At 72.7% G+C, this 225,060-nt stretch carries 218 protein-coding genes, 2 pseudogenes and 1 riboswitch (2 of these 221 running past the window's edge); of the genes and pseudogenes, 94 read left to right on the forward strand and 126 right to left on the reverse strand.

From position 1 onward, the window contains the following. Positions 1-507, reverse strand: the 5' portion of a protein-coding gene (locus Sru02f_RS35045; RefSeq protein ID WP_109035674.1) for a hypothetical protein. The gene continues 384 nt to the left of window position 1, outside the view; only the first 507 of its 891 coding nucleotides appear in the window; the start codon lies at positions 505-507; its stop codon lies beyond the left edge, outside the window. 18 nt (positions 508-525) lie between these two features. Continuing rightward, positions 526-1,245 (reverse strand): hypothetical protein, encoded by a 720-nt coding sequence (locus Sru02f_RS35050; protein WP_109035672.1) that lies wholly within the window; start codon positions 1,243-1,245, stop codon positions 526-528. Between the two features lie 1,159 nt (positions 1,246-2,404). Here Sru02f_RS35050 and Sru02f_RS35055 point away from each other — a divergent pair. After that, the gene (locus Sru02f_RS35055; protein WP_109035669.1) at positions 2,405-4,765 is read left to right on the forward strand and encodes a tetratricopeptide repeat protein; all 2,361 of its coding nucleotides are present in this window, start codon (positions 2,405-2,407) and stop codon (positions 4,763-4,765) included. A gap of 397 nt (positions 4,766-5,162) precedes the next feature. Here the strand turns inward: Sru02f_RS35055 and Sru02f_RS35060 are convergent, their stop codons facing one another. Continuing rightward, positions 5,163-5,747, reverse strand: a complete 585-nt coding sequence (locus Sru02f_RS35060; RefSeq protein ID WP_109035665.1) for a hypothetical protein — start codon at positions 5,745-5,747, stop codon at positions 5,163-5,165. Further along, on the reverse strand, positions 5,734-6,366 hold the full coding sequence (locus tag Sru02f_RS35065) for a hypothetical protein (protein ID WP_109035663.1): 633 nt from the start codon (positions 6,364-6,366) through the stop codon (positions 5,734-5,736). The genes Sru02f_RS35060 and Sru02f_RS35065 overlap by 14 nt, the downstream gene beginning before the upstream one ends. A gap of 141 nt (positions 6,367-6,507) precedes the next feature. Between Sru02f_RS35065 and Sru02f_RS35070 the strand changes: the two genes are divergently transcribed. The 3 genes from Sru02f_RS35070 to Sru02f_RS35080 are packed head-to-tail and all read left to right on the forward strand — an operon-like array spanning position 6,508 to position 8,586. Next, positions 6,508-7,179: a hypothetical protein gene (locus tag Sru02f_RS35070; protein WP_174855218.1), complete on the forward strand. Its 672-nt coding sequence runs from the start codon at positions 6,508-6,510 to the stop codon at positions 7,177-7,179. Next, entirely contained in the window at positions 7,170-8,258 is a 1,089-nt protein-coding gene (locus Sru02f_RS35075) for a hypothetical protein (RefSeq protein ID WP_109035661.1), read from the forward strand. The genes Sru02f_RS35070 and Sru02f_RS35075 overlap by 10 nt, the downstream gene beginning before the upstream one ends. Before the next feature lie 22 nt (positions 8,259-8,280). Beyond that, positions 8,281-8,586, forward strand: coding sequence for a hypothetical protein (locus Sru02f_RS35080; protein ID WP_109035659.1), 306 nt, complete (start codon positions 8,281-8,283; stop codon positions 8,584-8,586). 4 nt (positions 8,587-8,590) lie between these two features. On the opposite strand, the gene Sru02f_RS35085 is transcribed toward Sru02f_RS35080, so the two are convergent. Further along, the gene (locus Sru02f_RS35085; protein ID WP_109035657.1) at positions 8,591-9,187 is read right to left on the reverse strand and encodes a hypothetical protein; all 597 of its coding nucleotides are present in this window, start codon (positions 9,185-9,187) and stop codon (positions 8,591-8,593) included. 104 nt (positions 9,188-9,291) lie between these two features. On the opposite strand from Sru02f_RS35085, the gene Sru02f_RS35090 reads away from it, so the two are divergent. The 8 genes from Sru02f_RS35090 to Sru02f_RS35125 all read left to right on the forward strand — a co-directional run bounded on the left by Sru02f_RS35090 (position 9,292) and on the right by Sru02f_RS35125 (position 15,312). Beyond that, on the forward strand, positions 9,292-10,641 hold the full coding sequence (locus Sru02f_RS35090) for a putative T7SS-secreted protein (RefSeq protein ID WP_109035655.1): 1,350 nt from the start codon (positions 9,292-9,294) through the stop codon (positions 10,639-10,641). Further along, positions 10,638-11,363 (forward strand): hypothetical protein, encoded by a 726-nt coding sequence (locus tag Sru02f_RS35095; protein ID WP_109035653.1) that lies wholly within the window; start codon positions 10,638-10,640, stop codon positions 11,361-11,363. The genes Sru02f_RS35090 and Sru02f_RS35095 overlap by 4 nt, the downstream gene beginning before the upstream one ends. A gap of 317 nt (positions 11,364-11,680) precedes the next feature. Further along, positions 11,681-11,992 (forward strand): hypothetical protein, encoded by a 312-nt coding sequence (locus tag Sru02f_RS35100; protein WP_239106779.1) that lies wholly within the window; start codon positions 11,681-11,683, stop codon positions 11,990-11,992. Beyond that, positions 11,989-13,203: a putative T7SS-secreted protein gene (locus Sru02f_RS35105; RefSeq protein ID WP_109035648.1), complete on the forward strand. Its 1,215-nt coding sequence runs from the start codon at positions 11,989-11,991 to the stop codon at positions 13,201-13,203. The genes Sru02f_RS35100 and Sru02f_RS35105 overlap by 4 nt, the downstream gene beginning before the upstream one ends. A 33-nt stretch (positions 13,204-13,236) precedes the next feature. Continuing rightward, the gene (locus tag Sru02f_RS35110; protein ID WP_109035646.1) at positions 13,237-13,815 is read left to right on the forward strand and encodes a hypothetical protein; all 579 of its coding nucleotides are present in this window, start codon (positions 13,237-13,239) and stop codon (positions 13,813-13,815) included. A 32-nt stretch (positions 13,816-13,847) separates the two neighbouring features. Further along, positions 13,848-14,480 carry a hypothetical protein gene (locus Sru02f_RS35115; protein ID WP_244941937.1) on the forward strand — a complete coding sequence of 211 codons (633 nt, stop codon included), beginning with the start codon at positions 13,848-13,850 and terminating at the stop codon, positions 14,478-14,480. Continuing rightward, positions 14,477-15,058, forward strand: a complete 582-nt coding sequence (locus Sru02f_RS35120; protein ID WP_109035642.1) for a hypothetical protein — start codon at positions 14,477-14,479, stop codon at positions 15,056-15,058. The genes Sru02f_RS35115 and Sru02f_RS35120 overlap by 4 nt, the downstream gene beginning before the upstream one ends. Continuing rightward, a complete protein-coding gene (locus Sru02f_RS35125) occupies positions 15,055-15,312 on the forward strand; it encodes a hypothetical protein (RefSeq protein WP_109035639.1) in 258 nt (85 codons plus the stop codon). Before Sru02f_RS35120 ends, Sru02f_RS35125 begins: the two co-directional genes overlap by 4 nt. 33 nt (positions 15,313-15,345) lie before the next feature. Here the strand turns inward: Sru02f_RS35125 and Sru02f_RS35130 are convergent, their stop codons facing one another. Beyond that, complete coding sequence (locus tag Sru02f_RS35130; protein WP_016326975.1) at positions 15,346-15,648, reverse strand: WXG100 family type VII secretion target; 303 nt, start codon at positions 15,646-15,648, stop codon at positions 15,346-15,348. Positions 15,649-15,933: 285 nt separating this feature from the next. Here Sru02f_RS35130 and Sru02f_RS35135 point away from each other — a divergent pair, with 285 nt between their 5' ends. Beyond that, the gene (locus Sru02f_RS35135; RefSeq protein ID WP_109035637.1) at positions 15,934-20,511 is read left to right on the forward strand and encodes an FtsK/SpoIIIE domain-containing protein; all 4,578 of its coding nucleotides are present in this window, start codon (positions 15,934-15,936) and stop codon (positions 20,509-20,511) included. A 54-nt stretch (positions 20,512-20,565) separates the two neighbouring features. Here the strand turns inward: Sru02f_RS35135 and Sru02f_RS35140 are convergent, their stop codons facing one another. Then, complete coding sequence (locus Sru02f_RS35140; RefSeq protein WP_373103668.1) at positions 20,566-22,299, reverse strand: serine/threonine-protein kinase; 1,734 nt, start codon at positions 22,297-22,299, stop codon at positions 20,566-20,568. 75 nt (positions 22,300-22,374) lie between these two features. After that, on the reverse strand, positions 22,375-23,223 hold the full coding sequence (locus Sru02f_RS35145) for a menaquinone biosynthetic enzyme MqnA/MqnD family protein (protein ID WP_109035635.1): 849 nt from the start codon (positions 23,221-23,223) through the stop codon (positions 22,375-22,377). Positions 23,224-23,515: 292 nt separating this feature from the next. Here Sru02f_RS35145 and Sru02f_RS35150 point away from each other — a divergent pair, with 292 nt between their 5' ends. Beyond that, positions 23,516-23,719 (forward strand): cold-shock protein, encoded by a 204-nt coding sequence (locus Sru02f_RS35150; RefSeq protein WP_003974443.1) that lies wholly within the window; start codon positions 23,516-23,518, stop codon positions 23,717-23,719. 154 nt (positions 23,720-23,873) lie between these two features. Next, positions 23,874-24,434: a class I SAM-dependent methyltransferase gene (locus Sru02f_RS35155; RefSeq protein WP_331478600.1), complete on the forward strand. Its 561-nt coding sequence runs from the start codon at positions 23,874-23,876 to the stop codon at positions 24,432-24,434. 14 nt (positions 24,435-24,448) lie between these two features. On the opposite strand, the gene Sru02f_RS35160 is transcribed toward Sru02f_RS35155, so the two are convergent. Next, the gene (locus Sru02f_RS35160; protein ID WP_109035631.1) at positions 24,449-26,377 is read right to left on the reverse strand and encodes an AMP-dependent synthetase/ligase; all 1,929 of its coding nucleotides are present in this window, start codon (positions 26,375-26,377) and stop codon (positions 24,449-24,451) included. A 223-nt stretch (positions 26,378-26,600) separates the two neighbouring features. Beyond that, entirely contained in the window at positions 26,601-27,887 is a 1,287-nt protein-coding gene (locus Sru02f_RS35165) for an acetyl-CoA C-acetyltransferase (protein ID WP_109035629.1), read from the reverse strand. Between the two features lie 162 nt (positions 27,888-28,049). Between Sru02f_RS35165 and Sru02f_RS35170 the strand changes: the two genes are divergently transcribed. Next, a complete protein-coding gene (locus Sru02f_RS35170) occupies positions 28,050-29,342 on the forward strand; it encodes a 3-oxoacyl-ACP reductase (protein ID WP_109035627.1) in 1,293 nt (430 codons plus the stop codon). Continuing rightward, the gene (locus tag Sru02f_RS35175; protein WP_109035625.1) at positions 29,342-30,220 is read left to right on the forward strand and encodes a MaoC/PaaZ C-terminal domain-containing protein; all 879 of its coding nucleotides are present in this window, start codon (positions 29,342-29,344) and stop codon (positions 30,218-30,220) included. Before Sru02f_RS35170 ends, Sru02f_RS35175 begins: the two co-directional genes overlap by 1 nt. Here Sru02f_RS35175 and Sru02f_RS35180 read toward each other — a convergent pair. The 11 genes from Sru02f_RS35180 to Sru02f_RS35230 form a co-directional block, all read right to left on the reverse strand. Then, entirely contained in the window at positions 30,205-30,927 is a 723-nt protein-coding gene (locus Sru02f_RS35180; RefSeq protein WP_109035623.1) for a TetR/AcrR family transcriptional regulator, read from the reverse strand. The genes Sru02f_RS35175 and Sru02f_RS35180 overlap by 16 nt on opposite strands. Positions 30,928-30,987: 60 nt before the next feature. Next, entirely contained in the window at positions 30,988-32,310 is a 1,323-nt protein-coding gene (locus Sru02f_RS35185) for a dicarboxylate/amino acid:cation symporter (RefSeq protein ID WP_109035621.1), read from the reverse strand. Between the two features lie 72 nt (positions 32,311-32,382). Continuing rightward, positions 32,383-32,484 (reverse strand): putative leader peptide, encoded by a 102-nt coding sequence (locus Sru02f_RS35190; protein WP_309546884.1) that lies wholly within the window; start codon positions 32,482-32,484, stop codon positions 32,383-32,385. A 140-nt stretch (positions 32,485-32,624) separates the two neighbouring features. After that, positions 32,625-32,924 carry a DUF4229 domain-containing protein gene (locus Sru02f_RS35195; RefSeq protein WP_109035619.1) on the reverse strand — a complete coding sequence of 100 codons (300 nt, stop codon included), beginning with the start codon at positions 32,922-32,924 and terminating at the stop codon, positions 32,625-32,627. 101 nt (positions 32,925-33,025) lie between these two features. Continuing rightward, entirely contained in the window at positions 33,026-33,550 is a 525-nt protein-coding gene (locus Sru02f_RS35200; RefSeq protein ID WP_109035617.1) for a GNAT family N-acetyltransferase, read from the reverse strand. Positions 33,551-33,566: 16 nt separating this feature from the next. Then, positions 33,567-34,205, reverse strand: coding sequence for a UdgX family uracil-DNA binding protein (locus Sru02f_RS35205; protein ID WP_109035614.1), 639 nt, complete (start codon positions 34,203-34,205; stop codon positions 33,567-33,569). A gap of 224 nt (positions 34,206-34,429) precedes the next feature. Then, positions 34,430-35,593: an aminofutalosine synthase MqnE gene (gene mqnE / locus Sru02f_RS35210; protein WP_003974455.1), complete on the reverse strand. Its 1,164-nt coding sequence runs from the start codon at positions 35,591-35,593 to the stop codon at positions 34,430-34,432. A gap of 44 nt (positions 35,594-35,637) precedes the next feature. Beyond that, positions 35,638-36,096 carry an Lrp/AsnC family transcriptional regulator gene (locus Sru02f_RS35215; RefSeq protein ID WP_003974456.1) on the reverse strand — a complete coding sequence of 153 codons (459 nt, stop codon included), beginning with the start codon at positions 36,094-36,096 and terminating at the stop codon, positions 35,638-35,640. A 67-nt stretch (positions 36,097-36,163) separates the two neighbouring features. Next, entirely contained in the window at positions 36,164-36,814 is a 651-nt protein-coding gene (locus Sru02f_RS35220) for a UbiX family flavin prenyltransferase (RefSeq protein WP_109035612.1), read from the reverse strand. Between the two features lie 55 nt (positions 36,815-36,869). Next, positions 36,870-37,775 (reverse strand): menaquinone biosynthesis prenyltransferase MqnP, encoded by a 906-nt coding sequence (gene mqnP / locus Sru02f_RS35225; protein ID WP_109035610.1) that lies wholly within the window; start codon positions 37,773-37,775, stop codon positions 36,870-36,872. Further along, complete coding sequence (locus Sru02f_RS35230) at positions 37,772-39,229, reverse strand: menaquinone biosynthesis decarboxylase (RefSeq protein WP_109035607.1); 1,458 nt, start codon at positions 39,227-39,229, stop codon at positions 37,772-37,774. The genes mqnP and Sru02f_RS35230 overlap by 4 nt, the downstream gene beginning before the upstream one ends. 87 nt (positions 39,230-39,316) lie before the next feature. Here Sru02f_RS35230 and Sru02f_RS35235 point away from each other — a divergent pair, with 87 nt between their 5' ends. Next, positions 39,317-39,640 carry a PLD nuclease N-terminal domain-containing protein gene (locus Sru02f_RS35235; RefSeq protein ID WP_109035605.1) on the forward strand — a complete coding sequence of 108 codons (324 nt, stop codon included), beginning with the start codon at positions 39,317-39,319 and terminating at the stop codon, positions 39,638-39,640. A gap of 16 nt (positions 39,641-39,656) precedes the next feature. On the opposite strand, the gene Sru02f_RS35240 is transcribed toward Sru02f_RS35235, so the two are convergent. From Sru02f_RS35240 to Sru02f_RS35260, 5 genes and pseudogenes are all read right to left on the reverse strand, one after another. Then, the gene (locus Sru02f_RS35240) at positions 39,657-40,004 is read right to left on the reverse strand and encodes an RICIN domain-containing protein (RefSeq protein ID WP_164274457.1); all 348 of its coding nucleotides are present in this window, start codon (positions 40,002-40,004) and stop codon (positions 39,657-39,659) included. A 769-nt stretch (positions 40,005-40,773) separates the two neighbouring features. After that, positions 40,774-41,433 (reverse strand): annotated as a pseudogene (locus tag Sru02f_RS35245) (serine/threonine-protein kinase); the annotation flags it as partial. Between the two features lie 232 nt (positions 41,434-41,665). Beyond that, on the reverse strand, positions 41,666-42,196 hold the full coding sequence (locus Sru02f_RS35250) for a LamG domain-containing protein (RefSeq protein ID WP_373103670.1): 531 nt from the start codon (positions 42,194-42,196) through the stop codon (positions 41,666-41,668). Then, positions 42,193-43,455 carry a serine/threonine-protein kinase gene (locus Sru02f_RS35255; protein WP_373103673.1) on the reverse strand — a complete coding sequence of 421 codons (1,263 nt, stop codon included), beginning with the start codon at positions 43,453-43,455 and terminating at the stop codon, positions 42,193-42,195. Before Sru02f_RS35255 ends, Sru02f_RS35250 begins: the two co-directional genes overlap by 4 nt. Positions 43,456-43,514: 59 nt before the next feature. Then, a complete protein-coding gene (locus tag Sru02f_RS35260; protein WP_109035599.1) occupies positions 43,515-43,922 on the reverse strand; it encodes a VOC family protein in 408 nt (135 codons plus the stop codon). A gap of 94 nt (positions 43,923-44,016) precedes the next feature. Between Sru02f_RS35260 and Sru02f_RS35265 the strand changes: the two genes are divergently transcribed. Then, positions 44,017-45,030: a helix-turn-helix transcriptional regulator gene (locus Sru02f_RS35265; protein ID WP_109035597.1), complete on the forward strand. Its 1,014-nt coding sequence runs from the start codon at positions 44,017-44,019 to the stop codon at positions 45,028-45,030. A 14-nt stretch (positions 45,031-45,044) separates the two neighbouring features. Here Sru02f_RS35265 and Sru02f_RS35270 read toward each other — a convergent pair whose 3' ends face one another. Beyond that, complete coding sequence (locus Sru02f_RS35270; RefSeq protein ID WP_109035595.1) at positions 45,045-45,407, reverse strand: DoxX family protein; 363 nt, start codon at positions 45,405-45,407, stop codon at positions 45,045-45,047. After that, entirely contained in the window at positions 45,404-45,982 is a 579-nt protein-coding gene (locus tag Sru02f_RS35275; RefSeq protein WP_167469798.1) for a cupin domain-containing protein, read from the reverse strand. The genes Sru02f_RS35270 and Sru02f_RS35275 overlap by 4 nt, the downstream gene beginning before the upstream one ends. Positions 45,983-46,062: 80 nt before the next feature. Between Sru02f_RS35275 and Sru02f_RS35280 the strand changes: the two genes are divergently transcribed. Further along, positions 46,063-46,944 carry a LysR family transcriptional regulator gene (locus tag Sru02f_RS35280; RefSeq protein WP_244941936.1) on the forward strand — a complete coding sequence of 294 codons (882 nt, stop codon included), beginning with the start codon at positions 46,063-46,065 and terminating at the stop codon, positions 46,942-46,944. Here Sru02f_RS35280 and Sru02f_RS35285 read toward each other — a convergent pair. After that, positions 46,941-48,803 (reverse strand): serine/threonine-protein kinase, encoded by a 1,863-nt coding sequence (locus Sru02f_RS35285; protein WP_109035591.1) that lies wholly within the window; start codon positions 48,801-48,803, stop codon positions 46,941-46,943. The genes Sru02f_RS35280 and Sru02f_RS35285 overlap by 4 nt on opposite strands. Positions 48,804-48,979: 176 nt before the next feature. Between Sru02f_RS35285 and Sru02f_RS35290 the strand changes: the two genes are divergently transcribed. Further along, positions 48,980-49,579, forward strand: coding sequence for a TetR/AcrR family transcriptional regulator (locus tag Sru02f_RS35290; protein WP_164279497.1), 600 nt, complete (start codon positions 48,980-48,982; stop codon positions 49,577-49,579). A gap of 196 nt (positions 49,580-49,775) precedes the next feature. Further along, on the forward strand, positions 49,776-50,681 hold the full coding sequence (locus Sru02f_RS35295) for an alpha/beta fold hydrolase (RefSeq protein WP_109035587.1): 906 nt from the start codon (positions 49,776-49,778) through the stop codon (positions 50,679-50,681). Positions 50,682-50,794: 113 nt separating this feature from the next. Here Sru02f_RS35295 and Sru02f_RS35300 read toward each other — a convergent pair whose 3' ends face one another. Then, positions 50,795-51,403, reverse strand: coding sequence for an O-methyltransferase (locus tag Sru02f_RS35300; protein ID WP_167469797.1), 609 nt, complete (start codon positions 51,401-51,403; stop codon positions 50,795-50,797). A 42-nt stretch (positions 51,404-51,445) separates the two neighbouring features. Here Sru02f_RS35300 and Sru02f_RS35305 point away from each other — a divergent pair, with 42 nt between their 5' ends. Continuing rightward, entirely contained in the window at positions 51,446-52,162 is a 717-nt protein-coding gene (locus tag Sru02f_RS35305) for a MerR family transcriptional regulator (RefSeq protein ID WP_109035585.1), read from the forward strand. A gap of 174 nt (positions 52,163-52,336) precedes the next feature. Beyond that, positions 52,337-53,758, forward strand: coding sequence for a condensation domain-containing protein (locus Sru02f_RS35310; protein ID WP_109035583.1), 1,422 nt, complete (start codon positions 52,337-52,339; stop codon positions 53,756-53,758). A 94-nt stretch (positions 53,759-53,852) separates the two neighbouring features. On the opposite strand, the gene ccsB is transcribed toward Sru02f_RS35310, so the two are convergent. From ccsB to hemL, 7 genes are all read right to left on the reverse strand, one after another. After that, positions 53,853-54,995 (reverse strand): c-type cytochrome biogenesis protein CcsB, encoded by a 1,143-nt coding sequence (gene ccsB, locus Sru02f_RS35315; protein WP_109035581.1) that lies wholly within the window; start codon positions 54,993-54,995, stop codon positions 53,853-53,855. Beyond that, on the reverse strand, positions 54,992-56,746 hold the full coding sequence (resB, locus tag Sru02f_RS35320; RefSeq protein ID WP_109035579.1) for a cytochrome c biogenesis protein ResB: 1,755 nt from the start codon (positions 56,744-56,746) through the stop codon (positions 54,992-54,994). Before resB ends, ccsB begins: the two co-directional genes overlap by 4 nt. A gap of 3 nt (positions 56,747-56,749) precedes the next feature. Beyond that, positions 56,750-57,520, reverse strand: coding sequence for a cytochrome c biogenesis CcdA family protein (locus Sru02f_RS35325; protein WP_109035577.1), 771 nt, complete (start codon positions 57,518-57,520; stop codon positions 56,750-56,752). A 1-nt stretch (position 57,521) separates the two neighbouring features. Further along, a complete protein-coding gene (locus Sru02f_RS35330) occupies positions 57,522-58,226 on the reverse strand; it encodes a TlpA family protein disulfide reductase (protein WP_109035575.1) in 705 nt (234 codons plus the stop codon). Positions 58,227-58,292: 66 nt separating this feature from the next. After that, a complete protein-coding gene (locus Sru02f_RS35335; protein WP_109035836.1) occupies positions 58,293-59,594 on the reverse strand; it encodes a polysaccharide deacetylase family protein in 1,302 nt (433 codons plus the stop codon). 176 nt (positions 59,595-59,770) lie between these two features. Beyond that, positions 59,771-60,469, reverse strand: coding sequence for a histidine phosphatase family protein (locus Sru02f_RS35340; RefSeq protein WP_109035573.1), 699 nt, complete (start codon positions 60,467-60,469; stop codon positions 59,771-59,773). Further along, complete coding sequence (gene hemL / locus Sru02f_RS35345; RefSeq protein WP_109035571.1) at positions 60,466-61,782, reverse strand: glutamate-1-semialdehyde 2,1-aminomutase; 1,317 nt, start codon at positions 61,780-61,782, stop codon at positions 60,466-60,468. The genes Sru02f_RS35340 and hemL overlap by 4 nt, the downstream gene beginning before the upstream one ends. Positions 61,783-62,267: 485 nt before the next feature. On the opposite strand from hemL, the gene Sru02f_RS35350 reads away from it, so the two are divergent. Next, on the forward strand, positions 62,268-62,705 hold the full coding sequence (locus Sru02f_RS35350) for a hypothetical protein (protein ID WP_003974483.1): 438 nt from the start codon (positions 62,268-62,270) through the stop codon (positions 62,703-62,705). A gap of 50 nt (positions 62,706-62,755) precedes the next feature. After that, positions 62,756-63,244, forward strand: a complete 489-nt coding sequence (locus tag Sru02f_RS35355) for a hypothetical protein (protein WP_109035567.1) — start codon at positions 62,756-62,758, stop codon at positions 63,242-63,244. Between the two features lie 80 nt (positions 63,245-63,324). On the opposite strand, the gene Sru02f_RS35360 is transcribed toward Sru02f_RS35355, so the two are convergent. Next, positions 63,325-64,572: an MFS transporter gene (locus Sru02f_RS35360; RefSeq protein WP_109035565.1), complete on the reverse strand. Its 1,248-nt coding sequence runs from the start codon at positions 64,570-64,572 to the stop codon at positions 63,325-63,327. Between the two features lie 125 nt (positions 64,573-64,697). On the opposite strand from Sru02f_RS35360, the gene Sru02f_RS35365 reads away from it, so the two are divergent. Then, a complete protein-coding gene (locus tag Sru02f_RS35365) occupies positions 64,698-65,255 on the forward strand; it encodes a TetR/AcrR family transcriptional regulator (protein WP_109035563.1) in 558 nt (185 codons plus the stop codon). A gap of 16 nt (positions 65,256-65,271) precedes the next feature. Here Sru02f_RS35365 and Sru02f_RS35370 read toward each other — a convergent pair whose 3' ends face one another. Next, the gene (locus Sru02f_RS35370) at positions 65,272-65,685 is read right to left on the reverse strand and encodes a hypothetical protein (protein ID WP_109035561.1); all 414 of its coding nucleotides are present in this window, start codon (positions 65,683-65,685) and stop codon (positions 65,272-65,274) included. Between the two features lie 78 nt (positions 65,686-65,763). Here Sru02f_RS35370 and Sru02f_RS35375 point away from each other — a divergent pair. Both Sru02f_RS35375 and Sru02f_RS35380 read left to right on the forward strand, forming a co-directional pair. Further along, a pseudogene (locus Sru02f_RS35375) lies at positions 65,764-66,167 on the forward strand (DUF6153 family protein). Between the two features lie 122 nt (positions 66,168-66,289). After that, positions 66,290-66,952 carry a DUF305 domain-containing protein gene (locus tag Sru02f_RS35380; protein WP_167469796.1) on the forward strand — a complete coding sequence of 221 codons (663 nt, stop codon included), beginning with the start codon at positions 66,290-66,292 and terminating at the stop codon, positions 66,950-66,952. Between the two features lie 89 nt (positions 66,953-67,041). Here Sru02f_RS35380 and Sru02f_RS35385 read toward each other — a convergent pair whose 3' ends face one another. The 6 genes from Sru02f_RS35385 to Sru02f_RS35410 all read right to left on the reverse strand — a co-directional run bounded on the left by Sru02f_RS35385 (position 67,042) and on the right by Sru02f_RS35410 (position 72,405). Beyond that, complete coding sequence (locus Sru02f_RS35385) at positions 67,042-67,728, reverse strand: response regulator (RefSeq protein WP_373103675.1); 687 nt, start codon at positions 67,726-67,728, stop codon at positions 67,042-67,044. A 2-nt stretch (positions 67,729-67,730) separates the two neighbouring features. After that, entirely contained in the window at positions 67,731-68,885 is a 1,155-nt protein-coding gene (locus tag Sru02f_RS35390; protein WP_109035832.1) for a sensor histidine kinase, read from the reverse strand. Positions 68,886-68,915: 30 nt separating this feature from the next. Next, a complete protein-coding gene (locus tag Sru02f_RS35395) occupies positions 68,916-69,707 on the reverse strand; it encodes a hypothetical protein (protein WP_109035555.1) in 792 nt (263 codons plus the stop codon). Between the two features lie 169 nt (positions 69,708-69,876). Beyond that, positions 69,877-70,164, reverse strand: coding sequence for a hypothetical protein (locus Sru02f_RS35400; protein WP_244941935.1), 288 nt, complete (start codon positions 70,162-70,164; stop codon positions 69,877-69,879). A gap of 29 nt (positions 70,165-70,193) precedes the next feature. Then, positions 70,194-71,780: an oxidoreductase gene (locus Sru02f_RS35405; protein ID WP_109035553.1), complete on the reverse strand. Its 1,587-nt coding sequence runs from the start codon at positions 71,778-71,780 to the stop codon at positions 70,194-70,196. A 61-nt stretch (positions 71,781-71,841) separates the two neighbouring features. After that, positions 71,842-72,405, reverse strand: a complete 564-nt coding sequence (locus Sru02f_RS35410) for a hypothetical protein (RefSeq protein ID WP_109035551.1) — start codon at positions 72,403-72,405, stop codon at positions 71,842-71,844. Between the two features lie 240 nt (positions 72,406-72,645). Between Sru02f_RS35410 and Sru02f_RS35415 the strand changes: the two genes are divergently transcribed. From Sru02f_RS35415 to Sru02f_RS35425, 3 genes are all read left to right on the forward strand, one after another. After that, positions 72,646-73,233 carry a TetR/AcrR family transcriptional regulator gene (locus Sru02f_RS35415; RefSeq protein ID WP_109035549.1) on the forward strand — a complete coding sequence of 196 codons (588 nt, stop codon included), beginning with the start codon at positions 72,646-72,648 and terminating at the stop codon, positions 73,231-73,233. Between the two features lie 109 nt (positions 73,234-73,342). Further along, positions 73,343-73,750, forward strand: coding sequence for a YciI family protein (locus tag Sru02f_RS35420; protein ID WP_109035547.1), 408 nt, complete (start codon positions 73,343-73,345; stop codon positions 73,748-73,750). Between the two features lie 8 nt (positions 73,751-73,758). Next, on the forward strand, positions 73,759-74,910 hold the full coding sequence (locus Sru02f_RS35425; protein ID WP_109035545.1) for an RNA polymerase sigma factor: 1,152 nt from the start codon (positions 73,759-73,761) through the stop codon (positions 74,908-74,910). Here the strand turns inward: Sru02f_RS35425 and Sru02f_RS35430 are convergent. Both Sru02f_RS35430 and Sru02f_RS35435 read right to left on the reverse strand, forming a co-directional pair. Further along, positions 74,882-76,507: an MFS transporter gene (locus Sru02f_RS35430; protein WP_109035543.1), complete on the reverse strand. Its 1,626-nt coding sequence runs from the start codon at positions 76,505-76,507 to the stop codon at positions 74,882-74,884. The genes Sru02f_RS35425 and Sru02f_RS35430 overlap by 29 nt on opposite strands. Positions 76,508-76,619: 112 nt before the next feature. Then, positions 76,620-77,270 (reverse strand): TetR/AcrR family transcriptional regulator, encoded by a 651-nt coding sequence (locus tag Sru02f_RS35435; RefSeq protein WP_109035541.1) that lies wholly within the window; start codon positions 77,268-77,270, stop codon positions 76,620-76,622. 69 nt (positions 77,271-77,339) lie between these two features. Between Sru02f_RS35435 and Sru02f_RS35440 the strand changes: the two genes are divergently transcribed. Together Sru02f_RS35440 and Sru02f_RS35445 are read left to right on the forward strand one after the other, a co-directional pair. Next, positions 77,340-78,239: a Vgb family protein gene (locus Sru02f_RS35440; RefSeq protein ID WP_109035539.1), complete on the forward strand. Its 900-nt coding sequence runs from the start codon at positions 77,340-77,342 to the stop codon at positions 78,237-78,239. 104 nt (positions 78,240-78,343) lie between these two features. Further along, positions 78,344-79,033 (forward strand): DUF5701 family protein, encoded by a 690-nt coding sequence (locus Sru02f_RS35445; RefSeq protein ID WP_109035537.1) that lies wholly within the window; start codon positions 78,344-78,346, stop codon positions 79,031-79,033. Positions 79,034-79,095: 62 nt separating this feature from the next. Here Sru02f_RS35445 and Sru02f_RS35450 read toward each other — a convergent pair whose 3' ends face one another. Together Sru02f_RS35450 and Sru02f_RS35455 are read right to left on the reverse strand one after the other, a co-directional pair. Beyond that, the gene (locus tag Sru02f_RS35450; RefSeq protein ID WP_109035534.1) at positions 79,096-80,184 is read right to left on the reverse strand and encodes a PP2C family protein-serine/threonine phosphatase; all 1,089 of its coding nucleotides are present in this window, start codon (positions 80,182-80,184) and stop codon (positions 79,096-79,098) included. Between the two features lie 185 nt (positions 80,185-80,369). Next, complete coding sequence (locus Sru02f_RS35455) at positions 80,370-81,587, reverse strand: MFS transporter (RefSeq protein ID WP_109035531.1); 1,218 nt, start codon at positions 81,585-81,587, stop codon at positions 80,370-80,372. Between the two features lie 77 nt (positions 81,588-81,664). Here Sru02f_RS35455 and Sru02f_RS35460 point away from each other — a divergent pair, with 77 nt between their 5' ends. The 3 genes from Sru02f_RS35460 to Sru02f_RS35470 all read left to right on the forward strand — a co-directional run bounded on the left by Sru02f_RS35460 (position 81,665) and on the right by Sru02f_RS35470 (position 84,135). Next, positions 81,665-82,651, forward strand: a complete 987-nt coding sequence (locus tag Sru02f_RS35460) for an ArsR/SmtB family transcription factor (protein WP_109035529.1) — start codon at positions 81,665-81,667, stop codon at positions 82,649-82,651. Between the two features lie 10 nt (positions 82,652-82,661). Further along, positions 82,662-83,189, forward strand: a complete 528-nt coding sequence (locus Sru02f_RS35465; protein ID WP_109035527.1) for a glutathione peroxidase — start codon at positions 82,662-82,664, stop codon at positions 83,187-83,189. A gap of 73 nt (positions 83,190-83,262) precedes the next feature. Further along, the gene (locus Sru02f_RS35470) at positions 83,263-84,135 is read left to right on the forward strand and encodes a MerR family transcriptional regulator (protein WP_109035525.1); all 873 of its coding nucleotides are present in this window, start codon (positions 83,263-83,265) and stop codon (positions 84,133-84,135) included. A 125-nt stretch (positions 84,136-84,260) separates the two neighbouring features. Here the strand turns inward: Sru02f_RS35470 and Sru02f_RS35475 are convergent, their stop codons facing one another. The 3 genes from Sru02f_RS35475 to Sru02f_RS35485 all read right to left on the reverse strand — a co-directional run bounded on the left by Sru02f_RS35475 (position 84,261) and on the right by Sru02f_RS35485 (position 86,562). Continuing rightward, the gene (locus tag Sru02f_RS35475; RefSeq protein ID WP_003974539.1) at positions 84,261-84,452 is read right to left on the reverse strand and encodes a DUF397 domain-containing protein; all 192 of its coding nucleotides are present in this window, start codon (positions 84,450-84,452) and stop codon (positions 84,261-84,263) included. 174 nt (positions 84,453-84,626) lie between these two features. Continuing rightward, positions 84,627-85,484, reverse strand: a complete 858-nt coding sequence (locus Sru02f_RS35480) for a helix-turn-helix domain-containing protein (protein WP_164271025.1) — start codon at positions 85,482-85,484, stop codon at positions 84,627-84,629. 319 nt (positions 85,485-85,803) lie between these two features. Then, on the reverse strand, positions 85,804-86,562 hold the full coding sequence (locus tag Sru02f_RS35485; RefSeq protein WP_003974541.1) for a GOLPH3/VPS74 family protein: 759 nt from the start codon (positions 86,560-86,562) through the stop codon (positions 85,804-85,806). Between the two features lie 189 nt (positions 86,563-86,751). Here Sru02f_RS35485 and Sru02f_RS35490 point away from each other — a divergent pair, with 189 nt between their 5' ends. The 3 genes from Sru02f_RS35490 (at position 86,752) to Sru02f_RS35500 (ending at position 93,224) form a co-directional block, all read left to right on the forward strand. Continuing rightward, positions 86,752-89,319: a serine hydrolase gene (locus Sru02f_RS35490; RefSeq protein ID WP_244941934.1), complete on the forward strand. Its 2,568-nt coding sequence runs from the start codon at positions 86,752-86,754 to the stop codon at positions 89,317-89,319. A 208-nt stretch (positions 89,320-89,527) separates the two neighbouring features. Beyond that, positions 89,528-91,405: an MFS transporter gene (locus tag Sru02f_RS35495; protein ID WP_109035521.1), complete on the forward strand. Its 1,878-nt coding sequence runs from the start codon at positions 89,528-89,530 to the stop codon at positions 91,403-91,405. Between the two features lie 235 nt (positions 91,406-91,640). Then, positions 91,641-93,224 (forward strand): sodium:solute symporter family protein, encoded by a 1,584-nt coding sequence (locus Sru02f_RS35500; RefSeq protein ID WP_109035519.1) that lies wholly within the window; start codon positions 91,641-91,643, stop codon positions 93,222-93,224. A gap of 61 nt (positions 93,225-93,285) precedes the next feature. Here the strand turns inward: Sru02f_RS35500 and Sru02f_RS35505 are convergent, their stop codons facing one another. The 3 genes from Sru02f_RS35505 to Sru02f_RS35515 form a co-directional block, all read right to left on the reverse strand. Further along, positions 93,286-93,696, reverse strand: a complete 411-nt coding sequence (locus Sru02f_RS35505) for a VOC family protein (RefSeq protein WP_003974546.1) — start codon at positions 93,694-93,696, stop codon at positions 93,286-93,288. Positions 93,697-93,759: 63 nt separating this feature from the next. Continuing rightward, entirely contained in the window at positions 93,760-94,881 is a 1,122-nt protein-coding gene (locus tag Sru02f_RS35510; RefSeq protein ID WP_109035517.1) for an ADP-ribosylglycohydrolase family protein, read from the reverse strand. 105 nt (positions 94,882-94,986) lie between these two features. Continuing rightward, positions 94,987-95,883, reverse strand: a complete 897-nt coding sequence (locus tag Sru02f_RS35515) for a LysR family transcriptional regulator (RefSeq protein ID WP_109035515.1) — start codon at positions 95,881-95,883, stop codon at positions 94,987-94,989. 84 nt (positions 95,884-95,967) lie between these two features. Between Sru02f_RS35515 and Sru02f_RS35520 the strand changes: the two genes are divergently transcribed. Beyond that, positions 95,968-96,318: a DoxX family protein gene (locus Sru02f_RS35520; protein ID WP_174855217.1), complete on the forward strand. Its 351-nt coding sequence runs from the start codon at positions 95,968-95,970 to the stop codon at positions 96,316-96,318. A 30-nt stretch (positions 96,319-96,348) separates the two neighbouring features. Here the strand turns inward: Sru02f_RS35520 and Sru02f_RS35525 are convergent, their stop codons facing one another. Then, positions 96,349-96,471 carry a hypothetical protein gene (locus Sru02f_RS35525; RefSeq protein WP_275413798.1) on the reverse strand — a complete coding sequence of 41 codons (123 nt, stop codon included), beginning with the start codon at positions 96,469-96,471 and terminating at the stop codon, positions 96,349-96,351. Positions 96,472-96,522: 51 nt separating this feature from the next. Here Sru02f_RS35525 and Sru02f_RS35530 point away from each other — a divergent pair, with 51 nt between their 5' ends. Then, on the forward strand, positions 96,523-97,032 hold the full coding sequence (locus tag Sru02f_RS35530) for a DUF2165 domain-containing protein (RefSeq protein WP_003974551.1): 510 nt from the start codon (positions 96,523-96,525) through the stop codon (positions 97,030-97,032). A gap of 19 nt (positions 97,033-97,051) precedes the next feature. Here the strand turns inward: Sru02f_RS35530 and Sru02f_RS35535 are convergent, their stop codons facing one another. Both Sru02f_RS35535 and Sru02f_RS35540 read right to left on the reverse strand, forming a co-directional pair. Next, positions 97,052-97,615 carry a hypothetical protein gene (locus Sru02f_RS35535; RefSeq protein ID WP_174855216.1) on the reverse strand — a complete coding sequence of 188 codons (564 nt, stop codon included), beginning with the start codon at positions 97,613-97,615 and terminating at the stop codon, positions 97,052-97,054. 74 nt (positions 97,616-97,689) lie between these two features. Further along, positions 97,690-100,293: a bifunctional FO biosynthesis protein CofGH gene (locus tag Sru02f_RS35540; protein WP_109035509.1), complete on the reverse strand. Its 2,604-nt coding sequence runs from the start codon at positions 100,291-100,293 to the stop codon at positions 97,690-97,692. Between the two features lie 188 nt (positions 100,294-100,481). Here Sru02f_RS35540 and Sru02f_RS35545 point away from each other — a divergent pair, with 188 nt between their 5' ends. From Sru02f_RS35545 to Sru02f_RS35560, 4 genes are all read left to right on the forward strand, one after another. Beyond that, entirely contained in the window at positions 100,482-102,005 is a 1,524-nt protein-coding gene (locus Sru02f_RS35545) for a CehA/McbA family metallohydrolase (RefSeq protein ID WP_109035507.1), read from the forward strand. 69 nt (positions 102,006-102,074) lie between these two features. Further along, complete coding sequence (locus tag Sru02f_RS35550) at positions 102,075-102,485, forward strand: nitroreductase family deazaflavin-dependent oxidoreductase (RefSeq protein ID WP_109035505.1); 411 nt, start codon at positions 102,075-102,077, stop codon at positions 102,483-102,485. Between the two features lie 102 nt (positions 102,486-102,587). After that, positions 102,588-105,569 (forward strand): AfsR/SARP family transcriptional regulator, encoded by a 2,982-nt coding sequence (locus Sru02f_RS35555; protein WP_109035502.1) that lies wholly within the window; start codon positions 102,588-102,590, stop codon positions 105,567-105,569. A gap of 204 nt (positions 105,570-105,773) precedes the next feature. Next, the gene (locus tag Sru02f_RS35560) at positions 105,774-105,998 is read left to right on the forward strand and encodes a hypothetical protein (protein WP_109035500.1); all 225 of its coding nucleotides are present in this window, start codon (positions 105,774-105,776) and stop codon (positions 105,996-105,998) included. Positions 105,999-106,069: 71 nt separating this feature from the next. Here Sru02f_RS35560 and Sru02f_RS35565 read toward each other — a convergent pair whose 3' ends face one another. The 3 genes from Sru02f_RS35565 to Sru02f_RS35575 all read right to left on the reverse strand — a co-directional run bounded on the left by Sru02f_RS35565 (position 106,070) and on the right by Sru02f_RS35575 (position 110,027). Further along, entirely contained in the window at positions 106,070-106,600 is a 531-nt protein-coding gene (locus Sru02f_RS35565) for a hypothetical protein (RefSeq protein WP_109035826.1), read from the reverse strand. Between the two features lie 56 nt (positions 106,601-106,656). Continuing rightward, a complete protein-coding gene (locus Sru02f_RS35570; protein ID WP_373103678.1) occupies positions 106,657-109,050 on the reverse strand; it encodes an outer membrane protein assembly factor BamB family protein in 2,394 nt (797 codons plus the stop codon). Between the two features lie 218 nt (positions 109,051-109,268). After that, a complete protein-coding gene (locus tag Sru02f_RS35575; protein ID WP_109035496.1) occupies positions 109,269-110,027 on the reverse strand; it encodes a VOC family protein in 759 nt (252 codons plus the stop codon). A 134-nt stretch (positions 110,028-110,161) separates the two neighbouring features. On the opposite strand from Sru02f_RS35575, the gene Sru02f_RS35580 reads away from it, so the two are divergent. The 3 genes from Sru02f_RS35580 (at position 110,162) to Sru02f_RS35590 (ending at position 112,232) form a co-directional block, all read left to right on the forward strand. After that, positions 110,162-110,797, forward strand: coding sequence for a TetR family transcriptional regulator (locus Sru02f_RS35580; RefSeq protein ID WP_109035494.1), 636 nt, complete (start codon positions 110,162-110,164; stop codon positions 110,795-110,797). A gap of 314 nt (positions 110,798-111,111) precedes the next feature. Beyond that, a complete protein-coding gene (locus Sru02f_RS35585) occupies positions 111,112-111,537 on the forward strand; it encodes a pyridoxamine 5'-phosphate oxidase family protein (RefSeq protein ID WP_109035492.1) in 426 nt (141 codons plus the stop codon). Positions 111,538-111,560: 23 nt separating this feature from the next. Continuing rightward, entirely contained in the window at positions 111,561-112,232 is a 672-nt protein-coding gene (locus Sru02f_RS35590; RefSeq protein ID WP_109035490.1) for a pyridoxine/pyridoxamine 5'-phosphate oxidase, read from the forward strand. 7 nt (positions 112,233-112,239) lie between these two features. Here Sru02f_RS35590 and Sru02f_RS35595 read toward each other — a convergent pair whose 3' ends face one another. Then, positions 112,240-112,857, reverse strand: a complete 618-nt coding sequence (locus tag Sru02f_RS35595) for a GNAT family N-acetyltransferase (RefSeq protein WP_109035488.1) — start codon at positions 112,855-112,857, stop codon at positions 112,240-112,242. Positions 112,858-112,956: 99 nt separating this feature from the next. On the opposite strand from Sru02f_RS35595, the gene Sru02f_RS35600 reads away from it, so the two are divergent. Then, on the forward strand, positions 112,957-114,162 hold the full coding sequence (locus tag Sru02f_RS35600; protein ID WP_109035486.1) for a flavin-containing monooxygenase: 1,206 nt from the start codon (positions 112,957-112,959) through the stop codon (positions 114,160-114,162). 890 nt (positions 114,163-115,052) lie between these two features. On the opposite strand, the gene Sru02f_RS35605 is transcribed toward Sru02f_RS35600, so the two are convergent. Next, positions 115,053-116,375: an MFS transporter gene (locus tag Sru02f_RS35605; protein WP_109035484.1), complete on the reverse strand. Its 1,323-nt coding sequence runs from the start codon at positions 116,373-116,375 to the stop codon at positions 115,053-115,055. An 84-nt stretch (positions 116,376-116,459) separates the two neighbouring features. On the opposite strand from Sru02f_RS35605, the gene Sru02f_RS35610 reads away from it, so the two are divergent. Next, on the forward strand, positions 116,460-117,476 hold the full coding sequence (locus Sru02f_RS35610) for a GlxA family transcriptional regulator (RefSeq protein ID WP_109035482.1): 1,017 nt from the start codon (positions 116,460-116,462) through the stop codon (positions 117,474-117,476). Positions 117,477-117,788: 312 nt separating this feature from the next. Here the strand turns inward: Sru02f_RS35610 and Sru02f_RS35615 are convergent, their stop codons facing one another. The 3 genes from Sru02f_RS35615 to Sru02f_RS35625 all read right to left on the reverse strand — a co-directional run bounded on the left by Sru02f_RS35615 (position 117,789) and on the right by Sru02f_RS35625 (position 119,817). After that, positions 117,789-118,265, reverse strand: a complete 477-nt coding sequence (locus Sru02f_RS35615) for an ATP-binding protein (protein WP_167469810.1) — start codon at positions 118,263-118,265, stop codon at positions 117,789-117,791. 553 nt (positions 118,266-118,818) lie between these two features. After that, a complete protein-coding gene (gene calD, locus Sru02f_RS35620) occupies positions 118,819-119,331 on the reverse strand; it encodes a calcium binding protein CalD (protein ID WP_109035476.1) in 513 nt (170 codons plus the stop codon). 105 nt (positions 119,332-119,436) lie between these two features. After that, a complete protein-coding gene (locus Sru02f_RS35625) occupies positions 119,437-119,817 on the reverse strand; it encodes an STAS domain-containing protein (RefSeq protein WP_003974572.1) in 381 nt (126 codons plus the stop codon). 329 nt (positions 119,818-120,146) lie between these two features. Here Sru02f_RS35625 and Sru02f_RS35630 point away from each other — a divergent pair, with 329 nt between their 5' ends. Together Sru02f_RS35630 and Sru02f_RS35635 are read left to right on the forward strand one after the other, a co-directional pair. After that, entirely contained in the window at positions 120,147-120,740 is a 594-nt protein-coding gene (locus Sru02f_RS35630; RefSeq protein ID WP_109035474.1) for a sigma-70 family RNA polymerase sigma factor, read from the forward strand. Further along, positions 120,737-121,993, forward strand: a complete 1,257-nt coding sequence (locus Sru02f_RS35635) for a zf-HC2 domain-containing protein (RefSeq protein WP_109035472.1) — start codon at positions 120,737-120,739, stop codon at positions 121,991-121,993. The genes Sru02f_RS35630 and Sru02f_RS35635 overlap by 4 nt, the downstream gene beginning before the upstream one ends. On the opposite strand, the gene Sru02f_RS35640 is transcribed toward Sru02f_RS35635, so the two are convergent. Further along, entirely contained in the window at positions 121,950-122,723 is a 774-nt protein-coding gene (locus Sru02f_RS35640) for a GbsR/MarR family transcriptional regulator (protein WP_109035470.1), read from the reverse strand. The two genes, Sru02f_RS35635 and Sru02f_RS35640, sit on opposite strands and share 44 nt — an antisense overlap. Positions 122,724-122,955: 232 nt before the next feature. Between Sru02f_RS35640 and Sru02f_RS35645 the strand changes: the two genes are divergently transcribed. The 3 genes from Sru02f_RS35645 to Sru02f_RS35655 are packed head-to-tail and all read left to right on the forward strand — an operon-like array spanning position 122,956 to position 125,381. Then, a complete protein-coding gene (locus Sru02f_RS35645; RefSeq protein ID WP_109035468.1) occupies positions 122,956-123,621 on the forward strand; it encodes a DUF4097 family beta strand repeat-containing protein in 666 nt (221 codons plus the stop codon). Between the two features lie 12 nt (positions 123,622-123,633). Next, positions 123,634-124,599, forward strand: a complete 966-nt coding sequence (locus tag Sru02f_RS35650; RefSeq protein ID WP_109035465.1) for an ATP-binding cassette domain-containing protein — start codon at positions 123,634-123,636, stop codon at positions 124,597-124,599. Next, the gene (locus Sru02f_RS35655; RefSeq protein WP_109035463.1) at positions 124,596-125,381 is read left to right on the forward strand and encodes an ABC transporter permease; all 786 of its coding nucleotides are present in this window, start codon (positions 124,596-124,598) and stop codon (positions 125,379-125,381) included. Before Sru02f_RS35650 ends, Sru02f_RS35655 begins: the two co-directional genes overlap by 4 nt. A 41-nt stretch (positions 125,382-125,422) precedes the next feature. On the opposite strand, the gene purU is transcribed toward Sru02f_RS35655, so the two are convergent. Both purU and Sru02f_RS35665 read right to left on the reverse strand, forming a co-directional pair. Further along, positions 125,423-126,316 (reverse strand): formyltetrahydrofolate deformylase, encoded by an 894-nt coding sequence (purU, locus tag Sru02f_RS35660; protein WP_109035461.1) that lies wholly within the window; start codon positions 126,314-126,316, stop codon positions 125,423-125,425. A gap of 47 nt (positions 126,317-126,363) precedes the next feature. Next, positions 126,364-126,864: an SCO4402 family protein gene (locus Sru02f_RS35665; RefSeq protein ID WP_109035459.1), complete on the reverse strand. Its 501-nt coding sequence runs from the start codon at positions 126,862-126,864 to the stop codon at positions 126,364-126,366. Between the two features lie 116 nt (positions 126,865-126,980). Between Sru02f_RS35665 and Sru02f_RS35670 the strand changes: the two genes are divergently transcribed. Then, positions 126,981-128,297 (forward strand): ABC transporter substrate-binding protein, encoded by a 1,317-nt coding sequence (locus Sru02f_RS35670; RefSeq protein ID WP_109035457.1) that lies wholly within the window; start codon positions 126,981-126,983, stop codon positions 128,295-128,297. A 70-nt stretch (positions 128,298-128,367) separates the two neighbouring features. Here Sru02f_RS35670 and Sru02f_RS35675 read toward each other — a convergent pair whose 3' ends face one another. Next, positions 128,368-130,029, reverse strand: a complete 1,662-nt coding sequence (locus Sru02f_RS35675) for a hypothetical protein (RefSeq protein ID WP_244941933.1) — start codon at positions 130,027-130,029, stop codon at positions 128,368-128,370. A 202-nt stretch (positions 130,030-130,231) separates the two neighbouring features. Then, positions 130,232-131,617: a transcriptional regulator gene (locus tag Sru02f_RS35680; protein ID WP_109035455.1), complete on the reverse strand. Its 1,386-nt coding sequence runs from the start codon at positions 131,615-131,617 to the stop codon at positions 130,232-130,234. A gap of 304 nt (positions 131,618-131,921) precedes the next feature. On the opposite strand from Sru02f_RS35680, the gene Sru02f_RS35685 reads away from it, so the two are divergent. From Sru02f_RS35685 to Sru02f_RS35695, 3 genes are all read left to right on the forward strand, one after another. Further along, entirely contained in the window at positions 131,922-132,575 is a 654-nt protein-coding gene (locus Sru02f_RS35685) for a bifunctional DNA primase/polymerase (RefSeq protein ID WP_109035452.1), read from the forward strand. A 156-nt stretch (positions 132,576-132,731) separates the two neighbouring features. Further along, positions 132,732-133,508 (forward strand): ABC transporter ATP-binding protein, encoded by a 777-nt coding sequence (locus Sru02f_RS35690; protein WP_109035450.1) that lies wholly within the window; start codon positions 132,732-132,734, stop codon positions 133,506-133,508. Next, positions 133,505-135,157, forward strand: a complete 1,653-nt coding sequence (locus tag Sru02f_RS35695) for a transporter (RefSeq protein ID WP_109035447.1) — start codon at positions 133,505-133,507, stop codon at positions 135,155-135,157. Before Sru02f_RS35690 ends, Sru02f_RS35695 begins: the two co-directional genes overlap by 4 nt. 7 nt (positions 135,158-135,164) lie before the next feature. Here the strand turns inward: Sru02f_RS35695 and Sru02f_RS35700 are convergent, their stop codons facing one another. Both Sru02f_RS35700 and Sru02f_RS35705 read right to left on the reverse strand, forming a co-directional pair. Then, positions 135,165-136,079 (reverse strand): alpha/beta fold hydrolase, encoded by a 915-nt coding sequence (locus Sru02f_RS35700; protein ID WP_167469794.1) that lies wholly within the window; start codon positions 136,077-136,079, stop codon positions 135,165-135,167. Positions 136,080-136,599: 520 nt separating this feature from the next. Beyond that, positions 136,600-137,292 carry a metal-dependent transcriptional regulator gene (locus tag Sru02f_RS35705; RefSeq protein WP_052839193.1) on the reverse strand — a complete coding sequence of 231 codons (693 nt, stop codon included), beginning with the start codon at positions 137,290-137,292 and terminating at the stop codon, positions 136,600-136,602. 223 nt (positions 137,293-137,515) lie between these two features. Between Sru02f_RS35705 and Sru02f_RS35710 the strand changes: the two genes are divergently transcribed. Then, complete coding sequence (locus tag Sru02f_RS35710) at positions 137,516-138,271, forward strand: SIS domain-containing protein (RefSeq protein ID WP_003974589.1); 756 nt, start codon at positions 137,516-137,518, stop codon at positions 138,269-138,271. A gap of 204 nt (positions 138,272-138,475) precedes the next feature. Here Sru02f_RS35710 and Sru02f_RS35715 read toward each other — a convergent pair whose 3' ends face one another. The 3 genes from Sru02f_RS35715 to Sru02f_RS35725 form a co-directional block, all read right to left on the reverse strand. Next, positions 138,476-139,879: a PAS domain-containing protein gene (locus Sru02f_RS35715; RefSeq protein WP_109035822.1), complete on the reverse strand. Its 1,404-nt coding sequence runs from the start codon at positions 139,877-139,879 to the stop codon at positions 138,476-138,478. Between the two features lie 165 nt (positions 139,880-140,044). Further along, positions 140,045-140,920: a GNAT family N-acetyltransferase gene (locus tag Sru02f_RS35720; protein WP_109035443.1), complete on the reverse strand. Its 876-nt coding sequence runs from the start codon at positions 140,918-140,920 to the stop codon at positions 140,045-140,047. A gap of 332 nt (positions 140,921-141,252) precedes the next feature. Then, positions 141,253-142,353, reverse strand: coding sequence for a citrate synthase 2 (locus Sru02f_RS35725; RefSeq protein WP_109035441.1), 1,101 nt, complete (start codon positions 142,351-142,353; stop codon positions 141,253-141,255). Between the two features lie 280 nt (positions 142,354-142,633). Between Sru02f_RS35725 and pdxH the strand changes: the two genes are divergently transcribed. Beyond that, complete coding sequence (pdxH, locus tag Sru02f_RS35730) at positions 142,634-143,338, forward strand: pyridoxamine 5'-phosphate oxidase (RefSeq protein WP_109035439.1); 705 nt, start codon at positions 142,634-142,636, stop codon at positions 143,336-143,338. Between the two features lie 18 nt (positions 143,339-143,356). Here the strand turns inward: pdxH and Sru02f_RS35735 are convergent, their stop codons facing one another. From Sru02f_RS35735 to Sru02f_RS35795, 13 genes are all read right to left on the reverse strand, one after another. Continuing rightward, a complete protein-coding gene (locus tag Sru02f_RS35735; RefSeq protein WP_174855214.1) occupies positions 143,357-143,944 on the reverse strand; it encodes a hypothetical protein in 588 nt (195 codons plus the stop codon). Positions 143,945-143,995: 51 nt separating this feature from the next. Continuing rightward, the gene (locus tag Sru02f_RS35740; RefSeq protein ID WP_174855213.1) at positions 143,996-144,625 is read right to left on the reverse strand and encodes a TetR/AcrR family transcriptional regulator; all 630 of its coding nucleotides are present in this window, start codon (positions 144,623-144,625) and stop codon (positions 143,996-143,998) included. After that, positions 144,613-145,356: an enoyl-CoA hydratase family protein gene (locus Sru02f_RS35745; protein WP_109035435.1), complete on the reverse strand. Its 744-nt coding sequence runs from the start codon at positions 145,354-145,356 to the stop codon at positions 144,613-144,615. The genes Sru02f_RS35740 and Sru02f_RS35745 overlap by 13 nt, the downstream gene beginning before the upstream one ends. Then, the gene (locus Sru02f_RS35750; RefSeq protein ID WP_109035433.1) at positions 145,353-146,921 is read right to left on the reverse strand and encodes a 4-coumarate--CoA ligase family protein; all 1,569 of its coding nucleotides are present in this window, start codon (positions 146,919-146,921) and stop codon (positions 145,353-145,355) included. Before Sru02f_RS35750 ends, Sru02f_RS35745 begins: the two co-directional genes overlap by 4 nt. A gap of 28 nt (positions 146,922-146,949) precedes the next feature. Then, the gene (locus Sru02f_RS35755) at positions 146,950-148,098 is read right to left on the reverse strand and encodes an acyl-CoA dehydrogenase family protein (protein WP_109035431.1); all 1,149 of its coding nucleotides are present in this window, start codon (positions 148,096-148,098) and stop codon (positions 146,950-146,952) included. An 80-nt stretch (positions 148,099-148,178) separates the two neighbouring features. Next, positions 148,179-150,023: an acetyl/propionyl/methylcrotonyl-CoA carboxylase subunit alpha gene (locus tag Sru02f_RS35760; RefSeq protein ID WP_109035429.1), complete on the reverse strand. Its 1,845-nt coding sequence runs from the start codon at positions 150,021-150,023 to the stop codon at positions 148,179-148,181. A gap of 13 nt (positions 150,024-150,036) precedes the next feature. Continuing rightward, a complete protein-coding gene (locus Sru02f_RS35765) occupies positions 150,037-151,635 on the reverse strand; it encodes an acyl-CoA carboxylase subunit beta (RefSeq protein WP_109035427.1) in 1,599 nt (532 codons plus the stop codon). Next, a complete protein-coding gene (locus tag Sru02f_RS35770; protein WP_109035424.1) occupies positions 151,632-153,308 on the reverse strand; it encodes an acyclic terpene utilization AtuA family protein in 1,677 nt (558 codons plus the stop codon). Before Sru02f_RS35770 ends, Sru02f_RS35765 begins: the two co-directional genes overlap by 4 nt. Beyond that, on the reverse strand, positions 153,305-154,117 hold the full coding sequence (locus tag Sru02f_RS35775) for a TIGR03084 family metal-binding protein (RefSeq protein ID WP_167469793.1): 813 nt from the start codon (positions 154,115-154,117) through the stop codon (positions 153,305-153,307). Before Sru02f_RS35775 ends, Sru02f_RS35770 begins: the two co-directional genes overlap by 4 nt. Positions 154,118-154,265: 148 nt before the next feature. Further along, positions 154,266-156,008, reverse strand: a complete 1,743-nt coding sequence (locus Sru02f_RS35780; protein WP_109035420.1) for a serine/threonine-protein kinase — start codon at positions 156,006-156,008, stop codon at positions 154,266-154,268. A 103-nt stretch (positions 156,009-156,111) separates the two neighbouring features. Continuing rightward, positions 156,112-156,606: a hypothetical protein gene (locus tag Sru02f_RS35785; RefSeq protein ID WP_109035418.1), complete on the reverse strand. Its 495-nt coding sequence runs from the start codon at positions 156,604-156,606 to the stop codon at positions 156,112-156,114. Then, positions 156,603-157,097 (reverse strand): MarR family winged helix-turn-helix transcriptional regulator, encoded by a 495-nt coding sequence (locus tag Sru02f_RS35790; protein ID WP_109035416.1) that lies wholly within the window; start codon positions 157,095-157,097, stop codon positions 156,603-156,605. The genes Sru02f_RS35785 and Sru02f_RS35790 overlap by 4 nt, the downstream gene beginning before the upstream one ends. 193 nt (positions 157,098-157,290) lie before the next feature. Next, positions 157,291-158,265 (reverse strand): EamA family transporter, encoded by a 975-nt coding sequence (locus Sru02f_RS35795; protein WP_164270487.1) that lies wholly within the window; start codon positions 158,263-158,265, stop codon positions 157,291-157,293. Between the two features lie 218 nt (positions 158,266-158,483). On the opposite strand from Sru02f_RS35795, the gene Sru02f_RS35800 reads away from it, so the two are divergent. After that, on the forward strand, positions 158,484-158,936 hold the full coding sequence (locus Sru02f_RS35800) for an NUDIX hydrolase (RefSeq protein WP_167469792.1): 453 nt from the start codon (positions 158,484-158,486) through the stop codon (positions 158,934-158,936). 134 nt (positions 158,937-159,070) lie between these two features. Beyond that, the gene (locus Sru02f_RS35805) at positions 159,071-159,685 is read left to right on the forward strand and encodes an SUKH-4 family immunity protein (RefSeq protein ID WP_109035412.1); all 615 of its coding nucleotides are present in this window, start codon (positions 159,071-159,073) and stop codon (positions 159,683-159,685) included. Between the two features lie 43 nt (positions 159,686-159,728). Here the strand turns inward: Sru02f_RS35805 and Sru02f_RS35810 are convergent, their stop codons facing one another. The 3 genes from Sru02f_RS35810 to Sru02f_RS35820 form a co-directional block, all read right to left on the reverse strand. Continuing rightward, the gene (locus Sru02f_RS35810) at positions 159,729-160,304 is read right to left on the reverse strand and encodes a DinB family protein (RefSeq protein ID WP_109035410.1); all 576 of its coding nucleotides are present in this window, start codon (positions 160,302-160,304) and stop codon (positions 159,729-159,731) included. A gap of 95 nt (positions 160,305-160,399) precedes the next feature. Then, positions 160,400-161,920, reverse strand: coding sequence for an FG-GAP repeat protein (locus Sru02f_RS35815; RefSeq protein WP_167469791.1), 1,521 nt, complete (start codon positions 161,918-161,920; stop codon positions 160,400-160,402). A 102-nt stretch (positions 161,921-162,022) separates the two neighbouring features. Next, positions 162,023-162,838, reverse strand: a complete 816-nt coding sequence (locus Sru02f_RS35820; RefSeq protein ID WP_109035406.1) for a class I SAM-dependent methyltransferase — start codon at positions 162,836-162,838, stop codon at positions 162,023-162,025. Positions 162,839-162,902: 64 nt separating this feature from the next. Between Sru02f_RS35820 and Sru02f_RS35825 the strand changes: the two genes are divergently transcribed. Together Sru02f_RS35825 and Sru02f_RS35830 are read left to right on the forward strand one after the other, a co-directional pair. Next, a complete protein-coding gene (locus Sru02f_RS35825; protein ID WP_109035404.1) occupies positions 162,903-163,613 on the forward strand; it encodes a GntR family transcriptional regulator in 711 nt (236 codons plus the stop codon). A gap of 97 nt (positions 163,614-163,710) precedes the next feature. Beyond that, positions 163,711-164,001, forward strand: coding sequence for a hypothetical protein (locus Sru02f_RS35830; RefSeq protein WP_159107568.1), 291 nt, complete (start codon positions 163,711-163,713; stop codon positions 163,999-164,001). A gap of 41 nt (positions 164,002-164,042) precedes the next feature. On the opposite strand, the gene Sru02f_RS35835 is transcribed toward Sru02f_RS35830, so the two are convergent. Next, positions 164,043-164,456, reverse strand: coding sequence for a hypothetical protein (locus Sru02f_RS35835; RefSeq protein WP_109035400.1), 414 nt, complete (start codon positions 164,454-164,456; stop codon positions 164,043-164,045). A 526-nt stretch (positions 164,457-164,982) separates the two neighbouring features. Here Sru02f_RS35835 and Sru02f_RS35840 point away from each other — a divergent pair. The 3 genes from Sru02f_RS35840 (at position 164,983) to Sru02f_RS35850 (ending at position 166,780) form a co-directional block, all read left to right on the forward strand. Continuing rightward, positions 164,983-165,234: a hypothetical protein gene (locus Sru02f_RS35840; RefSeq protein WP_109035398.1), complete on the forward strand. Its 252-nt coding sequence runs from the start codon at positions 164,983-164,985 to the stop codon at positions 165,232-165,234. Then, positions 165,231-165,515 (forward strand): hypothetical protein, encoded by a 285-nt coding sequence (locus Sru02f_RS35845; protein ID WP_109035396.1) that lies wholly within the window; start codon positions 165,231-165,233, stop codon positions 165,513-165,515. The genes Sru02f_RS35840 and Sru02f_RS35845 overlap by 4 nt, the downstream gene beginning before the upstream one ends. Positions 165,516-165,619: 104 nt before the next feature. Further along, on the forward strand, positions 165,620-166,780 hold the full coding sequence (locus Sru02f_RS35850) for an alpha/beta hydrolase family protein (protein ID WP_109035394.1): 1,161 nt from the start codon (positions 165,620-165,622) through the stop codon (positions 166,778-166,780). Between the two features lie 18 nt (positions 166,781-166,798). On the opposite strand, the gene Sru02f_RS35855 is transcribed toward Sru02f_RS35850, so the two are convergent. Beyond that, entirely contained in the window at positions 166,799-169,654 is a 2,856-nt protein-coding gene (locus Sru02f_RS35855) for an FAD-binding and (Fe-S)-binding domain-containing protein (protein ID WP_109035392.1), read from the reverse strand. Positions 169,655-169,764: 110 nt separating this feature from the next. On the opposite strand from Sru02f_RS35855, the gene serC reads away from it, so the two are divergent. Then, complete coding sequence (gene serC / locus Sru02f_RS35860) at positions 169,765-170,883, forward strand: phosphoserine transaminase (RefSeq protein ID WP_109035390.1); 1,119 nt, start codon at positions 169,765-169,767, stop codon at positions 170,881-170,883. Between the two features lie 139 nt (positions 170,884-171,022). On the opposite strand, the gene Sru02f_RS35865 is transcribed toward serC, so the two are convergent. The 6 genes from Sru02f_RS35865 to Sru02f_RS35890 form a co-directional block, all read right to left on the reverse strand. After that, on the reverse strand, positions 171,023-171,400 hold the full coding sequence (locus tag Sru02f_RS35865) for a nuclear transport factor 2 family protein (protein ID WP_109035388.1): 378 nt from the start codon (positions 171,398-171,400) through the stop codon (positions 171,023-171,025). A gap of 58 nt (positions 171,401-171,458) precedes the next feature. Continuing rightward, positions 171,459-172,139, reverse strand: a complete 681-nt coding sequence (locus Sru02f_RS35870; RefSeq protein WP_109035386.1) for a response regulator transcription factor — start codon at positions 172,137-172,139, stop codon at positions 171,459-171,461. Continuing rightward, positions 172,136-173,335 (reverse strand): sensor histidine kinase, encoded by a 1,200-nt coding sequence (locus tag Sru02f_RS35875; protein WP_109035384.1) that lies wholly within the window; start codon positions 173,333-173,335, stop codon positions 172,136-172,138. The genes Sru02f_RS35870 and Sru02f_RS35875 overlap by 4 nt, the downstream gene beginning before the upstream one ends. 2 nt (positions 173,336-173,337) lie before the next feature. Next, complete coding sequence (locus tag Sru02f_RS35880; RefSeq protein WP_109035382.1) at positions 173,338-173,877, reverse strand: hypothetical protein; 540 nt, start codon at positions 173,875-173,877, stop codon at positions 173,338-173,340. Between the two features lie 126 nt (positions 173,878-174,003). Continuing rightward, a complete protein-coding gene (locus Sru02f_RS35885; protein ID WP_109035380.1) occupies positions 174,004-174,846 on the reverse strand; it encodes an ABC transporter permease in 843 nt (280 codons plus the stop codon). Then, entirely contained in the window at positions 174,843-175,865 is a 1,023-nt protein-coding gene (locus Sru02f_RS35890) for an ATP-binding cassette domain-containing protein (protein WP_109035378.1), read from the reverse strand. The genes Sru02f_RS35885 and Sru02f_RS35890 overlap by 4 nt, the downstream gene beginning before the upstream one ends. 96 nt (positions 175,866-175,961) lie before the next feature. Between Sru02f_RS35890 and Sru02f_RS35895 the strand changes: the two genes are divergently transcribed. After that, positions 175,962-176,768: a TetR/AcrR family transcriptional regulator gene (locus tag Sru02f_RS35895; protein ID WP_109035375.1), complete on the forward strand. Its 807-nt coding sequence runs from the start codon at positions 175,962-175,964 to the stop codon at positions 176,766-176,768. On the opposite strand, the gene Sru02f_RS35900 is transcribed toward Sru02f_RS35895, so the two are convergent. Continuing rightward, positions 176,742-177,731, reverse strand: coding sequence for a WD40 repeat domain-containing protein (locus Sru02f_RS35900; protein ID WP_167469790.1), 990 nt, complete (start codon positions 177,729-177,731; stop codon positions 176,742-176,744). The two genes, Sru02f_RS35895 and Sru02f_RS35900, sit on opposite strands and share 27 nt — an antisense overlap. A gap of 112 nt (positions 177,732-177,843) precedes the next feature. Between Sru02f_RS35900 and Sru02f_RS35905 the strand changes: the two genes are divergently transcribed. After that, positions 177,844-178,533, forward strand: coding sequence for a GDSL-type esterase/lipase family protein (locus Sru02f_RS35905; protein WP_109035371.1), 690 nt, complete (start codon positions 177,844-177,846; stop codon positions 178,531-178,533). On the opposite strand, the gene Sru02f_RS35910 is transcribed toward Sru02f_RS35905, so the two are convergent. Continuing rightward, positions 178,506-179,279: an aminoglycoside adenylyltransferase family protein gene (locus Sru02f_RS35910; protein WP_109035369.1), complete on the reverse strand. Its 774-nt coding sequence runs from the start codon at positions 179,277-179,279 to the stop codon at positions 178,506-178,508. The genes Sru02f_RS35905 and Sru02f_RS35910 overlap by 28 nt on opposite strands. A 90-nt stretch (positions 179,280-179,369) precedes the next feature. On the opposite strand from Sru02f_RS35910, the gene Sru02f_RS35915 reads away from it, so the two are divergent. After that, entirely contained in the window at positions 179,370-179,963 is a 594-nt protein-coding gene (locus Sru02f_RS35915; RefSeq protein WP_167469789.1) for a Uma2 family endonuclease, read from the forward strand. A gap of 48 nt (positions 179,964-180,011) precedes the next feature. Beyond that, positions 180,012-181,004, forward strand: coding sequence for an aldo/keto reductase (locus Sru02f_RS35920; protein WP_109035365.1), 993 nt, complete (start codon positions 180,012-180,014; stop codon positions 181,002-181,004). A 162-nt stretch (positions 181,005-181,166) separates the two neighbouring features. Here the strand turns inward: Sru02f_RS35920 and thpR are convergent, their stop codons facing one another. The 3 genes from thpR to Sru02f_RS35935 are packed head-to-tail and all read right to left on the reverse strand — an operon-like array spanning position 181,167 to position 183,633. Next, positions 181,167-181,739 carry an RNA 2',3'-cyclic phosphodiesterase gene (gene thpR / locus Sru02f_RS35925; protein WP_373103679.1) on the reverse strand — a complete coding sequence of 191 codons (573 nt, stop codon included), beginning with the start codon at positions 181,737-181,739 and terminating at the stop codon, positions 181,167-181,169. Between the two features lie 49 nt (positions 181,740-181,788). Beyond that, positions 181,789-183,168: an MFS transporter gene (locus Sru02f_RS35930; RefSeq protein WP_109035361.1), complete on the reverse strand. Its 1,380-nt coding sequence runs from the start codon at positions 183,166-183,168 to the stop codon at positions 181,789-181,791. Positions 183,169-183,195: 27 nt separating this feature from the next. Continuing rightward, positions 183,196-183,633 carry a MarR family winged helix-turn-helix transcriptional regulator gene (locus Sru02f_RS35935; RefSeq protein ID WP_003974639.1) on the reverse strand — a complete coding sequence of 146 codons (438 nt, stop codon included), beginning with the start codon at positions 183,631-183,633 and terminating at the stop codon, positions 183,196-183,198. A gap of 150 nt (positions 183,634-183,783) precedes the next feature. On the opposite strand from Sru02f_RS35935, the gene Sru02f_RS35940 reads away from it, so the two are divergent. After that, positions 183,784-183,972: a hypothetical protein gene (locus tag Sru02f_RS35940; RefSeq protein ID WP_003974640.1), complete on the forward strand. Its 189-nt coding sequence runs from the start codon at positions 183,784-183,786 to the stop codon at positions 183,970-183,972. Positions 183,973-184,002: 30 nt separating this feature from the next. On the opposite strand, the gene Sru02f_RS35945 is transcribed toward Sru02f_RS35940, so the two are convergent. Next, a complete protein-coding gene (locus Sru02f_RS35945) occupies positions 184,003-185,460 on the reverse strand; it encodes an NCS2 family permease (RefSeq protein WP_109035359.1) in 1,458 nt (485 codons plus the stop codon). A gap of 203 nt (positions 185,461-185,663) precedes the next feature. Between Sru02f_RS35945 and Sru02f_RS35950 the strand changes: the two genes are divergently transcribed. Continuing rightward, the gene (locus Sru02f_RS35950; protein WP_109035357.1) at positions 185,664-185,924 is read left to right on the forward strand and encodes a DUF2530 domain-containing protein; all 261 of its coding nucleotides are present in this window, start codon (positions 185,664-185,666) and stop codon (positions 185,922-185,924) included. 99 nt (positions 185,925-186,023) lie between these two features. Then, complete coding sequence (locus Sru02f_RS35955) at positions 186,024-188,432, forward strand: HAD-IC family P-type ATPase (protein WP_109035355.1); 2,409 nt, start codon at positions 186,024-186,026, stop codon at positions 188,430-188,432. A gap of 87 nt (positions 188,433-188,519) precedes the next feature. Here the strand turns inward: Sru02f_RS35955 and Sru02f_RS35960 are convergent, their stop codons facing one another. Then, positions 188,520-191,648 (reverse strand): sacsin N-terminal ATP-binding-like domain-containing protein, encoded by a 3,129-nt coding sequence (locus Sru02f_RS35960; protein ID WP_109035353.1) that lies wholly within the window; start codon positions 191,646-191,648, stop codon positions 188,520-188,522. A 190-nt stretch (positions 191,649-191,838) separates the two neighbouring features. Then, positions 191,839-192,765, reverse strand: coding sequence for a DUF3027 domain-containing protein (locus Sru02f_RS35965; RefSeq protein WP_109035351.1), 927 nt, complete (start codon positions 192,763-192,765; stop codon positions 191,839-191,841). Between the two features lie 333 nt (positions 192,766-193,098). Here Sru02f_RS35965 and Sru02f_RS35970 point away from each other — a divergent pair, with 333 nt between their 5' ends. Genes Sru02f_RS35970 through Sru02f_RS35985 form a run of 4 tightly spaced genes read left to right on the forward strand, consistent with a single transcriptional unit; the run spans position 193,099 to position 196,619 of the window. Beyond that, the gene (locus Sru02f_RS35970) at positions 193,099-194,490 is read left to right on the forward strand and encodes an MFS transporter (RefSeq protein ID WP_109035349.1); all 1,392 of its coding nucleotides are present in this window, start codon (positions 193,099-193,101) and stop codon (positions 194,488-194,490) included. Positions 194,491-194,548: 58 nt separating this feature from the next. Further along, entirely contained in the window at positions 194,549-195,058 is a 510-nt protein-coding gene (locus Sru02f_RS35975; protein ID WP_203698010.1) for a DUF2771 domain-containing protein, read from the forward strand. Positions 195,059-195,085: 27 nt separating this feature from the next. After that, a complete protein-coding gene (locus Sru02f_RS35980) occupies positions 195,086-195,781 on the forward strand; it encodes a futalosine hydrolase (RefSeq protein ID WP_373103680.1) in 696 nt (231 codons plus the stop codon). Continuing rightward, positions 195,771-196,619, forward strand: a complete 849-nt coding sequence (locus tag Sru02f_RS35985; protein WP_109035343.1) for a 1,4-dihydroxy-6-naphthoate synthase — start codon at positions 195,771-195,773, stop codon at positions 196,617-196,619. Before Sru02f_RS35980 ends, Sru02f_RS35985 begins: the two co-directional genes overlap by 11 nt. Positions 196,620-196,638: 19 nt before the next feature. Here the strand turns inward: Sru02f_RS35985 and Sru02f_RS35990 are convergent, their stop codons facing one another. Beyond that, entirely contained in the window at positions 196,639-197,022 is a 384-nt protein-coding gene (locus tag Sru02f_RS35990) for a cold-shock protein (protein ID WP_003974650.1), read from the reverse strand. Positions 197,023-197,197: 175 nt separating this feature from the next. On the opposite strand from Sru02f_RS35990, the gene Sru02f_RS35995 reads away from it, so the two are divergent. Beyond that, positions 197,198-197,476 (forward strand): hypothetical protein, encoded by a 279-nt coding sequence (locus Sru02f_RS35995; RefSeq protein WP_109035341.1) that lies wholly within the window; start codon positions 197,198-197,200, stop codon positions 197,474-197,476. On the opposite strand, the gene Sru02f_RS36000 is transcribed toward Sru02f_RS35995, so the two are convergent. Next, the gene (locus Sru02f_RS36000; RefSeq protein WP_109035339.1) at positions 197,425-198,087 is read right to left on the reverse strand and encodes an HAD family hydrolase; all 663 of its coding nucleotides are present in this window, start codon (positions 198,085-198,087) and stop codon (positions 197,425-197,427) included. The genes Sru02f_RS35995 and Sru02f_RS36000 overlap by 52 nt on opposite strands. Positions 198,088-198,286: 199 nt before the next feature. Beyond that, the gene (locus Sru02f_RS36005) at positions 198,287-199,387 is read right to left on the reverse strand and encodes a ribonuclease H family protein (protein ID WP_109035337.1); all 1,101 of its coding nucleotides are present in this window, start codon (positions 199,385-199,387) and stop codon (positions 198,287-198,289) included. Positions 199,388-199,436: 49 nt separating this feature from the next. Between Sru02f_RS36005 and Sru02f_RS36010 the strand changes: the two genes are divergently transcribed. The 3 genes from Sru02f_RS36010 (at position 199,437) to Sru02f_RS36020 (ending at position 204,329) form a co-directional block, all read left to right on the forward strand. Continuing rightward, the gene (locus Sru02f_RS36010) at positions 199,437-202,040 is read left to right on the forward strand and encodes a helicase-associated domain-containing protein (RefSeq protein WP_109035335.1); all 2,604 of its coding nucleotides are present in this window, start codon (positions 199,437-199,439) and stop codon (positions 202,038-202,040) included. A 390-nt stretch (positions 202,041-202,430) separates the two neighbouring features. Next, positions 202,431-202,613, forward strand: a complete 183-nt coding sequence (locus Sru02f_RS36015; RefSeq protein WP_109035331.1) for a hypothetical protein — start codon at positions 202,431-202,433, stop codon at positions 202,611-202,613. 78 nt (positions 202,614-202,691) lie between these two features. Beyond that, positions 202,692-204,329, forward strand: coding sequence for a DNA repair helicase XPB (locus Sru02f_RS36020; protein ID WP_109035329.1), 1,638 nt, complete (start codon positions 202,692-202,694; stop codon positions 204,327-204,329). A gap of 3 nt (positions 204,330-204,332) precedes the next feature. On the opposite strand, the gene Sru02f_RS36025 is transcribed toward Sru02f_RS36020, so the two are convergent. Next, positions 204,333-204,518, reverse strand: a complete 186-nt coding sequence (locus Sru02f_RS36025) for a hypothetical protein (RefSeq protein WP_003974657.1) — start codon at positions 204,516-204,518, stop codon at positions 204,333-204,335. A gap of 304 nt (positions 204,519-204,822) precedes the next feature. Between Sru02f_RS36025 and Sru02f_RS36030 the strand changes: the two genes are divergently transcribed. Further along, positions 204,823-206,868 carry a HelD family protein gene (locus tag Sru02f_RS36030; protein ID WP_109035327.1) on the forward strand — a complete coding sequence of 682 codons (2,046 nt, stop codon included), beginning with the start codon at positions 204,823-204,825 and terminating at the stop codon, positions 206,866-206,868. Between the two features lie 145 nt (positions 206,869-207,013). On the opposite strand, the gene Sru02f_RS36035 is transcribed toward Sru02f_RS36030, so the two are convergent. From Sru02f_RS36035 to Sru02f_RS36045, 3 genes are all read right to left on the reverse strand, one after another. Then, positions 207,014-207,703 (reverse strand): copper homeostasis protein CutC, encoded by a 690-nt coding sequence (locus Sru02f_RS36035; protein WP_109035325.1) that lies wholly within the window; start codon positions 207,701-207,703, stop codon positions 207,014-207,016. 83 nt (positions 207,704-207,786) lie between these two features. Beyond that, positions 207,787-208,470 carry a maleylpyruvate isomerase family mycothiol-dependent enzyme gene (locus Sru02f_RS36040; protein ID WP_109035816.1) on the reverse strand — a complete coding sequence of 228 codons (684 nt, stop codon included), beginning with the start codon at positions 208,468-208,470 and terminating at the stop codon, positions 207,787-207,789. A 10-nt stretch (positions 208,471-208,480) separates the two neighbouring features. Further along, on the reverse strand, positions 208,481-209,131 hold the full coding sequence (locus tag Sru02f_RS36045) for a TetR/AcrR family transcriptional regulator (RefSeq protein WP_109035814.1): 651 nt from the start codon (positions 209,129-209,131) through the stop codon (positions 208,481-208,483). Positions 209,132-209,230: 99 nt separating this feature from the next. Here Sru02f_RS36045 and Sru02f_RS36050 point away from each other — a divergent pair, with 99 nt between their 5' ends. Together Sru02f_RS36050 and Sru02f_RS36055 are read left to right on the forward strand one after the other, a co-directional pair. Beyond that, on the forward strand, positions 209,231-209,905 hold the full coding sequence (locus Sru02f_RS36050; RefSeq protein ID WP_109035323.1) for an HD domain-containing protein: 675 nt from the start codon (positions 209,231-209,233) through the stop codon (positions 209,903-209,905). Between the two features lie 10 nt (positions 209,906-209,915). After that, a complete protein-coding gene (locus tag Sru02f_RS36055; RefSeq protein WP_109035320.1) occupies positions 209,916-211,031 on the forward strand; it encodes a GNAT family N-acetyltransferase in 1,116 nt (371 codons plus the stop codon). Here Sru02f_RS36055 and Sru02f_RS36060 read toward each other — a convergent pair. Together Sru02f_RS36060 and Sru02f_RS36065 are read right to left on the reverse strand one after the other, a co-directional pair. Further along, on the reverse strand, positions 211,013-211,309 hold the full coding sequence (locus Sru02f_RS36060) for a DUF4031 domain-containing protein (RefSeq protein WP_109035318.1): 297 nt from the start codon (positions 211,307-211,309) through the stop codon (positions 211,013-211,015). The genes Sru02f_RS36055 and Sru02f_RS36060 overlap by 19 nt on opposite strands. A 10-nt stretch (positions 211,310-211,319) precedes the next feature. After that, complete coding sequence (locus Sru02f_RS36065) at positions 211,320-211,700, reverse strand: hypothetical protein (protein ID WP_109035316.1); 381 nt, start codon at positions 211,698-211,700, stop codon at positions 211,320-211,322. A 55-nt stretch (positions 211,701-211,755) separates the two neighbouring features. Here Sru02f_RS36065 and Sru02f_RS36070 point away from each other — a divergent pair, with 55 nt between their 5' ends. The 4 genes from Sru02f_RS36070 to Sru02f_RS36085 all read left to right on the forward strand — a co-directional run bounded on the left by Sru02f_RS36070 (position 211,756) and on the right by Sru02f_RS36085 (position 215,004). Further along, positions 211,756-212,727, forward strand: coding sequence for a MurR/RpiR family transcriptional regulator (locus Sru02f_RS36070; protein ID WP_373103682.1), 972 nt, complete (start codon positions 211,756-211,758; stop codon positions 212,725-212,727). Positions 212,728-212,835: 108 nt separating this feature from the next. After that, positions 212,836-213,771, forward strand: coding sequence for an N-acetylmuramic acid 6-phosphate etherase (gene murQ / locus Sru02f_RS36075; protein WP_109035312.1), 936 nt, complete (start codon positions 212,836-212,838; stop codon positions 213,769-213,771). A gap of 68 nt (positions 213,772-213,839) precedes the next feature. Further along, positions 213,840-214,409, forward strand: a complete 570-nt coding sequence (locus Sru02f_RS36080) for a hypothetical protein (RefSeq protein ID WP_011029569.1) — start codon at positions 213,840-213,842, stop codon at positions 214,407-214,409. A gap of 1 nt (position 214,410) precedes the next feature. Next, positions 214,411-215,004 carry a TetR/AcrR family transcriptional regulator gene (locus tag Sru02f_RS36085; RefSeq protein ID WP_109035310.1) on the forward strand — a complete coding sequence of 198 codons (594 nt, stop codon included), beginning with the start codon at positions 214,411-214,413 and terminating at the stop codon, positions 215,002-215,004. Positions 215,005-215,015: 11 nt separating this feature from the next. On the opposite strand, the gene Sru02f_RS36090 is transcribed toward Sru02f_RS36085, so the two are convergent. After that, positions 215,016-215,765: an SDR family NAD(P)-dependent oxidoreductase gene (locus Sru02f_RS36090; RefSeq protein WP_109035308.1), complete on the reverse strand. Its 750-nt coding sequence runs from the start codon at positions 215,763-215,765 to the stop codon at positions 215,016-215,018. Positions 215,766-215,859: 94 nt separating this feature from the next. On the opposite strand from Sru02f_RS36090, the gene Sru02f_RS36095 reads away from it, so the two are divergent. After that, entirely contained in the window at positions 215,860-216,468 is a 609-nt protein-coding gene (locus Sru02f_RS36095; RefSeq protein ID WP_109035306.1) for a TetR/AcrR family transcriptional regulator, read from the forward strand. Between the two features lie 4 nt (positions 216,469-216,472). Here Sru02f_RS36095 and Sru02f_RS36100 read toward each other — a convergent pair whose 3' ends face one another. From Sru02f_RS36100 to thrC, 8 genes are all read right to left on the reverse strand, one after another. Next, positions 216,473-217,009, reverse strand: a complete 537-nt coding sequence (locus Sru02f_RS36100; RefSeq protein ID WP_109035304.1) for a hypothetical protein — start codon at positions 217,007-217,009, stop codon at positions 216,473-216,475. Between the two features lie 144 nt (positions 217,010-217,153). After that, a complete protein-coding gene (locus tag Sru02f_RS36105; RefSeq protein ID WP_109035302.1) occupies positions 217,154-217,501 on the reverse strand; it encodes a hypothetical protein in 348 nt (115 codons plus the stop codon). Beyond that, entirely contained in the window at positions 217,498-219,042 is a 1,545-nt protein-coding gene (locus Sru02f_RS36110; RefSeq protein WP_109035300.1) for a carboxylesterase/lipase family protein, read from the reverse strand. Before Sru02f_RS36110 ends, Sru02f_RS36105 begins: the two co-directional genes overlap by 4 nt. Before the next feature lie 49 nt (positions 219,043-219,091). Further along, positions 219,092-220,222: an NADH:flavin oxidoreductase gene (locus Sru02f_RS36115; RefSeq protein WP_109035298.1), complete on the reverse strand. Its 1,131-nt coding sequence runs from the start codon at positions 220,220-220,222 to the stop codon at positions 219,092-219,094. 266 nt (positions 220,223-220,488) lie between these two features. Then, entirely contained in the window at positions 220,489-222,114 is a 1,626-nt protein-coding gene (gene groL / locus Sru02f_RS36120) for a chaperonin GroEL (protein WP_030399380.1), read from the reverse strand. 326 nt (positions 222,115-222,440) lie between these two features. Continuing rightward, positions 222,441-222,644 (reverse strand): cold-shock protein, encoded by a 204-nt coding sequence (locus tag Sru02f_RS36125; RefSeq protein ID WP_004929928.1) that lies wholly within the window; start codon positions 222,642-222,644, stop codon positions 222,441-222,443. 418 nt (positions 222,645-223,062) lie between these two features. Continuing rightward, positions 223,063-223,338, reverse strand: coding sequence for a MoaD/ThiS family protein (locus Sru02f_RS36130; protein WP_003974680.1), 276 nt, complete (start codon positions 223,336-223,338; stop codon positions 223,063-223,065). After that, positions 223,335-224,627 carry a threonine synthase gene (thrC, locus tag Sru02f_RS36135; protein WP_174855212.1) on the reverse strand — a complete coding sequence of 431 codons (1,293 nt, stop codon included), beginning with the start codon at positions 224,625-224,627 and terminating at the stop codon, positions 223,335-223,337. Before thrC ends, Sru02f_RS36130 begins: the two co-directional genes overlap by 4 nt. A 17-nt stretch (positions 224,628-224,644) precedes the next feature. Further along, a riboswitch (SAM riboswitch) is annotated at positions 224,645-224,792 on the reverse strand. A gap of 152 nt (positions 224,793-224,944) precedes the next feature. Between thrC and Sru02f_RS36140 the strand changes: the two genes are divergently transcribed. Beyond that, on the forward strand, positions 224,945-225,060 hold the beginning of the coding sequence (locus Sru02f_RS36140) for a glucosyl-3-phosphoglycerate synthase (RefSeq protein ID WP_109035294.1). It continues 829 nt past the right edge of the window; 116 of the gene's 945 nt are visible here — the first part of the coding sequence; its start codon is at positions 224,945-224,947; its stop codon lies off the right edge, out of view.

Genomic DNA, 225,060 nt, shown 5'->3' on the forward strand with positions numbered 1-225,060 from the left:
CGCGGCGGCACGGTCCCGGACCCGGGCGATGGCCTCCGGCTCGGTGCGGGAGAGGAGGAGCACGAGGGAGGCGTGCGGGAACAGCTCGGTCGCCGGGGAGTCCCCGCTGATCCGGCCGCAGTCGGCGATGACGTCGGCGGGGGCGTTCGGGGAGTCGGCGAGGGAGGCGAAGGCCCGGCCGAGGGTGGGCCACAGGCCCGCGAGCCCGGCGGCCTGCTCGGAGATGCCGAGGCCGACGAGGACTTCGAGGCCGCCGCTGAGCGGCTGTACGTGGTCCCAGAGCTGGTCGGGCACGAGGCCCCGGCGGGCGGTCGCGGCGATCGACAGCATGCCGGTGTTCGGGTTCAGCGGACCGCCGTGCGCGGCGGCCGACCGGTACACCAGGTCGCCGCCCGCCGGGTCGGTCTCGGCGAGCAGGACACGGCGCGGCCAGACCGCCGCGAGGGCGACGGCCGCGGTGGTGACGCCGGGGGAACCCTTGTCGGCGGCGAGGGCGATGAGGGCCATGGCTTCTTCGGTCGCCTTCTAGTTGCCGGGAATCAGGACGACGGCGACCTCGCCCGCGGACGCGGCCTGCGCCAGCGCCGCGGCGTCGGCGGCGTCGACGGTCAGCGTGACGGGCAGGTTGGTGCTGGTGATGCTGTCGCCCGAGGCGGCGGAGGCGTCCTCGACCACCGCGCGCTCGACCAGCAGCGAGCTGTCGGCACCGGCCGACCCGGAGGAGCCTTCCTGGTCCCCGCCGCCGGTGGACTTGCTGCCGACGCGGTAGACGGCGACGTTGTCGCCCGCTTCCAGACCCTTCGGGTACTGCCCCTCCTTGAGGGCGACGCCGACCGTGGCCTTGCCCTGCTCCATGCCGGACTTCTTGGCGAACATCTGGCCCACCACGACGGTGCCGCCGTAGATCGTGGACTTGGCCTGGAGCTTCATCAGGCCCGCACGCTGTTCCCAGGGCACGAAGTCGGCGCCGGAGTCGTCGTTCACCATGACGACCTTGATGTTGTCGTCGGTGATGGACTCGCCTGGCTTGATGTCCGCCGTCACCTGGATCGCCTCGACCCGGTCACCGACCCGCAGCACCAGCATCGTCGCGCCGAGCGCGCCCAGCAGGATCAGCAGCACCGCCAGCGCGGCCAGCGCCGGTTTGCGCTCGCGAGGAGGGCTGGGAAGCCGGTCACCGACCGACGGCTGAGCCGGAGCCGCGGAACGTCCCGCGCCCGCCCCCGTACGCTCCTGGATCTTCACGCAACCGCTCCCCGTACAACCAAGAAAATTGCCTGCCACGTACTTACTCGGGCGTCGGCGGCCCAAGTACACAGAATCGTCTGCGGTTTCGGACACTTCACCCGTGACCGCCCGACCGATGGCGTCCCGGGACATCCCCGTACGCACCCGCCCGACCTGGGCAAATAGCCAGCAGTAAGGCGAGTGTCAAGCCACCGCACCGTATCAGCCGCACATAAGCCCCTCAAGGCATGCCCTCCCCGGTCCGCACGCCCTGTCCACCGTTACTCATCTGCAACTTCGCGCTCACGAAACCCCCTTGAGCACGGCCCGCCGAGCGGCTCCTCCCACTGTGCTCGCGCTAATCAAAGAGAGCCAGGGCCGGACGCTTTCCGCATGCGGTTCGTCACGGTGCACCCATGACCCCTGCACGATTCACTCACGAGGGGCGCGACACCGATGGACATACTTCCGGTGAGCGGGCCGGTTCCAGGGTCCGAGAAAGGACGAGTTGCGCCAGATCCTGAACAACGCCGTGGCCCTCGATGCGGCGTCGGCAGCGGGCGTACGGGTACCGGAACTCTCCCCGCAGCCGCACCAATTGGCCGAGGACGATTGAAGGCGTCTCCTGCGCTCCCTGACGCGCGTACTCGGCCCACACCTGGCCTGCCCCTACGTGGAAGCCCTCCTCGCGAAGCACGGCTCCCGGGCCAGGCTGAAGAAGCTCGGCCGCACCCGGCGCAAGGCCTGCCCACACTGAACGGCTCGTGCAAGCCCCGCCGCCGAGATCGTCGACGCCCTCACGGAACAGACTCTCGCCGTTCCCGGCACCGGAGGCATCCGCGCTGATCGTGCCCGGGCCTGCTACGGCCAACAGGGCATAAAAGGCCGTCCGCAGCCGAGTACGTGCAGGTGGCACCCATCCTGGGCCCATGCCTCCACGAAAGCTGCTCGTTGCCGCCCCGGACGACCTCGCTCCGCAGGCTCCGGAAGCTAGGGTCCGGTAGGCGTCGGGAGCAGTGGAGACGAGTACGGCGCCCGCCGGTGCGGGGGAGCAGACTGACGCGCTATTGGCCGACGCCGCCCACGCGTCTATCGTGCCCCCGACGGGCCCATCGAGGCTCGGCCGGCGCGGCACACCGGGGCGCCGGGAAGCCGCCGTCCACCGGGGGGATGAGGCATGAGACGGGGGCGTGGAGCGGCAGGTGCCGGAGCCGGTGCTCTGCTGGGCGGGGTACTCGCACCGCTGACCGAGCACCTCGGTTCGTCGCTCACCGACGGGGCGGCCGGGCAGCCCTGGGTCGCCTGGTCGTTGTTCGTCCTGCTGTGCGTCCTGGGCGGAGTGCTCGGCACATTCTTTCCTTCGAGCGGCGGCACCACCGCGGACGCCCCGCCTCCGCTCGCCCCCGGGCCCATCGAACCGGTCACCGCCCCGACGACCACCTCGCTGCGCCCGCCTCGTATCGAACGGCGCCTGCGCGGCCGGGAGGCGGAACTGGAGCGGCTCACCGCCTTGCTGCGCGACCCGGCGGAGAAGTTTGCGGTCGTCTGCGGGGTGGGCGGCGTCGGCAAGACCACGCTGGCAGCCGCCGTGGCCGCGCGGGCCGAAGCCGAGGGCTGGTCGGTCTTCTGGACCCGGTGGCGCGACCCCGGCACGACCGCCGATGACATGGTCAGAGTCGCGCTGGCCTGCGGGATGCCCGAGGAGAGTGTCCGGGCCGCCCGGTCCGGGCACGACAGCCTCCCGGATGCCGTGTGGCGGTACCTGGCAGGGCGTCGAAAGTGGCTCGTGGTCCTCGACAACGCCGACGAGACCGAACGCCTGGGCGACGCGTCCGAGCCGGTCGCCCACTACCGAGGTTGGGTCCGACCGGACGGCCGCGGACTGCTGCTGGTGACCAGCCGCGACACCAGCGCGCAGACCTGGGGGCCCGCTGCCGACATCCTGCGGCTCGACCCCCTCGACACCGCCTCCGGTGGCCGGGTCCTGCTGGACTCCGCACCCGGCGCGGGCAGTCACGAGGAGGCGATGGCGCTCGCCGGCCGGCTCGGCGGCCTGCCCCTCGCGCTCCAGGCCGCCAGTCGCTACGTGGGGGCCGCGACCAGCCGTCACCGAGACTTCGCCGCCTACCGGGAGGCGCTGGACCGGGAGGCGGAGCTGCTCGTCGGCACGGACCCGTCGGAGGCGCGCGATCCGGCCGTGGCCCGCACGTTCTTGCGCCACACCTGGGAACTGTCCCTTGACCAGCTCGACAGCGAGGGCCTGCCACTGGCCCGCCCTCTGCTGCGGCAGCTGGCCCTCTACGGGCCCGCCGCCGTACCGCCCGTACTCATCACTCCCCGGCTGATGACCACGGCGTTGGGCCGTTCAGTGAGCGCCGGGGAGGTCGACCGCGCCCTCACCGCGCTGGAGCGCTACGGGCTGCTCGGCACCGAATCCGAGGTGCCGGGCTCCGTCCTGCTCCATCCTCTGGTGCGCGAGATGAGCGCCCTGGCCCTGCGGTCGGACTCCGGCGCGGACTTCGACCGCTGTGTCCGCGCCCGGGCGGATGCCCTCTCCACGGCGGTGACCGGATTACCTGAGGGGCTGCCCGGCTGGCCCACGGCTCGGCTGCTGGCCCAGCACGCGCCGCTGCTGCTGTCCGTGCCACGAACCGTCCCACTCACAGAGGCGGCAGCGGTCGTCGACCGGCTCGGGGACGTGCTCGGCGACTCGGGCGACTACGCTCTGCAACGCGTGGTCCGTCAGGCCGTGCTCGCCCGGCGCGAGCAGGAGCTGGGGCCGGACCACCCCGACACGCTCCTGTCGCGCAACCACGTCACCAACAGCGTGCTGAGTCTCGGGCACCATACCCAGGCACTCGCCGCCCACCGAACGGTGCTGGCCGCCCGCGAGCGTGTGCTCGGCCCCCGCCACCCCGACACCCTGGTGAGCAGGAACAACGTGGGTTTCGTCTGCGAGCTGCTTGGTGACTACGAGGAGGCCCAGGCGCTGCACGAGCACACCCTGGCCGACCGGCTCACGGTTCTGGGACCCGACCACCGGCACACCCTGGTCAGCAGACAGAATCTCGCCAACTCCATCGACGGCCGGGGCGACCACCTGCTGGCCGTCAGCCTGCACCGGGAGGTCCTCGCCGACCGGCTCCGACTCCTGGGCCCGGACCACCGGGACACCCTCGCCAGCCGGAGCCATGTCGCCGAGTCGCTAAGCCGGTGCGGCGAACACGCCCGCGCGCTGGAACTGCACGGACAAGTACTGGCCGACCGTACGCGCGTCATGGGCCCCGACCACCCCTACACGCTGCTCAGCGGTCATCAACTCGCCAGGGCGCTTAGCGACGCGGGTGACCACGCCGGTGCGGCGGACCGCTACGAACAGGTGCTCGCCCAGCGGCGGCGGGTGCTGGGCCCCGAACACCCCGACACTCGGGCCACCGAGCAGGGGCTCGCTCTCTGTCAGACGGAGCGCGCGGCCCGAGACCGGTCGGCCGCGTCCCGGGGGAGTGGCCGGCGGGGCCGTGTCAGAACCCGACGATAAGCACACGGTGAGCGCCCGGGGCACGGCTCGGTAGCGCGTTCGCCTTTCCGGCGTGATGGACAGGCCTTGGCCTTGGCAAGTCGGTCGGCCTCGATCCAGTCCGCGTAGTGGTGCCGGCCGCGCTCGCCGCTGACGTTCCGCAGCTGCGCGTCGGTGACCTCCTCACCTGACGTCAGTCCGAACACGAGCACCACCCATCGCCTGCCGGGACGCCGGCTTGCTCATGGGCCTCGCGCAACGGCGTGCAGGCCGGGCGGCGGCTGTCGCCGACACGGTCCGGCGCAGGCAGCGGTACATCTGGCCTGCCCGGATGCCCTGATGTACGCGGTCGTCTTCGTCTTCACGAGCGTTCTCGCCGGAGCCGTCGTGGGCCTGGTTTGCCTCCTTACCCTCGCGACTACCGGGCGGCCGCGCGGCTCTTCCCCCTGCCCTTCTTGCGCAGCTTCCGCAGGCGTTCCCGCTCCAGCACACGGCGCACTTCGGGGACGGCTCGACGCCGCCGGTAGGTGAGCCACCCCAGGACGGCCACGCAACCGACGTATACGAGGAGCGCGGGCCCCGTCCCCGGGACGTACGAACAACCAAGCTCGTACAAGCGGCAGTTCTTGCCTCGCAACCCGCTGAGCAGGAAGAGGGGCGGCGCGACGGCAGCGACGTAGCACACCCCGCGGACCATGCCGCGCAGCACCCCGGACGCCTTGCCCGAGTCGCCCGGCACCGTACTGCCGAACCTCTCCGACAGAGCGCCACCGCACCCCAGGAGAGTGACCATCCCCAGCACTCCCCCGACGCTCCAGGCACCCCCGGGCAGCCCGTACAGCACGGGCGCGCTCTCGCGAGCGGCCCACCTCGACCCTCCGAACACGCCGACGAGCACCGCCGCTCCGACCGCGACGAACAGCACGAGTCCGACGCCGTCCCGCACCCGGAACAGACGGTTGCGATCCGTCGCCGCGTCCCTCAGTCGCTCACGCTCCGTCATACGCCCGATCCCACCTGCTCTGCCGCACGCCACCCCACGTGCCCATCACTACGGCCGCCCCGAAGAGCGTCGCCAGGAGCACGCCGTTGGAGTCGGTACGTCCGTCGTCGGGACTCGCGACGCCTTCGGGGTCGTATCGCACCCGCAGCTCGTCGCCCTTCGACGTCGAGTCCCGGCACCCGTCGCTCTCCGAGAGCGAGGGCGAGATGTCCCGTCCGTCCACGGTGCGCAGTTCGCAGTGGTTGGTGCTGCTGTAGTCCGCGCTGACGACCACGGCGTCGGCGGACACACCCCGGTCCGCCAAGGCGGTCGCGCCCCCGGACGCCGTGCCGAAGATCCCCAGGGCCACCCCGGCGATCAACGGCACGATCAACTGCCACGCCACTTTCCGCTTCCTGCGCGGCACGCGGCGCAGCAGGAGCACCGGGACCAGGAGCGACGCCAGCGGGAGGATCAGAATGGCGAACAGGCCGCCCACCCCACGCACCACGGTCGGAAGCGGCACGACGGGCCCCAGCCAGGCCAGTCCGAGCGAACCCCCGGCACACAGCAGGCTGAACGCCAGCCACCGCACCAGGTCGGACCTGGCCGCCCTGTCCCGGGATATGACATCAGCCACGTGACTCCTCGTCCCTCGCCAGCCCCTCGCGTGTCCGGAGCACCGTAGCGATTCCCGAGGCAGTTCACTCTGGCGAAACCGGGAAGCACGCAGATACCGTCAGTAGCCTTGACCTCACTTCTGTCTCACGGGGAGTCCACTGTGAAGCGCCGCTCTTTGCCCGTTGCTGCCGCGCTCGCCGCCTCAGCCGCCTTGCTGCTGACGGCCTGCGGGGGCGGGGACGACACGTCCAGCGACAACGACAAGATCGCGGGAGCGGACCAGGGGTCTGCGACCCCGAGCGAGACAGCCGAGTCTTCGGCCGCACCGGCGGAGGACAAGCCGGACGGCGTGGACCTGTCCCTTCCGAAGGACATGAACCTCGTCTTCGACTGGGACAAGCCGAAGGACAAGAACGAAGCGGCCGCGATGGACGACGCGGCAAACTACGTTCGCGCCATCTACCGAGGCGTCGACAAGCGCACGACCAGGGACGCCTCCTTGGCCGCGTACGCCACTGGAGACGGGCTGAAGTACGCGCACACACAGATCGAGGCCCGGCTCGAAGGCGACTGGACGTCGACCGGCACCCGCCGCCACTACCAGGCCACCACTCGGTCCGCCCCCAACGGCAACTCGGTGGAAGTCGCGTTCTGCGTGGACTCGAGCAAGTTCTACTCCAAAGAGGTCAAGACCGGGAAAGTCCTGAAGGGCACACCCAGCATCACGGACTTCGATTACTTCAAAATCATCATGTCCAAGTACCCGACAGGGGACGGGATGTGGCAGGCATCCAAGGTGTTCGTCGAAACAAAGGCGGCGAAATGTCAGTGACGACGTCACGGCGCACGGCCCTCATCACCGGCCTGGCTGCCCTGACGCTGGCCGTGGGCACCTCCCTCGCGGATCCTGCGCACGCGGGAGAACAGCCGAGCAACGGCCAGGGCGCCGACACCGAACAGTCCGGCGGCGGCGACAAAACGGGCATCTACGCCGCCGCACGCATCACGTACTCAGGATCCGTCGCCCCCAACGGTGGCACCGGAAACGTGACGTCCGCCGACGTCAACTGGACTCCCCCGCCCTGCTGGTACGCCCCCTACCTCGGCGCCAAGGACTTCAAGAAGGAGATGTCCGCCGAGATAGAGGAGGCCGCGAGCGCACCCGGCATGACCGGGACACCCGCCGCAGCGATCGGCCAGACGAAGGCGCACTACGAGGACGAGTACGGCTGGACGGACACCCCCGGGTACAAGGACTACAACGTCGCCAAGGACGGCGAGGGCATGTTCTGGGCCGGCGTCGAGAATCCCAACGAGCCCGACTTCCTCAAGCGGAACTCCTGCACCGACCTCCCGTTCTGGGTCGACGACGGCGAGGCCCCGCCGCCCCAGTACGAGGAGGCCATCACCCCGGAGATACTCGCCGCCCTCGCGTACCAGCACATGGAGCTGCCCGGCACCGAGGTCACCCTCGCCCCCGCCCAGACCACGAAGGTGAACCTGCCGACCTGGGCCTGGCTCGACAAGGCCGACTTCCACGAGGTCCAGGCCACGGCCGCCATCAACGCCCCCGGCTTCGCCCTCACGGCAACGACCACCGCCAAGCCCGTCTCCCTCAGGTTGGAGCCGGGCACTCCGGACGCCGTGACCTACCCGGCCTCCGGCGAGTGCACGATCAACGACGACGGCTCCATCGGCGAGCCCTACGCCAGGGGCGACGCCGACCGGACCCCACCCTGCGGCATCAAGTACCTCCGCTCCTCCGGAGACGGCACCTTCGACCTCCAGGCCACCATCACCTGGGAGATCGCCTGGACCGGCACCGGCGGCGCGGGCGGCGACCTCCCCGACGGCACCTTCGAGAACGGACAGGCCGTCACGGTGCAGGAAATCCAATCGGTCAACCGATGACAACCCCACGGAGCAGGCACACATGTCGTTCCTGAAGTTCTTCTCCGACGAGGTCAAGGAGATGGCGAGAACGCTGGAGAACAGCGGCGGCCGCATGAAGGAGGCGTCGCAGGAAATGAAGCGGGCCGACTCCAGCCAGGTCGGGCACTCGGAACTCCAGTCCGCCTGCGACGACTTCGCCGATTCCTGGGACTACGGATTCGGGCAGTTGTCCAAACTGACGAAGGGCGTCTCCAAGTTCGCCGACAAGGCGTCCGAGGAGTTCCTCAAGATGGATCAGACGCTGTACGACGAGCTGAAGAAGTCCGCGACGAAGCCCAAGAAGTGACTGCTCACGCCTCGACGCGCGGCGGCCACTCCACGCCCGCCGCGGACAGGCGGTTGAGATGTGCGCGCCTCCGCCGTCGCGTCACTCCGAGACCAACGAGGTAGAAGGCGAAGAAGGCGAGCCAGATCACCACCGCGACGAGGACGTTCCTCACCGTGTACCCGGGAAAGATGAGGAAGATCGCCATGACGACCGGCAGAATGAGGATGTTGCTCAGGACGCGCGGGTTGTACCGGCCGCTGGCGTCGACGACCATCTGCGAGTAGAGCAGTGCCACCCGGGGCCGCGCCTCCGGGACCGGAGTGAGGCCGAGTCCCGGGCGCATGCCGGGCAGCGGGGTCCGGCCGGAAGCCTGCTGGTGAGCGGCCTGGAGAGCGGTGGCCCGCGCCCGGGCGTCAGGCATGCGGACGAACAGGAAAAAGGGATTGTTCAGAGCGGCGTTTCCGGGGGCGTGCCCGACGTAGCGATATCCGAAGCTCTCGGCGACGTACGCGAATGCCGCGAATTTCTTCAGGCCGGGGAAATGCGGTCTGACCGTGAACTCGCTCGCCTCCTCCGCGACAGCCTTCATCAGCTCGTTCAGGAGATGCCGTTCATCCATGACCGTCTCCTCCTCGGCTCGTACGGGGACGGCCCCATCGTGACATACGGCTGCCGCTGGTAACTTACCGGCTCAGCCGGCACAAAAGCACGGGGAGAAGTCCGATGAGTTCCGAAAAATACCCGAATCTGGGGTTCGATCCAGCACCCGGCGATCTTGAGGCCGTCCGGGATCTGGTGAAGGCGGTGGGCCGTGTCACCAGTGGCAGCGACACGGCCCAGACGGAGCTGAGCAAGATGGGAACGGCGGACGGAATTTGGGCGGGCAAGGCCGCCACGTCGTTCCAGGACACCTACTCACCTGTTCCTCCATACCTGAAGAAGGCGCTGGGGTCGCTGGACACCGCGCACCGGGCCCTCAGCAGCTGGGAAACGCAGCTGGACGGATTCCAGTCCAGGGCACGGAAGCTGGAGGAAGAAGCGGCGGAAGCCACTCGGAAGGTCAACTCCGCACAGACCGCGGTGAATTCACTGCCCTCGTCCACCGAGGGGCTGTCGGACGCGGACGAGAAGAAGCACGAGAAGGACTCCAAGGAGAAGAAGAAGTCCCTGGAGACCGCCGCCGGCGAACTGACCGCGATCCGCAGCCGGGCGCACTCGCTCCAGAGCGAGCACGGACAGGCAGCGGCAGACGTCACGCGTCTGGTCAAAGGAGCCGCGGACGACGCGCCTCCCGAGCCTGGCTGGTTCGAGGAAGCGCTGGACGCGGTGGGAGACCTGCTCTCGGACGCCTGGGACACCATCACGGACCCGAACTTCTGGAAGCTGATCGGCGACGTACTGGCCGACATCGCGATGGTCGTCGGCGTTCTCGCGATCTTCTTCTCCGGCCTCGGTGTGGCCGCGTTCATCATCGCGGGGCTGGCGCTCGCCTTCCACCTGGCCGCCAAGGCCGGCGGAGCCGACGTCACCTGGGAGACCATCGCGTGGGACGCCGTCGGTGTGTTCGCCGGCGGCCTCAGCCTGGCCGGCGCCCGGCTCGCCCAGTCCGGCCGCGCCCTCGTCAACGCCGGCCGGGAACTGAGGCTGTCCTCCGGCTTCATGAAGGCACTCGGCAACGTCCGGTTCGGCAACCTCCTCAACGGCCTGCGCGGGCTTCCCAGCGGCGTCGCCAACTCCGCACGGGGACTGGGCATGGCCGGCAAGGGCTGGTCGTTCGTCGCCGCCGGTACCGCCGTCGACAAGGCGGCGACGTGGGCCGGTGCCGCGCTGGCGATCGGCTCCAACATGCACAACGGCACGTGGGACCAGGGGAGGTGGACGGACGGCGAATTCAAGATAGGGGACATCCCGGTCGTGGGCCCGTTCATGGACTACTTCGGTGCCACCGACGACGGCGAGGTCATGGCACCCGGGCCGGCGTCCCCCACCTTCGACACGCAGACCGCCCTCAGCTCGTCGGGCGGCACCTTCACCAAGCACCTCGACCCCTCGCAGATGGGTACGGCCGCATGAGCGCGGTGTCCCACGGCCCGACCGGTGACATCGAGCGCGGCGCGACCGCTCCGTTCCACTACGCCTTCCACCACGACGTCCCGGACGAGTTCGTCCGGCTTCCGGAGCCCACGGAGTCCGACGGCTGGCGCGAGGCCATGGCGGAACTGCTGCCGGGGGCGGACGCGGAGGCACGGGACGCCGCCAGTGAGGGCCTGCGCCGCCAGCTGCCGCTGTTGAGCGCCCGGGAGAACGTGCTCCTCACCGCCATGTGCGTCGGCACGGAGGAAGTGGACGGCGGGGAGCGCCTGTCCATGGGCCTGCTCTCGGTCACCGTCCGCCCGAGCGAGCACGGCCCCGCCCGTCGTCTCTTCACCGCCGAGGGCATCTACCGGGCGACCGCCAGGAAGTTCTTCTCCAACGTCGCCGAGGACCGCCTGGAAGAGATCAGCTTCCCGCTGGGAGAGGGCCTGCAAGGGCCGCAGGACATGGTGCTGGCCACGAAGCTTCCGTGCGGCCCGGGTGTCATGTCGACGTCCCTGCGCACGCTGCGGCTGCCCGCGATCGATGCCGGGATCGCCGTACCGCCCCTTCCGATGGCAGCCCTGCAGCTGATCGTCCCGGCGCCGCACGGGTACTGCGTGTACGTCACCATCTCCACTCCGTCGGTCTTCCTGCTGGACTCCTACAGCGCACGCCTGGCCCACATCGCCCGCACGCTCGGATTCGGCGACCCGACCTGAAACGCCGCCGCGCCGACCCGCACTTCGCCACGGTCTTGTGTGTCCACGGCCACACAGGCGCATCCTCCGCGAATTGCCCTGCTTTCCGGCGCAATTGACCCTGGCGAACCACGACCCACGCCTATACCGTCAGTAGCCTTGATCGCACTTCTGTCCCACGGGGAGTCCACTGTGAAGCGCCACCCCTTACCCGTTGCCATCGCACTCGATGCGGCAGCACCGCCACTCACGGCCGGTGGCGACGAGGATCACGGATCCAGACCAGTGGCATGCACTGGCCTGCGCAGGACTCCACGGCGATCAGGGGGACAAGCGTCATGAGCGACAGAACACGAGCAGATCTCGAAATCATACGAGACTGCTCCGACTCACTGTTCCGAATACACCGCGAGTTCAAAGAGCACGGGAACCCCGCCGAAGAATACAGCGACGAGCTGGGCAGCAAGGACCTGCGTGACGTTTTCGGAGAGTTTTCAGACACCTGGAAGAAGACTCGAAAGAAACTCATGAAGGACATCGAGAATCTGGCGAAGTTCACCAAGACCGCGGCGGACACGTACGACGACGTCGATCACAAGCTTGCCGAGGCCCTCCGGGATGCACGCAAGAAGTCGAAGGGGAAGAAGTGAGTTCGCGGCCACGCGATTGGGAACCTCTCCACGACGGCGACCCCATACCCGGAGACCCCTACGAGGTCGCCGGACTCGGCAAGAAGCTCCGCAAGATGGCGGACGAGATCGACAAACAGTCTCGAAACATCAGAGCACTGTCGTCCGTCGACGGATGGGACAGCGACGCCGGGCGCGCCTTTCACGAGATAGCGGACGGCGCATCGGGTCGCCTCAAGCGAGCGTTCGATCGCTATGACGAAGCGGCCAAGGCGTTGGGCACGAAGGTGGTCGACGGCGAGGAATCGAAAGAGTACGCCAGCGAGTTGCATCGGGCCCAAAAGGTCGCGGACAAGGCCCTTCAGAAGTACCGAGAGGCGGAGACGGATCACAAAACCGCCATCGGCGACCTCAAGCAGTACGAAGGGACTGTTCCGTCACGCGACGACGTGACGGACCGCACTCGTCTCGAGAAGAAACGTGACGCCGCCATGGGTGTCATCCGCGAGTGCCACAGCGAAATCGGACGAGCCAAGATCATACGTGACGACGCAGCGAAGGCGGCTGCCAAGCACATCAAGAACATCGTGCATCACGACGGCGTGCGCGACCCCGGCGGCATCATGAATTTCCTCGCCGACTGGGCCGACAGACTGTCCAACGTCTCAGCGATCCTGTCCGTACTGGCAGTTATATGCGCCTTTGTGCCTCCACTCCAGATCCTGGCGCCGATCTTCGCGGGCCTGTCGGTTGTCACGAGCGCCCTGGCCTTGGCAGGGCACGTCTACGACATGACGGTGCGCGGCGGCAAGTTCAGCGCGTCACGACTGTTCTTCGACGCCTTGGGCGTGATGCCGGGGCTGGGAGCACTGAAGGGGTTCAGCGCCCTCAAGGGGCTCAAGGGACTGTCCAAGCTGCGCGGCATACGGTTCAGTGGCGGCGCCGCGCTGGAGGGTGTCGGCTTCAAGTTCTTCAACGGTATCGCCGTCAACACGGTGAACAAGATCCTCGCGAAGGCCGGGAAACCCGTCATCGCGGGGGAAAAGCTCACCGCCGCCATCAAAACAGGCGGTTTCGCCAGTGCCATGGTGAAGATCTTCACCGGTCATGACGGCAAAGCGACCGGCGACCCGGGAGACCCCGGAGTCCCGCCGAAGGTCACGCCCAGCCCTTCACCCCAGCCGGCTCCCACACCTTCGCCCGCACCCTTCCACACTGCCCTGGCCCGATAGCCCCCGAGCCCCCACACAAGGAGAACGACTTCGATGCCGGCAGAAGATCACGAGCTCGGACCGGACGAGTACAAGGCCCGCGGCAACATCGTCAGGAAGATGGTGCCCGGCGAAGTACTGGCCCGCGTGCCGGAAGCGCGGGAACTGGCAATCTCCGAGGGAAGACGCCTGCACTACGACTTTCTTGATGACGCAGCCGTCCTCAAGCTTTTGCGCCTTCGCCACTTGGACGACGTGAAGCTGCACAGCGCGGGAATGAAGCTGGGTATTCCTTCCGCGCTGATCATCGCAGCCTCGTTCGTCTACTGGGGCGGCTACGTCCAGTACTGGGAATCAACGAAGTCCCAGACCATGTACTACGCGGCGTGCGGTGCGGTCCTTGCCGCCATCCTCCTGCTCTACGTCGTCTCACTCACCCGGCACTGGGGAAACCGACCGCGGCAGAAGATGCGTGCCCGAGCGGCCGCCTACCGGAAGATCGCGCACGTCGCCGCGGAGCATGGCGCGGAGCTGCCCGGCTTCTACCCGCACTACGGCGCCTACCCCTTCGCCGCCACCTTCCACGCCGACGCGGCGGAACTGGAACTGCCTGACGGAGCGACCTCGCGATGACTACGGCCACCTCGGAGAACGGACTTGCCTCGGTGTCCGAGGGCGAGGCGGTCCACGTTCGCTGGATCATGCCCGAGGGCTTCTTCGAGTTGCCCATGGATGTGGAATCCATCGACGAACTCGCTGACGAGCTGATCTCTCTGGCCCGGCGGGTGATGCCGGACGCGCCCGAGAACATGCAGTACCAGTGGGCTGCTCTCTGCGCGGGCAACTACGACGCCTTCGTCGAGGGCGGGATCCAGTACGCCGGATTCGTCATCACAGAGGTCGACGGCACACGCTGCACGGCCACGGTCCATGTCTCCATGACGGAGCTCGCGGAAGAGGCCCGACTGCGCCCGACCCTTGCCACGGCCGGGGCGCTGCGTGACCTCGGTCAGGGCGAGGTCACGGAGATCGACCTTCCTTGCGGTCCCGCGGTGTCGTTGATCGGGGCCCGGCAGTCCGTCGTCGACGCGGCGCTCGCCCCCTCCGGGCATGACGAACCGTTCTGGACGTCGTTCATCCAAGCTCACGTCCCCCTGCCCAACGGCACTGTCGTCGTGCTCGAAATGGTGACTCCGACGCAGGAAGGGTGGGACGTCTTCTCCGCCATGTTCGCCGGTATCCTCAAGTCCCTCTGCTTCTTCGACGACAAGGGCACGCCCGTGGGGCTCGGCACGTGACGACGACCCGACGAAGCCGGCCACCGGACGACTATCGGCTCCTCGTCCCTCGTGACTGGTTCCGCATCGACCTGATGGTCGACCGATGGCGACCCCAGTTGAAGAAGTTCGTCGACCAACAGGCAACGCGCAGGCAGATGTCCACCGATGCCGGTCGCGAACTCTGGGCCTCCTTGCGCAACGCCGTGGAGACCGGTGTGTCCCAGGGAGCTCTGGAGCTCTACCTGCGAACGGATGTCGTCGCCGGTACGGGTGCCCCGGCGACTCTGATGGTCTCCCTGCTGCCCATGCGAGACGCGCTGCAGGCCTCGCCGGAAGAATTCGCCCAGGCCTTGCGGGGCCGGGAAGAGGGCGGAGCGACCGTCTCGGTCTCCAGCTTGCCGGCCGGACCCTGCGTACGCGTCTCCACGACGACGGCACTTGACTACTACGTCGAGATGCCGGGCGGGGCGGGCTACATCCTGCTCTCGTTCACCGTCCCGCTGAGTGGTGTGCAAAGCCCCTTGGGTGAGCTGTGCGAGGCCATGGCCGGCTCCTTGCGTTGGATCCACGACGCCGCACCACAGGAACAGCAGTGATCTGGAAGCCGGGCCCGGGTGAGATGCTCCTCGCCCGGGTCCCCGTCACCTTCGCCACGGGCGCTGCCATGCGGGTGAGGGAGCTGGACGGCTATCACCTGGAGGACCTGTCCGTCGAAGACCTGTGGCTGTGGAAGAGCCTGTTCAGACCGACGCCCCCGTCGGCCGGGGCGTCGGCGGGACAGCCGGGCGGCAGGCCTGTCGCTGACGGGCGAGGTTCACTCGGCGTCCGCCCGCCCGGCGCACGACGGTGACGTCGCGCGCGCCGGGCGGGCGTCCTGGGAGCGCTACTTGCTCCGCGCCTGCTTCGCCAGTTCGTCGTCGATCTGCTCGAACTTGTCGGCCGCCATGGTGAGGTAGTCGCCCATGCCGTCGAGGCCGTCGAGGGTGTCCTTGGCGCCGCGGGTGAACTCGTCGAAGTTGTCGTCGAAGGCCTTGGAGGAGGACTTCGTGACGTAGCCCGACTCGACCAGGTTCGCGATGTACTTGCGGAGGCCGTCGAGCTTCTCCTGGAGCTTTTCCTTCTCCTTCACGACATGCTTGGCGGCATCCCGCATGTCCTGATATGTGATGTCAAGGTCTTTGGGCATGAAGCCGCTTCCTCTCACAACGCCGCAGGGCCAGCCCCCGTGGCTCCTCGTTTGCGGATCGAACCGGCGCACCGGTCACGCCGGTCGTATGACACGACCGATGTGATCGTCCGCTCTGAGGCAGCAGCTTACGGGGGAGGCCAGTGGTGTCACATCCCTGCGTTGCCAACGGGAACGTCCGGTCACCGCCCTGTTGCCGGACCGCGACACCCAGCGGATATCGTCGCCTGGACTGTGAGCCGTGGTGTGGAAGCGGCCGCAGGGGCTCGCCTGGGGAGGACAAGCGTGCGACTGACTCTGACCGTCGTGGATCCGTACGGCGGGCGCTCCGCCGACGTCGTGCTCGACGCGGACCCCGAGTCCACCGTCGGGGACATCGCCGAGGAGCTGGCCAAGCAGGTCGGGGTCGCGGGCGCGCAGGTCATCCCCATCGGGCATCAGGGCCAGGCGGGCGCCGGCGGTGCGCCGCTCGTCTACGTCGACGGGTACGCCGTCGATCCGTCCGCCACGGTCGTCGGGTCGCCACTGCGCGAGGGAGCGGTCGTCAGTCTGCAGGACCCGTCCGGGTGCCTGCCCGGTGAGCCCACCGGGCTCGTGGAGTTGCGGGTCGTGGGCGGGCCGGGTGCCGGGTTCGTGCACCGGCTCGGGGTGGGGAAGTACGACATCGGCAGCGGGCCGGCCGCGTACGTCCGGATCGAGGACCCCGAGGTCGACGCCCGCGCTCTGACCCTCTCCGTCGCCACCGACGGCACCTGCAAGGTCGCCGTGCACTCGGACAAGGAGGGCGTCACCCTCGACGGGGAGCCCGTCGGGGAACGGGACGGCGACGACTGGCCGCTCGGGGCGCAGATAGCGGTCGGGAACTCGCTCGTCGAGCTGGCCCGGTACGCGCCGCCCAACGCCGCGCTCAAGTGGTCCGAGGACGGGGTGGGACTGGACTACAACCGGCCGCCCCGGCTGCGGCCGGCCGAGCGGCAGACCAACTTCCGGCTGCCCTCGTCGCCCCGCGACTACGAGGCCCGGCCGCTGCCCTGGCTGATGGCGTTGACGCCGCTCGTCGGTGCCGTGGTCGCCGTGATGGTGTTCGGGCGCTGGTACTACCTGATCATGGCGGGTCTGAGCCCGATCCTCCTGTTCGCCAACTACTTCAACGACAAGAAGCACGGACGCAAGTCCCACGCCAAGCAGGTCAAGGAGTACGAGGAGCAGAAGGCGCGGATCGAGAAGGACGCGCAGGCCGCGCTGGTCGCCGAGCGGGACGACCGGCGGCAGGCCATTCCCGATCCGGCGGTCGTGCTGTCCGTGGGGACCGGGCCCCGGACCCGGCTGTGGGAGCGGCGGCGCACCGACCGTGATCACCTGCTGCTGCGGGTGGGGACCGGGCAACTGCCCTCCGAGGTCGTGCTCGACGACCCCGAGCAGGACGACCACCGGCGCCAGGTCACCTGGAAGATCGAGGACGCGCCCGTCGCGCTGTCGCTGCGCACCCTCGGGGTCGTCGGCATCGCGGGGCCCGGGGACTCGGCCCGGTCGCTGGGGCGGTGGGCGGTCGCGCAGACCGCCGCGCTGCACAGCCCGATGGACGTGCAGTTCTACGTGCTGAGCGAGAACTCCGCCCAGAGCGAATGGGACTGGGTGCGGTGGCTGCCGCACTCCCGGCCCTCCGGGGGGCAGGACGTCAACGTCCTGATCGGTACCGACGCCGAGACCGTCGGCGCCCGCATCGGCGAGCTGACGCAGATCCTCGACGCCCGCAAGAAGGCCGCGGAGCAGAAGGGCGGCGGAGCGCAGGGCTCCAGTTTCACCGATCCGGACATCGTGGTGGTGTGGGACGGCTCGCGGCGGCTGCGGTCGCTGCCCGGAGTCGTACGGCTGCTGCGTGAAGGGCCGGCGGTGTCGATGTTCGCCGTGTGCATCGACGCCGAGGAGCGGTTCCTGCCGGGTGAGTGCCAGGCGTTCGTCGTCGCCGAGCCGAGGGCCGAGGAGAGCGGGCGGCAGCGGCGGGACGAGGAGGCGCAGCCCGCGCGGCAGGCCGCGGGGGGCTTCCCGTCCTTCCAGGCGTGGCACACCAACGCCCCGGCCGAGCCCGAGCAGCGGGCCCGTGCCGAGAAGCTCAGGCTGCGGGTCGAGGAGGCGGGGGTCGAGCGGATCACCGGCGTACGGCCCGACTTCGTCACGCCCGCCTGGTGTCTGCGGCTGGCGCGGTCGCTGTCCGCGCTGCGGGACATCAGCGGCGAGAGCGAGGACTCGGCGCTGCCCGGGGCGAGCCGGCTGCTCGACGTGCTCCAGCTGGAGCCGCCGACGGCCGACGCGATCGGCGCCCGGTGGCGGATGGGCGGGCAGTCGACGATGGCCGTCATAGGCGAGTCGTACGACGGCCCCTTCGGCATCGACATGCGCAAGGACGGGCCGCACGGCCTCATCGCCGGTACGACCGGTTCCGGCAAGTCCGAGCTGCTCCAGACCATCGTGGCGGCCCTCGCCGTCGCGAACACGCCCGAGAACATGACCTTCGTCCTCGTCGACTACAAGGGCGGCTCCGCGTTCAAGGACTGCGTCAAGCTGCCGCACACCGTCGGCATGGTGACCGACCTCGACGCGCACCTGGTCGAGCGGGCGCTGGAGTCGCTGGGGGCCGAGCTGAAGCGGCGCGAGCACATCCTGGCCGCCGCCGACGCCAAGGACATCGAGGACTACCAGGATCTCGTCAGGCGCGATCCCTCGCACGCTCCGGTGCCCCGGCTGCTCATCGTCATCGACGAGTTCGCCTCCATGGTGCGGGACCTGCCCGACTTCGTGACCGGCCTCGTCAACATCGCCCAGCGAGGACGCTCCCTCGGCATCCACCTGCTGCTCGCCACCCAGCGTCCCAGCGGTGTCGTCTCCCCCGAGATCCGCGCCAACACCAACCTCCGGATCGCCCTGCGCGTGACCGACGGCGGCGAGTCCAGCGACGTCATCGACTCGCCCGAGGCCGGGCACATCTCCAAGAACACCCCGGGCCGCGCCTACGTACGCCTCGGCCACTCCTCCCTCGTGCCCTTCCAGTCGGGGCGTGTCGGTGGCCGTCGCCCCGGTGCCGCCGATCCCGCCGCGCTCGCGCCCTGGGTGGGGCCGCTGGGCTGGGAGGAGCTGGGCCGGGCGGCGCTGACCAAGCCGAAGACCGAGTCCCGCGAGGACGACGAGATCACCGACCTCAAGGTGCTGGTGGACGCGGTGCGCGACGCCAACCGGTCGATGGGCATCCCGGCCCAGCACAGCCCGTGGCTGCCCGCGCTGGACGAGAAGCTGCTGCTGGAGGAGATCGAGGTCCCGGCCCTCGCCGGCGCCGCCCCGGGCAAGCTGCCGCCGGCCCCGTACGGCATCGAGGACCTGCCCTCGGACCAGGCCCGCCGCCCGGTCGTCGTCGACTTCGCGAGCTTCGGGCACCTGATGATCGGCGGTGCTCCGCGCAGCGGCCGTTCCCAGGTGCTGCGCACCATCGCGGGTTCGCTGGCCCGCACCCACTCCACCGCCGACGTCCACCTCTACGGCATCGACTGCGGCAACGGCGCCCTCAACGCGCTGACCCGGCTGCCGCACTGCGGCGCGGTCGTGGGCCGCAACCAGACCGAACGGGTGGTACGGCTCGTCAACCGGCTCAAGGGCGAGCTGTCGCGCCGTCAGGACCTGCTGGCCGACTCGGGGTTCGCGGACATCGGTGAGCAGCGGGCGTCGGTGGAGGAGGGTGAGCGGCTGCCGCACATCGTCGTCCTGCTGGACCGCTGGGAGGGCTGGGTGCCCACCCTCGGCGAGGTCGACCACGGCTCGCTGACCGACGAGTTGCAGACGATGATGCGCGAGGGCGCCAGCGTCGGCATCCACCTGGTCCTGACCGGCGACCGCACGCTGCTCGTGGGGCGCATCGCGACCCTCACCGAGGACAAGTACGGTCTGCGCCTGGCCGACCGCAGCGACTTCGCCTCGCTCGGCATCCCGTCCCGCAAGGTGCCCGAGGAGATCCCTCCGGGCCGCGCCTTCCGCAACGAGGCCGGTACGGAGACGCAGTTCGCGCTGCTCTCCGAGGACACCACCGGCCAGGGCCAGGCCGCGGCGATCACCGCGATCGGCGAGGCCGCCACGGCGCGCGACGCCGACGTCCCGCGCGCCCGGCGCCCGTTCCGCGTCGACAGCCTGCCCAGCCGGATCTCCTTCCCGGAGGCCTGGGAGATGCGCGACCCGGAGGCGTCCCGCTCCAGGCTGTGGGCGCTGATCGGCATCGGCGGCGACGAGATCGTCGGCTTCGGCCCCGACCTCGCCGACGGCGTGCCGTCCTTCGTCATCGCGGGACCGGCCAAGTCGGGCCGCTCCACGGTGCTGATGAACGTCGCCCAGTCGCTCCTCGCCCAGGGCACCCGGCTGGTCGTGGCGGCGCCCCGGCAGTCTCCGGTGCGCCAACTGGACGGCGCCGAGGGCGTGCTGAAGGTCTTCACCGGGGACGACATCGACGAGGACGAGTTCGAGGAGCTGATCGACGGGGCGAGCCCGGAGGAGCCCATCGCCGTGCTCGTCGACGACGGCGAGATCCTCGAGGACTGCGACGCCGAGAGCCAGATGAAGAAGATCGTCTCCCGGGGCGCCGAACGCGGCCTCGCCCTCGTCATCGCCGGTGACGAGGAGGACGTGTGCAGCGGCTTCTCCGGCTGGCAGGTCGACGCCAAGAAGGCCCGCCGCGGCATCCTGCTCTCCCCGCAGGAGTCCTCCAGCGGCGACCTCATCGGGCTGCGCGTCTCGCGCCAGATGGTCGGCGGCCAGGTCACTCCGGGCAAGGGCATGCTGCACCTCGGCGACGGCGAACTGCGCACGGTCGTGGTGCCGGGCTGAGCCGGTGGAAGGGGGCGGGGCCCCGGCCCCGCTCCGCACCTCCTTGCCGCCCCGCTACCCGACCTTCGACAGCCGTGCCTTCGGCCGCCCCGACTCCTCGCTCTTCGACGCGTAGTCGAGGTCGTCTCCGACCGGGGTGAAGGTGACCGTGGTGGGTGCGGGGTTGCAGCCGTCGTGGTTGCCCTCGGCGCCGACCGACCCGGCGACGAGCTGCTTCTCCGTCACCTTCTTGAGGGTGATCACGTCGACGCAGACGCCGCCCAGCGCGTCGGTCTGGCGGAGCCTGCCCAGTTCCTGGCCGGCCTTCGCCTGCTTGATGGTGATCCGGAAGGTGCCCAGCGGCAGCTTGCCGTCCAGGGCGGCGGCCTGGCCCTCCCAGGTGCCGACGTAGCGCGCGGGCAGCCCGCCGGGGGTGGCGGCCGGGGGATCGTGGGAGGCCTCGTTGCCGCCCGCGTTGTTCGCGTCGTTGCCCGAGCCCGGCAGCAGGTCCAGGACGAACACCGACCCCACCGTCACCGCCGCCAGCGCGCCCGCCACCGCGAGTGCCACGGTGCAGCTGATCCGCCGGCCGCGTCCCTGGGCGCCCTGCGTCGAGGTCGCCGCGACGGAGAGGGCGAGCCTGCCCGGAGGGTGCGTCGGGCCCGCCCCGGCGCCCGCGTCGTCGTTCGGTGGCCCGGAATCCCTCGGGCCGGGAACGGACGGGTGGCCGGGAGAAGGCGCAGGGGCAGGTGGCGAGGGTGGGTACGAGGGCGACGTGGGCGTCGGCATCACCGGGGGCGGGCCGAAGACACCGGACGCCGGGGTCGCCACCCCGGCGTCGCCGCCCGCCGTGACCGACGGCCGGCTGAACCCCACCGGCCCCGAGGCCCCGGTCTCCGCCTCCCGCTCCCCCGCCTCCAGGTTCAGCAGCCGTACGGCGCTGCGGCTGACCCGCTCCACCAGCGCCCCCGGCAGCCAGCCGCCGGTCACCAGGCGGGCCGCGCCCTCGGGGGCCAGGCGCCGGGCCACCTCGGCGGGGGCCGGACGGGCGGACGGGTCCTTCGCCAGGCAGGAGGCGACCAGCTCGCGCAGCTCCCCGTCGTCCAGGCCGTCGAGGCTCGGCTCCTCGTGGACGACCTTGTAGAGGAGCGCGGCCGAGGAGTCGCCCGGGAAGGGCGGCTGCCCCGTCGTCGCGTACGCCAGCACGGCCCCCAGCGAGAAGACGTCCGCCGCGCCGGTCACGCCCTTGCCGAGGATCTGCTCGGGGGACATGTAGCCGGGGGAGCCGATGGACACGCCCGTCGAGGTCAGGGACGCGGTGCCCTCGGTGGCGCGGGCGATGCCGAAGTCGATCAGGAGGGGGCCGTCGAGGGTGAGCAGGACGTTGGACGGCTTCACGTCACGGTGGACCAGGCCCAGTTCGTGCACGGCCGCCAGCGCCTCGCCGAGGCCCGCGCCGAGCGCCCGTACCGAGTGGGCGGGCAGCGGCCCGCCGTCCGCGACGGCCGCCGTCAGGGACGGGCTGGCCGCGTACGCCGTAGCGACCCACGGCACGCGCGCCTCGGGGTCGGCGTCCAGTACGGGTGCGGTCCAGGCGCCGCCGACCCGGCGCGCGGCGGCCACCTCGCGCCGGAACCGGGCCCGGAACTCCTCGTCCAGCGCGAAGTGCGGGTGCACGATCTTCACCGCGACCGTGCGGCCGCCGGCGCTGCGGCCCAGGTAGACCCGGCCCATGCCGCCGGAGCCCAGCCGGCCGAGCAGCCGGTAGGGCCCCACGGCGGTGGGTTCGTCGTCCTCGAGCGGCCGCATGGCGTCCACCCCTCCCCCGTACGCCGACACCTGTCAGCAGGGTAGTGGGCCGCCCGCGGCGACGCCCCGGCCGTGTCAGGGCTTGAGCAGCTCCACCTTCACGTCCGCCGGGAAGCCCGTGGTGGGGCCGACACGGCGGGCGAACTCCGTGACCGCCTCCAGCTGCGGGGCGCCGAAGCGGAAGTCGAGGGTGGTGAAGTACTTCGCCAGGGTGTCCTCGTCGAAGGCCTCCCAGCGGGCGGCCTGCTCCGCGACCTTCTCCACCTCCTCCAGGGAGAGGTTGCGGGAGGCGAGGAAGGCCTCGTGCACCTTGCGGGTGATGTCCGGCTCGCGCTCCGCGTAGTCGCGCCGGGCCGCCCAGACCGCGAAGACGAACGGCAGGCCCGTCCACTCCTTCCACAGGGCGCCCAGGTCGTGCACGTCGAGGCCGTAGCGCGGGCCGTCGATCATGTTGGCGCGCAGGGCCGCGTCCCCGATGAGGACGGCCGCGTCGGCCTCCTGCATCATCAGGCTCAGGTCCGGCGGGCAGGTGTAGTAGTCCGGCTGGACGCCGAACCGTTCCGCCAGCAGGAGCCGGGCGAGCCGTACGGAGGTGCGCGAGGTCGACCCGAGGGCGACCCGGGCGCCGTCCAGGCGGTCCAGCGGGACCTGGGAGACGATCACGCACGACATCACCGGGCCGTCGCAGCCGACGGCGATGTCGGGGAAGGCGACGAGGTCGTCGGCGTTCTTGAGGAATTCGACCAGGGTGACGGGACCGATGTCGAGATCACCGCGCACCAGCTGCTCGCTGAGCTTCTCCGGGGTGTCCTTCGTCAGCTCGAAGTCGAGGAGCGTGCCTGTTCTCGCGAGCCCCCAGTACAGGGGCAGGCAGTTCAGGAACTGGATGTGGCCGACACGCGGCCGGGTGCGAGAATTGTCCACATCGCGAGGCTAGCCCTCCGCCCGCATCCGCCCGTCGGCGACCCCCGGCGTCAGCCGAACGGCGCAGGCGTTCAAACGTCCGGGTGAAGTGATCTTGACCTCTGTTGCGCTCGGGGGCCTGCGTGCTAGGCTCACAGCAAGTTGCAGTTTGGTTTCCCTTGCAGTACAGAGCCTGCGGAGCATGTGACCGCGGGCTCTCGTCGTTCTCAGACGTATGCAGTTGTGCGGCATTCAAAGTCTTCACACTTGCTGGTTCTGGAGCAGGGCAACCCTTTGGGCCCAAGGAGGGCTTATGGCTACCGGAACCGTGAAGTGGTTCAACGCCGAAAAGGGCTTTGGTTTCATCGCCCAGGAAGGCGGCGGCCCGGACGTCTTCGTCCACTACTCCGCGATCAACGCTCAGGGATTCCGTTCCCTCGAGGAGAACCAGCAGGTGTCCTTCGACGTCACGCAGGGCCCCAAGGGTCCGCAGGCGGAGAATGTCACTCCTGTCTGATTGACAGCAGTACCCAAGGAGCCCCGCGCCGGTTTCGGCGACGGGGCTCCTGCCCTTTATGAATCCTTCGTGAACTCCTCACCGGGACCCGACTGTCACCACCCGGACCTTCTACGACGCCATCGCCGAGGACTACCACGCCCGCTTCCGCACCGTGCTCGACGACGCCCCGCTGGACCGGGCGCTGATGGGCGCCTTCGCCGAGCTGGTCGGACCCGAGGGGCAGGTGGCCGACCTCGGCTGCGGGCCCGGCCTGGTCACCGCGCACCTCGCCTCGCTGGGCCTGCGGGTCTTCGGCCTCGACCTGTCCTCCTCGATGCTGGCGATCGCGCGCCGGGAGAACCCGGGGCTGCGGTTCGAGCAGGGGTCCATGCTGGACCTCGACCTGCCGGACGGCGCCCTCGCGGGGGCGGTCTCCTGGTACTCGTCGATCCACACGCCGTGGGAGCGGCTGCCGGACCTCTTCGGCGAGGTGCGGCGCGTGCTGGCCCCGGGCGGGCACCTGCTGCTCGGCTTCCAGGTCGGTGACGAGCCCAACCACCACGACCGCCCGTGGGGCCACCCGGTCGCCCTGGACTTCGAACGGCGGCGGCCGGAGCCGATGGCGGAGCTGCTGGAGCAGGCCGGGTTCACCGTGCTGTCCCGGACGGTGCGGATCACCGAGGAGACCACCCTCGCCCAGGTCCCGCAGGCGTTCCTCATCGCCCGCCGCTGACCCCACGGGCCGTCCTACCCCTCGTACAGCCCCTCCACCGCCCCCGCGAAGTCCCGCATGATCACCTCGCGGCGGAGCTTCATGGAGGGGGTCAGGTGGCCCTCCCACTCGGTGAAGTCCCTGGGCAGGACGGCGAAGCGGCGGATGGACTCCGGGCGGGAGACCAGTTTGTTGGCCTCGTCGACGGCGCGCTGGAGCACCGCGTGGACCTCCTCGTCGTCCACCAGCAGCTCCGGCGGCACCGGGTGCTTGCCGTTCATGCGGCGCCAGTGGGTGACGCCGTCCGGGTCGAGGGTGAACAGGGCGGAGACGTAGGGCCGGCGGTCGCCCAGCACGATGCACTGGGAGATCAGGGGGTGGGAGCGCAGCCAGTTCTCCAGCGGGGCCGGGGCGACGCTCTTGCCGCCCGCGGTGATCAGCAGCTCCTTCTTGCGGCCGGTGATCGTCAGATAGCCCTCGTCGTCCAGGCTGCCGATGTCGCCGGTGGCGAACCAGCCGTCGGGTGCGGCCTGGACGACACCCCCGGCCTGCGGGTCCCAGTAGCCGTGCAGGACCTGCTCCCCCGCGACGAGGATCTCGCCGTCGGCGGCGATGCGGATGCGGGTGCCGGGCAGCGGCCAGCCGACCGTGCCGAGGCGCGGCTTGAGCGGGGGCGTGACGGTGGCCGCGGCGGTGGTCTCGGTGAGGCCGTAGCCCTCGAAGATCTCGATGCCGGCGCCGGCGTAGAAGGCGGCCAGGCGGCGGCCGAGCGGGGAGCCGCCGCAGATGGCGTACTTGACCCGGCCGCCCATGGCATTGCGGATCTTCCGGAAGACGAGCGGGTCGTAGAAGGAGCGGGCGGTCTTCAGGCCGCGGCCGGGGCCGCCGCCGGTGCCGGTCTGGCGGGCCTCCTTGGCCTCGCCGTAGCGCACCGCCACCGAGACGGCCCGGTCGAAGGCGGCGGCCCGGCCGCCGGACTCGGCCTTGGCGCGGGCGCTGTTGAAGACCTTCTCCAGCATGTACGGGATGGTCAGCAGGCAGGTCGGGCGGAAGGCCGCGAGGTCCGGGAGCAGGTCCTCGGGTTTCAGGCTGGGCGCGTGGCCGAGGCGGACCCGGGCGCGGACGCAGGCGACGGCGACCATGCGGCCGAAGACGTGGGACATCGGCAGGAAGAGCAGGATCGAGGGCTCCTCGCCGGTCTCCGCCTTGAAGACGGGGTAGAGCAGCTCGATGGCGTTGTCGACCTCGGCGAAGAAGTTGCCGTGGGTGAGCACGCAGCCCTTGGGGCGGCCGGTGGTGCCGGAGGTGTAGATGAGGGTGGCCAGCGTGCCCGGGCCGAGCATGCCGCGGCGCACCTCCACCTCGGCGTCCGGCACCCGCGCGCCCAGCTCGGCGAGCCGCTCCACGTGGCCCTTCTCCATGACCCACAGGTGCCCCAGGTCGGGGATGCGGTCCAGTTCGGGGCCGAGCGCCGCGGCCTGTGCTGTGGTCTCGGTGACGAGCGTGACGGCGCCGGAGTCCTGGAGGATCCAGCGGGTCTGGAAGAGCGAGGAGGTGGGGTAGATCGGGACGGTGACCAGTCCCGCCGCCCACGCGGCGAAGTCCAGCAGCGTCCACTCGTACGTCGTCCGGGCCATGATCGCGATGCGGTCGCCCGGCATCAGCCCCTCGGCGATCATGCCCTTGGCCACGGCCAGCACCTGCCCGGCGAACTCGGCGGCCGTCACGTCGGACCAGTCGCCCTCCGGCGACCTGCGGCTGAGGACGACCTGGCCCGGGACCGCCGCCGCGTTGTCGAAGGGCAGGTCGGCGAGGGACCCGCGGCGCACCGGCGGCGCGAAGGGCGGTACGTACGCCTCCCGTACGGCCCCGTCCAGCATCCGCGTCTCGGGCGCCACCAGGGTGGGGCCGGGCGAGTCGGCGTAGGCGGCGGATGCGGCGAAGGACGGAAGCGGGGTGGACACGGGCGGCTCCTGGGACGTGCAGCAAAGACACTGCTCCTGCTGTCGCTGCTCTGCTGCATGACGTACGTGCCTCGCGCGCCGAGGCGTTCATCGCCGGTTCCGCGGACATGGGTTACCGGCGGTCAGTTCCGGGATCGTACGGCGCCCAGGTGGGGACTTGGTGCGCGTTCCACGATCTTCCCGCGCCGGACGTGTGCAGTGTTGGGGGTTACCTGAGGGTAAGTCACGTTCGTTCCAGTATCGCCGTCACACCCTGGCCGCCCGCCGCGCAGACGGAGATCAGGCCGCGCCCCGGCCCTTCCCGCTCGGCGAGCAGGGTGGCCAGGGTCGCCACGATGCGGGCGCCGGTCGCGGCGAAGGGGTGGCCGGTGGCGAGGGAGGAGCCTGCCACGTTCAGGCGGGCCCGGTCCACCGGGGCCAGGCCGCGCTTCTCCCAGGCGGCCAGGGTGGCCAGCACCTGGGAGGCGAACGCCTCGTGGATCTCGACGAGGTCGAAGTCCCCGATCCCGAGCCCGGCCCGCTCCAGCATCCGCGGGACCGCGTACGCGGGCGCCATCAGCAGGCCGTCCTCGCCACCGGCCACGTCCCCGCCGACGAAGTCCACGGCGGCCGTCTCGTACGCCGTGAGGTACGCGAGGGGTTCGACACCCCGGGCCTCGGCCCACTCCTCGCTAGCCAGGAGCACCGTCGCGGCGCCGTCCGTCAGGGGCGTGGAGTTTCCCGCCGTCATGGTGGGGCCGGGGGCGTCGAGGCCGAACACGGGCTTCAGCGCGGCCAGTTTCTCCGCCGTCGAGCCCGGGCGCAGGTTCTGGTCGCGGGCCAGGCCGCGGAAGGGGATCACCAGGTCCTGGAAGAGGCCGCGTTCGTACGCCGCCGCCAGCCGCCGGTGGCTCGCGGCGGCCAACGCGTCCTGTTCCTCACGGGAGATGCCCGAGGCCCGTGCGGTCACCGCGGCGTGCTCGCCCATCGACAGGCCGGTGCGCGGCTCGGCGTTGCGCGGGATGTCGGGGACCAGGTGTCCCGGGCGGACCTTGGCCAGGGCCTTGAGCCTGCCGCCGGTGGACTTGGCCCGGCGAGCCTCAAGGAGGATGCGGCGCAGGCGGTCGTTGACGCCGAGCGGGGCGTCGCTCGCGGTGTCGGCGCCGCCCGCGATCGCCGACTCGGTCTGGCCGAGGGCGATCTTGTTGGCGGCGGCGATCACGGCCTGGAGTCCGGTCCCGCAGGCCTGCTGGATGTCGTAGGCGGGGGTGCGCGGGTCGAGGGCCGAACCGAGGACCGTCTCGCGGGCCAGGTTGAAGTCCCGGCTGTGCTTGAGGACCGCGCCGGCCACGAACTCGCCGACGGCGCCCGGCTCCCGGAGCCCGTACCGCTCGACCAGGCCGTCCAGGGCGGCGGTGAGCATCTCCTGGTTGGAGGCGGTGGCGTACGGCCCGTCGGAGCGGGCGAAGGGGACGCGCGTGCCGCCGATGACCGCGACGCGGCGTGGGGGCTGCGGTGCCAGAGGGCTCATCTCGACCTGCTCCTCACCCGTGACATAGGCTTACCTCCGGTAACCTTACTCCAGAGTAAGCAGTAGTGGGCGGCACGTGCCCGACCGCCCGTCTCTGGACACTCCCCCACGCTCGAACACGCTCGCGTGGGGGGACCCCCATCCGCCGCCTGGGAGACAGACATGGCCGACCGCTATCTCAGCTTCACCGGCACCGCACCCGGACGTTTCCTCACCCGCCAGCTCGGGCTGCCGCAACCCGCGGCCCTGCGGCGGGACGCGCTCGACGGCGGTCTGCTGCACCTCACGGCCGGAAAGACCGACCTCGACCTCGCGCCCGTACTGGCCCGCACCGGCCTGCCCCGGGACAAGGACGGCCGCCCCGCCGCCGTCGTCCTCGACGCCACCGGCGTACGGGACGTCGACGCGCTGGCCGAGGTGCACGCCGCGCTGCACCCCGTCGTACGGTCCGTCGCCGCGAGCGGCCGGGTGGTGGTGCTCGGGGCCCCGCTCGACCCGGCCGACCACCACCAGGCCGCCGCCCAGCAGGCGTTGGAGGGGTTCACGCGCTCGCTCGGCAAGGAGATCGGGCGGGGCAGGACGGTCAACCTCGTACGGCTCACCGGCGCGGCGCCCGCCGAGTCCACCCTCCGCTTCCTCCTCTCCCCCGCCTCCGCCTACGTCAGCGGCCAGCTGATCGAGGTCGGGGCGGCGGGCGGGGGCGCCGACCCCGACGACTGGGCGCTGCCGCTGGCCGGACGCACCGCCCTGGTCACCGGCGCCGCGCGGGGCATCGGCGCGGCGGTCGCCGAGACGCTGGCCGACCAGGGCGCCCAGGTCGTCGTCCTCGACGTGCCGCAGGCCGAGGACGCCGCCCGCCGGGCCGCCGAACGCCTCGGCGGCACCGCTCTCGCGCTGGACATCACGGCCGCCGACGCGGGCGAGCGCATCGCCGCCGCGCTGCCCGGCGGGCTCGACGTCCTCGTCCACAACGCGGGCGTCACCCGCGACCGGCGTCTGGTCAACATGCCGGCCGACCGCTGGAGTTCCGTGCTCGACGTGAACCTGGCGAGCGTCCTGCGCACCACGGACGCGCTGCTCGCCGCGGGCGCCGTCAACCGGGGCGGCCGGATCGTGGCGACGGCCTCCATCGCGGGCCTCGCGGGCAACGCGGGGCAGACCAACTACGGCGCCAGCAAGGCGGGGATCGTCGGGCTGGTCCGCTCGCTGGCGCCCCGCGCCCTCGCCGATCACGGGGTGACGGTGAACGCGGTGGCGCCGGGGTTCATCGAGACGAGGATGACGGCGGCGGTCCCGCTCCTCATCCGCGAGGCCGGCCGCCGCATGAACTCCCTCGCGCAGGGCGGACTGCCCGTCGACGTCGCCGAGACGACCGCCTGGCTCGCGCACCCGGCCTCCGGCGCGGTCAACGGCCAGGTCGTACGGGTCTGCGGCCAGAGCCTGCTGGGGGCCTGATGACCACCGCGGCCCCGCCCCCCAGCACCCTGACCGGCGTCCCCGCCCTGGCCCCGCTCCTCGCGCGCGGCGCGCTGCTGTCGCCCCTCAAGCGCCCCCGTCCGGACGCGGACTTCCCCCGCACCCGACTGGTCCTGCCCGGCCTGCGCGTCGACCTCGCGCGGCTCGCGGCGTACGAGCGGGTGTGCGGGTTCGCGACCGGCGCGGACGCGCTTCCCGTGACCTATCCGCACGTGCTGGGCTTCCCGATGGCCATGCGCCTGATGAGCGGCCGGGGCTTCCCGCTGCCGCTGCTCGGCCTCGTCCACACGTCCATCGGCATCACCCGCCGGGCCGCCATGCCCGCGACCGCCGAGTACGAACTCGCCGTGTACGTCGAAGGGCTGGCCGCGCACCGGCGCGGCACCGAGGCGACGGTGGTCACGGAGGTCCGCGCCGGGGCGGACCTGGTCTGGGAGTCCCGCAGCACCTACCTGGCCCGGCACCGCACCACCGCCCGGCCCTCCACCGCCGGTGAGACCCCCGCGGCACAGCGGGAACCCCTCCCGGTGCGCGCCGAGTGGCAACTCGCCGGTGACGTCGGACGCCGCTACGGTGCCGCCTCCGGCGACCGCAACCCGATCCACCTGCACCCGCTCACCGCCCGCCTGTTCGGCTTCCCGCGGGCCATCGCGCACGGCATGTGGACGGTGGCCCGGTGTCTCGCCGAGCACGGGACGCCGGACGCGGCCGTGGTACGGGCGGAGTTCCGGGCGCCCGTGCTGCTGCCGGGGACGGTGGCGTACGGGGCCGGGAACGGCCGGTTCGAGCTGCGCGGCGGTGACGGAGGACGGCGGCTGCACCTGTCCGGCGAGGTCGGACCCTACCCGGCGGCCTGAGCCACCGGCGCGGGCTGCTCCTGCGGCGCGGGCTCCGCCTCCGGCGCGGGCTCCCCCGTTCCGGGCTCCTCCGGTGGGGACCACGGCCGCCCCGCCATCAGGTCGCCCAGGCCGGCCCAGGCGAAGTTCATCAGGGTCGCCGCCGCCTGCTTCGCGGTGACGCCCTCGGTGGCGCCCGCCCAGTCGGCGAGCGACTCCGCGGCCCCGACCAGCGCCTCGGCCAGCCCGGCGACCTCGCCCTCGGCCAGGTGCGGATCCCGGTGCGCGTCGCGCGCGGCGGCGGCGATCAGCTGCGTCACGAAGGCGACGATCTCCTCGCGCATCGCCGCCACCTCGGCGGCGAACCGCTCGCCGTGCGTACGGGCGTGCAGGTGCAGCACCCGCCAGGCGTCCGGGTGCCGCGCGGTGTGCGTGAAGAACGCGCGCAGCCCCGACCAGAGTTGCCCGTCGGCGGACAGCCCCGGACGCACGCCGGCCCGCACCGCCTCGGTGAGGGCGCGGGCCTCGCGGTCGATGCAGGCGCTGAAGAGGTCGTCCTTGGAGTTCAGGTACAGGTACACCAGCGGCTTGGAGACGCCCGCCAGTTCGGCGATCTCGTCCATCGACGCCGCCATGTACCCGCGCCTTCCGAAGACGCTCACGGCGGCGTCCAGCATCTGCTGCTCACGGACCGCACGCGGCATCCGCTTGGTCTTCCCTGCACCCATGCGAATCAGCGTACGGTCCGTGCGGCGGTGTTCCGGACGTCAGCGCCCCGGACGGGACGGTCAGGCGGCGACCGGAACCGGCTCCGACGCCTGCTTCTCCCGCTCCGGCTCGTCGATCGGCGAGGCGTGGGCCTCGTCGTACGCCTTGCGGTCGAGCAGCCCCTCGCGGGCCGAGACGATCACCGGTACGAGCGCCTGGCCCGCGACGTTGGTCGCCGTGCGCATCATGTCCAGGATCGGGTCGATGGCGAGCAGGAGGCCGACGCCCTCCATGGGCAGGCCCAGGGTGGAGAGGGTCAGGGTCAGCATGACCGTGGCGCCGGTGAGGCCGGCCGTGGCGGCGGAGCCGACCACCGAGACGAACGCGATCAGCAGGTAGTCGCCGACCCCGAGCTGGATGTCGAAGATCTGCGCGACGAAGATCGCGGCGATCGCCGGGTAGATCGCGGCGCAGCCGTCCATCTTGGTCGTCGCGCCGAACGGCACGGCGAAGGACGCGTACTCCTTCGGGACGCCGAGGCGCTCGGTGACCTTCTGGGTCAGCGGCATGGTGCCGACCGAGGAGCGGGAGACGAAGGCCAGCTGGATGGCGGGCCAGGCGCCCTTGAAGAACTGGAGCGGGCTGGCCTTGGCGACGGTGGCGAGCAGCGTCGGGTAGACCACGAACATCACGATGGCGCAGCCGACGTAGATGTCGGCGGTGAAAGTGGCGTACTTGCCGATGAGGTCCCAGCCGTAGGTGGCGATGGCCTTGCCGATGAGGCCGACGGTGCCGAGCGGGGCGAGGCGGATGACCCACCACAGGGCCTTCTGGAGGAGTTCGAGGATCGACTCGCTCAGGTTCAGGATCGGCTGGGCCTTCTCACCGAGCTGGAGGGCGGCGATGCCGGCGACGGCGGCCATGAAGACGATCTGCAGCACGTTCAGCTCGGTGAACGGCGTGATGACGTCGGTCGGCACGATGCCGGTCAGGAAGTCGATCCAGGAACCGGTGTGTTCGGGCTTGGCGCCGTCGGCCGCGGTGAGGCCGGTGCCGGCGCCGGGGTTGGTGACCAGGCCGATGACGAGGCCGATGGCCACCGCGATCAGCGACGTGATCATGAACCAGAGGAGGGTGCGGGACGCCAGGCGGGCCGCGTTGTTGACCTTCCGCAGGTTGGTGATCGAGACCAGGATCGCGAAGAAGACCAGCGGGGCGACGGCCAGCTTCAGCAGGCCGATGAAGGTGTCACCGACCTTCTCCAGGGTGGTGACCAGCCACGATATGTCCTGGCTGCGGGCCAGCCAGCCCAGCAGCACGCCGAGGACGAGACCGGCGAGTATCTGGGCCCAGAAGGGCACCTTGAGGTACTTCGTGAAAGAAGAGGGTGAAGACACGGACATGCTCCGTAGGGGGACGGGACGCGGAATGGGACGCGCTGAGCTGACGTGGGGACGACTGGTGAGGGGGGAACGTCAGGGGCGACAGTTCGCGGACGCGCACCGGCAGAGGTCCACGTGCAGGCGCGCCACGAGCGCGAGGCGCTGTGGTGTGGTGGGCGCGGCTGCTTGCTTCATGCACACGACTTTAACACCCGTGCTTTGAGACACTCAAAGCCATACTTTGAGAGGCAGGAGTGCCCTACTGCCCGCAAAACGCAAAGCGCCCCGGTTTCCGGTGAATTCGGAAGCCGGGGCGTGCGGGTGCGTGACGGACGTTACGAGGTCTGGCCCTGCGCCCGCGCCGTGTCGTCGGCGCTGTCCTCCTGGCCGCGGTTGGCCTCCAGGTTGGCCTTCATCCGGTCCACCCGGCCCACGACCTGGACCGAGGCCCGGTCCCGCTCCTTGCGCAGCGCGACGTAGCTGATGGGGGCGGAGACCAGCAGGGAGAGCAGGAGGATCCACATGCCGTTGGAGTCGCCGAGGCCGCGCGGGAACACCCCGGCGTAGACGAGCCCCCAGACGACCACGAGGCAGCCTACGAAGATCCCGAGGCGCATCAGCGTGTAGCGGAGCATCTCAATCCACTCTTCCGTTTCTGGCACAAAGAGGCACTGTCCAGTGAAACATGCCGGGCCGCCGATCTTGCACGGGGGTCGGCCGGGCGGCGGCCGGGGGTTCAGGCCAGGGGCAGCAGCAGGAAGACGTCGTCCCGGTCGTCGCCGGGGGCGACCCGGATCGCGCCGGGGACCCGGCCGACCTCCTTGTAGCCGCAGGACTCGTAGAACCGCTCCAGGCCGAGCCCGCCGCGGCAGGTGAGGCGTATCGCCTCGATGCCGTCGCAGGTGCGGGCGGCGTCCGCGGCGGCCGCCATCAGGTCCCGGCCGTAGCCCCGGCCCTGGTGACGCGGGTGGACCATGACCGTGTAGAGCCAGAGCCAGTGCCGCATCAGCCGGTGCGTGTTGAGGGCGAGGAACGCGGTGGCGGCCACCCGGCCCTCCTCGTCGTGTCCGACCAGGAGGCGGGTACGCCCTTCGGCCATGCCCGTCAGGTGCTTGAGCAGCTCGGGGCGGACGTCCTCGCGCGTCACCGGCGGCACGAAGCCCACGGAGCCGCCGGCGTTGGAGACGTCGGTCCACAGGTCGAGGACGCCGTCGCGGAGGTCGGGGGTGACGGCCGGATCGAAAGTGAAAGTAAGGGACACCCGGCCATGGTAGCTATTACGCGAGTGCTCGTGCGGCGACTTTCAGGTCCGAGAGCAGTCCCCGGTAGGCCGCCTCCCGGTCGTCGGCCCGCAGCACCGCCGACGGGTGCACGGTCGGCACCAGCCGTTCCGGACGCCCGTGGATCTCCTCCTCCAGCACCGTGCCGCGCACCTGGGTGACCCGGAAGGAGGAGCCGAGCAGCGCCTTGCCCGCGGTGGCGCCCAGCACCACGATCAGCTCGGGCTCCACGCGCGCCAGCTCGGCGGCCAGCCAGGGACCGCAGGCGGCCGTCTCGCGCAGGGTGGGCGCCTTGTGGATACGGCGCTTGCGGGGCTCGGCCCGGGTGAACTTGAAGTGCTTGACGGCGTTGGTGACGTACGCGTCCGCCGGATCGAGGCCGGCGTCCGCCAGCGCCCGGTCCAGGAGGTTCCCGGCGGGGCCGACGAACGGCTTGCCCTGCCGGTCCTCCTGGTCGCCGGGCTGTTCGCCGACGAGCATGACGCGGGCGGACGCCTTGCCGGCGCCGAAGACGGTCCGGGTGGCGTCGCGGTGCAGCGGGCAGCCGCGGCATTCGGCTGCCGCCCGGCGCAGGGCGGTGAGGCCGCCGCGATCAGGAACGAAGGGTTGTGCTGTGTAGTCGTCCTCGGTGGCCATGCGGGTGCGGGTACCCGCCGTGGGTCGTTCGGATCCATGCCGGGTGCGGGTGGTTCGTGGCTGATCGCGCCCACGCGGCGGAGCCGCACATCGATACAGCCCCGCGCCCCTGGGTCGGGACAGTCCCGGTGCCTTGCAAGCAGGCGCGAGGACATGCCCTCAGGGGCGCGGGGAACTGCGCGAACGGCCCCCACCGGCCGGCAGCCGGAAAACTACCGCGAGAATCACACTCGCATCGGCTGCGGCGACTCCCGACGTGCCGGGTCGGGACCCTCGTACTCCCGGAGGATCTCGTACCGCGTGTTCCGCTCGACCGGCCGGAACCCGGCGTCGCGGATGAGGTCCAGCAGGTCCTCCCGCGTCAGCTTGTTCGGCGTGCCGAAGTCGTCCGCGTCATGCGTGATCTTGTACTCGACGACCGAGCCGTCCATGTCGTCCGCCCCGTGCTGGAGGGCGAGCTGGGCGGTCTGGACGCCGTGCATGACCCAGAAGACCTTGACGTGCGGGACGTTGTCGAAGAGCAGCCGCGAGACCGCGAAGGTCTTCAGGGCCTCCGCGCCGGTCGCCATCTGCGTACGCGCCTGGAGGCGGTTTCGGACCTTGCCGTCCTTCATGTCCACGAAGTCGTGCTGGTACCGCAGCGGGATGAAGACCTGGAAGCCGCCCGTCTCGTCCTGCAGCTCACGCAGGCGCAGCACGTGGTCCACGCGGTGGCGGGGTTCCTCGATGTGGCCGTAGAGCATGGTGCACGGGGTCTTCAGGCCCTTCTCGTGGGCCAGGCGGTGGATGCGGGACCAGTCCTCCCAGTGGGTGCGGTGGTCGACGATGTGCTGCCGCACCTCCCAGTCGAAGATCTCCGCGCCGCCGCCGGTGAGGGACTCCAGACCGGCGTCGATCAGCTCGTCCAGGATGTCGGAGGCGGACATCCCGGAGATGGTCTCGAAGTGGTGGATCTCGGTGGCGGTGAACGCCTTGAGCGAGACCTCCGGCAGCGCGGCCTTCAGCTCCCTGAGCGAGCGCGGGTAGTAGCGCCACGGCAGGTTGGGGTGCAGGCCGTTGACGATGTGCAGCTCGGTGAGGTTCTCGCCCTCCATCGCCTTGGCGAGCTTCACCGCCTCCTCGATGCGCATCGTGTACGCGTCCTTCTCCCCCGGCTTGCGCTGGAAGGAGCAGTACGCGCAGGAGGCGGTGCACACGTTGGTCATGTTGAGGTGGCGGTTGACGTTGAAGTGGACGACGTCGCCGTTCTTCCGCGTCCGCACCTCGTGCGCGAGGCCGCCGAGCCAGGCGAGATCGTCCGACTCGTACAGCGCGATGCCGTCCTCGCGGGTCAGCCGCTCACCGGAGCGGACCTTCTGCTCCAGCTCGCGCTTGAGCCCGGCGTCCATGCGATACCTCTTTCTGAGACAGACGGGTCAACGGTACGCCCCGGTCACTGGACCTCTTCGGGCAGCTCGCCCACCCGGTTCTCCCACTTGGTGGAGAGAACGATGGTGGTACGGGTCCGGGACACGCCCTTGGTGCCCGACAGCCGCCGGATGATGCTCTCCAGGCCGTCCACGTCGGCGGCGCGCACCTTGAGCATGTAGGAGTCGTCGCCGGCGATGAACCAGCAGTCCTCGATCTCCCGCAGCTCCTTGAGGCGCTGTGCCACGTCCTCGTGGTCGGCGGCGTCGGAGAGCGAGACGCCGATCAGGGCGGTGACGCCGAGGCCTAGCGAGGCGGAGTCGACGGTGGCCCGGTAGCCGGTGATGACGCCGGCCGCCTCCAGCCGGTTGATGCGGTCGGTGACGCTGGGTCCGGAGAGTCCGACCAGGCGCCCCAGCTCCGCGTAGGAGGCCCGGCCGTTCTCCCTCAGGGCCTGGATGAGCTGCCTGTCCACCGCGTCCATGCGATCGAAGCCTTCCACTGAAGAGTTCTGAAGATGTGGGTAACAAACGTGTGGGGGGAGTTGGTGCTCAGTCGGTGGGGCGGGCCCCGCCGAGGTCGCCGCGCCAGCGGCGGTAGAGGCCGTGCCCGACGCCCGCCGCGTCGAGGACGCGTCCGGCGACGAAATCCACCAGGTCCTGGATGTGCGTCGCCCCCGCGTAGAAGGCCGGGGAGGCGGGCACCACGCTCGCGCCGGCGTCGTCCAGGGTCACCAGGTGCCGCAGTGTCCGGCCGTCCAGCGGGGTCTCCCGCACGGCCACGACCAGCCTGCGGCGCTCCTTGAGGGTCACGCTCGCGGCGCGCTGGAGCAGGTCCTTGGACAGCCCGAGCGCGACACCGGCCACGCAGGCCGTGGACGCGGGCACGATCAGCATGCCCTTCGTCGGGTACGACCCCGAGGACGGCCCCGCCGCGAGGTCGCCCGCGCTCCAGTGCCGTACGCCGGAGACGTCCGGGTCGAACGTGTCCGGCTTTCCGTCGGCTCCGCGGGCCAGCCATTCGCGCAGGTCGTGCCGCCAGTGGGCGTCGCGGAAGGAGATGCCGGTCTCGTCGAGCAGGGTGAGCCGCGAGGCCCGGCTGACCACCAGGTCGACGCTCTCGCCGGCGGCGAGCAGCGCACGCAGCACGGCGGCGGCGTACGGGGTGCCGGAGGCCCCGGACACCCCCACGATCCAAGGCACGCGCTGCGTCTGTCCTGGCTTCATGATGCCGAGCCTAGTCGCAGGCTCATGCTTTTCAGACCGTGAGGCCCCTTACGAGCAGATCCAGCAGCGCGCACACGAAGAGGGCGATCCCGATGAAGCCGTTGACGCTGAAGAACGCCCTGTTGAGGCGGGACAGGTCGGTGGGGCGGACGATGGTGTGCTCGTAGAGGAACGCGCCCGCGACGATCAGCAGGCCGAGCCAGAAGAAGACACCGGCGTCGGTGGCGACGGCGTACCAGGCGAACAGGGCCGTGGTGACCGTGTGGCAGGCGCGGGCGCCCCAGATCGCGGCCGGGACGCCGAAGCGGGCCGGGACCGACTTCACGCCGACCTGCCGGTCGGTCTCGACGTCCTGGCAGGCGTAGATCAGGTCGAAGCCGCCGATCCAGATGCCGACCGCGAGACCGAGGATCACCGCCTCCCAGGACCACTCGCCGGTGATCGCCAGCCAGCCGCCGACGGGGCCCATGGCCTGGGCGAGACCGAGGATGGCCTGCGGGAAGTTCGTGAACCGCTTGCCGTACGGGTACACCACCATCGGGATCACCGCGACGGGGGCCAGGGCCAGGCAGAGCGGGTTGAGCAGGGCCGCCGCGCCCAGGAAGACGACGAGGGCGATCAGCGCGCCGGTCCAGGCGTGCCTGACCGACATGGCGCCGGTGACCAGCTCGCGGTGGGCGGTGCGCGGGTTGCGGGCGTCGATCTCGCGGTCGATGATCCGGTTGACCGCCATCGCGAAGGTGCGCAGGCCCACCATGGCGACGGTGACCAGGAGCAGCCGGCCCCAGTGGATGTTCTCGTCCCACAGGTACATCGCGGTCAGCGCGGCGATGTAGGCGAAGGGCAGCGCGAACACCGAGTGCTCGATCATCACCAGGCGCAGGAACGCCTTGGTGCGCCCAGGCTGCCGGGGCAGGGCGGCGGAAGCCGACGTCACAGTCCGTACTCCTTCCAGCGGCGGTCGACCTTCGCCGCCGTCTCCGGGTCGGACAGCACCATGTCCGGCCAGCCCCCGTCGCGGGTGTACCCCTCCTCGGGCAGCTTCTTCGTCGCGTCGATGCCCGCCTTGCCGCCCCAGAACTGCTGGTAGGAGGCATGGTCGAGGTGGTCGACCGGGCCTTCCACGACGGTGAGGTCACGGCCGTAGTCGGTGTTGCCCAGGGCCCGCCAGGCGACCTCGTGCAGGTCGTGGACGTCGCAGTCGGAGTCGACGACCACGATCAGCTTGGTCAGGGACATCATGTGGGCGCCCCAGATGGCGTGCATCACCTTCTGGGCGTGCTTGGGGTACTTCTTGTCGATCGAGACGATCGCGCAGTTGTGGAAGCCGCCGGCCTCGGGGAGGTGGTAGTCCACGATGTCCGGGACGATGATCTTCAGCAGGGGCAGGAAGAAGCGCTCCGTGGCCCGGCCGAGGGGGCCGTCCTCGGTCGGAGGGCGGCCGACCACGATCGACTGGAGCAGCGGGCGCTTGCGCATCGTCACGCAGTCGATCTTCAGGGCGGGGAAGGGCTCCTGCGGGGTGTAGAAGCCGGTGTGGTCGCCGAAGGGGCCCTCGGGGAGCATCTCGCCGGGCTCCAGCCAGCCCTCGATCACGACCTCCGCCTGCGCGGGGACCTGGAGCGGGACGGTCTTGCAGTCGACCATCTCGACCCGCTTGCCCTGGAGGAACCCGGCGAAGAGGTACTCGTCGATGTCGCCGGGGAGCGGGGCCGTGGAGGCGTAGGTCACGGCGGGCGGGCAGCCGAAGGCGATGGCGACCGGCAGCCGCTCGCCGCGCCGGGCGGCGACCTGGTAGTGGTTGCGGCTGTCCTTGTGGATCTGCCAGTGCATGCCGATGGTGCGCTTGTCGTGGCGCTGGAGGCGGTAGAGGCCCAGGTTCCGGATGCCGGTCTCCGGGTCCTTGGTGTGGGTGAGCCCGAGGTTGAAGAAGGAGCCGCCGTCGTCCGGCCAGGTGAAGAGGGCCGGGAGGCGCTCCAGGTCCACGTCGTCGCCGGTGAGGACTACCTCCTGGACGGGCGCACTGCCCGGCTTCACCTTCTTCGGCGGTACGTGCGTCATCGTGCCGAGCTTCCCGAAGGCCTCGCGCACGCCGACGAAGCCCTGGGGCAGCTCGGGGCGGAGCAGCCCGCCGATCTTGTCCGAGATTTCGGAGTACGACTTGAGGCCGAGGGCCTTGAGCAGGCGGCGGTCGGTGCCGAAGACGTTCATCGCGAGGGGCATGTCGGAGCCCTTCACGTTCTCGAAGAGCAACGCGGGGCCGCCCGCCTTGTTCACCCGGTCGACGATCTCCCCGACCTCCAGGTACGGATCCACCTCGGCCTTGATGCGCTTGAGGTCGCCCTCGCGCTCCAGCGTCCTGAGCAGGGAGCGAAGATCGTCGTAAGCCATGCCGTCCAGTATCCCCGAGCGGCTACCCTGGCCCTGTACCTGGGGGCCGTGACGCGTCCCCACCCCTCGCTTGAGCTGGAGAGGCCCATGCTCCGGGTGCTGATGTTCCTCGTACCACTGGCCCTGAGCGTCTACGCGTTCATCGACTGCATCAGCACGAAGGACGCGGACATCCGCCACATGCCCAAGCCGCTGTGGGCGATCCTCGTGCTGCTCTTCCCGCTGGTCGGCTCGATCTCCTGGATCATCGCCGGGAAGAAGCGGCAGCCCGCCGGCTCCTCGCCCTGGCAGGGCGGCGGTCGGCGGCAGTGGGTGGCACCCGACGACAACCCCGACTTCCTGAAGTCCCTGGACAAGGACGACGAGAGGGACAAGGACGGGGACCAGGACCGGGACCGGGGCAAGGACTAGGACCGGCGGCCGGGAGCTACGTCCTGGTCCAGCGCTGGGAGTCGGAGCCCGTGCACGTCGTGGTCGTCAGGCCGATCATGGACGCGCGGCGGTTGAGGTCGAGGCAGCCACCGGTGTTGAGGTTCCTGAGCGAACCGTTCGCCCCCTCCTGCCACTCTCCTCCGAACGAGCCGCAGGTGCCCTTGACGAGCCAGGCGTTCGCGCTCCTGGAGTGGATGCACTGGGCCGTGCCCACGTTGAGGATCCTGAAGGCCCCGCCCGAGGTGCTCTGGAAGCGGAAGACGGCGACGTCGCCCGAGCAGGCGCCGTCGTCGATGGGGGTGCCGACGTACATGCACTTCCCGCTCGATCCGTTCTTCAGCATGAAGCTGTCCGACGCGGACCCGCCGCCCCCCGAGCCGTCCCCGGGGTCCCCGCTGTCCCCGTCCGTCCCTGACCCGCTTCCGGAGCCGGCGGACGTACCCGAGTCGGACGATCCCCCCGCACCGGAGGAGCCCCCCGAGCCGGAGGCGCCGGAATCCGAGCCGCCGCCGGACGCGCCCTGCGCGGCGGCGGCCGCGTCCCCGCTCCCGCCTCCGCCGGGTGCGCCGCCGTCGCCGTCCTGGCTCTTGTTCGGGTCCTTGTCCTTTTCCTTGTCCTTGTTCTTCTCCCTGTCCTGACCGTCCTTCTTCCCGCCGTCCGGGCGCAGCGGAGGCGGAGGCGCTCGGGCCGGTGGCGGAGGCGGCGGGGTCCGGGGCCGCCGTTCCGGTGGCCGCGGGCGGCGCGGCCGCGTTCCCGTCCCGGTCCGCGTCGTTCATCGCGTACGGCAGCAGCGTGAAGCCGAGCGTCGCCCCGGTCACGGCGACCGGGATCACGAGGGCCAGCACCCTCGTACGGCGTCGCCGTTCGCGCTTCTCCGGCCGTCCGCCCGTGACCACGGGGGCGGAGGCGGACGGCGGGGGCGGTACCGCGGCGTCCGGCTCGGGCGGCGGGGGCACGGGCTCCCGGGCGGCGAAGGCCGCCCGTTCGGCCAGCCGCTCGGTGATGTCCCGCGGCCACGGCGCGGCCGCCGACGGCCCGTGCGCCGCGGCGCGTTCGACGAGTTCGGCGGCGGTGGGCCGGCCCTCGTGGTCCTTGTCCAGGCAGGACGCGACGACGTCGGCGAGTTCGGGGTCCAGGTCCCGCAGCGGCTGGAGGTCGGGCTCCTCGTGCACGATGCGGTAGAGCACGGCGTGCCCGGACTCGTCGCCGAAGGGCGGGCGGCCGGAGGCCGCGTACGCGATCACCGAGCCCAGCGCGAAGACGTCGACGACGCCGCTGGACGCCCGCTTCCCGGAGGCCTGCTCGGGCGACATGTAGGCGGGCGTGCCCACCACCATGCCGGTCCTGGTCAACTGGCTCTGGTCGGCGGCCCGGGCGACGCCGAAGTCGATGAGGGTGAGTCCGTCGAGGGTCAGCATCACGTTGGACGGCTTCAGGTCCCGGTGGACCATGTCCAGCGCGTGCACCGCGGCGAGTCCGGTGGCGGCCTCCCGCAGGACGAGCCACAGCGCCTCGGCGGGCAGGGGCCCGTGCAGGTCGACGGCCTCCCGCAGGGTGAGGCCGGGGACGTAGGCGGTGGCGAACCACGGCGGCCGGGCCTCCCGGTCCCCGACCAGCAGCGGCGCGGTCGCCTCCTCGGGCAGCCGGGCGAGATTGTCCAGCTCGTGCCCGAAACGGCGCAGGAAGTCCTTGTCCTCCCCGGCGACCGACGGCAGCACCTGTTTGACGGCCGCGTACCGGCCCTCGTGGACGCCGAGGTAGACGCGGCCCATGCCGCCGGCCCCGAGCCGGCCCAGCAGCGGGATCGGTCCGATCCGGCGCGGGTCGTCGTCCTCCAACGGCTCGGCACCACTGCCCGTGAGGCCGGATCCGGCTTCCCCGCTCAACTCTCTCCCCGTTCGCCGGCGCCGCGTGCTCCGTGCGGGTGCCGCGGCCACTCCAGGAAGCTACATCTTTACCACGGGCGCCCCAACCGCTGTCCTGCGGAACGCTGGTGAGTTCCCGTCAGCCGAGTTGCGCGAGCTTCGCGACCCGCGCCGGAGCGAGCGCCCGGTCGAAGGCCCGTACGTCGCGGATGGCGCCGGGGAAGAAGTCCCGGGGCTGCCCGTCGAAGGAGGCCCGGCCGATCATGAAGGCGCCGGTGGCGGGCGCGGGGCCGGTGTCCTCGACGACCGCCTCCTGGACGCCGTTGACGTACAGGTGCAGCTTGCGGGCCGGGCCGTCGCAGACGCCGGTCAGGTGGGTCCAGACGTGCGCGGCGGGCGCAATCCGGCCGACGGCGCGCAGACCGGGACGGGAGAAGGCCCAGCCCTGGTCCTCGCTGGAGTACTGGAGGTAGAAGCCGCTGGCGTCGGCGCTGTCCTGGCTGACGGCGGTGGCGAAGACGCCCGGCACGGCGGAGAGGCGGACCCAGGCGGCGACGGTGAAGCTGCTGCCCTCGCCGGTCTTCAGCACCGGACCGGCGGTCACGATCTGGCTGCCGGTCCCGTCGAAGGCGGCGCCTTCCCCGGCGCCCTGCCAGGCGACGCCGGTCACGGTGCCGTCGTGTCCGCCCGCGGTGTCCCGCGCGACCTGGCCGGAGGCCTCGTCGAGGGGCCAGAGTCCGACCAGGCCCGGGGGCGGGGACGGCGCGGACGAGGGGGACGGCGACGGCGCGGGCGCGGAACCGGCCGCCGGGTCCGGGTCCGGGTCCGCCGGGCGGTTGAGCCAGAACCCGGTCCCCACGCCGAGGGCGGCGAGCGCGCCCGCGCCGGAGAGCAGGAAGGCGCGTCGGCTCCGGCGGCCGCCGTCCCCGGTCGACGTCGGGCGTACGACCGCCGGTGCGGGCGCCGGCGGGTACACCTGCGCAGGTGCGGTGTCGACGCGGGTGTGCTGATGCGCCGGGGCGCCGCGACCGGCGGGACGATCCGGGTGGGCACGGCGTCCGCGCGGGTCGGACGCGCGGCCGGCGTCCACTGCTGGGCGTGCGGCAGGGCCGTCGCGCTCTCGCCGCCCAGCGGGCCGATGCGGGCGAGGATCTCGCGCGGGGCGGGGCGGTGGGCCGGGTCCTTGGCGAGGCAGTCGGCGATCAGGGAGCGCAGGGCCGGGTCGGCGACGGCGGCGACGTCCGGGGCGTTGTGCACGACGCGGTAGAGCAGCGCGGGTGTCGGACCGGCGCCGAACGGGTTGGTGCCGGTCGCCGCGAAGGCCAGCACCGCGCCGAGGCAGAACACGTCGCTGGCCCAGGTGACCTCGTCCCCGTTGACCTGCTCCGGGGACATGAAGCCCGGGGAGCCCGCCATGTGCCCGCTGCCGGTGAGGGAGTCGGCGTCGACGCTGCGCACGATGCCGAAGTCGATGACGCGCGGCCCGTCCTCGGCGAGCAGCACGTTGGAGGGCTTGAGGTCGCGGTGGACGAGGTGTGCGGCGTGGATCGACACCAGCGCCTCGGCGAGCCCCGCGGCCAGCGTGAGCACGGCCTGCGGGTCGAACGGCCCCCGCTCGGCCACCGCCTGTTCCAGCGAAGGACCGGCGATGTAGCTGGTGACCAGCCAGGGCAGCGGCGCGTCCGGGTCCGCGTCGACGACGGGGGCGGTGAAGGCGCCGCTGACCATCCTGGCCGCCTGGACCTCGCGCCGGAAGCGGTCGCGGAACTCGGGCCTGCGCAGCAGTTCGGCGTGCACCACCTTGACGGCGACGAGCCGCCCGCCCGGGGACCGGCCGAGGAAGACCCGGCCCATGCCGCCCGCACCCAGCCGGCCCAGCAGCCGGTACTCCCCGACGGAGCGCGGGTCGTCCGGCTCCAGCGCTGACACAGATCCCTCCCGGCGTGCGGTTCCTCGCCCCTGTGGGCGGGTCCAGCATAGGGGGGCCGTCAGCGGGCGGCGTCGGCGAACTTCTCGACGGCGGCCGGGGTGACCGGGGTGAAGAAGTTGACCAGGTTGCCGTCGGGGTCGCGGAGGAGGAGCGCGCGGTTGCCCCAGGGCATGGTGGTGGGTTCCCTGACGAACTCGTCCACGAAGCCGGTCAGGTTCCGGTGCACGGCGTCCACGTCCTCGACGAGGAACTCGACGATCACGCTGCGGTTGTCGGCCGGGCGGGCGGAGCCGGGGGCGAAGAGCGGCACGGTGCGGGTGCTGCCGATGGCGAGCGTCCCGGACGGGGTGCGCAGTTCCGCGAAGTCCTCGGTGGCCCAGGTCGCGCGCAGGCCGGTGGCCCGCTCGTAGAAGCCGACGAGACGGGCGACGTCGTCCGTGATGACGCGGAGCGAGACGAGGTTCATGGGGTGCCTCCTGGGGGGCGATCAGTGCCTACGGGTCCCACGCTAGGAGCGATACCGGTCATAATCCGGCCGGTATCGGCGGCAGACTTGGGGCATGTCGCGTCCCGTCTCCCGTGTGCTGACCCTGCTCGAACTGCTCCAGGCGGGCGGTGTGCGGTCCGTGGCCGAACTGGCCGAGCGGCTCGGCGTCGCCGAGCGCACGGTGCGCCGGTACGTCGACCACCTCGTCGACCTCGACGTCCCGGTGGAGTCGGTGCGCGGCCGCTACGGCGGCTACCGGCTGGCCCCCGGACACCGCATGCCCCCGCTGATGCTGACCGACGACGAGGCGCTGGCCGTACTCCTCGGCCTGGTCGCAGGCCGGCGGACGGGGATCACGGCGGCGGCGGGCACGGCGGGCGAGACGGCGGCCGCGAAGGTCCGGCGGGTGCTGCCGGAGCGGCTGCGCCACCGCCTGGACGCGGTGCTCGACTCGCTCACGTTCACGAGCGCCCCGGCCGGGGCGGCCGAGTCCACCGCGGCCGCGGCTCCGGAGGCCGCCGTCCTGCTCCCGGTCGCCGACGCCGTGCGCCATCACCGGCCGCTGGCGATCCGCTACACCGGCGGGAGCGGTGAACGCACCGTGTACCCGTACGGGCTCGTCGCGCACGCCGGCCGGTGGTACGTGACGGGCAGGGACCTCTCGGCCGGGGCGGACCGGACGTTCCGCCTCGACCGCATCCACGGCGCACGGGTCCTGCCCGGCACCTTCGCACCGCCGCCCGGGCCCGGCCCGGCGGAGCGGGTGCTGACGGCCCTCGCCACGGCGCCCTACCGGCACGAGGTGACGGTGCGGGTCCGGGGGACGGCCGAGGAGATCCGCGCCCGGCTGCCGGGCAGCGTGGCCGTCGTCGCCGCGGCGGACGGAGAGGGCGACGGCGAGGGAGAGGGCGAGGGCTGGTGCCGGGTCGAGATCCGGGCCGAGCGGCTGGACTGGCTGCCGGGCCTCCTCGCGTCGCTGGACCGCCCGTTCGTCGTCGAGCGGCCGGACGAGCTGCGCGGCCTCGTCGCGGACCTCGCGAACCGGCTCATGGACGCGGCCCGGGGCACACCGCCGCCGCGCGACTGACGGCGGCCGCCGGGTCACGGCCGGGCCGCGGCGAGCCAGACCGTGACGGCGGCGGTGACCAGGAGGGTGAGGTTGAGGGCGACCTGCCGGTCCCCGAGACGCAGGTGGACCCCGGTGGCGCCGATCTGGAGGACCACGAACCCGGCCGCCGCGGCCGGGGCCAGCCAGGGCGCGACGCCGGTCAGCGGCGGGAGGACCAGCCCGGCCGCACCGAGCACCTCGACCACGCCGATGGCGCGGACGGCGGGCATCGGCGTGCCGTCCACCCAGGCCATCATCGGCCGGAGCGCGTCCCGGCTGCGCACCGCCTTCACCGCGCCGCCGTAGAGGTAGAAGGCGGCGAGGAGACCGGCGACGATCCAGTACGCGACGTTCACGACCCGGTCCCCCGGGGCCGGGCGGAGCCGGTGGCGGGCTCGGTCGCGTAGCGGCTCATCGTCCCGAGGCTCTCCTCCGGAGTCGGGGTGCGGCCGCCGGCGTACAGCTCCTCCAGGTCGCGGAAGTACTGGACGTACAGGTCCGGGGTGAAGGTGCTGAGCATGCGGGCCGGTTCGCCGGTGGTGTTGGCGAAGGTGTGCGGCGCACCGGGCGGGACCATCACGAGCGTGCCCGCCGTCGCGTCGATGTCCTCGTCCCCCACCGTGAACCGCACCGTGCCGGAGATGACGTAGAAGCCCTCGTCGTGCCGGGCGTGACGGTGCTGGGGCGGCCCGGGGGTGTGCGGGGCGAGTACGGACTCGGCCATGCCGAGGCGGTGGCCGGTGTGGCTGCCGTCCTCCAGGACGCGCATGCGGGTGGTGCCGAGGAGGATCGTCTCGCCGTCTCCGGGGCCGACCACCGACACGGCGGGGTCCGCGCCCGCCTCGCCGTTCTCGCCGTTCGCTCTGTTCTCGCCGTTCGCTCTGTTCTCGCCGTTCTCGCCGTTCTCGCTGCTTCTCGGTTCGTCGCTCATGCCCCGATTCCACCGCCGGGGCACCGGGAGCGTCCAAGACCCTTTCCGCACCCTCGATACCGCGCGGGTATCGTCGCAGGATGGACCGGGTGAACCGGATGGACCGGCTCGAGTTGCGGACGCTGCGCTACTTCGTGGCGGTCGCGGAGGAACTCCACTTCGGCCGGGCGGCCGTCCGGCTGCACATGAGCCAGCCGCCGCTGAGCCGGGCGATCAGGGCACTGGAGACGGACCTCGGCGCCACGCTGTTCCACCGCACCTCCGCGGGCGTCACCCTCACCGGGGCCGGTGCGGTACTGCTCGACGAGGCGCGCGCCCTGCTCGACCGCGCCGAACGCGTACCCGCTCGCGTGGCGGCCGCGGCCGGTGCCGCGACCCTCACCGTCGGCATCCTCGGCGACAGCACCGACCCGGACGTGGTCCGGCTGGCGGACGCCTACCGTCGGCGCCACCCGCACGTCGAGGTCACCGTCCGCGAGACCGATCTGACCGACCCCACCTGCGGGCTGCACGCCGGCCTGGTCGACGTGGCCCTCACCCGCGGCCCCTTCGACCCGACCGGCCTGGCCACGCGGGCGTTGCGCGCCGACCCGGTGGGTGCCCTGCTGCGCACCGACGACCCGCTGGCCGGCCGGGCGAGCCTGACACCGGCCGAGCTGGCCGACCGCCGCTGGTTCCGCTTCCCCGAGGGCACGGACCCCCAGTGGCAGGTGTACTGGCACGGCGGGGAGCCGCGGCCCGGGCCGGTGGTGCGCACGGTACGGGAGTGCCAGCAGGTCGTGCTGTGGAACGGCACGGTCGGCATGACCCTCGCCGACCACGTGCCCGCCGACGGCCTCACCGTGGTCCCGCTGACCGGCCTGCCGCCGAGCCCCGTGGTGGTGGCCTGGCCCCGGACCGACCCGAACCCGCTGATCCGCTCGTTCGTCCGGCTCGCGGTCGCGGTGTACGACGTCTCCTAGCTCCGCGTCCAGCGTTGGGCCGCGGACTGGTCGCAGGCCTCGTTGCGCACGCCGGTCCCGCTCATCGCGCTGACGGTGACGCAGCCGCCGGTCGCGGCGTTCCTGAGGGTGCCGCCGGACCCCACCCGCCACTCCTGTCCGGTGGTACGGCCGCAGGGGAAGGAGAAGACCGGGTGCCCGATAGCCGCGGTGTAGATGCACCGGCCCGAGAGCCCGTTGATGATCCACACGGTGCCGTCCGGCCTGCTCCGGAAGGTCCAGGTGGCCGCGTCCCCTGTGCAGTCGCCGTCGTACGGGGCGTCGGAGTGGGCGGTGGTCATGCACCGACCGTTCTCGGCGTTCTTGAGCAGGAAGACACCTGATCCGGACGCGTCGCCGTCGCCGTCTCCGGAACCAGAGCCGGAGTCGGAGTCGGAACCAGAGTCAGAGCCGGAACCGGATCCGGAACCGGAACCATCGCCACTGCCCGCACCGACGCCAGTGCCAGCGCCCCTGTCACCGGAGGAACCAGAACCGGAACCAGAACCCGACCCGGCCCCACCGGCATCCGCATCCCCTTGCGAACCGCCCGCGGCACCGCCCCCGCCGTCCGCCTCGCCCCGTCGGTCGCCCTGCTCCCCGGGCGATCGGGAGGGTACCGCGGACTGGTCCGGCGTCGCCGTCCGCGACGCCTTCCCGGGCCCGGCCGGGGACGCCGCGGACGGGCTCGACACCGGCGCGGACGACGACGGCGACGCGTCCGCACGGTCACCGGGGGCGAAGGTGTACGGCAGGAGTTGCACGGCGAGGGTCGCCCCGGCGGCCACCACGACCGGCACGACGGCGAAGAGAACCCGGTGCCCGCGCCGCCGGTCGGACCGACCCGGATCCCGCCGCCCGACGACGGCGGACCCGGGATCGGGATCGGGTTCGGGTTCGGGTTCGGGGAGGTCCGCCTGCTCCGGCGGCTTCGTGACGAAGGCCGCCCGTTCGGTCAGCCGCTCGGTGAGCGCCTCCGGCCACAGCGGCGGCTCGTACGGTCCGTGCCGTTCGGCGGTCTCGAGCAGTTCGGCGGCGGTGGGCCGCCCCTCGTGGTCCTTGTCCAGGCAGGACGCGACCAGGTCGGCCAACTCCGCGTCCAGCTCCCGCAGCGGCCCGAGGTCGGGCTCCTCGTGCACGATGCGGTACAGCACCGCGTGCCCCGACTCGTCACCGAAGGGCGGCCGCCCCGAGGCCGCGTACGCCAGCACCGAACCCAGCGCGAAGACGTCCACGGCTCCACTGGACGCCCGTCTCCCGGAGGCCTGCTCCGGCGACATGTAGGCGGGCGTGCCCACCACCATGCCGGTCCTCGTCAGCCGGCTCTGCTCCGCGGCCCGGGCGACCCCGAAGTCGATGAGGGTCAGACCGTCCAGCGTCAGCATCACGTTGGACGGCTTCAGATCACGGTGCACCATGTCCAGCGCGTGCACCGCCGCCAGCCCCTTGGCGGCCTCCCGCAGCAGCAGCCACAGCGCACCGGCGGGCAGCGGGCCGCCGTGGACCTCCAGCGCCTCGGTCAGGGTCAGGCCGGGCACGTAGGCGGTGGCGAACCAGGGCGGCCGGGCCTCCCGGTCCCCCGCGAGCAGCGGGGCGGTCGCCTCCCCGGGTAAGCGGGCGAGGTTGTCCAGCTCGTGCCCGAAGCGGCGCAGGAAGTCCTCGTCCTCGGCGACGACCGAGGGCAGGAGCTGCTTGACGGCCGCGTACCGGCCCTCGTGGACGCCGAGGTACACGCGGCCCATGCCGCCGGAGCCGAGGCGTCCGATCAGCGGGATGGGCCCGATCCACCGCGGGTCCCCGTCCCTCAGCGGCTCCGCACCGCTGCCGTCCAGCTCCAACACGTCGACCCTGTCCCCCCGTTGCCCCGACGACCGGGGACCCGCGGCCCACCCGCTCCCCTCCGAGATCCGGGCGGACACGCGCGTCCCGCAGGGGACAGTCTGAGTCAGGCGGACCTAGGATTGGAAGAAGCTTCTAGAAAATAATTCTAGAAAAGGGAATGAGAGCGTGCCTGCCCATGAGCCCCAAACAACACCGCGGTGAGGTCACCTCCGACCTCCTCCTGGACGCTGCCCTGCGTGTGTACGCGGAAGCGGGGGAACAGGGGCTGACGGTCAGTGCCGTGACCAGGGCGAGCGGCGTCAGCCTGGGCAGCCTCTACCACCACTTCGGCAGCATCGACGGGCTCGTCAACGCGTTGCTGACGCGCTGGCTCGGCCGGCTGCTGGGCGAACTGGCCGACGCGGTGGGGAACTCCCACGACGCGCGCACCGGCGTCCGGGCACTGGTGTGCACCTACCTCGGCTTCGTTCAGAAGCATCCAGACGTGAGCCGACTCCTGCACTCCTCGCGAGCCGACCAGGTGGGCATGGAGCAGGCCAGGGAACTCCGCGACGTCCAGGAGGCCCGGATGCCTCCGCTCACCTCCTGGGTGCTGCGGCACGTCGAGCGCGGCGAGATCGCCCCGCTCTCCCCCGCCCTGCTGGAGTCCCTCCTGCTGGGCCCCGTCGTCGGCGTCAGCCGCCGCTGGCTGACCGTCGGGGACGTCGACCTGGACGAGGCCGCGCGCATCCTGCCGGAGCGGATCTGGCGGTCCATCGGCGCGGACGGGGCGTAGGGGTCGCGCGGGGCGGTGCCCGGGGCCGTGAGGGCTGTCCCCCGAGGGAGCTACGGGCAGGTGTCCACCGCGGGGTGACGATCCGGGGCCGGTGGATCCATAGAGTCTTCCTCAGTCGCCGAGCACCACGGGCCGACTGAGGAGACTCCCCCCAACACCGCGTCCCTACCCCACCCTTGCCCGCTGGAGGCCCCCCATGTTCCGCACCTTCGCCAAGGCGATTGCCGCGATCGCCGTCGTCTGCGCCGTGGCCGGCGCGGGACTCGTCCTGAACGAGGAGTACGGCAAGGACGACTCCGACGCGAAGGACACCAGCGCTTCGGCGGGAGCCTCCTTCACCGGCACGAAGAAGATCGACGTCGACGGCCACACGGTCAACGTCTCCTGCTCCGGCCACTCGGACGCGGACCGCCCGCTGGTGATGCTGATGGCGGGCGGCGGGGAGGGCCTGGACAACATGGCCGCCCTGCAGAAGTCCCTGGGCAGGACGGACCGGGTCTGCTCCTACGACCGCCTCGGCGAGGGCAAGAGCGACAAGCCCGCTCCCGGCACCCTCCAGACCGTCAACGACACCAGCGTCCTGCTCACCAAGCTCCTCGACCACCTCGCGGGCGACCGCCCCGTCGTCCTGGCCGGCCACTCCCTGGGCGGCTACATCGCCGCCCGCTACACCCCCGACCACCCCGACCGCGTCAAGGGCCTGGTCCTCCTGGACGCCACCGTCCCCCACCTCACCCGCGACATGAAGCGCACCATCCCCGCCGACGCCACCGGCGGTGCGACCCAGGTCCGGGACGGCGCGATCGCGGCCAACGAGGGCCAGAACCCGGAGCAGTTCGTCATCGCCGACGGTCCGGTCCACTCCGCCGGGGACATTCCCGTCGAGATCCTCAGGCACGAGTCCGAGTACGCCAAGGTCCCGCAGTACGGCCCCGCCCTGGAGAAGATGTGGGCCAAGGGCCAGCAGGAGTGGCAGCAGCTCTCCACCGGCGCCGAGCTGACCACCGCGAAGGGCAGCGGCCACTACATCCACACCGACCGCCCGGACCTCGCCCTCGAGGCGGTCCAGAGCGTCACCTCCCGCGTCGCCGACGCCCGGTAGCAGCCGCTGCCCCCACAGACGGCCCTGGGCCGTGGCTTCCCCCGCCACGGCCCAGGGTCTCGACGCGTTCCGCACCACGCGCCACGGCGAGTACGGCGCCGCGCCGACCGCGGTCACGGGCGCCGCGGCCAGTGGGTCCCGACGATCACGCCGAGGTCCGGCGCCAGGCGGAGTTCGGTCGCGTGCAGCGCCGGGTGCTCCAGCCAGTGGAGCCGGGGGTGGTCGGGGGCGCCGTCGAAGCGGGGCGGCCAGGTGGCGGCCGGGGTGAAGTCGTCGACCACCAGCGTGCCGCCGGGGGTCAGGAGGCGGGCCGGGTCGGCGACGCCGTCGCCCTTCGCCTGGCCGCCGCCGTCCAGCACCAGCAGGTCGTACGGGCCGTGCTCGCCGACGCGCCGCCAGTCTCCGTGGAGGATCTCGACCCCCGGGTGGTCGTGGAAGACCTGCCTGGCCACCCGGGCCCGCTCCGCGTCGCGTTCGACGCTGACCAGCCGGGTCCCCGGCGGAGCACCGGACGCCAGCCAGGCCAGCCCCACGCCGCAGCCCGTGCCCGTCTCGGCGATGCCCCGCGGTGCTCCCCCGGCCAGCAGGCGGAGCAGGCGGCCCTGTTCGGGGCGGCACGAGTAGCGGAAGCCGTGCGCACGTGCCGCCGCCACGGCCCGGGCGACCAGCGCCGGGAGTGTGCCGTCGGCGTTCCGGTGGGCGTCCGTCCCGTGCAGCGACATGCCCGGCATTATGGCCGCCCGGCCCCGCATAGGCTGCGCCCGGTGAGCAACCGCGAGCGTCGTCTGCGTACCGTCGATCTGGCCCGCGCCGTCGGGCTGTCGACGCAGCAGGTCCGCAACTACGAGGACGCCGGTGTCCTGCCCCCGGCCGGACGCACCGACGCCGGGTACCGGGTGTTCGACGAGCGGCACCGGGACGCGCTGCTGACGTACCGGGCGTTGCGGCCGGGGTACGGGGCGGTGACCGCGACGCGGGTCATGCGGGCGGTGCACACCGGGGACGTGGCCGGTGCCCTCGCGCTGGTGGACGCCGCGCACGCCGCGCTGCACGAGGAGCGGGTCGCCCTGCGGGCCGCCGGTGAGGCGCTGGACGCGCTGGCCGGTCGGGACGCCGCGCCACCACCCCGTCCCGGCGACGGACCGCACGGGCTGCGCATCGGCGAGGTGGCCGCGCTGGTCGGCGTACGGACCTCCGCGCTGCGGGTGTGGGAGGCGGCGGGACTGCTCGTGCCCGGCCGGGAACACGGCACCGGGTACCGGGTGTACGGGCCCGCCGACGTGCGGGACGCGCGGGTGGTGCGCACCCTGCGCCGCAGCCACCACCTCTTCGAGCAGATCCGGCCCGTGCTGGAGGACCTGCGGCGCGCGGGGAGCAGCGCGGCGCTGCGGACGGCGGTCGAGGCGCGCGGGCGGGCCCTCACCGTGCGGGCCCGGTCGATGCTGGCGGGGGCGGGCGCCCTGCACGCGTATCTGGAGTGACGGGCGAGGCGTGAAGGGTGCACGGGGGAAGGGTGAAGGGCAGCCGGGCGGTGGAGCGTATCGGCGTTCGAGAGGCCATCCGTTCCGTTGAACAGTGCCGACACGGCAGGTGCGCGGCCGCACGGACGGCATTCCCTTGGTCGGGTCTGTACATCTGCGAACGGAGACCTCCTCGTGCGAATGACCGACATCCAGCGCTGCGAGATCCGTCCCGGGCGCCTCGTCGAGTGGACGCTCAGTCCCCAGACGCTCGACATCGCGGCGGCGCTGCCCGAGGACGCGCGCCCGCCCGCGTACATCCAGGAGTCGCACATCCGGACGGCACGGTCGGTGCGCGAGGACGGCCTGTTCGTGCCGACCTGGCTCGGTGCCGCCTTCGACATCCCGGGGCCGGTCGATCTCGACGTGCTCCAGGAGGCGTTGCGGGCCTGGACGCTGCGGCACGAGACGCTGCGCAGCGGTTTCCGGTGGAGCGGCGAGAGCGGCGACACGATGCGGCGGTTCACGCTCGACGCGGACGCCGTGGCCCTGCACCGCGAGGACGTCGGCGACTTCCCGGACGCGGCCGGACTGGCCCGGCACCTCCAGGACCGCTTCGACCGGGTCGCGGACGCGCTGCGCTGGCCCAACCTCATCTACACGGCGGTCGTCCGCGACGACGGCGTCAGCGTCTACATGGCCTTCGACCACAGCAACGTCGACGCCTACTCCATCTACCGCATCCCCGCCGAGGTCGGTGAGTTGTACGCGGCGGGGGTCGCGGGGCGGACCGTGCCGCAGCCCCGGGTCGGCTCCTACGTCGACTTCTGCGAGGCGGAGCGGGCGGACGCGGACCGGATCGACGGCGGCCACGACATCGTCGCCCGCTGGCGGGAGTTCATCCGCCGCTGCGACGGGCGGCTGCCGTCCTTCCCCGTCGACCTCGGCGTCAGGCCCGGCGATCCGCTGCCCGAACAGCGGCTGCTGCGCGAGCCGTTGGTGGACGCGGCCGACGCCGCCGCGTTCGAGGCGTACTGCCGCCCCTACGGCGGCAGCCTGGTCGGTGTGCTGGCCGCGACCGCGCTGATCGTCCACGAGATCGGCGGCGAGCCCGTCTACCGCACGGTCGTGCCCTTCCACACCCGGTCGCGGTCGCAGTGGACGGAGTCCGTCGGCTGGTACGTCGGCGGCGCGCCGATCGAGGTGCCGGTGGACCGGGCCCACAACTTCCCCAGCGCCCTGAGCACCGTCCGCGCCGAACTCCAGGCCAACCGGCGGCTGTCCCGCATGCCGATCGACCGCGTGCTGCGCCTGCTCGGCACGGACTTCCGGCCGACCTCGCCCGACCTGTACTCGATCGTGTCGTACGTCGACGCCCGCGGCGTCCCCGGCGCCGACAGCTGGCCGGACCGGACGGCGTACGCGCTGCTGCGGGTCTCCTACGGCGACCAGGTGTGCGCCTGGGTCACCCGGCTCCCCGAGGGCCTGTGGTTCGCGAGCCGCTACCCGGACACGGACGTCGCCCACAAGAACCTGCGGCTGTACGTGGAGCGGCTGCGGGACGTCGTCACCGGCGTCGCCCGCGGGGACTCCGGCCCGCCGCCCACCGCCCGGTGAGGGAGCCGCCGCGAGCCGCGTCGGGGCGGACGGCACGCGAAAGGCCGGTCCCGGTGACCTGGGTCACGGGAACCGGCCTTTGGCCGTGCCTTGATCAGAAGCCGACGGACTGGAGGGCGCCCAGGCCCACGTCGGCGTAGGAGTGCTTGCCGGAGACGAAGATGTTGACGCCGTAGTAGTTGAACAGCCAGCAGCCGAAGGCGATCAGGGCCAGGTAGGCGGCCTTGCGGCCCTTCCAGCCGGCCGTGGCACGGGCGTGCAGGTAGCCGGCGTAGGCGACCCAGGTGATGAAGGACCAGGTCTCCTTGGGGTCCCAGCCCCAGTAGCGGCCCCAGGCGTCGCCCGCCCAGATCGCGCCCGCGATGATCGTGAAGGTCCACAGCGGGAAGACGGCGGCGTTGACGCGGTAGGCGAACTTGTCGAGGGAGGCCGCGGCGGGCAGCCGGTCCAGGACGGAGCTGGCGAAGCGGCCGGGCGTGCCGCCGGAGGCGAGCTTGTTCTCGAAGCTGTCCTTGAAGAGGTACAGGATCGTGGAGACCGCGCCGACGTAGAAGACCGCGCCGCAGAAGATCGCCGTGGAGACGTGGATGTACAGCCAGTACGAGTGCAGGGCCGGGACGAGCTGGTCGCTGGCGGTGTAGAGGACCGTGACGGCGAGTCCGAGGTCGAGCAGGACCGTGGTGGTCAGCGGCAGGCCGAGCCAGCGGACGTTCTTCTTCAGGGCGAGCAGCGCGAGGTACACGCCGACGGCGACCGTGGTGAACGTGATGTTGAACTCGTACATGTTGCCCCACGGCGCCCGCTCCACCGACAGGGCGCGGGTGAGGACGCCGCCCGCCTCGACGGCGAAGGCGAGGACCGTGAGCGAGATGGCGACCCGCCCGTACAGGTCGCCCTTCTCGGTGCCGCCGTGCGCGCCGGGGCCGTCGGGCACGTCACGGGTGCCGGACGCGGTCCGTACGACGACCTCGGGGCGCTCCAGTACCGCGGTGCCGCCGGCCTTCTTCACGGTGACGGCCGGACCGGACCTCGCGCCGGCCCTGGACCCGGCCGTGTCGGTGGTGAGCGCGGCGGCGGTGCGGCCGACCTTGCTGCGGCTGCCGAAGAGCCACTCGGCGATGTACGCGAAGAAGGCCAGCGTGTAGACGGCCATCGAGGAGTAGATCAGCGTGTTGCTGACGTTCGCGAGATTCTCGTTGGTCGCGGCGGCCAACTCGGTTGCGGCGGCGAGAGTCACTTCTCAGCCCCTTCGGCAGGTACGACGTGGGTGTCGGGGGAATCGGGGGTGTCGTCGTTCTCGGGTCCGTCGGGCGCTTCGGGGGCGTCGGACGCTTCGGGTGCTGCCCGGTCGTACAGGGCGCCGGCGAGGTCGCCCAGTTCCTCCGGGACCTTCGCGGACTCGCTGCGGCCGAGGCCGGCCATCTCCACGACCGTGACGCCGTCGGCGCCGCGGACGGCCCGCACCCAGACCCGGCGGCGCTGGATGAACAGCGAGCCGGCCAGGCCGAGGATGGCGACGACGGCACCGCCGAGGGCCCAGCCGCTGCCGGGCTGCTGCGTGACCTGGAAGCCGGCCCACTCCTGGACGCCGTTAAAGGTGACCGAGCCGGCGCCGTTCGGGAGGGTCATGGTGTCGCCGACCTTGAGCTGCTGCTTGAACAGCTTGCCGTCGGAGCCCTTGAACTCCTCCAGGTTGGTCTTGTCGAGCTGGTAGATGCTCTGCGGGATGCCCGCGTCGACGCCGAGGTCGCCGTGGTAGGCGGAGAGCGCGAGCATCGGGTTGATCAGCGCCGGGAAGCTGGAGAGCATCGTGCTGCCCTTGCCGCCGTACGTCGGCAGGAAGAACGCGTTGAAGCCGAGCTGCTCCTTCTCGCCCTTGGCGTTGCGGTAGCCGTCCATGACCTTGACGGCGCCGGAGGAGGTGACGTTGGCGTCCAGCGGCAGCAGGGCCACCGCCTGCTTGTCCATCACGACGTCGCCCTTGGCGTCCTTGACGGTGAGGATGGGGGCGTAGCCGTGGCTGACCAGGTAGACCTTGGAGCCGTCGATCTCCAGCGGCTTGTTGACCTCGATGGTCTTCGTCTTCTCGGCGCCGTGGGCACCCTCGCTGTAGGTGACCTTGGCCTCGTAGACGCGCGGGGTGCCGCGGTTGGGGCCGGTCGCCTCGTAGGTGCCGTGGAAGTCCTTCAGGGTGAAGCCGAAGGGGGCCAGGTCGTGGGCCGCGTCGAAGAGGTTCCCGGACTTGAAGTCGTCGTACTGGGTGAGGGTGTTGGAGAAGCCGTCGCCCTCCAGGACCAGCTTGTTGCCCTCGTACTTGAACAGCTGGCCCCAGGCGAAGGCGATCAGCATCACGATCAGCGCGATGTGGAAGGCGAGGTTGCCGACCTCCCGCAGGTAGCCCTTCTCGGCCGTGACGGCGTCACCGGCGGCGTCCGCGTCGGCGCGGAAGCGGCGCTTGCGCAGCAGCTTCAGGGCGGCCTCGCGGACCTCCTCGGGCTCGGCCCCGGTGCGCCAGGTGGTGTAGGCGGGCAGCCGGTCCAGGCGCCGGGGCGCGCGGGGCGGACGCCCGCGGAGCTGGCCGACGAACTGCCAGGTGCGCGGGACGATGCAGCCGATGAGGGAGACGAACAGCAGGATGTAGATCGCGGAGAACCACACCGAGCTGTAGACGTGGAAGAGGCCGAGCTTGTCGTAGACCGGCGCCAGGAGGTCGTGGTTGTCGCGGAACTCCTGGACCTTCATGGCGTCGACGCCGTCCTGCGGGATCAGCGATCCGGGGATCGCGCCCAGGGACAGCAGCAGGAGCAGGAGCAGCGCGACGCGCATGGAGGTGAGCTGGCGCCAGAACCAGCGGGCCCAGCCGATCACGCCGAGGGAGGGGAGGTTCGGGGCCTCCTCCTTGGGTGCGGTGGACAGCTGGGAGCCGGCGGCGCCGAGGTCCTGCTCCTCGTCGGTCGTCGGGGTCTTGCCCGTGGTGGTGTTGCTCATCGGTCAGATCCCTACAGTGAAGCCGTTGGACCAGGTCTGCATGTCCTGGACGATGCTGTCCCACGCGCCGGTCAGCAGCAGCACGCCGGTCACGATCATCATGGCGCCGCCGATCCGCATCACCCAGACATAGTGGCGCTTGATCCAGCCGAAGGCGCCGAGCGCCTTGCGGAAGGCGACCGCGGCGAGCACGAAGGGCACGCCGAGGCCGACGCAGTAGGCGACGGTCAGTATGGCGCCGCGCCCGGCGGTGCCCTGGTCGGCGGAGAGCGCGAGGACGGACGCGAGGGTCGGACCGATGCAGGGCGTCCAGCCGATGCCGAACAGCGCGCCCAGCAGCGGCGCGCCGACCAGGCCGGTCACGGGGCGCTTGTGGAAGCGGAACTCGCGCTGGGTGAACCAGGGCATGAGGCCGACGAAGAAGACGCCCATGAGGATCATGAGCACGCCGAGCACCTTGGTCAGCGTGCCGCGCTCCTCCTGGAGCGTGGAGCCGAAGTAGCCGAAGAGCGCCCCGCTGGAGACGAAGACGGCGGTGAAGCCGAGGACGAAGAGGGAGGCTCCGGCGACCATCCGGCCGCGCCGGGCCTCGCCGAGGTCCGTGCCGGTGACGCCGGTCACGTAGGAGAGGTAGCCGGGGACGAGCGGCAGGACGCAGGGCGAGAAGAAGGAGACCAGGCCGCCGAGCAGCGCGATGGGGAGGGCCACGAGCAGGGCGCCGTTTAGCACCGTGCCGTTGTAGCCCTCGGCCGCGAGGGTGATCGCTGCGGACACGTCACTTCTCCGGCTTGCCGTCGTCGGCGAGGTACGGGGCGAGCATCTTGCGCAGCTTCTCCTCGCTGAGCGCCTGGAGGGTGCGCGCGGCGACCTTGCCCTCCCGGTCGATGACGAGCGTGGAGGGGACGGCCTGCGGGTTGAGGGTGCCCTTCTCGAAGCGGAGCATCAGTCTGCCCGCCGGGTCGTACAGGCTCGGGTAGGTGACCCCGTAGTCCTTCTCGAAGGCGCGGGCCGGTCCGGTGGAGGTGTCGCGGGTGTTGATGCCGACGAACTGGACGCCCTGGTCCTTGACGTCCTGGTAGACCTTCTCGAAGTTCTTGGCCTCGGCGCGGCAGGGCGGGCACCACGAGCCCCAGACGTTGAGGACGACGACCTTGCCCTTGTAGTCGGCGACGTCGACCTGTCCCCCGTCGACGGTCTCGCCGGACAGCTCGGGGGCGTCGGCGCGCTCGCCCTTCTTCGCGGTGGCGATGCCGTCGGAGCCGGTGATGAAGCCGGTCTGGCCGCCGCCGCCCGAGGTGCCGCCGGAGCTGCACGCGGACACGAGGAGCGCCGCGGCGGCCGCGCCGACGGCGGCCCGGGCGGCCCGGCTACGGACACGGGCGCGGGCGTCGGCGGTGCGCTCGGTGGAGCGCTCGACGGTGCGCTCGGCGGTGCGGTTCGAGCGGTTCGAGCGCAGGGGGGCGCGGCTGGCGGCACTCATGTGAAAAGTTTCGCATGTCCGTTCCGAGGATCTTGCGCACCCCCCTCACGGCCGGAAACCCGCATTTCAGGCGGCGTTCCCGCTGGGTGTCGAGCCCGGGGAGGAGGTGTCCTTGAGGAAGGCGTTCCAGCCCCCCGCCGGCTGCTGCCCCACCTCGACGGTCCGCAGCCTGGCGAGCACCTCGGGCTTCTGCACGTCCAGCCAGTCGGTGAACTGGCGGAAGGAGACCAGCCGGATGTCCTCGCCCTTCTCCTTCTCCCGCGCGATGTGCTTGAGGGCGTTCTCCACGGCGTCCATGTAGATGCCGCCGTTCCACTCCTCGAAGTGGTTGCCGACGAAGAAGGGTGCCCGGTTCGTCTCGTACGCCCGCTTGAAGCCGGATATGTACGCCTTCGTGGCCTGCTCGCGCCAGCCCGGGTAGTTGTGCGCGGGGGCCTTGGTCGAGTTGACCGACTGGTTGGCGAGGATGTTGTAGTCCATCGAGAGGACCTCGAAGGAGTGGCCGGGGAACGGTATCTGCTGGAGCGGCAGGTCCCAGATCCCGTCCTTCTTCACCGGCCACACCTGGCGGCCGCCGGGCGAGGAGGCGTCGTAGCGCCAGCCCAGCTCGCGGGCGGTGGGCAGCAGCTTGTCCTGGCCGAGCAGACAGGGCGTACGGCCGCCGACGAGTTCCTTGTCGTAGTCGAAGGGCAGGGACGGCAGGTCGGTCCAGCCGCTGTTGGTCTTCCACTCCTTGACGAAGGACTTCGCCTGGTCGATCTCGCTGCGCCACTGCGCGGACGTCCAGTTGCCGACGCTGCCGCCGCCCCCGCAGAAGTGGCCGTTGAAGTGGGTGCCGATCTCGTGCCCGTCGAGCCAGGCCCGGCGGACGTTGGTGAGCGTCGCCTTGATGTGCTCGTCGGTGAGGTAGCCGATGTCGGAGGCGCCGCGCGGGTTGTTCGGCGGGTCGTAGAGGCGCTTCTTCGACTCGGGCAGCAGGTACAGGCCCGAGAGGAAGAACGTCATGTGCGCGCCGTGCTCCTGGGCCAGGTCCAGGAAGCGCGGGAAGAGCCCGTTGCCGACCTCGCCCGCGCCGTCCCAGGAGAAGACGACGAACTGCGGCGGCGTCTGGCCCGGTTCCAGCGGCACGGGGGCGTCCGGCTGGTGCGGCTGCTTGCCGGTGTACGACGTGGAGCCGTCGCCGATGGGCTTCGCCGGGGCCTTGCTGCTGCCGGAGGGCGACGGTTTGCCGGCGCCCGGGGCCTGGTGCGAGCCGTCCGACGAGGGGTGGGAACCGGTGCCGCAGCCCGCGAGCCCGACCGCCGCCGCGGCTCCCGCGCCGAGTCCGAGCATTCCCCTGCGGGTGAGAGTGCGGTTGGAAGTGCGCATCGCAACCTCGTTCGTCGCGTCCTTGGTGGTCACTGGGTGAGAGGACGCGACGAACGAGCGGGTTCCGGAAATTTGTGCGGGTTGGGTAACAGTGGACAGGGGCCACACAGGAAGGGGCCTGGGCCCGGAGGCCCGGAGGCCCGGAGGCCCGGAGCCCCGGAGCCCCGGAGCGAGCGTCAGGCCCCGTACGCCTTGCCCTGCCCCTTCACCGGCTTGGCCCCGGCGAGGAGGTGGGCCGGGACGAGGTCGCGGGCGGGCTCGGTGTAGCCGACGGAGACGATCCGGTCGCCCCGGTAGGTGAACGTGGTCAGGGACGCCAGCGTGCACTGCCGCTTGCGCGGGTCGTGCCACAGCCGCCGCCGCTCGACGTACGACCGCAGGATCCAGATCGGCAGCTGGTGGCTGACGACCACGGCCTCGTGGCCGCGCGCCCGGTCCCGCGCGGCGTCGATCGCGCCCTTCATCCGCACGACCTGGTCGACGTACGGCTCGCCCCAGGACGGCTTGAACGGGTTGACCACGTGCTTCCAGTTGGCGGGCCGGCGCAGCGCGCCGTCACCGATGCCGAAGGTCTTGCCCTGGAAGACGTTCTCCGCCTCGATGAGGCGGGCGTCGGTGTCGAGGTCGAGCCCGTGCGTCTTGGCGATCGGGGTCGCCGTCTCCTGCGCCCGCTCCAGCGGGGAGGCCACGACGTACGTCACGTCGCGGGGCGCGAGGTGCTCGGCGACCCGCTCGGCCATCCGCCGGCCCAGCTCGGAGAGGTGGTAGCCGGGCAGCCGCCCGTACAGGACACCGGTGGGGTTCTCGACCTCGCCGTGCCGCATGACGTGGACGACGGTCAGCTCTTCGTCGTTCTCGTGGTTCTCGTTGCTCATGCCGTGGCCTCCGCGGCGGCTCGGGCCGCCGCCGGGAGGGCGTCGGCGATGCGCTGGACGGCCCGCTCGTCGTGGGCGGTGGACACGAACCAGGACTCGAAGGAGGACGGCGGCAGGTAGACGCCGTTCGCGAGGAGGGAGTGGAAGAAGGCGGTGAACCGGAAGGACTCCTGCGCCTTCGCGTCCTCGTAGTCGACGACCGGCCGGTCGGTGAAGAACACGGAGAACATGTTGGAGGCGTTCTGGAGCGTGTGCGCGACGCCCTCCTTGGTGAGCGCCTCGGTCACGAGTGACTGGATCTGCGCGGACACGGCGTCGACGGTGGCGTACGCCGCGTCGTCGAGGAGCCGCAGCTGGGCGAGCCCGGCGGCGGTGGCGACCGGGTTCCCGGAGAGGGTGCCGGCCTGGTAGACGGGCCCGGCCGGGGCGAGGTGCGCCATGACGTCCGCCCGCCCCCCGAAGGCGGCGGCGGGGAACCCGCCCCCCATCACCTTCCCGAAGGTCATCAGGTCGGGCACGACCCCCTCCACGCCGAACCACCCGGCGCGGCTGGTCCGGAACCCGGTCATGACCTCGTCGGACACGAACAGCGCGCCGTTGGCCGCGCAGGCGTCCTTGAGTCCCTGGTTGAACCCGGGCAGCGGCGGCACGACGCCCATGTTGCCGGGCGACGCCTCCGTGATCACGCAGGCGATCTCGCCGGGGTGGGCGGCGAAGGCGGCGTGCACGGCGTCGAGGTCGTTGTACGGCAGCACGATCGTGTCGCTCGCCTGGGCGCCGGTGACGCCGGGGGTGTCGGGCAGCGCGAAGGTGGCGACGCCGGAGCCCGCGGCGGCGAGCAGCGAGTCGACGTGGCCGTGGTAGCACCCGGCGAACTTGATCACCTTGGTGCGCCGCGTGAACCCGCGGGCGAGCCGGATGGCGGACATGGTGGCCTCGGTCCCGCTGGACACGAGCCGCACCTCCTCCAGCGGCGCGACGCGCTCGACCATCGCCTCGGCCAGCGCGACCTCGCCCTCGGCGGGCGTGCCGAACGACGTGCCGCGCGCGACCGCCTCCTGCACGGCGGCGATCACCTCGGGGTGCGCGTGCCCGAGGATCATCGGCCCCCAGGAGCAGACGAGGTCGACGTACTCACGCCCGTCGGCGTCGGTCAGGTACGGCCCGGTGCCGGACACCATGAACCGGGGCGTGCCGCCGACGGCGCGGAAGGCGCGCACCGGGGAGTTCACACCGCCGGGCGTGACGGCCGCGGCGCGGTCGAACAGAGCCTGCGAGGCCGGTGCTTCGTATGGATATGCCAGTTCGCTCATGACCTGCGACTTCTCCGACCTTCTCGACCTTCTCCGACGTATCGGACCCTGCGCGGCCTCTGGTTGCCCAGGGTGACTTCGTCAAGGGTAGACAACCGCCCCCAACGCCGTGCCGTCTGCCAGACTGGAACTCATCCACGCAGCTCACCGGGGCGACGCGGACGGGGCTGCCGACCGTCCGGCGGGCATATGTCCCACCGCACGTTTCGGCGAGCGGCCGTGGGGGAGGTCACTGACACGATGATCGGGTTGCGCGGCGGGGGCCACGCGTCCTAGAAAAGCAGTCGGGTGGAGATATGCATCGCGGTGGCGGACTGGGCGAGGGGACCGATGACCTGGGTCCTCGACGTGCCCGGCGGGGAAGGCACCGACGCGAGGCGGAGGAAGCGTCCGAAGCACGTCAGACACACGGCACCCCCGGCGAACCCGACCGGCTCGACCGGCGGGCCGACCGGCTGGGGGCGGGGAGCGGGAATGGTGGTCGGGTGGGGGTGACCTACAAGTACTTCGGCGCGCCCGACGGCGCGACCGCGGCCCGCGTCCCGATCTCGATGCGCCCCGAGGAACTGGGCGGCGACGAGCTCGGGATGAACGGCATGTTCACCAAGATCAAGCCGGAGACCATGGCCGCCATGGTCCTCACCGGCATCGAGGGCGTTCCCCTGCACAAGGTGCCCCCGCTGGAACTGGTCGTCCTGCACCCCGACTACGCGGTCGTCAAACTTCCGATGACCGTGGTCGACCCCCTGCGCGGCATCGGCGAGGAGGCGGTCGGCGCGGCGGCCTTCATATGGTCCACGGTCCCGGACCGCGGCGGCCCGCGGGACGCGTTCAACGTGTACCAGCTGCTGCACGAGTGGCAGGACTTCTCGCACCGGTTGCACGAGGCGGGGCACCAGCCGTACTGCCTGGTGTGGCCCTGAGCCGACGCCGTTCCGACAGAGGGCGGGGCCCCGGGGCCCCGCCCATACCCGTGTCCCGCCTCAAGGACAGCCGCTTCGACGGCTATCTGGGCCATGCCCTTCCCCATAAACGGGACGCCGTCGTCGATGCGGTGATCACCTCGTACCTCGAGGCCGCCGGACCGGCCGGGCAACGGGCGATCGACGACCTGAACACCCGCAGCGCGTCCGTGCTCAGCGTGTACGGACAGCGCATGGCCTCGGCCGCGGTCCGTACCGGGTCCGTGGACACCCTGCGCCGCGGCCTCGTCGCCGTCGGCATGGCGCAGGCGCGCCTCGGCGACGCCCGCGAGAACCTGTATCCGCTCGTGGCCCTCAACGACGCCGCGTCCCTGCTCGGCACCTCGCTCCTGAGCCTGATCACCGAGGTGTCGGACTCGCTGCCGCCCTCGGCGACCGACGAGCTGCGCGCCTTCGACCAGCGGCAGGAACAGGACAAATCGCTGGAGTCCATGGGCCTGAGACGACTCGGCAGCGGCCAGACCTTCCTCTACTCCTGACCCGCCTCACCGGTGACGGTCGCACCCACCGGTGCGTCGGCCGTGGTGGCGGCCATGGCCGCCATGCGCGAATCCCGTGGTCACCCCTCGGTGCGCTGGGCCGGCCGTTCCGCCGCAGGTTCGGCGGGGGCGCGGGTGTCGGCCCCGTGGTGGCGGGAACCGCGGGTTCCGGCGGCCGGGGCGGCGAAGGCGGCCGCGGCGACGAAGGCCAGCACCACGACCATCGCCGGACGCAGCCCGTAGTGATCGCCCAGGAAACCGAGGGTCGGCGGCCCCACCAGGAAGGCGATGTAGCCGATCGTCGCCACGAGACCGACCCGGGCGGTCTCGTCGGGCCCCGAGTCGCCCGCCGCCGACAGGGCCACCGGAAAGCCCAGGGACGCGCCCAGTCCCCAGAACAGGACGGCGGCCGCGGCCACGACGGTGTTGTCGGAGAAGATGACCAGGCACAGCCCGAGGGCCCCGGAGACGGCGCTGGCCCGCACGACGGTCGCCCGGCTGTGACGACTGAGGAAGAACGTGCCGCCGAAGCGTCCCAGGGTCATCGCCGCGGCGAACCCCACGTAGACGAGCGAACCGGCGGCGGCGTCGAGCCCGTGGCCGTCGACCATGAGCAGCGGCAGCCAGTCGTTGGCGGCGCCCTCGGCGAGAGCCATGGCGAGGACGATGGCCCCGATCAACAGGAGCCGCCGGTCCCGCCACACCTGCGGCTTCGAGGGGCCCGCGGATTCCGAGGCGGGCAGCGCGGCACGGATCCCGGTCCCGGCGGGTACGGCGCCGATGGCGTACGTGAAGATCCCGGCCGCCACCACGGCCACGGCCGACAGGTGCCAGTGGGCGGGGAACGCCGCGGCGGTGGCCGCCATGCCGGCCAGGGCCCCGACGACGGTGCCCAGGCTGAAGCACCCGTGCAGGGTGGGGAGAACCGGCCTGCCGGTGATCCGTTCCACGTCGGCGCCGTCCACGTTGATCGCCACCTCGCCCGCCCCGGCCCCCACGCCGAACAGACACAGTCCCGCGGTGACCAGTGGCGCGGAGGCGAGTGCGCTGCCCGCGCCGACGACGGCCACGCTCGCGACGATCAACAGCGTGCCGACCGCCGTCACGGGCCTGGTCCCGAACCGCGACACCAGACGGCCGGAGCAGAGGATGCCGGTCATCGAGCCGACGGACAGGCCGAACAGCACCAGCCCCATCTGCGCCGTGGACACCCCCAGCCGGTCACGGATGTCCGGAGTGCGCGTGACCCATGAGGACATGGCGATGCCGTTGAGGAAGAAGAAGAGGTACAGCGCCCGGCGGCGTCGCTGAACAGCGCGGTCTGTCAAGGAGGGGCTCCGCCGGGGTTGGACACAATGGAGGACAGGCAGGCGACGATCCCGCGTCACCCACCGAGTATGCACAAATGTACACAGCGGTGGGGGAGCCCGAAAAGACAAGGCGGACAACGGAGATGACCGGCAGCACCCGTGGCCCCAACGACCCCCTGCGCCGCGAACGCATCCTCGACGCCGCGCTCGACGTCGTCGCCGAGCACGGCGCCATCAAGGTGACCTTCCGCAGGATCGCCGAAGCGGCGGGTGTGCCGCTGGGCTCACTGACCTACTACTTCGACGACATGCAGCACCTGCTGACCGACGCCTTCACCCGGCTCGCCGAGACCGTCTCCACGCGCTACGGCGCCCTCCTGGAGGCCGCACGGACCCGCCAGGAGGCCGAGGAAGCGGTCGTCGAGATCATCTGCGGCAAGGTCTGGGGAACCGACCGCAACCTCCTGCTCAGCTACGAGCTCTACGCCTTCGCCACCCGCCATCCCGAGGTGCGCGCCGTCATGCGCTCCTGGATGCGAGCCAGCCGGGACTCCCTGGCCAGGCACTTCGACCCGCTCACCGCACGCGCCCTCGACGCCCTGATCGAAGGCTTCTCCATCCACAACTCCGTCGACCTGAGCCCCACCGCCCGCGAGGACGTCGCCGCCGTCGTCAGCGCCGTCGTCGACCGGCACCGGTGAACAAGGGGGTGCCCCGTCATGGACGGCTGGACCGTTCCACGGCGGTGCCGGGGTCGACTTCGGGACGGGTGAAGCGCACGGGCTTGTCCAGTGACCGGGCGTAGGCGATTTCGGCTCGGGTGCTGTCTCCGACGTAGTCGCCGACCACGAGCACCTCGTCCGCGAGCCGGATCTTCGCCCGGTGCAGCTCGTCCAGGCGTGCCTTCAGTGCCCCGGCCTCGACGGGATCGGACCAGAGTGCGTGCGGCGACTTCATGTCACAGCCCGGCTTGACGACGATCCTTCCGGCTGCGGTCTCCCGCACGTCGGCCTCGGTCATCTCGGCCATGAAACGGGTGGAGCCGCAGATCACGACGATGCGCGGGAGGTTCAGCCGCTTCTTCGCGTCGGCGAGCGTCTCCTCGGGGGCGGGCGGTCGCGGGTGTGACACCGGTTCCTCCTGGTGGTGTTCGCGTGCCCCGATGGTCTCCTACGAGGGCGCGCCACGGGAGGCCCGTACGATGAGCGCGTGACCAGGAGCACCCGATCAAGCAGCCGTCCGGCCGGGCGGCCGTTCGTGCTGCTGGTGCTGGCGGTGCTGGCCGGTGTGCTGGGCATGCACGGCCTCGCCCCCGGTGCGATGCCGCCGGGTCAGGCGGGTGCCGGTCACGGGATGGTGATGACCGCGGCGGACGGTGTGCCGCACGCGGACGGGGGATGTACGCACACGGATGGCGGTTCGAGTCACCACCTCGATCACGCCGACGGGACGTGTGCGGCGGCCGGCACCGGTTCGGCGTACACGCCGCCCGCGCTGACCGGCGCCCTGCCGGCCGCGCCCGCGGCCCCCGCGCCCGCCGGGGCGTTCCCGGGGCGCCGCGCGACGGCCGGGCTCCGCCCGACCTCTCCGAGTTGCAGCTCCTGCGGATATAGAGCGGCCCGCCCGGCTCCCGCGCGCCCGGCCCTTGCCGGTGGCGGGTGCCGTGCTTCCGCACGCTCCACATCCGTTCCCACCGCGTGCCGCGCGACGGCGCGCGTCAAGGAGTCGCACCACCATGATCCGCAAGCGTTCCCTCATGCACCGCACCGCCGTCGTGGCCGCCGCCGGCACGACGGCACTGGTCCTGGCCGCCTGTGGCGGCAGCGGCGACGACGACGGCTCGGCCGGACACGGCGGCCACGCCGCCACCGCATCCTCGTCCGCCCCGTCATCGCCGTCGGCATCGGCATCGGCGGCACAGGGGCAGCACAACGCGGCCGACGTCGCCTTCGCGAAGGGGATGATCCCCCACCACCGCCAGGCCGTCGAGATGGCCGACCTCGCGCCCGGCCGTGCGCGGTCGGCCGAGGTGAAGAAGCTCGCCGCCGACATCAAGAAGGCCCAGGACCCGGAGATCAGGACGCTCTCCGGCTGGCTGACCTCGTGGGGCGAGGACGTGCCCGCCGAGGGTGCCATGGACCACTCCGCGCACGGCATGGGCGGCATGGGCGGCATGATGACGGCCGAGGAGATGACCGGACTCGAGAACGCCTCGGGCACGGCCTTCGACACCGCGTTCACGGAGCTGATGATCAAGCATCACGAAGGCGCGGTCGAGATGGCGAGGACCGAGCAGGCCGACGGCGCCCACGGCCCGGCCAAGAAGATGGCCGGAGAGATCATCGACTCGCAGAGCGCGGAGATCGAGCAGATGAACGCACTGCTCGGCAAGGGCTGACCGCACCACGCCGGTGCGGGGCGGGCGCCGAAGGCGTCGGCCCCGCACCGGGCCCGGGGCATCCGCCTCCCGGGCTCCCGGGATCCGGCTCACGCTCCGCGCCGGCCCTCGCCCACCAGCCCGGTCTCGTAGGCGACGATCACGAGCTGGGCGCGGTCGCGTGCGTGCAGCTTGGCGAGGAGGCGGCCGACGTGGGTCTTGACCGTGGCCAGGCTCAGCTGGAGGTGCTCCGCGATCTCCGTGTTGGACAGACCCCGTGCGATCAGTCCGAGCACCTCCACCTCCCGGTCGGTGACCCCCTCCAGTGAGCGGTGGGGCGGACGGGCGGGCTCCGGGCGGCGGGCGAACTCCGCGATCAGGCGGCGGGTCACCGAGGGGGCCAGCAGCGCCTCGCCCGCGGCGACGACGCCGACGGCGGTGAGTACGTCGGCGGGCGGGGTGTCCTTGAGCAGGAAGCCCGCGGCGCCGGCGCGCAGGGCGGCGTAGACGTACTCGTCCAGGTCGAAGGTGGTGAGGATGAGGACGCGGGCGGCGGACAGGGCCGGGTCCGAGCAGATCTGCCGGGTCGCCCCGATGCCGTCGAGGACCGGCATGCGTACGTCCATCAGCACGACGTCCGGCCGTTCGCTGCGGGTCAGCTCGACGGCCTCCGCGCCGTTCGCGGCCTCGCCCACGGCCGTCATGCCCGGAGTGTGGTCGACGAGGACCCGGAAGCTGCCGCGCACCATCGCCTGGTCGTCGGCGATCAGTACCCGGACCGGGGGCGCGTCGGTCATGGTCATCGGTTCCCTTCAATGGGCAGACGGACGGACACCGCGAAGCCGCCCTCCGGCCGGGGGCCGGCCTCGAAGCTGCCGCCGTACATCGTCGTCCGTTCGCGGATGCCCAGGAGGCCGTGTCCGCCCGTCGGTTCGCGGGTCTGCCGTCCGGGTCCGGGCGGGGGTCCCTCGTCCGCGACGTCGATGCGGATCTCCCCCGCGTCCGCCTCCACCGTGACCCGGCAGCGGGTAGGGGCGGCGTGCCGGATCGCGTTGGTGAGGGACTCCTGGACGATCCGGTAGACGGTCAGCTGGGTCCCCTCGGCCGGCTCCTCCCCGACGCGGACCGTCAGGGCGACGTCCACGCCCGCCCGGCGCGCCTCCGCCGCCAGCGTGTCGAGGCGGTCCAGGCCCGGGGCGGGGCCCAGGGGCGCGCTGTCGCTGCGCAGTACGCCGAGCGTGCGCCGCATGTCTGCCAACGCCGAACGGCTGGTCTCCTCGATGACCTTGAGGGCGGCCCGCGCCTGTGCCGGGTCGTCCTGTGCCACGTGCCCGGCGACGCCCGCCTTGACGGCGATCATGCCGAGGTGGTGCGAGACGATGTCGTGCAGCTCACGGGCGATCCGCAGGCGTTCCTCGTCCAGTGCCCGCTCCGCCCGGCGCCGCTGTTCCTCCGCGGCCGCGGACCGGCGGCCGCGCACGGTGAACCCCGCGCCCCAGGAGCCGGCGATCACCAGCAGCACGAGCCCGGCCACCCCGACGGCGCCCCGCGCGTCCTCGGCGGGGGTGACCACCGCCTCGCCGAGGTAGACCGCGCCGCACGCCACCGGCAGCGTCACCGCGAGGGCGGGCACGGACCGGCGGGCGGGCTCCGCGAGTGCGACCAGGTAGGCCGCGAGCCCGGCGGCGGTGTACGGCTCACGCGGGATGTCGAGGAGCGACGCCGTGGCCAGGGCGGCCAGCACGGTCCCCAGGACCGCGAGCGGCCGGCGGCGGCGTACGGCGATCGGCAGCCCGACCGCGGCGGCGAGGAGGCAGCCGAGCCAGAACGGGCCCGTGTAGACGGGTTGGCCGTCGTCGGCGGTCAGCCGGGCGAAGCCCACGTACACGGCGGTCAGCGCCAGGGCCGCGCCGAGATCCAGGGCGTGGAGATGGTGCTGCCGCGTTCGCCTCATGGTCCGACCGTACGGGGGCGGCGGGCGCATTCAACCGGCCTGTCCGAGCAGCGTCATGAGTCCGAGGACCGCCAGGGCCAGCGGTACCCAGCGCAGCACCGCCGCCCGACCGGGGCGGGGCGCCTGGGACAGCAGCGCCAGGCCCGACGGCACCAGTGCGACGCACAGTCCGGCCAGGGCCACCAGCGACAACGGGGTGGTCCCCTTGAGGACTCCGAGGGGCAGTGCCGCGGTGAGGGCGAGTGCGGCGGCGCGGACCGGACCGAGAACACGGGTGCGCCAGGCGCCCAGGGCGAGGACGATCCACCCGGCGAGGACGGCGAGGTTCAGCGCGCTGAAGACGTGGAAGGCGCCGTATCCGGCCGAGACGGCTTCGGTGGCGGGCCCGGCGCCCTGGGAGCGCACCAGCTGAAAGGCCAGGTGGTCGACCCCGGCGTGGAAGGCGCGGGCGAACAGCCCGGACATCGCCAGGACCCCGCCCCACAGGCCCCAGCCGGCGCTCCGCGCCCCGATCCGTCCGGCCAGCACCGCCACGGCGGGCCACAGCAGCAGGCTGCCCGCGGCGAAGAGACCGTAGGCGATGGCCATCAGGGTGGGGTGCCGCTCGTACGCGGCGAGCTGGTCGGGGAAGAAGAAGTGGACGCGGGCCCGCAGCAGCGCGCCGGTCAGCATCAACGGGGGGCCGAGCACCATGGCGGCGCCGCCCACCCAACGTCCGGGGAAGCCGGTGGCCCCCCACGGCGTCACGGGGAGCGCGGCACGCAGGCGTACGCCGGTCCTCGTGTCCGGAACGGCGGTCGTGGACGCGGTCGGATTCCTCATGCCGAGGACGATGCCTCCATCCACCCCGGCAGGCGTCGGACCAGGAGCTGAACCGAGAGGTCAGACCCGGGTATGACCCCGCCGCCGTGCCGGCCGGGGGCAGGCCCGGCCAACTCCGCGCCGTGGCCCTGCCGGACCGGCAACGGCGACCCGTGAACGGCGTCGGGGATCAGTCCGCCGCGCGGACCACGACCTCGAAGCCCAGGTTCCGCAGCAGCTTGACGGCGTGGTCCTTGCCGCCGGAGAACTCGTCGCTGCCCAGCGGGTCGCGGCCGGGCAGGTGGCCGTGCGCCGCCCCGACCACGGCCTTCGAGTCGTAGTCCCTGCCGCCGATCCTGAGCAGGTAGGTACGCGACGGCCCGAATCCGTACCGGTGCAGGAACGCGTCCCGGTCGAGTCGGTCGTACTCCGCTACGGACTGCAGGATCGCGGCTCGGGTGATCTCGCTCAGCGCCATGGACCGAAGGTAGCCGAACAGGCGCCCGGTCACTGCCGGTTCAGGGTGCGGGACAGACCCGCGGTGACCGTCGTGGCGAGGATCCAGCCCGCCGTGATCAGGGCGTAGGACAGCCACTGGCCGGGACCCCGGGGTGCGAAGGCGGGCTCCTGGCCGAAGGTGATGATCGGGACGAGGAGGTCGAGGGTGTAGAAGACGGCGTTGAAGGGCGGGGCCTTGGCCGCTTCGAGGGGGGCCGGGGTGTGCTGGGCGAAGTAGAGCGCTCCGCAGGCCAGAAGGGCCAGGAGCCACAGGCCGGCGCGGAGGGGGCGGTAGCCGTAGCCGACGGAGACGTCCTGGACGTGGCCCCACAGGCGGGTGTGCGCGGGGAGGGTGGCACGGCGGTGGCGCTGCTTGGCCAGCAGTACCGTGCGGGCCTCGTCCTCGTGGCCCAGCCGCCGGTAGGCCGCCGCCAGTTGCTCGTACGGCTGGGGGAAGTAGTCGCCGGTCGTGCGACGGATCCAGCGGACCCGCTGCGCGGCGGGGAGCGGGAACGCGAGGGTCTCGTACGTCGCGTCGGCCAGGCGCAGGTCGGTGGGCCAGGTCTCCTGGGCGTCGTACAGCGTGCCCAGCCGGGCGTTGCGGGCGTCCACCACCGCGTCGACCGGCCGGCGGGTACGCAGGTCGGTCTCCCGGGCCTGGGCCGCCCGGAGGGACAGGGCGGTGCCGTCCTTGTGGGTCAGTTCGGCGTCACGGAAGCTCAGTTCCGTGCCGACGTGGGTGCCGTCGAGCTTCACCGCGCCGTCGACCGTGAGCCCGAGGCCCAGGTCGAAGTTGCGGCCGACCGTGACGTCCACCGCCTCCAGGGCGATGTCGCCCGGGTTGCTCAGCCGGGCCCCGCAGAATCCGACGGCCGCCGCGACGGTGGCGCCGGAGAGGATGATCCGGCCCTCGGCGCTGAAGCCGGGGTGGCAGGTGAAGTCCTCGGCGACACGGATGTGGTAGGCGTCCAGGGCGTGGCCGCCGGGGGCCCGGAGCGAGGCGCCCTCCAGGTCGAACTCGCCCTCTACGGAGGCGCCGGAGAGCCGGAACGTCCCCTCGACGGCCAGGTTCGCGCACAACGCGTCGCCGCCCACCCGGGCGTGGACGGCCGGTATGGCCTCCCCGGCGGGGTGGCGGACCACCGTGTCGCGCAGGTCCAGGTCGCCGTTGACCTGGATGCGGGTGAGGACCAGGGGGCCCGTCAGGGTGCAGTGGGAGACGACCAGCCTCCCGTCGATCTGCGCCGTGTCCGCCAGCAGCCCGGGCAGGACGCACCCCGTCAGGGCCAGCTCACGGGTCCGGGCTCCCTGGAGCAACGGCGCTTCGTCGAAACGGCAGTCGGTGAGGCGAACCGGTACGGCGACCTCCGTGAAGCCGATGTCCAGGCGGCCCGTGAGGTGCGCGCCGGTGAGCCGGAGGGCGGGGCGGTCGCCGGGGTCGTGGTCGGGGTTGGCGCCCAGCAGCAGGGCCGCCACGACCTCGGACCTGACCACCGGGTCCGAGGGTGAGGGGTCGTCCCGCAGGTCGACGGGGCGGCCCTGCGGGAAGGCGTCCCACAACCGGCGTTCTTGGGCGTTGAGTTCGTCGAGGCGCACGAGTGACGATCTTCCCGGGGCGGGAGCGTGCCGGACAAGCCGTTTCGCCGCCGAGGTGCCCTCAGGCCGGAGCGCTTCCCCCGCGTCCCAGGCGGAGGGCGGAGACCAGGAAGAAGACGCCGCCGAGGAAGGCGTAGCCCGCGAGGCTGCTCAGCGAGGGGTCCTCGGCGCCGGCCTGCGTGACGAACGAGAGCCCGGCGAGCGTGGAGACGGCGCCGCTGACGATCATCGGCCACTGCCCGCCCAGTCGGCGGCGGACGGCGCCCGCGACGAGCTGGACGATTCCCGCGGTGACCGCCCACGCGCCCCAGACCCGCAGGACGGCCGGGATGCCCGAGGTGGCGGCGAGGGCGAGGGCGAGGACGGTCAGGGAGCTGATCGCGATGTTCGCGTAGAGGGGCGCGGCTGGGCCGCCGTTCGCCCTCGCCGACCGGACGTCGACGACCGCGGCCGCCACGTCGAACAGCGGGTAGACCAGCAGCAGTGCCGTGCTCAGCGGGCCCAGTGCGTCGGCGGTGGCGAAGACCAGGGCGGCCCACACGGCGGCGAACGCGAAGCGGAGGAAGTACAGCTTCCGGAGCGTGACGGGGACGCTGGCGGGCGGTGCGACGACGACGGTGTCCACGGTGAGTGCCTTTCGGTACGGCGGGTGGGAGGGGGAAACGGAGCGGAGCATCCGATGAGGTGGACCGATGAGACAGAACGACGAGGCAGAACGACGAGGCAGAACGACGAGGCAGAACGATGAGGCAGAACGATGAGGTAGAACGTTCGGTCTTGTTCGTCCCGTCACGCAGTCAACGGCTTCCCGCCCTCCCCTGTCAAGACCGAACGTTCTACCTCGCCACCTTGATACGGTGGACCCATGAGCCCGAGCACGGAAGCCGCCGCCCGCACCCCCTCCGAAGCGCGAGCCCGGCTGCTCGGCACCGCCACGAGGATCTTCTACGCCGAGGGCATCCACTCCGTCGGCATCGACCGGATCACCGCGGAGGCGCAGGTCACCCGCGCCACGCTGTACCGGCACTTCTCGGGCAAGGAAGACCTCATCCTCGCCTACCTCGACCAGGCCGACCGGGGCATCCGGGCGCAGGTGACCGCGGCCAGGGACAGCAGTCCGGCCGCCGACGGGCAGGTCCGGGCCGTCGCGCGGTCCATCGCGGACGGGATCCGGTCCCCCGGGTTCCGCGGCTGCGCCTTCCTCAACGCCGTGGCCGAGTACCCGGACCCGGCCCACCCCGTGCACCGGGCCGTGCTGGCCCACCGGCAGTGGTTCCTGGACACCGTCACGGAGCTGCTCGCGCAGGTCGGGGACGGTGACGGCGTCGCCGCCGGGCGGCACCTCGTCATGCTCCGGGACGGTGCGATGGCGGCCGGGTGCCTCTTCGACCCCGAGCTGGTCTGCGAGACCTTCCTGCACGGCGTGGAAGGGGTCCTGAGGGACGTCTCGTAAAAAAATCTCCGCCCGGCCCGCCCGCCGTGTCGAGAACGCGCGTCCCGCTCCGTCCCAGGGGTGAAGGCGGCCACAATGGGCCGCACCAGCACCGAGGAGACCACCCATCATGGCCAAGTACCTGCTGCTCAAGCACTACCGAGGCGCCCCGGAAGCGGTCAACTGCGCGCCGATGGACCAGTGGACGCCCGAGGAGATCTCGGCCCACATGCAGTACATGCAGGACTTCGCGGACCGGCTCGAGAAGAGCGGTGAGTTCGTCGACGGGCAGGCGCTCGCCCCCGAGGGGACGTGGGTCCGGTACGACGGCGAGGGGAAGCCGCCGGTCACGGACGGGCCGTTCGCGGAGACCAAGGACCTCATCGCCGGCTGGATGGTGATCGACGTCGACAGCTACGAGCGCGCCGTCGAGCTGGCCGGGGAGCTGTCCGCCGCCCCGGGTGCGGGCGGGAAGCCGATCCACGAGTGGCTGGAGCTGCGTCCGTTCCTGACCGCCTCCCCGACCGTCACGGACTGACCCCGCCGATGGACGAGGCCCTGATCAGGAGCCTCACGCCCGGCGTGCTCACCGTTCTCGTCCGCCGCGGAGCCGACTTCGCGGCGGCCGAGGACGCGGTCCAGGACGCGCTGGTCGAGGCGGTCCGCGGGTGGCCGGCCGACCCCCCGCGGGACCCGAAGGGCTGGCTGGTCACGGTCGCCTGGCGGCGCTTCCTGGACGCGGCCCGCGCCGACACCGCCCGCCGGCGGCGCGAGGACCGCGTCGAGGAGGAACCGGCGCCCGGGCCGGCCCCGGACGTGGACGACACGCTCCAGCTCTACTTCCTGTGCGCGCATCCGTCCCTGACGCCGTCCTCCGCGGTCGCGCTCACGCTGCGCGCCGTCGGCGGGCTGACCACCCGGCAGATCGCCCGGGCGTACCTGGTGCCCGAGGCGACCATGGCGCAGCGGATCAGCCGGGCCAAGCGCACCGTGTCCGGTGTCCGGTTCGACCGGCCCGGTGACGTCGCCACCGTGCTGCGCGTCCTCTACCTCGTCTTCAACGAGGGCTACTCCGGCGACGTCGACCTCGCCGCCGAGGCCGTCCGGCTCACCCGGCAGCTCGCGGCCTCGGTCGACCACCCGGAGGTGGCCGGGCTGCTGGCGCTGATGCTGCTCCACCACGCCCGGCGGGCCGCCCGGACCGCGCCCGACGGGAGTCTGGTGCCGCTCGCCGAACAGGACCGCGGCCGGTGGGACACCGCGTCGATCGCGGAGGGCGTGCGGATCCTTCAGGCGGCGCTCGCCCGGGACCGGCTGGGCGAGTTCCAGGCCCAGGCCGCGATCGCCGCCCTGCACGCCGACGCGCCCACGGCCGGGGAGACCGACTGGCCGCAGATCGTGGAGTGGTACGACGAGCTGGCACGCCTGACCGACAACCCCGTCGTCCGGCTCAACCGCGCGGTCGCCGTCGGGGAGGCCGACGGACCGCGTGCCGGACTGGCGGCGCTCGCGGCGCTGGACTACACGCTGCCCCGCCACACCGCGGTGGCGGCGTACCTGCACGAGCGCGACGGCGACCTGGACACGGCCGCGCGGCTGTACGCCGAGGCGGCCCACGAGGCACCCGCGCTCGCCGAGCGCGACCACCTGACCCGCCAGGCGGCCCGCCTCAACTCCCGTCGCCGTGGGAGCCGGTGACCGGGGCGCCGGTGGTCGGGGCGGGTGAACCGGGCCCTCCCGGCGCCGCGTTCACGTCGGCCGGGCGGCCGCCCGGGTGCCGCAGGGCGCAGAAGTAGCCGATCGCGAGGGCGACGGCCATGCCGTAGAAGACCCACTGGTTGGCCTCGGCGAAGTCCAGGCGGACGGCGGGCATCGCGTCCCGCATGGCCGTCTCGGCCGGGCCGTCGCCCGTCGGGGTGCGAGCGTCCGCGTTGCCGGTGATCGCCTCCGTGACGTCCCGGGCCATGGCGTGCCGCCCTTCCGGCGGCACGCCGCGCGCCCGGAGGGTCTCCTCGACCCGGTCGGTCATGCTGTGCGTCAGCATGGTGCCGAAGACGGCCAGGCCGACGCTGGCGGCGTAGTTGCGGACGGTCTGGGTGATGCCGGTGACCTCGCCGTAGGAGGAGTCGATCGAGCGGTTGACGGCGTCCGTCGACGCGGGGGCGAGGACGAAGCCGATGCCCGCGCCGGCGAGCGCGGCGTAGGGCCACTGGTCGTGCATGGACAGGTCGGTGAGCTTGCCGGCCCACAGCGCGAAGCCGACGGCGCCCAGCGCGCAGCCGATCCGCAGCGCCGGGCGGGCGCCCCGCTTGTCGAGGATGCGGCCGCCCCACTGGGAGGCGATGGCGAACCCCGCGAAGACGTACAGCAGGTACAGGGCGGCCTGGTTGGGCGAGGCGCTGAGCGAGACCTGGGCGTAGACCGAGGCGAAGAAGAACAGCGGGACGAACGCCAGCATGGCGAAGAAGAGCACCAGCGCGTCCACCGTGAAGGCGCGGTCGCGGAAGACCGCGAGGTTGACCAGGGGGTGACGGGTGCGCAGTTCACGGCGGCAGAAGACGTAGAGGACGGCGAGGCCGCCCGCGATGCAGACCCAGGTCGCCGCGTTGTCCCAGCCCCAGGCCGCCGACTGCTGGAAGCCGAGCACGCTCAGGCCCATGCCGGCGACGATCAGCAGCGCGCCCCGCACGTCCAGTGGCTCCCCGCGCCGGCGGTCGGGGATGCCGGCCAGCGCCGTCAGGACCAGCGCCGCGATCGCCACGGGGACGTTGACCCAGAAGATCGCCCGCCAGGTCCACGCGGTCAGCCAGCCGCCGAGCAGCGGGCCCACGGCGGTCAGGGCGCCGGTGAGGCCGAAGAACAGGGCGAGCGCGCGGCCCCGGCGCTCCACCGGGAACACGGCGACGACCACGGCGAGCGCGGCCGGGAAGAGCAGCGCGGCGCCCAGGCCCTGGGTGGCGCGGAAGACGATCAGCCAGGTCAGCGCGTAGTCGCCGGAGGGCACGCAGCCGCACAGGACCGAGGAGACGACGAAGACCAGGGTGCCGAGCACGACCACGCGTCGGGGGCCCCACAGGTCCGCCAGACATCCGCCCAGGGCGAAGAAGGCGGCGAGGGCCAGCAGGTAGGCGTTGATCACCCACTGCATGCCCGAGGCCGACAGGCCCAGTTCGGAGACGATGTCGGGGGCCGCGATCGAGACGATCGTCTGGTCGATGAACGTCATCGCCACCGCGAACATCATGGCGGCGAGGGCCAGCGACTGGGAGGTGGCCCGGCGACCGGCACCGGGCATGCTCCGGTCCCGCTTCGGGGGTGATCCGCTCACCCGGCCAGTCTGCGCTCGCGCCGGTGCCCCCGCATCCGCGCGCTCCGGGCGCGGGAACCCGGGGCCGGGCGTCGCCTGTCTAGGGGCGGCGCCCGTACTCCGCGAGGGCCGGTGTCAGCAGGTCGAAGGCGCGGGGCGCCTCCCGCGCCAGCACCTCGGCGATCTCCGGGTCGGCGCGCCCCGCCAGGGTCAGTTCCTGGATGCGGTTGAACAGGACGCGGTGGACCCCGCCCAGCAGAGCCGCGGCCGTGCGCGGGGTGATGTCGTCGGGCGGGGTGTCCGTGGTGCCGGCCAGGGCCGCGGTCAGCGCCTCCTCCCGCCGGTCGTGCAGGCCGCGCAGGCACGCGGTGAGGGTGGGGCTGTCGGCGATCATGCGGGTGAAGGCCTGGCCGGCGAAGCCCGCGACCGGGTCCTGGGCCGCCACGGCCGCCAGGAAGGCGTGGCGCAGCGCCGTCAGCGGGGTCTGGCCGGCCCCGCGTGCCGTCACGGTGGCGGCCAGGGCGGCGACGAACTCGTCCTGGTGGTCCAGGGCGAGGTCCTCCTTGCGCGGGAAGTAGTTCGTCACGGTCTTCTTGGCGACCCGGGCGGCGTCCGCGATCTCCGCGATCGTCGTGTGCTCGAAGCCGCGCTCGACGAAGAGCCTGGTGGCGTGGTCGGAGATCAGCTGCCGCGTCTCGCGCTTCTTGATCTCGCGCAGGCCCGGCGCGGCCGTGGTGGTGTTCGGATCCATGGGTGAATCTTACCTCGGTAGTATTTTTATGTTGACTGACAGAGTAGCCTCTGAGTAAAATTATTCTCGATGAACGAATTCAACGAGAGCTACGACACCGACTCCGTACGCGAGTTCACCGTGAGCGACGCGGACGCCGGCCCCTACGCGCTCGCCGAGGGACCGGACGGCGCCCTGTGGTTCACCCTGGTCCACCGGGGCGCCGTCGCTCGCAGGGACCCGGACGACGGGCGGGTCACCGTCCATCCGGTCGGCGACGGGCCGACCGTGATCGCGCCGGGGCCCGACGGCGCCCTGTGGTTCACCGAGTACCGGGCGCACCGCATCGGCCGGATCACCCCCGAGGGCCACTACGCGTCCTTCGCGCCCCTCACTCCCGAGGGCGGGCCGTTCGGGATCACCGCGGGTCCGGACGGCGCCATGTGGTTCACGCTCTCCTCGGCCGACCGCGTCGGCCGCGTCACCATGGACGGCGAGGTCACCGAGCATCCGGCGCCCGGCGCCTTCCCGTCCGCCCTCACGACCGGGCCGGACGGCGCCCTGTGGTGCACGCTCAACCAGGGCAACGCCATCGGACGGCTGACCCCCGACGGCCACGGCACCGCCTACCCGCTGCCGACGCCGGGCGCCGCGCCGGTGGGCATCGCCGCGGGGCCCGACGGCGCCCTGTGGTTCACCGAGATCGGGGCCGGGCGGATCGGCCGGATCACCGTGACCGGCGACCTCACCGAGTACCCGCTGCCCGACCCCGCGGCCCGGCCGCACGCGGTCACGGCGGGGCCCGACGGCGCGCTGTGGTTCACCGAGTGGGGCAGCGGCCGGGTCGGCCGGATCACCGTCGACGGCCGCGTCACCTCGTACCCGCTCTCCCGTACCGACTGCGAACCGCACGGCATCGCCGTGCACGGCGGCGCCCTGTGGTGCGCCCTGGAAACCGGCTCCCTGGCCAGGATCCAGGTCCCGGCCTGACCGCACCTCGCCCACCCGCACCCGCGCACATGCACCCAGCACCACGCGCACATGCACCCGCACCCGCACCCGCACCCGCACCCGCACCGGAAGGACACACTCGTTTGACCGACTCGACGCACTCCCCCGCCCCCGCCCCCGACGCCGCCGCCGAGTTCGACCGGCAGGTCCGCACCCTCGTCGCGCTCGGCTACCCGGCGCTGTCCGGCCGTACCCCGGAGCAGTTCGCCGAACTGGTGGCGCCGCTGCGCGCCGAGGCCGTGGCCCGCACGGACCGGGCCGCGTACTCGGCGTACGAGCCCGCCGCGACCGGCCGGGTGCCCTTCGTCCTGGTCGTCGGACGCGAACTCGCCCCCGTCGAGGGGACCATGCCGTTGACCACGCTGCGCGGCGGCCGGCTGCCGGGATTCGTCGACCGCAGCTTCGAACCGGGCTCCCTGGAACGGTTCGTCGCCACCGGTACGACCCGGCCGCCCGGGCGGGACGGCGTCCACCTGCTGTTCGACGTCGAGCGGGGGGAGGAGTTCTGCGGGGTCGTGCCGGGCGACGCGCTGGCCACCGTCGCGGAGCGGGGCCGCACACCGCTCACCGTCGAGGAGGGCATCGCCCTGCTGACCCACGTGCCGGAGGTCCTGGTCAAGAACAAGTGCTTCTCGCTGGGCGGTTCACGGTGCGGTGACCGCCGGGTACCGGCGCTGTGGATCAGCAAGCGCGCCCCGAAGCTCGGCTGGTGCTGGGAGGGCAACCCGCACACCTGGCTCGGGATGGCGTCGGCGGGGGCGCGGCACGCCTGAGTGCCGTCACCGCGTTGCTCGGTCACCGCGTTGCTCGGTCACCGCGTTGCTCCGGCACTCCGTCACGCCGGGGTGCTCGGCGCGGCGCCGGTCCCGCCCTGGTAGCGCAGGAGCAGCATCGCCGCGTCGTCGTGGTGGGGCCCCGCCGCGTGCCGGACCAGGTCCTCGCGCAGGGCGTCCAGGGCGCGGTGGATGTCCGGGTCCTTCAGGAGGTGGGCGCGTTCGGCGAGCGGGTAGAAGCCGCCCCGCTCGTCGCGGGCCTCGGTGACGCCGTCGGTGTAGAGGAGCAGTTGGTCGCCGGGGCGGAAGGGCACCGGGAAGGGGTCGGGGCCGGGGCCGCCGTGCGCGGCCAGGCCCAGCGGCAGGGCGTACGCGGGCGGCTCCGGGAAGTCGGCGGTGCCGTCGCCGTGGACGAGCAGCGGTGCCGGGTGGCCGTAGTTCAGGAGGACGACCCGGTGGTCGTGGCCGATCTCGGCGAGGATCGCGGTGACGAACTTCTCGTCCTCCAGCTCCCGGGCGACGCTGCGTTCGAGCCGTTCGCCGAGTTCGACCAGGTCCTCCTCGTCGTACGCCGCCTCCCGGAAGGCGCCGAGGACCCGGGCGGCGGTCTCCACCGCGGCCAGCCCCTTGCCCTGGACGTCGCCCACGATCACCCGGACACCGTGCGGCGAGGCCACCACCTCGTACAGGTCGCCGCCGATCCGGGCCTCGGCGACCGCCGAGGTGTAGGAGACGGCCGCGTGCAGCGGGCCCGCGGTCAGCGGCACCGGGCGCAGCAGGACCCGCTGGGCCGCTTCCGCGATCGAGCGGACGCTGGCCAGTTCCGCCTCGCGGCGCGAGCGCATCACGGCCGCCGCGATGCCGACGCCGGTCACACCGGCCACCGACAGCATGGCGGTGTAGCCGCGGGGGCGGTCGAAGAGCCCGTTGTACATGCCGAGGCCGACGCAGAGCAGCAGCGCGGCCAGTCCGATCACCGCGGTGCGCCGCCAGCCGCCGACCAGTGAGCCGAACGCCGGTCCCAGCGACACCAGCGGCAGCAGGCCCACCCCGGGGCCCATCGTGAGGTCCACGACGGCGACCACGGCCATGGCGGCGACGGGCATCCAGGAAAGCACCACCGGACCGGACGGCGACTTCTTCACGGTCATGACTACTCCGGTGTCGCAGCGCTCAAGAGCCGCCTCTCCCTGTCCTCAGGCGCCCTCCCCAGCCTCTCACCCTAGGCAAGGGAGGGTGCGCGCAGGAGTTTCCGGACGGTCCTTAACCCAATCGAGGCCGAGCCGCGCCCGCCGGACCGCACGTCACGCCGACCGCACGTCACGCCGACCGCACGTCACGCGGACCGTACCGCCGCCCGGGTCGGCAGCAGTCCCCCGTCGGGCGCGCCCCGCCGGCTCGCCGCGGTCAGCGTGAGCGTCACCGTGAGCGAGGCGAGCGCCATCACGGACATGGCCGTCGCCGGTGAGGTGAACTGGGCCACCGTGCCCGCCAGGACCGCGGCCAGGCCCTGCATGGTGAGCATCCCGGCGGAGTGCAGTCCGAGGGCGTGCCCGGAGAGTTCGTCGGGGGTCAGGGCGACCAGGCGCTCCTGCTGCACCAGGCTCGCGCCGAAGCCCACCGACGCCAGGCCGACCAGTACGGCCGTCAACGGCAGCGGCGGACGCAGGAAGAGGACGAGGTACGGGGCGGCCAGCAGCGCCAGGAGCGGGATGCCGAGCCGCGGGCGCAGCCGGGCGGGCAGCAGCCGGCCGACCGTCAGGTCCCCGGCGAGCATGCCCAGCGCCCCGCAGGCGAACAGGGTGCCCGCGGCGCGCGGGTCGTAGGAGACGAACAGCGACTCGCAGCCCACGACGAGGCCGTTGGGAACCCACAGGGCCAGGTACACGTGGCGGCGCGGACGGGCCGACCAGAGCAGGGAGTTGGCCCGCCACGTGGCCCGGACGGAGGGGCGGCCGGAGATCCGGGGCGGACGGCGGGTCAGCCGCAGGGCGAGGGCGGCCGACGTGCCGTACAGACCGGCCGCGAGCAGCAGGCACAGGCGCGGCGACAGCAGGGCCACCAGGACGCCGCCGGTCGCGTATCCGGCGATCTGCATGAGGCCGCTCATCATGTTGAAGAGCGAACGCCCGGTCAGATAGCCGTCCTTGGCGAGGATCTCGGTCAGCAGACCCCAGCGGACGCCGCCGCCGAGCGAGGCGATCAGCCCCTCGACGAGCACGATGAGGAGCATCGCCCACACCGGCAGGCCGGGCAGCGCGAGGGCCGCGGTGGCGGCGGCGAAGGAGAGCGAGAGGCCCGCCAGCGTCGCGCGGGGCGGCAGCCGGTCGGCGCCGGAGAGGAAGAAGGTGGCGCCCAGCACCTGGGCGAGCGCCGGGCCGAACATGCTGACCGCGGAGAGCAGTGGTGATTCCGTCGCCCGGAACACCAGGGTGCCGAGCGCGAGCCCGCTCACCGTCTGGGCGGCGATGTTGGCGGCGGAGGAGAGGAAGAGGGGGCTGAACCCGGGGGTGCGGAAGAGGGCCGCGTAGGTCGTGCGGGGTGTGTCCGGCATGCGGGGAGTGTGGGGTGGGCGGGAGACCGGCCGTTATTGTTTCGCGCGGACGCGAAAGGTCACGAGGGGACGGGCGGATGGGCTGGTGGGAGATCAACGCCGACACCCTCGCGCGCGGCCGTTTCGTCGTGTCCCCGCTCGACGAGACCCTCGCCTGTCTGAAGCTGCTGCACGCGGGGATCGCCGGGCATCCCGGTGAGCGGGCCTGGCTCGACACCCACCGGCCCGCCCATCTGCGCCGGATGGCGGCCGACCCGGTGACCGCACTGCTGGTCGCCTCCGGCCTGGGCCGGGAGTGGAACGCCGACTTCCTCACCCCCACCCCGGTCGAGGGCCAGAGCTTCGCGGACGGCGTCGCGCGGATCCGGGCGGCCCGCCCCGAGGTGGCACGCGCCGACCTGGCCGTCTCCCTGGGCGGGACGCTCCCGGCGGCCCTGGACCGCGACGACCTGCCGGAGCGGGCCGCCGCGCTCCTCGAGCAGGTCTGGGCCGAGGCGGTACGGCCGGACTGGGACCGGCGCCGCCGGGTGCTGGAGGCGGACGTCGTCGCACGGACCGCGCAGGTGAGCCGGGGCGGCTGGGCCACGGTGCTGGACGCCCTGCGACCCGGCACCCGCTGGCTGGGCGACAACCGGCTCCAGATCAACCTGAACCCGTACCCGCCGCGCGAGCTGTCCGGGGCCGAGCTGCTCCTCGTGCCGATCACCGCGCAGCGGCACGGCTGGGTGGCCTGGGAGGAACCGGAACGGTACGCGATGGTCTACCCGTGCGCGGGCGCCCTCGCGGACGACGGCGCCCGGCGCGTGCCCGCCGCCCTCGGCGCGCTGCTCGGCCCGGCCCGCGCGGGCGTGCTGACGCTGCTCGGCACCCCCATGAGCACCAGCCAGCTGGTCGGCGTGACCGGGCAGGGCCTCGGGTCGGTCGGACGGCACCTGCGGGTGCTGCTCGACGCGGGGCTGGTGGAGCGCCGCCGCGCGGGCCGCTCGGTGCTGTACTCACGGACACCGGCCGGGGAGGTCCTCGTCGAGGCGGGCAGCGAGGGGCGCGCCGGCGCGCCCAACTAGCATCCGGTGCATGACTAGCGCACCGAACACGCGGAACGACGACAACGACAGCCTTCCCCTCGACGTCGAGATCGGCGCCCTCCAGGGCGGGGCCGCGGACCTCTCGCAGTACGCCGGCCGGGTCGTGCTGGTGGTCAACGTGGCCTCCAAGTGCGGGCTCACCCCGCAGTACGCCGGCCTGGAGCGGCTGCACGAGCGGTACGCGGAGCAGGGGTTCACCGTGCTGGGCGTGCCCTGCAACCAGTTCATGGGCCAGGAGCCGGGCAGCGCCGACGAGATCGCCGAGTTCTGCTCGGCGACCTACGGGGTCACCTTCCCGATGACCGAGAAGGCCGAGGTCAACGGCGAGGGGCGGCATCCGCTGTACGACCGGCTGACCGGCTTCGCGGACGCGGAGGGCCACAGCGGGGACATCCGCTGGAACTTCGAGAAGTTCCTGATCGGGCGGGACGGCAAGGTCGCCGCCCGCTTCTCGCCGCAGACCGAGCCGGAGGCGGCCGAGGTCGTGGCGGCCGTCGAGGAACGCCTCGCCGGTTGACCTTGCCCCTGGGGCAAGGCCGAGTCTCTCCGGCGTCGGGCGGAACAGCCGCCCGGCGACGGAGGACGACGACGTGGACAACGGCGTGGACGACTACGTGGGCGACGAGTTGCTGACCATCGGCGCGTTCGCCGCGCGGGCCCGGCTGTCGGCCAAGGCCCTGCGGCTGTACGACCGGCTGGGTCTGCTGGCGCCCGCCCACGTGGACGAGGCGACCGGCTACCGCTACTACCGGGCCGGGCAGGCCGAATCCGCCCGGCTCGTGGCCCTGCTGCGCCGGCTGGACATGCCGCTCGCGCGGATCGCCGAGGTGGTCCGCGCGGACGGCGACCGGGCGGCCGGTCTGCTCGACGGCTACTGGGCGGACGTGGAGGCCCGGGTGGCCGGTCAGCGCACGCTCGTCGCGTACCTCCGTGGACGACTGTCGGGAAGGGATTCCGAGGTGTACGGAGAGTTCGTGGTCGAGACGGTGGACGTGCCCGAGCAGGTGGTGATCAGCGAGACCCGGCACACGCTGGCGAGTGAGCTGCCGGCCTGGATCGGCGCCTCGCTGGGCCGCCTGGAGGAGGCTGCCCGGGGCTGCGGGGGTGTGACGGCGGCGCCGTACGTCGTCTACCACTCGGACGTGTCGATGGAGAGCGACGGCCCGGCCGAGTCCTGCGTGCCGGTCGCCGACGCGGCGGCGGCGCGGGCGTGGAGCGAGGAGCGGGGGCGGGCGTGGCAGACGCGGGTGCGGGTGGAGCCGGCCGGGCGGCTGGCCTACACCCGGATCACCAAGGCCCAGGTGGCGTATCCGCAGATCCTGGCCGCCTTCGGGGCGGTGGAGGAGTGGATCGCCGCGCAGGGCCTGACGGTGGCGGGGCCGTGCCGCGAGGTGTACTTCGCCGACTGGGAGGCCGCGGGTCCCGAGGACCCGGTGTGCGACGTGGCGTTCCCGGTGAGTTGAACGGAGTTGAGCCGAGCGGGGTCGAGCTGAGCTGAACCGGGCCCCGGCGGGCGCCCTCTCGGCAAGGTCGGCGAACTGGTCGAGAGGGCTCCGTCGGTGGTACCGGCGGGTGACGCGTGGCGGCGTTACTCCTTGACCGAGGTCACGAAGGCGGTCCACGCGTCGGCGGGGAACGCGAGGACCGGTCCGCCGGTCACCTTGGAGTCGCGGACGGCGAGTGCCGCCACGAGCGGTGACCTGACTTCGACGCACGCGCCGTTTCCTCCGGAGTAGGAGGACTTGGTCCACGATTCCTGGGCGCCCTGAAGAATTGCCATGTCTGCTCCGATGGCGAGTCGCGAGTGTGGTTTACGCCAATGACGTTTGATCTTTGGCGTGATCGACGCTACTCGCTGGCCATCCCGTACGGAGCAGCCATTCACTCGTCCGGATGGCATATTCCAGGCGAGTCTTCCAGTACATCGCGGCAGGGGTGTAACATGCCGCACCGCTCAGCGTGCGTACTCCTTCGCCACGTCCTCGATGCGCTGCCGCGACTGCTCCACGTTCAGGGCCTGGGCCCGCAGGTGCTCGTACATCACCGTGTACTTCTGCACGTCCGGCGCCTTCTCCAGGTACAGGTCGCTGGTCACGCCCTCGATGTACACCACGCTGGAGTCGGCCGTGTCGGCGAACTCCAGGATGGAGTACTGGCCGTTGATGCCGGGGTGCGCCCCGACGTCGAAGGGCAGCACCTGCACGGTGATGTGCGGCAGCTGCGACATCTCGGCGACGTGCTCCAGCTGCTCCCGCATCACCTGCCTGCTGCCCACCACCCGGCGCAGGCTGGCCTCGTCGAGGACCACCCACAGCCGCAGCGGGTTGTGGCCGGCGGAGATGCGCTCCTGCCGCCGTATGCGGACCTGCACCCGTTTCTCCACGTCGGCGACGGACGTCTCGGGCAACGCGCCCTGGATGAGGGCCTCGGCATAGGGCCGGGTCTGCAACAGGCCGGTGATGATCTGGGGTTCGTAGGTCCGCAGCGACTCCGCGTCGGTCTCCAGGCCGATGTAGACGCTGTACGGGATGTCCCCGAAGGCGTGCCACCAGCCCTGCTGACGCGAGTCCTTCGCCATCTGCATCAGCGAGTCGACGATCCGCTGGTCCTCGACCTCGTAGACCCCGCACAGGTCGCGGACGTCCCGCTGGCTGATGCTGCGCCGGCCGTTCTCCAGGCGGCTGATCTTCGACTGGGAGACCAGCAGCCGCTCGGCGACCTCCTCGGCCGTCATGCCCTTGAGCTCACGGAGCCGGCGCAGCTCCTGGCCCAGCCGACGCCGCCTTACGGTGGGATTGACACTCGACGCCACGGGACGTGCACCTCCGGCTGCGTGACTCATACTTGCCACTTTGTGTATCTGCTGCTGAGCAGACTGCCACCAAGGTGCTTTCTACCGCTGGGAAACGGTCGATATGCGCCGCGTACACGCCAGTTCGGGGCGCCACCCCGGCATGCGGCCGCGCGGGGTGGCGGAACCTTTCCGCGGTCCGGGTGGGCCGGACGTGCGGTCGGTTCCGCCACCCCGCGCGGACCTGCGGCTCCCGTGACCGGGCTTGGGGACTGGCGGTGCGGCGGTGCTGTGGTGCGGTCGTGCGGGTGCTGCGGTGCTGTGCGGTGCGCCCGTCGGGCTAGTGGACCGCCGCCCGCGCCATGGATCCGTGGCGCGGTTGCGCCGGAACGCCGCGGGCGGGTTCCGGGGCGGGCCTGGCCCCCGGTCCCGGGGCCTGGCGGCCGGCCGGGGCCGGGCTGCGGCGTGGCTGTGCCGCAGCGCCGTTCTGGACGTCCATCACCGCGTGCGCCACCAGACCGCCCATGGGGTCGTGCCTGATGAGGTCCCGCAGCCGGGACCGCGACGAGCGTCCTTCGTTGCCCGGGTAGAGGTGCTTGCCGAGTCCGACCGCGTGGGCCAGCGCGGCGAGCGCCGCGGTCCGCGGGTCCGGCGGAACGCCGGTGCGGATCGCCGAGTCCAGCCGGGCCTTGATCTCCCTGCTGATCGCCGTGTCCGTCGCCTGGTAGCGAGTCGTCGGCAACACCCCGCACATCTGGCCCTCCACGGCATGCACCATGCCGCATCGCTCCAGATGCGAGAGATAGGTCTGGCGCAGCCCCAGGCGGGGTCCGCCAATCCAGTTGACCGCCCGTACCGGAGCGCCACGCCTTCGCAGCAACTCCAACGCGCAGTCCAGTGTTGGATCTCCTGTCGGCCGTGGGGCCACCACGGCGATACGATCCCCGTCTGGGGCTATCCGTCCGGCCAGCGCCAGCTCCACCAGCTGTGCTCCGGCCAGACCGAGGTCGAGCGACTGCGGCTGTGCGGTGGTACCCGTGGTCGGGTCCAACGCCAGCAGCAGAAGCTCCTCCGGAAGTGTTCTGCGGCTCCTGCCCATCCATGCCTCCCCGCGTGGATGACAGACAGGGTGACCCCTCTCACATTGGTCTGTCGAGGGTGCGTGACCGCTTCGTAGTGGAACCAGTAGGTATGTCGTTCTCGTCTTCCGCGTGGGTTCCACCCGTACACAGGACACTGGTAAATGGTTTCGGTACGGGTTCGGCAGCGCGCACAGGACGTGCGGCGCATGGAGGAGGCATCGGTGGCGGGCGAGTCCCCCGACAGTTCGAAGCAGCGCGAGTCGTCGGAAGAACCGACGTCGGGGAGCGCGGGTCCGGTTCCCGAAGCCAGGACCGAGGCGAGCGAGCGGCGTGATCCGCGGCTGGCGGTGGCCCGGGAGGACGCGAAGCGCTCCGCGGGGACCGGTACCGGGTCCCGCGGTGGCGTCGACACGGCCACCCGCGTGTTGTCGGTCCGCGAGTCGGAGCCGGAACGGGAACCGGAGTCCTCCGGCGAGGACGCCGCCGAGGCGTCTGCCGCCGCTCCGGAGGGGTCCGAGGCCGATGACGCGGCACCCGCCGCCGGGAGCGACGGCCGGCTCAGGGACGCCGTCGCGGCCTGGGTGGCCACCGCGGACGAGCGCGCCGCCGCCAACGCGCGGCTCGAGGGCTCGCGGGACGCGGCGGAGTCGCCGCGGGACGGCGACCAGGACGACCAGGACACCGAGGCGCCCGAGGACGCCGGGGACGGGCTGGGCCATGAGGCCGCCACCCCGCAGGACACCGAAAGGGCCGAGCAGGCCGAGCAGGCCGACGGGGACGCCGCCGACGGCGCATCGGGCACGGGTTCCGACAGGGGCTCGGACAAGGGCCCCGACGCGGACGTGGACGCGGCCTCGGCCGCGGGCTCCGCATCGGACGGGGACGAGGGATCGTCCGCCGCAGCCGACTCGGCCCCGGGCACTGACGCCGAAGCCGGCGCCACCCCCGACTCGGACTCCGGCACGGACGCGGGTCCGGCCCCGGATGTGAGGCCGGACCGGGAGCCGAAGGCCGCCCCGGAAGCGAAGGCGGACCCCGAGCCGGCCCCCGACGCGCAGGCGGCGTCCGGCCGTGACGGCGACGGCGACGGCGACGGCGACGGCGACACAGACGGTGGCGACCCCGGCACCGACGCCGACGACGGCCCCCCGCCGGTCGATCAGCCCACCGCCGTGTTCAAGGCGCCGCGGCCGGGCAAGCCCGCCGTCGACCAGCCGACGACCATGCTGAAGCTGGGGGACGCCGCCTCCGCCGCCAAGAAGGCCGAGCAGAAGTCCGGGCAGGAGAGCGACGCCCCCGCACGGTCCGAGGGCGACGCCGAGCGGACCAGCAAGTTCGTGGCGTTGCGGAACCCGGACGAACCGGCGACCCGTAAGCCCTCGGAGTCCCGGACGCCTCCCGGCGACGCTCCGAAGGCGTCACCGGCGCCCCGTACGGGGGTGACCGCCGCCAGGTCGCACGTCGGGCCCGACCGGACCACCCAGCAGCCGCTGCCGCCCAAGCCGCCGCTGGACCTGCTGGCGGAGCTGACGAACACGCCGCCGCCGCCGGAGACCCCGCTGCGGACGACGGTGCGCCGGGTCAAGATCTGGACGCCGCTGGTCATCCTGCTGGTGATCGTCTTCGGCGTCGTGCAGTCCATGCGCCCGCTGCCCGCGCCGACCCTCGACCTCACGGCGCAGGACAGCTTCTCGTTCGACGGCGGCAAGCCGCAGATCCCGTGGCCCGAGAGCGGTCAGGCCGCGCTCGACGTGCAGGGCATCGGCTCGTTCGGTTCGTCCGGCGACCAGAAGCCCGTGCCGATCGCGAGCGTGGCCAAGGTCATGACCGCGTACCTCGTCCTGCGCGACCACCCGCTCAAGAGCGGCGCCGAGGGCCCGAAGATCAAGATCGACCAGGCGGCGGAGGACCAGTCCCAGGCCGGTCAGGAGTCGACGGTCGACGTCTTCGCGGGCGACTCGATCTCCCAGCGCGAGGCCCTGCAGGCCATCCTGATCGCGTCCGCGAACAACGTGGCGCGTCTCCTCGCCCGCTGGGACGCGGGGTCGGAGAAGGCGTTCGTGGAGAAGATGAACGCCACCGCCAAGGACCTCGGCATGACCAACACCACGTACACCGACCCGTCGGGGCTGAACAACACGACGGTGAGCACGGCCGTGGACCAGGTGAAGCTGGCCAAGGCCGCGATGAAGGAGCCCGCCTTCCGCGAGGTCGCGGCGATGATGTCGTACAACGACTACAAGGGCGAGAACCACGGCAACTGGAACCAGCTGGTCGGTCACAACGGAGTCGTCGGCATCAAGACCGGCACCACCACCTCCGCGCTCGGCAACCTCGTCTTCGCGGCGAAGAAGGAGGTCGGCGGCGAGACCCGGACCATCGTCGGAGCCGTGGTGCGCCAGCCGGACGTCGGCGGGGGCATCCTCGACGCGGCGCTGGACGCGAGCGACGAGTTGATCCGGGCGGCGCAGGACACCCTGAAGTCGTCGACGATCATCAAGAAGGGCAGCGTCGTCGGGTACGTCGACGACGGCCTCGGCGGCCGGACGCCGGTCGTCGCCACGCAGGACGTCAAGGCGGTCGGCTGGGGCGGGCTGACCGTGAAGCTGACGTTCACCGCGGACGAGGTGCCGCACACGGCGAAGGCCGGGACCAAGGTGGGCACCCTCACGGTCGGCGACGGCGGTACCAGCGGCGCGGTGAAGGTGCCGGTGGCCCTGGGCGAGGACCTCGTCGAACCGGGGTTCACGGACAAGCTGACCCGGCTGGGCTGACGGCCGGCCCGTCCGGGCCGCGGCCACGCCCCGCGCTCCCCGCCCCCGCGGTCACCCGGCCGCGGGGGCGTTCGCGTCCCCGGAGGTGCCGAAAGGGAGGAGGCAGCGGTGCGGCGGCGCGTGCTAGCGTCGCCAAACGGGGCAGTCGCCGGTCGCGGGAACGGGACACGGCCCAAAGAAGAAGACGGGACACGGGGAGTGCCTTCAGGTGGCCACTGCGGAGCCGACACGCGCCGACGACGCCGATCCGGGTTCGGGAGCCGACCCGCGACCACGCGTACCCGCGCCCCGCAGGGACGACGGTGAGTCCCGGACTGCCGGGCGGCGGCCGCCCGCCGAGCCGGAAGCGCCCTCGGCGGTGAACGCCGCCTTCCTGGCCCTGCGCGAGCGCATGCTGCGCCATCCGGTGCTGTCCGTGACCGCCCTGGCCGGGGTGCTCCACATAGCGTGGTTCTTCACCTTCGCGAACAGTGGCGGCGACCTGGCGGCGCAGGACGCGTGGGCCGAGTTCGTCGGCCGGCACCCGGCCTCGGCGTACAACCTCGCCTGGTACGGCGGCATGCACCCGGTGTCGTACAGCGTGATCTCGCCGTACCTGATGTCGGTGCTCGGCGTGCGCACCACGATGATGATCGCGGGCACGGTGTCGGCCGGGCTGCTGACGATGGTCCTGATCCGCAGCCGGGTGGTCCGCAATCCGCTGTGGGCCTCGCTGGCGGGGCTCTTCGCGCTGCTGGGCAACGCGGTGTCGGGGCGGGTGACGTTCGGGCTCGGCATGATGTTCGGACTCGGCGCGGTCGCCGCGGTGTTCTGCTGGCCCCACCGGTGGCGGCACGAGCGCTGGGCCAAGGGGCTGTGCGCGGCGCCGCTGGCCGCGCTGTCCACGATGGCCTCGCCGGTCTCGGGGCTGTTCGTGGGCCTGGTGGCGGTCGCCCTGTTCCTGCAGAAGCGCCGCCCGGGGGCCTGGGCGCTGGGCGTGGCCCCGAGCGTGGTCGTCGCGCTGTCGGCGGTGCTGTTCCCCTTCTCCGGCACGCAGCCGATGGGGTTCGGCTCAACGGTGCTGCCGATCGTGTACTCGGGCCTGATCTACTGGCTGGTGCCGAGCACCTGGAAGACGGTGCGGATCACGACGGCGGTCTACGGCCTGTCCGTGCTGCTGGTCTGGCTGATCAGCTCGCAGATCGGCTCCAACATCACGCGCCTGCCGATGCTCTTCGCCGGGGTGGCGCTGGTCGCGGCGCTGCCGTTCACGGTGGTGAAGTCGCGCAAGTGGTACGCGCTGGTGGTCTCGATCGTCGGCTTCGTGGTCTGGATCGGCTTCAAGTCGGCCGACGACGCCGTCCACACCCAGCCCGCCGCCTCCTGGGCGCGCGAGCTGGCGCCGCTCGTCAACGAGCTCCAGGAGGTCGGCGCGGGGCGGGGCCGGGTGGAGGCCGTGCCGGCCCGCTCCCACCGGGAGGCGTCGGCGCTGGCGCCGTACGTGAACCTGGCCCGCGGCTGGACCCGCCAGGCCGACATGGAGCGCAACCCGCTCTTCTACGACGACACGCTCAACTCGGCGAACTACCACGAGTGGCTGAAGCGCTGGGCGGTGCACTACGTGGTGCTGCCCAAGGGCGAGCCGGACGGCGACGGCGGCAAGCGCGAGCGGGAGCTGCTGCAGCGGGGCCTGCCGTACCTGAAGCAGATCTGGGGCGACGCCAACTGGCAGCTGTTCCAGGTGCTCGACCCGACGCCGCTGGCCGAACCCGACGCCGTCGTCCAGCGGGCCGAGCAGGACGAGTGGACCATCGACGTGAAGGAGCCCGGCCGCATCCTGATCCGGATGCCGTACTCGCCGTGGCTGAGCCTCGTCGACGAGGAGGGCAACAAGCTCGAGCCGCCCCGGGAGACGGAGGCCTCCAAGGACGCCCCCGACGGCACGCCGAAGACGTACGACAACGTCAACGGCTGTCTGACGGAGACCGAGGAGACCGCCGACGGCGACGTGTGGACGACGCTCGTCGCGCCCGAGGCGGGCACGTACCGGCTGTCGGCGCCGTACGGCCTGAAGCGGGGCACGCCGTGCCCGGACGAGCTGAAGTAGCGGACCGGACGGCCGGCCCCGGGCACCGGACACCCCCACTGACGTTCATGTAGGTGAACACAGGTCAGCAAGTCGAACCTTTTTACTCCCTCTTGACCTTCCGCTTCCTTGTCGTGCCCGCGTCGTCGCACCCACGATGAGCGGGCACTTCGCGGCCTGCCACGCCCCTACCCCGCTCGTGCGAAGTGCCAACCAGCTGAGCGGAGTTCACAAGGCGGACCCCGGAAGGGGGCACATGAACGGTCTCGACTGGTCCGTGCTCATCGGCTACTTCGCCGTCATGGTGGCGATCGGTGTCTGGTCGCACAAACGCGTCGACGACGTCAGCGACTTCTTCACGGCCGGCGGCAAGATGCCGTGGTGGCTGTCCGGCATCTCGCACCACATGTCGGGCTACAGCGCGGTGATGTTCACCGGCTACGCCGGCATCGCCTACACCTACGGCGTCACGTCCTTCGTGACGTGGTCGTTCCCCATCGCACTCGGCGTCGCGATCGGCTCCAAGCTGTTCGCGCCGCGCATCAACCGGCTGCGCTCCCGGCTGCACGTGGCCTCGCCGCTGGAGTACCTGAAGAACCGGTACAACCTGCCCACCCAGCAGGCGCTGGCCTGGTCCGGCATGCTGCTGAAGATCGTGGACGTGGCCGCGAAGTGGGCGGCCATCGCCACGCTCCTGTCGGTCTTCACCGGCATCACGCTCAACCAGGGCATCCTGATCACCGGCGTCATCACGGGCATCTACTGCACGATCGGCGGTCTGTGGGCGGACGCGCTGACGGAGCTGGGGCAGTTCATCATCCAGCTGCTGGCCGGGGTCGCGATGTTCGTGGCCGTCGTCATGAAGCTCGGCGACCACGGCGGCTTCTTCGGCGTCTGGGACGAGCCCGCCCTCCAGGGCCACGGGAAACCGCTGGTCGGCCCGTACGGGACGGTGTTCCTGCTGGCCTTCCTCTTCATCAAGCTCTTCGAGTACAACGGCGGCATGCTCAACCAGGCCCAGCGCTACATGGCCACGGCCAACGCCCGCGAGGCCACGCGGGGGGCGCGGCTGTCGGCGGTGCTGTGGCTGGTCTGGCCGCTGGTGCTGTTCTTCCCGATGTGGATGTCACCGCTGCTGGTGGAGTCGCAGAAGGCGGACGGTTCCGACTCCTACGCCCTGATGACCGAGCAACTGCTGCCGCACGGGCTGCTCGGCCTGGTCATCGTCGGCTTCTTCTCGCACACCATGGCCATGTGCTCCTCGGACGCGAACGCCATCGCGGCCGTGTTCACCCGTGACGTGGCGCCGGTGCTGTCGAAGCGGGCGCGCGGCTGGGGGCAGCGGTCCGGGCTGCTGGCGGCCCGGCTGACGACGGTGATCTTCCTCGGTCTTTCGATGGCTGTGGCGACGCAGGTCGACTCGCCGACGTTCAAGGACATCATCACCGTCGTGATCAAGTGGGTCGCCGGGCTGATGGGCCCGATCGCGATCCCGATGATGCTCGGTCTGCTGCGGCCCTTCCGCCGCTCGGGCCCGACGGCGGCGCTCACCAGCTGGGGCCTGGGCCTGGTGGCGTTCTGGCTGGTCAACTACCCGATCAACTGGAGCGTGGACGGCGGGGTGCCCCTGGAGTACCAGGTCTCCGTCCCGCTGGCGGTCTCGCTGGTCCTGTACATCGCGATCGGCTACCTGAAACCGGAGGACACCCCGGAGCGGCTGGCGATCATCGAGCGCGTCAACACGGACGGGGACGGCGACTCCGCCGGCGCGGCGGCCGCGATCCCGACGCCCGCGGGCGGGGCGGACGACGCGGTGGGCCGCAGCCGGGTGGGCGACTAGGGGCTGTCAGAAGAAGGCCGCTCGGCCGGTGACCGCGGGTCGTGGTCACCGGCCGGCCGGTTCAGCGCAGTTCCTGGATGCGGATCTGGTTGCCGGCCGGGTCCCGGAAGGCGCAGTCCCGGATGCCGTACGGCTGCTCGGTCGGCTCCTGGACGATCTCGGTGTTCCCGGCGCGCACCTTCTCGAAGGTGCCGTCGAGGTCCTCGGTGGCCAGGAGGATCCACCCGTAGGTGCCCTTGGCCATCATCTCGGCGATGGTGCGGCGCTCGCCGTCGGTGATGCCGGGGTCCACGGCGGGCGGCGACAGGAGCAGCGAGACGTCCGGCTGGTCGGCCGGTCCGACCGTGATCCAGCGCATCTTGCCGTTCCCGACGTCCTTGCGGACCTCGAAGCCGAGGACGTCCCGGTAGAAGGCCAGGGACGCGTCCGGGTCGTCGTGCGGAAGGACGGTGGTGTGAATGCTGATGTCCATGGCTGCCACGCTAGCCGGGGCGCACGGACCACCGCTTCTCGAAACGTGACTGTTCCGCCGGGGCTACGCCCGTGGGTACCGCGTCAGCCAGCCCGGGGAGGAACCCGCCGGGCCGTGGAGCGCGGGGCCCTGGGTCATCTCCATGGCGAAGTCGTCGGCCAGTTCCAGGACGGTGGGCCGGCCCTCCAGTTCGGCCAGCCAGGCCGGGGGCAGCGCCGTCTCGCCGTGCAGCGCGCCGAGCAGGCCGCCGGTCAGGGCGCCGGCCGCCGCCGAGGCGCCGTCGTGGTTCACGGCGAGCCGCAGCCCGTGCCGTACGTCCTCGCCGACGAGGGCGCAGTACACGGCGGCGGCGACCAGGCCCTCCGCCGTGCCCGTGCCCGCGCCGATCAGCTCGGTCACCCGGGCCGGGCTCGGCAGCCCTTGCCGTACCGCGCCCAGCGCGTGCTGCAGGGCGTCCGTCACGGGCTCGTGCCCCGGCCGGGCGACGAGCAGCGCCAGGGCCCGCTGCACGGCGGCGTCCAGGCTCTCGCCGCGGGCCAGCCCGTGCACGATCACGGCGTACGCGCCCGCCGCCAGGTAGCCGGTGGGGTGGCCGTGGGTCTGCGCCGCGCACTCCACGGCGAGCTGGGCGACCAACTGCGGCTCCCAGCCGACCAGGAGCCCGAACGGCGCCGAGCGGGCGGCGGCCTCGGGGCCGCGCTCGCCGGGGTTCTTGGGCGCCTCGGGGGTGCCCATCGTCTCGTCGCCGAGACCGAGCAGCAGCGCGCGCGGGGCGCCCCGGCGGACGTACAGCCACTCCTCGTGGGCCAGCCAGCCGTCGTCCTTGCGCCGCAGGTCGGGCCCCCAGTCGCGCTGGGTGGCGGCCCAGCGCCGGTAGGCCCGGTGCAGGTCGGTCGGCGGATGCCAGGCGCCGGTGTCGCGCCGCACCTGGGCGCGGATCAGCCCGTCGACCGAGAACAGGGTGAGCTGGGTGAGGTGGGTGACGGCACCGCGCCGGCCGTGGGCGGCGGCCAGGTCGGCCAGCCCTTCGGGGCCGTGGGCCGCCCGGATCGCCTCGAGGGCGAGCGGGTCGACGGGCGAGCCGAGGGCGTCCCCGACGGCCACGCCGAGCAGCGTCCCGCGCACCCGGCTGCGGAAGTCCTGCTGCTCGGCACGCCCCCAGACGGCGCCGGCTGTCCCGCCCACCCGGACCTCCCCTCGGCACTGTCCACACCACTGTCCGTACGTACGACGTCCAGCACTGTATGCGAACAGAAGTGGTCGGTCAGGGCCGGAACGGTGTGGAAACGTTCACGTGCGGGCGCACACCAGGCGGCAGCAGCGGACGAAGTCCTGGACGACGGGGTCGGCGTCGTCCGCGGGGTCCCAGGCGACGCCGACCCGGCTGGGGCCGACCCCGGTGACGGGGCGGTGGACGACGCCGGGGCGGGTGTAGAAGCGGGACGCCGACTCGGGCGCGAGGGCGATGCCGTAGCCGTTGGCGATCGCGGTGAGCCAGTCGTCCGGCTGCGCGGTGACGGCGCCGACGCGGACCGGGTGGCCGTCGCGCTCGTCGGCGGCCAGCCAGTACGCGCGCCAGGGACCCGTCTCGGGCGGGGCGGCCACGAAGGGCTCGTCCCGCAGTTCACGGAGGTCGATCGTCTCGCGCCCGGCCAGCGGGTGCGTCTCGGGCAGCACGACGCAGCGGGGCTCGCTGAACAGCTCCACCACCCGCAACGCCTCCTGGCCGGGGAACGGCAGCCGCACCAGGGCGACGTCGACGTCCGAGTCGGCGAGCCCGGCGGACGGGTTCGACCACGAGGCCTGCCGCATCTCGGCCCGCCAGTCCGGACGGCGCCGGGCGAACTCGGCGATGATCGGCTGCGTCGCCTCGTTGGCCGCGCTGGCCAGGAAGCCGACCCGCAGGACGCGGTCGGCCCGGCTCCCCGCGGACCTCGTCTCGCGCAGCGCCGTCTCCCACCCGGCCAGGAGGCCGGGGACCCGGGCCGCGAGCGCCCGGCCCGACCCGGTGAGGGCCATGCCGTCGCGGGAGCGCGTGAAGAGGGCCGTGCCGAGTGCGGACTCCAGCCGGCGGATCTGCTTGGTCAGCGCGGGCTGGGAGACGTACAGCCGCTGAGCCGCCCTGGTCAGGCTGCCTTCCTCCGCCACGGCCGCGAAGTACCGCAGCAATCGGGTGTCGACATCCATTCCACCAGGTTATAGAAGCAGGTATTGGACGTCGCGGTGGGCGGCGGTGAGGCTGGACGCAGGTTGCCGCTGGAAGGGGAGCCCGTGTTCACCGCCTATGTGGTCGTCGGTGCCGCCGCGATCGTCGCCAATGCCGGGATCGCCGTCGCGGACCTGCTGCGCGCCCGGTTCGTCCTCGCCAACTCGGCCGAGGTGGGGGTCCCCGCGTCGTGGCTCCCTTGGCTGGCCGGTCTCAAGGCGGCCGGTGCCGCCGGGCTCCTGGCCGGCCTGCTGGGCGCCGGGCCGCTCGGGACCGCGGCGGCGGCCGGTCTCGCCCTCTTCTTCGTCGGCGCGCTCGCCGCGCACGTCCGCGCCCGGGTCTTCCACAACATCGCCTTCCCCCTCGGCTACCTGGCGCTCAACACCGCGGCGCTGGTCCTGGGGATGGCCGCGTGAGCGGGTGGGGCGTGAGCGGGCGCCCGGCGGTCAGCGGCCCCGGGCAGCCGCCCCGGCCGAGGTCGTAGACGCCGAGTGCCACGTCCGGTACTCCAGGTTCAGCCGACGCGGGTCGCCCGGCAGTTCGTCGGCGGAACGCTTCGGGGAGATCACGTTCCGGACCCTACCCACTCGCCGCGCCACCGGTTTCGGAATAGTGCTGCCATGACCAACATCCCCCGCAGCACCCTTTTACTCGCCTCCACCGTGCTCACCGCGGTCCTCGCCCTCTACATCGCCCTGGTGGCCCTCGGGAACATCACCGACTTCGACAACAACCAGCAGTACGTGCACCACGTCCTCGCGATGGACACGACGTTCAAGGACGACGACCTGATGTGGCGGGCGATCACGAGCAAGGGTCTTCAGGACACCGCCTACGTGGCGATCATCGTGTGGGAGACCGCGGCCGCGCTCGTCCTGATCTGGGCGACCTGGCTCTGGATACGCCGGCAGCACGCTCCCGCGCGGCGCTTCACCACCTACGGCACGCTCATGCTGATGCTCCTCTTCGGCGCCGGTTTCCTCGCGATCGGCGGGGAGTGGTTCGCGATGTGGCAGTCGGAGGACTGGAACGGGCTGGACGCGGCGACGCGGGTGCTGCTGTTCAGCGGCGTCGTGCTGATCGTGGCGCACCTGCCGTCCGGCGAGGCGGAGGCCACGAGATCACAGTGACCCACGAGACGACAGTGACCTACGAGACCACGGTGACCGTCGTGCCGGACGTGCCGAAGTCCCAGAGCGCGTCGCCGTCCGCCTTGGGCAGCCGTATGCCGCCGGTCCTGGCGCCGTCGGCGGGCGGCGGCGGCGAGGAGCCGTCCACGGCGTTGGAGAAGGCGACCCAGACGCCGTCCTCCTGGGTGAAGTACATGATCTGCTCGACCCGGACCCCGTCGGAGCCCGTCGTCGGGTCCTGGCGGCGGGTGCCGACGCTGTACTTGCCGGGGTCGGGGTCGACCGTGCCCGGCCACACCTTGAAGGAGCGCCGGGTGGCGTCGCTGGCGTCGACCAGCCACACCCGGTCCTCGCCGACCGAGTAGACGACGCGCCGACCGGTGCCGGAGCCCTCCGGCACCGGGGCCGGCGCGGTCTCCTTCGGCGTGGGGTGCGCGTCCGCGGACGCCGACGGTTTCGGCTTCGTCGCCACGGCGGTGGGCTGGGGCCCCTGGTCCGCCTGCACGGCCAGCACGGTCACCGCCGCGATCGCGCCCACGGTCAGACCGGAGACCCACGCCCATGAGGGAAGTCGGGCAGGCACGGGCACGCATCTCCTCAGCTACGAGAACCCCGACACACCGGGGGCCCGATCATCGTACTGCGCGCCCGCGCCGCTCAGTCCAGGACCGGCAGCAGCTCCGGCAGGTGCCCGTCCGAGTCCCGCGCTGCCCGCTGCCGCTCCGCGGGGACCGGGCCGTAGAGGGTGGTGCGCGGCTTCGCCGGGCGGCCCGCGGCGTCCGCGACCGCGATCAGGTCCTTGACCGACTTGTACGACCCGTAGGACGAGCCCGCCATGCGGGAGATCGTCTCCTCCATCAGGGTGCCGCCCAGGTCGTTGGCGCCGGAGCGGAGCATCTCCGCCGCACCCTCCGTGCCCAGTTTCACCCAGCTCGTCTGGATGTTGGGGATGTGCGGGTGCAGGAGGAGGCGGGCCATCGCGGTCACCGCGCGGTTGTCCCGGAGGGTGGGCCCGGGCCGCGCGATGCCCGCCAGGTACACCGGCGCGTTGGTGTGGATGAAGGGGAGCGTCACGAACTCCGTGAAGCCACCCGTGCGCTGCTGGATCCCGGCGAGCGTGCGCAGGTGGCCCAGCCAGTGGCGGGGCTGGTCGACGTGGCCGTACATCATCGTGGACGAGGAGCGGATGCCCAGCTCGTGGGCGGTCTCGATCACCTCGATCCAGGTGGCCGCCGGCAGCTTGCCCTTGGTGAGGATCCAGCGGACCTCGTCGTCGAGGATCTCCGCCGCCGTGCCCGGGACCGAGTCGAGCCCCGCCTCCTTCGCGGCGCTCAGCCACTCCCTGACCGACATCCCGGTGCGGGTGGCGCCGTTGACGACCTCCATCGGCGAGAAGGCGTGCACGTGCATGCCGGGGACGCGCTCCTTCACCGCCCGCGCGATGTCGAAGTACGCCGTGCCGGGCAGGTCGGGGTGGATGCCGCCCTGCATGCAGACCTCCACCGCGCCCACGTCCCAGGCCTGCTGGGCGCGGTCGGCGACCTGGTCCAAGGAGAGCGTGTAGGCGTCGGCGTCCGTGCGGCGCTGGGCGAAGGCGCAGAAACGGCAGCCGGTGTAGCAGACGTTGGTGAAGTTGATGTTGCGGGTCACGATGTACGTCACGTCGTCGCCGACCACCGACCTGCGCACGTCGTCGGCCACCTTGCACAGGGCGTCCAGCGCCGGGCCGTCGGCGTGCAGCAGGGCGAGCGCCTCGTCGTCCGTCAGCTTCGTGGGGTCGTCGGCCGCCGTGGCCAGCGCGGCGCGTACGTCGGTGTCGATGCGCTCGGGGGCCATGCCGGGGGCGGCGGCCTCGCGCAGGGCGCCCCAGTCGCCGTACACCTCGTCGAAGTCGTCGCGGCGGTCCGACGTACGGCCCTCGGTGTCGATGGTGGCGTGCAGGTCGGTGCGGCCGGTGGCGGTGAACGCCTCGTCCGGCTCCTGCCAGGCGTGCCCCTCGACCACCGCGTCCTCGCGGGCCAGGCCGGTCTCCGGGTCGGCGAGCGCCGCCACGTGCGGGCGCAGCCGCGGGTCCAGCCAGGGCTCGCCGCGCCGCACGAACTCCGGGTACACGCAGAGGCGTTCGCGCAGCTCGAAGCCGGCCGCCCGGGACTTCGCGGCGAGTTCGTCGATCTGCGGCCAGGGACGCTCGGGGTTCACGTGGTCGATGGTGAGCGGGGAGACGCCGCCCCAGTCGTCGACGCCCGCGCCGATCAGCCGCTCGTACTCCGCGTCCACCAGGTTCGGCGGGGCCTGGAGGCAGGCGGAGGGGCCCATGATGTGCCGGGCGACGGCGACCGTGGCGACCAGTTCGTCCAGTTCGGCGTCCGGCATGCCGCGCATCGCCGTGTCGGGCTTGGCGCGGAAGTTCTGGATGATCAGTTCCTGGATGCCGTGGTAGGCGCGGGAGACCTTGCGCAGCGCGAAGAGGGACTCGGCCCGCTCCTCGTACGTCTCGCCGATGCCGATGAGGATGCCGGAGGTGAAGGGCACCGAGGAGCGCCCGGCGTCCTCCAGGACGCGCAGCCGTACGGCGGGCTCCTTGTCGGGCGAGCCGTGGTGCGGGCCGCCGGGCTCGGACCACAGGCGGGTCGCGGTGGTCTCCAGCATCATGCCCATGGAGGGCGCGACGGGCTTGAGCCGCTGGAAGTCCGTCCAGGTCATGACGCCGGGGTTGAGGTGCGGGAGGAGACCCGTCTCCTCCAGGATGCGGATCGAGATGGCGCGGACGTAGGCGATCGTGTCGTCGTAGCCGTGCGCGTCCAGCCACTCCCTGGCCTCCGGCCAGCGGTCCTCGGGCTTGTCGCCGAGGGTGATGAGGGCTTCCTTGCAGCCGAGGGCGGCACCCTTGCGCGCGATGTCGAGCACCTCGTCCGGGGACATGAACATCCCGTGGCCGGCCCGGCGCAGCTTGCCGGGGACCGTCACGAAGGTGCAGTAGTGGCACTTGTCCCGGCACAGCCGGGTCAGCGGGACGAAGACGCTCTTCGAGTACGTGATGACGCCGGGCCGCCCGGCCGCCTCCAGGCCCGCGTCCCGGACCCGGGCGGCGGACGCGGTGAGGGCGTCGAGGTGCGCGCCGCGCGCCTGGAGCAGCACGGCGGCCTCGGACGCGTCGAGGGCGACGCCGTCCCGGGCGCGTTTGAGGGCGCGACGCATGGAGTTCTCGGTGGGCCCTGCGGGGTCGGCGGGTCCGGTTCCGGAGGTCGCGGAAGTCGTCATCCTTCGAGCATACGAGCGGCGTGATCAGCACGGCTGTCCCGTCGCGGTGACCCACCGCACGGTTTCCGGTCCTCCATCCGCCTCCCCCCTTCCCTTGCCCCGCAGTTCACGGCTCAATACGAGGGTTGCACGCACCAACCCCTGCACCACCCATGCCATGTCATCGACGACACCTGGGGAGCAGCAGCATGTGCGAGGACGACCACGAGAACGACCACGCCGGGATCGGCAGACGCGCGGTGTTCGTGACGGGAGCCGCCGCCGCGCTTACGTTGGCGACCGTGAGCTTCGCTTCAGCGGCGGGCGGTACCGGCCCGCGGACCAGGACCGTACGCGGCACCCTGCCGCCCGGCGCCCCCGACTTCGTGTACGTCCCGGTCGAAGTCCCCCGGGGCGTGCGCGAGATCCACGTCGCCTACACCTACGACCGTCCCACCGTCCCGGCCGGCACCCAGGGCAACGCGCTCGACATCGGCCTCTTCGACGAGCGCGGCACCGACCTGGGCGGCCGGGGCTTCCGCGGCTGGTCGGGCGGGGCGCGCACGGAGTTCTTCGTCCGCGCGGACGCCGCCACGCCGGGCTACCTGCCGGGGCCGGTGCGGGCGGGCATCTGGCACATCGCGCTCGGCCCGTACACGGTGGCCCCCGAGGGGCTGTCCTACGAGCTCACGATCACGCTGACCCACGGCGAGCAGGACGAGGCCCCGCGGCCGGTGTACCCGCCCGAGCGGGCCAAGGGGCGGGGCCGGGCCTGGTACCGGGGCGACTGCCACCTGCACTCCGAGTACTCCGACGGCCGCTACACCCTCGCCGAGATCGCCGGGCTGGCGCGGGCGGCGGGCCTGGACTTCATCAACTCCTCCGAGCACAACACGCACTCGGCGCACGCGCACTGGGCCGGGCTCGCCGGGGACGACCTGCTGATCCTGCTCGGCGAGGAGGTGACGACCCGCAACGGCCACGTCGTCGCGCTCGGTACCGACCCCGGCACCTTCGTCGACTGGCGCTACCGGGCCCGCGACAACCGCTTCGGCCGGTTCGCCCGGCAGATCCGCCGCGCCGGCGGCCTGGTCGTGCCGGCCCACCCGCACGCCACCTGCATCGGCTGCAACTGGAAGTTCGGCTTCGGGGAGGCGGACGCGGTCGAGGTGTGGAACGGCGCCTACACGCCCGACGACGAGGTGGCGCTGGCCGACTGGGACGGCATGCTGGTCGCCTCGGTGCGCGACGGGCGGCGGGACTGGCTCCCGGCGATGGGCAGCAGCGACTCCCACCGCTCCCCCGACGTGATCGGCCGCCCGCAGACCGTCGTCCTCGCCGACGACCTGACCCGCGAGGCGATCCAGGAGGGCATCCGGGCGGGCCGGTCGTACGTGGCCGAGTCGTCGAAGGTGTCCCTGTCCCTCACCGCGTCCGGCGGCCGGGGCGAGCACGCCGGGATCGGCGAGCGGCTGCGCGTGGCCGCCGACACCCCGGTCACCGTCCGCCTGGAGGTGACGGGCGCCCCGCGCTGCACGGTGCGGTTCGTCACGGACCAGGGCGTGCTGTTCACGAGCGATCCGCTGCCGGTGTCCGGCGCGGGCGTCGTGCAGTGGCGCACGACCGCCTCGTACGCGGCCTACGTACGGGCGGAGGTGCGGCACGAGGCGGCGGCGGGCCCGCTGCCGGGGCCGCTGGCGGCGTTCACCAACCCGGTGTTCCTGGGGAGTTAGTCTCCAGGGGCCACCGGGCTGCCGGGACCGACCGCGGAGCCCCCGAGCGAGACGGAGCGCGGACCCACGATGCCGAAGCCGCCGAACCCCGAGCGGAAGTACCGGACCGTCACGGCCTTCCAGCGCCGGCTGAACGCCGTCGTGCGCCGACTGCCCGGCCAGACCCTGCTGGAGACCACCGGCCGCGTTTCGGGCCTGCCCCGCCGCACACCGGTGGGCGGCCGCCGGGAGGGCGATTCCTTCTGGCTGGTCTCGGAGTTCGGCGAGCGCTCGCAGTACATCCGCAACATCCGGGCCGACCCGCGGGTGCGGGTGCGCATCCGGGGGCGCTGGCACCCGGGGACGGCCCACCTCCTTCCCGACGACGACCCGCTCGCCCGTCTGCGCCGCCTCCCCCGCTTCAACAGCGTGGCGGTGCGGGCGATGGGCGTCGGGACGGGGCTGCTGACGGTACGGGTGGAGTTGGAGGGGCAAAGCTGAAGAAGCTGATGGAGAACCTGTGATCGGCGTCTCCCACGGCTGACGTGGTCGGCATGAACAAGGCAAACTGACCTGGTTGCTCAGGATGTCTAGGGGGACGGCATGGACGGTGGACCGCGGGTTCCGGAGCAGCGGCGTCCCGGATTCCCGGCGGAAGAGGAGGAATCGGGCGCGCTGCGCTTCGGCGTGCTCGGGCCGGTGCGCGCCTGGCGGGACGGGGAGACGCTGGCCACCGGCTCTCCGCAGCAGCGCGCGCTGCTGGCCGCCCTGTTGCTGCGCGAGGGCCGTACGGCCACGGCGGGCGAGCTGATCGACGCCCTGTGGGGCGAGGAACCGCCGTCGCAGGCGCTGGCGGCGGTGCGGACGTACGCGTCCCGGCTGCGGAAGATCCTCGACCCGGGGGTGCTGGTCAGCGAGTCGGGCGGGTACGCCGTGCGGGGCCTCGCCGAGGGGGCGCTGGACCTGGCACGGGCCCAGGACCTGGCCGCGGCGGCCGAGAAGGCCAGGAGCGCCGGGGACCTGTGCCACGCCCGTGACCTGCTGCGCCGGGCGCTGGCCCTGTGGGACGGCGAGGTGCTGGCCGGCGTGCCGGGGCCGTACGCGCAGACGCAGCGCGTCCGCCTCGGCGAATGGCGGCTCCAACTTCTCGAAACGCGCGTCGACATGGACCTCGACCAGGGCTGTCACGCGGAGGCGGTCTCGGAACTGACGGCGCTGACCGCGGCGCACCCGCTGCGCGAACGCCTGCGCGAGCTGCTGATGCTGGCCCTGTACCGCAGCGGCCGCCAGGCGGAGGCGCTCGCCGTCTACGCGGACACGCGCCGTCTGCTCGCCGACGAGCTGGGCGTCGACCCGCGCCCCGGCCTCCAGGAACTCCAGCAGCGCATCCTCCAGGCCGACCCGGCCCTGGCCGAGCCCTCGGCGGCCACCGCGGAGACCTCGACGGCCACCGTGCGCCCGGCGCAACTCCCCGCGACCGTGCCCGACTTCACCGGCCGCGCGGCTTTCGTCCGGGAGCTGAGCGACGTACTGTCCGCCGCGTCCGGGGACTCGGCGTCGGGCCGCGTGATGGCGGTCTCGGCGCTGGCCGGCATCGGCGGCGTCGGCAAGACGACCCTCGCCGTGCACGTCGCCCACCGGGCGCGGGCCGCCTTCCCGGACGGGCAGCTGTACGTCGACCTCCAGGGCGCGGGCGCGCGGCCCGCGGAGCCGGAGACGGTGCTCGGCTCCTTCCTGCGGGCCCTGGGCACGGCCGACTCGGCCATCCCGGACTCCCTGGAGGAGCGCGCCGCCCTCTACCGCTCCGTCCTGGACGGCCGCCGTGTCCTGGTCCTGCTGGACAACGCCCGCGACGCCGCCCAGGTGCGGCCCCTGCTGCCCGGCACGGACGGCTGCGCGGCGCTGGTGACGGCGCGGGTGCGGATGGTGGACCTCGCCGGGGCGCACCTGGTCGACCTGGACGTGATGTCGCCCGAGGAGGCGCTGGCCCTCTTCACGAGGATCGTGGGCGAGGAGCGGGTCGCCTCGGAGCGGCAGGCGGCGCTCGACGTGGTCGGCGCATGCGGTTTCCTGCCGCTGGCGATCCGCATCGCCGCGTCCCGGCTGGCCGCCCGCCGCACCTGGACGGTCTCGGTCCTGGCCGCGAAGCTGGCGGACGAACGACGCCGGCTGGACGAGCTGCAGGCCGGCGACCAGGCGGTCGAGGCCACCTTCGAACTGGGCTACGGCCAGCTGGAACCGGCCCAGGCCCGCGCCTTCCGCCTGCTGGGCCTGGCCGACGGCCCGGACATCTCCCTCGCGGCGGCGGCGGCCGTACTGGACCTCCCGGCGGGGGACACGGAGGACCTCCTGGAGTCCCTGGTCGACACCTCGCTGCTCGAATCGGCGGCCCCGGGCCGCTACCGCTTCCACGACCTGGTCCGCCTCTACGCGCGTGCGTGCGCGGAACGGACGGAACGGGACGGGACCTCGCCGAGCGAGCGGGGGGCGGCGCTGTCGCGGCTGCTGGACTTCTACCTGGCGACGGCGGCGGGGGTGTACGCGATCGAGCGGCCGGGGGACCGGTTGGTGGACGGCCTGGAGCCGACGGAGTACCCGGGGCTGACGTTCACGGAGGGATCGGCGGCGCTGGACTGGTTGTACACCGAGGCGGCGCCGCTGCTGTCGTGCGTGCGGCAGGCGGCCGCGTCGTCCCGGCTGCGGCGCGCCGTCGACCTCCTGTGGGCCGCCAAGGACCTCACCGAGTCCGGTGCCAACTCCCACCAGTACGAGACGACCGCCAGGGGGATGTGCGAGGCAACGCGCGCCGCCGGCGACACCCTGGCCGAGGGACGGGCACGAACGGTGCTCACCGACGTCCTGTTGGTGAGCGGCCGCATCCCCCAGGCGGAGGAGGAGTCGCGGCTGGCCATGCGGCTCGCGGAGTCGGTCGACGACGCCCTCGCGGTGAGCTGGGTCGCCAACAGCCTCGGACTCATCTGCTTGCACCAAGGGCGGCACAACGACAGCAAGCCGTTCTTCGAGCGGGCCATCGCCGGATTCCGCGCCCTGGGCAACCACCCCCCGGAGGCGACGGCCCTGTGCAACCTCTCGCGGGCCCACCTGGGGGCCGACGACGTCGCACAGGCCGTCGACTTCGCGAGGCGGGGGCTGGAAGCGCACGCCGAGTTCGGCAGGACCGTGCGGCTCGCCAACAGCCACTACGCGCTGGGCATCGCCCTCAACCGGGCCGATCGGCACACGGAGGCCCTCGGACACTTCTCCGAGGCCCTGACCATCTTCACCGCGCACCGGCAGCGGCTGTGGGAGGGCACGACGAACTACCGCATCGCCGAGGTCCACCTCGCGGCGCAGCGTCCCGCGCAGGCGGCCCGGCACGCCGAACAGGCCCTCGCGCTCGGCTGCATCGGCGGGGACCGCATGCAGGGCAACGTCCTGACGCTGTTGGGCCGCGCCCTGGCCGGATTGGAGCAGACGGACCGGGCCAAGGCCTGCTGGAGCAAGGCCCTGCGGCTGTACGAGCAGGAGGGCGCCGAGGAGGCGAGCGAGGCGAGGGCCCTGCTCAGGCCCGCTTCGGCCGCCTGAGCCACGTACGTACGACGGGCGTTCAGCATTCGTTTATCGCCCCCCGGCATTGTCGTACCCGTCACACCGTCGCGTCGGGGGGCAGACGGTCCGACACGGAGCGGCACCAGTTATGGTGCGGCTCCGAACGCCCGTCCGGCGGCCCACGGGGGAGCCCCCGGACGGGCGTTCGCCACATGTCGTTACAGCGGAGGGACCAAGCCCATGAGCGAGAACCAGAAGGACACGAAGGCCACGGCCACGGGCGAGGCGGCCACCGACGAGAACATCACCACACTCGAGAACCCCATGCCCACGCCGCCGAAGGACGGGGCCGTCACCACGCTGGAGAACCCCATGCCCAGCGGACCGGCCAAGCCCGACGTCAGGACGATGGAGAACCCCATGCCGGCCCCGCCCGCCCTGGGCCTGGACGGCGACGGCAAGTAGACCCTTTCCCGCACGGGGATCGGCCGCGGCGGCGCGGAGGGGGAGCCGCCGCGGCCGACGTGTGCGCGGGTTCAGGAGGCGGAGTCCGGCTCGCTCACTTCGCAGTGGTCCGGGGTGCCGGAGCCGTCGAAGGGGACGCGGACCGCGCTCACGCCGTCCGCGGGGACGGTGACTTCCTCGGTGCCTTCGTCGATCGTCGTGCCGTCCGCGTCCTTGAAGAGGACCGTGACCTTGAACGTCCGCTCGACGGCGTTCGGGTTGCCGACCTCGACGGTGGACCACGGCTGGCCCGCCCTGACGCAAGTGATCAGGTTCAGGACCGCGCCCTGCGCCTCGCCGCTGCCGCCGCCGCCCGTGTCGTCGCCGTAGGTGTCGTCGTCGTGGTAGCCGCTGCCGCCACTCCCGTACGTGTCGTCGTCGTCCTTGTGGGCGCCGCCGCCCGAGGTGGACGACGAACCGTCGTGGTCCTGGCCGGAGCTGCTGCAGCCGCCGCCCGACCCGTCGCCTCCGTGGCCGTGGCGGCCGGTCGAGAAGCCGGTCAGGCTGAGGACCACCAGCGCCGAGATCGCCGTGTACCTGAGTGCTCGCCCCCGTGTCGTCATGAAGATCACGCTACGGCGTGGGTGTCACGGACACGTCACCGGCCGGGCACGGGCCGTCACGCCGTACGGGCGGTCCCCGTGCCCTTCTCCGCGTCCAGGGCGTAGACGCAGCGGTCCTTGCTGCACGCGTACACGATGCCGTCGCGGACGACCGGGGAGCCGGTGATCTCGCCGCCGGTGGCGAGCTTCCAGCGCAGGCGGCCGTCGTCGGCCTTCAGCGTGTACAGCAGGTGGTCGGAGGAGCCGAAGTGGATGCGGCCCTCGGCGACCGCGGGCGCGCCCACGATGTCGCCGCCCGCCTGGAAGCGCCACTTGGGCGTGCCGGTGACCGCGTCCAGGGTGTACAGGCCCTTGCCGCTGCCCACGTGGACGTGTCCGGCGGCGACCAGGACCGGGTCGGTCGAGGAGCGGGCCTCGGTCGCGATGCGCCAGCGGTCGCGGCCGTCGGTGGCGTCGAGGGCGTAGACGGTGCCGAGGTAGTCGGCCAGGTAGACGCCGCCGCCGGTGACGGCCGGGCCCGGCACGAAGGTGGGCGGGGCGAGGAAGACCGCCGGAGCCTCGAAGTGCCAGCGGACGTGGCCGGAGGCGACCTCCAGGGCGAGGACCCGGGTGCCGGCCGCGACGTACACGTAGCCGTCGGGCGCCTGGGTGAGGCGGACCGGGACACCGCCGCAGGAGGCCGCGTCGCCGATCGGGTACGACCATCTCTCGTCGCCGGTACGGGCGTCCAGGGCGCGCAGGCGGGCGTCCTGCCAGACGTAGGCCGTGCCGTCGTGCAGCGCGGCGCCCGCCTCGGGCGACTCGAAGTCGGTCTGCGCGCCGGTGACCTCCCACAGCTTCTGGCCGGCCGACGCCTCCCAGGCCTGGACGCCGCCGCCGCGGGGGGCGGTGAGGACGGTGCCGCGGTCGGCCTGGAGCGAGTACACCCAGGCGTCGGTCTGCACGCGCCAGAGGTCGGCGCCCTCCCGGGCGTCCAGGGCGAAGAGGGTGGGCCCGTCGGAGGCGTGGATACGGCCGTCCGCGACCGCCATCGACCAGGCGACGTCCCGGGTCTTGAAGCGGCGGCGTCCGGTGGCCACGTCCAGGGCGTGCACCTCGAAGGAGGTGACGTAGACCAGGTCCTCGGCGACCCGCGGCGTGCCCCACACGTCGTTGGACATCCGGAACCGCCAGGGGCGCCACCCGGCCGGCGAGGCCTCCGCAGGCGCGGGGGCGGGGGCCGGTACGGCGGGGTCGGCGCCGTTGACGCCGGGGCGCGGGCGGGACCAGGACGCGGCGAGGGCGGACTCCGGCGGTGGCGCGGCGACGGCGGCGGCGCGCATGTCGGCGACGCGCGGACCGGGCCCGATGGGCACCGCGGCGCCGGGCAGCCGGACCGGCCCGCCGTCGGGGGCGCCGACCGGAGCGGGCACCGCCGGGACGTGCGCGGGCGGCGCCGGCACCACGGGGTCGTGTGCGGGCGGCGGCGGCAGCGGGGCGCGTGGACGGGGGCGCGGGCGCCGGACGGGCCGTGACCGCGGCCGCCTAGCCGTGGTGGCGGGCTTGACGGCGGGGCGGCCGTTGCGGCGTCCCTCGATCAGGCCCACGGCCCGTTCGGGCAGCCACGCCGACGCCGTACCGCTGTCGTCGGAGCCGGAGCCGAAGAGGTGCGGGGCGAGCTGGGCCTGGAGGTCGGCGGGGTTGGGGCGGCCGGTGGCCTCCATCTGCATGCAGGACTCGATGAGCGGGCGCAGCTCGTCCGGCAGGCCCTCCAGGTCGGGGCCCTCGCGCAGCAGCATGAAGACCGTCTCGACCGGGTTGGCGCCGTGGAAGGGTGGGTGTCCGGTGGCGGCGAAGACCAGCATCGAGCCGAGCGAGAACACGTCGCTGGCGCCGGTGACGCTGCGGGAGTCCTTCGCCTGCTCCGGGGACATGTAGGCGGGGGTGCCGACGGCGACGTTCGTCATGGTCAGACGGGTGTTCGAGACGCCGGACGCGATGCCGAAGTCGATCACGCGGGGGCCGTCCTCGACGACGAGGACGTTGGAGGGCTTCAGGTCGCGGTGGACCAGGCCCGCGCCGTGGATCGACTGGAGCGCCTCCGCGACGCCCGCGGCCAGCCAGCGCACCGCCTGGGCCGGCATCGGCCCGCACTCGTTCACTATCTCCTCGAGGGAGGGTGCGGGTACGTAGGCCGTGGCCAGCCACGGCACCGCGGCGCGCGGGTCGGCGTCGACCACGGCCGCCGTGTAGAAGCCCGAGACCGCGCGGGCCGCCTCCACCTCGCGGGTGAAGCGGACGCGGAACAGCTGGTCCTCCGCCAGTTCCGTGCGCACCGTCTTGATCGCCACGCGCCGCCCGGACGCCGAGCGCGCGAGATAGACCAGCCCCATGCCGCCGGCGCCGAGCCGCCCCAGCACCTCGAACGGCCCGATCCGCCGCGGATCGTGCTGCGTCAGCTGATCCACCACTTGCCTGCCACCTCCCCGTACGGGCCGCGCCACCCACTTATGCACGCGACCGAAGTGCAGCGTCTCACCACCGCACCTCCGTGGCGCCACGCACCCCGATTCTTCCTGCCCGAGGCGCTGGTGGCGAACCTGGCGACAATCGGGGTGTCTTGCCTGATTCCGGGCAAAGAACCCTCGCGCGACCGTTCCCGGCCCCCTTCGACACCATGGCCGCCGGATCAGCGTCGCAGCAGCGCGAACGACGCCCCCTGGTCGTCCGAGACCACGGCCACCCGCCCGTACGACGTCCCGAAGGGCGGCACCCGCACCCGCCCGCCGAGCCGGACCACCGTCGCGAGCCCGGCGTCCACGTCCTCGACCAGGAAGTGGACGAGGAAGTGCGGCGGCATCTCGGCGGGGAAGACGTCGGAGACCCGGGCCCGGCCGAAGTCGGGGGACGCGTCCGGGCCGAAGAGCGCCTCGTGGAACAGGTCGCCGTAGAAGGCGTTGGCGGCCTCCGTGTCCCGGGTGTACAGCTCGGCCCAGGCGAACGTGCCGGGCTCGCGCCGGCGCCCGAAGCCGGTACGGCGGTCCGGCTGCCAGAGCCCGAAGACCGCACCGTCGGGGTCGGCGGCGAGGGCGGTGGTGCCCAGGTCGCCGAGCGGGTGGGGCGGGGTGACGACCTGACCGCCGCCCGCCCTGATCCGCGCGGTGAGGGCGGCGGCGTCCGGGGTGTGGAAGTACACGGACCACACGGTGGGCATCCGGCCGTCCGTCTTGCGGACCAGCGCGGCGACCGGCTCCCCGTCCAGGCACGCCCGTACGGACTCCCCCGCCGCCCGGTAGGGGCTCTCCCCGGCCTCCCCCGCTTCCTCCTGGAAGGTCCAGCCGAACAGCTCGCCGTAGAAACGCCTGCCCGCCTCCACGTCGGAGAGCTGGGCGTCCACCCAGCAGGGGACGCCCTCCCGCCTCTTCTCGAATGCCCCGCTTTCGGCCATGCCGTCAAAGTAACCGCGTCACCCGCACCGCGCAGACCAGGCACACCAGTCACTTTCCCGTCCCGCACCCCATTTGCAGTCGGCCGAATCGCGCTCGGATCACCCGTCGGTAAGCTGACGGCATGACAGGACAAGTGCGTACCGTCGACGGCCGCGTGGCCGGTCGGCGTGGGCAGGCGACCAGGCAGAAACTGCTCGACTGCCTCAGCGAAATGCTCAGCTCCTCCCCCTATCGCGATGTCAAAGTCATCGATGTCGCCCGCAAGGCGGGCACGTCGCCCGCGACCTTCTACCAGTACTTCCCGGACGTCGAGGGCGCCGTACTGGAGATCGCCGAGCGCATGGCCGCCGAGAGTTCCTCGCTGGCCGAGCTGACGGCGGGCCGCTCGTGGGTCGGCAAGGCCGGCTGGCAGACGGCACAGGAACTCGTCGACGGATTCCTGGAGTTCTGGCGGAAGAACGACGCCATTCTGCGCGTGGTGGATCTCGGCGCGGCGGAGGGCGACAAGCGATTCGCCAAAATCCGCATGAAGATCCTCAACTCGGTGAATTCACCCCTCACGGATTCCGTCGCCGATCTCCAGGCAAAGGGCAAGGTCGACAAGGACGTGAACCCCGCGGCGATCGCCGGGTCACTGGTCGTCATGCTCGCGGCCGCCGCCTCGCATCAGAAGGGCTTCTCCTCGTGGGGCGTGAAACAGGCTGAACTCAAGCCCCATCTCGCCCTGTTGACGTATCTCGGCATCACCGGAAAGAAGCCCGTCAAGTAGTCCATCGCGCGGCAGCCTGTCATCTCCGCCGCGCCGCGTCGCCGCCCGTCGCACCTCCGTATCTTCTTGCCTCCGCAGCTCCGCATCTCCGCAGCTGCGCATCTCCGCACCTCCAGCCTTTCGCCCCCGTCGGCCGACCGCTCGAACTCGGCGACCGTGCCCCGGCCCCGCGGCCGCGCCGGCACGACGTCCAGCGCCTCGAAGTTCAGCACCGTGACGGCTCCGGCCGGGGAACAGCCGCCCGCCCGGCCGACGTTGTGTCCGGCATCCGTACCCGCACGCACCCGCACCCGCATCCGCCGGAGGAGACCGCCGTGGCCCTGACCCGCGAAGAGCGTGAGACGTTCCTGGCCGAACCGCACGTCGCCGCACTCGCGGTCGACGCGGGCGCGGGCCGCGCCCCGCTGACCGTGCCGATCTGGTACCAGTACGCGCCCGGCGGCGAGGTGTGGATCATGACGGGCCTCGACAGCCGCAAGAACCGGCTGATCAGCAAGGCGGGCCGGTTCTCGCTGATGGTCGACCGGCTGGAGCCCACCATCCGCTACGTGTCGGTGGAGGGGCCGGTCGTCGAGACCGTCAGCGCGACCGAGGAGCACCTGCGGGAGATGTCCGCGCGCTACCTCCCGGCGGAGAAGGTCGACGGCTACGTCGCCTTCGCCTCGGCCAACCACGGTGAGCAGGTCGTCGTCCGGATGCGTCCCGAACGCTGGGTCTCCTCCGACCTCGGCTCCGTGTGAGACCCGGGCGGACCCGAGCAGGCATGGAAACCGATCTGCACGAGCTGCTGAGGTCGCTGCGGGTGTGGGACCCCGCGGTCACCGAACTGCCGCCCCTCGACCCGGCCGGCGCGCCCGGCGACCCGCTGGAGCTGTTCACCCGCTGGTTCGCCGAGGCGGTCGCGGCCGGTGAACGCGAGCCGCACACGGTGTCGCTGGCGACGGCGGACGCCGAGGGCCTGCCGGACGCGCGCATCGTGATGCTGCACGGCGCGGACGCGGACGGCTGGGCCTTCGCCACCCACGCCGACAGCCGCAAGGGCCGCCACCTCGCCGCCCGCCCGTACGCCGCGCTCGTCTTCTACTGGCCGGTGCTGGGCCGCCAGGTGCGGCTGCGCGGACCGGTCGCCGTCGCCCCGGCCGACCAGGCACGGGCCGACCTGCACGCGCGGTCGACGGGCGCCCTGGCCGCCGCGCTCACCGGGCGGCAGAGCGCCGAGCTGGACTCGCCGGAGGAACTGGCCCGTGCCTCGCAGGCGGCCTGGGAGCGGGCCGAGCGGGAACCGGACGCCCCGGTCCCGTCCTGGACCCTGTACCGGCTGCGCCCCGCCGAGGTGGAGTTCTTCCAGGGCGAGGCCCGCCGGCGCCACGTCCGGCTGGCCTACCGGCGGACGGAAGAGCAGGAGGGCTGGGACCGGCGTCTGCTGTGGCCGTGAACCGCGCTCACCGCGCGCCGGGCGGCGTCGGCTCCTCGTCCGTCGCCAGCCGGGCGTGCAGGTGCACGTCCCGGAACGCGTCGTGCCGGCCGGCCTCGAACATCGCCTCGCGCAGGGTCCCCTCGGCGACGTAGCCACTCCGTTCGGCGACCCGGCAGGAGGCGTCGTGGCCGACGGCGTGGCCCAGTTCGAGGCGGTGCAGACCGAGTTCGGCGTAGGCCCAGCGGGAGGCGAGGAGCAGGGCGCGGGTGGCGACGCCCCGGCCCCGGGCCTCGGGGAGCACCCAGTAGCCGACCCGGGCCACCTTCATCGGCCGGCTGATCTCGTTGAACCCGATGTGCCCCAGCGTCGTACCGCTCTTCTCGTCCGTGATCCGGAACGACGCCGACCTGCCGTCCGCCGCGTCCCGCGCCCGCCCGCGCAGCGACTCGCGGGCCCCGGCGAGGTCGGTCCACAGCTTGAGCGTGGTGTTCCAGCGCTGGAACTCGGGGTCCAGGCAGCCCCGCAGCCATGTGTGGGCGTCGTCGTCCGAGCCGGCGTCCCAGGCGCGCAGGCGCAGGCCGTGTCCGCGCGGTTCGGCGCGGGAGAGGGAGGGATCGAGGGTGTACATCGGTGTGTGGGCCATCCACCCATTCAAGCCGACCCGTCCCGGTCGTGACCGATCCGCAACCGATTCCGGTCTTGACCGAGACCCATCAAGCGAGGGCGCGATTACGCTCGCCGCATGGCCGACTCCACAGCGTCCGCTGAACCGCAGCGGCCCGCCCACCCCGCGGGCCGACCCGTGTACGTCATAGGCGCCGGTCCCGGCGGTCTCGCCGTCGCCCACGCGCTGCGCGCCCGCGGATTGCGGGCCGTGGTCCTGGAGCGGGCCGACCACGTCGGCTCGTCCTGGCGCCGCCACTACGACCGGCTGCGGCTGCACACCACCCGCCGCCTGTCGGCGCTGCCCGGCCTGCCGATCCCGCGCCGCTTCGGACGGTGGGTGGCCCGGGACGACGTGGTGCGGTACCTGGAGAAGTACGCCGAGTACCACCAGCTGGAGATCGTCACCGGCGTCGAGGTCTTCCGCGTCGAGCGCGCGCCCGACGGGACCGGCTGGCTGCTGCACGCCGCCGGGGGCCGGGAGCTGACCGGCGCCGCGGTGGTGGTCGCCACCGGCTACAACCACACCCCGCGCGTGCCGGACTGGCCCGGCCGGGACACGTACACCGGCGAGTTCCGGCACGCCGCCGAGTACCGGGCCCCGGCCCCGTACGCCGGCCGGGACGTCCTGGTGGTCGGGGTGGGCAACACCGGCGCCGAGATCGCGGTGGACCTGGTGGAGGGCGGGGCCGCCCGGGTCCGGCTCGCGGTGCGCACGGCGCCGCACATCGTCCGGCGCTCGACCGCCGGGTGGGCCGCCCAGTACACCGGCGTGCTGTGCCGGCGGCTGCCGGTCGCGCTGGTGGACCGGCTGGCCCGGCCGCTCGCCCGGATCAGCGTGCCCGACCTGTCGGCGCAGGGGCTGCCGCGTCCCGACACCGGGCTCTACAGCCGGGTGGCCGAGGGTGCCATCCCGGTGCAGGACGTGGGCCTGGTCGACGCGGTGCGCTCCGGCCGGGTGGAGGTCGTCGCCGCGATGGACGGCTTCGAGGACGGCAAGGTGCTGCTCGCCGACGGCACCCGCATCGCCCCGGACGCGGTGATCGCGGCCACGGGGTACCGGCGGGGCCTGGAGGGGCTGGTCGGGCACCTCGGCGTCCTCGACGGCAGCGGGCGCCCGGTCGTCCACGGCGGCCGCACCCCGGCCACCGCACCCGGCCTGCACTTCACCGGCTTCACCAACCCCATCAGCGGCATGCTCCGCGAGCTGGCCATCGACGCGGAGCGGATCGCCGGGGCGGTCGCGAAGAGGGGGGCGGACGGGGTGTCGCGGCTGCCGGGCTGATCCTGGGCGAGGATCAGCAGATCACCGGCGTCCGGGTCGCCGAACAGCGCGAACAGCTCGGGCGACCGCGCGCTCCCGCTGATCGTCCAGAACGTCTCCTCACCGCAGTCGCCGTCCGGCCGCACCACGACGCCCTCGCGGTCGCCGTACCGGCCGCGGGCCCAGGTGCCGGTACCGCTGCACCTGGTGTAGTCCCGGTACGTTCCGAAGTCGGGCTGGGACGGGACTCGGGTCAGCCCGGCCCGACCGCCCGGAGCCAGCCGCAGTACGGCCCCGTGGTCTCCGCGCCACTCCCCGGCGAGCCGCCCGTCGGAGAGGGCGGGCGGCTCGTACTCGTCGGCCAGGGCCGCCACGGCCAGCCCGCCGACGACGGAGAGGACGAAGCAGGCACCGGCCGAGCGCAACCAGACGCTCCACCCGCCCCACGCTCGCCGGCGCAAGGGGGCGAGGAACAGCACGGGCAGGATCCCGGCACCCGCGAACCAGGGGACCGTGTCCCTCGGCGACCAGCCCCACACCAGGTGCCCCAACGCGGCCCAACCCGCGCCGACCAGCGCGGAAGCGACCACGTGCCGGACCCACTCGGGCCCGCTCCGGCGCGGGAGAAGGCGGGACAGAGTCGCGGCGGGCATGATCTGCGCACTGGAGTGCACGACCCCGAGAAGCGGCAGGATCAGCGGGAGGCAGAGGACGCCGAAAGCGCCCCCGCCCCGGTTGTAGTCGTCCTGCCCCGCCCCCACGAAGAGCCACCACGCCAGCCACACCAGCGGCAGCTGCGTCGCGCACAGTGCCGCCGCCACGTTCCACTCGTCGTTCGACCACGGCAGGGGTCTGCCCCTGGCCGCCCCCGGCTCTGTCCCCCACCCCATGCCCGGGAGCTTACGACTTGCTCATGACAGCGCGGCCACCGGAACCGGCCGCCGCCGGATCACCAGCGCCATCAGCGCCGCCGCCGCGCACAGGGCGCCGGAGGCGATCCAGACCACGTCGTAGGAGCCGAAGCTGTCGCGGGCCACGCCGCCGAGGAAGGCGACCAGGGCGGCGCCCACCTGGTGGGAGGCCAGCACCCAGCCGAAGACGATCGCGCTGTCCTCGCCGTAGTGCTCGCGGCACAGGGCGAGGGTGGGCGGGACGGTGGCGACCCAGTCGAGGCCGTAGAAGACGATGAAGAAGATCATCGGCGGGTGGACGCTCGGCGCGAGCAGCATGGGGAGGAAGAGCAGGGAGACGCCGCGCAGGGCGTAGTACACGGCGAGCAGGCGGCGCGGCTCGAAGCGGTCGGTGAACCAGCCGGAGGCGATGGTGCCGACCACGTCGAACACGCCGATGACGGCGAGCAGCGAGGCGGCGGCGGTGATCGGCATGCCGTGGTCGTGGGCGGCGGGCACGAAGTGGGTCTGGATCAGGCCGTTGGTGGAGGCGCCGCAGATCGCGAAGGTGCCGGCCAGCAGCCAGAACGGGCCGGTGCGCACGGCGGCGAACAGGACCGTCACGGCGCGGCGGGCGGCGCCGGGCACGGGGGCGGGCTTGGGCACGAACTCCTGGGCGCCGTACGGCTTCTGGCCGACGTCGGCCGGGTGGTCGTGCAGCAGGAGCCAGACGAAGGGGACGACGGCCAGGGCGGCGAGGGCGACGGTGACGGCCGCCGGGCGCCAGTCGTACGTCTCGACGATCCAGGACAGCAGCGGCAGGAAGATCAGCTGCCCGGAGGCGGAGGCCGCGGTGAGGACGCCGGTGACCAGGCCGCGCCGTTCGGTGAACCAGCGGTTGGTGACGGTGGCGGCGAAGGCCAGGGCCATCGAGCCGGAGCCGAGGCCGACCAGCAGGCCCCAGCACAGGATGAGCTGCCAGGCGGAGTCCATCCACACGGTCAGGCCCGAGCCGAGCGCGATCACCATCAGGGCGACGGCGACCACCCGCCGGATGCCGAAGCGGTCCATCAGCGCGGCGGCGAACGGCGCGGTCAGCCCGTAGAGCGCGAGGTTGACCGAGACGGCGGCCCCGATCGTGCCGCGCGACCAGCCGAACTCCTGGTGGAGCGGGTCGATGAGGATGCCGGGCAGGGAGCGGAAGGCGGCCGCCCCGATGATCGTCACGAAGGTGACGGCGGCGACCCACCAGGCGCGGTGCGCCCGGGTGCGGCGGCCCGGTCGTTCGGGCTCCGGCTGTGCCTCGGAAGCGGCTGCGGCGGCAGCGTCGGTTGTCTGGGTCACGTCATTGAGTCTCGACAGCGAGCCCCGCGCGGGCGAGTGGCCCGAAGGACACCATTCGCTAGGATCGGGCCATAGGATCGGGTCATGGCCCCTGAGACCCGCAGCGCCCCCGACCGCCCGCACCGTGTCGTCGTCCTCGCGCTCGACGGCCTGCTCCCCTTCGAGCTGGGCATCGCGTCGCGCATCTTCGGCCTCGCCCGGGACGAGCACAGGCGCCCGCTGTACGAGGTCGTCACCTGCTCGGTCCGGCCGCCGGGCCCGGTCGCCACGGACGCCGACTTCGACATCCTGGTCGGGCACGGCCCCGAGGCCCTGGCCACCGCGGACACGGTCGTCGTCCCCGCCTCCTACGAGCTGGGCCCGGTCTACGAGGAGGGCGTGCTGACCGGGGAGCTGAGCGCCGCGCTGGCCCACGTGCGGCCCGGCACCCGGCTGGTCGCGATCTGCACGGGCGGGTTCGTGCTGGCCGCGGCGGGGTATCTGGACGGCCGCCCGGCGACCACCCACTGGGCCTCGGCCGAGCTCTTCCAGCGGCTGTTCCCTCAGGTGCGGGTGGACGCCGACGTGCTGTTCGTCGACGACGGCGACGTGCTCACCTCGGCCGGGGTCGCGGCCGGGATCGACCTGTGCGTGCACATCGTGCGCCGGGACCACGGCACCGCCGTGGCCAACGAGGTGGCCCGCCGCACCGTCGTACCGCCGCACCGGGACGGCGGGCAGGCCCAGTACATCGAGCGGCCGGTGCCCGATCCGCAGCAGTCGTCCACGACGGCGGCCCGTGCCTGGGCGCTCGGCCGCCTGCACGAGCCGATCCAGCTGCGGGACATGGCCGCCCAGGAGTCGATGTCGGTACGCACCTTCACCCGCCGCTTCCGCGAGGAGGTCGGGGTCAGTCCGGGCCAGTGGCTCACCCGGCAGCGCGTCGAACGGGCCCGGCACCTGCTGGAGTCCACCGCACTTTCGGTCGACCAGGTCGCCCAGGACGCCGGTTTCGGCACGGCGCAGTCGATGCGGCAGCATCTGCAGGCGGCGCTCGGGGTCACGCCGACCGGGTACCGGCGGACTTTCCGCGCGGAGTTGTCCACAGCCTGTGGAGAATGAGCGGGACCCGTCCCGGACCCGTCCCGGACTCGTCGGCCGGCGGCGCGGCGTTGTCCGCCCCGAGCACGGCATCGCGCGCCGCCGCCGACTCCGGCGCTCCCGCCCGGCTCCCGTCGCCCCCGAGGGAACCGCCGCCGACACGACCCACGCTCGTCGAGGGCCCCGTCACCGGGCCCTCGTCGTCCCCTCGCGGCGAATCGTCGCTACAAGCGTGAGGAAACGGTCACGATCCGTCAACCGGCAGGGGAGTTCTCCTCATGTGTGTCCGGCTTCGCCGGGACGCGCACGGAAGCACACCCCGGCGCACGGCCGTCACACCACCTCGTACGCGAATCCCTCGTACGCCACCGCGCCGCCGCCGCTCCCGCAGACGGGCGGGGCCTCCTCGCCCGCGGCGCGCCGGTCCAGTTCGCACCAGATGCGCTTGCCGGTGCCCTCCCGGCTCCAGCCCCAGCGGTCGGCCAGGCCGTCGACGAGGGCGAGGCCCCGGCCGCCGGTCGACTCGCCGCCCGCGCAACGGGGCACGGGGGCCCGGTCGCTGGCGTCGTCCACCTCCAGGCGGACGGTCGCCTCCTGGGTCTCCTCGGTCACCGCGCCCGGCAGCACCAGCCGCAGCACCGCCGAACGCCCGGTGTGCACCACGGCGTTGGTGACGAGTTCGGAGACGAGCAGAACCAGCGTCTCGGCGAGTGGTTCGTCGGCCCGTATCCCCGATCCGGCGAGCCGGGAACGCGCCCAACGCCGGGCACGCCCCACTTCCGAGGGGTCTGGACGGACCTCCAGCTGCACTTGAAGCACCTGCACCGCTCACACCATCCGAACCGGCGGACACAAAGGCTCGCGCCTCATGAGGGCCACGATCGTAGCCATTTCCAGCATGGCCAGAACAACGGCCGGGGCAGGGATCACGGAACGTGAATCCCTTGTGGGACAGCATGGTTGACGGACAGTCACGTCAACAAGCGCTTCGGGCATATTCCAGCGCGAAGGAGTACGCGTGCGGCATACTGTGCGACGCGCATTCCGGGGAGTCGAACAGGCGGCGGCCGACGGCCGTTCCGCCCTGCGGGGCAAGGCGCACACCGCCGGTTCCGGAGCCGCCCCAGGGGCAACTCCGGCACGGCTGGCGCTCGGGACCACTCGCATCCCACACAAGGTACCGGAGCGTGGCACCGACTCCGGGCCGTAACGGGCGACCCGGCGGACACAAGCCGGTATCAACGCTCCGTGATGCCGTACCGCCACGATCCGCGACACCCCGGCGGGCGCCGCCGCGGTGTGCGCTGCCGCGGTGTGCGCTGCCGCGGTGCGTGCACTTCGGCGGGCGCTGCTCCGGCAGGCGCTACTCGGGCACCGTGAAGTAGCGGGCGAAGGCGGGGACGATCTCCGTCTCGCCCACCTTGCCGTCGCCGTCCGTGTCGAGCGCGGCGGCGGCCTGCCGGGCGAGGTCCTCGGGCACGCCGAACGCGGTCAGCGCCCGCGCGGTGTCCGCGACGGTGGCCGCCCCGTCACCGTCGGTGTCGGCGACGCCGAGGGCGGCGTGCAGGAAGGGCCGGGCGATCTCGGCGAACCGGTCGGGCTTGTCCCGCAGCCGCTTGACCGCTCCGGTGACGAACTCCTCGCGGGTGATGCGCTGGTCGCCGTCCCGGTCGGCGATGCCGGCCAGGCCCTGCCAGAGCGCCTCGGCACCGCCGTACAGGGCCTGGCCCTTGTCCGAGCGGGCGGCGACGCCGAACTCGGCGAGCAGCGCCTTGGCCGCCCCGCTGAAGTCGGAACGGTCGATGTGGCCGTTGCCGTCCTGGTCGAAGGTGGTGAACCGCGCGGCGATCCTGCGCTCGTACTCGCTGTTGACCATGGCTCTCTCCGGCCGCCTCACGTCGGTGTTCGGGGTACGTCTCGCCCGGAGCGTACGTCGCCGGACGCGGCCGCGGGCCGGACTTGCCGCGATGTCCCGCGCGGCCTACGCGGAAAGGGGCCGCGGCTCGTCCCCGGTCGCCGAGGCGAGGTCGGGGTGGCAGTCGAAGAGCCGGCGCACTCCCAGCGCGCCGAGGACGCGGTTGACGTGGGAGCCGTCGACGGCGCCCTGGGCGGGCAGTATCAGGCGCAGCCTGCCCTGGCAGGAGCGGATGAGCCGCCGGGACGCGATGAGGACGCCGACCCCGCTGGAATCGCAGAACAGGACGTCGGAGAGGTCCAGGACGAGGCTGTGCCGTCCCTCCGCCACCTCGTCGTGCACGCGCTGCCGCAGCACCGGTGACGTCACCAGGTCCAGTTCGCCCGACACCTGGAGCACGGCCCACTGGCCCCGCTCGCCGCCGGTCACGTTGAACGTCACCACCATGCCCTTCCTCAGTCGGAACGTCTGGAACCTTCGGGATTCACCCGAAACGGAAGCCGTGCCTACGCTTCTTGGCGGCGCGCCTGCCCACCGGCCGTTCCCGCAAACGCCGCGGCGGAAACGGGGGCCGGTCGAAAGTGGCTCGTTTCAGACGCTTTCGATCCTGTTCGATCGAAATCGGTCGCACGATAGAGGGTAGTCGAGGCGCATATCACCTCCGGGCGTCCGGGGGCGCACATTGGAACAAAGGGGCGTGCGCTGTCGGGCGTGCCGACTACATTCGGGGCGAGGGTGGGCGCAGGCTGGGACCGAGGAGGGGGTGGAGGGACCGCATGGCGAAGAGAGACGTGCCGCCGCGCTGGGACCGCAAGATGCAGCAGCGGCTCGCGCGCGGGGAGGCCGCCGCCCTGGGCGAGCTGTACGACCGGTTCGCCTCGCTGGTGCACGGTCTGGCGCACCGCGTGCTCGACGACGAGCGGGCCGCCGACCACATCACGCGCGACGTCTTCGCGCACGTCTGGGAGCACCCCGACGCCTACGACCCCCGGCAGGGCCCGCTGCGCACCTGGATCGCCACCCTCACCCACCGGTTCGCGGTCCAGCGGCTGCGCGCCACCGAGACCGCGGCCCTCGTCCGGGGCGGTTCGGGCACCGCGGAGGAGCTGGAGACCAAGGTGCGGCACGCCTCGGTCGCCGCCCGGGCCGACTACATCGTCCAGTCCATGCCGGCTCCCCTGCGCGCCGCGCTGGAGCTGGCCTATTTCCAGCGCCGCGACTACCGCCAGACCGCCGCCGACCTCGGCGTCACGGAGGACGAGGCCCGCCGCCGCCTCCGCCTGGGCCTACAGCTCCTGTCCACCGCCCGCGACGCCGGCACCGCCCAGCACCCACCGGGGGCTCCGCCCGGGTACGGGGGTGCGGCATGAAGGCGTACGACGAGAACGGTGAGAACGGCCACAACGACGAGACCGGCGAGAGCGACGACGGGGGCCCCGGCACCGGGGCGCGCATACCGCTGCCCCGCGCCTCCGTCGAGGACGACGGGCGGGCACTGCCCGAGGCGGCGCCGGTCGCGCTGGAGCACCAGGTGCTGACGTCGCTGCTCGGCGCGTGGGCGCTGGCGGCCTGCTCGGCACCGGAGGCGGCGGCCGTCGAGGAGCACCTCGGGGAGTGCGACAGCTGTGCCGACGAGGCGCTGCGCCTGCGCGAGGCCGTCACGCTGCTCCAGCGGCCGGAGAGCCTCGACCTGGACCCCGCTCTGCGCACCCGGGTCCTGGAGGGCTGCCTGGAGCGGCGTCCGCCCCGCATCCCGGTGCCCGACTGGGCCGCCTCCTACGACGCCGAGACCGCGCGCCTCGACGCGCTGCTCCAGGACTTCGGGGACGCCGAGTGGCACGCCCCGGTCCGGCTGCGCTGGTTCGAGGACGACGGCGCCGCGAGCCGCCGCACGACCGTCGCCGGGGTCATCGCGCACCTGCTGTCGGTCGACGGCACGGTCGCCGTCGGCCTGGGCCTCGACGACCCGCTGGGTGACATCACCGCGCCCAGCCGCGCGCCGGCCGCGCGCACGGAGGCGTACTGGCGGGCCTCGCACTACCCGCCCACCCGCGCGGTGCGGGCGCCGTGGCGCGAGCAGAGCCACAGCATCGTCCGGACGGTGGCGTTCACCGGTGACGCGGGCGGCATGCCGGTCTCGTACGGCGACTTCGAGCTGCCGTTGCGGGACGCGATGCTGGACCGGGCGTTCGAGTGCTGGGTGCACGCGGAGGACATCGCCGAGGCGGTGGACTATCCGTACGCACCGCCGTCCGCGCGCCATCTCAACGGCATGATCGACCTCGCCGCCCGGATGCTGCCGGGCGTCCTCGCGGCCCGTCGCCGGGCCGGTCTGGCCACGCCCGGTGGCGGTCCGCACCTGGTCGCCGCGGGTGGGCCGGGGCGCAGCCTGCGGCTGGAGATCGAGGGCTCGGGCGGCGGCGAGTGGCTCATCCCGCTGGACTCCCCCGGCGCGGTGGGCTCCGCCGACCACGAGGTGGCGCATGTCGCCCTGGACGGCGTGGAGTTCTGCCGGCTGGCGGCGGGCCACGTACCTCCGGCCGAGGCGGCGGCGGGTCAGGTCGGGGACCGGGAGGCGATCAGGGACGTCCTGTTCGCGGCGGCCGGTCTGAGCCGGATGTAGCGTCGCCCTCCGGGGGCGCGGCGGGCGCCGTGTGGAGGACCTCGCGGGCCTGGTCCGCGGCCCGGACGATGCTCTCGGAGATGAAGTCGAGGAAGCGGGCGATGTTCTCCAGGCGCTCGGCCGCCGGGGTGCCGGAGCCCAGGACGCCGACGCCCTGGCGTGCGGTCTCGGCCACCAGAAGGGTCCCTCGGGCGCTGGCGACCATGGACTGGTACCAGACGTCGTCGTCGATGACGTAGCGCTCGCGGCGCGACGCGTCGCGTTCCCGGCGGATAAGGCCCTGCTCGTCCAGGAAGGCGACCGCCTTGGAGACGGACGCCGGGCTGACCTGAAGGTGCCGGACGAGTTCGGACGCGGTGAGGCTGCCGGTGTCGCTCACACAGAGGCACGCCATCACCCGGGCCATCATCTTCGGCGTGCCCTGCTGTATGAAGACGGTGGTCAGCGTCTCCTCGTACTCGCGCACGGCCTCGGCGTCCCGCCCGTGGGCGGGCGGGAGCGCCTGCGGCCCCCGGGGAGCCGCCTGCCTGCGCCGGTGGGCGCGGCGCTCGGTGGCCCGGTGCGCGAGGTCGGCGCGGTACGCGGTGGGACCGCCGTTGCGCATCACCTCGCGCGTGATCGTCGAGGTGGGGCGGTCGAGGCGCCTGGCGATCTCCGCGTAGGCGAGGCCGTCGCCCAACCCCAGCGCGATCTGCTGACGTTCCTGCTGAGTGAGCCTGCCGCCCGGCATCCCTGATCTCCTTCGCGTCCCCTGATGCGCCCGACTATAGCGTTCACTCCCATTCCATTGCAACGACGGATGAACTTACGTTGCATTGCTTCGCAGTCCGTTGCAACGAAATGCAGGCTCTGACCTGCACTACAGCCATTCCATCGCAACGAGTCACTTGAGGCATCCTCGAACGCAACGTAGCGTTTCTCATGTCAGAAAGAACGACGGGCAACGAAAACGGGAGACCACCATGCAGACCTTCGACACCCCCGCCCCGATCTCCGCTCTCCTCGACGTCCCGGCGGGCCGCATCCGGTTCATCGCCGCCGACCGGACCGACACCACGGTCGAGGTCCTGCCCGCGGACGCCTCGAAGGGGCGTGACGTGACGGAGGCCGAGCAGACCAGCGTCGAGTTCGGCGACGGCGTCCTGCGGATCGAGGCCCCGGCGAAGGGCCAGTTCATGGGCGCCTCCGGTGCCGTCGAGGTGACGGTCCGGCTGCCCGCCGGCTCCCGCGTCGAGGCCAGGGCGGCAGCCGCCGAGTTCCGGGGCGTCGGACGGCTCGGCGACGTCGGCTTCGAGGGTGCGCAGGGCCCGGTCAAGCTCGACGAGGCCGCGAGCGTCCGCCTCGCCACCGCCGCCGGTGACATCTCGGTCGGCCGCCTGGACGGCCCCGCCGACATCCGCACCGAGAAGGGCGACATCCGGATCGCCGAGGCCGTGCGCGGCGAGGTCGTGCTGCGCACCGGGTCGGGCGACCTCTCGGTGGGCGCCGCCGCCGGGGTCTCCGCCGCACTGGACGCCGGCACCTCCTACGGCCGCGTCCACAACGCGCTCAGGAACACCGGCGGCGCCCCCGGCCTCACCATCCACGCGACCACCGCCCACGGCGACATCACCGCCCGCAGCCTCTGAGGAGCAGCAGTCATGACCAGCTTGGCCATCACCGCGAACGGACTGCGCAAGTCCTACGGCGACAAGACCGTCCTCGACGGCATCGACCTGGCCGTCCCCGAAGGAACGGTCTTCTCCCTGCTCGGTCCGAACGGCGCCGGGAAGACCACCGCCGTCAAGATCCTCTCCACCCTCGTCACCCCCGACGCCGGCGACATCCGCGTCGGCGGCCACGACCTCGCCACCGCTCCGCAGGCCGTGCGCGGCGCGATCGGGGTCACCGGCCAGTTCTCCGCCGTGGACGGCCTGATCACCGGGGAGGAGAACATGCTCCTCATGGCGGACCTCCACCACCTCCCCCGCCGCGAGGGGAAGCGGGTCGCCGCCGAACTGCTGGAGCGCTTCGACCTCACCGAAGCCGCCGACAAGCCCGCCTCCACCTACTCCGGCGGCATGAAACGCCGCCTGGACATCGCCATGACCCTGGTCGGCGACCCGCGGATCATCTTCCTCGACGAGCCCACCACCGGCCTGGACCCCCGCTCCCGCCACACCATGTGGCAGATCATCCGCGAGCTCGTCACCGGCGGCGTCACCGTCTTCCTCACCACCCAGTACCTGGAGGAGGCCGACGAACTCGCCGACCGCATCGCCGTACTCAACAACGGAAAGATCGCCGCCCAGGGCACCGCCGAGGAACTGAAGCGGCTCGTCCCCGGCGGACACGTCCGGCTCCGCTTCACCGACCCGGACGCCTACCGCGACGCCGCCACCGCCCTGCCCCACAGCACCGGCGACGACGACACCCTCACCCTCCAGATCCCCAGCGACGGCAGCCAACGCGACCTGCGCACCATCCTCGACCGCCTCGACGACACCGGCATCGAGGCCGACGAACTCACCGTCCACACCCCCGACCTCGACGACGTCTTCTTCGCCCTCACCGCCACCGCCACCGTCCCCGCCCAGACCGACGCGATCAAGGAGACCGTCCGATGAGCAACCTCTCCCTCGCCGTGCGCGACTCGTCCACCATGCTGCGCCGCAACCTCCTGCACGCCCGGCGCTACCCCTCCCTCACCCTCAACCTCCTGCTCACCCCGGTCATGCTGCTGCTCCTCTTCGTCTACGTCTTCGGCGACGCGATGAGCGCCGGCATCGGCGGCGGCGACCGCTCCGACTACGTCTCCTACCTCGTGCCGGGCCTGCTCCTGATGACCATCGGGTCCACCACGATCGGCACCGCGGTCTCCGTCTCCAACGACATGACCGAGGGCATCATCGCCCGCTTCCGGACCATGGCCATCCACCGCGGCTCCGTGCTCGTCGGGCACGTGGTCGGCAGCGTGGTGCAGTCGATCCTGAGCGTGGTCCTCGTCGGCGCCGTCGGCGTGGCCATCGGCTTCCGTTCCTTGGACGCCACCGTCCTGGAGTGGCTCGCGGCCTTCGGGCTGCTCCTGCTCTTCACGCTGGCGCTGACCTGGATCGCCGTGGGCATGGGCCTGATCAGCCCGAACGCCGAGGCCGCCAGCAACAACGCGATGCCGCTGATCTTCCTCCCGCTGATCTCCAGCGCCTTCGTCCCCATCGACTCGATGCCGGGCTGGTTCCAGCCGATCGCCGAGTACCAGCCGTTCACGCCCGCCATCGAGACCCTGCGCGGCCTGCTCCTCGGCACCGGGATCGGCCACAACGGCTGGCTCGCCCTCGGCTGGTGCCTCGCCCTCACCGGGCTCGGCTACGTCTGGGCGACCTCGAAGTTCAACAGCGACCCGAAGTGACCGAGGCGACCGTCGATCGCCCGGGGCCGGTGGGACGGGCCCTAGGCGAAGACGACCGTCCGGCGGCCGTTGAGCAGGATCCTCCGCTCCGCGTGCCACTTCACGGCCCGCGCCAGCGCCTGGCACTCCACGTCACGCCCGATCGCCACCAGCTGATCGGGCGTGACGTCGTGTCCGACCCGCTCGACCTCCTGCTCGATGATCGGCCCCTCGTCGAGGTCGGCCGTCACGTAGTGCGCCGTCGCGCCGATCAGCTTCACTCCCCGCGCATGCGCCTGGTGGTACGGCTTCGCGCCCTTGAAGCTCGGCAGGAAGGAGTGGTGGATGTTGATGATCCGGCCGCTGAGCGCCTTGCACAGGTCGTCCGAGAGGACCTGCATGTAGCGGGCCAGCACGACGAGTTCGACGTTCTCCTCGCGCACGATCTCCAGGACCCGGGCCTCGGCCTCCGGCTTGGTGTCCTTCGTCACGGGGATGTGGTGGAAGGGGATGTCGTAGGACCCCACCAGCTCCGCGAAGTCGGTGTGGTTGGACACCACCGCCGCGATCTCCACGGGCAGCGCGCCGATCCGGGCGCGGAAGAGCAGGTCGTTCAGGCAGTGCCCGAACCTGCTCACCATGAGCACGATGCGCATCTTCGCGTCGGCCCGGTTGATCTGCCAGTCCATGTGGAAGGCGTCGCCGATCGCGGCGAAGCTGGCGCGCAGCTTGTCCACGGTCACCGGCTCGCCGGCCGAGAAGTGGACCCGCATGAAGAACAGACCCGTGTCGTGGTCCCCGAACTGCTGACTGTCCTCGATGTTGCAGCCGGTCATGAACAGGTAGCTCGAGACGGCGTGCACGATGCCCTGCTTGTCGGGGCAGGACAGGGTGAGGACGTACTGGTCGGCCGGGGCGTCGGCCGAGGGGACGGCGGCGGAGGACTGCGCGTTCATGCAGCACAGGGTCCCATATCCGGCCTCCCCGACCGCGTGCCGTCCCGTCAGGCGGACCGGGTGAGGATCTGCAGCACCTCGAGCGTGCGCGGCTCGGCCTCCGGGTCCTCGCCGTCGCTGGTGGCCAGTCGTACGTGCGCGTCGCGCGCCGCCCGCACCGCCTCCGGCCAGTCCGCGTGCTCCAGGTACGCGGTCACCGGCGCGTCCGGCCCGACCTGGTGCATGATCCGCAGGACCCGCAGCACGGCGGTGTCGACCAGCGCCGCCTCCTGAGAGTCGCGGAAGACCGTGCCCACGTACTTCTCGGCCGACCAGTGGTCCAGCCAGGTGTCCTCCACCAGGCGGTACACGGCGTCGGTGACGTCCCCGTAGCCCTCGACGCCGGCCAGCCAGACGTCCTGCTGGAAGGCGGGGGCGGAGAGCATGTGCAGCGCGGAGCGCACCTGACTGCGCCAGCGCCACCACGGCATGTCGTTGAGTGGCATGCCGCCCATGGTGGTGGAGCGACGGCCGCGACGGGAAGAGTTCTCCGAACCTTGCACGGTCATCGATCCTACGTTCCTCTTCCCCGCGCCCCGCCGGCCCCCGCAATTCACCTCCGCGTCACCACGCGTTGACCGCAGGTCACTCCCCGGTTGGCCGGGTGACGGAATCGTGCGGGGACATGACCGGCAGGCGACCCACCCGCAGCACTCCCCCCGGCGGCCCCCGCGGCCGCTCCCGGGCCTCCCGCACCGGCGTCCTGTCCGCGGGCGCGCTGGTGGCGTGCGCGTCACTCGCCGTCGGCTGCGGGGTCGTCCCCGGTGCCACGGGGGGCTCCGGGGACGACCCGATCACCGTCATGACCTGGGCGCCGCAGGACACCGGCGCGACCAACAAGCCGGGCATGCCCGCGCTCGCCAGGGCCTACGCCCGCTCGATCAACGCCCAGGGCGGCCTCGCGGGCCGCAAGCTCAACGTCCTGACCTGCAACGACCACAACGACAGCGTGGCCGCCGCGAAGTGCGCCCGCCGTGCCGTCAAGGAGAACGCGGTCGCCGTGGTGGGCTCCTACAGCCAGTACGCCGACTCGTTCTTCCCCGTCCTCGAGGGCGCCCGCATCCCGTACATCGGCGGGTACGGCCTCACCAACACGGAGTTCACCAGTCCGCTGTCGTACCCCGTCAACGGGGGCCAGCCGGCGCTGCTCGCGGGGCTCGGCAGCGCGCTCGCCGACTCCTGCGGGCCGGTGACGCTGGTCCGCCCCGACACGATCGCGGGCGACCAGTTGCCCGCGCTGCTGGACTCGGGGCTGGCCTCCGGCGGACACGAGCGGTCCCACGACCAGCGGGCTGCCGAGGACGCCACCGCGTACGACGACCAGGCCGGGCGGGCGCTGGCGCGCGACGGCGGCGACCCCGCGGAGCCGGGGTGCGTGGTGCCCGTCCTCGGGGACCGCACCGGCACCTTCATGGACTCCTTCCGGCGGGCCCGCGGGGACCGGCCCGACGTCCGGACGGCGACCGTGCTCGGCAGCGTGGACCAGACGACGATCAACGCGAGCGGCGGCGCGTCCGGGCCCTACGAAGGGGCGTACGTCACCGGCTGGTACCCCGCGGTGAGCGACCCGGCCTGGGACGGTCTGAAGCGGCTGGTCAAGGAGCAGGCGTTCGGGGACAACGACGTCGATCCGGCCGACGCCGGGGTGCAGACGACCTGGATCGCGTACACCGTGCTCAAGCAGGTCGTCGAGTCGCTGGGCGACGGCGAGGTGAGCGCCGACACCGTCCGGCGGGCCCTCGACGACGGCCCGGAGGTCGGCACGGGCGGTCTCACGCCCGGCCTCCGGTGGACGTTCGCCGACAAGCTGGCCTCGGTCGGCTTCCCCCGCCTGGTCAACGCCGACGTCACCCTCCAGGTCGTACGGGAGGGCCGCCTGGTCTCGGCCCGCGACGGCGCCGTGGACACCACCCGCACCCTGCAGAACGCGGACGTGGCCTGAGGGCGGGCCCGGGACCCGGGGACCCGGGACCCGGGATTCGTCCGTCGGGACGGCCCCCGGGCGGGCCGGCTCACAGCTGGGTGGGCTGCCGTTCGGTCAGGCCGTACTTCTTGGCGATGGCGTTCCAGAGCGCCGCGGCCTTGGCCTTCTCCTTGGTGGCCGTGCCGCTCGCCCGGGTGGCCGCCGTGGGCTGGGTGGCGGCCTTGCCCTTCTTGCAGCCCTTCTTGCCGGCCGTCCGGTCGGCCCAGGCCGCGTAGTGGTTGTCGGCCGACGCGGAGGCCTGCCACGCCTTGGTGAGCGCGGTGGTCAGCTCGGTGTGCTGGGGCAGCTTGTCCACCGACAGCTTGGACAGGCTGTCGACCAGCCCGCTGCGCTGCTTGGCGGCGTCGCGCAGGTCCTTGGCCGCCTGGGGGAGCTTGTCGCAGGTCTTCACGTCGCCCACGGCGTTGATCACCGTGGTGCGTCCGGTGCCGCTCTCGGCGAGCAGCTTGTCCAGCTCGACGGCCTGCTGCCGGACCGGATCGACCGTCGGGGAGGCCTCGGCGGACGCGGACTGGGAGGCGGGGGCCGTGGCGGACACCGTCTGGTTGCCGCCCTTGTCCTCGTCCTCTCCCCCGCCGGCCATCATCGCTCCGGCGCCGACCCCGACGACGGCGATGCCCACGCCGACGGCCGCGAGGATCGGCAGGCGCGAGCCGGTACGCCCGCCGCGGCCGCCCCGGCCGCCGCCGTCGTCGGCCCCGCGCCGCCTGCCACCGCCGCCGCCCGGACCCTGCGGGGCGTACCCGGGCTGGTCGCCGGGGTACTGCGCCTGGGGCGCGTCGAAGCGGGGCATCTGCTGGGTGGCCGAGGCCGGGCCGTCGGCGCCGGGGGCGCCGCGGAAGAGGTTGTCGAACTCGGCGGGCGGCTGACGGCCCTCGTCGGGGCCGGGCCCGGCCCCGAACGGGGCACCGGCGGGGCCGCCGGGCACGGGCGCGATGAACTGCGTGGCCTCGGCGTCCGGATGGGCCGCGGGTGCGGCGGGCGCGGGCTGCGCGGGGTACTGCGGTGCCTGGCCGAGGTACTGCGTCGACTCGGCGGCGTGCGGCTGCGCGGGTCTCTCCGGCGGCAGCGCACCCGGTCCCGCGGCCGCGATGGGCGGTATGTACTGGGTGGCCCCCTCGTCGGCGGAGGACACGACCGGCGGTATGTACTGCGTGGCGCCCTCGTCGGCGGGCGGCAGCGGCGCGACACCCGCGCCCTGCTGCGGGTACTGCTGGTACGGCTGCTGATGCTGCTGCTGGTACTGCTGCCCGTACGGCGGCTGCCCGCCGTAGGACTCGTCGCCCGGCGGCGTCCCGTACGACGGGGGGCGCGCGCCTTCCGGCGGCAGCGGGCCGGGCCCGGCCTGCGGCGGCAGCGCGCCGGGAGCCGGTGACTGTGCGCCCTGCGCGGGCGGCCAGGCCTGCGGTGCGGGCTGCTGCGGGGTCTCCGGAGCGCCCCAGGGCTGAGCACCGGGCGGCGTGGGCCAGCCCTGGCCGGGGGGCGGGCTCTGCTGCTGCTCGGGGCCCCAGGGCCGGTCCCAGGCCTGGCCACCGGGCGGCGCCGAGGCGGGTGCCGGGCCACCGCCCTGGGGGCCGGCGGGAGCGCCGGTCAGACCGGGCAGCAAGGGCTCGCCACCGTCCGAGGGCAGCACGATGCCTTCGTGCGCTTGCCGCGCCGAGGGCTCCTCGCCCTGTCCACTCTGCGTCACCGGGACTCCTACGAATGGGGGACCTTCGGAATCGTCGGCTCACGCTACCGGGTCCCCCGAGCCCACTGCCACGCCGCCCGGGGCGTCAACTCCTTCCCTGTGACAGCAGTAACAAAACCGGGCGGCGGCGCGCTGTTGATGTTCCTTTCCGCTCACCGCGGCGATGTTTCACGCGTGTTCACTCACTCCGCGCCCCGTCCGCTCATGCGGCGGCCTGCAGATCGAGCCGGGCGCCGAACTCCCTGACCACCGCTTCTTCCCGGTACGGCTCGAGCCGGGCCTGGAAGTCGTCCAGGTACTCGGCGCCCCGGTTCGAGCGCAGGGTCTCCAGGAGTTCCACCGCCTTCGTCGCCGTGTTGCAGGCCTGTTCGATCTCCCGCTGCTGCACCTGCGCCGTGGCCAACAGCACATGGCCGATGGCCCGCCTGCGCGCCCGCGTCTCGGGGTGCCCGTCCAGGGACTGCCGTGCGTAGCGGGCGGCCGCGTCCGCCTGGCCGAGGTCCCGGTGACAGTGCGCCAACTCGTCGGCGAGGTAGGCCTCGTCGAAGTGCGCGATCCACACCGGGTCGTCCCCGGCGGCCGGATCGGCCGACTCCATCGCGCCGACCGCCCGCCCGGCCGCCTCGTGGGCCGCCCGTACGTCGCCCAGGAGCGCGTGGCCGCGGGCCTCGGCCGCGTGGAACATCGACTCCGCGCGCGGCGTGACCCGCCCGCGTGCGCCCTCCTGCGCCGCCCGCGCCAACTGCGCGATCTCGCGCGGGTTTCCGAGCTGCGCGGCGAGGTGGCTCATGGAGGCGGCCAGCACGTACCCGCCGTAGCCGCGGTCCCCGGCCGCCTGCGCGAGCCGCAGCGACTGGATGTAGTACCGCTGGGCGAGCCCGGGTTGGCCGGTGTCGACGGCCATGTATCCGGCCAGCTCGGTCAGTCGCGCGACCGTGGCGAACAACTCCCGCCCGACTGCCTCCCGGTAGGAGCCGGCCAGCAGCCCGGAGACGACGCTGTTCAGGTAGTGCACGAGGACCGGGCGCACGTGCCCGCTCCCGTACTGGTGGTCAAGGTCCGTCAGGGCCTGCGTCATCGCCCGCACGGCCGCCACGTCGGACTGCCCCACCCGCGGTCCCGCCGAACGCGACACCTGGGGGTCGGGGGCGGAAATCAGCCAGTCGCGGCTGGGCTCGACGAGCGCCGAGGCGGCGACGGAGGAACCGGACAGGAAGTCCCGGCGCCCCACGTCGCTGCGCCACAGCTCGCAGACCTGCTCGATGGCCCCCAGTACCGTCGGCGAGAACTGGAGGCCGACGCCGGACGCGAGGTTCTTGCCGTTGGCCATGCCGATCTCGTCGATCGTGACCGTGCGGCCGAGCTTGCGTCCGAGCGCCTCGGCGATGATCGCCGGTGCCCGGCCCCGCGGTTGCTGTCCGCGCAGCCAGCGGGCCACGGAGGTCTTGTCGTACCGCAGGTCGAGACCGTGCTCGACCCCGCACACGTTGACCCGGCGGGCGAGGCCCGCGTTCGAGCAGCCCGCTTCCTGAATGAGCGCCTGCAGTCGTTCGTTCGGCTGCCGCGCGACGAGAGGCCTTGCGGCCATGGCGTAACCCCCATGCGGTCTCATGCGGTCTCGGTGCTGTCCCGGCGGATCGTTGGACGAAGAGGATCCGGCCCGTGAAGATCAATGCCCCGTCGATGTGCCGACAATGCGAGACTTGCGAAGCTTGCGAGGATTGCCGGGGTAACGGCCGGTGCCGGCCCCAGTCCTGGCTACCCAGCTCCCGCGCTGAATCCTCCTGCGCGCCCCCACGTATGCACCCATGCGCCCCGAATGCCGTGCCGGTGCACCTCCCCCGCGCGCGCCGCCCCCGTAACCCCCGGTGGGCCCGGGAGTTGAGTTCCACGTGGAAGAGACCATCCCCGGCACCGAAGCCGCCCAGATCCCGCAGCAGCGCGGTACGTCGCTGCTGGAGACCGCCGTTCGCTACGCCGAGGAGCGTCACTGGGACGTGTTTCCCGGCACCTGGCTGGTGCCCGGCGACGGGGTGCAGCGCTGCTCCTGCGGGGATCCGGCGTGCGCCGCCCCCGGCGCGCACCCGGCGCGCGAGGACTGGGCGGCGCAGGCGACCGGCAGCGCGACCGTCGCCCGGCGGATGTGGCAGAAGCAGCAGTCGGCGTCGATCCTGCTGCCCACGGGGCGGACGTTCGACGCGATCGACGTGCCCGAGACGGCCGGGTTCCTGGCGCTGGCACGGATGCAGCGGATGGAGCTGACGCTGGGGCCGGTGACCTTGGCGCCGGACCGGCGGATGCGGTTCTTCGTTCTTCCGGGGGCCGCGGTGAAGGTGCCGGATCTGGTGCGGCGGTTGGGCTGGACGCCCCGGGCTCTTGATCTGGGCGTGCTCGGGGAAGGGGCGTACGTGGCGGCGCCGCCTACGCGGATCGGGACGCGGGGGGCCGTGCAGTGGGCCTGCCGGCCGACCGCGGTGAACCGGTGGCTGCCGGATGTGGAGGAGTTGGTCTCGCCGTTGGCGTATGCGTGCGGCAGTGATCGTTAGGGGGGCGCCCTTTCGTCTGCCGGGTTGCCGTCCCTTCGGCGACCGCGGGTGGTACCTCCTTGCTCGCGCCCACGCGGCGGAGCCGCATAGCGACACAGTCCCGCGCCCCTTCGGGGCGCTTTCCCGCCGTAGGGTGCGAAGTCGACGGAGGGAGACGTGGTGGGCAACAGCGCCGTGCGGGTTCAGGGGCTCTGGAAGCGGTTCGGGCAGCAGGTGGCCGTGGGCGGGGTCGATCTGGAGTTGCCGGCCGGGAAGTTCATCGGCCTCGTCGGGCCCAACGGGGCCGGGAAGACCACCACGCTCTCCATGGTGACCGGACTGCTCCGCCCCGATCAGGGGACGGTCGAGGTCGTGGGGCACGACGTGTGGCGCGATCCGGTCGAGGTGAAGGCCAGGATCGGGGTGCTGCCCGAGGGGCTGCGACTCTTCGAACGGCTGTCCGGGCGGGAACTGCTCGGCTACACGGGCCGGTTGCGCGGGCTCCCCGGCGACGAGGTCGACAAGCGGGCCACCCAGCTCCTCGACGTGCTCGACCTCGCCGGGGCCCAGCACAAGCTGGTCGTCGACTACTCGACCGGCATGCGCAAGAAGATCGGCCTGGCCGCCGCGCTGCTGCACAATCCGGAAGTGCTGTTCCTGGACGAGCCGTTCGAGGGCGTCGACCCGGTCTCCGCACAGACCATCCGGGGCGTCCTGGAGCGCTACACCGCCTCCGGCGCCACCGTCGTCTTCTCCTCGCACGTCATGGAGCTGGTGGAGTCGCTGTGCGACTGGGTGGCCGTCATGGCCGCCGGGCGGATCCGGGCCACCGGCACGCTCGCCGAGGTGCGGGGCGGGGCGGCCTCGTTGCAGGAGGCGTTCCTCGAACTCGTCGGTGCGGGCGGCCGGGACGCCGGGTCGGACCTGGACTGGCTGGGCGGCGGGTCCCGATGAGCACGCGGACCACACCGGCCGCCCCCGTCCCGCCGGGGCCTACGGGCCCGGCGGTCCCCTCCGGCTCCTCCATCACGTCCGTCTTCGTACGGCTGAAGCTGTCGCTCCTGCGCAACGGACTGCGGCAGTCCGGCGGGCGGCGGGCCGCCTACGTCGCCTCGGCCGTCCTCGTGCTGCTCTTCGCCGCGCTCCAGCTGATCGGCCTGATCGCGCTGCGCGGGTACGCGCACGCGGACTCGCTGGTCGTGCTGCTCGCCGCGGTGCTCGCCCTGGGCTGGGCGGTGCTGCCGCTGTTCTTCCCCGGCGGGGACGAGACGCTCGATCCGACCCGGCTGGTGATGCTGCCGCTGCGGCCCGGGCCCCTGGTGCGGGCGCTGCTCACCTCCTCGCTGGTGGGCATCGGGCCGCTGTTCACGCTGTGCGTGTTCGCCGGTTCCGTGGTCGCCCTCGCGCACGGCGGGGCGGCGTACGCCGTCGGCGTCGTCGGGGCGGTCCTCGCGCTGCTGGTGTGCGTGACCCTCGCGCGGGCCGTCGCCGCCGCCAACGTCCGGCTGCTGACCAGCCGCAAGGGGCGCGATCTCGCGGTGCTGAGCGGGCTGGTGGTCGCGGTCGGCGCGCAGCTCGTCAACTTCGGCGCGCAGCGGCTGGGCTCGTCGGGGCTCGGCGAGCTGGACCCGGTGGCCGACGTGGTGCACTGGATTCCGCCCGCGTCGGCGGTCGGCGCGATGGACGCGGCGAGCGACGGGGCGTACGGCACGGCGCTGGCCCAGCTGGCGCTGACCGCCGCGGCGCTGGTGCTGCTGCTGCGGGTGTGGGCGCGGCATCTGACGCGGCTGATGACGGCGCCCGACGGCTCCACCCTCCAGGGCGACACCGGGCCGGCCCGCGAGCGCGGGTCGGCCGGTCTCGCCCGGTGGCTGCCGGCGGGCCGTACCGGCACCACCATGGAGCGCACCCTGCGCTATGTGTGGCGCGACCCGAAGACCAAGGCCGCGTGGGTGACGTCGCTGGCCATCGGCCTGATCGTGCCGGTGTTCAACGCCTGGCAGGGCACCGGCTCGGTCTACTTCGCCTGCTTCGCGGCCGGGATGCTCGGCATCCAGATGTACAACCAGTTCGGGCAGGACACCTCCGCGTTCTGGATGGTCGCGATGACGATCTCCTCGACCAGGGACGCCTACGTCGAGCTGCGGGCCCGCGCGCTGGCGCTGCTGCTGATCACGCTCCCGTACGCCACCCTCGTCACGGTGCTGACCACCGCGCTGCTCGACGACTGGCGGGCCCTGCCCGAGGCGCTCGGCCTGTCCTTCGCGCTGCTCGGCGCGATGCTGGCGACCGGTGCCTGGACCTCGGCCCGCTTCCCGTACTCCATCCCGCAGGAGGGGTACAAGAACGTCGCCCCCGGTCAGGTCGGGCTGGCCTGGGTCTCGATCTTCGGCGGCATGATCGGCGCGGCCCTGCTGTGCGCGCCGGTGATCGCGCTGACGATCTGGCTGAACGTGAGCGAGGGGGCCGGGGACACGGGCTGGGTGCTGCTGCCGGTCGGCGCGGTGTACGGCGCGGTGCTGACGCTGCTGGGCCTGCGGCTGGCCGCGCCGCGCACGGCCGGGCGGCTGCCGGAGATCCTCACGGCGGTCAGCAAGGGGTGACGGGCGCTCAGGCGTCCCGCAGCGCGTTCAGGAACGGCTCGATGGCCGTCCGCCATGCCTCCGGCTGGTCGTAGTGGACGAGGTGACCGGCGTCGGCGACCTCCGCGTACTGGCCGTTCGGCAGGACCCGGACCATCTCCTGGGCCTCGGCGCGGCCCAGCTCGCCGTCGAGGCCGCGCACGACCAGGGTGGGGCAGCGCACCTGCGCCAGCTCCTCCCAGTGGGCGTCGTAGACCCAGGTCTCGCGGGAGCGCAGCATCTGCTCCGGTTCGAAGACGGGGCGCCAGCCGTCCGGGGACTCGGCCATCACCTCGGCGTAGAACTCGCCGCGGGCCGGGTTCGGCCGCTCCACCCAGGGGTCGTCCTCGCCGAACCACTTGCGGACGTCGGCGAGTGTGGCGAAGGGGACCGGCCAGGCGCGGAACCACTCGGTCCAGGTGTGCTGCGAGGCGGCGCCGAGCGCGGAGGCCCGCATGTCGCAGATGATCAGACCGCGGACCAGGTCGGGGCGTTTGGCGGCGAGCTGCCAGGCGGTCAGCGCGCCCATGGCGTGGCCGATGAGGACGGCCGGGCCGAGGCCGAGCTGCTCCAGGGCGGCCTCGACGTCCTCGACGTAGGCCTCCCGGGTGTAGGCGGCCCGCGGGGGCTTGTCGCTGCGGCCGTGGCCGCGCTGGTCGAGGGCGACGGCGCGGTGGCGGGCGGAGAGCCAGCGGGCCGTGGGGGCCCAGTGCGAGGCGCGGCCCATCAGACCGTGCAATAACAGGACGCCGGGCAGGTCTCCGGCGCCCGACGCGGAGGGGGACGGGTCGCCGGGTGCGGAGGGGGCCGGGTCATGGCCCCGGCCGGTCTTGGGAGGGTCGCCGAACTCCCAGGCCGCGAGGCGTACGCCGCCCGCGCCGGTCACGTCGATGCGCCGCGCCATAGGTCCTGGCACCCCCAAGCTCCGCTCGGACCCGCCCGCCCTCGCGGACCGGCCGGTCCTGTGAACCGTGTCCTGCCTGCCGTGCAGGGTATCCAAGATTATCGAATACCCATTCGAAAGAGCCGTCCCGACGAGCAACACCCCTCATTCGAGTGACACCGGTCAGGGATTGATCGCCGCCGCCCAGGGGAGATCTTCAACGGGAGGCGGACCGCTCGGGGAAAACGGTCCGAGGGGATTGACCTTGAGAGCTCGGGGCTCCAGGTCAGCACAGGGGAGGACAGGCCCCGGCGCCACACGGCGCCGGGGCCCTCTCCGTCTCTCCGGCATGCCCCTCCCCCTCTCCGGCCCGGGCGACATCGCTGTCAGCCGCGGCCAAGAGCCCCTCACGTCCGATGCCTCACGCGACAGCCTCGCACGCGAATCACCCGGCCGCTGCGATTCGGCGCACAGGGACCCCGAATCAACGGGACCCGAATCAACGCGCCCCGGACGACGGTCTGCTCCGGGCGCGGCGCGGTCAGCGCTTGGCGACGAACACGTGGGAGGCGGTGTCCGCCTCCAGCTCGGCGGCCTCGCCGCCACTGCCCACCAGCACGCCGCCCGCCGACTCGGTCACGCTCACCACCGAGCCGGGCTGCACCCCGGCCCGGCGCAGCGTGTACATCAGCTGCGCGTCCGTCTGGATCGGCTCGCCGATCCGGCGCACGACGACCGTCTTGCCCTCCAGCCCCGGGTCGAGGTCGGCCAGGGAGACCATCCCCTCGTCCAGGAACGGATCGGCCCCGTCGGTCTCGCCCAGCTCCTCCAGGCCCGGGATCGGGTTCCCGTACGGCGACTCGGTCGGGTGCCGCAGCAGCTCGAGCACGCGGCGCTCCACCGCCTCGCTCATCACGTGCTCCCAGCGACACGCCTCCGCGTGGACCTGCTCCCACTCCAGGCCGATCACGTCGACGAGCAGGCACTCCGCGAGCCGGTGCTTGCGCATCACGCGCGTCGCCAGCCGCCTGCCCTCGTCGGTCAGCTCCAGATGCCGGTCCGCCGCCACGGACACCAGACCGTCGCGCTCCATCCGCGCCACCGTCTGGCTGACCGTCGGGCCGCTCTGGTCGAGCCGCTCGGCGATCCGGGCGCGCATCGGGACCACACCTTCCTCCTCCAGCTCGAGGATGGTGCGGAGGTACATCTCCGTGGTGTCGATCAGTCCGGACATACGTGCCCCTCGATGAGATTGCCGGAGGCTACGGCCCACCGGCGCGTGCGCTGGCCCTGCGACCAATTCTGACGCATACCACCGACAACCGTGCCTCGCCGTGGAAAGCCGGGCCCCGCGGAGCCCGCCCGGGCCCGCCCCCGGGGCGTTGACGCCGTATTGACACCGCACTGGTCCAGACCGCACCGTGATCCGCGACGCAGCCACTCCGAAGGGGTCCCGCATGAGCGACCACAAGCCGGCCGGCCAGTTCCTCGACGCGGCGATCGACCTCCTGCGGCGCGTCCGCGACGAGGAGGCGGACAGCATCGAGGCGGCCGGCACGCTGCTCGCCGACACCGTGCAGAACGGCGGCCGGCTCTTCGCCTTCGGCGCCGGCCACTCCTCCCTCGCCGCCCAGGACGTGGTGTACCGCGCGGGCGGGCTCGCCCTGATGAACCTGCTCACCGTGCCCGGCGTCGTCGGCATCGACGTCATGCCGGCCACCCTCGGCTCCGCCCTGGAGCGGGTCGACGGCCTCGCGAGCGCCGTACTGGACTCCTCGCCGCTCCGCGCGGGCGACGCCCTGGTGATCATCTCGCTCTCCGGGCGCAACGCCCTGCCCGTGGAGATGGCGATGCACGCCCGCGCCCTCGGCCTGCGGGTGATCGGCGTGACCTCGGTGGCGTACGCGTCGCAGACCACGTCGCGGCACGCCTCCGGCACCTTCCTCAAGGACCACTGCGACATCGTGCTGGACTCCAAGATCGCCGTCGGCGACGCGGAACTCACCCTCGACACCGTCCCCGCCCCCTTCGCGCCCGCCTCCACGGTCGTCACCGCCGCCCTGATGCAGGCCGTGACGGCCACGGCCGCCGCCACCCTCGCCGACCGCGGCATCGAACCCCCGCTGCTGCGCTCGGGCAACGTGGACGGCGGCCACGAATGGAACGCCCGCGTACTGGAGCAGTACGGCGAGCGCATCTTCTACCGCCGCTGAACGCGCCCGGCACGACGGCCGACGGGTCCTAGGGGCTGACTGACAATGCGCGTCGTCGCCCGAAGGGCGGCCGCGCGGCGTCAGGTGCGTGCTCTCGGTGCGCCGGCCCCGGACCCGCGTACTGGCCGTACTCGGGTCCGGGGCCGGTGCGGCGAGAGTGCGTGCATGGCGTCGCGCGGCAGACGGGAATTGTCAGACAGGCCCTTAGGGCCGCTCCACCGCGCCGGCCAGGTCCAGCGCGGTCGCGATCCGGACCGCCACGTCCTCCGCGTACATCGCGTCCGGCCGCTCGAAGGCGCTGCGGCCCGCGCCGCGCAGGAACGTGACGACGCCCAGCGTCCGGCCGCGGCTGCGCAGCACCGCGCACAGGCCGTGCACCGTGTCCTCCGGCCACTGGCGGGCCGTGGCCCACCGGCGCACCTGCTCGGCCGGGACCGCCCGCACTCCGGCGCTGGCCCGCACCGAGCCCGCCCGTTCCACGCACTGCACGGCGGGGTGCCCCTCGCCGTAGCGCACCGGCATCCCGGACGTCCCGGACGGCACGCTGGGCCCGGGCGCGCCGGACGGGGTGGCCGCGACCCGCACCAGCCGCACCTGCTCCGCGGCGTCGGTGTCCGACGTCGCGCCGCCCACCACGCGGTCGATCAGGGCGTGGTCGGCGAACCCGGCCAGCGCGAAGTCCAGGTGGACGATCGCGGCCTCGGCGGGGTCCTCGCACTCGGCCGCGGCCCGCGCCGCCCGGTGCAGCTGGTTGGCCCGGAAGCGCAGCAACGCCGCCTCCTGCTCGCCCTGCTTCGACTCCGTCACGTCCTGGAACAGCCAGCCGACGCCCAGCGGCACCGGCTCCTCCGCGAGCGGCGAGGCCAGCCGCACGAACCCGCTGCGCCAGCACCGGCGCCGCTCCCCGTCGGGGGTGCGCAGGCTCACCCACACCTCGGCGGGTGCGGGCGGCGCGCCCTCGGCCAGGACGTGGGTCAGCGCGTTCTCCAGCTCCTCGACGCCCTGGGCGAGCAGGTCGCCGAGCGGCCGCCCCAGTACGGACGTGCGTCCGGCCCCGAGCGCCCGTGCCGCGTGCGCGTTGACCACGGCGGGCCGCAGGTCCGCGTCGACCAGGACGACGCCCCAGCTCGCGTCCTCCAGCAGGGCCTCGCTCAGCGCGATGGACCGCTCCAGGTCGATCTGCGCGTGCACCTCGCTGAACGCGCAGTACACCCCCGCGGGCCGCCCGTCGGGGCCGCGCACCGCCGCGGACTGGGTGCGCACCAGCACCCGGCCGCCGTCCTTGGTCAGCAGCGCGAACTCGTTCACCTGGCGGCCCGGCGCCCGCATGGCGGACAGCAGCCGGTCCTCCACCTCCCCGGCGTCCGCGCTGCGCACGGCCCATCCCGCGAAGCCCTGCCGTCCCACGGCCTCGGCCGCGCTCCAGCCGAGGATCCGCTCCGCCTCGCGGTTCCAGTGGGTCACGACCCCGTCCGCGTCGAAGGCGCACAGGGCCGCGTCCATGCCGTCGAGGAGCGCGGCCAACAGGTCCGCGCCGTCCCGCTCGGGCTGCTCCGGCTCGTCCGGCCCCAGCTCGTCGGTGGTCCCACTACGCCGCGAAGCACTCACCTGGACCCCCTGCAGGCTGCGTCCGCCGTACGGTACGTCGGTTCGCTCACTGGCCTTCATTCAACTCGAACGTGATGCAGCACACACCGAGTTCCCGCAAGTTCGCGGAAATCGTTGTACTGCGGAAACTCGGCATACGCCCCCGTCATGAAGGCGCGCGGCCGGTCATGCCGGGCGGGCTGCGGCGAGCCTGAGATCGACCCACTCGTCGTGTTCGCCGTCGAGCACGTATCGCTCCTTCTCCACGAACCCGCACGCCCCGGCGAACCGCAACCCGTCGGCGTTGGCCGCCAGCACCACGGTCTCCACCGCCCCGGCGCCCAGCACGCGCGCGTGTGCCAGTCCCTCCTCGTAGAGCGCCGTGCCGATCCCGCGCCCCCGGTACGCCGGCAGGGTGCGCGCGATCACGGTCGCGACCCGCTCCTCGCCCCCGGGCGGCCGCACCGTGGAGCAGCCGACGAGCACGTCCGCGAGGTAGGCGTTGGCCAGGCGGTTGCGTCCGGCGCGTTCCCGCGCCTCGTCCGGGGTCATGGCGGCCGGCGGCACGATCACGTTGTGCACGTGCCGCCACTCCTCGACCATGGCGTCCCCGTCCACCGGCTCGATCCGCAGCGCCGGGCCCGCTCCGGTCGCCACCGTGCCCCGGCGCGCGTACACCTCGATCTCGATCCGCATCCGCTCGTCGGCGAGGCCGCACACCATCATCGTCGCGGCCGGCCGCACCTGCCCGAACGCCCGCCGCAGCACGGGCCAGCACGGTTCGAAGTCCTCCCGCGCGGGCAGCAGGTACCGCACCCGCACCACGTCCGCGAACGTGCATCCCGCCTCCGCCAGCGCGGCCCCGATGTTCCGCAGGCACTGTTCGGCCTGCTCGACCACGTCCCCGGAGATCGTCATCGTCGCGTAGTCGAAGCCGGTCGTCCCGGACACGTGCACCCGGTCCCCGTCGACGACGGCGCGGGCGTACCCGATCCGCTCCTCGAACGTCGACCCGCTGACCACCGCCCGCCTGGCCGGTGCCTCCCCCAGTCGTTTCGTCATATGCGAAACCGTAGGTGACCAGCGAAGACGCGTCCATGGGAGATCGACGGCGAATCCACCCGGAAATTCGATTGATCGGCGGCCGACCGGTTCCTAGGGTGGTGCGTACACAGAAGGGAGGTGGTTCGGCAAATGTATGACATCCGGACGCGTGAGGTGGCTGCGGGCTAGCGGCCCGGCACCACACGGAGTGCGGCGCCGGACCAGCGCGTGACAGACGCGCGCAGCCGGCCCAATCCCAAGCAGTCACCCGACCCGCGAGTCGCCGGTACGTCCGGCCGGCTCCTCCACGGAGGAACCAGACTCGCGGGTCGCCTGCGTTTGCGGGGCGGTCAGCCCGCGATGTCGGCGTAGCCCTCGATCTCGCGCGGGTCGCGGGTGCCCGGTCCCGTGTAGCGGGCGGAGGGGCGGACCAGGCGGCCGGTGCGCTTCTGCTCCAGGATGTGCGCGGACCACCCTGCGGTGCGGGCGCAGGTGAACATCGAGGTGAACATGGGGGCCGGCACCTCGGCGAAGTCCAGCATGATGGCGGCCCAGAACTCGACGTTGGTGGCCAGCACCCGGTCGGGGCGGCGGGCGTGGAGTTCGGCGAGGGCGGCCTTCTCCAGGGCCTCGGCGACCTCGTAGCGCGGCGCGCCCAGTTCGCGGGCGGTGCGGCGCAGGACGCGGGCGCGCGGGTCCTCGGCGCGGTAGACGCGGTGGCCGAAGCCCATGAGGCGTTCGCCCGCGTCGAGGGTCTTCCTGACGTAGGCCTCGGCGTCGCCGGTGCGCTCGATCTCCTCGATCATGTGCAGGACGCGCGAGGGGGCGCCGCCGTGCAGCGGTCCCGACATGGCGCCCACGGCCCCGGAGAGGGCGGCGGCCACGTCCGCGCCGGTGGAGGCGATGACGCGGGCGGTGAAGGTGGAGGCGTTCATGCCGTGCTCGGCGGCGGAGGTCCAGTAGGCGTCGACGGCGGCGACGTGCTTGGGGTCGGGTTCGCCGCGCCAGCGGATCATGAAGCGTTCGACCACGGACTGGGCCTTGTCGATCTCGCGCTGCGGGACCATGGGCAGGCTCTGGCCGCGTGCGGACTGGGCGACGTAGGACAGGGCCATGACGGCGGCCCGGGCGAGGTCGTCGCGGGCCTGGGCGGCGTCGATGTCCAGCAGGGGTTTGAGGCCCCAGGCGGGGGCGAGCATGGCGAGGGCGGACTGGACGTCGACCCTGATGTCGCCGGAGTGCACGGGGATGGGGAAGGGCTCGGCGGGCGGCAGGCCGGGGTTGAAGGCCCCGTCGACGAGCAGGCCCCAGACGTTGCCGAAGGAGACGTGCCCGACCAGGTCCTCGATGTCGACGCCGCGGTAGCGAAGGGCGCCGCCCTCCTTGTCGGGTTCGGCGATCTCCGTCTCGAACGCGACGACTCCCTCTAGCCCGGGTACGAAGTCGGACATCAGGCGGCTCCTCGTGATCAGTGGTGTACGGCGACCGGTGCGGAGACGGTGCGGCGCCTCCATGGATCCACGGTCGTGTGCCCGACTCGCGGTCCCGGCGGTCACCCCTGTGATGCCCCGTACGGCCGTCGGTCATCCGGCCGGAGCGGGACCAAGCACCATATCCCCGGGTGCCCCGTTTGGGGAGTGCCTACGGCACTGAGTGCCATCGGGTGTGGCCGCTGGGTGCCGTTTCCGTCCGGGCGGCCGGGCGTCCGGGCGCCCGGACGGATACGGCAGGATGGGCGGCGTGACCGATCGCGAAGCCGATTCCGCCGTCCCCGCCGCCGACCCAGTTCCCTTCGATCTCGCCTCGATGCGCAAGCAGTACCGGGCCGAGGGGCTGTCCGAGACCGAGCTGGCGGCGACGCCCGTCGAGCAGTTCGCGCGCTGGTTCAAGCAGGCGGCGACGGACGGCGGGCTGTTCGAGCCGAACGCCATGGTGGTCTCCACGGCGGACCCCGAGGGGCGGCCCAGCTCCCGCACGGTGCTGCTGAAGCACTTCGACGAGCAGGGGTTCGTCTTCTACACCAACTACGACTCCCGCAAGGCGCGCGAGCTGGACGCGAACCCGCACGTGTCGCTGCTGTTCCCCTGGCACCCGATGGCCCGGCAGGTCGTGGTCACCGGCGTCGCCCGCCGCACCGGGCGGGACGAGACCGCCGCGTACTTCCGGACCCGGCCGCACGGCTCCCAGCTGGGTGCCTGGGCCAGCGCGCAGTCCACGGTGGTGGCCGGGCGGCGGGCCCTGGACACGGCGTACGCCGAGCTGGCGGCGCGTTACCCGGAGGGCGAGCAGGTGCCGGTGCCGCCGCACTGGGGCGGGTTCCGGGTGGTACCGGCGGCGGTGGAGTTCTGGCAGGGCCGGGAGAACCGGCTGCACGACCGGCTGCGGTACGTGGCGCAGGCGGGCGGGGGCTGGCGGGTGGAGCGGCTCAGCCCGTGACGGGTCCCGGCGCCGCGCCTACAGCTTGCCCCAGAGGTACGCCGTGCGGTGGCCGTCGAGGACGGCGGCCAGACGGGCCCGGAAGTCGTCGCCGAGTTCGGGCCAGTTCCAGAACTCCAGGCCGAGACGGCCCACCGCCAGCCGGTCGTCGGTCCAGAGCCACTCGCTCAGGGGGACGGCGCGGGCGCAGACGGGACAGGTCACGTCGGCGTGCCCGGTGTCCTGCCAGTCGGTGATCGCCTCCGAGAAGCGCGGCCAGGCGCCTTCCCCCTCGTCCTCCTCCCCGCCCTCGTCCGACAGGTCCGTGGTGCTCCGGCAGCGGGGGCAGGTGACGGCCTCGGGCTCGTCCTGGCCGCTGTAGAAGACGGTGGGTCCGGTGTGCACGGCGAGCCCGTCGAACGGTTCCCCGTCGGGGTCGTCGTCGGCCACCGCCCGGCTCCAGTGGGGTCCCGGCGGGTGTCCGAGGGGTTGTCCGAGGACGCACACCTCGCGGTCGGCGAGGACGATGCCCTCGCTCACCAGCCACGCGACCGCGCGCTCGGCGAGTTCCGCCGCCCCCGCCTCGTCGGCGTCGAGGTCGACGATCGTCTGGAAGTAGTCACCCATGGCCGGGACAGTAGCGGCGGGCACCGACAGTGCCCCGGTGCCGGACGCCGGTCACTGTGCCAGCGCCGCGTCCAGCAGCCGCGCCCACTGCTCCACCACCCTCTCCCGCCGTGCCCCGTCGTCGGTGAGGAGGTTGGCCAGGCCCAGGCCGCGGGCCATGTCGAGCAGGCCCTGGACGGTTTCCCGGGCGCCGGGGCGGGTCTCGTCGGCGCCGAGGAGGTCGACGGCGATGCGGTGGCTCTCGCGGCCGACGCGGGCCTCCAGTTCGGTGACCCGGCCGCGCAGCTGCTCCTCGTTGGAGGCGGCCACCCACAGGTGCAGGGCGGCGCGGAAGAGCGGGCCGGTGTAGAGGTCGACGAGGGCGGCGACCACCGCGCGCCGGTCGTCGGCGGCGGCACCCTCCGGGAACAGGGCGCGCAGCGCGACGGAGCGTTCCTCGGCGACGTACTCCACGGCCGCGGTGAAGAGGTCCTCGCGGGTCGGGAAGTGGTGCTGGGCGGCGCCGCGGGAGACGCCGGCGTGTTCGGCGACGACGGAGACCGTGGAGCCGGCCCAGCCGCGTTCGGCGAGGCAGGCCACGGCGGCTTCCAGGAGCCGCTGCCGGGTGGCCCGGCTGCGGTCCTGCTTGGGCACGCGCTCCGCGCGGTCGGCCGCGTTCACGGCGCCGCTCACACCACCCATTCCGGATCCCGTCGTTCGAGGAAGGCCGTCATCCCCTCGCGGGCCTGCGGGGAGGCGAACAGCCGGGCCGAGAGCGCGGTCAGGTCGGCCGCGTCCCGGTCGAAGGCCTCCAGCACCCTAGCCGTGAGCAGCCGTTTCGTCTCGGCCAGGCCTTGCGGTGAGGCACGGCGCACACCGTCGAGGACGGGTTCGAGTACGGCGTCCACGTCGTCGCCCGCCGCGGTGACCAGGCCGGTGCGGGCGGCCTCGGCGGCGTCGAAGCGCTCGCCGGTGAGGTAGTGGCGGGCGAGGGCGCGGGGGTCGGCGCGGGGCAGCAGGGTGAGGGAGATGACGGCGGGCGCCACGCCGATGCGGACCTCGGTGAAGGCGAAGGTCGAGTCGGTGGACGCCGCGGCGATGTCGCAGGCGGCGACCAGGCCGAGCCCGCCCGCGCGGACGTGCCCGGCGACGCGGGCGATCACCGGTTTCGGCAGCTCGATGATCCGCCGGAAGAGACCGACGAGGGCGTCGGGGTCGGGCGGGTCGCGCAGGTCGGCGCCGGCGCTGAAGGTGTTGCCGGTGTGGGTGAGCACGACGGCACGGACGCCGGGGTCGTCGCCCGCCGCGGTGAGGGCGTCGGCCAGGCCGTCGACGAGGGCGGCGGACAGGGCGTTGCGGTTGTGCGGGGAGTCGAGGGTGAGGGTCTCGACTCCCCGCGCGCGGGTGCGGTCGACGTGGGCGGCCGGGGTCACTGGCGCTCCCTCAGCTCGCGGCGGAGGATCTTGCCGGACGCGGCGCGCGGGACGGCGTCGACGAAGGTGACCTTGCGGACGCGTTTGTAGGGGGCGACGCGTTCGGCGACGTACATCATGATCTCGCCCTCCGCGAGGTCGGGTGCGGCCGGCTGGCGGACGACGAAGGCGTGCGGTATTTCGTTGCCGTCGTCGTCGTAGGCGCCGACGACGGCCGCGTCGGCGACGCCGGGGTGGGTGAGCAGGAGGGCCTCCAGTTCGGCCGGGGCCACCTGGAAGCCCTTGTACTTGATCAGTTCCTTGACGCGGTCGACGACGAACAGCCAGCCGTCGGCGTCGGTGTGTCCGACGTCCCCGGTGTGCAGCCAGCCGTCCTCGTCGATCATGGCGGCGGTGGCGTCGGGACGGCCGAGGTAGCCCTTCATGATCTGGGGGCCGCGGATGAGGATCTCCCCGGATTCCCCGGCGGGGAGGTCCGTGCCGGGGTCGGTGAGGGAGACGATGCGCATCTCGGTCCCGGCGATGAGCCTGCCGACGGTGCCGGGCGGCGCGTCGGCCATGGCGTCGAGGGGGACGACGTGGGTGCCCGGGGACAGTTCGGTCATGCCGTAGGCCTGGCCGACGGGCGGCAGGCCGAGCCGCTGCGAGCAGGCGGCGGCGAGCCGCGCGTCCAGCGGGGCGGCGGCGCTGACGATGTACTTCAGCGAGGAGAGGTCGTAGTCCGCGACCAGGGGGTGCTTGGCGAGCGCCAGGACGATCGGCGGGGCGACGTACAGGCTGGTGATGCGGTGGTTCTGGATGGCGGCGAGGAACTGCTCCAGGTCGAAGCGGGGCAGGACCACGACGGTGGCGCCGAGCCTGAGCGGGGCGTTCATCAGGGCGGTCAGGCCGTAGATGTGGAAGAACGGCAGCACGGCGAGGACGCGGTCGCCGGGCGCGGACGGCATCGACGGTTCGAGCTGGGCGAGGTTGGTGGCGATCTGCCGGTGGGTGAGCATGACGCCCTTGGGGGTGCCGGTGGTGCCCGAGGAGTACGGCAGGGCGGCGACGTCCTCGGCCGGGTCGATCGCGACGGACGGTTCGGGCGCGGTCGAGGACAGCATGTCGACGAGGGAGCGGTGACCGGGCGCGCTGTCGCAGACCAGGATCTCCTCGACGCCGCCCGCGAGTTCGGCGGCCCGGCGGGCGGTGGACAGGAGCGGTGAGACGGTGACGATCCAGCGGGCCGCGCTGTCCTTCAGCTGCTTGGCGAACTCCTCGGCGGTGGCGAGCGGGTGCACCGTGGTGACGGAGGCTCCCGCGCGGGTGGCGGCGTAGAAGGCGAGGGGGAAGGCGACGGTGTTGGGGCTGTGCAGGGCGAGGACGTCGCCCTTGCGCACGCCGGTCTCGGCGAGGGCGGCGGCGACCCGCCGGTGGAACCGGTCCACCTGCTCGTAGGTGAGGGTGGTGCCGTCGGTGCCGTCGATCAGCGCCGGGGTGCTCCCGAAGGCGGCGGCCCCGCCGAGCACGGCGTCGTGGATGGGCAGGTCGACGGGCGGGACGTCTGCGTACTCGCTGCGGAACACGGTTCCTCCAACGCGGGCTGGTTGCGGCCTAGTACGACTTGGGCAGGCCCAGGGTCTGGTGGGAGACGTAGTTGAGGATCATCTCCCGGCTCACGGGGGCGATACGGGCCACGCGCGAGGCGGTTATCAGCCGGCCGAGACCGTACTCGCGGGTGAGGCCGTTGCCGCCGAGGGTGTGCACGGCCTGGTCGACGGCCTTCACACAGGCCTCCCCGGCCGCGTACTTGGCCATGTTGGCGGCCTCGCCCGCGCCGACGTCGTCGCCCGCGTCGTACAGGTGGGCGGCCTTCTGCATCATCAGGCGGGCGAGTTCGAGGTCGATGTGGGCCTGGGCGAGAGGGTGGGCGATGGCCTGGTGGGCGCCGATGGGGGTCTTCCAGACGGTGCGCTCGCGGGCGTAGTCGAGGGCGCGGGAGAGGGCGTAGCGGCCCATGCCGATGCCGAAGGCGGCCGTCATCACGCGCTCCGGGTTGAGGCCCGCGAAGAGCTGGAGGAGCCCCGCGTCCTCGTCGCCGACCAGGGCGTCGGCGGGCAGCCGTACGTCGTCGAGGGTCAGCTCGAACTGCCGCTCCACGGCGTTGAGTTCCATGTCGATGGGGCGGCGCTCGAAGCCCTCGGCGTCGCGCGGGACGATGAAGAGGCAGGGCTTGAGCTTGCCGGTGCGGGCGTCTTCGGTGCGGCCGACGATCAGCGTGGCGTCGGCGATGTCGACGCCGGAGACGAAGACTTTTCGTCCGGTGAGGATCCAGTCGCCGGTGGCCGCGTCGCGGCGGGCGGTGGTGGTGATGCGGTGGCTGTTGGAGCCGGCGTCGGGTTCCGTGATGCCGAAGGCCATGAGGCGGGTGCCGTCGGCGAGTGGCGGGAGCCACTCGCGTTTTTGCTCTTCGGTGCCGAAGCGGGCGATGACGGTGCCGCAGATCGCCGGGGAGACGATCATCATGAGGAGGGGGTTGCCCGCGGCGCCCAGCTCTTCGAGGACGAGGGAGAGTTCGGTGATGCCGGCGCCGCCTCCGCCGTATGCCTCCGGCAGGTTGACGCCTATGTAGCCGAGCTTGGCCGCGTCCTGCCAGAGGCGTTTGCCGTCTTCGGCGTTGCTGGTGTGGGGGTGGGTCTGGGCGAAGGCCGATACCGCTGCGCGGAGGGACTTGTGCTCTTCGGATTCGATGAGGGTGGTCACTGTGCTCCTTCGGGTGCGGCTTCGTTGTGGCTGGTCGCGCTCACGCGGCGGAGCCGCATATTCAATGCAGCCCCGCGCCCCTACGTCTCCTGCACCACCGCCAGGAGAGAACCGACCGTCACCTGTTGGCCAGGAACGGCGTTCAGAGCCGTCAGTACTCCCGTCACCGGGGCCGTGATCCTGTGTTCCATCTTCATGGCCTCCAGCCACAGGAGGGGCTGGCCCGCCTGGACGGTGGTGCCCTCGGTCAGGCCCTCCGCGACGCGGACGACCGTGCCCGGCATGGGGGCCAGCAGGGAGCCGGGGGCGTGCTGGGTGGTGGGGTCGGTGAAGCGGGGCAGGGCGGTGAGGCGCGTGGTGTTGACGTGGACGTGGTCGCCGTAGCGGGCGATGTCGAAGGGGCGTTGTACGCCGTCCGCTTCGAGGACGACCCGGTCGGGGCCCGCGTGGAGGACGCGGACGCCCTCGGCGGTGAGGCCCGTGCGGGTGTGCTCGTAGCGGACCTCGTGTTCCTCGCCCGCCACGGCGTACCGCTTGACCTGCGGTTGCGAGGGCAGGTTGCGCCAGCCGCCGAAGCGTCCCGCACCGGTGCTCGCGTCGGCGAGGGCGGCGGCCAGCGGCGCGAGGGGGTCGGGGGCCGGCTCGGTGAGGGCGGCGAGGTGACGGTCGTAGAAGCCCGTGTCCATGTGGCCGGAGGTGAACTCCTCGTGGCGCAGGGAGCGGACGAGGAGTTCGCGGTTGGTGACCGGGCCGTGGATCGCGGCGCGTTCCAGGGCGCCGGCGAGTCGGCGGACGGCCTCCGCGCGGGTGGGTGCGTGGGCCACCGCCTTGGCGAGCATCGGGTCGTAGTGGACGCCGATGTCGTCGCCGTCGGTGTAGCCGGTGTCCAGGCGGATGCCGTCCGGGACGGCGAGGCGGTGCAGGCGGCCGGTCTGCGGGGCCCAGCCGTTCGCCGGGTCCTCGGCGTAGAGGCGGGCCTCGACGGCGTGGCCACGCGCGCGCGGGGGATCGTTGTCGAGGGCATGGCCTTCGGCGATCCGGAGCTGGAGGGCGACGAGGTCGATGCCGAATACCGCCTCCGTGACCGGGTGTTCGACCTGGAGGCGGGTGTTCATCTCCAGGAAGTGCGCCGTGCCGTCGGCGACGAGGAACTCGACGGTGCCCGCGCCGACGTAGTCGACGGCACGGGCGGCGCGTACGGCGAGGTCGCGGAGTTCGTCGGTGAGCCCGGGGGCCAGGCCGGGCGCCGGGGCCTCCTCGATCACCTTCTGGTGGCGGCGCTGGAGGGAGCAGTCGCGGGTGCCGAGCGCCCACACCGTGCCGTGGGTGTCGGCGAGGATCTGCACCTCGACGTGGCGGCCGTCGACCACGTACGGCTCGACGAAGACCTCGCCGTCGCCGAAGGCGCTCGCGGCCTCCGCGCGGGCGGCGGTCAGTGCGGCGTCGAGGTCGGCGAGGCGGCGTACGACGCGCATGCCGCGTCCACCGCCGCCCGCCGCCGCCTTGACGAGGACCGGCAGGTCTGCCTCGGTGACCTCGGTGAGGGGCGCGATGCCCATCAGTTCCTTGGCGCGGGTCTTGGACGCCATCGCCTCGATGGCCTCGGGCGGCGGTCCGATCCACACCAGCCCCGCGTCCCGTACGGCGCGCGCGAAGTCGGCGTTCTCGGAGAGGAAGCCGTAGCCGGGGTGGACGGCGTCGGCGCGGGCGGCGACGGCGGCCTTCACGATCAGGTCGCCGCGCAGGTAGGTGTCGGCGGGGGCCGCGCCCGGCAGGCGTACGGCGGCGTCGGCCACGCGCGCGTGGAGGGCGTTCGCGTCGGCGTCCGAGTGCACGGCGACGGTGCGGATGCCCGACTCGCGGCAGGTGCGGAAGACGCGGCAGGCGATCTCGCCGCGGTTGGCGACGAGGACGGAAGTGATCACTGGTTACTCACCCTCACATGCGGAAGACGCCGAAGCCGCCGCGCGCGCCCTCGTAGGGGGCGGTGTGGACGGCGGACAGGCACAGGCCGAGGACGGTGCGGGTGTCGCGGGGGTCGATGACGCCGTCGTCGTAGAGCCGCCCGGACAGGAACACGGGCAGCGACTCGGACTCGATCTGCTGCTCCACCATGGCGCGCAGGGCCGCGTCGCCCTCGTCGTCGTACGGCTGCCCCTTCGCGGCGGCGGACTGGCGGGCGACGATGGACAGGACGCCGGCGAGCTGCTGCGGGCCCATGACGGCGGACTTGGCGCTGGGCCAGGCGAAGAGGAAGCGCGGGTCGTAGGCGCGGCCGCACATGCCGTAGTGACCGGCGCCGTAGGAGGCGCCCAGGAGGACGGACAGGTGGGGGACGCGGGAGTTGGAGACCGCGTTGATCATCATCGCGCCGTGCTTGATGATGCCGCCCTGCTCGTACTCCTTGCCGACCATGTAGCCGGTGGTGTTGTGGAGGAAGAGGAGCGGGATGTCGCGCTGGTTGGCGAGCTGGATGAACTGGGCGGCCTTCTGGGACTCCTCACTGAACAGGACCCCCTGGGCGTTGGCGAGGATGCCCACCGGGTAGCCGTGCAGGGCCGCCCAGCCGGTGGTCAGGCTGGTCCCGTACAGCGGCTTGAACTCGTCGAAGTCGGAGGCGTCGACGATCCGGGCGATCACCTCGCGCGGGTCGAAGGGGGTGCGCAGGTCGCCGGGGACGATGCCGAGGAGTTCCTCGGGGTCGTACTCGGGCGGCTCGGCGCGGGGCGGGTCGGCGTACGCCTTGCGGTGGTTGAGCCGGGCGACGACGCGGCGGGCCTGGCGCAGGGCGTCGGGCTCGTCGACGGCGAAGTGGTCGGCGAGGCCTGAGGTGCGGGCGTGCATCTCGGCACCGCCCAGCGACTCGTCGTCGCTCTCCTCGCCGGTGGCCATCTTGACCAGCGGCGGGCCGCCGAGGAACACCTTGGCGCGCTCCTTGACCATGATGGTGTGGTCGGACATGCCGGGGATGTAGGCGCCGCCGGCCGTGGAGTTGCCGAAGACGACGGCGATCGTGGGGATGCCGGCCGCGGACAGCCGGGTGAGGTCGCGGAAGATCGCGCCGCCCGGGACGAAGATTTCCTTCTGGGAGGGCAGGTCGGCGCCGCCCGACTCGACGAGGCTGATGCAGGGCAGCCGGTTGGCGAGGGCGATGTCGTTGGCGCGCAGGGCCTTCTTCAGCGACCAGGGGTTGCTGGCGCCGCCGCGCACGGTCGGGTCGTTGGCGGTGATCAGGCACTCGACGCCCTCGACGACACCGATGCCGGTGACGAGGGACGCGCCCACGGTGTACTCACTCCCCCAGGCCGCCAGCGGCGACAGCTCCAGGAAGGGCGTGTCCGGGTCGAGGAGCAGCTCGATGCGCTCCCGGGCGAGCAGCTTGCCGCGCCCCCGGTGCCGGGCGACGTACTTCTCGCCGCCGCCCGCGAGGGCCTTGGCGTGTTCGGCGTCCAGGTCGGCGAGCTTGGCGAGCATGGCCTCGCGGTGCGCGCGGTGGTCGGGGTCGGTGGGGTCCAGGGCCGACGGCAGGACGGTCACAGCAGGGCCTCCGGGATGTCCAGGTGCCGGGCGCGCAGCCATTCGCCGAGCGCCTTGGCCTGCGGGTCGAAACGGGCCTGCGCGGCGACGCCCTCGCCGAGGATGCCCTCGACGACGAAGTTGAGGGCGCGCAGGTTGGGGAGCTGGTGCCGGGTGACGGGCAGGTCGCGGGCCTCGGGGATCAGCTCGCGGAACCGGTCCGCGGTCAGTGCGTGGGCGAGCCAGCGCCAGGCGTCGTCGGTCCTGGCCCACACGCCGACGTTGGCGTCGCCGCCCTTGTCGCCGCTGCGGGCACCGGCGACGAGGCCGAGGGGGGCGCGGCGGACGGGTCCCGGTGGGAGCGGCTGCGGGAGGGGTGGTTCCGGTACCGGTGCCGGAACGGCGGTGTCCTGGTCCGGTGGTGGCGACACGCTCACGCGCCGCCCGTCATGGAGGACGGCCACATGGTCGACGGCCCCGTGGGGGACGTACACATCCTCGAAGACCCCATAGGGTGCGCCCTTTCCAGGTGGCGCGAGCACATGGAATCCGGGGTAGCCGGCGAGGGCCAGCTCGATCGCGGCGCCGCTCAGCGCCCGTCCCACGGCCTGCTGGTCGGTGTCCCGGACGACGAGCCTCAGCAGGGCGCTGGCCGTCTCCTCGGTGGGGGCGTCGGGCCGGTCGGTGCGGGCCAGGTCCCAGCGGACGTCGGTGATCCTGCCGAGGGCGGGTTCCATCTGCGTCCGGACCAGATCGGCCTTGGCCTCGACGTCCAGGCCGGTGAGGACGAAGGCGACCTCGTTGCGGAAGCCGCCGAGGCGGTTCAGCCCGACCTTGAGGGTGGGTGGCGGGGCCTCGCCGCGCACGCCCTCCACCCGGACGCGGTCGGGCCCGTCCTGGCTCAGCCGTACGGTGTCCAGCCGGGCGGTGACGTCGGGGCCTGCGTACCGGGCGCCGCCCGTCTCGTACAGCAGCTGGGCGGTGACCGTGCCGACGTCGACGAAGCCGCCGGTGCCGTCGTGCTTGGTGACGACCGAGGTGCCGTCGGCGTGCAGTTCGGCGAGCGGGAAGCCGGGGCGCCGTACGTCGCCGTCCTGGAAGAAGGCGTAGTTGCCGCCGGTCGCCTGTGCCCCGCACTCCAGCAGGTGCCCGGCGACGACCGCGCCCGCGAGCCGGTCGTACTCCGTGGGCCCCCAGCCGAAGTGCGCGGCGGCGGGCCCGGTGACCAGTGCGGCGTCGGTGACCCGGCCGGTGACCACCACGTCCGCGCCGGCCCGCAGGCACGCGGCGATGCCGAAGCCGCCGAGGTAGGCGTGCGCGGCCAGCGTGCCCGGGTGGGCGGCGGTGCGGTCGTCGCCCTCGACGTGCGCGACGCGGACGGGGATGCCGAGGCGCTCGGCGAGCGCGCGTACGGCGTCGGCGAGACCGGCGGGATTGAGTCCCCCGGCGTTGGTAACGATCTTGACTCCCCGCTCGTGGGCGAGCCCGAGGCACTCCTCCAACTGCCGCAGGAAGGTCCGGGCGTACCCGGCGTCCGGGTTCTTCAGCCGGTCCCGGCCGAGGATGAGCATGGTCAGCTCGGCGAGGTAGTCGCCGGTGAGGACGTCCAGCGGGCCGTCGGTGAGCATCTCGCGCATGGCGTCGAAGCGGTCGCCGTAGAAGCCGGAGGCGTTGCCGACGCGGAGCACGCTCACCGGGGCTCCCCCTGCGCCGGGCGGCCGGCTCCCGGCGGGCGTCCGGCTCCGGGCGGCCCGGCGAAGGCCTGGGCGATGTCCAGCCAGCGGTCGGCGTCCGGGCCCTCGGCGGTGAGGGCGAGGTCGGCGCGGTGGGCGCGCTGGGTGGCCAGGAGGCAGAAGTCGAGCGCGGGGCCGGTGACGCGCTGGGTGGCGTCCTCGGGGCCGTACGTCCACAGGTCGCCGCCGGGGCCGGTGAGTTCGACGCGGAACGGCTCGGCGGGCGGGGTGAGTCCGTGGGCGGCGTGGGCGAAGTCCCGGGCACGGACGCCGATGCGGGCGACGTGCCGCAGCCGACCGGTGGGCGGGCGGGTCACGCCGAGGGCGGCCGCGATGTCCAGGCCGTGGGCCCAGGTCTCCATCAGGCGTGCGGTGGCCATGGAGGCGGTGGCCATGGGCGGGCCGTACCAGGGGAAGCGTGCACCGGGGGCGGCGGCGCGCAGTGCCTCGTCGAGGGCCGTGCGGCCCTCCCGCCACGCCGTGAGCAGCGCGGCGGGGTCCTGCCTCGCCCCCTCCTCGGCGCCGTCGTCGACGTACCGGTCGGGTGCGGCGAGCGCCTGCTCGACCAGTGCCCTGAACCCGTCCTCGTCGGTGACCGCGGCCAGGGCGGCCCGGTCGGTCCAGTTCAGGTGCGCGATCTGGTGGGCGATCGTCCAGCCCGGCGCCGGGCTGGCCCGGCGCCAGTCTTCGGGGCTCAACTCGGCCACCAGGGCGTCGAGTTCCTCGCTCTCCTCGCGCAGGTCGTCGATCACGGGTGTCGGGTCGGACACGGTCGCTCCCCTCGGGCACGGCGGCGTGCGGCGCGGTGTGGTGAGGAGCATGGCAGGGCGGTGATTAACAATCAAGCATGCTTGCATGATTTTACGACGGGCGGCCGCCCGGGGAGCCGTCGGTCACGACGTCTTCGGGCCCGCGCGGTCAGCCCGCCGGCCAGACCGTCAGATCCACGTCGAGGAAGCCGATGTCCGGCACGGCGGTCGACTTGGTCTGGATGACCATCAGCGCGATGTCGCCGCTGCGGTGCCTGACGCAGATCTCGGTTCCGGCCGCGGACGCGGCCAGGGGGAGCTCGTGCGGGCCGCTCGTGCCGGCCGTCAGGTCGCGGCACGTCTCGTAGCCGGCGCCCGGCTCGCCGGGGACCTGGACGATCACGCTGGTGTCACTCGTCAGCTCGCAGCCCGCCGACTCGCAGCCGAAGCGAACGTCTCCCTTGCGGCCCTTGCCTTCCTTGCCGCTGCGGATCATCAGTGAGTTGTCGCCGGTCAGCAGCGGCACGTAGTAGGCGTGGGCCACCGGCGCCGTGGTCCCCGCCGTGGGGCCGTCGCCCTCCGTGTCCGGCGTTCCGGCCGACGACGCGGCGGCCTCCTCGGCCGGGGCCGACGCCGCCGTCCCCGGACGGGGCGCACCGGAGGCCTGCGCGGACTCCGACGCCGATGCCGACTCGACCGCGTCCCGGGCCCGGTCCAGGCCGCGTCCCGCCGCGTCCAGGAGGGCCGTTCCGGCCGCGATCACGAGGCCGCACGCGACGACGGCGGCCGCCGTGATCAGGACGGCGTTCCTCCGGCGGCGCCTGCGCTCCTTCGGCCCGTCCGGCCGCCGCGGCACGAACGGGCCGCCCAGTCCGGCGGCGCCCGGCCAGGGCGGGGGGACCGTGCCCGGTGGAACATTCCCCTGCGGGACGGTCCACGGCGTGGTGTGCACCGCGGTCGGGATCGGGGCAGCGACCGGAGCCGCGGCGGTCGCCGGCCCCGTGGCCGCGACCGGCGGCGGGACCGTCACCGGCGGTCCCGCGATCTCCCGCCACACGGCCGGACCGGTGTCCTCCCCGCCGTCCCGGCCCAGTTCCCGGCGGCACCACTCGACGATCTCCGCGGGGGTGGCCCGCTCCTCGGGGTCGGTGGCCAGGCAGCGGCCGAGCAGGGCGCGCAGGCGCTCGGGCAGCTCGGCGAGGTCGGGCTCGGAGTGGACGATCCGGTACAGCACGGTGGCGGCCGGCCCGTCGCCGTACAGGGGCTTGCCCAGCGCCGCGAACGCGGCCGTCTGCCCGAGCGAGAAGATGTCGGTGGCCGCCGTGATGGCGCCCGCGGAGGCCTGCTCGGGGGCCATGTACTGGGGCGTGCCGATGGTGGTGCCCGTGGCGGTGTGCGCGGTGCTGTCGGCGGCGAGCGAGATGCCGAAGTCGATGACGCGCGGACCGTCGGCGGCCAGCAGGACGTTGGCCGGTTTGAGGTCCCGGTGCACGATCCCCGCCGCGTGGATGGCCTGGAGGGCCTCGGCGACCCCCGCCATCAGCCAGAGCACGGCGGGCACCGGCAGCGGCCCGCTCCGGGCGACGGCGCCCGCCAGGGAGGGCCCCGGCACGTACAGGGTGGCCAGCCAGGGCGGGGTTCCGTCCGGGTCGGCGTCGATCAGTTCGGCGGTGTAGGCGCCCTTCACCCTGCGGGCCGCCGTGATCTCCCGGCCGAAACGCCGCCGGAAGGTCGCGTCGTCGGCCAGTTCCGACCGTACGACCTTGATGGCCACGGGCCGGCCGCCCCGGGTGTGCGACAGGTACACCCGGCCCATGCCGCCCGCTCCGAGCCGGGCCGCGAGACGGTAACCGGCCACTGTGCGCGGATCGTCGTCCTGCAAGGGCTGGAAGACCTCGGCCGTGTGATTCATCGGTTCCCTCCCCGTGATCCCGATGAGCTGACCAGGTACGCAGCCTATGCGGTGCGGCCGCCACCGGGCGCCGGAGGGGGCACCCTCCCCCGGGGCCCCGCGGTCACCCGTCCGTCAGCGCGGCGAACTCGGCGTCGGCGCGCTCGGTGACGAGCGCGAGGACGCGGCCGGTGGCGGCCAGGTCCTCGGCGGGTATCCCGCCCCAGATGCGGGCGCTGACGGGCGCGACCGCCGTGCCGACGGCGGCGAGCAGTTCGCGCCCGGCGTCGGTGGCGGGCAGGTGCACGCCGTCCTCGACCAGCAACCCCTTGTCCAGCAGCCCGTCGACGACGGTTTGGATGCCGGCCGGGTCGGCCTTGAGGGTGCCGCGCACGTCGGCGACGAGGCCGTCCCGCGTCGGCGGAGTCGGTGCGGTGGCCGCGGCACGCAGGACCACTTGCTGCTGGAAGGTGACGCCGTGCCGGGCCAGGATCTGCTCCAGTACCCCGCGGGCGGCGTAGTGGGCCAGGCCGAGGGCACGGGCGTCCGCCGGTGGCGCGTCCGTGGTCGCGGCGCCGGCGGTCGGCGCGGTGGGTGTGGTGCGGGTGGCGGCGGTCATGGCGTTGTCCTCCGGGTGCTCTCGTCGTTCGGTACGGATGGAGCGAGAGGTGCGTCGAGCAGGGTCGTCAGTTCGTCGGTGAAGGCGCGCGTCCGTGCGGCGCCCAGGCCCCCGAGCGGCTCCAGCAACCGCTGGAGCAGTTCCTGGACCACCGTGATCGCCTCCCGCGTGACGGACTCGCCCCGTTCGGTGAGGGCGAGCTGCACGGCCCGCGGGTCACGGGGGTCACGGGTGCGCTCGATCAGCCCCGCCGCCTCCAGCGCTCGCGCCAGCTTCGAGACGTACAGCGCCTCCAGCCCCGTGTGGTCGGCGAGTCGGCGCTGACTGGGCCGCTCGCCGGCGCGCTGCATGCCGTACAGCGAGGCGACCACCGAGTACTGGGCGTGTGTGAGGCCCAGGGGGGCCACCGCGCGATCGACGGCGACCCGCCACTTGTTGGCGAGCCGCCATACGAGGAAGCCGGGCGTCGCATGCCGTGAACCCTTGCTCATGTGAAATACAGTACATGGCTACTATGTACATGGCTACTAAATTGCCACGGGGACGGGCTACTGAGGCGGACCACCGAGACGGACCACCCACGGACCACCCGAGACGGACCACCGCGACCGGCCGGGGCGGAGCCGCCGACGGCGCCCGGGCGGTGCTCGGGCGGTGCTCGGGCGGCCGTCGGCCGGACGATGCCTAGGACTGCTCGGGAAGGGCCTTCGCCCGGCGCCGCCCCACCTGGGTCCGTACCGCACCCATGCTGGCCGCGATGACCAGGGCGATGGCGGCGGACTGGGTGGCGGTCAGGGCCTGGTCGAGGATGAGGAAACCGGCCGCCGCGGCGATGGCGGGCTCCAGGCTCATGAGGATGGCGAAGGTCGGCGCGGGCAGTCGGCGCAGCGCGAGCAGTTCGAGGGTGTAGGGCAGGACGGAGGAGAGCAGGGCGACGCCGGCGCCCAGCGCGAGCGTCACCGGATCGATCAGCTTCGACCCCGACTCGACGATGCCGAGCGGCAGGAACAGCAGCGCGCCGACCGCCATCGCCAGCGCCAGCCCGTCGGCCTGCGGGAAGCGGCGTCCGGTGCGGGCGCTGAAGACGATGTACGCCGCCCACATGGCGCCCGCCGCCAGGGCGAAGGCGGCACCGGCCGGGTCGAGGCCGTCGAAGCCGCCGCCGCCCAGCAGGAAGACGCCGGCCAGAGCGAGCGCGGCCCAGACCAGGTTCACCGCACGGCGGGAGGCGAAGACGGACAGGGCGAGCGGTCCGAGCACCTCCAGGGTGACGGCGGGGCCGAGCGGGATGCGGTCGACGGCCTGGTAGAAGAGGCCGTTCATGGCGGCCATGGCGACGCCGAAGACGACGACCGTGCCCCAGTCGGCCCGGGAGTGGCCGCGCAGCCGGGGCCGGCAGACCAGGAGCATGACGACGGCGGCCACGGCCAGCCGCAGGGTCACCACGCCGAGCGCCCCGGCCCGCGGCATCAGACTCACCGCCAGCGCGGCGCCGAACTGCACGGAGATGCCACCGGCGAGGACCAGGCCGACGGGGCCGAGGGCGCCGAACCGTCCGCCCGGCGCACCGTCCGGCACGGACGCGTGACCGACGGCGGGCGCGACGGCGGCCGCGGCGGCCGGGGACGAGGTGCCGGGGGTGGCGCTGGAGGTACTCACGGGGACTCCGGGACGGTGGGCGGACGGGCGTCGTTCAGCATACTGCACCGCGCGGTCCAGAGTAATGGACCATGTCAGGCACGTAGCCGTTTTACGCAACTGTCGGGGCCGGGGTGTCCGGCTGTCAACGCGCGTCCGTCAGGCGAGCCGGGGCCGCCCGCGACACCGCCGCCACCCGGCCCAGCCCGGCCCCGCGCCGAGCGGGTACCGTCCACCGGGTGAGACGACTCCTGACCCGCCTCTGGCGCCTGCTGCGCCCCGTCCAGAGCCGCCTGATGTGGCTGGTGAACGCCAAGTTCGTGGTCGGCGTGACCGGCGTCGTGCGGGACGACGAGGGGCGGGTCCTGATGCTGAAGCACCGGCTGTGGGCGCCGGGCCGCCAGTGGGGTCTGCCGAGCGGCTTCGCGCACAAGGGCGAGGACTTCCGGCAGACCGTCGTCCGGGAGGTCAGGGAGGAGACCGGGCTCGACGTGGAGGCGGGCCGGCTGGTCATGCTCAACAGCGGCCTGCGCACCCGCCTGGAGGTGGCGTACGAGGCCCGGCTCCTGGGCGGCGAGCTGCGCCTCGACCCCTTCGAGATCCTGGAGGCCCGCTGGTGCCGCCCGGACGAACTGCCCGAGGACGTCCAGCCGGTGTGCCGTCCGCTGGTGCGGGGCGAGACCGTCCCCTGAGCGGACTCCACGGGGTGTGAGGAGCACCTTCACAACCGTCACCGACGACCCGGCCGTCACCCTCGACGGCTCTGCGCGCCCCGGCCGTCCCCACGGCCATGGCACCGACCACAGCCGAGTTCGGAGTACCGCCCGTGCTTTTCGACGTCTCCCGCGGCGAACTCGCCGACACCTTCGGCGAGCACCGGCTCGCGACCCTGCCCGCCTCCGCCTTTCCGCCGCTCACGGCGGACACCGAGGGCGCCCGCCTCCTGCGGACCGTCGGCGCCCCCACCGGGACGCTCCTGCTGCGGGTGCCCGACGAGGAGTCCGGTCGGCTGCCCCGCGTCCGGGACGTCGTCGACACCGAGGACTTCGAGGCAGCCTCCCGGGACGCGGGCGGATGGCCCGTCATCGGCTGGCTCCTCAACGCCCACCTAGCCCTGGACCCCGACAGCGGCAAGGTGTACGCCTTCGACCCCGACGAGGAGACGGTGCGGCAGCTCCACACGGACGTCTCCTCCCTGGTCCGGGTCACCGCCCGGTTCCAGCGCCTGCTGGAGGAGTTCGCCTTCGCCGACGACGAGGACGAGGAGGCCGGCTTCGAGCGCCTGGAGCGCGAGGTCGAACGCGTCCGCCGGGAGACGCACGGCGTCGACCCGCTCCCCTTCCAGAACGACGAGACGGTCTGGTCGGTGGTCGGCGAGGAGATCGCCATGGGGCAGCGCTTCGCGGGCGACAGCCCCGGAGCCCGTTCGCTCTACGGGTGAGGCCGGGCGACCGCCGCGCGACCGCCCGGCCGGGTGCCGGCGGTCACCCCATGCTCTTGGCGCCGTCCAGGGACTCCCGGATGATGTCGGCGTGGCCCGCGTGCTGGGCGGTCTCGGCGATGACGTGCATCAGCACCCGGCGCGCCGACCACTCGGTGTCGGCCTCGAACCACGGCGCCTTCGGCAGCGGATGGGCGGCCCCCAGGTCGGGCAGGGCGGCGATCAGCTCCTCGGTCCGGCGGGCCACCTCGGCGTAGTCGTCCAGCACACCGGCCAGCGTCTCGCCGGGCAGCATCTTGAACTCGTCGGCCCGCCGGGTCCAGTCGGCCTCCGTCATGGCCGTGAAGTCGCCCATCGCGGAGGGGCCGTTCACGATGAAGTCGGTCCAGCTCCGCTCGGCCGCGGCCGTGTGCTTGATCAGGCCGCCCAGGCACAGCTCGCTGACGGTGGTCCGCAGCCCGGCCTGCTCGTCGGTGAGGTCACGGGTGGTGAAGCGCAGGAAGTGCCGGTGCTTGGCCAGCGTCTCCAGCAGGTCGGCACGCTCGCCGGTGAGGGGCTCGGTGACGGGCTCGGTGATGGACTCGGTGGTGGGCTCGGCGATGGGCTCGGTGGTGGTCATGGGGTCTCCGCCTTCCGCTGTTCCTGCTCCGTCGGTCGAGGACCACGCTATGACCGATCTAGGTCAATCCATGTCCTAGATCGGCCTCCGAGCGCCTAGTGGGCGATCTCCCCGCCGCCCATCAGCAGGTCCAGCCCCTCGGTGTCGTCGAAGGTGCCCTCGGTCAGCCGGGTGACGCCGGTCGTGGACGGCCCCTCGGCGGTGCCCCGCGGCAGGTACGCGACGCCCTCGACCGTGTCGCTGCCCGGCGCGGTCACCACGAGGTCGGCGCGGCCGTCGCCGTCCAGGTCGGTGAGGCCCACGGCGGCGCCGAAGTCCGCGTCCCCGCCCGGCGCGGCGCCGAGGTCGTCCCCGTCGAAGAGCCGGGCGCCCGCACCGCCGAGCCCGTCCGGACCCCCCGCGAGGAACAGCACCTGTTCCGGCCCGGGCTTCCCGTACACGTCCCACCGGGGAGCCCCGGCCACCACGTCCGCGTACCCGTCGCCGTTGACGTCCCCGGTGTCCAGGCTGGTGAGGACGGCGTCCTCGTCCTGAGGCTCCGCGCCGGGCACGCCGGGGGTGTCGCGGTCGACGGTGGTCGTACGCGTCCCCGGTCCGTCCTCCGACCCGTACACCACCGTCACCGAGCTCCGGCTCGCGTCGCCGCCGCGGGGACTGAGGACCAGGTCGTCGACGCCGTCCCCGTCCACGTCGCCGATCGCCCCCTCGCCAGCGTCGGGGAGCCAGACGTCCGCGGGCTGCGTGAAGCCGTCCCGGCCGCCGCGCAGGTAGCTCACCGGCTGGGTCCGGTCCCGCCAGGGCACCTCGCCTCCGGTGTCGGCGTCGTGGATGCTCACCAGGTCGTCGACGCCGTCGCCGTCGAGGTCACCGGCGATGAGGTCGTCGTAGTTCGCGCCCTCGACGTCCGGGGCCGGGCGGCGCGGAGCAGCGACGCGGCCCGTCCCGGCGGGGGTGCCGTCCCGCCCGAAGGGCCCCTTGAGCAGCCCCTTGTCGGAGCCGAGCCCGAAGACCAGGTCGGGATGCCCGTCCCCGTCGAAGTCGCCGCCGGCGAGCTGCTCGTCCAGGATCGGGTCGTCGCCCCAGGCGACGTGACTGCCGTCCGTCCCCGGCACCCGGACACCACGCGAGAGCCCGTCCTCGGACCCCCACATGATGATCACGCTCGGCTTCCAGTCGAAGACGGAGGCGGCGAGATCGGTGTACCCGTCCCCGTCGAAGTCGCGGGCCACGACATCGCTCCCGAAGAACGACTCGTCCCGGTTCTTCCCCGGTATCCCGGCGTCGTCCTGCGTCAGGTACTGGCACCGGGCGATCCCGGTCCCGTCCCCCGCCCCGTACGCGACCTCGACACTCCCCCCGCCGTACCCGCCCGGCACATCCCCCATCGAGCCGAACGCCAGGTCGGGATGCCCGTCCCCGTCGAAGTCGGCGGCGCCGTCCGACGCGGGCCGGTCCGACGCGGGCCGGTCCGACGCGGAGGAGGTGGCCGCGGTCCCGTGCTCGCCGCCGCCGGTCCCGCAGCCGTACGGCGCTGCGATGTCGGCGGACCCGTCGTCGGCGATCACCAGACCCGCGGCGACCGCCAGGGCGACGAGCGCCGCACCGCCCCCGACCACCCACGCCCGCCTACCGCCCCGCCACCGCGACACCTGCCCCTGATCACCTGAACCGTCCATACCAACGATCACGCACCCGTCGCGGCACGCGGTTCCGACGCCTCACACGGGCCGACGCGCCACGGCCAGCAGGTGCGAACTCGCCGCCAGCAACTCGGGGTAGGGCTCGGCCATACGAGCCGCACTGAGCACCGACTCGAACAGGCTCGACTCACGGAACGACTGACCGGTGTTCCGCTCGGCCGCCGCGAGCAGGGACCATGCGGGCCCTTCGATCCCGAAGACGGACGCGTCCAGGAACCCCGCCGCGGCGACCTCCTCGCGCAACTGCTCCCCGGTGTGGAAGTACGCCGTGGTGAAGGCCTGCCTCCCGTCGTGGATCTGGGTCGCGAGAATGCTCCCGATGCTCTCCCGCATCGACTCCTTGTGCAGGTGTGCGTAGGCGGCGTGCTCGAAGAGCGACGCGTACCGGTTGATCCCGGCGACCGCGAGGAGCCCGCCCGGCCGGAGCACCCGAAGTGCCTCCGCCAGTGCACGGTCCCGGTCCGCCCGCTGCGGCAGGTGGTACATCGGACCCAACACGAGTACGACGTCGTAGGCGCTGTCTTCGGCCGTGAGGTGCCGGGCGTCGCCCAGCTCGGCGGTCGCACCAGTGGCCACCGCCTGTTCGACGTGGCGGGGAATGGGATCGACCACGTGCACCTCGTACCCATCCTCCACCAGCCACCGTGCATGCGTGCCGGGACCACCTCCGACGTCGAGCACCCGGGCCGGTGGCGAGGGGAGGTGGCGGCGCAGCAGCTCCTGCGTGCGTACCATCTCCAGACGACCGTCGGCAGTGCTGACCAACCGGTCCGCCTCGTCGACGGTCTCGCTGTAGAACCTCACGATCTCCGGCGTCACCTCAAGGCTCGTCATCCGTACATTGTTAGGGCGAACCGGTGGACCGGTCCAGTGATCGGGAAGGAGCACCACGCCGCTACTGAAGTACGAGCAGATCGCCGACGATCTGCGCACCCGCATCGCGAACGGCGAGTTCGGGACGGGCGAGCTCCTGCCGTCGGGCCGTGACCTGGCCGAACAGTGGGGCGTGTCACGGGCCACCGTCGTCAAGGCCTACGACACCCTGCGTCATGACGGGCTCGTGGTCGCCCGGCAGGGCTCCGGCTACGTGGTGGCGGAGACACCAGTCGCCCGCCCCGCCGGTGGACGCCGGGCCGGCTCTACCCGCCTGTCGGGAGGAACGCCGTACCGCCGACTGGGCACACCGGATCGCGCGGTGCCTCCCGCCCACGTCACCGAGGCCCTGGGCTTGACGCACGGCGAAAAGGCCTTGCGTCGTGTTCGGCTCGTGCTCCTGGACGACGGTTCTCCGTACAGCCTGGTGACCGCATGGTTTCCGGCCTCCGTGGCGGACGCCGCGCCACGGCTGTCCGCCAAGGGGCCGATCGCCGAGGGCACGACGCACTACGTCCGCCGCGAGACGGGCTATTTCCCGGTCGAGGGCGTGGACGTCACAACGGTGCGACTGGCCACGGACGAGGAGGCACGACACCTGGACGTGGAGCGGCCCGCCGCAGTGGCCGTCGTCCTGCACACGGCGTTCGACCAACGACACCACGCGCTAGTGTGCGAGGAGGGAATCACCCCGGCCCACGCCTTCGAGCAGATCGACAGCTACCCCATGGGCTAGGGACACACCGCTTCAGGCGAGGCGGCATGTGGATCAGCCAAGTTCTGGTGCAAGCGCGCCTATTCACGCGGTGCCTGCCAGCCGTCAGACTGTGGCCGTGGACAACCGACCGGCGCCCGGCGCATTGGCACCCCACCGGTACTCCTACCTCGAAGACGCCCTGGAACTGTGCGGGGCAGACCTCGACGCGGACGACCCGGCTCGTCGTCGAGCGGCGCAGCTCGCCAACCTGTGCGTACAGGTCTTCAAGGAGTACGCGACGCTTATGCAAGAAGCAGACCAGCACCTGCCGAAAGCAGCGCGAGACCGGATCATCCCCGTACACATGGAGCGATCCGTCGAAGGTCTTTCGCGCCTCGCGGAGATTTTGGCCCTCGATCTCGACTAGGTCCTGTTGGGGAAGTCAGATAGCGGGAGGCTTCACGGCTACTAGTACTCGTCGTCGGGACAGTCGGTTCGCCGCAGGTGTCCCAATGCTTCGTGACGAACGGTTCGCGGCAGGGTCACTTCCGTCCAGTCCCCGTCCAGGAGCATCCACACCCCGAAGAGGGCGTCGTTCTCGTTGTGCAGCAAGAGTTGCACTGCATGGGGGCACTTCCACGGCAGCGCCCGTAGCACTCTGCGCAGCTTCTCTGGGTTGAGGTGGTTGTACGTGCCTGCGGCTACATGACATTCGGCGCCCTGGCGGCTGCCTCCCCAGTGTCCAAGCTGTTGGTCCCCGCTGACCCGTTTCAAGCTACCGCTGCCCAGGCCGGCATCGAAGGTATCGAGATTGACGATGTCCTCCAGTACCGCGTCCTCCAGATAACTGAACAGCAGTATGACGTCGGTGAAGTCGCTCATCAGTGATCTCTCCCGCGTTGAAGGCCCGGGTCAGCTTGCGCGGAGTGCACACACTGACCACACCGTTCGTAATTGTGTGACCTTGCGGACGTTGATCAGAAAGTAGTGCGTGGAGACTTGACGGATACGCAAAGGCGACTCTCCTCAGTTCGCACCACTCCTGGACAAGACCGCCGAGTCCTACCAAGCAGCCGTCACCCTCGCATCGCTGCTGATGCGGGCGTGACACTTTGACGACAACTCCTAGGGCCCCCGTCGCATCGAACGGCCCAGCCCGAAGCGATAGCCGACGCGTCAACCAATCTGTGGCATCTGCACGTTCCGCAAGAGTGAGCGGATGACAATTACTTCCGTTCCGCTTGACTGGACCGGTCCACCGGTCCAGTCTGATCCTCGAGGTCGCGTGACAACGGAAGGCGCCGCATCTCGGTCGCGGCCAGTCACGTAGTCAACATGCCGAAGCCCCGGCGGCCGTCCGACCGGCCCCGGGGCGTGGCCACCAGCCAAACCCAAAGGAGCTGATGACATGACCGAGCCTATCGGCCGCCTCGTCACGTGGGTGAGCCTGCTGCTCAACCGCCGAGGCACCCACTGCCGCAACCGACCACGACCGCCCGCGCACCACGCACCGCCCCATCCGGCCGTCACCCGCTCGCTCCCCCTCCCTTCCCACCGCAGCCCTTACGGCTTGCCCACCCCCCTCGACGGCACCGAGACCGTGGCCGTCCGCCCGTACCTCCTCGTGGGGGCGCGGTTCGCACCGGAGGTGGCGGTATGACGGAGCCGCGCGAGCCTCGGCTCCTCCCCTGGTCCGGTCCCGAGGGCAAGCCCTGCTACCTGATCACCGACGACAACGGCGGCCCCGTCTCACGGCTGGCCGACACCACCGAGTCCACCCAGCTCGGCATGGGAGCGGAACTGCTCGCCCACGCGCACGATCTCCTCCCCCGCACCCCGCACGGCGAGCTCCGCTACCTCGCCGAGCGGCTCGCCGAATCCCTTGCGGACGCACTGCGGGTGGCCGAGAGTCGGGGACGGAGGCTCCGGGGCCTGAACTGATCCCACGGTGGCATCCCACCGCCGGTCGTCAGACCCCGGTCGTACACCCAAGTACCCCCCTGCTCCGACGCGTTGAGCGCAGCCGGCCGCCTAACGTCCTCCGCATGACCGGCAGATCACGCACCTCACGCAGAACCGTCCTGACCGCACTGCTCGCGGGAGCCGTGTCCGTCCCCCTCCTGGGGGCCGCCCCCGCGGCGTCGGCGCCCGCCACGGCGCTGGAGTTGCCCCCGCCCACCGGCCCCCACCCCGTCGGCCGCCGCACCCTGCACCTCGTCGACCGGCACCGCGGCGACCCCTGGGTGCCGGCGGCGCGGGGCAGGGAGCTGATGGTGTCCGTGTCCTACCCGGCACGCTCGTCCGGCGGACGCCCGGCGGCGTACATGACCGGGAGCGAGGCGCAGCGGCTCCTGGAGCTCAAGGGGTTGGCCGGGGTCGTGCCGGCCGCGACGGTCGCGGGGACGCGTACGCACGCGCAGGCCGACGCGCCCCCCGCGCCGGGCCGCTTCCCTCTCGTACTGCTGTCCCCCGGCTTCTCCGTGCCGCGCACCACGCTCACCGCGCTCGCCGTGGAGTTGGCCGCCCGCGGATACGTCGTCGCCGCCGTGGACCACGCCTACGAGTCCGTCGGGACGGAGTTCCCCGGGGGCCGGGTCCCGCCGTGCGTGGCCTGCGACCGGGTCGGCGTCGACGTCGACGAGGCGACGGTCGTGCGGGGCCGGGCCGCGGACCTCTCCTTCGTGATCGACGAGCTGACCGACCGCCGGAGTACGGGGGCACTGGCGCGCATGATCGACCCGGGCCGTATCGGGGCCGCCGGGCATTCGATCGGCGGCGCGGCCGCCCTGGCCACGATGGCGGCCGACCGCCGGGTGCGGGCGGGGGTCAACCTGGACGGGGGCTTCTTCGTGCCGGACGCGGGACACCGCATCGGCGGACGCCCGTTCATGATGGTCGGAGCCGAGGCCGTCCACGGTCCCGGCAACACCGCTGGCGACTGGGCCGAGACCTACGACCGCCTGCACGGCTGGAAGCGTTGGCTGACCGTGTCCGGGGCCGGGCACTTCTCCTTCACCGACATTCCCTGGCTGGCGGAGCAGCTGGGGCTGCCCGATCCGGAGGTGCCGCTCCCGGGCGAGCGGGGCTGGTACATCACCCGCGACTACGTCGGCGCCTTCTTCGACCTCCACCTGCGGGGCATCCCCCAGCCCCTCCTCCACGGCCCCACGTCCTCCCACCCCGAGGTCGGGTTCCACCGGCCGTAGCGGACCCCGGCAAAACCGTCACTCCAACCGCTCCGCCAGCACCTCCGCCAGATGCCGCCCCCGCACCCCGGCCAGCTGCTCCAGCTGCGTCCGGCACGAGAAACCGTCGGCCAGGACCACCGCGCCGTCCGGGGCCTCGCGCACGGCGGGGAGGAGCTGGTCCTCGGCGCACGCGGCCGACACCTCGTAGTGGCCGGCCTCGAAGCCGAAGTTGCCCGCGAGGCCGCAGCAGCCGCCGCTCAGCTCACCGGTCAGGCCCGCCGACGCACGCAGGCGCCGGTCGGCCGCGTCGCCCAGGACCGCGTGCTGGTGGCAGTGGGTCTGGCCGACCGCCGGGAGGTTCACGGCAGGCGGGTTCCAGTCGGGGGCGTGGCGCTCCAGAGCCTCCGCGAAGGTCAGGACGCGCGAGGCCAGCCGGGCCGCGCGCGGGTCGTCGTGCAGCAGCTCCGGCAGGTCCGTGCGCAGGGCGGCGGCGCAGCTCGGCTCCAGGACCACGACCGGCGCGGACGTCTCCAGCACCGGGGCCATCAGGTCGAGCGTGCGGCGCATCACCGCCCGTGCCCGGTCGAGTTGGCCCGTGGAGACGTACGTCAGGCCGCAGCAGACCCGGCCGCCCCGGCGGGCCGTCAGCAGCGCCAGGGGCGACTTCGACGTACCGTCGCCGACCACACCGCGGCCCCGCAGCGTCGGCGGCAGCGCCACCCGCAGCCCCGCCGCCTCCAGCACCCGTACGGCCGCCCGGCCGACGGAGGGCGAGAGGTGCTCGGTGAAGGTGTCGGGCCACAGGACCACCAGGTCGCCGTCACCGGCCGGCCCCCGGCGCCTCCTCCGCCACCACCTGCTGAACGTCTCCCCCGCCAGCCGCGGCACCTCCCGCTCCCCCGCGATCCCGCCCAGCCGCTTCGCCACCGCGGCCAACGGCCGCACCGACGCCAGCGCGTTGACGACCGGTGCCGTCCGCGTCCGGGCCGCCCAGCGCAGCCACACCGGCAGCCGTCCCATCGCGTAGTGGGCGGCCGGGCGGCGGCGCCCGGCGTAGTGGTGGTGCAGGAACTCCGCCTTGTACGTGGCCATGTCGACCTCGACCGGGCAGTCGGAGCGGCAGCCCTTGCAGGACAGGCACAGGTCCAGGGCGTCCCTGACCTCCGTCGACCGCCAGCCGTCCGTGACCAGTTCACCGGCGAGCATCTCGTGCAGCAGCCGGGCCCGCCCCCGCGTGGAATGCGCCTCGTCCCCCGTCGCACGGAACGACGGGCACATCACGCCCGCCCCGGACACCGACGTCGTACGGCACTTGGCGACCCCGACGCAGCGGCGCACGGCCGCCGAGAAGTCGCCGCCGTCGGACGGGTAGCCGAACTCCACGTCCACCGGCTCGCGCGGCAGGACGGAGAAGCGGAGGTTGGCGTCGAGCGGCGCCGGGCGGACCAGCATGCCGGGGTTGAGGAGGTCGTCCGGGTCCCACACCGCCTTGGCCCGCTCGAAGAGCGCCACCGTCTTCGGCCCGTACATCCTCGGCAGCAGCTCCGCCCGCGCCTGCCCGTCCCCGTGCTCCCCGGACAGCGAACCGCCGTGCGCCACGACCACGTCCGCCAGCTCCTCCGAGAAGCGGCGGAAGCGTGCCACCCCGGCCTCCGACAGCAGGTCGAAGTCGATGCGTACGTGGATGCAGCCGTCGCCGAAGTGCCCGTACGGCGTGCCGCGCAGTTCGTGGGCGGTGAGCAGGCGCCGGAAGTCCCGCAGATAGCCTCCCAGCCGGGCCGGCGGCACCGCGCAGTCCTCCCACCCGGGCCACGCCTCCGAGCCGTCCGGCATCCTGGTCGCCGTACCGCTCGCGTCCTCCCGGATCCGCCACAGCGTCCGCTGACCGGCCGGGTCCGTCACCACCAGCGCGTCGACGACGTCCGCCGCCCGCACGACCGCCTCCGCACGCGCGCGTGCCTCCGCCTCCGTGTCGCCGCCGGTCTCCACGAAGAGCCAGGCCCCGCCCCTCGGCAGCCCCTCCGTGGACGGCACCAGGTCGACCGCCATGCCCTCCACCGTGAGCGGACCGAGCGGCAGCAGCCCGGCCGCCGCCTCCGCCGCGCCCGCCTCGTCGGCGTAGCCCAGCACCGCGAGCGCACGCGCGCGGGGCGACTCGACCAGCCGGACGACGGCTTCCGTCAGCACGCCCAGCGTGCCCTCCGAGCCGCAGAAGGACCGGGCCACGTCCGCTCCCTTCTCCGGGAGCAGGGCGTCCAGCGCGTAGCCGGAGATGCGGCGCGGGAGGTCGGGGAAGCCGGTGCGCAGGCGGGCCAGGTCGCCGTCCACCAGCTCGCGCAGGCCCGCCGGCGCCCCGGACCACTCCCGCCCGAGCCGCAGTCGCCGCCCCCGCGCGGTGAGCACCGACAGCTCGCGCACGCTGTCCGCCGTCGTGCCCCAGGCCACCGAGTGCGAGCCGCAGGAGTTGTTGCCGATCATGCCGCCGAGCGTGCAGCGGCTGTGGGTGGAGGGGTCGGGGCCGAAACGCAGCCCGTGCGGCGCGGCGGCGTCCTGGAGACGGTCCAGGACCAGCCCCGGCTGGACGACGGCCGTACGCGCCTCCGGATCGATCCCGACCAGCCGGTTCATGTGCCGCGTGAAGTCCAGCACCACCCCCGTACCGGTCGCCTGCCCGGCGATGGACGTGCCGCCGCCCCGCGCCACGACCGGCACGCCGCGCTCCCGGCACACCTCCAGCACGGCCGCCACGTCGTCGGCGTCCCTCGGGGCCACGACACCGAGCGGGACCCGCCGGTAGTTCGAGGCGTCCATGGTGGTCAGCGCCCGGGACGTGGTGTCGAACCCGACCTCGCCGCGGACGGCCCTGCGCAGTGCTGCCTCCAGATCCGTCATGCCTCCAGCATGGGCTCTCGTAGCTCCGCACAGGTCCGCACGGCGGAGATCTCGTCTCATCGGACGGACATGCCTTCGTCCGGTTTGGCCGAGGCGATACCCTCCGGCTCGTGGCTGACATCCAGATTCCTGCTGACATGAAGCCCGCGGACGGTCGTTTCGGCGCGGGTCCCTCCAAGGTGCGGGTGGAGGCGCTGGACGCCCTGGCCGCCACCGGTACGTCCCTGCTCGGCACCTCCCACCGCCAGGCGCCCGTCAAGAACCTGGTCGGCAAGGTCCGCGAGGGCATCCGCGAGCTGTTCCGGCTCCCCGACGGCTACGAGGTGATCCTCGGCAACGGCGGCTCCACCGCGTTCTGGGACGTCGCGACCCACGGCCTGATCGAGAACAAGTCGCAGCACCTGAGCTTCGGCGAGTTCTCCTCCAAGTTCGCCAAGGCCGCGAAGCTCGCCCCCTGGCTGGCCGAGCCGACCGTCGTCTCCGCCGACCCGGGCACGCACCCCGAGGCGCGCGCCGAGGCCGGCGTGGACGTGTACGGCCTCACGCACAACGAGACCTCCACCGGTGTCGCCATGCCCATCAGGCGCGTGGCCGGTGCCGACGAGGGCGCCCTCGTCCTGGTCGACGCGACGTCGGGTGCGGGCGGCCTTCCGGTCGACATCTCGGAGACCGACGTCTACTACTTCGCCCCGCAGAAGTCCTTCGCCTCCGACGGCGGCCTGTGGATCGGCGTGTTCTCCCCGGCCGCGATCGAGCGCGCCGAGCGCGTGCACGCGTCCGGCCGCCACGTCCCGGAGTTCTTCTCGCTGCCGACGGCGATCGACAACTCCCGCAAGAACCAGACGTACAACACCCCGGCGCTGGCCACCCTGTTCCTCCTCGGCGAGCAGCTGGACTGGATGAACGGCCAGGGCGGCCTGGACTTCACCACGGCCCGCACCAAGGACTCCTCGTCCCGCCTGTACACGTGGGCCGACGAGTCCAAGTACGCCACGCCTTTCGTCTCGGACCCGGCCAAGCGCTCGCAGGTCATCGGCACGATCGACTTCTCCGACGACATCGACGCCGCCGCCGTCGCCAAGGTGCTGCGCGCCAACGGCATCGTCGACACCGAGCCGTACCGCAAGCTCGGCCGCAACCAGCTGCGCGTGGCGATGTTCCCGGCGATCGACCCGGCGGACGTCGAGGCGCTGACGAAGTGCGTCGACTACGTGATCGAGAAGCTGTAGCCGCGACCACGAGTCCAACGACGAAGGGCGCCCGGCGGATCCATCCGCCGGGCGCCCTTCGCGCATCCGTGGGATCTCTGCTCCCCGGCACGCCAGGCGAAGGGGCTTTGGGCGGGGGGCCGCCGAGCAGTCCGCCGCGCTACATCGGTTCGACGAGTGCGGCCCGCCATTCGGGGCGCGGGTCGGCCCCCAGGCTCGTCCAGTACTCCGTCCCACGGACGACCTGCCCGTTGCGGACGGTCCAGAACGACGCCGCGCGGAAGACGCCGAGAGTGTCGTGCGGCACTTCCACCTCGGAGACGACCTCGTCGCCCTCGGCCACCACCTTGAGCACCCGAATCGACCAGCCCTCCGGGTATTCACGGTTCACCGCGACGAAGTTCTCCCGGCCGACGACGCGTTCGAGGCTGATCGGCCACTCGACAACGACATCCTCGGCGATCAGCCCGGCGACACCTGCCCAGTCACGGGCCTGGATCCGTTCCCACAGTGTCTCGATGACCTTTGACGATTCCATCGGCGGAGCCTTTCACACCGGTCCGACAAGAGCCTCGTCAACGGCAAGTCGGTTGTTCTCAGGCCAGCCCCGCCCCGATGGCGCGGCGGACCGCGTCCGCGCGGTCGCGGATGTGGGCCTTGGCGAACAGGTTGTTGATGTGGGTCTTGACCGTGGCCTCGCTGATGAAGAGTTTCTCCGCGATACCCCGGTTGGACAGGCCCTGGCCGATGAGGGCGAGGACCTCGCGTTCGCGGGGTGTGAGGTCGTCCGGCAGGGGCCGACGGGCCGCCGCCCGGTCGGGGGCGGGTGCCTGCGCCCTGGCCGTGGCGAGCAGGCGGGCCTGGACCTCGCCGTCGAGTACGGACTGGCCCGCGCCCGCGGCCCTGATCGCGCGGGTGATGTCCTGGCGTCCCGCGTTCTTGGTCAGGTAGCCGCGGGCGCCCGCGCCGAGCGCGCCCAGGATCGACTCGTCGTCGGCGAAGGTGGTCAGGACGACCACCGCCACCTCCGGGTGCTCCTCGGTCAGCCGGCGGGTCGTCTCGATGCCGTCCAGTACGGGCATGCGCAGGTCCATCAGCACCACGTCGACGGGGCCGGCGGCCACCGCCGCCAGTACCTCGGTGCCGTCCGCGGCGGCCGCTACGACGTCGATGTCCTCGGCCAGCCCGAGCACCGCGGCGAGCGGCTCCCGCACGGCGGCCTGGTCGTCGGCGACGATCACCTTCAACCGCGCGGTTCCATGGGTCTGTTCGCTCATCCTGGAATCACCGTCTCCACCTGCCAGCCGCCCTGGTCCGGTCCCTCGGTGACCGGCCCCGCGCTGACGCTCCCGCCCAGCAGGGCGACGCGTTCGCGCATTCCGATCAACCCCATTCCGCTGCCGGTCCCCGGGGTCACCGCACGGGTGGCGGGCCGGTTGCGGATCCTCAGTGTGATCGACGACGCGGTGAACGTCAGGTCCACCCCGACCCTTCCGCCGGGTGCGTGCCGGGCCGCGTTGGTCAACGCCTCCTGGGCGATCCTCAGCAGGTTCTGGGTCACCCGGGCCGGCACCTCGCGGACGGTGCCGGTGACGGTGAGGGCGTCGTGGTGGCCCGCCGACTCGACCATCGCGGTGAGGCTCTCCAGCAGCGGCAGCGCGTCCTCCCGCAGCGCGTGCACGGTCCACTGCGCCTGCTTCAGGCTCTCCTTGACCAGGCCGTGGGCCTTGCCGTTGGCCTCCCTGACCTTCTCCAGGTCTCCCGTGTCGAGCAGCGCGTCGGCCAGTTCCAGCTGCATGTTGATGCCGGCGAGGGAGTGCGCGAGGACGTCGTGCACGTCCCGCGCGATCCGGCCGCGCTCGGTGAGTACGGCGGTCCTCGCCTCCGCGCGGGCGGCGCGTTCCGCCGACTCCGCGGCCGAGAGCGCCGACCGTACGGCCTGGCGCTGGGTGCGGTTGAGGATGCCGACCACGACCGGGACGCCGGTGGTGAGGCCGAGCACCCAGGGCAGCGCCGGGTCTCCCGGACCGAGGTGGAAGTACAGGACACCGGCGCAGAGCAGCGAGCACGTCGCCGCGAGGGTGAGCGCCCTGCCGGTTTCGAGGCGGTAGCCGATGTGCCCGGCGATGAAGTAGGCGAACAGGTAGCCCGTGCCGCTGTCGCTGACGCCGAGCAGGGCGGCCGCCGCGACGATGCCGGACGAGAGCCAGGCGAGCGCGAGCCGTGGCGGGACCCGGCTCTCGGGCACTCCCCTGACCAGCAGTGCCGCGGAGTTGACCACGAAGAGGGCGGCGACCGCCAGACCCTGACCGCTGAATCCCATGGGCCGGATCGTCAGGGCGCCCACGGCGACGACCGCGAGGCTCAGGCCCCACTGCACACGCGGGTCCTGACCGGGGACCGGACGCGGGTCCGCCCCCGGGTCCGGGGGCCGAGGGTTCTCGGTGGCGGCCACCGGCAGAACATAGCGCACGGTCAGGCCGTACGGTCGAGGACGGGAGCGGCGGGAGCGGCGGCGGCCACGGCCCGGGCGCTGCCGCGGCTGCGCAGGTAGATCGTGCCCACCCGCGTGACCACCTCGGTCACCGCCATCAGCACGAACGCCGTCACCCAGGCCTGGTCGCTCGTGATGTGGTGGGCGACGCTGAACCGGGCGACGTCGTCGGCGCCGCCGCCGTGCTCGACCCAGACCTGGAAGCCCATGCGGGCGCCCATGCCCAGCACCCACAGGATCGCCGACACGGCGCCCGCCTTGATCACGAGGTGCCCGTCGAGGGGCCTGATCCGGGTGTAGACGCCGCCCGCGATGCCGAGCACGGCGCCCGCACCCGCCAGGGCCGCGATCAGTACGAGGTCGTTGCCGCCGGTCGGTACGGAGTCCAGGTAGGAGTACGCGACGAAGGCCACGATCCCCAGCGGGATCAGGAACGTCCTGCGGTCGAGCCGGTCTTCCCGCAGCTGGCGGAAGACGACCAGAACGAGGGCGATGTCGGTGATCCACTCAGTCGTTGTCATGCCCTCAAGGCTGCTCCGGCCGGGCACGCGACACCTGGACCCATGGGTGGAGCCGGGGGTGGAGATGCACCGCGCCCCCGGCTCCACCCCCGCTCTCCACCCCCGGCCCGGACGCCCTGGCCGCTGCTACCGGCTCAGCCGCTGGAACCTCCGTACCGCCAGGGGCAGGAAGATCGCCGTCAGCACCACCGGCCACACGCCCGCCATCAGCAACGCGTGCTGTTCCACCCACGAGTCGCCGCCGCCGACCGGCGTGCCGAACAGGTCGCGAGCGGCGGCCGCCGTCGACGAGATCGGGTTCCACGCGGCCACCCAGCCCAGCCAGTCGGGCATGAGCTGCGGGGCGACGAAGATGCTGGAGATCATCGTCAGCGGGAAGACCACCGCGAACAGGCCGCCCGCCGCCTCCGGGTTGGGGACCAGGAGGCCCAGCCACACGCCGATCCAGATCAGCGCGAAGCGCAGCCACAGCAACAGCCCGAAGGCCGCCACGAAACCCCAGCCGCCCTCCGGGCGCCAGCCCATGGCCATCGCCGTCAGCATCATGATGGCCAACTCCGCGCAGGCCACCAGCAGATCGGTCACCCCGCGCCCGGCCACCACCGCCGAGGACGCCATCGGCATGGAGCGGAAACGGTCGATGACGCCCTTCGTGGAGTCGTAGACGACGACCGTCGCGGTGTTGATGAAGCCGAACGCCATGGTCATCACGAACATGCCCGGCATCAGGAAGTCCTTGTAGTCCCCGCCGCCGGGCACCGTCATCGCGCTGCCGAAGACGTAGCCGTAGAGGAGGACCGACAGGATCGGGAAGCCCAGCTGCCAGGCGATGTTGACGGGCTGGCGCTGGTAGTGGGTCAGGCCGCGGCGGACGATGTTGCCGCAGTCGGCGAGCAGCCAGTAGAGGCGGCCGCGCTCGGGCGGAGCCGTCGCCGGACCGGCCGCGCTGTCGACATCGAGGGCGCTCATGCCGCCACCGCCTCCTTCTTGTCCTTCTCCTTCTTCTCCTTCTTCTCCTTCTCCGCGTTCCGCGCGGGCTCCACGCTGGTGCGGTGGCCGGTCAGGCGCAGGAACACGTCGTCGAGGCTCGGCCTGCGCAGGCCGATGTCCTCGACGGCGACGCCCTCGTCCTGGAGGGTGCGCGCCACCTCGGTCAAAGCCGGCACCCGGTCGGTGACCGGGGCGTGCACGCGCAGCGCCACCTCCTCGACCTCGGGTTCGCCCTTGCAGACCCGGGCCACCGTCCGCACCACCCGTGGGATCTCGGCCCGGTCGGCGACCACGACCTCGATCCGGTCGCCGCCGACCAGGTTCTTCAGCCCGTCCGGGGTGTCGTCGGCGATGGCCCGGCCCCGGTCGATGACGGTGATGCGGGAGGCGAGCCTGTCGGCCTCCTCCAGGTACTGCGTGGTCAGCAGGACCGTCGTGCCGCTCGCCACCAGCTCGCGGACCGATTCCCAGACCTCGCCGCGACTGCGGGGGTCCAGGCCCGTCGTCGGCTCGTCCAGGAACAGGACGGACGGGGCGAGGATCATCGACGCCGCGAGGTCGAGGCGCCGCCGCATGCCGCCGCTGTACTTGCCCACGCCCCGGTCGGCGGCGTCGGTCAGGTCGAACTGCTCCAGCAGCTCGACCGCGCGGGCCCGGGCCCGCCTGCCGCCCAGGTGGAACAGGCGCCCGAACATCTCCAGGTTCTGCCGGCCGGTGAGCACCTCGTCCACGGCCGCGTACTGGCCGGTGAGGCCGATCCGCGCCCGCACCTCACGTGCCTGCCGGGCGAGGTCGAGGCCCGCCACCTCGGCCCGTCCCCCGTCCAGCCCGATCAGCGTGGACAGGATGCGCACGGCCGTGGTCTTGCCCGCGCCGTTCGGCCCGAGCAGGCCGTGCACCGTGCCCTCGCGGACGGTCAGGTCGAAGCCGTCCAGGGCGCGTTTGTCGCCGTAGCGCTTCTCCAGGCCTTCGGCCCGTACCGCGTGTCGCTCGCTCATGGGTCCCAGTCCCCCTTCCGTTCCCTAACTGAGTACACCGTACCCGATTGCGCGTACGCCGTACTCAGTTTTTCGGCGCGGACTTAAACTGACCCCATGGCAAGCGGTACGGAGACCAGCGGCAGCGGCGACATCGGCCGCACCCTCGAACTGTTGTGGGACACCGGCCGACGCCCCAGCCGGGGACCCAGGCCCGGCCTGACGCTGGAGCGGATCGTGGAGGCCGCCGTCGAGGTCGCGGACCGGGACGGTCTGGGCGCGGTCTCGATGCGCCGGATCGCCACCGAGCTGGGCACCGGCACGATGTCCCTGTACCGCTACGTCCCCGGCAAGGGCGAGCTGCTCGACCTGATGCTGGACCGCGTGCAGCGCCCGTCCGAGAACCCGGCCGACCTCGGCGACGGCGGCTGGCGCTCGGCGCTGCACGCGCTCGGCCACGCCGCGCTCGCCCTCTACCGCCGCCACACCTGGCTGCTGGAGGTCAACCAGTCCCGCCCGGTCCTCGGCCCGTCCGCCCTGGACGGCATGGAGAAGGTGCTGGCCCGGATCAAGCCGATGGGCCTGACCGACCCCGAGCTGGTCTCGGTGATCGTCATGATCGACGGGTACGTCGTCGGGGCCGCCCGCACGCAGGTGTACGAGCGGGAGGCCGAGCGCGGGTCCGGGCTGACGGACGCGGAGTTCTGGGCGGCCCAGGAGCCGGTGCTGGTGAAGGCCATGAGCAGCGGGCGCTACCCCGTGCTCTCGTCCCTCTCCGAGGACGCCTTCGGCACCGGCTTCGACCACTTCGAGTTCGGGCTCCAGCGCATCCTCGACGGGCTGGAGGTGCTGGTGGCCTCGCGCCGGGCGGCGGACGCCCCCGCGGCGGGGGACGGCTCAGCGACGCCGGAAGATCCGGCGTAGCCCCAACAGCGCGGCCAGCGCGACGAGCAGCCCGACCGCCCCCACCTTGAGCGTGTTGCCGCCCGGACCGTTGGAGTCCGCACCCGAGGCATGGGAACCGGAACCCGATCCGCCGCCCGAGTCGCCACCGCCGCCGGGCACGTCCTGGGCCTTCACCGGGCTGTTGACGCCCTCCATGCCGAGCAGCAGCTTCTTGCCGTCGGTGGTGTAGGTGGCGGACTCGCCCTGGCCCAGGGGCACGCTGATCCGCTCCCCGCGCTTGATCTTCCCGCCGTTCCAGTCGTACCAGATGCCCCCGAGGTAGCCGCGCACGGCGAGCTGCTCGCCGTCCGGGGAGAAGGCCGCGTCCGTGGCCCAGAGGTCGACGGGGACGGTGGGCTTGAAGACGTTGGTGCCGGAGGGGGAGAGCTTGGCCGGGCCCTCGTACAGGTGCCCGCCGTCCTCGTTCTTGTCGATGATGTAGACCCGCCCGGTCTTCGGGTGGACCACCATCGACTCCGCGTCGCGGGAACCGTCCGTGTACTTCACGACGTACTGCGTCGCCTTGACGGTCTGGTCCTTCAGCTCCGTCGGCTCGGGCAGCTCGTAGATCCACACGTACGGCCAGGTCACGCCGTCGTTGTCGCCGATGTCGCCGACGAAGATCTTGTTGCCGGGGCCGATGGCGATCGCCTCGACGTCGCGGGGCGTGCCGACGCCGGACAGCGCGACGCGGGCGACGGTCTCGCCGGTGGCGCCGTCCACGGCGTAGATGTACGGGCCGGTGTCCTGGTCGTTGTGGGTCCAGTAGATGCCGGGGTGCAGACGGGACGCGGCGAGGCCGCTGGACTCGGTGATGCGCGGGTCCTTGATCGTGAAGCCGTCGCTCCCGGCGGGCCCGTCGTCCGCGTCCGCCGCGGAGGCGGGCACGGCGAACGCACCCACGAGAAGGGCCGAGGCGAGGAGGGCGAAGGGTCGGCGCATGCGCCAAGCCTGCCATCCCGCGCGGGCGTTCACGTCGGCGGTCACCCCCTCGGTCACCCTGCGTGGTCGGGCTCACATCGCGTCGACCAGGCCGATCGTCCATGATGAGCGGATGCTCAGGTTCATGTTCGTCGGCGACTCCATGACGATCGGGAGCGCAGGCGAACACACGTGGCGCTACCGGCTGTGGCAGCACCTGCGCGACTCCTGCGGCCGCCCCTTCACCTTCGTCGGCCCGCGCGAGACCCTCCATGACCGGGTGACGGACGCCCCCACCTCGTGCGCCTACGCCGAACCCGGCTTCCCCCGCGCCCACCTGGCCGGCTGGGGCGAGGGCTGGCACCACATGACCCCGCTGATCGCGGAGACGGTACGGTCCTGCCGCGCGGACGTGCTCCTGGTCTCGCTGGGCCTCATCGACCTCGGCTTCTACACCAACGCCGAGCAGACCGCCGCCAACGTGCGCGCCTTCGTGGCGAACGCGCGCTCGGCGAACCCGCGCGTGCGCGTGGCGGTGATGCCGGTGCTGCACAACATCCGGGTGGACGCCGACGAGACCTTCGCCGAGCAGGTCGCCCACTTCAACGAACTCCTCGTGAAGACCGTCGCCGACCTCGACGCCGAGGGCTCCCCGCTGCTGCTCGTCCCGCCGCCGCCCGGGTACGACTTCCACACCGACACCTACGACGGCACGCACCCCAACGAGAGCGGCGAGCACCGGATCGCGGAGGCCTTCGCGACGGCGATGGACGAGGAGTGGGGGCTCGGCGGCCCCTACTCCCCCGGCCCTTCGTCCCCGTAGGCCGCCCGGATCTCCCGGACCAGCCGGCCGGCACAGGACCGCACGGCCCGGCCGCTCCAGTTCTCCGTCCCCTGCCCGAGGTAGACGGCGCGCGCGTGGGCGAGCGGCGGCCGGTACGAGGCGGGCAGCCGCCCCAGGGCCCAGTCCGCCGCCGCGTCCTTCGACCGGATGTCCCCGGTGACGAGCGTGCTCCAGACGCGGGCGAGGGTGAGCAGCACGTTGCGCGTGTCCGACTCCAGCCCGGTCAGCAGCTCCGGCACCCCGGCGGCGATCGCCCGCCGCAGGTCGCCGTGCGGCACGGGGTCGAGCAGGGCCGCGGGCGGCGGGCCGTAGAGCGGGGCGTCGGCGCGCAGCACCATCGTCAGCAGCGGAGCCAGGTCGGGGTCGTCCTCCGGCTCCGGGACGGCGCCGCGCTCGTAGGAGTCGCGCAGCCACTCGCCGTACAGGTACTCCCGGCGGGGCGGATACCGCCAGGGCCGGACGTCGTCCCGCACGACGGCGATCAGCTCGACGGGGCGCCCCCCACCACCGGACACGCCGAGCAACTCCCCGGTGAGCCGCTCGCGTTGCCCGTACGTGGTCGGGCGCCCCAGGACGACGAGGAGATCGAGGTCGCTGTACGGTCGCAGCCCGCCGAGGGTGGCCGAGCCGTGCGCGTAGACGCCGAGCACGTCGCCGTCCTGGTCGAGGTGACGCCGGACGAGGGCGACGAGGTGATCGGTGCGGTCCCGGTCCCGCTCTGGCATATGCGCGTCCTCCCGTGTCCAGGTCGCCGTGCGTATCGTTGTACCGCGCGGCTGTACTCGTCGTTGAGTCAGCCGGGGAGGAGCGCCACGATGACCGTCCTTGACGACAGGACCGCGATGGCCGAGAGCGACAACACGCGTCGACTCGACGAGATGTTCGAGCGACTCGAGAGGATGCCCGTCCCCGAGGGTTACAAGGTCGAGATCGTCGGGGGGGTTGTCTACATGGCACCACAGCGGGACATCCACTGGCAGACCATCCTCGAGATCCTCTGGGCTCTGGAAGATCACTTCGGACGGCGGCAGGCGAGAATCTTCTCGGACGTCCGCATCGACTTCCCCGGCTACGAGAACGGATTCTGTCCGGACGTCGCCAAGATCAAAAGTGGGGCGAAGAAGGACGACAACGGCAAGTGGCGTTACGAGGATGTCGAGTTCGTCGCCGAAGTCATTTCCAGAGGCACGGCGCGGAACGACTACGAAGCCAAGAAGACCGCCTATGCCCTCGCGGAGGTACCGGTCTATCTCATCGCTGACCCCTATGCACGCAGGTGCCGCTTGTTCACCGAGCCCAAGGACGGCATCTACGTGACCGACACCTCCATCGAGTACGGCGGAGTCGTAGACATGACAAACACCCACCTCGGCCTCACTCTCGAGACAGCGGACTTCCCCCGCGACTGAGCGCCCCCGCTTGCCTGGAGCGCACTCCAAGTCGTTGGCTTGGGGACCATGGAGTACACGCAGCTCGGACGCACGGGACTCAAGGTCAGCCGGCTCGTCCTCGGCACCATGAACTTCGGTCCGCAGACCGACGAGGCCGACAGTCACGCGATCATGGACGCGGCGCTGGACGCCGGCATCAACTTCTTCGACACCGCCAACGTGTACGGCTGGGGCGAGAACAAGGGCCGCACCGAGGAGATCATCGGCAACTGGTTCGCCCAGGGCGGCGACCGGCGCGACAAGACCGTCATCGCCACCAAGGTGTACGGCAACATGGGCGCCGACGGCGAGGCGTGGCCCAACCACGACAAGCTGTCCGCCGTGAACATCCGGCGTGCGGTCGACGCCAGCCTCAAGCGGCTGCGGACGGACCACATCGACCTGTACCAGTTCCACCACATCGACCGCGCCACCGGTTTCGACGAGATCTGGCAGGCCATCGACGCGCTGGTCCAGCAGGGCAAGGTGCTGTACGCGGGGTCCTCGAACTTCCCCGGGTACAAGATCGCGCAGGCCAACGAGACCGCCGCCCGGCGCGGCGGGACCATCGGCCTGGTCAGCGAGCAGTGCCTGTACAACCTGGCCGAGCGCCGCGCCGAGATGGAGGTGATCCCGGCCGCGCAGGAGTACGGCCTCGGCGTCATCCCGTGGTCGCCGCTGCACGGCGGGCTGCTCGGCGGGGTCATCAAGAAGGAGGTCCAGGGCGGTCGCCGGGCCTCCGGACGGGCGGCCGACGCCCTGGCCGACCCGGCGAAGCGGGCGCAGATCCAGGCGTACGAGGACCTGCTCGACAAGCACGGCGTCGAGCCGGGCGAGGCCGCGCTGGCATGGCTGCTGACCAGGCCCGGCGTGACCGGCCCCATCGTGGGCCCGCGCACCGCCGAGCAGCTCGCGTCGGCACTGCGGGCCGTGGAGCTGGAGCTGTCGCAGGAGCTGCTGGCCGGGCTCGACGAGGTCTTCCCGGGCCCGGGGCCCGCTCCGGAGGCCTTCGCCTGGTAGCCCGCAGGCCTCCGCCTGGTAGCGGGGCGGGGTGGTGAGCGGGGCGGCGGCCGCCGCACGGGCCGGTCAGCCGAGGGCCGCCGCCAGCGCCACCACCACGAGCATCAGCACGAGCACACCGGCCATGATCCGGTTTCGGGTCTTCGGGTCCACGCTCCGAGCCTAACCGGAGGAGCCGAGCGGGCTGCGGGCGACCGCCTCGTAACGGGGCAGCTCGCCCGGCACGCCCGACTCCGGCAGGTTGCTGCGGACCAGCGCCAGGTCGGTCACGGTCCAGGTGGGGCCGGTGAAGCCGGAGAGCGCCTCGACGTAGGGGCGGACGTCGAACGCCTGTCTGCTGCGGGCCAGGGTCAGGTGGGCCCGGTAGCGGCGGTGCTCGCCGGTCCCGACGCCCGCCCTGCGCCCCGCGGCCTCGGCGCGGCTGACCAGCAGCCGCAGGGTCGCCAGGCCGCCCTCCGCCCCCACCCACAGCGCCCGGCCGCGGCCGAACTGGCCGCCGCCGCGCAGCGCCAGTTCGAAGGGCGCGGTGCGGTGGGCCGCGCGCTCCAGGCGGGCCGACAGGTCGGGTACGACGTCGTCGTCGACCTCGCCGTAGAAGGCGAGGGTGAGGTGCCAGCCCGGACGGCCGGTCCAGCGCAGCCCGTCGGCGCCGGGCAGCCCCCGCAGCACGGCCACCTCCGCGGCGAGGGCGGCGGTGACGTCCTCGGGCGGCAGTACGGCGGCGAACAGTCTCATGGGGCCAGCCTGGCAGAGCCCCGCCGCCCGGACCCCGGGTTTCCCACCCCTACGCCGCCGGTGCCAGGGCTTCCTGCCGTTCGCGCGGCACGAACCGGACCTGCGGGTGGCCGCGGTGCCAGCCGACCGACAGGCGCAGGTTCCCGACCCGGGCCAGGACCAGGCCGATGACGAGGGCGGCGGTGGCGGCCACCGCGCCGCCCGCGGCGAAGCCGACCCGGGCACCGTAGGTGTCGGTGACCCAGCCGACGATCGGGGCGCCGACGGGGGAGCCGCCGAGGAAGACCATCATGTACAGGGCCATCACGCGGCCCCGCATGGCCGGGTCGGTCGACATCTGGATGCTGGTGTTGGCGGTGACGTTGACCGTCATGCTGAAGACGCCGATGGGGACCATGAGCAGCGCGAAGAGCCACAGCTCGGGCGCCGTCGAGGCCACGATCTCCAGGGCGCCGAAGCCGAGCGCCGCCGCGATCAGGACGCGCAGCCGGGCGGTGCCGCGCCGGGCGGCGAGCAGGGCGCCGGCCAGCGAGCCGACGGCCATGAGGGTGTTGAAGAGGCTGTACGCCCCCGCGCCCGCGTCGAAGACGTCGTCGGCGAAGGCGGACAGGAAGACCGGGAAGTTGAAGCCGAAGGTGCCGATGAACCCGACCAGGGTGATCGTCCAGATCAGCTCGGGGCGGCCGGCGACGTAGCGCAGGCCCTCGCGGAGCTGGCCCTTGCCACGCGGGGTGGGGCGTCCGGCGTGCAGTTCGCGGGCGCGCATCAGCAGCAGGCAGGTGAGCGGCGCGACGAAGGACAGGCCGTTGGCGAGGAAGGCCCAGCCGGTGCCCACGCCGGTGATCATCAGACCGGCGACGGCGGGGCCGACCAGGCGGGCCGACTGGAAGTTGGCCGAGTTCATGCTGACCGCGTTCTGCAGCTGGTCGCGGCCGACCAGCTCGGAGACGAAGGTCTGGCGGGCCGGGTTGTCCATGACGGTGGCCAGGCCCATCGCGAAGGCGGCGACGTAGACGTGCCAGACCTGGACGTGTCCGCTCAGGGTGAGGGCGGCGAGGGCGAGCGCGGTCAGGGCCATCGCGGTCTGGGTGACCAGCAGCGTGGGCCGCTTGGGCAGGCGGTCGACGAGGACGCCGCCGTAGAGGCCGAAGAGCAGCATCGGCAGGAACTGCAGGGCGGTGGTGATGCCGACGGCGGCCGAGGAGCCGGTGAGGCTGAGCACCAGCCAGTCCTGGGCGATGCGCTGCATCCAGGTGCCGATGTTGGAGACGACCTGGCCCATGAAGAACAGGCGGTAGTTCCTGACCTTCAGGGAGGCGAACATCGACGTCCTGCGAGGGGCGGCGGGGCCCGTCGGACCGTCGGGGTTGGTCGGGTTGTCGTGGCCGTCAGGTGCGGGGGCGGAAGCTGCTCCGGATCCCGTACTCAAAAGGGTTCGCCTCCTCGCGAGAACTGCTTACTTGTGGGCGAGCTTCTCCAGCACGGGGGCGGCGGCGCGCAGTTTCGCCCACTCGTCCTCGTCGAGGCCCTCGACCAGCGTGGCCAGGAACGCGTTCCGCTTGCGGCGGCTCTCCTCGAGCATCACCACGGCCTGCTCGGTCTGCGTCACGACCTTCTGGCGCCGGTCCTCGGGGTGCGGCTCCAGCCTGACCAGGCCCTTGGCCTCGAGCAGCGCCACGATGCGGGTCATCGAGGGCGGCTGGACGTGTTCCTTGCGGGCCAGCTCGCCCGGGGTCGCGCTGCCGCAGTTCGACAGGGTGCCCAGTACCGACATCTCGGTGGGGCTGAGCGACTCGTCGACCCGCTGGTGCTTGAGCCGACGGGACAGCCGCATCACGGCGGAGCGCAGGGAGTTCACGGCGGCGGCGTCGTCGCCATGCTTGAGGTCCGGCATGTTCCTTAGCGTAACTCATTAGTCTGGCGAAATACCAACGCACTTCCGCCCCAGTGCCCGTGACACCCGCCACTGAAACCCGCAGTTCACCCGTACGAGTGAGTCGTGTCCGGAAATGGAGGCATCACCCGGCCGACCGGGGCGACCCTCGTGCTCATGGGGACCAGCGTGCTCAGCCTGCGGATAGACGGGGAGCTGCTCGACCGGCTCCGGGACCATGCGGCCAAAAGAGGAATGAGCGTCCAGGACTATGTCGTCCGGACGCTCATTCGAGATGACTTCGACGAACGGTTCCAGTCCGCCGTGGAGGAGACGGAACGGTTCTACGGGGTGCCGTGAGCCGGGAGGCCCGGTCCGGCCCCCCGGGGATCAGGTCAGGCCCAGGGCCGGCATCAGGTAGTAGAAGGCGAAGACCGCCGACACCACGTGCATCGCCACCGGCACCTCGCGGCCCCGGCCGGTCGCCAGGCGCAGCACCGAGAAGGTGATGAAGCCCATGCCGATGCCGTTGGTGATCGAGTAGGTGAACGGCATCATCAGCATGGTCACGAAGGCCGGGATCGCGACCGTGAAGTCCGACCAGTCGATCTCCTTGATCGAACCGGCCAGGATCAGGAAGCCCACCGCGATCAGCGCCGGGGTCGCCGCCTGCGACGGGACCATGGTGGCGATCGGAGTGAGGAACAGCGCCAGGGCGAACAGCGTGCCCGTGACGATGTTGGCGAAGCCGGTGCGCGCGCCCTCGCCGACGCCCGCCGTGGACTCCACGAAGCAGGTGGTGGCGGAGGCGGAGCTGGCACCGCCCACGGCGACCGCGACGCCGTCGACGAACAGGACCTTGTTGATGCCCGGCATCTGGCCCTCGCCGTCGGTCAGCTTCGCCTCGTCGCTGATGCCCATGATCGTGCCCATCGCGTCGAAGAAGCACGAGAGCAGCACGGTGAAGACGAACAGCACGCCGGTCAGGACGCCGACCTTCTCGAACCCGCCGAACAGACTGACCTCGCCGACCAGCCCGAAGTCGGGCGTGGCGACGGGGTTGCCGGGCCACTCGGGCGTGGTCAGGCCCCAGGAGGGGATGTCGGCGACGGCGTTGATGATCAACGCGACGCCGGTCATCACCACGATCGAGATGAGGATGGCGCCCGGCGTCTTCCGGACGATCAGCGCGAGGGTCAGCAGCACGCCGAGGACGAAGACCAGGACCGGCCAGCCGGTGAGGTGCCCGCCGGTGCCCAGCTGGATCGGGACCGTGGTCTGGGCGGCGTCCGGCATCCGGGTGATGAAGCCGGAGTCGACGAGCCCGATGATCATGATGAACAGGCCGATGCCGATCGCGATGGCCTTGCGCAGGCTGTAGGGCACGGCGTTCATCACGCGCTCGCGCAGCCCGGTGGCGACCAGCAGCATGACGACGAAACCGGCCAGCACCACCATGCCCATGGCGTCCGGCCAGGACATCCGCGGGGCGAGCTGGAGCGCGACGACGGAGTTCACGCCGAGACCGGCGGCGAGCGCGATCGGCACGTTGCCGATGACGCCCATCAGGAGCGTGGTGAACGCCGCCGTCAGCGCGGTCGCGGTGACCAGCTGACCGTTGTCGAGCTGGTGGCCGTACATGTCCTTCGCGCTGCCCAGGATGATCGGGTTCAGCACGATGATGTAGGCCATCGCGAAGAAGGTGGCGAAGCCGCCGCGGATCTCACGGGGCAGGGTGCTGCCGCGCTCGGAGATCTTGAAGTAGCGGTCGAGGCCGTTCTGCGGGGGCCGCCGGTCTTCCGGCGACTCGGGGGACGGGGGGACCTTGGCGGAGGCCGAGGTGGACATGCGGGGACCTCATCACCAACAGGTTCCCCCACGGCCTTGTCGGTGTTCCTATTGGCGTTTTCTACGAATGAAAGTGGTCAGAGACAAACGGGTTCAGTATGAACGTATGAGCCCGTGATCGCTATCTCCGCGCGTAGACCCGCGGAATCACCGGGTGGCGCCGCGCCGTCAACCCGTTCGCACGCTCCTCGTAAGCTGTACGCATGACGAAGTGGACACCCACGCACGAGGCGCCGGAGCCCCTGGAGGGCCCCGTGGTTCCGACCATCGTCGGCGGCACCATCCTCTGGTTCGTCCTCTTCCTGGTGCAGCTGCCCTTCTACGGCTGGTTCGACGACCACGGGCACACCTGGTGGGTGTGGACCTGCCTGGCGGGCGCGGGTCTCGGCCTGATCGGCATCTGGTACGTCCGGGGGCGCGACGCCGCGATCAGGCGGGACACGGCGGCCAGGGCCGAGAACTAGTACCAGGGCAGCACACCGCGCCCGCCCGTCTCGTACCCAGGTCGGATCTTCGCCGCACTCGATGGGTGGAGCCGTAAATCCGCACGTACCGTCGGATCCATGACGCATCTCGACGCGGACAGACTCGACCCGGAGCATCCCGCGCACGCCGTTGCCGCCCCATCGCCCGCGACCGGGCTCACGGCGGCCGGGGTCGCCGAGCGGATCGCCCGCGGCCAGGTCAACGACGTGCCGGTGCGCAGCAGCCGCTCCCTGGCCGACATCGTCCGCGCCAACGTCTTCACCCGGTTCAACGCGATCATCGGCGTGCTCTGGGTGATCATGCTGTTCGTCGCGCCGATCCAGGACAGCCTGTTCGGCTTCGTGATCCTCGCCAACACCGGCATCGGCATCATCCAGGAGTGGCGGGCGAAGAAGACCCTCGACTCCCTGGCCCTGATCGGCGAGGTCCGCCCGACGGTGCGCCGGGACGGGAAGCCCGCCGAGATCAGCACGTCCGAGATCGTGCTGGACGACGTCATCGAGATCGGCCCCGGCGACAAGGCCGTGGTCGACGGGGTGTGCGTCGAGGCCGACGGGCTGGAGATCGACGAGTCCCTGCTGACCGGCGAGGCCGACCCCGTGGTCAAACAACCGGGCGACCAGGTCATGTCGGGCAGCTTCGTGGTCGCGGGCGGCGGCGCCTTCCGGGCCACCAAGGTCGGCCGCGAGGCGTACGCGGCGCAGCTCGCCGAGGAGGCCTCCCGCTTCACGCTGGTCCAGTCCGAGCTGCGCTCCGGCATCTCCACGATCCTCAAGTACGTCACCTGGATGATGGTGCCGACCGCGATCGGCCTGATCCTCAGCCAGCTGCTCGCCAAGGACAACGAGCTGGACGACTCGATCGCGCGCACCGTCGGCGGCATCGTGCCCATGGTCCCCGAGGGCCTGGTCCTGCTCACCTCCGTCGCCTTCGCGATCGGCGTCGTCCGGCTCGGCCGCAAGCAGTGCCTCGTCCAGGAGCTGCCCGCCATCGAGGGCCTGGCCCGCGTCGACACCGTCTGCCTGGACAAGACCGGCACCCTCACCGAGGGCGGCATGGACGTCACCGACCTGCGCGTCCTCGGCGGCGCCGACGAGCGTCACGTCCGCGCCGTGCTCGGCGCCCTCGGCGCGTCCGACCCGCGCCCCAACGCCTCCCTCCAGGCGATCATCGACACCTACCCGGACGACGGGTCCGCCGGCGCGTGGCGGAACACGCGGTCGCTGCCCTTCTCCTCCGCCCGCAAGTACAGCGGCGCCACCTTCGACGAGGGCGACGGCGCCGCCAGGACGTGGCTGCTGGGCGCCCCGGACGTGCTGCTGCCCGAGGACGACCCGGCGCTCGCCGAGACCGGCCGGCTCAACGAACAGGGCCTGCGCGTACTGCTGCTCGCCCGCGCCGCCCGCGACCTGGACGACCCCGAGGTCGCCGAGGGCGTCGAGCCCACCGCCCTGGTGGTCCTGGAGCAGCGGCTGCGCCCGGACGCCGCCGACACCCTGCGCTACTTCGCCGACCAGGACGTGCGCGCCAAGGTCATCTCCGGCGACAACGCGGTCTCCGTCGGCGCGGTCGCCGCCAAGCTCGGGCTGTCCGGAGCCACCGTCGACGCGCGCCGGCTGCCCGCCGAGCGGGAGGAGATGGCGGGCGCCCTGGACGAGGGCACGGTGTTCGGGCGGGTCACCCCGCAGCAGAAGCGGGACATGGTGGGCGCCCTCCAGTCACGCGGCCACACGGTCGCGATGACCGGCGACGGCGTCAACGACGTCCTCGCGCTCAAGGACGCCGACATCGGCGTGGCGATGGGCTCCGGCTCGGAGGCGACCCGGGCGGTCGCGCAGATCGTGCTGCTCAACAACAGCTTCGCCACGCTGCCGTCGGTGGTGGCCGAGGGCCGCCGCGTGATCGGCAACATCACGCGCGTGGCGACCCTGTTCCTGGTCAAGACCGTGTACTCGGTGCTGCTCGCGATCCTGGTGGTCTGCTCGCAGGTGGAGTACCCGTTCCTGCCCCGCCACCTCACCCTGCTCTCGACGCTCACCATCGGCGTCCCGGCCTTCTTCCTGGCGCTCGCCCCGAACAAGGAGCGGGCCAGGCCCCACTTCGTCCGGCGCGTGATGCGGTACGCGATCCCGGGCGGGGTGGTGGCGGGGGCGGCGACCTTCGTGACGTACCTCGTCGCCCGGCAGCACTACACCGGCCCCGGCGCGCTGGACGCGGAGACCAGCGCGGCGACGCTGACGCTGTTCCTGATCTCGATGTGGGTGCTGGCGATCATCGCCCGGCCGTACACGTGGTGGCGGGTGCTGCTGGTGGCGGCGATGGGGCTGAGCTTCGTGGTGGTGCTGGCGGTGCCGTGGCTGCAGGACTTCTTCGCGCTGAAGCTGGTGGGGGTGACGATGCCGTGGACTGCCGTCGGCATTGCGGTTGTTGGGGCCGGCGTTCTGGAGTTCACCTGGAGGTGGGTGGATCGGCGGTTTCCGGTGTGACGGTTGCGGATTCGTTGCCGATACTGCTGCGCCGTTGTGGCTGGTCGCGCAGTTCCCCGCGCCCCTTTGGGGCGCGTTGCACCTCCCCTAGTCGAACCAGCGGTCCCTTGCCAGCTCGTCCGTCCTCGACTCGTCCTCCAGCAGTGCCGCCACCTCGAAGCGGCGGGGCCACTGGCCCGCCGACCAGGCGAGGCCGGCGGCCACGCCCTCCAGTGTCGCCGCGTGGAGCGTGCCGTCCTCGGTGAGACGCCAGTCGATCTCCACGCCGTCGACGAGCAGTTCCCCGTGCTCCACGTACGACGCCGGGGTCCGCGCCCCGAGCAGCACCCGTACCGGCTCCGGTACGTCGTGCTCGGTGCCCTCGGAGTCGACGCGGCCGATGACCGACTCGCTCAGCCGCCGCACCTGGAACAGCTCCGCCAGCTCGGCGGCGCGGGCCGGCCGGACCGGCAGCAGCGGTACGCCGGAGGTGAAGGGCAGCAGGTCGGGCGAGTCGACCACGACGGCGTCGGCGGCGTCCACCACGCGCACCTCGCCGTCGACCACGGCCCGCACCTCGTCCGGCAGGGTGACCTGCTCGGGGTCCAGTTCGGCCAGCGCGCCGTACAGGGCGTGCAGCTGGGCGGCCGTGACCGGGCGGTCCGGGTCGGCGAGGCGGTCCAGGAGTTCGGCCGCGCCGCCGGGCTCGTCGAGGAGCGCGGCGACCGAGGTGCGGACGCCGAGGGCCCGCAGTACCTGCTCGTCCTCGAAGCCGGTCGCGTCGGCCTCGTCGTACAGGCCCCGCAGCAGCGGGTCGCCGCCCGCCGCGCGCAGGCCGGCCGGGCGGCGTCCGCCGAGCACCGGGTGCCCGCGCAGCCACCACGCGGTGTAGGGCCGTACGACCTCGTGGGTGCCGTCGGGCAGCAGGACGCGCACGGGCTGGACCAGCGCGTCGCGCAGCGGCGGCCGGGACAGCAGGGCGAGGGCCTCGGGCCAGTGGTCGTCGTCCACGAGGTCGAGGTCGCGCACGGCGACGATCTCGGTGGCGACCGGCGGGACGGGGGTGTCCGGGAAGCGGTCGAGGACGTCCTCGCTCCACACGTCCACGGCGTCGAGGAGTCCCGCGTCGTCGGGCTCGGCGAAGTCTCCTTCGCGGGGCTCCAGTTCGTCGGGGTCCAGGACGACGTCGGTGGCGCGGACCAGGGCGAAGGTGACGAGCACGCCGCAGGCGGCCAGCGGGTCCGGCCCCCACTTCTCGGCGAGTTCCGCGTCCACGGCGGCGAGTTCGTCCTCCCGCATGACCCGGGCGAACGGGCCGCCGGGGAAGACGAGTTCGCCCGCCGGGGAGAGTTCGCCGTCCTCGTCGGGCAGCGCGAGGGCGCCCAGCCAGGGCTCGTCCCCGGCGTCGAGTCCGGCGTCGCGGACCAGGCCGAGCACGGTGTCGGCCAGTTCCTCGGCGTCGAGGGAGTCCTCCTCCCAGTTGACGCCGCCCTCGTCGTCCAGGGAGGCGGCGACGGCGGCCCGGACCTGCGGGGTGGTGAGGACGGCGCGCGGGGTGGCGGGGAGGGCGCCGAGCTTCTCCAGGAGCGGGTGCGCTGCGTCGGGGTGGGCGACCTTGAGGCCGAGACGGGTGAGGACCTCCGGGTCGAGGGAGGCGGCCTCCGGGGAGGGCAGCAGCACCTGCCGGGGACCGATGGTCGTCCGGCCGTCGGCCAGCGGCACCGGCAGCCCGGACAGCCGGTCGGGGTCGACCCCGGCGAGGCTGTCGTAGAGGCTGCGCCACCAGCCCGGCGCCTTCTCCAGGCCCGCCAGCCGGTCGACCGCGTCGGTCAGCGGCACCCGGGCCACGCCCAGGGTGCGCAGTTCGGCGCGGCGTTCCAGACCGGCGGGCAGCAGGGTCGGCAGCACCTCGGCCAGCACCCGCACGGTGTCGGCGCCCGCGCCCTCCACCACCTCGGCATCGCGCGGCCGCAGGGACTCCGGAAGGTCGTCCTCCGCGTCCTGGCCCCCGGAGGGGACGGCGGGCGGCAGGAACGACGTACGCGGCAGCCGGTCGAGGATCGCCTGCCGCAGCGCGCCGTCCAGTTCGCCCCGGCCGAGGGCGCCCGGCACCAGGTCGATGAGGCCGGCGGTGACCGGCCGCCAGTCGGCGAGCAGCCCGGCGTAGGCGTCGGCGGCCCGTTCGGTCAGGAAGTCGGTCAGCGGCCCCGGCGCGGTGTGCCGTCGGGTGGCGTCCAGCGGGAAGGACGCGATGAGCAGGGCGGGCACGCCGAGCGGCTCGTCACTCGGGGTAGGCGCGTGGACCACCGGACTGGTGCGGGGGCGGGCGGGAGTGCCGTCGGCGTCGACGGGCACCGCCCAGGTAACGGACCAGTGCGGGCGCAGCCGTTCCTCCACCGGCCGGTCGGCGAGGAGGTCGGGGGTGAGGGGTCCGTGCGCGGCGGCGGTGCGCCAGCGGGTGACGCCCTGCCGGGAGTCCTCGACGACGGTCAGGGCGTCCTCGGCGCGGCGGGAGAGGGTGCGCACCTCGTCGCCCGCCTCGATCACGACCTCCGCCAGGCCCGGCAGGGCGAGCAGCAGGGCGTCGTCCACGCCGTGCAGGAGGCGTTCGGCGAGGTCGGCTGCGGCCGTGTCGCGCAGCGGCAGGATGACCGCCGTGTCGTAGGGGCCGGGGGCGGTGCCCTCGGCCGGGAACGGCAGCCGCAGCAGCGGTACGTGCCCGTCGCGCCGCCGGATCTCGTCACCCAGGCCGGGGCTGTGCCGGGCGGTGTCGGCGGCCAGGTCGCGGGCCTCGGCCAGGGACCAGCGCACCCCGCCGTGCCGGCCGACGACGGCGGGCTCGTCGGTCACGGCCAGGACGGCGGCGAAGCCGACCCCGAACCGGCCGACCGAGCCGTCCACCGCGTCCCGCTTGGCGGAGGCGCGCAGGGTGGACAGCGACTCGACGCCGGTCGCGTCGAGCGGGGCGCCGGTGTTGGCGGCGACGAGGACGCCGTCGCGCAGGGTGAGCCGGAGCCGGCCGGGCACGCCGGCCCGTGCGGCGGCGTCGGCGGCGTTCTGCGCGAGTTCGACGACCAGCCGGTCGCGGTAGCCGCCGAGGACGAGGTCCTCCTCCGCGTTGGCGTCCTCACGGAACCGGGCGGGGCTCGTCGCCCAGGCGTCCAGCACCCCGCGTCGCAGCCGTGCCGTACCGAACGGATCGGCACCTTCGGCGGCAGGCCGTACGAACATGCTCACGGTGACTCTCCTCATCGACGGACCACGAAGGTACCGCCCACTCAGCCCGTCCGATGCCGTGTGCCCCCGGCCGGCACCATCCAGGCCGTCCGGCGTTCGAGGACGAGGCCGTCAAGGCCGAAGGGGGTCCGGGGGCGCAGCCCCCGGGGGCGCGAGCCACCACGCACCCGCACCCGGGAACGCACCCGGACTACGAGTGCCCCAGCTCCGCCGAGGCCACGTCCTCGGCCACCGGCACCGAACCGGAGTCCGCGGCCGGCCGCAGCGGGAACGGGTCCACCCGGGTCTCGTCGATCACCGGTGGAGCCACCCGCGGCGGCTTCGGCATCACCGCGGCCTCGGAGTGCCCGCCGCACCCGTAGGCCAGCGACACGACGTGCCCGTCGGCCGGGGAGAACTCGTTGGCGCACACACCGAAGGCCTGCCCGAGCGAGCCGCCGATCCGGGCGAGGAAGCCGCAGCTGACGCAGGAGGCGGGGGCCGCCTGGGCCATCGCGGTCTTCGGGCCGTAGCCCTCCTCCCAGCGGTCGGCGGCGACGTGCAGGCCGTACCGGGACAGCACCCGGGTGCGGCGCAGGCCCAGCTCCTCGGCGACCGCCGAGATCGTGCCGCGGGCCGGGACGGTCGACAGCTCGGCGGGCGGCCCGGCGGTCACCTCGGCGTCCTCGGCCTCGACCAGGTCGGCCATCTCGTGCGAGACGACGGAGTTCGGCGGCGGCTCGTCCTCGCCGGTCCAGCCGGGCTCCAGGCGCAGATCCTCCGCGTCGGTGGGCAGCAGGTCGCCGGGGCCCATGTCGCCGGGGCGCAGCCGCTCGCTCCACGGCACCCACTCGGGGGCGAGGAGCGCGTCGGGGCCGGGCAGCAGCACCGCCTCGTCCACCGTGACGATCTTGGCGCGGGAGGCGCGGGCCACCGTCACGGCCCAGCGCCAGCCCCGGTAGCCCAGCTCCTTGCAGGCGAAGTAGTGGGTGACGACCCGGTCGCCCTCCGACACCAGGCCCTCGTGCTCGCCGACGACGCCTGGGGCGGCGGCCTCCTCGGCCGCGGCCCGGGCGAGGTCGACGGCCTCGGCGCACAGGCGGTCAGGGGTGCGGCTTCGCGTTGTCGCTGCGCTCACAGGTATCGCTTCTCTCCATACGCCGTCTCACGAGTGCGCCGCTGTGTGCGAGGGGCGGACGGAGCGGACCTGTGGACCGCGTCGACGTCCGCGCCCGATCGCGCTCGGGCGCACCTACGTCATCCATTCTGCGGGATGGCCGTACGGCGCGCGGCCGAGAACGTTCGCCACGGCGCGCTACGCACGCTACCTGCTCATGTGCCCTGGGCCTACACCGACGGGGATTTCGGCGGGGTACGGCCACGCGTTCCCGGGCGGGTCGCGCCCGACTCGATCACCGCCATCCGTGCCGTATCGACGCTACAGCCGCCGCTGACGGGGCACTATGACGGGGTGGCAGCCGCACGGACGGAGTTCAAGCGCGGGAGCCGGTGGCGCGGTCCCGGCTCCCGGTTCCGTGCGGTCGGCCGCGTCCTGCGCCTGCCGGTGACCGGTACGGCGCGCGGCATCCGGCGGGCGACGCACGCGCACGGCGCGGGCGAGTCGGGCCTCGGCAAGCTGATCGAGCTGCACGGGGTGAACGGCGCCGGCGACGTGATGATCACCGTCGCGCTCGCCTCCACCGTGTTCTTCTCCGTCCCCACCGACGAGGCACGCGGGCGCGTCGCGCTGTACCTCGCCATCACCATGGCGCCGTTCACGCTCCTCGCGCCGGTGATCGGCCCGCTCCTGGACCGGCTGCCGCACGGCCGCCGCGCGGCGATGGCGACCGCGATGGGCGCCCGCGCGGTGCTCGCGCTGGTGCTGTCCGGCGCGGTCGTCACCGGCGGCATCGAGCTGTACCCGGCCGCGCTCGGCGTACTGGTCGCCTCGAAGGCGTACGGCGTGGTCAGGAGCGCCGTGGTGCCGCGGCTGCTGCCGCCCCGGGTCTCGCTGGTGAAGGCGAACTCGCGGGTCACGCTGTGCGGGCTGCTGGCCACCGGTGCGGCCGCGCCGATCGGTGCGGCCCTCCAGCAGGTGGGGCCGCGCTGGCCGCTGTACGGCGCCTTCGTGATCTTCGTCGCGGGCACCGTGCTGTCGTTCACGCTGCCGCGGAAGGTGGACTCGGCGCGCGGCGAGGACCGGGCGCTGCTCGCCGCGGACGAGGACCACCTGCCGGGACCGCTGCGGGGGCGGGGCAAGCGGCCCGGCCTGCGCACGGTGGGCCCGGCGGTGACCCACGCGCTGGCCGCCAACGCCGCCATCCGCTGCCTGACCGGCTTCCTGATCTTCTTCCTGGCGTTCCTGCTGCGGGTGCACCCGATGACCGGCCAGAGCGCGGCGGTGTCGCTGGGGATCGTGGGCGTCGCGGCCGGTGCGGGCAACGCGCTGGGCACGGCCGTCGGGGCGTGGCTGCGGTCCCGGGCGCCGGAGGTGATCATCGTGACGGTGGTGGTGATCGTGCTGGGCACGGCGGTGGTCGCCGCGGTGTTCTTCAGCGCCTTCCTGGTGGCGTGTCTGGCGGCGGTCGCCGGGTTCGCGCAGGCGCTGGCCAAGCTGTCCCTGGACGCGCTGATCCAGCGGGACGTGCCGGAACTGGTGCGCACGTCGGCGTTCGCGCGCTCGGAGACGCTGCTCCAGGTCTCCTGGGTGTTCGGCGGCGCGGTCGGCATCGTGCTGCCGCTCAACGGCACGCTGGGCCTGTCGGTGGCCGCCGCGATCATCGCCGCCGGGTGGCTGACGACCGTACGCGGGCTGCTCGACTCGGCGCGGCACGGGGGACGGACTCGGCCGAGAGTGGCGTGACCACGCCACGCCGTACCCAGGTGGGGGGCGGGGCTCAGGCGCCGTATAGCCTTCCGCCATGACCACGTTGCCCCGCGGCACCGCCGCTATCGGACACCGCGTTGTGCGACGCCGCCGCGCCGTCGCCGCTGTCGGCGCCGTGTCCGCCGGACTTCTCCTGCTGTCGGCCTGTGACGAGCCGACCCCGATCGCGACGATCACGGTCGGCAGTGACTCGGTCAGCTCCGAGGCCACCTGCGGCGGAGAGGGCAAGAACCTTTCCCCCGACGAGATCAACAAGTGCCTGAAGGACAAGGACGCGAAGTCCATCACCGTCGACCAGGACGAGACCGTGCGGTTCGGCGTCGACCCGGACCTCGCCGACAAGCACTGGACGATCCTGATGAACGGTCAGCAGCTCGTCGAGGACAGCGACAAGACCTACCGCACCGTCCCGGGCAGCGTGTTCTTCAACGCCCAGTACGGCGCCCAGGGCAACTCGACGAACGTCGCCGTCGCGGTCCGGGACGGCAAGGACGACAGCCAGAACATCACCGGTGTGTGGGTCTTCGAGCTGAAGAAGGACTGACCGCCCACGTCCTCCGTGCACCTCCTCGTGGCCACCGCGGTCCCCGTCGAACGGGACGCGGTGGCTCGGGCGTTCCCGGCGCCGGGCACCGAGGTGTCCCGCCCAGGGATCACCCTCCACCGGCTGCCGGACGGCTGGGACCTGCTGGCCGCCGGGGTGGGCCCGGCCCGCGCCGCCGCCTCCACGGCCGCCGCCCTGACCGCCGCCGCCCTCGACGGCAGGCCCTACGACCTGGTCGTCTCGGCCGGTATCGGCGGCGGCTTCGCGCCCGGGGCGCCCGTCGGCTCACTGGTCGTCGCCGACGCGATCACCGCCGCCGACCTGGGCGCCGAGACCGCCGACGGCTTCCTGCCGGTCACCGACCTCGGCTTCGGCACCGTCACCCACCGGCCGCCGGCCGCTCTGGTCCGCGCCGCCGCCGAGGCGACCGGGGCCCGGTCCGGCACCGTACTGACCGGGTCCACCGTCACCGGCACCGCGGCCCGCGCCGCGCTGCTGCGCGAGCGCCACCCGGACGCCCTGGCCGAGGCGATGGAGGGCTTCGGCGTCGCCGAGGCCGCCGCCGCGCACGGCGTTCCGGTGCTGGAACTGCGCGCGGTCTCCAATCCGGTCGGACCGCGCGACCGCGCCGCCTGGCGCATCGGCGAGGCGCTCGCGGCCCTGACGGACGCCGTCGGGAAGCTCGCACCCGTCCTCGAGAGTTGGAAACCGCATGAGCGCTGACACCCTGCAGATCGCGTACTCCCCCTGCCCGAACGACACCTTCGTCTTCGACGCCCTCGCCCACGGCCGCGTCCCCGGCGCCCCGGCCCTCGACGTGACCTTCGCGGACATCGACATCACCAACGGCATGGCCGAGCGCGGCGAGCTGGACGTGCTCAAGGTGTCGTACGCCGTGCTGCCCTACGTCCTCGACGACTGGGCCCTGCTGCCCTGCGGCGGCGCGCTGGGCCGGGGCTGCGGCCCGCTGGTGCTCACCCGGGAGGCGGACGCCGACCTGCGCGGCCGCACCGTCGCCGTCCCCAGCGAGACCTCCACCGCCTACCTGCTCTTCCGCCTCTGGGCGGCGGACACGGTGCCCGGCGGGGTCGGCGAGATCGTCGTCATGCCGTTCCACGAGATCATGCCGGCCGTGCGGGACGGGAAGGTCGACGCGGGACTGGTGATCCACGAGGCCCGCTTCACGTACCAGAACTACGGGCTGCACAAGCTCGCCGACATGGGCGAGCACTGGGAGCACACCACCGGGCTGCCGATCCCGCTCGGCGCGATCATCGCGAAGCGGTCACTGGGCGCCCGGACGCTGAACCGCCTCGCCGACGCCGTACGCGGCTCCGTCCGCGCGGCCTGGGACGACCCGGAGGCGTCCCGGCCGTACGTCATGGAGCACGCGCAGGAGATGGACCCGGCCGTCGCCGACCAGCACATCGGGCTGTACGTCAACGAGTTCACCGCCGACCTCGGCGAGGACGGCTACGCGGCGATCCGGGGCCTGCTGACCCGCGCGGCGGCCGAGGGACTCGTACCGGCCCTCGGCCCGGACGCGCTGGCGTTCCCGTAGGACGGCCGGGGCGCGGAGATCAGACGTCGAGCTGGTCCGCGACCGCGCGGAGCAGCCCGGCGATCTTCTTGCCGGCCGTCTTCTCGGGGTAGCGGCCGCGCTCCAGCATCGGCGTGATGTTCTCCAGGAGGGTCGTCAGGTCCTGCACGATGGAAGCCAGCTCGTCCGGCTTCTTGCGCTGCGCGGCCGCGACCGAGGGGGCCGGGTCGAGCAGGGCGAGCGACAGTGCCTGGTCGCCCCGCTGCCCGGCGACGACACCGAACTCGACGCGCTGTCCCGGCTTCAGGCTCTCGACTCCGGCAGGGAGGACCGAGGAATGGACGAAGACGTCACCGCCGTCGTCGCGGGAGAGAAAGCCGAAGCCCTTCTCGCTGTTGAACCACTTGACCTTGCCGGTAGGCACGTCTGTCCTCGTCCTCGTACTCGTCGGGAAAACTGCTCGGAAACATGCTCGGAAACGGCTCTTGATAGCACTTGGGCGGGTCGTCCGGACCCGCCGGTACCAAGGCTAATGGTGTTCAGACGGGTGACAAGACGTCCCCCGGCTGTTCTCCAGGCCTGGGAACTACCCTGGTCGGGTGCGTGAACAAACCCAAACGAATTCCGCCGCGCCCGGCGACCGGCTGATCCGTGCCGGTGCGATCGTCTTCTTCGTCGGCGCCCTGGCCACTCTGGTCACGGTGGCCCCGCTGCTGCTGGACACGACGCCCTTCCCCACCTACATGTTCGGGCTGAGCATGCTGATGGGGGTGGGCTTCCTGGTCGCCGGTGCCGGGGTGCTCCGGTCGGTCGCCGCCGGGCGGCGTCAGGCGCGGGCCGCGTCGAGCCCCTCGGCGTCGCCCTCGCCGTCCCGGTAGGTCGCGAGCCACTCCGGGAACGCGGTGAGGTCGGTGAGGACCACGTCGGCGCCCGCCGCGCGCAGTTCCCCGGCGTCGCACGGCCCGCTGGCCACGGCCACGGAGCGGGCCCCGGCGGCGCGGGCCCCGCGGACGTCGCCGACGTGGTCGCCGACGTAGACGTCCGCGTCGTGCTCGCGCAGCGCCACGGCCTTCTGCTCGGCCCACAGGCCGCCGATCACGGCGTCCGGCTCGATGCCGAGGTGCGCCAGGTGCAGCTTCGCGTTCGGCTCGTACTTGGCGGTGACGACGACCGCGCGCCCGCCGGCCCCGCGCACGGCGGCCACCGCCTCGCGGGCGCCGGGCAGCGCGAGCGTGGGCTCGATCGCGTACGCCGGGTAGATCTCCCGGTACAGGTCGGCGACGGCCGCTATCTCCTCGGCCGGGAACCAGTTCGCCAGCTCCTCGGCCAGCGGCGGCCCGAGCCGGGTGACGGCCAGGTCGGCGTCCACGTACGTCCCCGTGCGGGCGCTCAGCTCGAGGTAGCAGGCGCGGATGCCGGGCCGTGAGTCGATCAGCGTCATGTCGAGGTCGAAACCGACGGTGGGCGCGGGGCGGGTGGTGGAGGCCATGGCTCCCATTGTGCCGGGCGCTCTACGCCTGCTTGCGGGCGCCCGGGTGCGGCCGGGGGCGAATCGGCCGCGCGCCGTGGAACGAGTGCGCTCCGGCCCCGGTCCGGCGTCCGCGTACCGGGGCAGCCCCCGGGAGAACGGCCACCTCGCCCCGTGCCCTGCTTTGCCCTGCGTCGCGGCGCGGGCGGCACGCTCGCGGTCAGCCGCGGGGGCGCCGGGACCGCCACAGGAGGTAGAGGGCGGTGGCCACGGCGGCGGTGCGCAGGACCCAGGGCCAGGTCTCGGCGACCGCGTCGTTCAGGTGGCCCTCGGCGACCGGGTCGCCCCAGCGGCCCTCGGTGCGGCCCCACAGCCAGACGACACCCGCGGCGGCGACCGTGCCGGGCAGGCCGAGAACGGCCCACTTCGACTGGGCCGGGGTGAGCCGGCGGGAGAGGTAGGCGATCAGCCAGCCCAGGCCGAGGGGGACCAGGCTGCCGAGCACGGCGCCGACGGTCAGCAGGGCCGCGGCGAGCAGCAGGAGCGGGTTGTTCCAGCCGCCCTCGGGCCACAGGCGGGGCAGGCGGCGGGACTCCCGCTGCCCGACGGCCCCGGCGGTCGGCTCCTCGGCCTCCTCCACGGGGGCCTCCGGTACGGCGGGCTCCGTCTTCCCCGCCTCGTCGACCGCGCCCGGCGGCTTCCTCAGCAGCTCCGGGATCTCGACGCCGCCGACGAACCCGGGCACGCTGTCGCCGAGCCCCCCGCCGGCGAAGGGGCCGTCGTCGACGCGCCACCAGTCCGGCTGCCCGTCGCCGACGTCCCCCAGTTCCCGGGCGCTCGCCAGGTGGGGCGGGGAGGCGGCGGGACGCGCGGCCGGGGTTTCCGGCGCGGGGCTCCGCCGGCCCTTGCGCCGCCCGGCGTCGCGGGGGCCGGTGTCGCGCTGCTCGGGCACGGCGGCGGGCGACGGTGCCGCCTGCTGCCCTACGCCGCTCGCACCGCCCGCCGCGGTGACGATGTCGTCGGGGTCGCCAAGCCGGTCCAGGATGCGGCGGACCGCGGCGGGGCTGTCCACGGTGGTCTTGGCCCGGTGCCGGTCGATCTCGTTGCGCAGCTCCGAGACCAGCCGCATCCGGGTGGCGGACGGCAGCTGCCGCTGCTGGGCCACGTCGCCGACGCGGCTCAGATACTCGAAGACGACCTGGTCGCTCTCGATCCCCACGTTCCCCTCCGGGGCGGTGCGTTGCGGTACTCCGTCGTGCCCTGTCGTACCCCGTCGGACGAAGGTACCGAATCTTCCCCCGCCCGGCCGACGGCACCGCACCGGCGCACGCGCACCCCCGCCGTCCGACCCACCCGCTAACGTGGACCGGATGAGCACCGAGGAGAAGTCCGCGGCCCCCCGGTCCCTCGCGGAGGCGCTCCGCGTCCGGGACGACGTCTCGCTGGCCGCCCTCCTGCGCAGCCGTCCCGACCTCATCACCCCCGTGCCCACCGACCTCACCCAGCTCGCCACCCGGGCCGGCACCCGCGCCTCCGTCGTGCGGGCGCTGGAACGGCTGGACCGGTTCGCGCTGCAGACGGCCGAGGCGCTGGCCGTGGCTCCGGACCCGGCGTCCTACGGCGAGCTGCTCGCCCTGATGGGCGGCGACGAGCAGGACCCGGCGGTCGCGGCCGCGCTGCCCCGGGCCGCCGCCCTGCTGCGCGAACAGGCGCTGGTGTGGGGCGCCGACGACCGGCTGCGGCTGGTGCGCACCGCCCGCGAGCTGCTCGCGCCCTCCCCGCAGCATCCGTCCCCGACGGGGCTCGGCCCGACCGTGCGGGAGGCCACGGCGGGCATGTCCCCGGGCCGGATCCAGGACATCCTCGCCGCCGTCGGCCTGCCCTCGACCCACGACGCGGTCTCCGCCGTGTCCGCGCTCGGCGGCCTGTTCGCCGACCGGCGGCGGATGGCCGCGCTCCTGGCCGAACTGCCCGGGGAGTCCCGGGAGGTGCTGGACCGGCTGGTGTGGGGGCCGCCGTACGGCCAGGTCACCCACGACCCCGCCGCCCACCTGCGCGCGCTCCTGGACCGCGGCCTGCTGCTGCCGACCGCGCCCGGCACGGTCGTGCTGCCCCGCGAGGTCGCCCTCCACCTGCGCGCGGGCCGGGCGCACCGGGCGCCCGAGCCGGTGCCGCCGCCGGTGGAGGCGGCCGCCACGCACCGTCCACAGGTTGTGGACGCCACCGCGGCCGGGCAGGCGCTGGCGGCGCTGGCGACCGTCGACGAGCTGCTGAAGGAGTGGGACGAGGGCGGTCCGACGGTGCTGCGGGCCGGCGGCCTGAGCGTGCGCGACCTGAAGCGGACCGCCGTCGCCCTGGACGTCCCCGAGCCGGTCGCCGCGTTCTGGGTCGAACTGGCCTACGGGGCCGGTCTGATCGCCTCCGACGGGGAGGCGGACGAGCGGTACGCGGCGACCCCGGCGTACGACGAGTGGCGCGAGCTGCCGCCCGCCGAGCGCTGGGCGCGGCTGGCGGGGACGTGGCTGACCGCGACCCGGACGCCGGGCGTGGTCGGCGGGCGGGACGCGAAGGACCGCACGCTCTCGGCGCTGGGCCCGAACCTGGACCGCTCGGCGGCGCCGGAGGTGCGGCACCGGGTGCTGGCCCTGCTGGCGGGACTGCCCGAGGGCGCCTCGCCGGTCGCGGAGTCGGTGCTGGCCCGGCTGCGCTGGGAGCGCCCGCTGCGCGGCCCGCAGCAGCAGCGGGAGACCGGCACCGGTGAGGCGAGGGACGACGACCTGCGCAGCCGGATCGCCCGGTGGACGCTGTCCGAGGCCGAGCTGCTGGGCGTCACCGGGCGCGGCGCCCTCGCGGCACCGGGGCGGGCCCTGATCGGCGCGCCCGAGGCACCCCGTCCGGCGACGGCCACGGACCCGGGGGGACCCGGGGGCCCGGGCGACAAGCTCCCCGTCCACCACCACCGCACGCCCCCGGTGACCGCTCCCCCGACCCCCGCCGAACGGGCCGCGGCCACCGCGACGGCCGCCCGGCTGCTCGCCCCGCTCTTCCCCGAACCGCTGGACCACGTGCTGCTCCAGGCCGACCTGACGGCGGTGGCGCCGGGGCCGCTGGAGCGCGGGCTGGCCGACGTGCTGGGAGTGCTGGCGGACGTGGAGTCCAAGGGCGGGGCGACCGTCTACCGGTTCACGCCGGGCTCGGTGCGCCGTGCGCTGGACGCCGGGCAGAGCGCCGCCGACCTGCACGCGTTCCTGGCCCGGCACTCCCGTACGCCGGTGCCGCAGCCCCTGACGTACCTGATCGACGACGTGGCCCGGCGGCACGGGCGGCTGCGGGTGGGCGCGGCCTCGGCGTACGTGCGCTGCGACGACGACGCGACGCTGGACGAGATCCTCGCCGACAAGCGGGCCGCCGGTCTGGGCCTGCGCCGCCTGGCGCCCACCGTGCTGGCCGCGCAGGCCGACCCGGCGGCACTGCTCGACGGGCTGCGCGCGATCGGGTTCGCGCCGGCCGCCGAGTCCGCCGCGGGCGACGTGCTGATCGCCCGCGCCGACTCGCACCGCACCCCGCCCCGGGCCGCCCCCGAACCGGTCCCGGACGGTCCGCCGGCGCCCGACGACACGCTCCTGACGGCGGCGATCCGGGCCGTGCGCGCCGGTGACCTGGCCTCCACGACCCCGCGCAAGCCGGGCCCCGGGGACGGCGAGGGCGGCGGCGAGGACGGCACGCCGGGCGGCACGCTGCCCCGCACGGGCGCCGCCGAGACGCTGGCCACGATGCAGGCGGCGGTCCTGACCGGGGAGGCGCTGTGGATCGGCTACGTGAACGCCGAGGGCGCCGCCAGCCAGCGCGTGATCGCGCCGATCCGGGTAGAGGGCGGCTTCGTCACGGCGTACGACCACACGGCGGACGAGGTGCGCACCTACCCGCTGCACCGGGTCACGGGCGTGGCCGAGCTGGCCGACGACGCGGGCTGATCCGGACCGGCTCCCGCGTACGACGCGCGGCGCACTTTCGGGTGTACGCGGTGGTTCATGCACGCCACGCCGGGTGATTCGCACCTGCGAGGGAGCTTTTTTCATAAACCGCATCGGGTCACGGGCGGTCGGGCAGCCACCGGGTGCCCTGCAAACCGACCGAAGGGAAGAACCCGATGCGTACTGCCGTTCGCCGTGTCGCCACCGTCCTGACCTCCACCGCGGCCCTGCTCGCGGCGTTCGCCGCCGATGCCGCCGCGGTCGGCATCGACCTCGGCGGAGGCCTCACCCTCTGACCGTCCGCCCACCGCGTCCCCGGCGGCGGGCCGGGCCCCGGCCCTTCCGGGCCCGGCCCGCCCGCCGTCCCCCGAGAACCCCGAAAGGCCTCCCATGCGCGGCAAGACCCCCGCCCCCGGTACGGACCGGTCCGCCGGCCGGACCACCGCCCGATCCGCCGTCGCCGTCTCCGTCGCCGCCCTGATCACCGCCGCGGCGCTGTTCGGCGCCCTCGCCCCGAAGGCCGCCGCGCTGGAGGGCCCGCTCATCAACAACATCAACATCGCTCTCCGGTAGGCCCGGGCCCGCGATCAGGCACACTTGACGTTTGGCCGAGCCGTCGTCCGGCCGTACGCACGCGAAAGGGTGCCGCCCGTGAATGGTCCGCTCATCGTCCAGTCCGACAAGACCCTGCTCCTCGAAGTCGACCACGAGCAGGCCGGCGACTGCCGTCGGGCCATCGCGCCGTTCGCGGAACTGGAGCGGGCGCCGGAGCACATCCACACCTACCGGGTCACCCCGCTGGGCCTGTGGAACGCGCGGGCGGCGGGCCACGACGCCGAGCAGGTCGTGGACGCGCTCGTCGAGTACAGCCGCTACCCCGTGCCGCACGCGCTCCTGGTCGACATCGCCGAGACGATGGACCGCTACGGCCGCCTCACCCTCTCCAAGCACCCGGCGCACGGTCTGGTCCTGACCACCACCGACCGGCCGGTGCTGGAGGAGGTGCTGAAGTCGAAGCGGATCGCGCCACTGGTCGGCAACCGCATCGACGCCGACACGGTGGCCGTGCACCCCTCCGAGCGCGGGCAGATCAAGCAGACGCTGCTCAAGCTGGGCTGGCCCGCCGAGGACCTCGCCGGGTACGTCGACGGCGAGGCGCACCCCATCGAGCTGGCCGAGGACGGGTGGGCGCTGCGCCCGTACCAGAAGCAGGCGGTGGAGAACTTCTGGCACGGCGGCAGCGGTGTCGTCGTGCTCCCCTGCGGCGCGGGCAAGACGCTGGTCGGCGCGGGGGCGATGGCCCAGGCCAAGTCGACGACGCTGATCCTGGTCACCAACACCGTCTCCGCCCGGCAGTGGAAGCACGAGCTGGTGAAGCGGACGTCGCTGACCGAGGACGAGATCGGCGAGTACAGCGGCACCCGCAAGGAGATCCGGCCGGTCACCATCGCCACGTACCAGGTGCTGACGACGCGGCGGAAGGGCGTCTACCCGCACCTGGAGCTGTTCGACTCCCGGGACTGGGGGCTGATCGTCTACGACGAGGTGCACCTGCTGCCGGCGCCGGTCTTCAAGTTCACCGCGGACCTCCAGGCCCGGCGCCGCCTCGGCCTGACCGCCACCCTCGTCCGCGAGGACGGCCGCGAGTCGGACGTGTTCTCGCTCATCGGGCCGAAGCGGTTCGACGCGCCGTGGAAGGAGATCGAGGCGCAGGGCTACATCGCGCCCGCCGACTGCGTGGAGGTCCGGGTCAACCTCACCGACTCCGAGCGGCTCGCCTACGCCACCGCCGAGACGGAGGAGAAGTACCGCTTCTGCGCGACGACCGACACCAAGCGGAAGGTGACGGAGGCGATCGTGCGGCGGTTCGCCGGGCAGCAGATCCTCGTCATCGGCCAGTACATCGACCAGCTCGACGAGCTGGGCGAGCACCTGGGCGCGCCGGTCATCAAGGGCGAGACGACCAACGCCCAGCGGGAGAAGCTCTTCGAGTCCTTCCGGCAGGGCGAGATCAGCGTGCTCGTCGTGTCGAAGGTCGCGAACTTCTCGATCGACCTGCCGGAGGCGACGGTCGCCATCCAGGTGTCGGGCACCTTCGGCTCGCGGCAGGAGGAGGCCCAGCGCCTGGGCCGGGTACTGCGGCCGAAGGCCGACGGCCACCAGGCGCACTTCTACTCGGTCGTCGCCCGCGACACCCTCGACCAGGACTTCGCCGCCCACCGCCAGCGCTTCCTGGCGGAACAGGGCTACGCCTACCGGATCATGGACGCGGACGAGGTCCTCGGCTGACGTTCAGTGACGGCGGACGCCGGCCTCCTCGCCGTACTCGCCGAGGACGACCACGTCGAAGGCGGCGCCCGCGAACACCCTGACCGCGCGCAGGGTGTCACCGAGCCGGTGCCGGTGGCTGCCGGCCACGGGCGTGGCACCGGACGCGCGGCCCGGTGCCGGGGCGGGGGAGATGGTTGCTGCGCTCATGTCTCCATGGTGCGACCGCCACCCCCCGACCGGCATCGGTCTACGGACCCAATCCCCGCACACCTCGGCTACGACCCTGGAGGGAGCGCATCCCCCAGCGCGGATGACGTGATCCCCTAGGGGTCGACCACGGGTCGGGGGCCCCGGACCGCGAAAAACGGTTGGCCCGCGCCACGTCCGCTCCCCTAGAATCTCCGCTCTTGCCCGCCTCCCCACGGAGTGCTGCCGTCCGGACGGAAACCGGACGGTTCGTCGCGCGCCGACAGCGCGCCCACCACACCGCAGGTCATCCGGAGGCACCCCCTTGTCCACGCCCGTCCACGACGACCCCCTCTCCAAAGAGCGCTCCCACCTCGCCGCGTCACGTTCCGCGCTGCGCGCCATGCGCGAGGACGTCGAGTCCCTCGACATCACCGACGTGACGGCGAACTGGGTCAACGCCGCCGTCCTGGAGCACCAGATCGAGCAGCGCATCAAGGCGCTCGCGGACCTCAGCGAGACCCCGCTGTTCTTCGGCCGGCTCGACTACCTGCACGCCCCGGGGGCCGAACAGGCCGAGGGCGGGGACGGGGAGCGCTTCTACGTCGGGCGGCGGCACGTGCACGACGCGGACGGCGACCCGATGGTGATCGACTGGCGGGCACCGGTCTCCCAGCCGTTCTACCGGGCGTCGAAGAAGGACCCGCAGGACGTCTCGCTGCGCCGCCGCTTCGGCTACACCGGCGGCGACCTGACCGCGTACGAGGACGAGCACCTCCTCGACCCGGCCGAGGCGGCGACCACCAGCAAGCTGCTCCAGCAGGAGATCGAGCGGCCCCGCGTCGGACCGATGCGGGACATCGTGGCGACCATCCAGCCCGAGCAGGACCAGATCGTGCGCGCCGGGCTGGCCGGCTCGGTCTGCGTGCAGGGCGGCCCCGGCACCGGCAAGACCGCCGTCGGCCTGCACCGGGTGGCCTACCTGCTGTACGCGCACCGCGAGCGCCTGGCCCGCACCGGCACGCTGGTGATCGGCCCGAACCGGTCCTTCCTGCACTACATCGAGCAGGTCCTGCCGGCCCTCGGCGAGCTGACGGTGCGCCAGGCGACCGTCGACGACCTGGTGGCCCACGTCGAGGTGCGCGGCACGGACGAGGCGGCGACGGCCGTGATCAAGGGCGACGCGCGAATGGCGGAGGTGTTGCGCCGGGCCCTGTACTCCCACGTCGTCCCGCCCGCCGAGGGCGTCGTCGTGGTGCGCGGCTCGCGACGCTGGCGGGTGCCGGTGTACGAGCTGGAGGAGATCGTCCGCGAGCTGCTCGCCCGGGACATCCGCTACGGCGCCGCCCGCGAGGCGCTGCCGCAGCGGATCGCGCACGCCGTGCTGGTGCAGATGGAGCGGGCCGGCGAGGCGCCGGACGACCGGGTGCAGAACGCGGTGGCGCGCAACGCGGCCGTGAAGGCGCTGGTGAAGTCGGTCTGGCCGCAGGTCGAGCCCGCCAAGCTGGTCCTGCGCCTTCTCTCCGACGCGGACTTCCTCGCCGAGCACGCCGAGGGGATCCTCACCGAGGACGAGCAGAAGGCGGTGCTGTGGGTGAAGCCGGCCCGCTCGGTGAAGTCGGCCAAGTGGTCACCCGCCGACGCCGTGCTGATCGACGAGGCGACCGACCTGATCGAGCGCACCCACTCCCTCGGGCACGTGGTCCTCGACGAGGCGCAGGACCTGTCCCCGATGCAGTACCGCGCGGTGGGCCGGCGCTGCACCACCGGCTCGGCGACCGTCCTGGGCGACCTGGCGCAGGGCACCACGCCGTGGGCGACCCGGAGCTGGGCGGAGGCGCTGGGGCATTTGGGCAAGGGCGAGGCGGTGGTCGAGGAGCTGACGGCCGGTTTCCGTGTGCCGACGGACGTCATCGCGTACGCGTCCCGGCTGCTGCCGCACATCGCGCCGGGTCTGACGCCGGTCGCGTCGATCCGGGAGAACCCGGGCTTCTTCGACATCCGTACGGCCCCGGACGGTACGGCCGACGTGCTGGCCGCCTGCCGTGAGCTGCTGGAACGCGAGGGCTCGGTCGGCCTGATCGCCGCCGACGCGCGGGTGCCGGAGCTGGCGGCGGCCCTGGCGGCGGCCGGGATCGGCCACGTCGGCCCGGGCGAGGAGACCACCCACGCCACCCGCCTGACCCTGGTCCCGGCCTCGCTGGCCAAGGGCCTGGAGTACGACTACGTGGTCCTGGACGAGCCGCAGGCCGTGGTGGACGGCGAGCCGGACGAACGGACGGGACTGCGCCGCCTGTACGTGGCCCTGACCCGAGCGGTCTCGGGCCTCGTCGTCACCCACGCGACGGGGCTGCCGCCACAGCTGACCTGACCCGCGTAGCTGCGGGCAGTCGTGCCTCCCCCAGTGCCTGAACGGCCTGGGAGGTACCCCCAGGCGGCACGGGTGGACGCAGCGGCACCCGCCAACGCGGGCAAGTGACGCCCACCCCTCGCGAGCACCAGCCCAGGTGCACCACTCAACCCCCGAGCACCCTCCGCCACTCCAGAACCGCGTCCGCCGACACCGGCCCGTCCCACCCCGCGGGCCGCGCCGCGCCGCCGATGTGGAAGCCGTCGATCCCCGCGTCCAGCAGTCCCGGCACGTGGTCGAGCCGCAGCCCGCCGCCCACCAGCAGCTGCTGCTCGTACCCCGGCTCGCCGCGCCGCCGCGCCTCCGCCAGCAGCACGTTCAGGCCGTCGTCCACGCCACCGGCCGCCCCGGCCGTCAGATACGTGTCCAGGCCCGGGAAGTCCGCGAGCTGCTTGCGCAACGCGTCCCGGCTCGCGGCCCGGTCGATCGCGCGGTGGAACGTCCACCGGCACCCGTCCAGCACCTCGGCGATCCGCTCCACCGCCCCGAGGTCCACGTCGCCCTGCGCGTCGAGGAACCCCAGCACGAACTGCGTGGCCCCGGCCTCCCGCATGTCACCGGCGACGCGCGTCAGCCGCTCGACGTCACCGGCGGCGAACCCGTCCGCGAGCCGCAGCATCACCCGTACGTCGATGTCGACGGCGGCGCGGATCGCGGCGACGGTCGCGGCCGACGGGGTGAGTCCGTCGGCCGCCATGTCGGTGACCAGTTCGAGGCGATCCGCGCCTCCGGCCTGGGCGGCGACCGCGTCCTCGGCGTCGAGGGCGATCACCTCCAGGACTGCACGCTTGCTCATGGGACCCCATTCGTCGGCCTGCTACAGGTCTAGTCCAATCCAAGACTACGCCCCGACAGCAGGCCGGGGGCCCACGTCGCCGCTCAGTCGCCGAAGATGTTCAGCTCCGCCGCCTCCACCCCGGCCAGCTCGTACGCCGCCGCGCCGTCCAGGGGGCGGCCCGCGTAGAGCCGCAGGAGGGTCGGACCGTCGCCGATGTACCGGCCCGGCGGCCGCTCACCGCTCGCCTCGCCCAGCTTCAGCGGCTCGTCGAGGTCGTCCAGGTCGGCGTGGAGCGGCACGTGACCGCGCGCCCGGGTGATCGTGCCGAGCAGGGTGAGCGCCTCGGGGAGCCCGCGCCCCGCGTACGCCCCCGGCTCGCCGAAGGTCACCCGTACGTCGCCGGCGTGCACCCACTCGCCCAGTGCGACGGCGTCCAGCCTGCCGTCCGACCGGGCGATCACCGGGCCCGCCTCGGTCATGCCGCGCTCCAGTTCGTCGATGATCCGGGCGTTGCTCCAGTCGGCCCGTTCGGCGATGTCGCGTTCGTTGCACTCGGGTGAGAAGACGCCCTTCTCGAAGCGTTTCTCCACCACCCGGATCAGGGCGCTGGAGCAGTGCGCCAGCACGTCGCGCACGGTCCAGCCCGGACACGCGGCCACCGGCAGCGCGAAGTCCGCGTCCGCGCGGGAGCGCAGCAGGGGTACCAGCTCGTCGCGTTCGAGCGTCAGCAGCCGGCCGGGCAGCTCGGGGTCGCGTACGTCGTGCAGGTCTGCGGGAGTCGTCATGGACTCCACGTTAGGGGCCCAGCAGGTCCTTCAGTTCGGCGTCGAAGAGAAGAGCGGGGTCGAAGCCCATGCCGGTGAACTGCCCGGCGAGTTCCAGGGAGAGGACGCCGTGCAGCCGGGACCAGAAGGACAGGGCGCGGTGGAGCGCGGCGGACGGCACCGGACGGTCGCCCGCCCACTGCCGGTGGGCCTCGAGGTGCGCGTCGAAGGCCACGTCGGTGCCGTCCGGCGCGGGCAGCGCGGCACAGGCGTCGACGATGACCGCCATGGTCTCGGCGGCGATCTCGGTGATGTCGCCCGGCGCGTGGTAGCCGGGGACGGGGGTGCCGTGGATCAGGAAGTAGCGCTGCGGGTCGTCAAGGGCCCAGGCGCGCAGGGTGTGCGCGAGAGCGGCCAGGTCGGCGCCGGACGCGGCGGCCGCGCGGAAGGTGTCGGCCTGGCTGCGGTAGGCGTCCCGGATGAGTTCGGTGATCAGCTCGTCGCGGCCGTCGAAGTAGCGGTAGAGCGCGGGGCCGCTCATGCCCATCCGCTTGGCGATCGCGTTGAGGGAGAGCGCGGAGGCCCCGGCCGTGGCGATCTGCTCCCACGCGTGGTCCTTGATCTCCGCGCGCACCTGGGTGCGGTACCGCTCGCGCGGGGTGCTGGTGCGCGCCTCCGGCATGGTCCGCCCGCCGCCTTTCGAGTCCCGCCCGGCCATCCGCCGGGAACGCGAGCAATTCGGTTAGAAGCTATCACGAACATTATCTGGAAGAATGCGGCCATGGCCGACCTCGACGCCCTGCGCTCCCGCTTCGCCGACGCCCTGGCGGGAGCCGCCGCCCGCGGTGCCACCGCCGGTTCCGGCCCCGACCCCGCGCCGTACGCCGACAACCTGCTCGCCCGCTGGCAGGAGCCCCAGCGGCGGTACCACACCCTGGCGCACCTCACCGCGGTCCTGGACCACGTCGACGTCCTGGCGGAGCACGCCGACGACGTGGCCGTCGTCCGCCTCGCCGCGTGGTTCCACGACGCCGTCTACCAGCCCGACCGGTCCGAGAACGAGGAGCGCTCGGCCCGGCTCGCCGAGCGCGCGCTGCCCGAGGTCGGGGTCCCGGCGGCGAAGACCGCCGAGGTGGCCCGGCTGGTGCGGCTCACCGTCACGCACGCCCCGGCCGGCGACGACCGCGACGGCCAGGTGCTGTGCGACGCCGACCTGGCGGTCCTCGCCTCGCCGCCGTCGGCGTACGCGGCGTACACGGCGGCCGTCCGCGAGGAGTACCACTTCGTGCCGAACGAGGCCTTCCGCGCGGGCCGCGCCGCGGTCCTGCGCCAACTCCTCGACCTGCCCAGCCTGTTCCACACCCCGCACGGACGGCGGGAGTGGGAGGCCACCGCCCGCCACAACCTCACCGGCGAGCTGGAAATGCTGTCGCTGCCGGACACCCCGGGCGTCTAGCCTGCCCGGCATGCGGACACTGGGCGGGGAACAGGTGGAAGAGGCCGTCGCGGGCGCCGTGGCGCTGCTGCGCACGGCGACGGACCGGGACTGGGAGTCGGTGCGGGCCGGACGGTCGGAGTGGGACTGCCGGTACACGGCGGAGCACGTCGCGGGCATCCTCGTCGCCTACGCGGGCCAGCTGGCCGGACGGGCCACCGAGGCGTGGGTCCCCTTCGAGATCACCCTCGACGAGGGCACCGGCAACGAGGACGTGCTCCAGGTCGCCGAGACCACCGGCGCGCTGCTCGCCGCCACCCTCCGCACCACCCCGCGCGAGGTCCGGGCCTTCCACCCGTACCCCTTCCGCAGCGCGGACCGCGAGGGCTTCGCCGCGATGGCGATCACCGAGGTGTTCCTGCACACGCACGACATCGCCGAGGGCCTCGGGCTGACCTACGCACCGCCCGCCGAGCGGTGCGCGGACCTCCTCGCCCGGCTCTTCCCGCACGTCCGGCCCGACACCGACCCCTGGCGCACCCTGCTGTGGGCCACCGGCCGCGGCGACCTGCCCGGACGCGCCCCGGTCACCGAGTGGCGCTGGCGCAACAACCTGGTGATCCCGGCCGAGCGGCTCACCCTCCAGGGCGTCACGCCCGCCGCCGCCGCCGACCTCGCCGCGGGCGGCGACGGCGGCTTCGCCTGGGTCGACGGCGGACCCTTCCAGGGCACCCGGGACGCCGCCGGAATGCTGCTCAAGGCCTACGAGACGGGGGTCCACCGCCCGGTGTGGGGGGTCTTCGCCCTCGTCCGGCGCGAGGACGGGCGCGCGGTCGGCGGCATCGGCTTCCACGGGGTGCCGGACGAGAAGGGCCGGGTGGAGATCGGCTACGACCTCGTCGAGGCGGCCCGGGGCAACGGCTACGCGACCGAGGGACTGCGCGCGCTGTCCGGGTGGGCGCTGGGGCGGGAGACGGTGACGTGCGTGCGCGCCGCGACGGATCCGGAGAACACGGCGTCGCAGGCGGTCATCGTCCGCGCCGGGTTCACCCGGGTCGCCGGGGACTCCGCCGAGGCCGGGGACTCCGCCGAGGCCGGTGAGGGCGGCGAGGGCGCCGGGCAGTTCGCCTACGAGCTGCGCGGCTGAGCACCCGGGGCGGCACCGGCGGCCCCCTTGCGGCGGCGCAGTCCCGCCCCGTGCAGCAGCCGCACCACCTCGCGGCTGCTGACCTCCAGCGCACCGGCGGACACCGCGTCGGCGTACCGGTGGGCGGGCAGGTCGTAGTGGTCGCGCTCGAAGGCGCGGCGCGGCACGCCCAGGGCGTCGGCGAAGGCGTGCAGTTCGGCGTAGGAGACGTCGCTCACCAGGTGGGACCAGAGGCGTCCGTGGCCCGGCCAGGTCGGCGGGTCGATGTAGAGGGTCATCCCGAAGTCCTCACGAGGGTGCCTGGCCGGTGGCCGCGCCCAGCGAGCCGACCGCCGCGACCTTCACGCCGGCCTTGCCGCACACCCAGTGCGGGTCGGGACCCAGCTCGGGCTCGACGTCCAGCGCGTGCGGGTCGCCGGAGCCGCACACCGGGCACAGCGGCCAGCGGCCGTACCGCTCCAGCAGCGCGTCCTGCACGTCCTGCGCGACCAGCCCGGCCACGAACTCCACGCCCTCGGGCCACTGCTCGACCCACCAGCGCCGCTGCACGACGGACTCCTCGACCAGCGAGACGACGTCCGGTTCGGCGACCTCGCCCGCCACCAGGTCGGCGAGCACGAGGGCGCGGGCGGCATGCAGGGCCTGCTCCAGGGGGCTGATGGGGTTCATGCACCCATTGTGCGCACTCTTGACCCGCGGACCGAAACGAAAATATCTTTCATGAGTGACCGATGAAGTGAAGGAAACTTTCGTGAACGCTTCCGGGGGCCGCCGTGCCACCGGCGGCGGGAGCGCGCCGCCCGCACCGCCCGCGCCCGCCGCCCTCGCGGCCAAGGTCCGCACCCTGGCGCCGTCGATGACCCGTTCCATGCAGCGGGTCGCCGAGGCCGTCGCGGGCGACCCGGCCGGCTGCGCGGCCCTCACGGTCACCGGCCTGGCCGAACTGACCGGCACCAGCGAGGCGACCGTCGTACGCACCGCCCGGCTGCTCGGCTATCCCGGCTACCGCGACCTGCGCCTCGCGCTCGCCGGGCTGGCCGCCCAGCAGCAGTCCGGCCGCGCGCCCGCCATCACGACGGACATCGCGGTCGACGACCCGATCGCCGACGTGGTCGCCAAGCTGGCCTACGACGAGCAGCAGACCCTCGCGGACACCGCCGCCGGTCTGGACACCGTCCAGCTCGGCGCGGCCATCGCCGCACTGACCGCCGCCCGGCGCACCGACGTGTACGGCATCGGCGCGTCCAACCTGGTCGCCCAGGATCTCACCCAGAAGATGCTGCGCATAGGGCTCATAGCCCACGCCCCGGGCGATCCGCACCTCGCCGTCACCAACGCGGTGCAGCTGCGCGCCGGGGACGTGGCCGTGGCGATCACGCACTCCGGCTCCACGGGGGACGTCATCGAACCGCTCCGGGTCGCCTTCGAGCGGGGCGCGACGACCATCGCCATCACCGGCCGCCCCGACAGTCCGGTCACCCAGTACGCCGACCACGTGCTGACCACGTCCACCGCCCGGGAGAGCGAGCTGCGACCGGCGGCCATGTCGTCCCGGACCAGCCAGCTGCTGGTCGTGGACTGCCTCTTCGTGGGAGTGGCGCAGCGGACGTACGAGGCGGCCGCGCCGGCCCTGGCGGCGTCGTACGAGGCGTTGGCGCATCGGCACGGGGCGCTCCGCGCGGACCGTGGCAGGTAATCGCCGTGGGCGGCCGCGGGTTCGTGGTGGCTGGTCGCGCAGTTCCCCGCGCCCCTGAGGGCGTTGCACTACCCAGCATCGAGCATTGACCGGAAAGAGCGCATCTTCATGACCTCCACCCCCCATCACCCCGATCTCCGTTCCCAGTTGGAGACGTTGACGACCGAGGCGTTCCGGCCGGAGCTGGCCGAGATCGACCAATTGGACACGCTCGACATCGCGCGGCTGATGAACGGCGAGGACGCCACCGTGCCCGCCGCCGTCGCCGAGCGGCTGCCGGAGATCGCCGCCGCCATCGACGCCGTGGCCGTCCGGATGGCGCGCGGCGGGCGGCTGATCTACGCGGGCGCCGGTACGGCCGGACGGCTGGGCGTGCTGGACGCCTCCGAGTGCCCGCCCACCTTCAACACCGCCCCCGGGCAGGTGGTCGGCCTGATCGCGGGCGGCCCGGACGCCATGGTCACCTCCATCGAGGGCGCCGAGGACTCCCCCGAGCTGGCCCGCGCCGACCTGGAGGCCCTCGCGCTGACCGCCGACGACACGGTGGTCGGTGTCTCCGCCTCCGGCCGCACCCCGTACGCCGTGGGCGCCGTCGAGTACGCGCGCTCGCTCGGCGCCCTGACCGTCGGGCTCGCCTGCAACCGGGACAGCGCCCTGGCCGCCGCGGCCGAGCACGGCATCGAGGTGGTCACCGGGCCGGAGCTGCTCACCGGCTCGACGCGGCTGAAGGCGGGCACGGCGCAGAAGCTGGTCCTGAACATGCTGTCGACGATCACGATGATCCGGCTCGGCAAGACGTACGGGAACCTGATGGTGGACGTCCGGGCCTCCAACGAGAAGCTGCGGGCCCGCTCGCGCCGCATCGTCGCCCTCGCCACCGGCGCCGCCGACGACGACATCGAGCGTGCCCTGACGGCGACCGACGGCGAGGTCAAGCACGCGATCCTGGTCCTGCTGGCCGACGTGGACGGCCCGACGGCCGCCCGGCTGCTCGCGGAGTCCGGCGGCCACCTGCGGGCGGCGCTGGCGGCGGCGCTCGGCTGACCGGCCGCGCCGCCTCCGGTCCGGCCGGGGACCCGGGGCGGTCCGCGCCGTGTGCGATTCTGAGAAGCATGAACCACGCCCAGCTGACCGCCCTGGGCCGCGCCCTGCGCCTCCTCGGTGAACACGGCGAGGCCCTGACCGCCGACACCCCGGAGGCCAAGCTGCACGAGGTCCGCGCGGACCTGAAGCGTGCGCTGGACCAGCTGGAGGAGAGCGTCACCACGGCGGCCCCCAGCACCCGCTGCCCGGAGCACCCGAACGGGCCGGTCGACAGTGCCGCCCCCGACCTGTGCCTGCTGTGCGAGACCCGCCGGCGCACGGCCCGCCGCGCCGAGTACAGCGGCGGACCGCTGCCGGCCCGGCCCGCCGAGCCGGTCCAGTCCCGCTACGGCGTCCGGGGCGACCGGCCGCAGCCCCAGCAGCGCTGGCTGCCCGAGCAGTGGACCGGCCAGGCGTGGCAGCTGTGCGGCACCCCGCGCCGCGACCGCCGCGAGGCCGAGCTGTACATCGCGGCCCAACTGCGCGGCCCGCACGCGGCGATGGCGTACCGGCTGGTCCACGAGTTCACCGACTACGAGGTGCTGCGGGTGTGGGGCACGCCGGTACGGGTGGACATCGAGCCGATGGGTGGCGTCTGACGTGGTGAGACGGAACGACCAGCGCCGGGCGGCCCTCGTCGACGCGGCGATCGAGGTGCTGGCCGCGCAGGGCGCCCGGGGGCTGACCTTCCGGGCGGTGGACACGGAGGCGGCCGTCCCGCCCGGCACCGCGTCCAACTACTTCGCCAACCGGGACGACCTGCTCACCCAGGCGGGCGCCCGCGTCTACGAGCGGCTGCACCCCGGCGAGGCCGCCCTCGCGCGCCAGCGCACGGCCCCTCGCGACCGTGACACCTACGTGCAGCTGATGCGCGAACTGGTCGACCGGGTCGCCGGTTTCCGCACCGGCTACCTCGCCCTGCTCGAACTGCGCCTGGAGGCCACCCGGCGCCCCGAGCTGCGCGCGGTGCTGACCGAACGCGTCCGCGAGGACGTCGCCGCCAACGTCGCCCACCACGAGGCGTCCGGCCTCCCCGGCGACGCCATGGCCGTCAAGCTGCTCATCCTCGCCCTGAACTGGCTGATCGTCGAGCAACTCACCCTGCCGGACGTGTTCACCGAGGAGGAGCGGGACCAGCTGGTCACGGCCGCGGTCGAACGCATCGTCGCGCCGGACGGACCGGCCCGGGACTGATCGCCGCCGGGTCAGATCTGGTTCTCGCCGCCGTCGACGTACCAGTTGGCGCCGAGGACGAAGCTGCTCTGGTCCGAGGCGAGGAAGGCCACCACGGCGGCCACCTCCTCGGGGCGCCCCATCCGCCCGATCGCGGTGTCCCCGGCCAGCTTCGTGTGGACGGCGGACAGGTCCGGGCCGTCGAAGAGGTTGGTGATCCCCGGGGTGTCGACGGGGCCCGGGGAGATCGCGTTGACCCGGACGCCACGGCCCTTGAGTTCGTTGGCCCAGCCCCGCGCGAAGGTCCGGACGGCGGCCTTGGAGGCGGCGTACAGGCTGAACGCCTCGGCGCCGTTGTCGGCGGCGGTGGAGGCGTTGAGGATCACCGAGGCGCCGTCGTTGAGCAGCGGAAGCGCCTTCTGCACGGTGAAGAGCGTGCCCCGCACGTTGACGCCGAAGATCTCCTCGTACCGCTCCGCGGTGATCTCCTCCAGCGGTACCAGCGAGGCGATCGCCGCGTTGGCGAAGACCACGTCGAGCCCCCGGCCGCGGGCGCGGACCGCTTCGTAGAGCCGGTCCACGTCGGCCGGGTCCGAGACGTCACCGGCCACCGCCGTGACCCGCTCCGCACCGATGATCTCCACGGCCGCGTCCAGCGCGGCCTTGCGCCGCCCGGTGATGAACACGTGCGCACCCTCGTCCGCCAGCCGCACCGCGCTGGCCAGACCGATCCCGGTGCCGCCGCCGGTGACGACGGCGGTCCTGCCTTCGAGCTGTCCCATGGTGAATGACCTCCGATGACTTCAGTACCGATCGGTACTGAAATGGACCGTAGCACATCTGTACCGGTCGATACGGAAGACGTAGACTGGCGGCATGGAGACGGGACGGAAGGCGGCGGTCGGCCGGCCGAGGGGATTCGACGCCGACGAGGCGCTGGAGAAGGCCATGCGGGTCTTCTGGGAGCAGGGCTACGAGGGTGCCAGCCTCACCGACCTGACCGGCGCCATGGGCATCACCCGCACCAGCATGTACGCGGCCTTCGGCAACAAGGAGGACCTGTTCCGCAAGGCGCTCGAACGCTACGAGGAGGGCCCCGCGTCCTACGTGGCCCGCGCCCTGCGGGAACCGACCGCACGCGAGGTGGCGACCGCGTTCCTGAGAGGTGCCGTCCAGGTCAGCACCCGCCCCGACTGCCCGTCCGGCTGCCTGGGCGTCCAGGGCTCACTGGCCGCCGGCGAGACCGGCCGCTCGGCCCGGGACCTGCTGGCCGACTGGCGCGAAGGGGGCGTCGCCCAGCTCCGCGACCGGTTCCGGCAGGCCGTCGAGGACGGCGACCTGCCGCCCGGCACGGACCCGCTGCACATCGCCCGCTACCTGATGACCTTCGCCAACGGCATCTCCGTGCAGGCCACCGGCGGCGCCACCCGGGAGGACCTCCAGCGGGTGGCCGACACGGCCCTGGGCAACTGGCCGCCCGCGTGATCCGTCAGGGGCCGACGGGCCCGGCCGCAGCCAGGGCCTCCGCCACCGCCTGCCGCAGCGAACGGCTGGTGATCCGGCGGTTCTCCCCGCCGGCCAGGTGCGCCGCGGCCCGGCCCACCCATTCCGGGTCGCCGAGGAGCTGAAGCCTTCCCTCATCGGTGAGCTGCCGCAGCAGGGCTTCGAGGCGGAGCGCGTCAACCGCCCGGTAAGGGCGCGTGTGCTGGTCGAAGCGCAGCTGGTGGTCCTCGTAGGGGTGGCGCAGCGTCATGTGCAACCAGCCGCCGTCACGCCTGGCGACCATGCCCCTCAGCGTGTACAGGCCCCTGTTGTTCGTGTCCCAGGGGTGCTTGCCCCAGGTGATCCTGATGCCGTTCATGATCCTGGACCACGGGACCAACTGCCCCTCGGAGTCCGGCTCGTGCTGGTGGAGCCCGTCCGGACGGAACTCCACCCAGTGGGTGTCAGGCCGTGTGGCGTCCCCGACCCGCCAACGGCCGTCGGTCAGTTCCAGCGGTCCCAGAGACGCACGGTCCTCCACCATGCGGTCATTGAACCACGCGGACGACCACGCCTCTGGGGCGCGCACTGTCGCGGTTCGCACGACCGAGGGACTGCCGCAGGGACTCGACGACCTCTTCGGTCGACCGCCTCCAGGCCGAGGCGTGGTCGGTCCGCGTCGACGGAGTCAGCCGCGGCGGCGTCCCAGGCCGAGGTGGGTGGTGACCGCGGCCAGCCCGGCCACACCGTACGCCAGCCACCAGCCCCCGGCCCGGTAGTCGCCCGCCGCCCCCTCCTCCTGCGCCTTCCTCTGCTGCTCGTACGTCCGCGTGCCCGCCGAGCGGCCGTCGGTGAAGTCGTACAGGTCGCACGTCTCCCCGGGCTTCATGGGCCCCGAGCGCTCCGCGTCCCCGTACTCCTGGATGATGCCGTCGCACCGGGGTGTGCCGTCGGCGGTCGCCGCCTCGGTGAGGAAGTACCCGCCGACGACGACCGGGACGGCGAACAGGCCCAGCAGGAGCCCTCGGAAGCTCACGCCCTCGGGTCCACCAGCGGCAGCGGCGCGAACTCGTAGCCCTCCCACAGGCGTCGGGAGGTCTCCTCCGGGTAGGGCGCGACGGTCGGCTCGGTGTCGAAGACCCGCACCAGCCGCCGCTCCGTGTCGTACGCGGGCCAGCCCGGGTCGCCGGTGCGGGCGAACGCCGTCCAGGAGGAGCGGAAGCGGGCGGACAGGGCCAGCGCCTCCGCGGACGGCTCCGCGCCGCCGAACTGGAGCAGCGCGAGGCTCTCCTGGAAGGTGCCGAAGAGGAGCGGGATGTCCAGGGCGTGGCAGGCGCCCAGGGCGCCGTCGAAGGCGGGGGCGGGCCAGGTGAGTTCGTAGACGTGGGCCCGGCCGCCACCCGCGAGGTGGGCCTCGGCCAGGTGCAGGGACGGCATCGCGAACAGCCAGTCGGTCTGGACGCGTTCGTAGAGGTCGTTGGCCGACGCGTCCGGGAACGCGGCGCGGTAGGCGGCCTCGCCGCCCGGCGCGTACAGGCGCAGCGCGGCGTTCGCGCGGTCCTCGCCGATCTGGCCGAGCTTGCCCGCCATGGCGGTGAACAGGCGGTTCTCGTCGCGGTTGTGACCGGTGATCAGCTCGATGCCGCGGGCCGCGCCGGAGGCCAGCGCCTCCCAGGGCGTGACGGGGAGGAACTCGCCGTCCACGACGGGCGCGTACGGGGTCACCGTGGGCGCCGCCTGGCCCCAGCGGGGGACGTTGCCCGGCATCTTCGGGGCGAGGGCCTGGCCCGCCTTGACGAGCTGGTCCGGAGTGACCTCCGAGAGGTCTTCGGCGGTCGGGCGCAGGCCCAGCTCGGCGGCGAGGGCGGTGCCGATGTCGGCGGCGAGCCCGGGGGAGAAGAACGTGCCCGGCACGCTCTGGGCGACGGCCCGCCGGAAGAGCCCGGCCGCCCGGGGCATCGCGAGCAGGGCGGCCACGGAACCGGCGCCGGCCGACTCGCCGAAGATCGTGACCTGGTCGGGGTCACCGCCGAACCCGGCGATGTTCTCCTGCACCCAGACCAGCGCCGCGATCTGGTCGAGCAGGCCCCGGTTGGCGGGGGCGCCCTCGATGTGGGCGAATCCCTCCATGCCCAGGCGGTAGTTGAGGGTGACGACGACGAGGTCGCCGTCGGCGGCTATGCGGCGGGCGTCGTAGGCGGGGCTGCCGGAGTGGCCGAGTTTGTAGGCGCCGCCGTGGATCCAGACCATGACCGGGCGGTGCGCGGCCGGGTCGGGCTCGGGGGTCCAGACGTTGAGCGTCAGCCAGTCGTCGCCGTCCCCGGCGGCGTCCGGTGTGCCGGTGGCGCCCCCGGGGCCGAGGTCCTGCGGGGGCGGCGGGCCGAAGGCGTACGCGTCGCGTGTGCCGTCCCAGGGACGGGCGCGGCGCGGGGCGGCGAACCGGCCCTCTCCCACCGGGGGTTGGGCGAACGGGATGCCGCGGAAGACGGACAGGCCGCCCTCGGTCCGGCCGCGCACCGCGCCGCAGCCGGTGCGCACCACGGGTTCCACTGACTCCAAGGGTCCAGGGATCGTCATCCCACGGACCCTACGTGGTGCCGCGCACCGCGCTCGGCCGAGGGGCTGGTCAGCTCAGGGTCTTGATCGCCGCCGCGTCGTACGGGGCGAGTTCGTCGAAGCGTCCGGCGAGGACCTTCTCGGCCCACCGCGGGTCCTGGAGCAGCGCGCGGCCGACGGCGACGAGGTCGAACTCGTCGCGTTCCATGCGGTCGAGGAGGTTGTCGAGGCTGCGGACGGGGGCGCCCTCGCCCTGGAAGGACCTGTTGAAGTCGCCGTCGAGGCCGACCGAGCCGACGGTGATGGCCGCCTTGCCGGTGAGCTTCTTGGTCCAGCCGGCGAGGTTGAGGTCCGAGTCCTGGAACTCCGGGAGCCAGTAGCGGCGGGTGGAGGCGTGGAAGGCGTCGACACCGGCCGAGGCGAGCGGGGCGAGGATGGCCTCCAGCTCTTCCGGGGTCTCGGCGAGGCGGGCGTCGTAGGCCTCCTGCTTCCACTGGGAGTAGCGGAAGATCACGGGGAAGTCCGGGGAGACCGTCTCCCGTACGGCGGCCACGATCTCGGCGGCGAACCTGGTCCGGGCCACCGGGTCGCCGCCGTAGGCGTCGGTACGGCGGTTGGTGCCGGACCACAGGAACTGGTCGACGAGGTAGCCGTGGGCGCCGTGGATCTCCACGCCGTCGAAGCCGATGCGCTCGGCGGCCGCGGCCGACTCGGCGAAGGCGCCGACGACGTCGTCCAGGTCGCGCCGGGTCATCGCCCTGCCGGTCGGCTCGTCCTCGCCGATGCGCAGGCCGGACGGGCCGACGGCGGGGGCGGCCGCGAAGGGCGGCTGGCCCTCCTTGCGGACCATGCCGATGTGCCACAGCTGCGGCACGATCGTGCCGCCCGCCGCGTGCACCGCCTCGGCGACCTTCGCCCACCCGGCGAGCTGCTCCTCGCCGTGGAAGCGCGGGACGCGGTCGCTCTGCCCGGCCGAGTCGTGGCCGACGTAGGTGCCCTCGGTGACGATCAGTCCGACTCCGGCGGCGGCACGACGGGAGTAGTACGACACCACGTCCTCGCCGGGGACGCCGCCCGGGGAGAACATCCGGGTCATCGGCGCCATCGCGATGCGGTTGGGCACGGTGAGGCCGTTGAGCGTGGCCGGGCGGGCGAGGAGCTGGGCGGCGCGGGTGGCGGCCTCGGCGGGGGTGACGGTCACGTGGGGGCTCCTGAGGTGGGTACCGGGCGGTATGTGCGCGCGCATTCATCGCACTACAACGGGAACGGGCCCGCCCCACCGGGCCATTCCGCCCGGCGCCCCGATGTGACCCGGGCCATAGCGGACGGGGGCGAGGGGTGGGCGGGGGCGAGGGGTGGGCGGGGGCGAGGGTGGGCGGGGGCCGGACACGCCCGAGGGCGGCACCCCCTCTCGGGGGGTGCCGCCCTCGGTCCGTACTGGACGGTCGATCAACCGGAACCGGTCGATCAGAAGTCCATGTCACCGCCCGGCATGCCGCCCGGGGCGCCCGCCGGAGCGGCCTTCTCGGGCTTGTCGGCGATGACGGCCTCGGTGGTGAGGAACAGCGCGGCGATGGAGGCGGCGTTCTGCAGGGCAGAGCGGGTCACCTTCGCCGGGTCGATGATGCCCTCGGCGATCATGTCGACGTACTCACCGGAGGCGGCGTTCAGGCCGTGGCCGACGGTCAGGTTGCGGACCTTCTCCACGACGACGCCGCCCTCGAGACCGCCGTTGACGGCGATCTGCTTCAGCGGGGCCTCCAGGGCGAGCTTCACGGCGTTGGCGCCGGTCGCCTCGTCACCCGACAGCTCCAGCTTCTCGAAGACCTGGGAGGCCTGGAGCAGGGCCACGCCACCACCGGCGACGATGCCCTCCTCGACGGCCGCCTTCGCGTTGCGAACGGCGTCCTCGATGCGGTGCTTGCGCTCCTTGAGCTCGACCTCGGTGGCGGCACCGGCCTTGATGACGGCCACGCCGCCGGCCAGCTTCGCCAGACGCTCCTGGAGCTTCTCGCGGTCGTAGTCCGAGTCGCTGTTCTCGATCTCGGCGCGGATCTGGTTGACGCGGCCCTGGACCTGGTCGGCCGAACCGGCGCCGTCCACGATCGTGGTCTCGTCCTTGGTGATGACGACCTTGCGCGCGCTGCCCAGCAGGTCCAGCGTGGCGTTCTCCAGCTTGAGGCCGACCTCCTCGGAGATGACCTCACCACCCGTGAGGATGGCGATGTCGCCGAGCATGGCCTTGCGGCGGTCGCCGAAGCCCGGGGCCTTGACGGCGACGGACTTGAAGGTGCCGCGGATCTTGTTGACGACGAGGGTCGACAGGGCCTCGCCCTCGACGTCCTCGGCGATGATCAGCAGCGGCTTGCCCGACTGCATGACCTTCTCCAGGAGCGGCAGCAGGTCCTTGACGTTGCCGATCTTGGAGTTGGCGATCAGGATGTACGGGTCGTCGAGCGACGCCTCCATACGCTCCATGTCGGTGGCGAAGTACGCCGAGATGTAGCCCTTGTCGAAGCGCATACCCTCGGTGAGCTCCAGCTCCAGACCGAAGGTCTGGGACTCCTCGACGGTGATGACGCCTTCCTTGCCGACCTTGTCCATGGCCTCGGCGATGAGCTCGCCGATCTGGGTGTCGGCGGCGGAGATGGAGGCCGTGGAGGCGATCTGCTCCTTGGTCTCGACGTCCTTGGCCTGCTCCAGCAGGGCGGCGGAGACGGCCTCGACGGCCTTCTCGATGCCGCGCTTCAGGGCCATCGGGTTGGCGCCGGCCGCGACGTTGCGCAGGCCTTCCTTGACCAGGGCCTGGGCGAGAACGGTCGCGGTGGTCGTTCCGTCACCGGCGACGTCGTCCGTCTTCTTGGCGACTTCCTTGACCAGCTCGGCGCCGATCTTCTCGTACGGGTCCTCGAGCTCGATCTCCTTGGCGATGGAGACACCATCGTTGGTGATCGTGGGGGCGCCCCACTTCTTCTCGAGGACGACGTTGCGGCCCTTGGGGCCGAGCGTCACCTTGACGGCGTCCGCGAGCTGGTTCATGCCGCGCTCGAGGCCGCGCCGCGCCTCCTCGTCGAACGCGATGATCTTGGCCATGTGAAGTGGTCCCTCCAGGACTGGGGGTGATTCCTTCGGACCGCGCCCGCGCCCGCGACGGACGGCTCGCCGGCCTTGTGGTTCCTTCCCCACCCGGCCTGCGGGCCTCACCGACCCGGTCCTTCGTTGTCACTCTCACCTTCAGAGTGCTAACGCAATGATTAGCACTCGACCATGCCGAGTGCAAGCGCCTCTCGGGGATCGGGCCGCTCGCTCAGCCCCCCGCGAACAAGGGGGTGACGGGCGTCCGGGCAGGCCGAAGGGCCCGTACCCCTGGAGGTACGGGCCCTTCGGATGAAGACCGGGTGCTGCGGTGGCCGCGCGTCTCAGGCGCTGAGGCGAACCATGTCGGCCTGCGGGCCCTTCTGACCCTGCGAGATCTCGAACTCGACCCGCTGGCCTTCTTCGAGGGTGCGGTAGCCGTCCATCTGAATCGCGCTGTAGTGGACGAAAACATCCGCACCACCGTCGACCGCGATGAAGCCGTACCCCTTCTCCGCGTTGAACCACTTGACGGTGCCCTGAGCCATGCCTAACTCCCCTATTACTGGCCCTTGCACAGATCCGCACTTCGCGGACCCGGGTCAGACCTCGCCCCCTCACGACTGGGGGCGTGCGCCGGAACGCGTCGACCGCGGCTGAATGTATCTGTCCAACTGCCGTCTGCAACAGGTCAATCGGACGAGAAATCTGGACGCACCCGGTCCGGAATGTGGCGAGAATTCGCCTGAATTCGGGTCAAGTCGGGTCACGCAAAGGGAACAAAAGCCGCGAAATACGCTCGCACTTTGGCTGTTTCTTGTCGGGCGGGCGGCAGGAATTAACGGTTCCCGTTGTGCTGATCGGGAGCGCGTTCCCCAACTCTACCGCGCTCAACCACATGGAATTGCCCCCTCCGTTTCTCTTACGGAGAGGGCAATACGCACTACGAGGTGTATCCGCGGTGGATCAGCCGCCGGCGACCGCCGGGATGATCGAGACGCCCGCGCCGTCCGGCGTCGCCGTCTGAAGGCCCTGCTCGAAGCGGACGTCGTCGTCGTTGACGTAGACGTTGACGAAGCGGCGCAGCTTGCCCTGGTCGTCCAGGACGCGGGCGGCGATGCCGGTGTGGTTCTTCTCCAGGTCGGAGATGACCTCCCCGAGGTTGGCCCCGTCGGCGCTCACCTCGGCCTTGCCGCCGGTGTAGGTGCGCAGGATGGTCGGGATGCGAACGGTCACGCTCATGCGAGGCCAGCCTCTCGGAAGGAGTCCAGGTTCGGGCGGATGGTGGCGGTGAGGCCGGTGCCGGCCACCGCGTCGAGGGTCTTCAGGCCGTCGCCGGTGTTCAGGACGACGGTGGTGAGCGACGGGTCGAGGACGCCGTTCTCGATCAGCTTCTTGGTGACGCCGACCGTCACGCCGCCCGCCGTCTCCGCGAAGATGCCCTCCGTGCGGGCGAGCAGCTTGATCGCGTCCACGACCTGCTCGTCGGTCACGTCCTCCACGGCGCCGCCGGTGCGGCGGGCGATGTCGAGGACGTAGGGGCCGTCGGCCGGGTTGCCGATGGCCAGCGACTTGGCGATGGTGTTCGGCTTCTGCGGGCGGACCACGTCGTGCCCGGCCTTGAACGCCGTGGAGACCGGCGAGCAGCCCTCGGCCTGCGCGCCGAAGATCTTGTAGGGCTTGTCCTCGACCAGACCCAGCTCGATCAGCTCCTTCAGCCCCTTGTCGATCTTCGTCAGCTGGGAGCCGGACGCGATCGGCACGACGATCTGGTCGGGCAGCCGCCAGCCGAGCTGCTCGCAGATCTCGTAGGCGAGGGTCTTGGAACCCTCGGCGTAGTAGGGGCGCAGGTTGACGTTGACGAAGCCCCAGCCCTCGCCGGCCGGGTCGCCGATCAGCTCGGAGCAGAAGCGGTTCACGTCGTCGTAGTTGCCCTCGATGCCGACCAGCTCACCGCCGTAGACGGCGGCCATGACGACCTTGCCCTGCTCCAGGTCGTGCGGGATGAACACGCAGGAGCGGAAGCCGGCCCGGGCGGCGGCGGCGCCGACGGCACCGGCGAGGTTGCCGGTGGAGGAGCAGGACAGGGTGGTGAAGCCGAAGGCGCGGGCGGCCTCGATGGCCTGGGCGACGACGCGGTCCTTGAAGGAGTGCGTGGGGTTGCCGGAGTCGTCCTTGATGTACAGCCCGCCGGTGACGCCCAGTTCGCGGGCGAGGTTGTCGGCCTGGACGAGCTTGGTCCAGCCGGGGTTGATGTTCGGCTTGGTCGCGACGTCGGCCGGGACGGGCAGCAGGGGGGCGTAGCGCCAGATGTTCGCGGGGCCCGCTTCGATCCGCTTGCGCAGTTCCTCGGCGTCGTGGTCCGAGAAGTCGTAGGCGATCTCGAGGGGGCCGAAACACTCTTCGCAGGCGAAGACCGGTCCGAGCGGAACCCGGTGGCCGCACTCCCGGCAGCTCAGCGCGGCGGCGGGGCCGAGGTCGACGGTGCCGTCGGCGGGGTTCGTGGAGGTTTCGGCAGTCTGCACAGCCATGGAGGCGAGGCCCTTTCTCCTCATCTTCCTCACGACGCATCTCGCCGTGAGACGGATTTGGCACCTTCCCTAGCCGGGAGCCTCGCCACGTCCGTGTGACAAGAACCGACTGGAGGGTTGCCGGGGCTTCATCGGGCCGTATCCCTCTGCCCCTCTGGATGAGCGGTATGAAGTTGTTTCGCGGTGGTGCGCGCGGCGACCCCGGCATGCGGTGGTCCCACGCGTTGTTCAAGACTGTAACCGAAGGCCAGGACGGTTGAGATAGTCGTCCGTACCGCGAGATGGATCACAATGGATCACGAAGGAGACCACGGGACGTGCTGGAAGAAGTCGAGCGCTGGCTGAACGCACGCTCCTGGTCGGCCGCGGACCGGCCGGTCCAGCACCTTCTGTCCGCCAAGCACGCCACCGGGCAGTCGGTCAGCGTGGTGCT

Source organism: Streptomyces rubrogriseus, from assembly GCF_027947575.1.
GTDB classification, from domain to species: Bacteria; Actinomycetota; Actinomycetes; order Streptomycetales; family Streptomycetaceae; genus Streptomyces; species Streptomyces rubrogriseus.

Coding starts and splice junctions, on each gene's coding strand:
- Sru02f_RS35055 (WP_109035669.1), top strand. CDS start 2,405: ATGAGACGGGGGCGTGGAGCGGCAGGTGCCGGAGCCGGTGCTCTGCTG.
- Sru02f_RS35060 (WP_109035665.1), bottom strand. CDS start 5,747: ATGACGGAGCGTGAGCGACTGAGGGACGCGGCGACGGATCGCAACCGT.
- Sru02f_RS35075 (WP_109035661.1), top strand. CDS start 7,170: ATGTCAGTGACGACGTCACGGCGCACGGCCCTCATCACCGGCCTGGCT.
- Sru02f_RS35080 (WP_109035659.1), top strand. CDS start 8,281: ATGTCGTTCCTGAAGTTCTTCTCCGACGAGGTCAAGGAGATGGCGAGA.
- Sru02f_RS35085 (WP_109035657.1), bottom strand. CDS start 9,187: ATGGATGAACGGCATCTCCTGAACGAGCTGATGAAGGCTGTCGCGGAG.
- Sru02f_RS35090 (WP_109035655.1), top strand. CDS start 9,292: ATGAGTTCCGAAAAATACCCGAATCTGGGGTTCGATCCAGCACCCGGC.
- Sru02f_RS35095 (WP_109035653.1), top strand. CDS start 10,638: ATGAGCGCGGTGTCCCACGGCCCGACCGGTGACATCGAGCGCGGCGCG.
- Sru02f_RS35100 (WP_239106779.1), top strand. CDS start 11,681: ATGAGCGACAGAACACGAGCAGATCTCGAAATCATACGAGACTGCTCC.
- Sru02f_RS35110 (WP_109035646.1), top strand. CDS start 13,237: ATGCCGGCAGAAGATCACGAGCTCGGACCGGACGAGTACAAGGCCCGC.
- Sru02f_RS35130 (WP_016326975.1), bottom strand. CDS start 15,648: ATGCCCAAAGACCTTGACATCACATATCAGGACATGCGGGATGCCGCC.
- Sru02f_RS35140 (WP_373103668.1), bottom strand. CDS start 22,299: ATGCGGCCGCTCGAGGACGACGAACCCACCGCCGTGGGGCCCTACCGG.
- Sru02f_RS35150 (WP_003974443.1), top strand. CDS start 23,516: ATGGCTACCGGAACCGTGAAGTGGTTCAACGCCGAAAAGGGCTTTGGT.
- Sru02f_RS35165 (WP_109035629.1), bottom strand. CDS start 27,887: ATGAGCCCTCTGGCACCGCAGCCCCCACGCCGCGTCGCGGTCATCGGC.
- Sru02f_RS35170 (WP_109035627.1), top strand. CDS start 28,050: ATGGCCGACCGCTATCTCAGCTTCACCGGCACCGCACCCGGACGTTTC.
- Sru02f_RS35175 (WP_109035625.1), top strand. CDS start 29,342: ATGACCACCGCGGCCCCGCCCCCCAGCACCCTGACCGGCGTCCCCGCC.
- Sru02f_RS35180 (WP_109035623.1), bottom strand. CDS start 30,927: ATGGGTGCAGGGAAGACCAAGCGGATGCCGCGTGCGGTCCGTGAGCAG.
- Sru02f_RS35185 (WP_109035621.1), bottom strand. CDS start 32,310: ATGTCCGTGTCTTCACCCTCTTCTTTCACGAAGTACCTCAAGGTGCCC.
- Sru02f_RS35190 (WP_309546884.1), bottom strand. CDS start 32,484: ATGAAGCAAGCAGCCGCGCCCACCACACCACAGCGCCTCGCGCTCGTG.
- Sru02f_RS35195 (WP_109035619.1), bottom strand. CDS start 32,924: ATGCTCCGCTACACGCTGATGCGCCTCGGGATCTTCGTAGGCTGCCTC.
- Sru02f_RS35205 (WP_109035614.1), bottom strand. CDS start 34,205: ATGGCCACCGAGGACGACTACACAGCACAACCCTTCGTTCCTGATCGC.
- mqnE (WP_003974455.1), bottom strand. CDS start 35,593: ATGGACGCCGGGCTCAAGCGCGAGCTGGAGCAGAAGGTCCGCTCCGGT.
- Sru02f_RS35215 (WP_003974456.1), bottom strand. CDS start 36,096: ATGGACGCGGTGGACAGGCAGCTCATCCAGGCCCTGAGGGAGAACGGC.
- Sru02f_RS35230 (WP_109035607.1), bottom strand. CDS start 39,229: ATGGCTTACGACGATCTTCGCTCCCTGCTCAGGACGCTGGAGCGCGAG.
- Sru02f_RS35235 (WP_109035605.1), top strand. CDS start 39,317: ATGCTCCGGGTGCTGATGTTCCTCGTACCACTGGCCCTGAGCGTCTAC.
- Sru02f_RS35240 (WP_164274457.1), bottom strand. CDS start 40,004: ATGCTGAAGAACGGATCGAGCGGGAAGTGCATGTACGTCGGCACCCCC.
- Sru02f_RS35260 (WP_109035599.1), bottom strand. CDS start 43,922: ATGAACCTCGTCTCGCTCCGCGTCATCACGGACGACGTCGCCCGTCTC.
- Sru02f_RS35265 (WP_109035597.1), top strand. CDS start 44,017: ATGTCGCGTCCCGTCTCCCGTGTGCTGACCCTGCTCGAACTGCTCCAG.
- Sru02f_RS35275 (WP_167469798.1), bottom strand. CDS start 45,982: ATGAGCGACGAACCGAGAAGCAGCGAGAACGGCGAGAACGGCGAGAAC.
- Sru02f_RS35280 (WP_244941936.1), top strand. CDS start 46,063: ATGGACCGGGTGAACCGGATGGACCGGCTCGAGTTGCGGACGCTGCGC.
- Sru02f_RS35290 (WP_164279497.1), top strand. CDS start 48,980: ATGAGCCCCAAACAACACCGCGGTGAGGTCACCTCCGACCTCCTCCTG.
- Sru02f_RS35295 (WP_109035587.1), top strand. CDS start 49,776: ATGTTCCGCACCTTCGCCAAGGCGATTGCCGCGATCGCCGTCGTCTGC.
- Sru02f_RS35300 (WP_167469797.1), bottom strand. CDS start 51,403: ATGTCGCTGCACGGGACGGACGCCCACCGGAACGCCGACGGCACACTC.
- resB (WP_109035579.1), bottom strand. CDS start 56,746: ATGAGCAACACCACCACGGGCAAGACCCCGACGACCGACGAGGAGCAG.
- Sru02f_RS35330 (WP_109035575.1), bottom strand. CDS start 58,226: ATGAGTGCCGCCAGCCGCGCCCCCCTGCGCTCGAACCGCTCGAACCGC.
- Sru02f_RS35335 (WP_109035836.1), bottom strand. CDS start 59,594: ATGCGCACTTCCAACCGCACTCTCACCCGCAGGGGAATGCTCGGACTC.
- Sru02f_RS35340 (WP_109035573.1), bottom strand. CDS start 60,469: ATGAGCAACGAGAACCACGAGAACGACGAAGAGCTGACCGTCGTCCAC.
- hemL (WP_109035571.1), bottom strand. CDS start 61,782: ATGAGCGAACTGGCATATCCATACGAAGCACCGGCCTCGCAGGCTCTG.
- Sru02f_RS35365 (WP_109035563.1), top strand. CDS start 64,698: ATGACCGGCAGCACCCGTGGCCCCAACGACCCCCTGCGCCGCGAACGC.
- Sru02f_RS35380 (WP_167469796.1), top strand. CDS start 66,290: ATGATCCGCAAGCGTTCCCTCATGCACCGCACCGCCGTCGTGGCCGCC.
- Sru02f_RS35385 (WP_373103675.1), bottom strand. CDS start 67,728: ATGACCGACGCGCCCCCGGTCCGGGTACTGATCGCCGACGACCAGGCG.
- Sru02f_RS35390 (WP_109035832.1), bottom strand. CDS start 68,885: ATGAGGCGAACGCGGCAGCACCATCTCCACGCCCTGGATCTCGGCGCG.
- Sru02f_RS35395 (WP_109035555.1), bottom strand. CDS start 69,707: ATGAGGAATCCGACCGCGTCCACGACCGCCGTTCCGGACACGAGGACC.
- Sru02f_RS35400 (WP_244941935.1), bottom strand. CDS start 70,164: ATGGCGCTGAGCGAGATCACCCGAGCCGCGATCCTGCAGTCCGTAGCG.
- Sru02f_RS35415 (WP_109035549.1), top strand. CDS start 72,646: ATGAGCCCGAGCACGGAAGCCGCCGCCCGCACCCCCTCCGAAGCGCGA.
- Sru02f_RS35420 (WP_109035547.1), top strand. CDS start 73,343: ATGGCCAAGTACCTGCTGCTCAAGCACTACCGAGGCGCCCCGGAAGCG.
- Sru02f_RS35425 (WP_109035545.1), top strand. CDS start 73,759: ATGGACGAGGCCCTGATCAGGAGCCTCACGCCCGGCGTGCTCACCGTT.
- Sru02f_RS35430 (WP_109035543.1), bottom strand. CDS start 76,507: ATGCCCGGTGCCGGTCGCCGGGCCACCTCCCAGTCGCTGGCCCTCGCC.
- Sru02f_RS35435 (WP_109035541.1), bottom strand. CDS start 77,270: ATGGATCCGAACACCACCACGGCCGCGCCGGGCCTGCGCGAGATCAAG.
- Sru02f_RS35440 (WP_109035539.1), top strand. CDS start 77,340: ATGAACGAATTCAACGAGAGCTACGACACCGACTCCGTACGCGAGTTC.
- Sru02f_RS35450 (WP_109035534.1), bottom strand. CDS start 80,184: ATGACCGTGAAGAAGTCGCCGTCCGGTCCGGTGGTGCTTTCCTGGATG.
- Sru02f_RS35455 (WP_109035531.1), bottom strand. CDS start 81,587: ATGCCGGACACACCCCGCACGACCTACGCGGCCCTCTTCCGCACCCCC.
- Sru02f_RS35460 (WP_109035529.1), top strand. CDS start 81,665: ATGGGCTGGTGGGAGATCAACGCCGACACCCTCGCGCGCGGCCGTTTC.
- Sru02f_RS35465 (WP_109035527.1), top strand. CDS start 82,662: ATGACTAGCGCACCGAACACGCGGAACGACGACAACGACAGCCTTCCC.
- Sru02f_RS35475 (WP_003974539.1), bottom strand. CDS start 84,452: ATGGCAATTCTTCAGGGCGCCCAGGAATCGTGGACCAAGTCCTCCTAC.
- Sru02f_RS35485 (WP_003974541.1), bottom strand. CDS start 86,562: ATGGGCAGGAGCCGCAGAACACTTCCGGAGGAGCTTCTGCTGCTGGCG.
- Sru02f_RS35490 (WP_244941934.1), top strand. CDS start 86,752: ATGGAGGAGGCATCGGTGGCGGGCGAGTCCCCCGACAGTTCGAAGCAG.
- Sru02f_RS35500 (WP_109035519.1), top strand. CDS start 91,641: ATGAACGGTCTCGACTGGTCCGTGCTCATCGGCTACTTCGCCGTCATG.
- Sru02f_RS35505 (WP_003974546.1), bottom strand. CDS start 93,696: ATGGACATCAGCATTCACACCACCGTCCTTCCGCACGACGACCCGGAC.
- Sru02f_RS35515 (WP_109035515.1), bottom strand. CDS start 95,883: ATGGATGTCGACACCCGATTGCTGCGGTACTTCGCGGCCGTGGCGGAG.
- Sru02f_RS35530 (WP_003974551.1), top strand. CDS start 96,523: ATGACCAACATCCCCCGCAGCACCCTTTTACTCGCCTCCACCGTGCTC.
- Sru02f_RS35540 (WP_109035509.1), bottom strand. CDS start 100,293: ATGACGACTTCCGCGACCTCCGGAACCGGACCCGCCGACCCCGCAGGG.
- Sru02f_RS35545 (WP_109035507.1), top strand. CDS start 100,482: ATGTGCGAGGACGACCACGAGAACGACCACGCCGGGATCGGCAGACGC.
- Sru02f_RS35550 (WP_109035505.1), top strand. CDS start 102,075: ATGCCGAAGCCGCCGAACCCCGAGCGGAAGTACCGGACCGTCACGGCC.
- Sru02f_RS35555 (WP_109035502.1), top strand. CDS start 102,588: ATGGACGGTGGACCGCGGGTTCCGGAGCAGCGGCGTCCCGGATTCCCG.
- Sru02f_RS35560 (WP_109035500.1), top strand. CDS start 105,774: ATGAGCGAGAACCAGAAGGACACGAAGGCCACGGCCACGGGCGAGGCG.
- Sru02f_RS35565 (WP_109035826.1), bottom strand. CDS start 106,600: ATGACGACACGGGGGCGAGCACTCAGGTACACGGCGATCTCGGCGCTG.
- Sru02f_RS35575 (WP_109035496.1), bottom strand. CDS start 110,027: ATGGCCGAAAGCGGGGCATTCGAGAAGAGGCGGGAGGGCGTCCCCTGC.
- Sru02f_RS35590 (WP_109035490.1), top strand. CDS start 111,561: ATGGAAACCGATCTGCACGAGCTGCTGAGGTCGCTGCGGGTGTGGGAC.
- Sru02f_RS35595 (WP_109035488.1), bottom strand. CDS start 112,857: ATGGCCCACACACCGATGTACACCCTCGATCCCTCCCTCTCCCGCGCC.
- Sru02f_RS35600 (WP_109035486.1), top strand. CDS start 112,957: ATGGCCGACTCCACAGCGTCCGCTGAACCGCAGCGGCCCGCCCACCCC.
- Sru02f_RS35610 (WP_109035482.1), top strand. CDS start 116,460: ATGGCCCCTGAGACCCGCAGCGCCCCCGACCGCCCGCACCGTGTCGTC.
- calD (WP_109035476.1), bottom strand. CDS start 119,331: ATGGTCAACAGCGAGTACGAGCGCAGGATCGCCGCGCGGTTCACCACC.
- Sru02f_RS35625 (WP_003974572.1), bottom strand. CDS start 119,817: ATGGTGGTGACGTTCAACGTGACCGGCGGCGAGCGGGGCCAGTGGGCC.
- Sru02f_RS35630 (WP_109035474.1), top strand. CDS start 120,147: ATGGCGAAGAGAGACGTGCCGCCGCGCTGGGACCGCAAGATGCAGCAG.
- Sru02f_RS35635 (WP_109035472.1), top strand. CDS start 120,737: ATGAAGGCGTACGACGAGAACGGTGAGAACGGCCACAACGACGAGACC.
- Sru02f_RS35640 (WP_109035470.1), bottom strand. CDS start 122,723: ATGCCGGGCGGCAGGCTCACTCAGCAGGAACGTCAGCAGATCGCGCTG.
- Sru02f_RS35645 (WP_109035468.1), top strand. CDS start 122,956: ATGCAGACCTTCGACACCCCCGCCCCGATCTCCGCTCTCCTCGACGTC.
- Sru02f_RS35650 (WP_109035465.1), top strand. CDS start 123,634: ATGACCAGCTTGGCCATCACCGCGAACGGACTGCGCAAGTCCTACGGC.
- Sru02f_RS35655 (WP_109035463.1), top strand. CDS start 124,596: ATGAGCAACCTCTCCCTCGCCGTGCGCGACTCGTCCACCATGCTGCGC.
- purU (WP_109035461.1), bottom strand. CDS start 126,316: ATGAACGCGCAGTCCTCCGCCGCCGTCCCCTCGGCCGACGCCCCGGCC.
- Sru02f_RS35665 (WP_109035459.1), bottom strand. CDS start 126,864: ATGACCGTGCAAGGTTCGGAGAACTCTTCCCGTCGCGGCCGTCGCTCC.
- Sru02f_RS35670 (WP_109035457.1), top strand. CDS start 126,981: ATGACCGGCAGGCGACCCACCCGCAGCACTCCCCCCGGCGGCCCCCGC.
- Sru02f_RS35680 (WP_109035455.1), bottom strand. CDS start 131,617: ATGGCCGCAAGGCCTCTCGTCGCGCGGCAGCCGAACGAACGACTGCAG.
- Sru02f_RS35695 (WP_109035447.1), top strand. CDS start 133,505: ATGAGCACGCGGACCACACCGGCCGCCCCCGTCCCGCCGGGGCCTACG.
- Sru02f_RS35700 (WP_167469794.1), bottom strand. CDS start 136,079: ATGGCGCGGCGCATCGACGTGACCGGCGCGGGCGGCGTACGCCTCGCG.
- Sru02f_RS35705 (WP_052839193.1), bottom strand. CDS start 137,292: ATGTCCGGACTGATCGACACCACGGAGATGTACCTCCGCACCATCCTC.
- Sru02f_RS35710 (WP_003974589.1), top strand. CDS start 137,516: ATGAGCGACCACAAGCCGGCCGGCCAGTTCCTCGACGCGGCGATCGAC.
- Sru02f_RS35720 (WP_109035443.1), bottom strand. CDS start 140,920: ATGACGAAACGACTGGGGGAGGCACCGGCCAGGCGGGCGGTGGTCAGC.
- Sru02f_RS35725 (WP_109035441.1), bottom strand. CDS start 142,353: ATGTCCGACTTCGTACCCGGGCTAGAGGGAGTCGTCGCGTTCGAGACG.
- pdxH (WP_109035439.1), top strand. CDS start 142,634: ATGGGCGGCGTGACCGATCGCGAAGCCGATTCCGCCGTCCCCGCCGCC.
- Sru02f_RS35735 (WP_174855214.1), bottom strand. CDS start 143,944: ATGGGTGACTACTTCCAGACGATCGTCGACCTCGACGCCGACGAGGCG.
- Sru02f_RS35740 (WP_174855213.1), bottom strand. CDS start 144,625: ATGGGTGGTGTGAGCGGCGCCGTGAACGCGGCCGACCGCGCGGAGCGC.
- Sru02f_RS35780 (WP_109035420.1), bottom strand. CDS start 156,008: ATGAATCACACGGCCGAGGTCTTCCAGCCCTTGCAGGACGACGATCCG.
- Sru02f_RS35785 (WP_109035418.1), bottom strand. CDS start 156,606: ATGACCGCCGCCACCCGCACCACACCCACCGCGCCGACCGCCGGCGCC.
- Sru02f_RS35790 (WP_109035416.1), bottom strand. CDS start 157,097: ATGAGCAAGGGTTCACGGCATGCGACGCCCGGCTTCCTCGTATGGCGG.
- Sru02f_RS35810 (WP_109035410.1), bottom strand. CDS start 160,304: ATGACCACCACCGAGCCCATCGCCGAGCCCACCACCGAGTCCATCACC.
- Sru02f_RS35820 (WP_109035406.1), bottom strand. CDS start 162,838: ATGACGAGCCTTGAGGTGACGCCGGAGATCGTGAGGTTCTACAGCGAG.
- Sru02f_RS35835 (WP_109035400.1), bottom strand. CDS start 164,456: ATGAGCGACTTCACCGACGTCATACTGCTGTTCAGTTATCTGGAGGAC.
- Sru02f_RS35840 (WP_109035398.1), top strand. CDS start 164,983: ATGACCGAGCCTATCGGCCGCCTCGTCACGTGGGTGAGCCTGCTGCTC.
- Sru02f_RS35845 (WP_109035396.1), top strand. CDS start 165,231: ATGACGGAGCCGCGCGAGCCTCGGCTCCTCCCCTGGTCCGGTCCCGAG.
- Sru02f_RS35850 (WP_109035394.1), top strand. CDS start 165,620: ATGACCGGCAGATCACGCACCTCACGCAGAACCGTCCTGACCGCACTG.
- Sru02f_RS35855 (WP_109035392.1), bottom strand. CDS start 169,654: ATGACGGATCTGGAGGCAGCACTGCGCAGGGCCGTCCGCGGCGAGGTC.
- Sru02f_RS35865 (WP_109035388.1), bottom strand. CDS start 171,400: ATGGAATCGTCAAAGGTCATCGAGACACTGTGGGAACGGATCCAGGCC.
- Sru02f_RS35870 (WP_109035386.1), bottom strand. CDS start 172,139: ATGAGCGAACAGACCCATGGAACCGCGCGGTTGAAGGTGATCGTCGCC.
- Sru02f_RS35880 (WP_109035382.1), bottom strand. CDS start 173,877: ATGACAACGACTGAGTGGATCACCGACATCGCCCTCGTTCTGGTCGTC.
- Sru02f_RS35885 (WP_109035380.1), bottom strand. CDS start 174,846: ATGAGCGCCCTCGATGTCGACAGCGCGGCCGGTCCGGCGACGGCTCCG.
- Sru02f_RS35890 (WP_109035378.1), bottom strand. CDS start 175,865: ATGAGCGAGCGACACGCGGTACGGGCCGAAGGCCTGGAGAAGCGCTAC.
- Sru02f_RS35895 (WP_109035375.1), top strand. CDS start 175,962: ATGGCAAGCGGTACGGAGACCAGCGGCAGCGGCGACATCGGCCGCACC.
- Sru02f_RS35900 (WP_167469790.1), bottom strand. CDS start 177,731: ATGCGCCGACCCTTCGCCCTCCTCGCCTCGGCCCTTCTCGTGGGTGCG.
- Sru02f_RS35905 (WP_109035371.1), top strand. CDS start 177,844: ATGCTCAGGTTCATGTTCGTCGGCGACTCCATGACGATCGGGAGCGCA.
- Sru02f_RS35910 (WP_109035369.1), bottom strand. CDS start 179,279: ATGCCAGAGCGGGACCGGGACCGCACCGATCACCTCGTCGCCCTCGTC.
- Sru02f_RS35915 (WP_167469789.1), top strand. CDS start 179,370: ATGACCGTCCTTGACGACAGGACCGCGATGGCCGAGAGCGACAACACG.
- Sru02f_RS35920 (WP_109035365.1), top strand. CDS start 180,012: ATGGAGTACACGCAGCTCGGACGCACGGGACTCAAGGTCAGCCGGCTC.
- thpR (WP_373103679.1), bottom strand. CDS start 181,739: ATGAGACTGTTCGCCGCCGTACTGCCGCCCGAGGACGTCACCGCCGCC.
- Sru02f_RS35935 (WP_003974639.1), bottom strand. CDS start 183,633: ATGCCGGACCTCAAGCATGGCGACGACGCCGCCGCCGTGAACTCCCTG.
- Sru02f_RS35945 (WP_109035359.1), bottom strand. CDS start 185,460: ATGTCCACCTCGGCCTCCGCCAAGGTCCCCCCGTCCCCCGAGTCGCCG.
- Sru02f_RS35950 (WP_109035357.1), top strand. CDS start 185,664: ATGACGAAGTGGACACCCACGCACGAGGCGCCGGAGCCCCTGGAGGGC.
- Sru02f_RS35955 (WP_109035355.1), top strand. CDS start 186,024: ATGACGCATCTCGACGCGGACAGACTCGACCCGGAGCATCCCGCGCAC.
- Sru02f_RS35975 (WP_203698010.1), top strand. CDS start 194,549: ATGACCACGTTGCCCCGCGGCACCGCCGCTATCGGACACCGCGTTGTG.
- Sru02f_RS35985 (WP_109035343.1), top strand. CDS start 195,771: ATGAGCGCTGACACCCTGCAGATCGCGTACTCCCCCTGCCCGAACGAC.
- Sru02f_RS36000 (WP_109035339.1), bottom strand. CDS start 198,087: ATGGCCTCCACCACCCGCCCCGCGCCCACCGTCGGTTTCGACCTCGAC.
- Sru02f_RS36010 (WP_109035335.1), top strand. CDS start 199,437: ATGAGCACCGAGGAGAAGTCCGCGGCCCCCCGGTCCCTCGCGGAGGCG.
- Sru02f_RS36015 (WP_109035331.1), top strand. CDS start 202,431: ATGCGCGGCAAGACCCCCGCCCCCGGTACGGACCGGTCCGCCGGCCGG.
- Sru02f_RS36025 (WP_003974657.1), bottom strand. CDS start 204,518: ATGAGCGCAGCAACCATCTCCCCCGCCCCGGCACCGGGCCGCGCGTCC.
- Sru02f_RS36035 (WP_109035325.1), bottom strand. CDS start 207,703: ATGAGCAAGCGTGCAGTCCTGGAGGTGATCGCCCTCGACGCCGAGGAC.
- Sru02f_RS36040 (WP_109035816.1), bottom strand. CDS start 208,470: ATGACGACTCCCGCAGACCTGCACGACGTACGCGACCCCGAGCTGCCC.
- Sru02f_RS36045 (WP_109035814.1), bottom strand. CDS start 209,131: ATGCCGGAGGCGCGCACCAGCACCCCGCGCGAGCGGTACCGCACCCAG.
- Sru02f_RS36050 (WP_109035323.1), top strand. CDS start 209,231: ATGGCCGACCTCGACGCCCTGCGCTCCCGCTTCGCCGACGCCCTGGCG.
- Sru02f_RS36055 (WP_109035320.1), top strand. CDS start 209,916: ATGCGGACACTGGGCGGGGAACAGGTGGAAGAGGCCGTCGCGGGCGCC.
- Sru02f_RS36060 (WP_109035318.1), bottom strand. CDS start 211,309: ATGACCCTCTACATCGACCCGCCGACCTGGCCGGGCCACGGACGCCTC.
- Sru02f_RS36065 (WP_109035316.1), bottom strand. CDS start 211,700: ATGAACCCCATCAGCCCCCTGGAGCAGGCCCTGCATGCCGCCCGCGCC.
- murQ (WP_109035312.1), top strand. CDS start 212,836: ATGACCTCCACCCCCCATCACCCCGATCTCCGTTCCCAGTTGGAGACG.
- Sru02f_RS36080 (WP_011029569.1), top strand. CDS start 213,840: ATGAACCACGCCCAGCTGACCGCCCTGGGCCGCGCCCTGCGCCTCCTC.
- Sru02f_RS36090 (WP_109035308.1), bottom strand. CDS start 215,765: ATGGGACAGCTCGAAGGCAGGACCGCCGTCGTCACCGGCGGCGGCACC.
- Sru02f_RS36095 (WP_109035306.1), top strand. CDS start 215,860: ATGGAGACGGGACGGAAGGCGGCGGTCGGCCGGCCGAGGGGATTCGAC.
- Sru02f_RS36100 (WP_109035304.1), bottom strand. CDS start 217,009: ATGGTGGAGGACCGTGCGTCTCTGGGACCGCTGGAACTGACCGACGGC.
- Sru02f_RS36110 (WP_109035300.1), bottom strand. CDS start 219,042: ATGACGATCCCTGGACCCTTGGAGTCAGTGGAACCCGTGGTGCGCACC.
- groL (WP_030399380.1), bottom strand. CDS start 222,114: ATGGCCAAGATCATCGCGTTCGACGAGGAGGCGCGGCGCGGCCTCGAG.
- Sru02f_RS36125 (WP_004929928.1), bottom strand. CDS start 222,644: ATGGCTCAGGGCACCGTCAAGTGGTTCAACGCGGAGAAGGGGTACGGC.
- Sru02f_RS36130 (WP_003974680.1), bottom strand. CDS start 223,338: ATGAGCGTGACCGTTCGCATCCCGACCATCCTGCGCACCTACACCGGC.
- thrC (WP_174855212.1), bottom strand. CDS start 224,627: ATGGCTGTGCAGACTGCCGAAACCTCCACGAACCCCGCCGACGGCACC.